The organism is Ideonella benzenivorans (assembly GCF_020387415.1).
GTDB lineage: Bacteria > Pseudomonadota > Gammaproteobacteria > Burkholderiales > Burkholderiaceae_C > Ideonella > Ideonella benzenivorans.
In genome coordinates, this window is record NZ_JAGWCB010000018.1 from 224430 (window position 1) to 448063 (window position 223634).

The 223634-nt window shown below is 69.4% G+C and carries 209 protein-coding genes (2 of these 209 cut by a window edge); 104 read left to right on the forward strand and 105 right to left on the reverse strand.

The features are described 5' to 3' along the window. From KGA65_RS17440 to KGA65_RS17460, 5 genes are all read left to right on the forward strand, one after another. Window positions 1–1359: the 3' portion of a M4 family metallopeptidase gene (locus KGA65_RS17440; protein WP_225864395.1), read on the forward strand. It extends 207 nt beyond the left edge of the window; only the last 1359 of its 1566 coding nucleotides appear in the window; the start codon falls outside the window, past its left edge; it ends in the stop codon at window positions 1357–1359. 98 nt (window positions 1360–1457) lie between these two features. Beyond that, window positions 1458–2381: a LysR substrate-binding domain-containing protein gene (locus tag KGA65_RS17445; protein WP_225864396.1), complete on the forward strand. Its 924-nt coding sequence runs from the start codon at window positions 1458–1460 to the stop codon at window positions 2379–2381. Window positions 2382–2526: 145 nt separating this feature from the next. Further along, window positions 2527–4668 carry a catalase/peroxidase HPI gene (katG, locus tag KGA65_RS17450; protein ID WP_225864397.1) on the forward strand — a complete coding sequence of 714 codons (2142 nt, stop codon included), beginning with the start codon at window positions 2527–2529 and terminating at the stop codon, window positions 4666–4668. Between the two features lie 46 nt (window positions 4669–4714). Next, window positions 4715–6913: a serine/threonine-protein kinase gene (locus KGA65_RS17455; RefSeq protein WP_225864398.1), complete on the forward strand. Its 2199-nt coding sequence runs from the start codon at window positions 4715–4717 to the stop codon at window positions 6911–6913. Window positions 6914–7006: 93 nt separating this feature from the next. Next, a complete protein-coding gene (locus KGA65_RS17460) occupies window positions 7007–7540 on the forward strand; it encodes a hypothetical protein (protein WP_225864399.1) in 534 nt (177 codons plus the stop codon). 10 nt (window positions 7541–7550) lie between these two features. Here KGA65_RS17460 and KGA65_RS17465 read toward each other — a convergent pair whose 3' ends face one another. Further along, window positions 7551–7841, reverse strand: coding sequence for a hypothetical protein (locus tag KGA65_RS17465; protein ID WP_225864400.1), 291 nt, complete (start codon window positions 7839–7841; stop codon window positions 7551–7553). 170 nt (window positions 7842–8011) lie between these two features. Between KGA65_RS17465 and KGA65_RS17470 the strand changes: the two genes are divergently transcribed. From KGA65_RS17470 to KGA65_RS17480, 3 genes are all read left to right on the forward strand, one after another. Then, complete coding sequence (locus KGA65_RS17470; protein ID WP_225864401.1) at window positions 8012–9616, forward strand: sigma 54-interacting transcriptional regulator; 1605 nt, start codon at window positions 8012–8014, stop codon at window positions 9614–9616. A gap of 70 nt (window positions 9617–9686) precedes the next feature. Next, on the forward strand, window positions 9687–10334 hold the full coding sequence (locus KGA65_RS17475; protein WP_225864402.1) for an FABP family protein: 648 nt from the start codon (window positions 9687–9689) through the stop codon (window positions 10332–10334). 44 nt (window positions 10335–10378) lie between these two features. Next, on the forward strand, window positions 10379–12007 hold the full coding sequence (locus KGA65_RS17480; protein ID WP_225864403.1) for a peptide chain release factor 3: 1629 nt from the start codon (window positions 10379–10381) through the stop codon (window positions 12005–12007). A 12-nt stretch (window positions 12008–12019) separates the two neighbouring features. Here KGA65_RS17480 and KGA65_RS17485 read toward each other — a convergent pair whose 3' ends face one another. From KGA65_RS17485 to KGA65_RS17495, 3 genes are all read right to left on the reverse strand, one after another. Beyond that, window positions 12020–13195 (reverse strand): HD-GYP domain-containing protein, encoded by a 1176-nt coding sequence (locus tag KGA65_RS17485; RefSeq protein WP_225864404.1) that lies wholly within the window; start codon window positions 13193–13195, stop codon window positions 12020–12022. A gap of 121 nt (window positions 13196–13316) precedes the next feature. Beyond that, window positions 13317–13670, reverse strand: coding sequence for a DUF192 domain-containing protein (locus KGA65_RS17490; RefSeq protein WP_225864405.1), 354 nt, complete (start codon window positions 13668–13670; stop codon window positions 13317–13319). Window positions 13671–13811: 141 nt separating this feature from the next. Then, window positions 13812–14654, reverse strand: coding sequence for a hypothetical protein (locus tag KGA65_RS17495; protein ID WP_225864406.1), 843 nt, complete (start codon window positions 14652–14654; stop codon window positions 13812–13814). 74 nt (window positions 14655–14728) lie between these two features. On the opposite strand from KGA65_RS17495, the gene ubiA reads away from it, so the two are divergent. Next, the gene (ubiA, locus tag KGA65_RS17500; RefSeq protein ID WP_225864407.1) at window positions 14729–15634 is read left to right on the forward strand and encodes a 4-hydroxybenzoate octaprenyltransferase; all 906 of its coding nucleotides are present in this window, start codon (window positions 14729–14731) and stop codon (window positions 15632–15634) included. A gap of 4 nt (window positions 15635–15638) precedes the next feature. On the opposite strand, the gene proC is transcribed toward ubiA, so the two are convergent. Then, entirely contained in the window at window positions 15639–16472 is an 834-nt protein-coding gene (gene proC / locus KGA65_RS17505; RefSeq protein WP_225864408.1) for a pyrroline-5-carboxylate reductase, read from the reverse strand. 195 nt (window positions 16473–16667) lie between these two features. Between proC and KGA65_RS17510 the strand changes: the two genes are divergently transcribed. Next, window positions 16668–17942 (forward strand): Glu/Leu/Phe/Val family dehydrogenase, encoded by a 1275-nt coding sequence (locus KGA65_RS17510; RefSeq protein ID WP_225864409.1) that lies wholly within the window; start codon window positions 16668–16670, stop codon window positions 17940–17942. A 15-nt stretch (window positions 17943–17957) separates the two neighbouring features. On the opposite strand, the gene selD is transcribed toward KGA65_RS17510, so the two are convergent. Continuing rightward, on the reverse strand, window positions 17958–19010 hold the full coding sequence (selD, locus tag KGA65_RS17515) for a selenide, water dikinase SelD (protein WP_225864410.1): 1053 nt from the start codon (window positions 19008–19010) through the stop codon (window positions 17958–17960). 75 nt (window positions 19011–19085) lie between these two features. Between selD and mnmH the strand changes: the two genes are divergently transcribed. Continuing rightward, window positions 19086–20162: a tRNA 2-selenouridine(34) synthase MnmH gene (mnmH, locus tag KGA65_RS17520; protein ID WP_225864637.1), complete on the forward strand. Its 1077-nt coding sequence runs from the start codon at window positions 19086–19088 to the stop codon at window positions 20160–20162. A 37-nt stretch (window positions 20163–20199) separates the two neighbouring features. Here mnmH and KGA65_RS17525 read toward each other — a convergent pair whose 3' ends face one another. Beyond that, on the reverse strand, window positions 20200–23232 hold the full coding sequence (locus KGA65_RS17525; RefSeq protein ID WP_225864411.1) for an L-glutamate gamma-semialdehyde dehydrogenase: 3033 nt from the start codon (window positions 23230–23232) through the stop codon (window positions 20200–20202). A gap of 95 nt (window positions 23233–23327) precedes the next feature. Here KGA65_RS17525 and KGA65_RS17530 point away from each other — a divergent pair, with 95 nt between their 5' ends. Both KGA65_RS17530 and KGA65_RS20965 read left to right on the forward strand, forming a co-directional pair. After that, window positions 23328–23819 carry an Lrp/AsnC ligand binding domain-containing protein gene (locus KGA65_RS17530; RefSeq protein ID WP_225864412.1) on the forward strand — a complete coding sequence of 164 codons (492 nt, stop codon included), beginning with the start codon at window positions 23328–23330 and terminating at the stop codon, window positions 23817–23819. Window positions 23820–24015: 196 nt separating this feature from the next. Beyond that, on the forward strand, window positions 24016–24150 hold the full coding sequence (locus tag KGA65_RS20965) for a hypothetical protein (protein ID WP_255650606.1): 135 nt from the start codon (window positions 24016–24018) through the stop codon (window positions 24148–24150). Between the two features lie 6 nt (window positions 24151–24156). Here the strand turns inward: KGA65_RS20965 and KGA65_RS17535 are convergent, their stop codons facing one another. Further along, a complete protein-coding gene (locus tag KGA65_RS17535) occupies window positions 24157–24858 on the reverse strand; it encodes a YggS family pyridoxal phosphate-dependent enzyme (RefSeq protein ID WP_225864413.1) in 702 nt (233 codons plus the stop codon). A gap of 61 nt (window positions 24859–24919) precedes the next feature. Between KGA65_RS17535 and KGA65_RS17540 the strand changes: the two genes are divergently transcribed. Genes KGA65_RS17540 through KGA65_RS17555 form a run of 4 tightly spaced genes read left to right on the forward strand, consistent with a single transcriptional unit; the run spans window position 24920 to window position 28724 of the window. Continuing rightward, complete coding sequence (locus tag KGA65_RS17540) at window positions 24920–25963, forward strand: type IV pilus twitching motility protein PilT (RefSeq protein WP_225864414.1); 1044 nt, start codon at window positions 24920–24922, stop codon at window positions 25961–25963. A gap of 31 nt (window positions 25964–25994) precedes the next feature. Beyond that, window positions 25995–26648, forward strand: a complete 654-nt coding sequence (locus KGA65_RS17545; protein ID WP_225864415.1) for a cyclic nucleotide-binding domain-containing protein — start codon at window positions 25995–25997, stop codon at window positions 26646–26648. Window positions 26649–26680: 32 nt separating this feature from the next. Continuing rightward, window positions 26681–27817, forward strand: coding sequence for a PilT/PilU family type 4a pilus ATPase (locus tag KGA65_RS17550; protein WP_225864416.1), 1137 nt, complete (start codon window positions 26681–26683; stop codon window positions 27815–27817). A gap of 13 nt (window positions 27818–27830) precedes the next feature. After that, on the forward strand, window positions 27831–28724 hold the full coding sequence (locus KGA65_RS17555; RefSeq protein ID WP_225864417.1) for an NAD(P)-dependent oxidoreductase: 894 nt from the start codon (window positions 27831–27833) through the stop codon (window positions 28722–28724). A gap of 4 nt (window positions 28725–28728) precedes the next feature. On the opposite strand, the gene KGA65_RS17560 is transcribed toward KGA65_RS17555, so the two are convergent. From KGA65_RS17560 to KGA65_RS17570, 3 genes are all read right to left on the reverse strand, one after another. Then, window positions 28729–29367: a BON domain-containing protein gene (locus tag KGA65_RS17560; protein ID WP_225864418.1), complete on the reverse strand. Its 639-nt coding sequence runs from the start codon at window positions 29365–29367 to the stop codon at window positions 28729–28731. Between the two features lie 45 nt (window positions 29368–29412). Then, complete coding sequence (locus KGA65_RS17565; RefSeq protein WP_225864419.1) at window positions 29413–30018, reverse strand: SIS domain-containing protein; 606 nt, start codon at window positions 30016–30018, stop codon at window positions 29413–29415. A 69-nt stretch (window positions 30019–30087) separates the two neighbouring features. After that, window positions 30088–30495 carry a YraN family protein gene (locus KGA65_RS17570; RefSeq protein WP_375142652.1) on the reverse strand — a complete coding sequence of 136 codons (408 nt, stop codon included), beginning with the start codon at window positions 30493–30495 and terminating at the stop codon, window positions 30088–30090. On the opposite strand from KGA65_RS17570, the gene rsmI reads away from it, so the two are divergent. Beyond that, complete coding sequence (gene rsmI, locus KGA65_RS17575) at window positions 30494–31426, forward strand: 16S rRNA (cytidine(1402)-2'-O)-methyltransferase (RefSeq protein ID WP_225864420.1); 933 nt, start codon at window positions 30494–30496, stop codon at window positions 31424–31426. The two genes, KGA65_RS17570 and rsmI, sit on opposite strands and share 2 nt — an antisense overlap. Before the next feature lie 37 nt (window positions 31427–31463). Here rsmI and KGA65_RS17580 read toward each other — a convergent pair whose 3' ends face one another. Further along, complete coding sequence (locus KGA65_RS17580) at window positions 31464–31829, reverse strand: hypothetical protein (RefSeq protein ID WP_225864421.1); 366 nt, start codon at window positions 31827–31829, stop codon at window positions 31464–31466. 135 nt (window positions 31830–31964) lie between these two features. Between KGA65_RS17580 and tldD the strand changes: the two genes are divergently transcribed. Further along, window positions 31965–33428 (forward strand): metalloprotease TldD, encoded by a 1464-nt coding sequence (gene tldD / locus KGA65_RS17585; RefSeq protein ID WP_225864422.1) that lies wholly within the window; start codon window positions 31965–31967, stop codon window positions 33426–33428. A gap of 48 nt (window positions 33429–33476) precedes the next feature. On the opposite strand, the gene KGA65_RS17590 is transcribed toward tldD, so the two are convergent. Next, window positions 33477–34892 carry a hypothetical protein gene (locus KGA65_RS17590; protein ID WP_225864423.1) on the reverse strand — a complete coding sequence of 472 codons (1416 nt, stop codon included), beginning with the start codon at window positions 34890–34892 and terminating at the stop codon, window positions 33477–33479. A gap of 171 nt (window positions 34893–35063) precedes the next feature. Here KGA65_RS17590 and KGA65_RS17595 point away from each other — a divergent pair, with 171 nt between their 5' ends. Beyond that, window positions 35064–35888: a Stf0 family sulfotransferase gene (locus KGA65_RS17595; RefSeq protein WP_225864424.1), complete on the forward strand. Its 825-nt coding sequence runs from the start codon at window positions 35064–35066 to the stop codon at window positions 35886–35888. Window positions 35889–35913: 25 nt separating this feature from the next. Here the strand turns inward: KGA65_RS17595 and KGA65_RS17600 are convergent, their stop codons facing one another. After that, complete coding sequence (locus KGA65_RS17600; RefSeq protein ID WP_225864425.1) at window positions 35914–36879, reverse strand: class I SAM-dependent methyltransferase; 966 nt, start codon at window positions 36877–36879, stop codon at window positions 35914–35916. 233 nt (window positions 36880–37112) lie between these two features. On the opposite strand from KGA65_RS17600, the gene KGA65_RS17605 reads away from it, so the two are divergent. Further along, window positions 37113–38240 (forward strand): 3-deoxy-7-phosphoheptulonate synthase, encoded by a 1128-nt coding sequence (locus tag KGA65_RS17605; protein WP_225864426.1) that lies wholly within the window; start codon window positions 37113–37115, stop codon window positions 38238–38240. 12 nt (window positions 38241–38252) lie between these two features. Here the strand turns inward: KGA65_RS17605 and KGA65_RS17610 are convergent, their stop codons facing one another. Both KGA65_RS17610 and KGA65_RS17615 read right to left on the reverse strand, forming a co-directional pair. Next, window positions 38253–38762: a hypothetical protein gene (locus KGA65_RS17610; protein WP_225864427.1), complete on the reverse strand. Its 510-nt coding sequence runs from the start codon at window positions 38760–38762 to the stop codon at window positions 38253–38255. Between the two features lie 118 nt (window positions 38763–38880). Beyond that, a complete protein-coding gene (locus KGA65_RS17615; RefSeq protein ID WP_225864428.1) occupies window positions 38881–41619 on the reverse strand; it encodes a serine/threonine-protein kinase in 2739 nt (912 codons plus the stop codon). Window positions 41620–41707: 88 nt separating this feature from the next. Between KGA65_RS17615 and KGA65_RS17620 the strand changes: the two genes are divergently transcribed. After that, entirely contained in the window at window positions 41708–42280 is a 573-nt protein-coding gene (locus tag KGA65_RS17620) for an ECF-type sigma factor (RefSeq protein WP_225864429.1), read from the forward strand. A 17-nt stretch (window positions 42281–42297) separates the two neighbouring features. Here the strand turns inward: KGA65_RS17620 and KGA65_RS17625 are convergent, their stop codons facing one another. Both KGA65_RS17625 and KGA65_RS17630 read right to left on the reverse strand, forming a co-directional pair. Further along, the gene (locus KGA65_RS17625; protein WP_225864430.1) at window positions 42298–43434 is read right to left on the reverse strand and encodes a hypothetical protein; all 1137 of its coding nucleotides are present in this window, start codon (window positions 43432–43434) and stop codon (window positions 42298–42300) included. A gap of 72 nt (window positions 43435–43506) precedes the next feature. Further along, window positions 43507–44109: a cob(I)yrinic acid a,c-diamide adenosyltransferase gene (locus KGA65_RS17630; protein WP_225864431.1), complete on the reverse strand. Its 603-nt coding sequence runs from the start codon at window positions 44107–44109 to the stop codon at window positions 43507–43509. A gap of 92 nt (window positions 44110–44201) precedes the next feature. On the opposite strand from KGA65_RS17630, the gene KGA65_RS17635 reads away from it, so the two are divergent. Continuing rightward, a complete protein-coding gene (locus tag KGA65_RS17635; RefSeq protein ID WP_225864432.1) occupies window positions 44202–45617 on the forward strand; it encodes an FAD-binding oxidoreductase in 1416 nt (471 codons plus the stop codon). Window positions 45618–45715: 98 nt separating this feature from the next. Beyond that, entirely contained in the window at window positions 45716–46432 is a 717-nt protein-coding gene (locus tag KGA65_RS17640; protein ID WP_225864433.1) for a hypothetical protein, read from the forward strand. 5 nt (window positions 46433–46437) lie between these two features. On the opposite strand, the gene KGA65_RS17645 is transcribed toward KGA65_RS17640, so the two are convergent. The 7 genes from KGA65_RS17645 to KGA65_RS17675 form a co-directional block, all read right to left on the reverse strand. Next, window positions 46438–47145 (reverse strand): DnaJ domain-containing protein, encoded by a 708-nt coding sequence (locus KGA65_RS17645; RefSeq protein ID WP_225864434.1) that lies wholly within the window; start codon window positions 47143–47145, stop codon window positions 46438–46440. A gap of 34 nt (window positions 47146–47179) precedes the next feature. Then, window positions 47180–48793, reverse strand: a complete 1614-nt coding sequence (locus KGA65_RS17650; RefSeq protein ID WP_225864435.1) for a SpoVR family protein — start codon at window positions 48791–48793, stop codon at window positions 47180–47182. Continuing rightward, window positions 48790–50073, reverse strand: coding sequence for a YeaH/YhbH family protein (locus tag KGA65_RS17655; protein WP_225864436.1), 1284 nt, complete (start codon window positions 50071–50073; stop codon window positions 48790–48792). Before KGA65_RS17655 ends, KGA65_RS17650 begins: the two co-directional genes overlap by 4 nt. A gap of 68 nt (window positions 50074–50141) precedes the next feature. Continuing rightward, a complete protein-coding gene (locus tag KGA65_RS17660; protein WP_225864437.1) occupies window positions 50142–52064 on the reverse strand; it encodes a PrkA family serine protein kinase in 1923 nt (640 codons plus the stop codon). Window positions 52065–52441: 377 nt separating this feature from the next. Continuing rightward, complete coding sequence (locus tag KGA65_RS17665; RefSeq protein ID WP_225864438.1) at window positions 52442–53350, reverse strand: ParB/RepB/Spo0J family partition protein; 909 nt, start codon at window positions 53348–53350, stop codon at window positions 52442–52444. 64 nt (window positions 53351–53414) lie between these two features. After that, window positions 53415–54176, reverse strand: a complete 762-nt coding sequence (locus tag KGA65_RS17670) for a LuxR C-terminal-related transcriptional regulator (RefSeq protein ID WP_225864439.1) — start codon at window positions 54174–54176, stop codon at window positions 53415–53417. Window positions 54177–54231: 55 nt separating this feature from the next. Continuing rightward, window positions 54232–54792: an RBBP9/YdeN family alpha/beta hydrolase gene (locus KGA65_RS17675; protein ID WP_225864440.1), complete on the reverse strand. Its 561-nt coding sequence runs from the start codon at window positions 54790–54792 to the stop codon at window positions 54232–54234. A 91-nt stretch (window positions 54793–54883) separates the two neighbouring features. Between KGA65_RS17675 and argC the strand changes: the two genes are divergently transcribed. Both argC and KGA65_RS17685 read left to right on the forward strand, forming a co-directional pair. Then, window positions 54884–55825 (forward strand): N-acetyl-gamma-glutamyl-phosphate reductase, encoded by a 942-nt coding sequence (argC, locus tag KGA65_RS17680; RefSeq protein ID WP_225864441.1) that lies wholly within the window; start codon window positions 54884–54886, stop codon window positions 55823–55825. Window positions 55826–55903: 78 nt separating this feature from the next. After that, the gene (locus KGA65_RS17685; RefSeq protein ID WP_225864442.1) at window positions 55904–56578 is read left to right on the forward strand and encodes a hypothetical protein; all 675 of its coding nucleotides are present in this window, start codon (window positions 55904–55906) and stop codon (window positions 56576–56578) included. A 25-nt stretch (window positions 56579–56603) separates the two neighbouring features. Here KGA65_RS17685 and KGA65_RS17690 read toward each other — a convergent pair whose 3' ends face one another. The 3 genes from KGA65_RS17690 to mnmG form a co-directional block, all read right to left on the reverse strand. After that, window positions 56604–57419 (reverse strand): ParA family protein, encoded by an 816-nt coding sequence (locus KGA65_RS17690; protein WP_225864443.1) that lies wholly within the window; start codon window positions 57417–57419, stop codon window positions 56604–56606. 165 nt (window positions 57420–57584) lie between these two features. After that, complete coding sequence (gene rsmG / locus KGA65_RS17695; protein ID WP_225864444.1) at window positions 57585–58247, reverse strand: 16S rRNA (guanine(527)-N(7))-methyltransferase RsmG; 663 nt, start codon at window positions 58245–58247, stop codon at window positions 57585–57587. A 19-nt stretch (window positions 58248–58266) separates the two neighbouring features. Beyond that, entirely contained in the window at window positions 58267–60279 is a 2013-nt protein-coding gene (gene mnmG, locus KGA65_RS17700; protein ID WP_225864445.1) for a tRNA uridine-5-carboxymethylaminomethyl(34) synthesis enzyme MnmG, read from the reverse strand. Window positions 60280–60597: 318 nt separating this feature from the next. On the opposite strand from mnmG, the gene KGA65_RS17710 reads away from it, so the two are divergent. The 3 genes from KGA65_RS17710 to KGA65_RS17720 are packed head-to-tail and all read left to right on the forward strand — an operon-like array spanning window position 60598 to window position 62665. Continuing rightward, a complete protein-coding gene (locus KGA65_RS17710) occupies window positions 60598–61599 on the forward strand; it encodes a hypothetical protein (RefSeq protein ID WP_225864446.1) in 1002 nt (333 codons plus the stop codon). After that, on the forward strand, window positions 61596–62321 hold the full coding sequence (locus tag KGA65_RS17715; protein ID WP_225864447.1) for a hypothetical protein: 726 nt from the start codon (window positions 61596–61598) through the stop codon (window positions 62319–62321). The genes KGA65_RS17710 and KGA65_RS17715 overlap by 4 nt, the downstream gene beginning before the upstream one ends. A 56-nt stretch (window positions 62322–62377) precedes the next feature. Then, a complete protein-coding gene (locus KGA65_RS17720) occupies window positions 62378–62665 on the forward strand; it encodes a YkgJ family cysteine cluster protein (protein WP_225864448.1) in 288 nt (95 codons plus the stop codon). A 51-nt stretch (window positions 62666–62716) separates the two neighbouring features. Here the strand turns inward: KGA65_RS17720 and KGA65_RS17725 are convergent, their stop codons facing one another. After that, window positions 62717–64546 carry a hypothetical protein gene (locus KGA65_RS17725; RefSeq protein WP_225864449.1) on the reverse strand — a complete coding sequence of 610 codons (1830 nt, stop codon included), beginning with the start codon at window positions 64544–64546 and terminating at the stop codon, window positions 62717–62719. A gap of 944 nt (window positions 64547–65490) precedes the next feature. Between KGA65_RS17725 and KGA65_RS17730 the strand changes: the two genes are divergently transcribed. Together KGA65_RS17730 and KGA65_RS17735 are read left to right on the forward strand one after the other, a co-directional pair. After that, window positions 65491–69009 carry a class I SAM-dependent DNA methyltransferase gene (locus KGA65_RS17730; protein WP_225864450.1) on the forward strand — a complete coding sequence of 1173 codons (3519 nt, stop codon included), beginning with the start codon at window positions 65491–65493 and terminating at the stop codon, window positions 69007–69009. A 380-nt stretch (window positions 69010–69389) separates the two neighbouring features. Next, on the forward strand, window positions 69390–69839 hold the full coding sequence (locus KGA65_RS17735; protein WP_225864451.1) for a hypothetical protein: 450 nt from the start codon (window positions 69390–69392) through the stop codon (window positions 69837–69839). Here KGA65_RS17735 and KGA65_RS17740 read toward each other — a convergent pair. Together KGA65_RS17740 and KGA65_RS17745 are read right to left on the reverse strand one after the other, a co-directional pair. Next, window positions 69773–70270, reverse strand: a complete 498-nt coding sequence (locus KGA65_RS17740) for a helix-turn-helix domain-containing protein (RefSeq protein WP_225864452.1) — start codon at window positions 70268–70270, stop codon at window positions 69773–69775. The two genes, KGA65_RS17735 and KGA65_RS17740, sit on opposite strands and share 67 nt — an antisense overlap. Then, window positions 70267–70458: a helix-turn-helix transcriptional regulator gene (locus KGA65_RS17745; protein WP_014427840.1), complete on the reverse strand. Its 192-nt coding sequence runs from the start codon at window positions 70456–70458 to the stop codon at window positions 70267–70269. The genes KGA65_RS17740 and KGA65_RS17745 overlap by 4 nt, the downstream gene beginning before the upstream one ends. Window positions 70459–70628: 170 nt before the next feature. On the opposite strand from KGA65_RS17745, the gene KGA65_RS17750 reads away from it, so the two are divergent. Continuing rightward, window positions 70629–71522, forward strand: coding sequence for a hypothetical protein (locus tag KGA65_RS17750; RefSeq protein WP_225864453.1), 894 nt, complete (start codon window positions 70629–70631; stop codon window positions 71520–71522). A gap of 183 nt (window positions 71523–71705) precedes the next feature. On the opposite strand, the gene KGA65_RS17755 is transcribed toward KGA65_RS17750, so the two are convergent. The 3 genes from KGA65_RS17755 to KGA65_RS17765 are packed head-to-tail and all read right to left on the reverse strand — an operon-like array spanning window position 71706 to window position 73063. Continuing rightward, the gene (locus KGA65_RS17755) at window positions 71706–72587 is read right to left on the reverse strand and encodes a reverse transcriptase family protein (RefSeq protein ID WP_225864454.1); all 882 of its coding nucleotides are present in this window, start codon (window positions 72585–72587) and stop codon (window positions 71706–71708) included. Then, window positions 72565–72873 (reverse strand): helix-turn-helix transcriptional regulator, encoded by a 309-nt coding sequence (locus tag KGA65_RS17760; protein ID WP_225864455.1) that lies wholly within the window; start codon window positions 72871–72873, stop codon window positions 72565–72567. The genes KGA65_RS17755 and KGA65_RS17760 overlap by 23 nt, the downstream gene beginning before the upstream one ends. Window positions 72874–72910: 37 nt before the next feature. Further along, window positions 72911–73063 (reverse strand): hypothetical protein, encoded by a 153-nt coding sequence (locus KGA65_RS17765; protein WP_014427844.1) that lies wholly within the window; start codon window positions 73061–73063, stop codon window positions 72911–72913. A 535-nt stretch (window positions 73064–73598) separates the two neighbouring features. On the opposite strand from KGA65_RS17765, the gene KGA65_RS17770 reads away from it, so the two are divergent. Continuing rightward, window positions 73599–74495 (forward strand): ArdC family protein, encoded by an 897-nt coding sequence (locus tag KGA65_RS17770; RefSeq protein WP_225864456.1) that lies wholly within the window; start codon window positions 73599–73601, stop codon window positions 74493–74495. 50 nt (window positions 74496–74545) lie between these two features. Here KGA65_RS17770 and KGA65_RS17775 read toward each other — a convergent pair whose 3' ends face one another. Both KGA65_RS17775 and KGA65_RS17785 read right to left on the reverse strand, forming a co-directional pair. Then, window positions 74546–76234: a recombinase family protein gene (locus KGA65_RS17775; RefSeq protein ID WP_225864457.1), complete on the reverse strand. Its 1689-nt coding sequence runs from the start codon at window positions 76232–76234 to the stop codon at window positions 74546–74548. Between the two features lie 219 nt (window positions 76235–76453). Continuing rightward, entirely contained in the window at window positions 76454–76690 is a 237-nt protein-coding gene (locus KGA65_RS17785) for a DUF2061 domain-containing protein (protein ID WP_225864458.1), read from the reverse strand. 129 nt (window positions 76691–76819) lie between these two features. On the opposite strand from KGA65_RS17785, the gene KGA65_RS17790 reads away from it, so the two are divergent. After that, on the forward strand, window positions 76820–77533 hold the full coding sequence (locus tag KGA65_RS17790) for a Crp/Fnr family transcriptional regulator (protein WP_225864459.1): 714 nt from the start codon (window positions 76820–76822) through the stop codon (window positions 77531–77533). 87 nt (window positions 77534–77620) lie between these two features. Continuing rightward, entirely contained in the window at window positions 77621–77812 is a 192-nt protein-coding gene (locus KGA65_RS17795) for a YgaP family membrane protein (protein WP_225864460.1), read from the forward strand. A gap of 11 nt (window positions 77813–77823) precedes the next feature. Here KGA65_RS17795 and KGA65_RS17800 read toward each other — a convergent pair whose 3' ends face one another. From KGA65_RS17800 to KGA65_RS17815, 4 genes are all read right to left on the reverse strand, one after another. Further along, window positions 77824–79974, reverse strand: coding sequence for a peptidase domain-containing ABC transporter (locus tag KGA65_RS17800; RefSeq protein WP_225864461.1), 2151 nt, complete (start codon window positions 79972–79974; stop codon window positions 77824–77826). A gap of 10 nt (window positions 79975–79984) precedes the next feature. Continuing rightward, window positions 79985–81280, reverse strand: coding sequence for an HlyD family secretion protein (locus KGA65_RS17805; protein WP_225864462.1), 1296 nt, complete (start codon window positions 81278–81280; stop codon window positions 79985–79987). 202 nt (window positions 81281–81482) lie between these two features. Continuing rightward, window positions 81483–81641, reverse strand: a complete 159-nt coding sequence (locus KGA65_RS17810; protein WP_225864463.1) for a hypothetical protein — start codon at window positions 81639–81641, stop codon at window positions 81483–81485. Window positions 81642–81757: 116 nt separating this feature from the next. Further along, window positions 81758–82486, reverse strand: coding sequence for an autoinducer binding domain-containing protein (locus KGA65_RS17815; RefSeq protein WP_225864464.1), 729 nt, complete (start codon window positions 82484–82486; stop codon window positions 81758–81760). Between the two features lie 220 nt (window positions 82487–82706). On the opposite strand from KGA65_RS17815, the gene KGA65_RS17820 reads away from it, so the two are divergent. Continuing rightward, window positions 82707–82997, forward strand: a complete 291-nt coding sequence (locus KGA65_RS17820; RefSeq protein WP_225864465.1) for a DUF4902 domain-containing protein — start codon at window positions 82707–82709, stop codon at window positions 82995–82997. An 18-nt stretch (window positions 82998–83015) separates the two neighbouring features. On the opposite strand, the gene KGA65_RS17825 is transcribed toward KGA65_RS17820, so the two are convergent. The 4 genes from KGA65_RS17825 to KGA65_RS17840 are packed head-to-tail and all read right to left on the reverse strand — an operon-like array spanning window position 83016 to window position 88031. Further along, window positions 83016–84179, reverse strand: coding sequence for an ABC transporter permease (locus KGA65_RS17825; RefSeq protein ID WP_225864466.1), 1164 nt, complete (start codon window positions 84177–84179; stop codon window positions 83016–83018). Continuing rightward, on the reverse strand, window positions 84176–84967 hold the full coding sequence (locus KGA65_RS17830; RefSeq protein WP_225864467.1) for an ABC transporter ATP-binding protein: 792 nt from the start codon (window positions 84965–84967) through the stop codon (window positions 84176–84178). The genes KGA65_RS17825 and KGA65_RS17830 overlap by 4 nt, the downstream gene beginning before the upstream one ends. Beyond that, window positions 84964–86478 (reverse strand): alpha/beta fold hydrolase, encoded by a 1515-nt coding sequence (locus tag KGA65_RS17835; protein ID WP_225864468.1) that lies wholly within the window; start codon window positions 86476–86478, stop codon window positions 84964–84966. Before KGA65_RS17835 ends, KGA65_RS17830 begins: the two co-directional genes overlap by 4 nt. A gap of 32 nt (window positions 86479–86510) precedes the next feature. Continuing rightward, window positions 86511–88031 (reverse strand): thioredoxin family protein, encoded by a 1521-nt coding sequence (locus tag KGA65_RS17840; protein WP_225864469.1) that lies wholly within the window; start codon window positions 88029–88031, stop codon window positions 86511–86513. A 224-nt stretch (window positions 88032–88255) separates the two neighbouring features. Between KGA65_RS17840 and KGA65_RS17845 the strand changes: the two genes are divergently transcribed. Beyond that, window positions 88256–88798: a GNAT family N-acetyltransferase gene (locus KGA65_RS17845; protein WP_225864470.1), complete on the forward strand. Its 543-nt coding sequence runs from the start codon at window positions 88256–88258 to the stop codon at window positions 88796–88798. Between the two features lie 124 nt (window positions 88799–88922). Here the strand turns inward: KGA65_RS17845 and KGA65_RS17850 are convergent, their stop codons facing one another. After that, window positions 88923–89873, reverse strand: coding sequence for a LysR family transcriptional regulator (locus KGA65_RS17850; protein ID WP_225864471.1), 951 nt, complete (start codon window positions 89871–89873; stop codon window positions 88923–88925). A 116-nt stretch (window positions 89874–89989) separates the two neighbouring features. On the opposite strand from KGA65_RS17850, the gene KGA65_RS17855 reads away from it, so the two are divergent. Together KGA65_RS17855 and KGA65_RS17860 are read left to right on the forward strand one after the other, a co-directional pair. Then, entirely contained in the window at window positions 89990–90601 is a 612-nt protein-coding gene (locus tag KGA65_RS17855) for an FMN-dependent NADH-azoreductase (protein WP_225864472.1), read from the forward strand. Window positions 90602–90652: 51 nt separating this feature from the next. Next, window positions 90653–91513: a pirin family protein gene (locus KGA65_RS17860; RefSeq protein WP_225864473.1), complete on the forward strand. Its 861-nt coding sequence runs from the start codon at window positions 90653–90655 to the stop codon at window positions 91511–91513. A gap of 78 nt (window positions 91514–91591) precedes the next feature. On the opposite strand, the gene KGA65_RS17865 is transcribed toward KGA65_RS17860, so the two are convergent. Beyond that, on the reverse strand, window positions 91592–92914 hold the full coding sequence (locus KGA65_RS17865) for a DUF4397 domain-containing protein (protein WP_225864474.1): 1323 nt from the start codon (window positions 92912–92914) through the stop codon (window positions 91592–91594). Between the two features lie 294 nt (window positions 92915–93208). Between KGA65_RS17865 and KGA65_RS17870 the strand changes: the two genes are divergently transcribed. After that, entirely contained in the window at window positions 93209–93577 is a 369-nt protein-coding gene (locus tag KGA65_RS17870) for a flagellin (protein WP_225864475.1), read from the forward strand. A 5-nt stretch (window positions 93578–93582) separates the two neighbouring features. Here the strand turns inward: KGA65_RS17870 and KGA65_RS17875 are convergent, their stop codons facing one another. The 4 genes from KGA65_RS17875 to KGA65_RS17890 form a co-directional block, all read right to left on the reverse strand. Continuing rightward, window positions 93583–95649: a M13 family metallopeptidase gene (locus KGA65_RS17875; RefSeq protein WP_445666958.1), complete on the reverse strand. Its 2067-nt coding sequence runs from the start codon at window positions 95647–95649 to the stop codon at window positions 93583–93585. Between the two features lie 127 nt (window positions 95650–95776). Beyond that, on the reverse strand, window positions 95777–97051 hold the full coding sequence (locus tag KGA65_RS17880; protein ID WP_225864477.1) for a class I SAM-dependent methyltransferase: 1275 nt from the start codon (window positions 97049–97051) through the stop codon (window positions 95777–95779). 27 nt (window positions 97052–97078) lie between these two features. Next, window positions 97079–97672, reverse strand: a complete 594-nt coding sequence (locus KGA65_RS17885) for a response regulator transcription factor (protein ID WP_225864639.1) — start codon at window positions 97670–97672, stop codon at window positions 97079–97081. Beyond that, window positions 97650–99707 (reverse strand): sensor histidine kinase, encoded by a 2058-nt coding sequence (locus KGA65_RS17890; RefSeq protein WP_225864478.1) that lies wholly within the window; start codon window positions 99705–99707, stop codon window positions 97650–97652. The genes KGA65_RS17885 and KGA65_RS17890 overlap by 23 nt, the downstream gene beginning before the upstream one ends. Before the next feature lie 199 nt (window positions 99708–99906). Here KGA65_RS17890 and KGA65_RS17895 point away from each other — a divergent pair, with 199 nt between their 5' ends. From KGA65_RS17895 to KGA65_RS17905, 3 genes are read left to right on the forward strand one after another with little or no spacing between them, the layout of a single operon-like run. After that, the gene (locus KGA65_RS17895; RefSeq protein ID WP_225864479.1) at window positions 99907–100935 is read left to right on the forward strand and encodes a TRAP transporter substrate-binding protein; all 1029 of its coding nucleotides are present in this window, start codon (window positions 99907–99909) and stop codon (window positions 100933–100935) included. A gap of 54 nt (window positions 100936–100989) precedes the next feature. Then, a complete protein-coding gene (locus KGA65_RS17900; protein WP_225864480.1) occupies window positions 100990–101595 on the forward strand; it encodes a TRAP transporter small permease in 606 nt (201 codons plus the stop codon). Window positions 101596–101605: 10 nt separating this feature from the next. Further along, window positions 101606–102898, forward strand: coding sequence for a TRAP transporter large permease (locus KGA65_RS17905; RefSeq protein ID WP_225864481.1), 1293 nt, complete (start codon window positions 101606–101608; stop codon window positions 102896–102898). Window positions 102899–102980: 82 nt separating this feature from the next. Here the strand turns inward: KGA65_RS17905 and KGA65_RS17910 are convergent, their stop codons facing one another. The 5 genes from KGA65_RS17910 to KGA65_RS17930 all read right to left on the reverse strand — a co-directional run bounded on the left by KGA65_RS17910 (window position 102981) and on the right by KGA65_RS17930 (window position 108978). Beyond that, window positions 102981–103601, reverse strand: coding sequence for a GNAT family N-acetyltransferase (locus KGA65_RS17910; protein ID WP_225864482.1), 621 nt, complete (start codon window positions 103599–103601; stop codon window positions 102981–102983). Between the two features lie 9 nt (window positions 103602–103610). Next, complete coding sequence (locus KGA65_RS17915) at window positions 103611–104195, reverse strand: GNAT family N-acetyltransferase (RefSeq protein ID WP_225864483.1); 585 nt, start codon at window positions 104193–104195, stop codon at window positions 103611–103613. A 90-nt stretch (window positions 104196–104285) separates the two neighbouring features. Next, complete coding sequence (locus KGA65_RS17920; RefSeq protein ID WP_225864484.1) at window positions 104286–105068, reverse strand: SDR family oxidoreductase; 783 nt, start codon at window positions 105066–105068, stop codon at window positions 104286–104288. After that, window positions 105035–107548, reverse strand: coding sequence for a flavin-containing monooxygenase (locus KGA65_RS17925; protein WP_225864485.1), 2514 nt, complete (start codon window positions 107546–107548; stop codon window positions 105035–105037). The genes KGA65_RS17920 and KGA65_RS17925 overlap by 34 nt, the downstream gene beginning before the upstream one ends. A gap of 8 nt (window positions 107549–107556) precedes the next feature. Then, window positions 107557–108978 carry a coniferyl aldehyde dehydrogenase gene (locus KGA65_RS17930; protein ID WP_225864486.1) on the reverse strand — a complete coding sequence of 474 codons (1422 nt, stop codon included), beginning with the start codon at window positions 108976–108978 and terminating at the stop codon, window positions 107557–107559. Window positions 108979–109168: 190 nt separating this feature from the next. Between KGA65_RS17930 and KGA65_RS17935 the strand changes: the two genes are divergently transcribed. Then, window positions 109169–110209 carry an AraC family transcriptional regulator gene (locus tag KGA65_RS17935; protein WP_225864487.1) on the forward strand — a complete coding sequence of 347 codons (1041 nt, stop codon included), beginning with the start codon at window positions 109169–109171 and terminating at the stop codon, window positions 110207–110209. Window positions 110210–110220: 11 nt separating this feature from the next. Here KGA65_RS17935 and KGA65_RS17940 read toward each other — a convergent pair whose 3' ends face one another. The 3 genes from KGA65_RS17940 to KGA65_RS17950 form a co-directional block, all read right to left on the reverse strand. Then, the gene (locus KGA65_RS17940; RefSeq protein ID WP_225864488.1) at window positions 110221–111060 is read right to left on the reverse strand and encodes a restriction endonuclease; all 840 of its coding nucleotides are present in this window, start codon (window positions 111058–111060) and stop codon (window positions 110221–110223) included. A gap of 79 nt (window positions 111061–111139) precedes the next feature. Continuing rightward, on the reverse strand, window positions 111140–111820 hold the full coding sequence (locus KGA65_RS17945; protein ID WP_225864489.1) for a response regulator transcription factor: 681 nt from the start codon (window positions 111818–111820) through the stop codon (window positions 111140–111142). Continuing rightward, window positions 111798–113312, reverse strand: coding sequence for a PAS domain S-box protein (locus KGA65_RS17950; protein WP_225864490.1), 1515 nt, complete (start codon window positions 113310–113312; stop codon window positions 111798–111800). Before KGA65_RS17950 ends, KGA65_RS17945 begins: the two co-directional genes overlap by 23 nt. A gap of 170 nt (window positions 113313–113482) precedes the next feature. On the opposite strand from KGA65_RS17950, the gene KGA65_RS17955 reads away from it, so the two are divergent. The 11 genes from KGA65_RS17955 to KGA65_RS18005 are packed head-to-tail and all read left to right on the forward strand — an operon-like array spanning window position 113483 to window position 122343. Then, window positions 113483–114802 carry an acetamidase/formamidase family protein gene (locus KGA65_RS17955; protein WP_225864491.1) on the forward strand — a complete coding sequence of 440 codons (1320 nt, stop codon included), beginning with the start codon at window positions 113483–113485 and terminating at the stop codon, window positions 114800–114802. Window positions 114803–114844: 42 nt separating this feature from the next. Continuing rightward, window positions 114845–116050, forward strand: a complete 1206-nt coding sequence (locus KGA65_RS17960; RefSeq protein ID WP_225864492.1) for an aromatic ring-hydroxylating oxygenase subunit alpha — start codon at window positions 114845–114847, stop codon at window positions 116048–116050. A gap of 11 nt (window positions 116051–116061) precedes the next feature. Next, window positions 116062–116406, forward strand: a complete 345-nt coding sequence (locus KGA65_RS17965) for a hypothetical protein (protein WP_225864493.1) — start codon at window positions 116062–116064, stop codon at window positions 116404–116406. A gap of 1 nt (window position 116407) precedes the next feature. Next, window positions 116408–116896 carry a nuclear transport factor 2 family protein gene (locus tag KGA65_RS17970; RefSeq protein WP_225864494.1) on the forward strand — a complete coding sequence of 163 codons (489 nt, stop codon included), beginning with the start codon at window positions 116408–116410 and terminating at the stop codon, window positions 116894–116896. 20 nt (window positions 116897–116916) lie between these two features. After that, a complete protein-coding gene (locus tag KGA65_RS17975) occupies window positions 116917–118182 on the forward strand; it encodes a styrene monooxygenase/indole monooxygenase family protein (protein WP_225864495.1) in 1266 nt (421 codons plus the stop codon). Continuing rightward, a complete protein-coding gene (locus KGA65_RS17980) occupies window positions 118172–118705 on the forward strand; it encodes a flavin reductase family protein (protein ID WP_225864496.1) in 534 nt (177 codons plus the stop codon). Before KGA65_RS17975 ends, KGA65_RS17980 begins: the two co-directional genes overlap by 11 nt. A gap of 17 nt (window positions 118706–118722) precedes the next feature. Further along, window positions 118723–119505: an SDR family oxidoreductase gene (locus KGA65_RS17985; protein WP_225864497.1), complete on the forward strand. Its 783-nt coding sequence runs from the start codon at window positions 118723–118725 to the stop codon at window positions 119503–119505. Beyond that, the gene (locus KGA65_RS17990; protein WP_225864498.1) at window positions 119502–120674 is read left to right on the forward strand and encodes an OmpP1/FadL family transporter; all 1173 of its coding nucleotides are present in this window, start codon (window positions 119502–119504) and stop codon (window positions 120672–120674) included. The genes KGA65_RS17985 and KGA65_RS17990 overlap by 4 nt, the downstream gene beginning before the upstream one ends. A gap of 33 nt (window positions 120675–120707) precedes the next feature. Further along, the gene (locus KGA65_RS17995; RefSeq protein WP_225864499.1) at window positions 120708–121046 is read left to right on the forward strand and encodes a non-heme iron oxygenase ferredoxin subunit; all 339 of its coding nucleotides are present in this window, start codon (window positions 120708–120710) and stop codon (window positions 121044–121046) included. After that, entirely contained in the window at window positions 121043–122059 is a 1017-nt protein-coding gene (locus KGA65_RS18000) for a 2Fe-2S iron-sulfur cluster-binding protein (RefSeq protein WP_225864500.1), read from the forward strand. Before KGA65_RS17995 ends, KGA65_RS18000 begins: the two co-directional genes overlap by 4 nt. Before the next feature lie 11 nt (window positions 122060–122070). After that, window positions 122071–122343, forward strand: a complete 273-nt coding sequence (locus KGA65_RS18005) for an SWEET family sugar transporter (protein WP_225864501.1) — start codon at window positions 122071–122073, stop codon at window positions 122341–122343. Between the two features lie 6 nt (window positions 122344–122349). Here KGA65_RS18005 and KGA65_RS18010 read toward each other — a convergent pair whose 3' ends face one another. Continuing rightward, window positions 122350–122676, reverse strand: coding sequence for a hypothetical protein (locus KGA65_RS18010; protein WP_225864502.1), 327 nt, complete (start codon window positions 122674–122676; stop codon window positions 122350–122352). A 283-nt stretch (window positions 122677–122959) separates the two neighbouring features. Between KGA65_RS18010 and KGA65_RS18015 the strand changes: the two genes are divergently transcribed. Beyond that, on the forward strand, window positions 122960–124099 hold the full coding sequence (locus tag KGA65_RS18015; protein WP_225864503.1) for an NAD(P)/FAD-dependent oxidoreductase: 1140 nt from the start codon (window positions 122960–122962) through the stop codon (window positions 124097–124099). Beyond that, entirely contained in the window at window positions 124096–124518 is a 423-nt protein-coding gene (locus tag KGA65_RS18020) for a group II truncated hemoglobin (protein WP_225864504.1), read from the forward strand. Before KGA65_RS18015 ends, KGA65_RS18020 begins: the two co-directional genes overlap by 4 nt. Window positions 124519–124530: 12 nt before the next feature. Here KGA65_RS18020 and KGA65_RS18025 read toward each other — a convergent pair whose 3' ends face one another. Further along, a complete protein-coding gene (locus KGA65_RS18025) occupies window positions 124531–125952 on the reverse strand; it encodes an aminotransferase-like domain-containing protein (RefSeq protein ID WP_225864505.1) in 1422 nt (473 codons plus the stop codon). A gap of 155 nt (window positions 125953–126107) precedes the next feature. Here KGA65_RS18025 and KGA65_RS18030 point away from each other — a divergent pair, with 155 nt between their 5' ends. Continuing rightward, window positions 126108–126455 carry a hypothetical protein gene (locus tag KGA65_RS18030; protein ID WP_225864506.1) on the forward strand — a complete coding sequence of 116 codons (348 nt, stop codon included), beginning with the start codon at window positions 126108–126110 and terminating at the stop codon, window positions 126453–126455. On the opposite strand, the gene KGA65_RS18035 is transcribed toward KGA65_RS18030, so the two are convergent. Continuing rightward, entirely contained in the window at window positions 126400–126786 is a 387-nt protein-coding gene (locus tag KGA65_RS18035) for a nucleotide pyrophosphohydrolase (protein ID WP_225864507.1), read from the reverse strand. The two genes, KGA65_RS18030 and KGA65_RS18035, sit on opposite strands and share 56 nt — an antisense overlap. Window positions 126787–126856: 70 nt before the next feature. Next, the gene (locus KGA65_RS18040) at window positions 126857–127069 is read right to left on the reverse strand and encodes a hypothetical protein (RefSeq protein WP_225864508.1); all 213 of its coding nucleotides are present in this window, start codon (window positions 127067–127069) and stop codon (window positions 126857–126859) included. Between the two features lie 113 nt (window positions 127070–127182). Between KGA65_RS18040 and KGA65_RS18045 the strand changes: the two genes are divergently transcribed. The 4 genes from KGA65_RS18045 to KGA65_RS18060 all read left to right on the forward strand — a co-directional run bounded on the left by KGA65_RS18045 (window position 127183) and on the right by KGA65_RS18060 (window position 129509). Continuing rightward, window positions 127183–128124, forward strand: a complete 942-nt coding sequence (locus KGA65_RS18045; RefSeq protein ID WP_225864509.1) for a class I SAM-dependent methyltransferase — start codon at window positions 127183–127185, stop codon at window positions 128122–128124. Window positions 128125–128133: 9 nt separating this feature from the next. Further along, on the forward strand, window positions 128134–128682 hold the full coding sequence (locus KGA65_RS18050; protein ID WP_225864510.1) for a GNAT family N-acetyltransferase: 549 nt from the start codon (window positions 128134–128136) through the stop codon (window positions 128680–128682). A gap of 105 nt (window positions 128683–128787) precedes the next feature. Further along, entirely contained in the window at window positions 128788–129213 is a 426-nt protein-coding gene (locus KGA65_RS18055) for a hypothetical protein (RefSeq protein ID WP_225864511.1), read from the forward strand. A gap of 47 nt (window positions 129214–129260) precedes the next feature. Next, a complete protein-coding gene (locus tag KGA65_RS18060) occupies window positions 129261–129509 on the forward strand; it encodes a hypothetical protein (RefSeq protein ID WP_225864512.1) in 249 nt (82 codons plus the stop codon). A gap of 9 nt (window positions 129510–129518) precedes the next feature. Here KGA65_RS18060 and KGA65_RS18065 read toward each other — a convergent pair whose 3' ends face one another. Continuing rightward, entirely contained in the window at window positions 129519–130235 is a 717-nt protein-coding gene (locus KGA65_RS18065) for a DUF554 domain-containing protein (protein ID WP_225864513.1), read from the reverse strand. A 169-nt stretch (window positions 130236–130404) separates the two neighbouring features. Between KGA65_RS18065 and KGA65_RS18070 the strand changes: the two genes are divergently transcribed. Continuing rightward, window positions 130405–131928: a hypothetical protein gene (locus KGA65_RS18070; RefSeq protein ID WP_225864514.1), complete on the forward strand. Its 1524-nt coding sequence runs from the start codon at window positions 130405–130407 to the stop codon at window positions 131926–131928. A gap of 9 nt (window positions 131929–131937) precedes the next feature. Next, window positions 131938–132300, forward strand: a complete 363-nt coding sequence (locus KGA65_RS18075) for a hypothetical protein (protein ID WP_225864515.1) — start codon at window positions 131938–131940, stop codon at window positions 132298–132300. A gap of 18 nt (window positions 132301–132318) precedes the next feature. On the opposite strand, the gene KGA65_RS18080 is transcribed toward KGA65_RS18075, so the two are convergent. Next, the gene (locus KGA65_RS18080) at window positions 132319–133908 is read right to left on the reverse strand and encodes a methyl-accepting chemotaxis protein (protein ID WP_225864516.1); all 1590 of its coding nucleotides are present in this window, start codon (window positions 133906–133908) and stop codon (window positions 132319–132321) included. A 66-nt stretch (window positions 133909–133974) separates the two neighbouring features. Here KGA65_RS18080 and KGA65_RS18085 point away from each other — a divergent pair, with 66 nt between their 5' ends. Continuing rightward, complete coding sequence (locus KGA65_RS18085) at window positions 133975–134301, forward strand: DUF805 domain-containing protein (protein WP_225864517.1); 327 nt, start codon at window positions 133975–133977, stop codon at window positions 134299–134301. 13 nt (window positions 134302–134314) lie between these two features. Here the strand turns inward: KGA65_RS18085 and KGA65_RS21110 are convergent, their stop codons facing one another. From KGA65_RS21110 to dnaA, 7 genes are all read right to left on the reverse strand, one after another. Beyond that, the gene (locus KGA65_RS21110) at window positions 134315–137575 is read right to left on the reverse strand and encodes a type I restriction endonuclease subunit R (RefSeq protein ID WP_225864518.1); all 3261 of its coding nucleotides are present in this window, start codon (window positions 137573–137575) and stop codon (window positions 134315–134317) included. Between the two features lie 41 nt (window positions 137576–137616). Further along, window positions 137617–138996, reverse strand: coding sequence for a restriction endonuclease subunit S (locus KGA65_RS18095; protein ID WP_225864519.1), 1380 nt, complete (start codon window positions 138994–138996; stop codon window positions 137617–137619). Next, window positions 138996–141110 (reverse strand): type I restriction-modification system subunit M, encoded by a 2115-nt coding sequence (locus tag KGA65_RS18100; protein WP_225864520.1) that lies wholly within the window; start codon window positions 141108–141110, stop codon window positions 138996–138998. The genes KGA65_RS18095 and KGA65_RS18100 overlap by 1 nt, the downstream gene beginning before the upstream one ends. Window positions 141111–141130: 20 nt before the next feature. Next, on the reverse strand, window positions 141131–142588 hold the full coding sequence (locus tag KGA65_RS18105; RefSeq protein WP_225864521.1) for an ATP-binding protein: 1458 nt from the start codon (window positions 142586–142588) through the stop codon (window positions 141131–141133). A 167-nt stretch (window positions 142589–142755) separates the two neighbouring features. Next, window positions 142756–145284: a DNA topoisomerase (ATP-hydrolyzing) subunit B gene (gyrB, locus tag KGA65_RS18110; protein ID WP_225864522.1), complete on the reverse strand. Its 2529-nt coding sequence runs from the start codon at window positions 145282–145284 to the stop codon at window positions 142756–142758. 121 nt (window positions 145285–145405) lie between these two features. Next, the gene (dnaN, locus tag KGA65_RS18115) at window positions 145406–146512 is read right to left on the reverse strand and encodes a DNA polymerase III subunit beta (RefSeq protein WP_225864523.1); all 1107 of its coding nucleotides are present in this window, start codon (window positions 146510–146512) and stop codon (window positions 145406–145408) included. 221 nt (window positions 146513–146733) lie between these two features. Continuing rightward, entirely contained in the window at window positions 146734–148272 is a 1539-nt protein-coding gene (dnaA, locus tag KGA65_RS18120) for a chromosomal replication initiator protein DnaA (protein WP_225864524.1), read from the reverse strand. A 255-nt stretch (window positions 148273–148527) separates the two neighbouring features. Here dnaA and rpmH point away from each other — a divergent pair, with 255 nt between their 5' ends. The 5 genes from rpmH (at window position 148528) to mnmE (ending at window position 152898) form a co-directional block, all read left to right on the forward strand. Next, complete coding sequence (gene rpmH, locus KGA65_RS18125; RefSeq protein ID WP_151126018.1) at window positions 148528–148665, forward strand: 50S ribosomal protein L34; 138 nt, start codon at window positions 148528–148530, stop codon at window positions 148663–148665. 217 nt (window positions 148666–148882) lie between these two features. Beyond that, the gene (locus KGA65_RS21195) at window positions 148883–149194 is read left to right on the forward strand and encodes a ribonuclease P protein component (protein ID WP_375142653.1); all 312 of its coding nucleotides are present in this window, start codon (window positions 148883–148885) and stop codon (window positions 149192–149194) included. Window positions 149195–149227: 33 nt separating this feature from the next. After that, window positions 149228–149602, forward strand: a complete 375-nt coding sequence (gene yidD / locus KGA65_RS18135) for a membrane protein insertion efficiency factor YidD (RefSeq protein ID WP_225864640.1) — start codon at window positions 149228–149230, stop codon at window positions 149600–149602. After that, window positions 149599–151260, forward strand: coding sequence for a membrane protein insertase YidC (gene yidC / locus KGA65_RS18140; protein WP_225864526.1), 1662 nt, complete (start codon window positions 149599–149601; stop codon window positions 151258–151260). Before yidD ends, yidC begins: the two co-directional genes overlap by 4 nt. Before the next feature lie 234 nt (window positions 151261–151494). After that, on the forward strand, window positions 151495–152898 hold the full coding sequence (gene mnmE, locus KGA65_RS18145) for a tRNA uridine-5-carboxymethylaminomethyl(34) synthesis GTPase MnmE (RefSeq protein ID WP_225864527.1): 1404 nt from the start codon (window positions 151495–151497) through the stop codon (window positions 152896–152898). Window positions 152899–152925: 27 nt separating this feature from the next. Here the strand turns inward: mnmE and KGA65_RS18150 are convergent, their stop codons facing one another. From KGA65_RS18150 to KGA65_RS18170, 5 genes are all read right to left on the reverse strand, one after another. Next, the gene (locus KGA65_RS18150) at window positions 152926–153282 is read right to left on the reverse strand and encodes a DUF1304 domain-containing protein (RefSeq protein ID WP_225864528.1); all 357 of its coding nucleotides are present in this window, start codon (window positions 153280–153282) and stop codon (window positions 152926–152928) included. Between the two features lie 13 nt (window positions 153283–153295). Continuing rightward, window positions 153296–154060 (reverse strand): SAM-dependent methyltransferase, encoded by a 765-nt coding sequence (locus tag KGA65_RS18155; protein WP_225864529.1) that lies wholly within the window; start codon window positions 154058–154060, stop codon window positions 153296–153298. Window positions 154061–154155: 95 nt separating this feature from the next. Beyond that, a complete protein-coding gene (locus tag KGA65_RS18160) occupies window positions 154156–154500 on the reverse strand; it encodes a GFA family protein (RefSeq protein ID WP_225864530.1) in 345 nt (114 codons plus the stop codon). 154 nt (window positions 154501–154654) lie between these two features. After that, entirely contained in the window at window positions 154655–155365 is a 711-nt protein-coding gene (locus KGA65_RS18165; RefSeq protein ID WP_225864531.1) for a hypothetical protein, read from the reverse strand. Between the two features lie 91 nt (window positions 155366–155456). Continuing rightward, window positions 155457–156323: a toll/interleukin-1 receptor domain-containing protein gene (locus KGA65_RS18170; protein WP_225864532.1), complete on the reverse strand. Its 867-nt coding sequence runs from the start codon at window positions 156321–156323 to the stop codon at window positions 155457–155459. A 266-nt stretch (window positions 156324–156589) separates the two neighbouring features. Between KGA65_RS18170 and KGA65_RS18175 the strand changes: the two genes are divergently transcribed. Further along, window positions 156590–157462, forward strand: a complete 873-nt coding sequence (locus KGA65_RS18175; protein ID WP_225864533.1) for a phage integrase N-terminal SAM-like domain-containing protein — start codon at window positions 156590–156592, stop codon at window positions 157460–157462. Here KGA65_RS18175 and KGA65_RS18180 read toward each other — a convergent pair. Together KGA65_RS18180 and KGA65_RS18185 are read right to left on the reverse strand one after the other, a co-directional pair. Beyond that, a complete protein-coding gene (locus tag KGA65_RS18180) occupies window positions 157387–160467 on the reverse strand; it encodes an efflux RND transporter permease subunit (RefSeq protein ID WP_225864534.1) in 3081 nt (1026 codons plus the stop codon). The genes KGA65_RS18175 and KGA65_RS18180 overlap by 76 nt on opposite strands. Further along, window positions 160464–161648 carry an efflux RND transporter periplasmic adaptor subunit gene (locus KGA65_RS18185; protein ID WP_225864535.1) on the reverse strand — a complete coding sequence of 395 codons (1185 nt, stop codon included), beginning with the start codon at window positions 161646–161648 and terminating at the stop codon, window positions 160464–160466. Before KGA65_RS18185 ends, KGA65_RS18180 begins: the two co-directional genes overlap by 4 nt. Before the next feature lie 308 nt (window positions 161649–161956). On the opposite strand from KGA65_RS18185, the gene KGA65_RS18190 reads away from it, so the two are divergent. Together KGA65_RS18190 and KGA65_RS18195 are read left to right on the forward strand one after the other, a co-directional pair. After that, a complete protein-coding gene (locus KGA65_RS18190) occupies window positions 161957–162661 on the forward strand; it encodes a hypothetical protein (RefSeq protein WP_225864536.1) in 705 nt (234 codons plus the stop codon). A 334-nt stretch (window positions 162662–162995) separates the two neighbouring features. Beyond that, window positions 162996–163925, forward strand: coding sequence for a pseudouridine synthase (locus tag KGA65_RS18195; RefSeq protein ID WP_225864537.1), 930 nt, complete (start codon window positions 162996–162998; stop codon window positions 163923–163925). Here KGA65_RS18195 and KGA65_RS18200 read toward each other — a convergent pair whose 3' ends face one another. The 4 genes from KGA65_RS18200 to KGA65_RS18215 form a co-directional block, all read right to left on the reverse strand. Beyond that, window positions 163926–165584, reverse strand: coding sequence for an AAA family ATPase (locus KGA65_RS18200; protein WP_225864538.1), 1659 nt, complete (start codon window positions 165582–165584; stop codon window positions 163926–163928). A gap of 132 nt (window positions 165585–165716) precedes the next feature. Then, window positions 165717–166124, reverse strand: coding sequence for a hypothetical protein (locus tag KGA65_RS18205; protein WP_225864539.1), 408 nt, complete (start codon window positions 166122–166124; stop codon window positions 165717–165719). 67 nt (window positions 166125–166191) lie between these two features. Then, window positions 166192–166647 carry a GNAT family N-acetyltransferase gene (locus KGA65_RS18210; RefSeq protein WP_225864540.1) on the reverse strand — a complete coding sequence of 152 codons (456 nt, stop codon included), beginning with the start codon at window positions 166645–166647 and terminating at the stop codon, window positions 166192–166194. A 171-nt stretch (window positions 166648–166818) separates the two neighbouring features. Beyond that, a complete protein-coding gene (locus tag KGA65_RS18215; protein WP_225864541.1) occupies window positions 166819–167796 on the reverse strand; it encodes an IS5 family transposase in 978 nt (325 codons plus the stop codon). A gap of 277 nt (window positions 167797–168073) precedes the next feature. On the opposite strand from KGA65_RS18215, the gene KGA65_RS18220 reads away from it, so the two are divergent. The 5 genes from KGA65_RS18220 to KGA65_RS18240 all read left to right on the forward strand — a co-directional run bounded on the left by KGA65_RS18220 (window position 168074) and on the right by KGA65_RS18240 (window position 169873). Continuing rightward, window positions 168074–168310, forward strand: a complete 237-nt coding sequence (locus tag KGA65_RS18220; protein ID WP_225864542.1) for a CsbD family protein — start codon at window positions 168074–168076, stop codon at window positions 168308–168310. Between the two features lie 118 nt (window positions 168311–168428). Beyond that, window positions 168429–169130: a VIT1/CCC1 transporter family protein gene (locus KGA65_RS18225; protein WP_225864543.1), complete on the forward strand. Its 702-nt coding sequence runs from the start codon at window positions 168429–168431 to the stop codon at window positions 169128–169130. A 117-nt stretch (window positions 169131–169247) separates the two neighbouring features. Beyond that, the gene (locus KGA65_RS18230) at window positions 169248–169469 is read left to right on the forward strand and encodes a hypothetical protein (RefSeq protein WP_225864544.1); all 222 of its coding nucleotides are present in this window, start codon (window positions 169248–169250) and stop codon (window positions 169467–169469) included. A 24-nt stretch (window positions 169470–169493) separates the two neighbouring features. Continuing rightward, window positions 169494–169643: a lmo0937 family membrane protein gene (locus tag KGA65_RS18235; RefSeq protein WP_225864545.1), complete on the forward strand. Its 150-nt coding sequence runs from the start codon at window positions 169494–169496 to the stop codon at window positions 169641–169643. 8 nt (window positions 169644–169651) lie between these two features. Further along, on the forward strand, window positions 169652–169873 hold the full coding sequence (locus tag KGA65_RS18240) for a hypothetical protein (RefSeq protein WP_225864546.1): 222 nt from the start codon (window positions 169652–169654) through the stop codon (window positions 169871–169873). Between the two features lie 339 nt (window positions 169874–170212). Here KGA65_RS18240 and KGA65_RS18245 read toward each other — a convergent pair whose 3' ends face one another. The 10 genes from KGA65_RS18245 to KGA65_RS18290 all read right to left on the reverse strand — a co-directional run bounded on the left by KGA65_RS18245 (window position 170213) and on the right by KGA65_RS18290 (window position 180085). Beyond that, window positions 170213–170533 (reverse strand): flagellar basal body protein, encoded by a 321-nt coding sequence (locus KGA65_RS18245; protein ID WP_225864547.1) that lies wholly within the window; start codon window positions 170531–170533, stop codon window positions 170213–170215. A 49-nt stretch (window positions 170534–170582) separates the two neighbouring features. After that, the gene (locus KGA65_RS18250; protein WP_225864548.1) at window positions 170583–171680 is read right to left on the reverse strand and encodes a protein-glutamate methylesterase/protein-glutamine glutaminase; all 1098 of its coding nucleotides are present in this window, start codon (window positions 171678–171680) and stop codon (window positions 170583–170585) included. Window positions 171681–171697: 17 nt separating this feature from the next. After that, a complete protein-coding gene (locus tag KGA65_RS18255) occupies window positions 171698–172495 on the reverse strand; it encodes a CheR family methyltransferase (protein WP_225864549.1) in 798 nt (265 codons plus the stop codon). A 50-nt stretch (window positions 172496–172545) separates the two neighbouring features. After that, entirely contained in the window at window positions 172546–173793 is a 1248-nt protein-coding gene (locus tag KGA65_RS18260; RefSeq protein ID WP_225864550.1) for an EAL domain-containing response regulator, read from the reverse strand. Window positions 173794–173807: 14 nt separating this feature from the next. After that, window positions 173808–174335, reverse strand: coding sequence for a chemotaxis protein CheW (locus KGA65_RS18265; protein ID WP_225864551.1), 528 nt, complete (start codon window positions 174333–174335; stop codon window positions 173808–173810). Window positions 174336–174347: 12 nt separating this feature from the next. Further along, the gene (locus KGA65_RS18270) at window positions 174348–175991 is read right to left on the reverse strand and encodes a methyl-accepting chemotaxis protein (protein ID WP_225864552.1); all 1644 of its coding nucleotides are present in this window, start codon (window positions 175989–175991) and stop codon (window positions 174348–174350) included. A 76-nt stretch (window positions 175992–176067) separates the two neighbouring features. Next, window positions 176068–178215, reverse strand: coding sequence for a chemotaxis protein CheA (locus tag KGA65_RS18275; RefSeq protein ID WP_225864641.1), 2148 nt, complete (start codon window positions 178213–178215; stop codon window positions 176068–176070). Window positions 178216–178252: 37 nt separating this feature from the next. Beyond that, window positions 178253–178525: an STAS domain-containing protein gene (locus KGA65_RS18280; protein WP_225864553.1), complete on the reverse strand. Its 273-nt coding sequence runs from the start codon at window positions 178523–178525 to the stop codon at window positions 178253–178255. A 16-nt stretch (window positions 178526–178541) separates the two neighbouring features. Then, complete coding sequence (locus tag KGA65_RS18285; RefSeq protein ID WP_225864554.1) at window positions 178542–178910, reverse strand: response regulator; 369 nt, start codon at window positions 178908–178910, stop codon at window positions 178542–178544. Window positions 178911–178927: 17 nt separating this feature from the next. Continuing rightward, on the reverse strand, window positions 178928–180085 hold the full coding sequence (locus KGA65_RS18290; RefSeq protein WP_225864555.1) for a methyl-accepting chemotaxis protein: 1158 nt from the start codon (window positions 180083–180085) through the stop codon (window positions 178928–178930). Window positions 180086–180267: 182 nt separating this feature from the next. Here KGA65_RS18290 and KGA65_RS18295 point away from each other — a divergent pair, with 182 nt between their 5' ends. From KGA65_RS18295 to KGA65_RS18315, 5 genes are all read left to right on the forward strand, one after another. Next, a complete protein-coding gene (locus KGA65_RS18295) occupies window positions 180268–181302 on the forward strand; it encodes an AraC family transcriptional regulator (RefSeq protein WP_225864556.1) in 1035 nt (344 codons plus the stop codon). Then, window positions 181295–181951: a response regulator transcription factor gene (locus KGA65_RS18300; RefSeq protein WP_225864557.1), complete on the forward strand. Its 657-nt coding sequence runs from the start codon at window positions 181295–181297 to the stop codon at window positions 181949–181951. The genes KGA65_RS18295 and KGA65_RS18300 overlap by 8 nt, the downstream gene beginning before the upstream one ends. 152 nt (window positions 181952–182103) lie before the next feature. Next, window positions 182104–184167 (forward strand): carbon starvation CstA family protein, encoded by a 2064-nt coding sequence (locus KGA65_RS18305; RefSeq protein ID WP_225864558.1) that lies wholly within the window; start codon window positions 182104–182106, stop codon window positions 184165–184167. Window positions 184168–184280: 113 nt separating this feature from the next. Further along, window positions 184281–184421, forward strand: coding sequence for a YbdD/YjiX family protein (locus KGA65_RS18310; protein ID WP_375142654.1), 141 nt, complete (start codon window positions 184281–184283; stop codon window positions 184419–184421). A 37-nt stretch (window positions 184422–184458) separates the two neighbouring features. Then, on the forward strand, window positions 184459–185847 hold the full coding sequence (locus KGA65_RS18315) for a cache domain-containing protein (protein ID WP_225864559.1): 1389 nt from the start codon (window positions 184459–184461) through the stop codon (window positions 185845–185847). Window positions 185848–185851: 4 nt separating this feature from the next. Here the strand turns inward: KGA65_RS18315 and KGA65_RS18320 are convergent, their stop codons facing one another. Then, window positions 185852–186271 (reverse strand): response regulator, encoded by a 420-nt coding sequence (locus tag KGA65_RS18320; RefSeq protein ID WP_225864560.1) that lies wholly within the window; start codon window positions 186269–186271, stop codon window positions 185852–185854. Continuing rightward, window positions 186268–190548, reverse strand: coding sequence for a PAS domain S-box protein (locus KGA65_RS21115; RefSeq protein WP_310740987.1), 4281 nt, complete (start codon window positions 190546–190548; stop codon window positions 186268–186270). Before KGA65_RS21115 ends, KGA65_RS18320 begins: the two co-directional genes overlap by 4 nt. Window positions 190549–190803: 255 nt before the next feature. Between KGA65_RS21115 and fumC the strand changes: the two genes are divergently transcribed. Next, the gene (fumC, locus tag KGA65_RS18340; RefSeq protein ID WP_310740988.1) at window positions 190804–192189 is read left to right on the forward strand and encodes a class II fumarate hydratase; all 1386 of its coding nucleotides are present in this window, start codon (window positions 190804–190806) and stop codon (window positions 192187–192189) included. Between the two features lie 19 nt (window positions 192190–192208). Here fumC and KGA65_RS18345 read toward each other — a convergent pair whose 3' ends face one another. Beyond that, window positions 192209–193693: a GGDEF domain-containing protein gene (locus KGA65_RS18345; RefSeq protein ID WP_225864562.1), complete on the reverse strand. Its 1485-nt coding sequence runs from the start codon at window positions 193691–193693 to the stop codon at window positions 192209–192211. Window positions 193694–193790: 97 nt separating this feature from the next. On the opposite strand from KGA65_RS18345, the gene KGA65_RS18350 reads away from it, so the two are divergent. Beyond that, window positions 193791–194423: a DUF938 domain-containing protein gene (locus KGA65_RS18350; protein ID WP_225864563.1), complete on the forward strand. Its 633-nt coding sequence runs from the start codon at window positions 193791–193793 to the stop codon at window positions 194421–194423. Window positions 194424–194433: 10 nt separating this feature from the next. Here KGA65_RS18350 and KGA65_RS18355 read toward each other — a convergent pair whose 3' ends face one another. Next, entirely contained in the window at window positions 194434–195036 is a 603-nt protein-coding gene (locus KGA65_RS18355) for a rhomboid family intramembrane serine protease (RefSeq protein ID WP_225864564.1), read from the reverse strand. A 105-nt stretch (window positions 195037–195141) separates the two neighbouring features. Here KGA65_RS18355 and KGA65_RS18360 point away from each other — a divergent pair, with 105 nt between their 5' ends. Beyond that, window positions 195142–196149: a hypothetical protein gene (locus tag KGA65_RS18360; RefSeq protein ID WP_225864565.1), complete on the forward strand. Its 1008-nt coding sequence runs from the start codon at window positions 195142–195144 to the stop codon at window positions 196147–196149. Window positions 196150–196162: 13 nt separating this feature from the next. Here KGA65_RS18360 and KGA65_RS18365 read toward each other — a convergent pair whose 3' ends face one another. Beyond that, on the reverse strand, window positions 196163–196663 hold the full coding sequence (locus tag KGA65_RS18365; protein WP_225864566.1) for a hypothetical protein: 501 nt from the start codon (window positions 196661–196663) through the stop codon (window positions 196163–196165). 128 nt (window positions 196664–196791) lie between these two features. On the opposite strand from KGA65_RS18365, the gene KGA65_RS18370 reads away from it, so the two are divergent. From KGA65_RS18370 to KGA65_RS18380, 3 genes are all read left to right on the forward strand, one after another. Then, window positions 196792–198324 (forward strand): amidase, encoded by a 1533-nt coding sequence (locus KGA65_RS18370; RefSeq protein WP_225864567.1) that lies wholly within the window; start codon window positions 196792–196794, stop codon window positions 198322–198324. Further along, entirely contained in the window at window positions 198321–199577 is a 1257-nt protein-coding gene (locus KGA65_RS18375) for an MFS transporter (protein WP_225864568.1), read from the forward strand. The genes KGA65_RS18370 and KGA65_RS18375 overlap by 4 nt, the downstream gene beginning before the upstream one ends. Window positions 199578–199796: 219 nt before the next feature. Continuing rightward, window positions 199797–200267 carry a Crp/Fnr family transcriptional regulator gene (locus KGA65_RS18380; RefSeq protein WP_225864569.1) on the forward strand — a complete coding sequence of 157 codons (471 nt, stop codon included), beginning with the start codon at window positions 199797–199799 and terminating at the stop codon, window positions 200265–200267. Between the two features lie 11 nt (window positions 200268–200278). Here KGA65_RS18380 and KGA65_RS18385 read toward each other — a convergent pair whose 3' ends face one another. Beyond that, window positions 200279–200848, reverse strand: coding sequence for an adenine phosphoribosyltransferase (locus tag KGA65_RS18385; protein ID WP_225864570.1), 570 nt, complete (start codon window positions 200846–200848; stop codon window positions 200279–200281). A 67-nt stretch (window positions 200849–200915) separates the two neighbouring features. Beyond that, window positions 200916–202913: a cation:proton antiporter domain-containing protein gene (locus KGA65_RS18390; RefSeq protein ID WP_225864571.1), complete on the reverse strand. Its 1998-nt coding sequence runs from the start codon at window positions 202911–202913 to the stop codon at window positions 200916–200918. 84 nt (window positions 202914–202997) lie between these two features. Here KGA65_RS18390 and KGA65_RS18395 point away from each other — a divergent pair, with 84 nt between their 5' ends. Genes KGA65_RS18395 through lptC form a run of 3 tightly spaced genes read left to right on the forward strand, consistent with a single transcriptional unit; the run spans window position 202998 to window position 205296 of the window. Next, window positions 202998–203984, forward strand: a complete 987-nt coding sequence (locus KGA65_RS18395) for a KpsF/GutQ family sugar-phosphate isomerase (RefSeq protein WP_225864572.1) — start codon at window positions 202998–203000, stop codon at window positions 203982–203984. A 1-nt stretch (window position 203985) separates the two neighbouring features. Then, a complete protein-coding gene (locus tag KGA65_RS18400) occupies window positions 203986–204576 on the forward strand; it encodes a KdsC family phosphatase (protein WP_225864573.1) in 591 nt (196 codons plus the stop codon). Between the two features lie 36 nt (window positions 204577–204612). Further along, complete coding sequence (gene lptC / locus KGA65_RS18405) at window positions 204613–205296, forward strand: LPS export ABC transporter periplasmic protein LptC (protein ID WP_225864574.1); 684 nt, start codon at window positions 204613–204615, stop codon at window positions 205294–205296. Window positions 205297–205390: 94 nt separating this feature from the next. Here lptC and rbp read toward each other — a convergent pair whose 3' ends face one another. Next, window positions 205391–205813 (reverse strand): RNA-binding regulator, encoded by a 423-nt coding sequence (gene rbp / locus KGA65_RS18410; RefSeq protein WP_225864575.1) that lies wholly within the window; start codon window positions 205811–205813, stop codon window positions 205391–205393. 287 nt (window positions 205814–206100) lie between these two features. Between rbp and KGA65_RS18415 the strand changes: the two genes are divergently transcribed. Further along, on the forward strand, window positions 206101–206739 hold the full coding sequence (locus KGA65_RS18415; protein ID WP_225864576.1) for a MarC family protein: 639 nt from the start codon (window positions 206101–206103) through the stop codon (window positions 206737–206739). 18 nt (window positions 206740–206757) lie between these two features. Here the strand turns inward: KGA65_RS18415 and KGA65_RS18420 are convergent, their stop codons facing one another. Further along, window positions 206758–207663: a LysR family transcriptional regulator gene (locus KGA65_RS18420; protein ID WP_225864577.1), complete on the reverse strand. Its 906-nt coding sequence runs from the start codon at window positions 207661–207663 to the stop codon at window positions 206758–206760. Window positions 207664–207767: 104 nt separating this feature from the next. On the opposite strand from KGA65_RS18420, the gene KGA65_RS18425 reads away from it, so the two are divergent. Both KGA65_RS18425 and KGA65_RS18430 read left to right on the forward strand, forming a co-directional pair. Further along, on the forward strand, window positions 207768–209453 hold the full coding sequence (locus tag KGA65_RS18425; protein WP_225864578.1) for a GMC family oxidoreductase: 1686 nt from the start codon (window positions 207768–207770) through the stop codon (window positions 209451–209453). 272 nt (window positions 209454–209725) lie between these two features. Continuing rightward, on the forward strand, window positions 209726–210487 hold the full coding sequence (locus tag KGA65_RS18430; protein ID WP_225864579.1) for a sulfite exporter TauE/SafE family protein: 762 nt from the start codon (window positions 209726–209728) through the stop codon (window positions 210485–210487). A 60-nt stretch (window positions 210488–210547) separates the two neighbouring features. Here the strand turns inward: KGA65_RS18430 and KGA65_RS18435 are convergent, their stop codons facing one another. Together KGA65_RS18435 and KGA65_RS18440 are read right to left on the reverse strand one after the other, a co-directional pair. Further along, entirely contained in the window at window positions 210548–212764 is a 2217-nt protein-coding gene (locus tag KGA65_RS18435) for a malate synthase G (RefSeq protein ID WP_225864580.1), read from the reverse strand. 53 nt (window positions 212765–212817) lie between these two features. Continuing rightward, window positions 212818–213504 carry a haloacid dehalogenase type II gene (locus KGA65_RS18440; protein WP_225864581.1) on the reverse strand — a complete coding sequence of 229 codons (687 nt, stop codon included), beginning with the start codon at window positions 213502–213504 and terminating at the stop codon, window positions 212818–212820. Window positions 213505–213596: 92 nt separating this feature from the next. On the opposite strand from KGA65_RS18440, the gene KGA65_RS18445 reads away from it, so the two are divergent. Together KGA65_RS18445 and KGA65_RS18450 are read left to right on the forward strand one after the other, a co-directional pair. Further along, a complete protein-coding gene (locus tag KGA65_RS18445) occupies window positions 213597–214505 on the forward strand; it encodes a LysR family transcriptional regulator (RefSeq protein WP_225864582.1) in 909 nt (302 codons plus the stop codon). A gap of 92 nt (window positions 214506–214597) precedes the next feature. Beyond that, window positions 214598–214870, forward strand: a complete 273-nt coding sequence (locus KGA65_RS18450; protein WP_225864583.1) for a hypothetical protein — start codon at window positions 214598–214600, stop codon at window positions 214868–214870. Window positions 214871–214954: 84 nt separating this feature from the next. Here the strand turns inward: KGA65_RS18450 and KGA65_RS18455 are convergent, their stop codons facing one another. Both KGA65_RS18455 and KGA65_RS18460 read right to left on the reverse strand, forming a co-directional pair. Next, window positions 214955–215296: a PsiF family protein gene (locus tag KGA65_RS18455; protein ID WP_225864584.1), complete on the reverse strand. Its 342-nt coding sequence runs from the start codon at window positions 215294–215296 to the stop codon at window positions 214955–214957. A 128-nt stretch (window positions 215297–215424) separates the two neighbouring features. Next, the gene (locus KGA65_RS18460) at window positions 215425–216810 is read right to left on the reverse strand and encodes a serine/threonine-protein kinase (protein ID WP_225864585.1); all 1386 of its coding nucleotides are present in this window, start codon (window positions 216808–216810) and stop codon (window positions 215425–215427) included. Window positions 216811–216982: 172 nt separating this feature from the next. Here KGA65_RS18460 and argS point away from each other — a divergent pair, with 172 nt between their 5' ends. The 7 genes from argS to KGA65_RS18495 all read left to right on the forward strand — a co-directional run. Next, a complete protein-coding gene (argS, locus tag KGA65_RS18465; RefSeq protein WP_225864586.1) occupies window positions 216983–218683 on the forward strand; it encodes an arginine--tRNA ligase in 1701 nt (566 codons plus the stop codon). After that, entirely contained in the window at window positions 218680–219444 is a 765-nt protein-coding gene (locus KGA65_RS18470) for an SPOR domain-containing protein (protein WP_225864587.1), read from the forward strand. The genes argS and KGA65_RS18470 overlap by 4 nt, the downstream gene beginning before the upstream one ends. Window positions 219445–219499: 55 nt before the next feature. Next, the gene (locus KGA65_RS18475; RefSeq protein ID WP_225864588.1) at window positions 219500–220147 is read left to right on the forward strand and encodes a thiol:disulfide interchange protein DsbA/DsbL; all 648 of its coding nucleotides are present in this window, start codon (window positions 219500–219502) and stop codon (window positions 220145–220147) included. A gap of 132 nt (window positions 220148–220279) precedes the next feature. Continuing rightward, window positions 220280–220879: a lipopolysaccharide transport periplasmic protein LptA gene (lptA, locus tag KGA65_RS18480; RefSeq protein WP_225864589.1), complete on the forward strand. Its 600-nt coding sequence runs from the start codon at window positions 220280–220282 to the stop codon at window positions 220877–220879. Beyond that, window positions 220876–221640 (forward strand): LPS export ABC transporter ATP-binding protein, encoded by a 765-nt coding sequence (gene lptB, locus KGA65_RS18485; RefSeq protein WP_225864590.1) that lies wholly within the window; start codon window positions 220876–220878, stop codon window positions 221638–221640. Before lptA ends, lptB begins: the two co-directional genes overlap by 4 nt. Window positions 221641–221650: 10 nt before the next feature. Beyond that, window positions 221651–223174, forward strand: a complete 1524-nt coding sequence (locus KGA65_RS18490) for an RNA polymerase factor sigma-54 (RefSeq protein ID WP_225864591.1) — start codon at window positions 221651–221653, stop codon at window positions 223172–223174. Further along, window positions 223171–223634 carry the beginning of a THUMP domain-containing class I SAM-dependent RNA methyltransferase gene (locus KGA65_RS18495; protein WP_225864592.1) on the forward strand. Its footprint extends 850 nt past the window's final position, so only the first 464 of its 1314 coding nucleotides appear in the window; the start codon lies at window positions 223171–223173; its stop codon lies off the right edge, out of view. The genes KGA65_RS18490 and KGA65_RS18495 overlap by 4 nt, the downstream gene beginning before the upstream one ends.

Sequence of the window (223634 nt, forward strand, 5' to 3'; positions counted from 1 at the left end):
CGCTTCGACCGCACCTTCCGCGGCCTGCGCGTGCTGGGCGGGGACGTGGTCGTGCACGAGAGCGGCCGCGGCCTGCTGCGCGGCCTGAGCCGCACCTTCGGCGGGGCCCTGGCACTGTCGACCACCCCGGCGCTGGCCGCTGACGGTGCGGCCACCTTCGCCAAGGGCCGCTTCGAACACCGCAACGCCCAGGTCGCCCGCAAGGAACTCGTGGTCTATGCCCGCAACGGCCAGCCCCAGCTGGCCTGGGACGTGCTGGTGACCGGCGAGCGGGCCGACCAGACCCCCAGCCGCATGCACTTCATCGTCAGCGCCGCCGGCAAGAAACTGCTGGACGGCTGGGACGAGATCGAGAACACCGACACCACCGTCACCGGCCACACCCTGTTCAGCGGCAGCGAAACCCTGCACGCCGACAAGAACAAGCGCGGCGTCTACACCCTGGTGGATGCCACCCGGGGCGGCCACAAGGTCGTGACGATGAAGAACACCAAGCTGATCGAAGCCGCGGTCAAAAGCAGCACCGCGTCCTTTGGCGACAGCACGCTGAGCGACACCAACACGGTGGCCGCCGATGCCGCCTACGGTCAGAACATGACCTGGGACTACTTCCTGAACACCTTCGGCCGCAACGGCATCGCTGACGATGGCGCAGGCGCCTATTCCCGCGTCCACTACGGCAAGAACTACGTCAACGCATTCTGGAGCGACGACTGCTTCTGCATGACCTATGGCGACGGCAACACCACCCAGGGCTACTACCCGCTGGTGGCGCTGGACGTGGCCGGCCACGAGATGACCCACGGCGTGACCTCGCGCACCGCCAACCTGACCTACTCCGGCGAGTCGGGCGGTCTGAACGAGGCCACCTCCGACATCATGGGCACGATGGTCGAATTCTTCGCCAACAACCCCAATGACACGCCCGACTACCTGATCGGCGAAGAGATCTTCGTGCAGCCAGGCAACGCCCTGCGCTCGATGGTCCAGCCCAGCAGCGATGGCTATTCGGCCGACTGCTGGTATTCGGGTCTGGGCAGCCTGGACGTGCACTACTCGTCGGGCGTGGCCAACCACTTCTATTACCTGCTGGCCGAAGGCACCACCGCGGGTGCGCCGTCCAAGACCTGCGTGGCCGGCAACACCAAGAAGGCCACCGGCACCGGCACCGTCACCGGCATCGGCCGCGACAAGGCCGCCAAGATCTGGTACCGCGCGCTGACGGTCTACATGACCTCCAGCACCAACTACGCCGCCGCCCGCACGGCCACCGTCTCGGCCGCCACCGACCTGTACGGTGCCGGCTCGGCCGAAGTGGCCGCCGTGCAGACCGCCTGGACCGCCACCAACGTCAACTGAGGCCCCGGCCCGCCTGGGCCGTCTGCCCCCTGCACCGCCGCGGCCCGTCCGCGGCTTTTTTTCGCACCGCCCACCCCACGCGCCGGCACAATCCGGCCATGACCCTGACCGAACTGCGCTACATCGTCGCGGTCGCCCGAGAGCGCCATTTCGGCCGGGCGGCCGAGGCCTGCCACGTCTCCCAGCCCACCCTGTCGGTGGCCATCAAGAAGCTGGAAGAGGAGCTCGACGTCAAGATCTTCGAGCGCGGCAGCAGCGAGGTCAGCCTGACCCCGCTGGGCGAGGCCATCGTGCGCCAGGCGCAAAGCGTGATCGAGCAGGCCCAGGGCATCCGCGAGATCGCCCAGCGCGGCAAGGACCCGCTGGCCGGCCCGCTGCGCCTGGGCATCATCTACACCATCGGGCCCTACCTGCTGCCCGAGCTGGTGCGCCATGCCATCGACCTGACGCCCCAGATGCCGCTGATGCTGCAGGAGAACTTCACCGTCAAGCTGCTGGACATGCTGCGCACCGGCGAACTGGACTGCGCCATCATGGCCGAGCCCTTTCCCGACACCGGCCTGGCCATCGCAGCGCTCTACGACGAGCCCTTCATGGTGGCCGTGCCCGCCGGCCATCCGCTGGCCCAGCGCGAGGCCATCAGCTCCGAGGAACTCAAGCGCGAAACCATGCTGCTGCTGGGCACCGGCCACTGCTTTCGCGACCATGTGCTGGAGGTCTGCCCCGAGTTCGCTCGCTTCTCCAGCGACACCGAGGGCATCAAGAAGAGCTTTGAGGGCTCCTCGCTGGAAACCATCAAGCACATGGTGGCCTCGGGCATGGGCGTGACGGTGGTGCCTCGGTTGTCGGTGCCGCGCGAGCCGCAGCCCCACCTGGCCTTCGTGCCCTTCAAGGTCCCGGTCCCGTCGCGTCGGGTGGTGCTGGCCTGGCGCCGCAGCTTCACCCGCTACGAAGCGATCGCCGCACTGCGCAACGCGATCTACGCCTGTGAACTGCCCGGCGTGACCCGTCTGACCGCGTGAGTCCCAGCCCCTGCCAGGCTGTGGGTCGGGTCGAATTGATAGTCACTATCTATGAACTAGTGGTAATCAATTAGCCCCAATCGCCGGGCTTTCCTACAGTCTCGTCATGCCAGCCACGCTGGCCCTTTCCCCCTCGGAGATGACCATGACGAGCGAATCCAAGTGTCCCTTCCATGCCCAGGCCGCTGGCACCGGCACCAGCAACCGCGACTGGTGGCCCCAGCAACTGCGCGTGGACCTGCTGAACCAGCATTCCAACCGCTCCAACCCGCTGGGCGAGTCCTTTGACTACCGGGCCGCGTTCCGGCAGTTGGACTACGCCGCCCTCAAGGCGGACCTGCAGGCCCTGCTGACCGATTCGCAGGACTGGTGGCCGGCCGACTGGGGCAGCTACGCCGGCCTGTTCATCCGCATGGCCTGGCACAGCGCCGGCACCTACCGCATGGTCGACGGACGCGGCGGCGCCGGCCGGGGCCAGCAGCGTTTCGCGCCGCTCAACAGCTGGCCCGACAACGTTAGCCTGGACAAGGCCCGCCGCCTGCTGTGGCCGGTCAAGCAGAAGTACGGCCAGGCGATCTCCTGGGCCGACCTGATGATCCTGGCCGGCAACGTGGCGCTGGAGAACAGCGGCTTTCGCACCTTCGGTTTCGGTGCCGGGCGCGAGGATGTCTGGGAGCCGGACCTGGACGTGAACTGGGGCGACGAGACCGCCTGGCTGGCCCACCGCGACCCCGAGGCGCTGGCGAAGCACCCCTTGGCCGCCACCGAGATGGGCCTGATCTACGTGAACCCGGAAGGCCCCAACGCCAGCGGCGATCCGGCCTCGGCCGCCGCCGGCATCCGCGCCACCTTCGGCAACATGGCGATGGACGACGAGGAGATCGTCGCGCTGATCGCCGGCGGCCACACCCTGGGCAAGACCCACGGAGCCGCCTCGGCCAGCCATGTGGGCGCCGCCCCGGAGGCCGCCCCCATCGAGCAGCAGGGCCTGGGCTGGGCCAACAGCCATGGCCGTGGTGTCGGCGCGGACGCGATCACCTCGGGCCTGGAGGTGATCTGGACCCAGACCCCGACCCAGTGGAGCCACCACTTCTTCGAAAACCTGTTCAAGTACGACTGGGTGCCGGTGCGCAGCCCGGCGGGCGCCATCCAGTTCGAAGCCCGGGATGCGTCGGAGAGCATCCCCGACCCCTTTGACCCGGCGAAGAAGCGCAAGCCCACCATGCTGGTCACCGACCTGACGCTGCGCTTCGACCCGGCGTTCGAGAAGATCTCGCGCCGCTTCCTGAACGACCCACAGGCCTTCAACGAGGCCTTCGCCCGGGCCTGGTTCAAGCTGACCCACCGCGACATGGGGCCCAAGGCCCGCTACCTGGGCCCGGAGGTGCCGAAAGAAGACCTGGTCTGGCAGGACCCGCTGCCCGCGCCGGTGCATGCCCCGACGGCGGCCGACATCGCCGCACTGAAGGCTCAGATCGCCGCCACCGGCCTGTCGGTGGGGGATCTGGTCTCGGTGGCCTGGGCCTCGGCCAGCACCTTCCGCGGCGGCGACAAGCGCGGCGGGGCCAATGGCGCCCGGCTGGCCCTGGCGCCCCAGAAGGACTGGGCCATCAACCAGCGCGCGGTGAAGGTGCTGCCGGTGCTGCAGGCCCTCCAGCAGGCCAGCGGCAAGGCCTCGCTGGCCGACGTGATCGTGCTGGCCGGCAACGTCGGCGTGGAGCAGGCCGCGCAGGCGGCCGGCGTGCCGGTCGAAGTGCCTTTCACCCCAGGCCGGGTCGATGCCCGGGCCGACCAGACCGATGTTGCCGCCTTCGCCGTGATGGAGCCGGTGGCGGATGGCTTCCGCAACGTCGGCCACGGCCAGGGCAAGACCTCGACCGAGGCACTGCTGATCGACAAGGCCCAGCAGCTCACGCTGACCGCGCCCGAGCTGACGGTGCTGATCGGCGGCCTGCGGGTGCTGGGGGCCAATGCCGACGGCAGCGACCACGGGGCGTTCACCGACCGGGTGGGGGTGCTCAGCAACGACTTCTTCGTGCACCTGCTGGACATGGCCACCACCTGGCAGGCCACCGACAGCAGCGCCGAGCGCTTCGAAGGCCGTGACCGCCAGACCGGCGCGCTGCGCTACACCGCCACCCGGGCCGATCTGGTATTGGGCGCCAATGCCGTGCTGCGCGCCCTGGCCGAGGTCTACGCCAGCCACGATGCGACCGAGAAGTTCGTGCACGACTTCGTGGCTGCCTGGACCAAGGTGATGAACCTGGACCGCTTCGACCTGCGCTGAGCCCCCCTAGGTTGTCACCCCGGCTGGGTACACTCCAGACGCCGTGATGACCGAGCCCGCCCCCTCGCCCGCCCACCGTTACCGCCTGCAGAATCTGCTGGGCCAGGGTGGTGCGGGCCAGGTGCAGGCGGCCTGGGACACGGCCCTGGACCGCCCGGTGGCGATCAAGACCGTGCCGCGCCAGACCGGCGTGGACGGCTGGCGCGAAGCCCGCCTGACCGCCCGCCTGCGCCATCCAGCCTTCGTCGCCATCTACGAAGCCTGGGAGGATGGCGACCAGGTGCACATCGTGATGGAGCGGGTGCCCGGCCAGACCCTCAAGCAATGGCTGCTGGAGAACGGCCCCGTGCCGGTCCCGGTGGCTTGCGGCTGGCTGCAGCAGCTGGCCCTGGCCCTGGCCGAGGCCCATGCCCAGGGCTGGGTGCATGGCGACCTGAAGCCCTCCAACCTGATGCTGGAGGTGGCACCGACCCGGCCGGGCACCGCCACCGCCACGACGACGCCCCAGACCCGGGTGCGGGTGCTGGACCTGGGCATTGCCCGCCCCGTCGATCCGCTGGCCACCCAGACCCTGGCCTCCCCCGCCGCCCAGGCCGGTACCCTGGCCTACATGGCGCCAGAGCAGCTGCGCGGTGAGCCGCCCAGCCCCGCCAGCGACCTCTACAGCCTGGGGCTGGTGCTGCTGCAATGCCTGCTGGGCCACCTGGGCGACGGTGAGCAGCCCAGCCTGGCCCAGGCCTGGCGCCGCCTGCAGGGCGACTGGCCGGACTGGGCCCTGGGCCAGCCCGAGGACCGCGAGCGCGTCGCCCAGTGGCCCGAGCGCCTGCGCCAGCTGCTGAGCCAGCTGCTGGCCACGGAGCCCGCCCGGCGCCCGGCCGGCATGGCCGACGTGGCCCAGACCCTGGGCGACATCGCGGCCGGGACGGACACCGGCCCGACCGCGCCCGCCACCCCACCCGTGGCCCCCGCCCTGCGCGCCCGCCGGTGGTGGCCCGCGGTCGCCCTGGGCGGCGTTCTGCTGCTGGCGGGCGGCGGTGGCGCGGCCTGGTGGTGGCAAGGCCCGGGGGCCGCCCCGACGGCGGCGCAGACGCTGTCCCGGTTGCAGCAGGCCGAAGCCTGGATCAACGAGTTCGACGATGCGGATTCGCTCGACCGCGCGGTGGCCCTGCTGTCACAGCTGACCCGCCAGGCCCCCCGCAGCGCACCGGCCGCGGCCCTGCACAGCCTGGCGCTGAGCCTGCGCCACTGGCAACGCTCAGGCCCGGATCCGGACCGCGATCTGGCCGAGGCGGACCGCTGGGCCCGCCAGGCCCTGGCGCTGGACAGCCAGCTGGCCCGGGCCCATCTGGCGCAGGCCATGGCCTGGTCCGGTCAGAAGCGTTCCGAAGAGGCGCTGGCCGAATTCGAGCGGGCCCGCCTGCTGGACCCGCAGGACGTGCTGGTCGTGGCCTGGTATGCCACCGAGCTGGACAGCCAGGGCCGCCTGGACCAGGCCCAGGCGCTGCTGGAACCCGCCCTGGCCGTGCACCCGCTGGCCACCCCGCTGCTGGACGAATGGGGCACGCTGCTGTTTCGCCGCGGCGACTATGCGCGGGCGGAGGCCGCCTTCCGGCAAAGCCTGGCCGCCAAGCCCACCGGCAGCGTGGCGGCCTTCAGCCTGAGCGGCATCCTGATGATGCAGCAGCGCCTGGACGAGGCACAGGGCGTGCTGCAGACCGCCCTGCGGGTGCGGCCGCACTACAAGCTCTACCAGAACCTGGGCAGCGTGATGGCCCTGCGCCAGCGCTGGGCCGAGGCAGCCGAGGCGGCCCGCCAGGCCCTGGCCCGCTGGCCCGCCCGTTACCCCGATGCCGATGCGCAGGCCAACCTGGCCGAGGCCCTGATGCACCTGCCCGGTCAGGAGGCTGCCGCCCAGGACGCCTGGCGCCGGGCCTTGGCCACGGCCCAGCAGCAGGCCAGCGCCCACCCCGGCAACCCGGGCTGGACCTGGCGGCGCGGGCTGTTCGCCGCCCGGCTGGGCCTGCGCGACGAGGCCCTGGCCGCCAGCGCCGAGGCGTTGCAGCAGGCCCCGCGCGATGCAGAGGTGCTGTACTACGCCGCCCTGTCCCACGCCCTGGTGGGCGAGCCGGCCAAGGCGAAGACGCTGCTGCTGCAGGCCCTGGCCCAGGGCTTCCCGCGCGACATGGTCCAGGCGGAACCGGCCCTGGCGCCGCTGCTGCCGGCGGCCCCGGCGCACCGCCCCTGACCGAGGTCGGCGCCCAACCCACCCTCAAGATCGACCGTTCGTGCACCGATGAATCCTGGACCGGCCCCTGCGGCCCCATCAGGATCCTTGAACATGAGCGACACCTCCGATCACAGCTACCTGCTGCGCGTCAGCTTCGACGCCGACCAACTGGGCAACGAACTGGTCTGGGCCATCACCGACGCCGACCCGGGTGAGCCCAATGCCTTTCGCCGCACCGGCTGGGCCGCGGGGGGTCTGCAGTTCCTGCAGGGCGACACGCTGGCCGTCGAGGTGGTGGGCTATGGCCGGCCCGAGACCTTTGCCGGCTTCACCATCACCGATGCGACGCTGATCACGCTGCCCGCGCCCTACCTGCGCCCGCTGTTCTCGCCTTCGCCGTTCGATGTCGATCAGGCCACCTTCGACCTGGACGACTTCCAGCCCACCAGCTGCGTCGTGGCCCAGGCCCTGAAGATCTGCACCGCCCACCATCCTGGCCCCCTGACGGTGGTCGAGTCCCAGGGCATCTGGAAGTTCTCCTTCGTCGTGACGACGGAGATCCAGCGTGTGGACGGCAGCGTCGAAACCCGGGTCTTCAGCTTCGACCCCATCATCGCGGTCGGCAAGGACTGGCCCGGCGCCTGAAGAGCCGGACTCAGGCCAGTTCCAACACGAAGCCGGGGGCCAGCCCCCCCGGCTCGGCGGCCCGTACCGTGATCACCGCCTTGCGGTCGGACACCAGCAGCTGCCGCGTGGTCACGCCGCCGATCACCGCCACCACGGCATAGGGGAGGGCGTCATCGTCCACCGGCGGCGCGCCCCAGGGCAGCCGCAGCGTGCCATGGGGCGGCAGCCGGGCCAGCACCTGCTCGCCCCGGGTCACGATGACATGGACAAGATGGGCCGTGGTGTTGCACAGGGTCAGGGCACACATGCGAAGCGACATGGCAGGTCGTCAGTGAGGGGCAGAGGCCCTTTGCTCTACAAACACCGTGCCAGGCCGTTACCATCGCCAAACGCCTGCCCGCAGGCCATTTCGGGCCTGCCGACCCCTCTTTGACACGTCACCCCCGGGTCTGACGCGTCAACTCCGCGAACTGACACGCCCCACCTTCCGTGACGCCCACCCCGGCCGACGACCTCACCCAGACCTTCACCGAGACGGTCAACGAGCGCCCCCAGGCCCCGATCTGGGTCCTGACCCTGTTGTGGCACCCGGACCTGCAGCGGGTCGGCGAGCAAACCCCGGTGCCGCAGCCCGGCACCCTGGCGCTCAACCGCTACGGCCCCGTGTTCGCGCCGCTGCAGCCCGCCTCGGCGCCAACCGAGACCGACTGGGCCCGCCCGCTGCTGCATGCCAGCGTCTCCCGCGCCAGCCTGCAACTGACGCTGGGAGCGGACGGCATCACGCTGACGCCCGAGGACGCGCGGGTGCATGCCGAGGTCCAGGGCCGCCTCCTGGCCGGCCCCCTCACCCTGCCCTGGGACGCGGCCACGCACGGCCTGGTGATCCAGCTGGGCCGACGGGTGCTGCTGTGCCTGCACACCACCCGCGCGCTGCCGGTCACGGCCGACCCTCAGCTGCTGGGCGTCAGCTCGGCGATGGAGACCCTGCGCCGGCAGGTGCGGCGTGTGGCCGCCTCGCCGCTGCCGGTGCTGATCCGGGGCGAATCCGGCACCGGAAAGGACCTGGTGGCCCAGGCCCTGCACCGACTGGGCCCGCGCGCGACCGGCCCCTGGGTCACGGTGAACATGGCCACCCTCAGCGAGGGCCTGGCCGCGGCCGAACTGTTCGGCGCGACCCGGGGCGCCTACACCGGTGCCCAGGTGGCCCGGGCCGGACTGTGGGCCCAGGCCGATGGCGGCAGCCTGTTCCTCGACGAGATCGGTGACTGTCCGCCCTCGGTCCAGCCGATGCTGCTGCGGGTGATCGAGAGCGGCGAATTCCGCCCCGTCGGCGCGGCCAAGCCCCTGGTCAGCCGGGCCCGGCTGATCGCCGCCACCGACCGGCCGCTGGAAACCAGCGGCTTCAACCTGCCCCTGCTGCGGCGGCTGCAGACCTTCACGCTGGCCACGCCCGCGCTGCGCCACCGGCGGGAGGACCTGGGCGTGCTGGCCCGGCAGGCCTGGCTGGCCACCGGCGCCGCACTGGACAGCCTGGCCGAAGCGCCGACCGAGCTGGTGCGGGCCCTGTGCCTGCACGACTGGCCCGGCAATGTGCGCCAGCTGGAACAGGCCATGCGCCGACTGGCGCTGGACCACTCGGCCGGCCTCTGGCCCTCGGTCGAGGGCCTGCTGGGCGAAGCGCTGCGGCTGCCCGGCGGCACGACACCGGCCGCCCCGGCGGCGGCGCCCGCCGCACCCACCGTGACGCCACCCGAGGCAGCAGCGCCGGCCCCGGAGCCGCCCCCCGCACGGGCCTGGCACAGCACCGCCGCGATCGACCGCGCCGCCCTGCTGCAGGCCCTGGACGCCCAGGGCTGGCAGCTCAAGGATGCCGCCCAGGCCCTGGGCATCTCCCGGCCCTCGATCTACAACCTGATGGCCCGGCTGCTGGACGCCCCCAACCCCGAAACCCTGCCGCCCGAGCGGCTGCAGGCCCTGCTGGCGCAGCCCGGCGTCACGCTGGCCGAGATGGCGCGCGACCTGCAGGTGCCGCGCGAGGCGCTGCGCCGGCGGCTGCGCACCCTGGGTCTGCCGCGGCCGCCCGACGAGGGCTGAGCCCCCCCGGCCCCACCCGTGGCCCCGCGCACGCTAGACTGCCCCAACCTCCCGTTCTGCACCGCCCCCCATGAGTGACCTCCCCGCCGACCTCTACACCGAACCGCGCGACATCGACGTCAACACCCTGGCCAACCTGGGCCCGCTGGCCCCGATGGCCGGCGTGTGGGAAGGCACCCGCGGCCTGGACGTGAAGCCCAAGGCCGAGGGGCCGAAGAAACAGGCCTATGTCGAGCGCATCGAGCTGCAGCCGATCGACCCGCAGACCAACGGCCCGCAGCTGCTCTACGGGCTGCGCTACCACGTGCATGTCACCAAACCCGACCAGGTCAAGACCTACCACGACCAGGTGGGCTACTGGCTGTGGGAGCCGGCCACCGGCGCGCTCATCCACACCCTGACGATCCCGCGCGGCGAGATCGCGATGGCTGGCGGCACCGCCACCCCCGATGCCACCTCGTTCGAGCTGGTCGCCACCCAGGGTCTGGACACCTTCGGCATCTGCTCGGCCCCGTTCCTGAACGAAGCGTTCAAGACCACCTCGTTCCGCATCCAGGTGACGATCCACCCGGATGGCCGCTGGGGCTACGAGGAGGACACGGTGCTGCAGATCCGCGGCCAGGCCGAGCCCTTCCACCACACCGACCGCAACCTGCTGCACAAGGTGGGCGAGCCCACGCCCAACCCGCTGTGGGCCGCGGCGCTGGCGAAGGCTTGACGCGCCCCGGATAATGGCGGGTTTCGCCCACCGCTTCGCCCGCCATGTCCGCCGAACTCGCTGAACAGGTCCGCCGCCGCCGGACCTTCGCCATCATCTCCCACCCTGACGCGGGCAAGACCACGCTGACGGAGAAGCTGCTGCTGTTCTCCGGCGCGATCCAGATCGCCGGCTCGGTGAAGGCGCGCAAGGCGACCCGGCACGCCACGTCCGACTGGATGGAGATCGAGAAGCAGCGCGGCATCTCGGTGGCCTCCTCCGTCATGCAGATGGAGTACCGGGACTGCACCATCAACCTGCTGGACACTCCGGGCCACCAGGACTTCTCGGAAGACACCTACCGCGTGCTGACCGCGGTGGACGCGGCACTGATGGTGATCGACGCGGCCAACGGCGTGGAGCCGCAGACCCGGCGCCTGCTGCAGGTCTGCCGCGCCCGCAACACCCCCATCCTCACCTTCATCAACAAGATGGACCGCGAGGTGCAGGAGCCGCTGGCGCTGATGGACGAGATCGAGCGCGAGCTGGGCATGACGGTGGTGCCCTTCACCTGGCCGGTGGGCATGGGCAAGTTCTTCGGCGGCGTGCTGGACCTGCGCAAGGACCAGATGCGGGTGTTCTCGCCCGGCGAGGACCGCGTGGCCGGCACCGAGGAAGTGGTGCAGGGCCTGGCCAACCCGCAGCTGGCCGAGCGCTTCGGCATGGCCTATGAGCAGGCCGCCGGCGAGATCGAGCTGGTGCGCGAGGCCGCGCCCGAGTTCGACCATGCCGAGTTCCTGGCCGGCCACCAGACGCCGATGTTCTTCGGCTCGGCGGTGAACAACTTCGGCGTGCAGGAGGTGCTGGACGCGCTGGTGGACCTGGCCCCGGCCCCCGGCCCGCGCGCGGCCCTGCAGCGCACGGTGAACCCCGACGAACCCAAGTTCAGCGGCGTGGTGTTCAAGATCCAGGCCAACATGGACCCGGCCCACCGCGACCGCATCGCCTTCCTGCGCGTGACCTCCGGCAAGTTCAGCCGCGGCATGACGATGAAGGTGGTGCGCTCGGGCAAGACGCTGCGTCCGAACACCGTGGTGACCTTCATGAGCCAGAAGCGCGAGCTGCTGGACGAGGCCTATGCCGGCGACATCATCGGCATCCCCAACCACGGCGTGCTGCAACTGGGCGACACGCTGACCGAAGGCGAGACCCTGCAGTTCACCGGCCTGCCCTTCTTCGCGCCGGAACTGTTCCGCTCGGTGGAAGTGGCCGACCCCCTCAAGACCAAGCAGCTGCGCGCCGGCCTGACCCAGCTGGGCGAGGAAGGCGCAATCCAGGTCTTCCGCCCGATGATGGGCAGCGTGCTGCTGTTGGGCGCGGTCGGCCAGCTGCAGTTCGAGGTGGTGGCCCACCGCCTGGAGCACGAGTACGGCGTGAAGGCCCGCATCCTGCCGGCCCGCTACAACGTGGCCCGCTGGGTGACCTGCGACGAGGCCGACGGTGGCGAGAAGGAACTGAAGCGCTTCATCGACGGCAACAGCCACCGCATGGCGCTGGACGCGGTGGACGCGCCCACGCTGCTGCTGGAGTACGCCGGCGAGCTGCGCGCCATCCAGGAGAACTGGCCCAAGATCAAGTTCCACGCGCTGCGCGAGCACGCGGGCCTGGTGTTCCAGCAGCGTCTGGACGGCTGAGCGCCCGGCGCGTCAGGCCAGCACCGCCTCGTCGGGCTGGTCCTGAAAGCGCGTGAGGATCTGTTCGGCCTCTGCGCGGCCGGCCCGCAGCGCGGCCACGCAGTCGGCATCGAGCTGCCCGGCCGCCACCATCTCGTCCAATGTGGCCAGGGCGGTGTCGACTGGCTGCGGCCCCTTGTAAACCCGCCGGCTGGACAGGGCATCGAAAATGTCGGCCACGGTGACGATGCGGGCCGCCAGCGGAATCGCCTCGCCGCGCAGGCCGCGCGGGTAGCCGCTGCCGTCCAGGAACTCATGGTGGCAGGCCACCAGCTGGCGCAGGATGTCGATGCCGGCCACGCTGCCCAGCTGGAAGTCCTGGATCAGGCGCTCGATCATCTCGCTGCCCAGGTCCACGTGACGCTGCATCTGCTGGCGTTCCTCGGGCGTGAAACGGCCGGGTTTGAGCAGCAGGGCATCGGGCACGCCGATCTTGCCGATGTCGTGCAGCGGGGCGAACAGGAACAGCAGCTCGATGAACTCGTCCTCCAGCCCGTGGCGGGCGGCCAAACCTCGGGCGATCAGCCGGACGTAGCGCGCCATGCGGTCCAGGTGGGCGCCGGTCTCCACGTCGCGCAGGTGGGCGAAGTCGCGCGCCACCCGCATCGAGCCCACCAGGGCCTGGATCGCCGTCACCTCGTGGCTGATCATCATGCCCACCAGCTGGGCGTAGACCTGCAGCTGGGCCACCACCGCCTCGGTGAACAGGCCGGCGGTGCGGGAATCGAAGAACAGAAAACCGTCCAGCTCGCCGCCGCGCTGCAGCAGCGGCACCGTGTAGGAGGACAGATAGCCCTGCTCGCGCACCCAGCGGCTGTGCTGGCTGTCGCCGGGCAGTTCGTCCGGGATGTGGTGGATCACCCGGGTCTGCGCCGCCTTTGCCAGCGCCAGCAGGCTGGGGCTGGCCGACAGCGGGTACTGGTAGGTCCGCAGCGGCTCATTGCCCAGCGTGCTGTTGACGAAGGTCTTGAGCATGTCGTCCTGCGGATCGTAGAGTGCGCAGGCCATGCGGTCCACCGCCGGCACGATGCGCCGGATCTGCTCATGCAGGGCGCCGATGCGCTCGCCCAGGGAGGCGGTGCGGGCCGCGGCGATGGCCCAGGGACGGGCACCGGGTGTCGGGGCGAACGTGAGGTCGGACAGGTTCATGCAGGGATCGGGCAAGGCTTGGAACGCGGGCGGGCCCCAGGATCCTCCCTGGGCATGGCCCCTCAGCGTCTGTATCGGCGCCACCGGCGGGCAGTTGAGCCGTGGTCCCCTGCGGTCCGGCTCAGGCCATCAGATCGAGCGAGCTGCCGGGCTGCAGACCGACACGACGGGCCAGCCCGGGCCGCAGACGCAGCACCGAAGCCGCCTCCTGGCAGCGCGCCACCCGCCACGGCGGCAGGCGCGGCACCACCTTCAGCACCACCCCGTCGGCCCGCAGGAACACCACGTCCACCGCCCCACGGGCGCCCCAGGTGTGCACCCAGTGGCAGGGGCGCAACCAGCTGCCACACAGCACGCCGCCTCCCTGCTGGCGTGGCGCGGCCCAGGGCCACAGCCAGCGGCGCACGGCACCTTCACGCCGCACGACCCGCTGCGTGGGGCGTCCATCGATGCAAAGCTGGATCCTGGCAGACATGGTGTGTGAGAGCTCCGCGGCGTGGGGTGGGGACGGGCGGTGGGGCGCCGCCGCGCTCAGCTTAGGGCGTGATGCATGCCATGCGTGTTTCCTGCGTGTAATCGAGCCCACAAATGGCGACAAACGCAGCCGCCGCCCCCGTCAGGGCCTGGGCTGACAGACCCACTCGGTGCCGTCTTCGTTGAAGGAGAAGCTGACAAAGGGGGCCCCCGGCCCCAAGCGCCGTTCGACATGGAAGTTGGCACCATCGCCCCACTCCACCCCGCCGTTGACCTGCTGGTCGGCCAACTGGCTGCCCAGGCTCACCACGCGCAGGGCCTGACCCGGCGCCTGCCAAGGCAGCGCCCGGCCATTGAGCACCACCGCCTGGGACGTCACGCTGAAGCGGGCCTCCCGGTCCCGCCCTCCTGATCGGCGCCCCGTGTGGCAGAGCCCCTGCACGGTGCGGCCCCCGGTGTCATACAACTCGGCGAACAAGCTCCCTGCGGCCTCTGGCTGGGCGACGATGCGGGCCTCACGGAGGTCCAGGTCGCCACAGCGGCGGCCCTGGCTCACCTGGCCGGAGCCGCGCCCGATCTCGACGCCGGCTTCGCGGAAGCTGTCATCGGTGCTGGCCAGGCGCGCCAGGCGCTCGTCCGTGCTGACCTCCAGGTAGAGCTGGCGGGCCTGCAGGTCCAGCGTGAAACTGAACGCGCCGGCCGGGTCGAACAAGGCCATATGCTCCGGGCCGACCACTATCTGCCCGTCGGGCGTGATGCGCAGATCGCCCGCCACCGGGGCCAGCCCGTCCGGGTTGGGCTGCACCTGGCAACTGGGGCTGGCATAGCGCCCAGCGAACAGGCCCGCCACGCGCTGCTGGAGCCGTACCGGGTCCTCGGCCAGCGGGGCCGCGGCAACCGCCCCCGGGACCATCCCCCCGCCCAACAGACACAGCACGCCGAGGCGTGCCGGGAAGAACGTGCGCCACCAAGAGGTCTTTGCCATCCCGGAATGGTATCGGGCCCGCCCCGGCGGACAGGGGCGTGGCCGACAGCCGGGCACGGGATAATCCCGCCGTCATGACCACCGCCGCCCCCCCCTCCCGTCTCTCGCTGTACCTGGACCTGATCCGCTGGGACCGCCCGGCCGGCTGGCTGCTGCTGCTGTGGCCCACGCTGTCGGCCCTGTGGATCGCGGCCGACGGCTTTCCCGGCTGGCATGTGCTGGCGGTGTTCACGCTGGGCACGATCCTGATGCGCAGCGCGGGCTGTTGCATCAACGACGTGGCCGACCGCGAGTTCGACCTGCACGTCAAGCGCACCGCCCAGCGCCCGGTCACCAGCGGCGAGATCCAGCCCAAGCAAGCGCTCACGCTGGGCGCCGTGCTGGCCCTGGTCTCCTTCGCGCTGGTGCTGACGACCAATGCCGCCACGGTCTGGCTGTCGGTGCCGGCGGTGGTGGTGGCCTCGCTCTACCCCTATGCCAAGCGGGTCATCGCCATGCCGCAGGCCGTGCTGGGTGTGGCCTACAGCTTCGGCATCCCGATGGCGTTCAGCGCCGTCCAGGGCGGGCAGGACTGGCGCCTTTCGGCCATCGCCGCCGCGGTGCCGCCGCACGCCTGGTGGCTGGTGCTGGGCAACATCTGCTGGGTGCTGGCCTATGACACCGAGTACGCGATGGTCGACCGCGATGACGACCTGAGGATCGGCATCAAGACCTCCGCCATCACGCTGGGCCGCCACGACGTCAACGGCGTGATGACCTTCTACGCGCTCTACCTGGGCCTGTGGGCCTGGGTGGGCTGGCGCCTGGGCCTGGCCTGGCCCTATCTGGCCGGCATCGCGGTGGCGGCGTGCCAGGTGGCCTGGCACTGGTGGCTGATCCGCAGCCGCTCGCGCGAGGGCTGCTTCAAGGCCTTCCGCCTCAACCACTGGGTCGGGGCGGCGGTGTTCGCCGGCACGGTGCTGGCCGGCTGGGTGCGCTGAGCGCTCAGGCCTTGCCGAATTCCTCGCCCAGCTCCTTGGCCCGCTCGGCCGCCGCGTGCAAGGCGCGGACAAAGGCCAGCTTGACGCCCCGGGCCTCCAGCGTGCTGATGGCCGCGTAGGTCGTGCCGCCCTTGGAGGTCACGCGCTGGCGCAGCACCTCGGGGGTCTCGCTGGACTGCGCCGCCAGAGCGGCCGAGCCGGTGAAGGTCTGCTGGGCCAGCGTGCGCGACTGTTCCGCGCTCAGGCCCAGCTCCACACCCGCCTGGATCATCGCCTCCAGCAGGTAGAAGACATAAGCGGGGCCAGACCCCGACAGCGCGGTCACCGCATCCAGCTGGGCTTCCTTGCCCACCCACAGCAGCTGGCCCGTGGCCGCCAGCACCTGCTCGACCTGCAGGCGCTCGTCCAGCGTCACGGCCGGGCTGGCGAACAAGCCGCTCATACCCTGGCCGATCAGGGCCGGGGTGTTGGGCATGGCCCGCACCACCCGGGCGCTGCCGGTGGCCTGGGCCACCGCAGTGCTGGGGATGCCCGCCATGATGGACAGGTGCAACGCCTGGCTCACATAGGGCGCACAGGGAGCCACCGCCGCCTGGAACACCTGCGGCTTGACCGCCCAGACCACCACCCCGGCCGCCGACAACGCCGGGCCGGCCGCCGATTCGGCCTGCACACCCAGTTGGGCGCGCAGGCGCAGGGCCTGCTCGGACGAGGGCTCGATCACCAGGATCGTCGACGCCGGATGGCCGGAGCGGACCAGCCCGCCAATGATGGCGCTGGCCATGTTGCCGCCCCCGATGAAGGCGATGGTGGTGTTCAAAGGAGTACTGCTGCTCATGGTGGTCCAGTGTATGAGCTTCTGTGCCGGCATGCGGCCCGGCACAGATCGCGATGGGCCTGCAGGGCTCATGCGCATCTTGCATAACGTGGCCGACACAGGCCGGGGGGAACGCCCTACAGTCCGCTCCCATGCGGCGCGGGACAGCTCATGAGGCCCACCTGCGGCACGCAGCCAACGATGGAGACACGTTTCATGATTTCCGATCTTTCCTACGTCCACCCCTCGCCCGAGAGCCCCTGGCTGACCTATCTGTCGCAGGTCGACCGCGTGCTGCCCTACCTGGGCCCGCTGTCCCGCTGGGCCGACACCCTCAAGCGCCCCAAGCGCGCGCTGATCGTCGACATCCCGATCGAGCTGGATGACGGCACCATCGCGCATTACGAGGGCTACCGGGTGCAGCACAACCTTTCGCGCGGCCCCGGCAAGGGCGGCGTGCGCTACCACCCGGATGTCACGCTGGAAGAGGTGATGGCCTTGGCGGCGTGGATGAGCATCAAGAACGCCGCGGTGAACCTGCCGTTCGGCGGCGCCAAGGGCGGCATCCGGGTCGATCCCAAGCAGCTGTCGGTCAAGGAGCTGGAGCGCATGACGCGCCGCTACACCAGCGAGATCGGCATCATCATCGGCCCGCAGCAGGACATTCCGGCACCGGACGTGAACACCAACCCGCAGATCATGGCGTGGATGATGGACACGTACTCGATGAACACCGGCACCACCGCCACCGGCGTGGTCACCGGCAAGCCGGTGCACCTGGGCGGCTCGCTGGGCCGCGTGAAGGCCACCGGCCGCGGCGTGTTCGTCACCGGCCGGGAAGCTGCCCGCCGCATGGGCCTGGACCTGAACGGCGCGCGCGTCGCGGTGCAGGGCACCGGCAACGTGGGCGGCTCGGCGATGGAGCTGTTCGCCCAGGCCGGGGCGAAGATCGTCGCCGCGCAGGACCACACTGGCGCCATCTACAACGCCCACGGCCTGGACATGGCCGCGCTGCAGCCCTGGCTGAAGGAGCACGGCGGCGTGGCCGGCTTCCCCGGCGGCGAGCGCCTGGGCCACGAGGAGTTCTGGGACACCGACTGCGAGATCCTGATCCCGGCCGCGCTGGAAGGCCAGATCACGGCCGACCGGGCCCGCCGCCTGAAGGCCAAGCTGGTGCTCGAAGGCGCCAACGGCCCAACGCTGCCAGGGGCCGACGACATCCTGGCCGAGCGCGGCATCCTGGTGGTGCCCGACGTGATCTGCAACGCCGGCGGCGTGACCGTGTCCTACTTCGAGTGGGTGCAGGACTTCAGCTCGTTCTTCTGGACCGAGGACGAAATCAACCTGCGGCTCGACAAGATCATGGTCGGCGCCCTGAAGCGCATCTGGGACGTGGCCGACCAGCACAAGATCACGCTGCGCACCGCCACCTTCGCGGTGGCCTGCGAGCGCATCCTCGAAGCCCGGCGCGAGCGCGGCCTCTACCCCTGACCGGCCTGCCGGCGCTCAGACCTGCACGACCAGGCCGGGCGTGCCGGCCTGCAGCGAGCCCACCACGCTGGCGGCCTCGAAGCCGCCGGCGTGGAACACCGACAGCACCCGGTCCAGCTCGGCCGGGGCGCAGCTGACCAGCAGGCCGCCGCTGGTCTGCGGGTCGGTCAGCAGCGTGCGCTGCCAGGGGGCCATCTCCGCGCCCCCCGCCACGCTCACCTGGGCGCCATAGCCGGTCCAGTTGCGGCCGGAAGCGCCGGTGGCGATGCCTTCCTGCGCCAGCGCGGCCACTCCGCCGATCAGCGGCACCTTCGCCCAGTCCACCGTGGCCTGCAGCTTCGAGCCCCGGCAGATCTCCAGCAGGTGGCCGGCCAAGCCGAAGCCGGTGACGTCGGTCATCGCGTGCACGCCCTCGAGCTGGGCCAGTTCGGTCCCCACCCGGTTGAGCAGCGTGGTGTAGTGCACCATCTGCCCGTAGCCGGCGGCGTCCAGCTTGCCCTTCTTCAGCGCGGCCGACAGCACGCCCACGCCCAGCGGCTTGCCCAGCACCAGCACATCACCCGCCTGGGCGTCGGCATTGCGACGCACCCGCTTCGGATGCACCAGACCCAGGGCCACCAGGCCGTAGATGGGCTCCAGCACGTCGATGGAGTGGCCGCCGGCGATCGGCACGCCCGCCTCGCGGCAGACACTGGCGCCGCCTTCCAGGATCTGGCCGATCACGGCCAGCGGCAACTTGTCCAGCGGCATGCCGACGATGGCCAGCGCCAGGATGGGCCGCCCCCCCATGGCATAGACGTCGGACAGCGCGTTGGTGGCCGCGATGCGGCCGAAGTCGCGCGGGTCGTCGACAATCGGGGTGAAGAAATCGGTGGTGGCCACGAGGGCCTGCTCATCGTTCAGACGCCAGACGGCGGCATCGTCGCTGGTCTCGATCCCGACCATCAGTTCGGGCGGGATCACGCCCGGCGCCGTGCGCGACAGGATGTCGGTGAGCACCCCGGGCGCAATCTTGCAGCCGCAGCCGCCGCCGTGTGAGAAACGGGTGAGTTGAATGGGCGTGTCCATGCCAGGGGTCCTGTGTCGCCGCCGTGCGGCGAATCTGAATGCAGCATTGTGCCGCCGGGAGATCCGGCCATGACGATGCAAGGGCGCATGCCCTTTCCCCACGATCCGGTGGGCCTGGACGACCTGGGGCAGTACGACACCCTGATCGATGCCCGCTCGCCGGCCGAGTTCGCCGAGGACGCGATCCCCGGTGCGATCAACTGCCCGGTGCTGGACAACGACGAACGCCGCATCGTCGGCACGCTCTACAAGCAGGTCGGCGCCTTCGAGGCGCGGCGGGTGGGCGCGGCCATGGTGGCTGCCAACCTGGCCCGCCACCTGCGCGGCCCGCTGGCCGACAAGCCCGCCGGCTGGCGCCCTCTGGTCTACTGCTGGCGCGGCGGCCTGCGCAGCGGCTCGATGGTGACCTGGCTGCGCATGGTGGGCTGGCCGGCCGTGCAGCTGCGCGGTGGCTACAAGACCTGGCGCACCCACGTGATCGAGCGCATCGACGCCCTGGCGCCGCAGCTGCCGCTGCGGGTGCTGTGCGGCCCCACGGGCAGCGCCAAGACCGCCATCCTGCAGGCCGCGGCCCGGGCCGGCGCCCAGGTGCTGGACCTGGAAGGCCTGGCCGCCCACAAGGGTTCGGTGCTGGGGGCGGTGCCGGGGGTTGAACAGCCCTCGCAGAAGGCCTTCGAGACCCGGCTGGCCCTGGCGCTGGCCGGCTTCGACCTGGGCCGGCCGGTGTTCGTCGAGGCCGAGAGCCGCAAGATCGGCCACATCGCCCTGCCCAACGCGTTGGTGGACCGGCTGCGCGAGAGCCCCTGCCTCACGGTGCAGGCGCCGGCGGCGGCGCGGCTGGAGTACCTGCTGCGCGACTATGCCTACCTGGGACGGGACGGCGCCCAGCTGGCCGACACCCTGGGCCGGCTGCACGGGCTGCTGGCCAACGACACCCTGGCCCGCTGGCAGGCCTGGGCCCGCGCCGGCGAGCTCGCGCCGCTGTTCGAGGCCCTGATGCGTGAGCACTACGACCCGGCCTATGCCCGCTCTCAGCGCGGCAACTTCCTGCGCATCGCCGACGCCCTGCCACTGCCCACCGAGCGGCTGACGCCCGAGGCGATCGACGCGCTGGTGCCCACGCTGCGGGCGCTGGGCGGCGACGCGGCCTGAACCGCGCCCCGACGCCCTGCCAACGCCCCTGGCGGATTCAGTGCCCGCCGGCCAGCAGCGCCGCGTTGCCGCCGGCCGCCGCCGTGTTGATGGTCACGCACTGCTCGGCGCAGAAGCGGTAGAGGTAGTGCGGCCCGCCGGCCTTGGGGCCGGTGCCCGACAGGCCCTCGCCGCCGAAGGGCTGCACGCCCACCACGGCGCCGATCATGTTGCGGTTGACGTAGACGTTGCCGATGCGGGCCTGCGCCGCCAGGCGCTCGGCCCGGCTGTCGATGCGGGTCTGCAGGCCGAAGGTCAGGCCGTAGCCCAGGGCGTTGATCTGGTCCACCAGCGCGGCCGGGTCACCCGACCAGCGCACCACGTGCAGCACCGGGCCGAACAGCTCCTGCTGCAGCTGGCCCACGCTGGCGAGTTCGAAGGCCACCGGCGCGACCAGGCGCGGCACGGTGGCCCCGACCGGCAGCGGCGTCTCGCCGATCAGCGTGGCCTCGCGGCGCAGCCGGGCGATCTGGGTCTGCAGGTTCTGGAAAGCCTCGTCGTCGATCACCGGGCCGACATCGGTGGCCCAGTCGGCCGGGTCGCCCAGGCGCAGCTCCTGCATGGCCCCGCGCAGCATGGCGAGGATGCCGTCGGCCACGCCTTCGTGCAGGCACAGCAGGCGCAGGGCCGAGCAGCGCTGGCCGGCCGAGCGGAAGGCGCTCTGCACCACCGCGTCGACCACCTGCTCGGGCAGGGCGGTGGAATCGACCACCATGGCGTTGAGGCCGCCGGTCTCGGCGATCAGCGGCACGATGGGGCCGTCCTTGGCGGCCAGCGTGCGGTTGATGATGCGCGCCACCGCGGTGGAGCCGGTGAAGCACACGCCGGCCGTGGCCGGGTGGGCCACCAACGCGGCGCCGGTCGTCTCGCCCGGGCCGTGCAGCAGCGCCAGCGCATCGGCGGGCACGCCGGCCTCGTGCAGCAGGGCCACCATGCGGGCGGCCACCGCGGGGGTCTGCTCGGCCGGCTTGGCGGCCACCGCATTGCCGGCCACCAGCGCGGCCACCACCTGGCCGGTGAAGATGGCCAGCGGGAAGTTCCAGGGGCTGATGCAGACGAAGACGCCGCGGCCGTGCAGGCGCAGGGTGTTGCGCTCACCGGTGGGGCCGGGCAATTCCTGCGGCTGCAGGCGGGCCTGGGCCTGCTGGGCGTAGTAGCGGCAGAAGTCCACCGCCTCACGCACTTCGGAAATGGCATCGCCCAGGGTCTTGTGGGCCTCCTTCACCAGCAGACCGCAGAACTCGGGCAGGCGGGCTTCCAGCGCGTCGGCGGCACGGCGCAGCACCGCCGCGCGCTCGTCCACCGGCCGGTGGGCCCAGCTGGCCCAGCCCTGGCCCAGGCGCTGCATGGCGTCGGCCACGTCGGCCTCGCCGGCCAGCGGCACGGCGTCCACCCGGGTGGCGGCGATGGCGGTGGCCAGGGGCTGGCGGCTGTCCAGGCCGGTCGGGTCCACGCCGGCCGCGTTGGGCCGCTCGGTGCCATAGAGGTCCCGCGGCAGCGGCAGGCCTTCGGCCGGGCCGGCACCGTCGTGCGCCTCCAGCAGCGGCGAGCGCAGCAGCTCGGCCGGGGCCACGCTCGGGTCGGCCAACTGGTGCACGAAGGAGGAGTTGGCGCCGTTTTCCAGCAGGCGGCGCACCAGGTAGGCCAGCAGGTCGCGGTGCTCGCCCACCGGGGCGTAGACGCGGCAGGACACGCGCGGGTCTTTCAGCACCTCGCGGAACACGCCATCGCCCATGCCGTGCAGGCGCTGCAGCTCGAAGTCCTGGCCCGGCACCGCGCCGGCCTGTACGGCCATCTGCAGCAGGGCGGCGATGGTGCCGGCGTTGTGGCCGGCGAACTGCGGGAAGATGACGTCGCGGTGCGCCAGCAGGGCGCGGGCGCAGGCCAGGTAGTTCACATCGGTGTGCGGCTTGCGGGTGAAGACCGGGTAGGCCGGCAGGCCCATCTCCTGGGCGCGCTTGACCTCGCCGTCCCAGTAGGCGCCCTTGACCAGGCGCACCATGAAGCGCAGCCCGTGGCGGCGGGCGATGGCGGCCACCTCGTCCACCACTGCCAGAGCACGGGTCTGGTAGGCCTGCACCGCCAGGCCGAAGCCGCGCCAGCGCGGCAGGGCCGTCGCGATGCGCTCGGCCAGGGCGTCCAGCAACTCCAGCGACAGCTCCAGCCGGTCCACCTCCTCGGCGTCGATCGTGAGGTTCATGTCCGCGGCGGCGGCCTGCTCGATCAGCGCCCAGACCCGCGGCAGCAGCTCGGCGAAGACCCGCTCGCGCTGCGCGTCCTCATAGCGGGAGAACAGCGCCGAGAGCTTGATCGAGATGCCGTCGCGCCCTTCCGGCCCCGTGGCCATGCCACCCTGGCGACGGGCGATCGCGGCGATGGCCGCCAGGTAGTCGGCCTGGTAGCGCGCGGCATCGGCCTCGGTGCGGGCGCCCTCGCCCAGCATGTCGTAGGAAAAGCGCAGCTGCGGCTGGGCCTTGCGCTGCTTGTCGGCTTCGCCCAGGGCTTCCTCGATGGTGCGGCCGAGCACGAACTGCCGACCCAGCAGCTGGATGGCCCGCACCGTGGCGGCCACCACGCTGCGCGCCCCCAGCCGGGCCAGCAGGCCGGAGGGCTCTCCCGCCCCCGGCAGGAACTTCTGCGACATGGCCAGCGCCGTGGCCGACAGGCCAGCCAGCATGCCGCCGCTGCCGTCGTTGGCGCTGAAGTCGGCCCGGCCGAGTTGGTCGGCCGTCAGCGCCACCGCCGTCTCCACGTCGGGCACCCGCAGCAGGGCCTCGGCCAGCCGCATCAGCGCCAGGCCTTCGGGCCGCGAGATGGGGTACTCGCGCAGCAGCGACTCCATGGCCCAGAACGGCGCCGGCTGGGCCCGCACGGCCTGCACCCAGGGCGTGGCGACGGCAATCGCAGCCGCCCAGTCCAGCCCGCTCCCCAGCCGCGCCCGGGCCGCGGCCAGGGCCTGGACCTCCGGCTGGTACGGAAATGGCAGGCGTTGCCGCTGAGGCGGCACGGAGAAATCAGCGAAAGCGTTCATGGCAGTAGAAACCTGACTGGATGATTTCTCAGCTTATGTCGACAATCAACGCACGAGATTCGGCGTTTTACTGATTTATTGGAGTTTTCAAAGGCATGAAAGCCACTTTGGAGTCAATTGATCAAGACAAAGGGCTGGACAAGACCGATTTGCGCATCCTGCGGGTCCTGCAACGGGACGGGCGCATCAGCAACCTGAAGCTCGCCGAGGAGGTGCACCTGTCACCCACCGCGGTGCTCGAACGGGTCAAGCGGCTGACCCGCGAGCAGTACATCCTGGGCTACGAGGCCCGCCTGAACCCGGCCAAGTTGGGCGCCGGGTTGATGGTGTTCGTCGAGGTGCTGCTGGACCGCACGGTGCACGACGTGATGGATGCCTTCCGGGCGGCCGTGCAAGTGCGGCCGGAGATCCTGGAGTGCCACCTGGTGGCCGGCGGCTTCGACTACCTGCTCAAGACCCGGGTGTCGGACATGGCGGCCTACCGCACCTTCGTCGGCGAGGTGATCTGGACCCTGCCCGGGGTGCGCGAGACCCGCACCTACGCGGTGATGGAGGAGGTCAAGAACACCACCGCGCTGGATTTCTGAGCCCTCTAGGGATGTCGCGCACGTCACACCCGCCGGGGTGATGACGCCCCGGGCGGTGATCGGGAGCATGGGGTCCGCGTTCTTCCCTCATCGCCTGCAGTCGAGGCCCGTCATGCGCTCCTGGTTGACCCCGAACCCCGCTTCCCGCGCGCCACAGGGTGAGCGCGCAGTCCACGAAGCAAACGAAGGTGGCTGGATGGATTCCAGCCTGGATCTGCAAAGCGGCCTGTCGGTCGAGGAAGTGCCGCTGGACCCGGACGACCCGGCCTGGACAGGCTGGTTCTGCGACGGGCCCGAGCTGCCCGCCGCCCCGCCCGGTCCGCAGCCCTGAACGGGTTCAGGCCGCCGGCCGGGGGCGCGCGCCGAAGATGGCGGTGCCGATGCGCACCAGCGTCGCGCCTTCGAGCACCGCGGCTTCCAGGTCGGCGCTCATGCCCATCGACAGCGTGTCCAGCGCCAGGCCCTCGGCCCGCAAGGCCTCGAAGGCCTCGCGCAGCCGGCGGTGCGGCGCGCGCTGGGCCGCCAGCCCGTCCACGGGCTCCGGGATCGCCATCAGGCCACGCAGCGCCAGCCGCGGCAGGGCCGCCACGGCCCGGGCCAGCGCCGGCAGTTCATCCAGCGTGACGCCGCTCTTGCTGGCCTCGCCGCTGATGTTGACCTGCAGGCAGACCTGCAGCGGCGGCAGCCCCGCCGGCCGCTGCTCGGACAGCCGCTCGGCGATCTTGAGCCGGTCCACCGAATGGACCCAGTCGAACTGCTCGGCCACCACCCGGGTCTTGTTGGACTGCAGCGGGCCGATCAGATGCCATTGCAGCTGCGGCCGCAGATCGATCAGGGCCTCAATCTTGGCCAGGGCCTCCTGCACATAGTTTTCGCCAAAGGCGGCCTGCCCCGTCGCATGGGCCTCGCGCACGGCCTCGGCCGGGCAGGTCTTGCTGACCGCCAACAGCATCACGCTGTCGGCCGGACGGTGCGCGGCGGCACAGGCGTCGGCCAGGCGGCGACGCACTTGTTGTAGGTTCTGCGCGATACTGACCATGATTGTGCGAGCATAAACGACGCCCCGCCCCGGGCGCCCAGGGAACCCACACCACCACGCCATGGACATCACCCAGCTGCTGGCCTTCTCGGTCAAGAACAAGGCCTCGGACCTCCACCTCTCCGCCGGCCTGCCGCCGATGATCCGCGTCAACGGGGATGTGCGTCGCATCAATGTCGAGCCGCTGAACCACAAGCAGGTTCACGCGATGGTCTACGACATCATGAACGACGTGCAGCGCAAGCACTACGAGGACACGCTGGAGTGCAACTTCAGCTTCGAGGTGCAGGGGCTGGCCCGTTTCCGGGTCAACGCCTTCCACCAGAACCGCGGCGCCGGCGCGGTGTTCCGGACCATTCCGTCCAAGATCCTGACGCTGCAGCAGCTCAACTGCCCGCCGGTGTTCGGCGATCTGGCGCTCAAGCCGCGCGGTCTGGTGCTGGTGACCGGCCCGACCGGCTCCGGCAAGTCGACCACGCTGGCGGCCATGGTGGACCACCTCAACGAATCCGAGTACGGCCACATCCTGACGCTGGAAGACCCGATCGAATTCGTGCACGAATCCAAAAAGTGCCTGGTCAACCAGCGCGAGGTGGGCCCGCACACGCACAGCTTCTCGAACGCGCTGCGCGCCGCGCTGCGCGAGGACCCGGACGCCATCCTGGTGGGCGAATTGCGTGACCTGGAAACCATCCGACTGGCCCTGACCGCCGCCGAAACCGGCCACCTGGTGTTCGGCACCCTGCACACCAGCAGCGCCGCCAAGACCATCGACCGGATCGTCGACGTGTTCCCGGCCGCCGAGAAGGACATGGTGCGCGCCATGCTGTCCGAGTCCCTGGTGGCGGTCATCTCGCAGACGCTGTGCAAGACCAAGGACGGCACCGGCCGGGTGGCCGCGCACGAGATCATGATCGGCACCTCGGCCATCCGCAACCTGATCCGCGAGAACAAGGTGGCCCAGATGTACTCGTCGATCCAGACCGGCCAGAGCCAAGGCATGCAGACCCTGGACCAGTGCTTGGCCGATCTGGTGCGGCGCAATGTCGTGGCCGCCTCCGAAGCCCGCTTCAAGGCCAAGTTCCCCGAGAACTTCCCGGGCTGATCGGCCCACCCGCCGTTGTCCACCCACTGCCGTGAAACACCTGCTCAGCCGCTTCCTGCGCTCGCCCGAGACCGCTGACACGCCGTCGCCCCGCCCCGACGACAGCAGCTTCTTCGCCACCCAGGTGATGGAGCGCGAGGAGGACACGCGGCTGATGGCCCCCTGGCACGAGCGCGCCTCGGCGCTGGGTGCCCGGCCCTACGACACGGCCCAGGGCCTGGCCCAGCTGCTGCAGTGGCTGCGCCAGGACCCGGTGTTCGCCGGGCTGGAAGGCCTGGACTTGGCGGTGCTGGGCGGCTACTTCGAGTTCGTACAGGTCGACAGCGGCCGGCAGATCATCGGCCAGGACGAACAGGGCGACTACCTGGTCGTGCTGCTGCAGGGCGTGGTCGGCGACGACCGGCTGCAGCCCTCCGGCGCCAAGGTGCGCATCAACGAATCCCGCGCGGGTGACGTGCTGGGCGAGATGTCGGTGCTCGACGGCGGCACCCGCTTCTGCTCCTGCACCGCGCTGACGCCGCTGATCGCGGCCGTCCTGCCCAGCCAGGCCCTGGCGGCGATGATGGACGACGACCCCCGCCTGGCGGCCGCGCTGCTGGCCTGGATCGCCAAGCGGCTGTCCCTGCGGCTGCGCCAGGTCAGTGCCCGCCTGTCGGTGCAGCTGGCCCGCGGCGGCACGGAATGAATCCCCCGACGACCCGTTCACGGAGAACTGCGATGGAACGCGACCAGGCCTCGAAATTCGTCAACGACCTGCTGAAACTGCTGGTGGCGCGCAAGGGGTCGGACCTGTTCCTGACGGCCGACTTCCCGCCCGCGATCAAGGTCGACGGCAAGGTCACCAAGGTGTCCCCGCAGCCGCTGACCGGCTCGCACACCGTGGCGCTGGCCCGGGCCGTCATGAACGACAAGCAGGCGGCCGATTTCGAACGCACCAAGGAGTGCAACTTCGCGATCTCGCCGCAGGGCATTGGCCGCTTCCGCGTCAGCGCCTTCATGCAGCAGGGCCACGTGGGCATGGTGCTGCGGACCATCCCGGCGGAGCTGCCCACCATCGACGAGATGGGCCTGCCGCAGATCCTCAAGGACATCGCGATGAGCAAGCGCGGCCTGGTGATCCTGGTGGGCGCCACGGGCTCGGGCAAGTCCACGTCGCTGGCCGCGATGGTGGACTGGCGCAACGAACACGCCTGCGACCACATCATCACGGTGGAAGACCCGGTGGAGTTCGTGCACCCGCACAAGAACTGCATCGTGACCCAGCGTGAGGTCGGCATCGACACCGAGGACTGGGACATCGCGCTGAAGAACAGCCTGCGCCAAGCCCCCGACGTGATCCTGATGGGCGAAATCCGCGACCGCAAGACCATGGAGCTGGCGATCGCCTTTGCCGAGACCGGCCACCTGTGCATGGCCACGCTGCACGCCAACAGCGCCAACCAGGCGCTGGACCGGATCATCAACTTCTTCCCCGAAGAGAAGCGCGACCAGTTGCTGATGGACGTGTCGCTCAACCTCAAGGCCATGATCTCGCAGCGCCTGCTGCCGCGCCAGGAGGGCCGTGGCCGCATCGCGGCGGTCGAGATCATGCTCAACACGCCGCTGATGGCCGACCTGATCTTCAAGGGCGAGGTCGGCGAGTTGAAGGAGCTGATGAAGCGCTCGCGCGAGCTGGGCATGCAGACCTTCGACCAGGCGCTGTTCGACCTCTACGAGGCCAACGCCATCACCTACGAGGACGCGCTGCGCAACGCCGACTCGGTCAACGACCTGCGGCTGCAGATCAAGCTCAACAGCAAGCGCGCCCACGTCGGCGACCTGTCGGCTGGCACCGAGCACCTCACCATCGTCTGACCTGTTTCACCCCATGACGACCAAGACCTACGACTCCATCCCCTCCCAACGCGTGGCCTTTCTGGGCCTGGGCGTGATGGGCTATCCCATGGCCGGCCACCTGCAGCGGGCCGGCCACGAGGTCACCGTCTACAACCGCACCGCCGCCAAGGCCCAGGCCTGGGTGGCCGAGTACGGCGGTCGGGCCGCGGCCACGCCGCGCGAGGCCGCCGAGGGCGCCAGCCTGGTGTTCGCCTGCGTCGGCAACGACGACGACCTGCGCTCGGTCGTGCTGGGCCCCGACGGGGCCTTCGCCGGCATGAAGGAAGGCGCCATCTTCGTGGACCACACGACGGCCTCGGCCGAGGTGGCCCGGGAGCTGAACCAACTGGCCCGCCAGGCCGGCCGCTATTTCGTCGATGCGCCGGTCTCCGGCGGTCAGGCCGGTGCGGTCAATGGCGTGCTGACGGTGATGTGCGGTGGCGAGCTGGCCCCGTTCGAGGCCATGAAGCCGGTGGCGATGGCCTTCAGCCGGGCGGTCACCCGCATCGGCGAATCCGGTGCCGGCCAGCTGGCCAAGATGGTCAACCAGATCTGCATCGCCGGCCTCGTGCAAGGCCTGTCTGAGGCCGTGGCCTTCGGTCAGCAGGCCCAGCTGGACATGAAGCTGGTTCTGGACGTGATCGGCAAGGGCGCAGCCCAGAGCTGGCAGCTGGACAACCGCGGCAAGACCATGGTGGACGACCAGTTTGAGTTCGGCTTTGCCGTCGACTGGATGCGCAAGGACCTGGGCCTGGTGCTGGACGAAGCCCGCCACAACGGCGCCCGGTTGCCCGTCACCGCGCTGGTCGACCAGTTCTACGCCGATGTGCAGGAGATGGGCGGCGGCCGCTGGGACACCTCCAGCCTGATCCGCCGCCTGCGCTGAACGATCAGGGTTGCGCCGCGCCGGAGGCGGCCGGCGCCGGCTGCAGCGCCTTGAGCGTGTCTTCGCTGACCACCTCGGTCACGCGCACGACCTTCTCGACGCCGTTGATCGAACGGGCCAGCTCGGTGGCGCGGTTGATCTCGCGCTCGGTGACGATGCCCATCAGGTAGACCACGCCGCGCTCGGTCACGACCTTGAAGGCGTGGCCCTGCACGTCCTTGGCGTCGAACAGGGTGGCCTTCACCTTGCTGGTCACCAGCAGGTCGCTGGACCGCGAGCCCAGCGAGCTGTTGGGCATCACCGCGGTCTCATTGACCACCGAACGCAGGTTCTCCACGCCAGAGACGGCACGGGCCACGGCCTCCCGGTCGGCGCTGGTGGGCAGCTCACCGGTCAGCAGCACCACCCGGTTGTAGCTGGTGACGTTGACATGGCCGCGGTCGCCCACCACCTCACGGATGCGGTTGTAGGACTTGGTTTCGATGGCCTCGTCTTCCACCTGGGCACCGGAGGTGCGGCGGTCGGTGTACATCAGCGCACCGCCCACCGCGGCACCGCCGATCAGCAGCGGAGCGCAGGCGGACAGGAGCTGGGTGGCGGCCAGCAGGCTGGCCAGGGTCAGGATTCGGCTTGCTTTGATCATGGATGCGTTCTCGGGAAAGAGGAGCACGGTACGGCCCCTCGGGTGTCAGGCCGGCGATGCGTCGTCGCCCAGCAACTGGATGTCGATGGCATCGCACAGCGCATGCACGGCCAGCAGATGCAGCTCGCGCACCCGGGCCGGCCGGGCCGTGGCCACCGGCACCCAGACATCGGTTTCGGCCAGCAGATCCGGCCAGGCGCCCGGGTCTCCGCCGGTGAACAGCACCACGCTCATCTCCTGCTGGTGGGCGGCCTGCACCACCGCGCGCAGGGCGGGGTCTTCGTTCTGCAGGCCGGCGAACACGACCAGCAGATCCCCGGGCTGCCCCAAGGCACGCAACTGCGCGGACAAGGCGTCTTCACCATGCCCTGGCGCCGGCGGCGGCGCCAGCGGACGGCCCAGGCCGGGGCCCAGCGCCAGCGCGGCCAGCGGCGGGCGCTCGCGCTCGAAACGGAAGGTCATCGCACCGCACAGCACCGCGGCCAGATCCGCATCCCCGCCCTGGCCACAGGCCAGCAGCTTGCCGCCGGCGGTCAGGCAACCCACCGCGGCCTGCGCGGCTTCGGCGATGGGGCGGGACAGGGATTCGGCCACCTGGTAGAGCAGGTCCGCCGTTTCGAAGAAGTGGTGCTGGATACGGGCTTCAAGCATGGGCGCCGATCATAAGCGCGGGCGGTGCACTGCCTTGGGACGGCCGGCAGGCCCACAAGTTCCCCGGATTCAAGCGGCCTCGAAGGCCGCCGGCAGCCAGGTGAGCTGCTCGCCGTCCACCGCCACCACGTCGAAACGGCAGGGCGGCAGTCGGGACAGCCGCAGCAGGTAATGCTGGGCCGCGTAGACTAGGCTGCGCTGCTTGGCCGGGGTGACGCTGGCCGCCGCGCCCCCATGGGCCCCGTCCTGCCGGGCCCGGACCTCGACGAAGACCAAGGTGCCGTCGGGCGCGCGCAGAATGAGGTCGATCTCGCCCCCGCGCCGGGATGGCCCGCGGGCCACCCGATAATTGCGCTGTACCAAGCGCAGGCCCTGGGCCTGCAGATAGGCCAGCGCCCGGTCTTCGGCCTGCGCGCCGACCAGCGCCCGCGCCGGGCGCGAAGTCGCCGGGCTGTTCCCTGGCATTGCACGACCCATGAGCGCCACCTCCGCCTCCTTGTCCCTGTTGCAGGCCGCCGCCCTCGCGGCCGGCGGCCAGCAGTATCCGGCCGCCACGCTGTATGTGGTGGCCAGCCCCATCGGCAATCTGGCGGATTTCAGCCTGCGGGCCGTGCAGGCCCTGGCCCTGGCCGATGCGGTGGCCTGCGAGGACACCCGGGTCACCGCCGGCCTGCTGCGCCACCTGGGCTTGGACAAGCCGCTGGTGGCGGTGCATGAGCACAACGAGCAGTCCGCGGCCGCCAAGGTGCTGGACCGCCTGGCCCGCGGCGAGCGGGTGGCCTATCTGAGCGATGCGGGCACACCGGCGGTGTCCGATCCGGGGGCGGTGCTGGTGCGGGAGGTGCGCGCCGCCGGCCACCGGGTGCTGCCGCTGCCCGGCCCGAGCGCGGTGGTCACCGCCCTGAGCGCCGCCGGCTGCACCGGCGACAACGGTCCCGGCTTTCATTTCGCCGGTTTTCTGCCCGCCAAGGGGCAGGAGCGCGAGGCCGCCTTGCAGGCCGCGCTGGCCCAGACGGTGCCGACGGTGCTGTTTGAAGCGCCGCACCGCATCGAGGCCTTGGCGGACCGGCTGGCGGCCTGCGCGCCGGACCGGCCGGTCACGGTCTGCCGCGAGCTGACCAAGCAGTTCGAACAAATCGAGACCCTGCCCGCCCAGGCGCTGCCAGCCTGGTTCGCGGCCGACGCGCAGCGGCGCCGCGGCGAGTTCGCGCTGGTGCTGCATGCGCCGGCACCGGCCGCCCCCAGCGAGGACGGACTGCCCGCCGAAGCCGAGCGCATGTTGCAGGTGCTGCTGCGCGAGCTGCCGCTCAAGCAGGCCGTGGCCCTGGCCGCGGAGCTGAGCGGCGCGCCGCGCAACGCGCTCTACCAGCGTGCGCTGCAGCAGCGCCAAGCCAGCGACGCCGACTGAACCCACGGGACGCAAGGGTTCAACCGAGCATCAGCGCTCACTGCGCCGCGGAGGGTGCCCGCTGGTTGTGGGCCTTGCGCGCGATGTCACGGTTGGCGCGGCGCTCGGCGGCACGCACGCGTGCCCGTTCCTGGGTCGTCACGCTGCCATCGGCGGCGGCCTTGGTTTCCAGGTTGTCGATGTGCTGCTGCTGGTTGTCCAGGCGGTTGGTCTCGCGCTGGGTCAGTTCACCAGTCGAAGCGGCCTGGTTGATGCGTGCGGCTTCGCGCTGCTGACGCAGCTTGATGTGCGGAGTGCTGGCGCCGCGCTCCGGCGGGGTGGCGGTCTGGGCACTGGCGGCAAAGCTGGCGCCGGCGATCAGCGCGGCCAACGTCCAGGTCAGGGGCGAGGTGATGCGGTTCATGGGAGGTTCTCCTTCGACGTGCGGGTGGGGCACCATGCCATGCCCCGGGTGCAGGTTCAACGCCGGAGATAGGGATCCCGTGGACTCGGGATTGGTGTGCACCTGTAAACGGGCCGACTCCCTACAATCGATCGCATGATCTCCCGCGAACCCACCCTCGAACGGCTGGCAGTGGCGCAAAGCCTGCTGCTGGACCCCTATCAACTGACGGAGTCCACGCTGTCCCGGGCCTTGGCCACCATTGGTGAGCACAAGGTGGACGACGCGGATCTGTACTTCCAGTACACCCGGCATGAAGGCTGGAGCCTGGAGGAAGGCATCGTCAAGAGCGGCAGCTTCTCGATCGACCAGGGCGTGGGCGTGCGCGCCATCGCTGGCGAGAAGACGGCCTTCGCCTATTCGGACGACCTCTCCGAAGCCGCGCTGCTGGACGCCGCCCGCACGGTGCGCACCATTGCCGCGTCGGGTCAGAGCCGTCGCGTGAAGGTGAGCAACAAGACCCAGGTGGCCAAGAGCCGGCTGCTCTACGCCCCGCTGGACCCGATCGCCACGCTGGACAGCACACAGAAGGTGGAGCTGCTCGAGCGCATCGAGCGCATGGCCCGCGCGCGCGACCCACGAGTCGTGCAGGTGATGGCCGGCCTGGCGGCCGAGTACGACGTGGTGCTGGTGGCACGGGCCGACGGCACCCGCGCGGCCGATGTGCGGCCGCTGGTGCGGCTGTCCATCACCGTGATCGCCGAGCAGAACGGTCGGCGCGAGGTGGGCTCGGGCGGCGGCGGTGGCCGCTTCGGCCTGGGCTACTTCCAGGACGCCCAGCTCGAAAGCTATGTAGACCAGGCCGTCAATGCGGCGCTGACCAACCTGGAATCCCGCCCCGCGCCGGCCGGTCTGATGACCGTGGTGCTGGGCCCGGGCTGGCCCGGCGTGATGTTGCACGAGGCGGTGGGCCACGGGCTGGAAGGCGACTTCAACCGCAAGGGCTCGTCCACCTTCTCCGGCCGCATCGGCCAACGGGTGGCCTCCAAGGGCGTCACCGTGCTGGACGACGGCACGATGGCCGACCGCCGCGGCTCACTCAACATCGACGACGAAGGCAACCCCAGCCAGCGCAACGTGCTGATCGAGGACGGCATCCTGCGCGGCTACATGCAGGACAGCCTGAACGCCCGCCTGATGGGCGTGAAGCCCACCGGCAACGGCCGGCGCGAAAGCTATGCCCATGTGCCGATGCCGCGCATGACCAACACCTACATGCTGGCCGGCGACAAGTCGCCCGAGGAGATCATCGCCTCCGTCAAGCGCGGCCTGTACGCCACCAACTTCGGCGGCGGTCAGGTCGACATCACCAGCGGCAAGTTCGTGTTCTCGGCCTCCGAGGCCTACTGGGTCGAGAACGGCAAGATCCAGTACCCGGTCAAGGGCGCCACGCTGATCGGCAACGGCCCGGACGCGATGAACCGCGTCAGCATGATCGGCAACGACCTGGCGCTGGACACCGGCGTGGGCACCTGCGGCAAGGAAGGCCAGAGCGTGCCGGTCGGGGTGGGCCAGCCCACGCTGCGCATGGACGGCCTGACGGTGGGCGGCACAGCCTGAAACGAAACAGCGCCCGTTGCCGGGCGCTGTCTTCAAGGCTCAAGTGGTTCAGTTCGCGGCGGGGCCGACGTAGAGCTGGCGCACATAACCAGCGATGTCCACCGACCGGGTCCGGTCGGCACTGGAGATCTCCTGCGCGGCCGTCACCGATTCCGCCACCCAGGCCGAGGGGTTGTTCCAGTCGGCGCTCCACATCGCCGCCAGCTGGGCCTCCGTCACCGCCGTGGGGGCAATGCCCAGGGCCTTGCCGGTCAGGATGCGCAGGGCATTGGCCAGTTGGCTCATCGTGATCCGGACGTCGAAGCTCATCGGGCTGAAGGTGCCGTGCTGGGTGGCATTGCCCTGCGAGGTGTACATCGACAGCCCGTTTTCGGAATCGGTACTGGCCGTGCCCTTCGCCTGGAGTTGCCCCTCGATGATGGGCACCCCTCCCTGGGCCGCGTCAAACCACACCCGCACCGTCTGGGCCCAGGACACCGTGCTCCAGTCGGTCACGTTGTTGCGAGCGATCGCCGTGTTGAACAGGTAGTTCATCTGGCAGGGACGACCGGCGGTAATGCCTTCGACCCGGCAGGTGTTGTTGATCAAGTGCAGGTTGACCAGTTGCTGTACCTGGGCCAGCGCACCGCTGGAAGCCCCCAACGTGGTCGCGGTAACGGCCTGGTTGACCAGCACGCGCGCGGTCTGACTGGTGCCGACAAAAGGCTGCACCGTGGGGTTGCTGCGCCAGGTCTGGCGGAAGGCAAGGTAGGTGCCCACGATGTTGGCATTGGTGCCGTTGCCATCCTGGCCAGTGCTCTGAAACTGTTGAAAGAATTCGGGCTTGCTGTCGCCGCGCGGGCCCGCCGAGGTGTACAGGGCCAGACCGCCGGCCGAGGCATCGGCATTCAAATAGACCGCCGACGGCCCGCTTCGGTCGCTCACGCCAGAACAGCCCGTGGTGCTGCCCGAAGGAACCCAGCTGAGCTCGGAGGTCGGCAGGCTCACGCCGACCTTGCCGGTGACGTAGCTGAGATCGCCGGCGGAACCGTTCACCACCGTGCCGGTCTTGGTCAGCGCATCACAACCTTGCGGATCCCCGAAGAAGGACACCTTCAAACCCGGCGCATAGAAAGCGCTGCTCCCCACCGGATTCCATTGCCCCAGTGTGCTGCCGCCGGTGGCGGCCTCCAGAGCACTGGCGCTGGTCTGGCTGCCATCCACATTGAAGAAGAAGGCATGTGCCTGGGCGCTGACTGCGTCGGTGGTCACCACGGCAGGCGTGGACGAGCCGCTCCCCGGGTTGGACGTGTTGCCCTGGCTGGATTCCGATTGACCGCCACCGCTGGCGCTGGTGGCACCGCCGCCACCGCCACAAGCACTCAGCATGCCGGCCAGGGCCAATGCCAACACCAGCGGGCGTTGGCCAAAGTGCGCGCTGGTACGGCCAGACGTGCGCGCTGCGTCGATGAGGGTTGAAAACATGGGAGCCTCGCGGAACAGGAGCGGCGCGGATTGCGCACGCTTGTCTGCTCTTTCGGACTCCGGTGGCGGTGACTTGAGCGGGAAGTGGCCAGGGTTGCGGTGGCAATTCAGGCTTCAGTGAGCCGCCAAGATGCCGATAAGCGCCCATTGGCCGCATGTATCCTAGGCATCATGAAGCCGTCATGCCTCATTTCAAACTTCGGCGAGCACTATCCGGATGTCCACGCCAAGGCCTTGCTCAGCCATTTCGGCTCCGCCAAGGTTTCCCGACAGGACAACGCCGCTCTGGCCAAGGCGCTGGAATTGGTAGAGGTCTTCTATGTGATCTGCTTCACCAATCGGTGCGGTTCACATTTCCTGGCCCAGGCACTGGCCTCCGATGGACAGATCAAATGCGCTGGTGAGGTGCTGAACGCCGACGTCGTGATCCACCATGCCAAGGAACGCGGCCTCGCCAGTCATGCTGGCTATCTGGCCTGGATGGTCAACCAGATGCGCAGCAAGGAAGGCTATGCCGGCGTGAAGGCCAGCGTCGGGCAACTGATCTCCCTCTACAACGTCGGCCTGCTGTCCGCGTTAGGCCCGCGCCTGCGCCTGATCCACCTGTTGCGGGACGATCTCCTGGGCCAAGCCATCTCCCTGCACATCGCCGCCCAGACCGCCCAGTGGACCAGTCTGCAAACCAGCAACGGCGCCAGGGTCCGCTACGACGCCGAAACCTTGCTCGGTCTGGTGGCCAGTCTTAGCAGCCAAAACAGTGCATTCCAGGCCTTGTTCCAGCTTTGGGGCGTCGAGCCCCTGACCGTGCATTACGAAGGCTTTGCCGCAGATCCCGCCCGCAAGATCAAGCGCATCGGGCGCTACCTGGGGCTGCCGGATCTTCAGTTCATACCCGAGCAGATCACCTACGCCAGACAGGCTACGGCGAAGAACGACACCCTGAAGAACCAATTGCTGACCGATCTGGCCCTGCCAATCCACCCTCGCAAACGGTGAGCCCCGCCCGAGCGCACCGCTCCCCTCAGGGCTTGCGCAACCAGAGCCGGATTTCGTGGGTGCACAGGTCCTGCAGCGAGAACCGGGGCCGCAGTTCCTCGGGCACCATGTCGGCCGGAAGTTGCCCCAACTCGCACCGCTCTATCTGCCAACCCACCTGCTGAACTGTCTGCACCAGTTCCGTCGCGGTGATGCGGTTGAGCGAGTGGTACTCCCCGATCAGGTAGCGCTTGACATTCTCGAACGCGTTGAGGCGATAGAGCACGTCCTGCTCCTCGGGCGGCACGTGGTCCACGGCCGCTGCTGCCGCCGCCAGATAGGCCTCAGGCGCCATGCGCAGGTGGGCCCAGGGCTCCGGCACCAGACGCTTCAGATGGGAACCGAAGGCCGAGTAGTACAGCGGTTCGATCTGCAGGAAGAACGGCGTCCCCGGCTTGAGTACCCGCAGGACCTCGCGCAGCAGCGGCGCCACGCCGTCAACATGCTCGAAAACAGACCAGGAATAACCGCCATCGAAGGAATCATCCGGGAAAGGTAAGCCCTGCCCGGCCTGACCGCGCACGAATTGCAGCCGTTCTGGCAGGGGGCGCCCGGCGCCGAAGACCTGCGCCACGCGGCCGGGCAGGGTCTTGAAGGCCTCGGTGAGATCGGTGCCCACCACCGCCCGGCCGCTGGCTTCGCAGACGCCCAGTGCCATGATCCCATCGCCACAGCCCATATCGAGCAGACGGGCTTGCGACGACAGCGAGGCTGCTTGCAGGGCATGAACGATCAGGCTGGGGGCCACCACATGGTGGCTGTAAAACCAGGCATCCCGCTTGGCTTGGTCACGCTCTGGTGAGGCTGGTGTGGGTGGATACGGCGTCAGCGGCGCCACCGGAACCCCCGCCAGCGAGAACGGGGCCGGCGCCAGATCGGCACACGCCGAGGGGCGCCACCGCTGCATTTTCTTCCCGAGATCTCGCCACCAACCGGCCAAGGTCTTGTTCATGGGCTGACTGTAATGCAGCCGCGCGACAGGCCCATCGACGCCATCCGCACGCGGTGCTACACTGAAAAGACGATGTGTGCCCAACGATTTTTCTTTGCCTTTTACTGGTTCTCGCCCCGTCTGGCGGCTGGAGAGGCAAACGCGCGCACCTGAACCCACGCGAATCCCCCAGAAAACCGCCGGAACCCCCGGCGGTTTTTTTTCGCCGGTCCGGCCCACCGCAAGCAACCCCGATGAACGCCAAAGCCACCACCCCCACCGAAGTCCGCCAGCCCCTGGTGCCCAGCAACCGCACCAGCGAAGCCGACGACGAGCGCATCCAGGAGGTCATTCCCTTGCCGCCGCCCGAGCATCTGATCCGCTTCTTCCCCATCGCCGGCACGCCGGTCGAGAAGCTGGTCAAGCACACCCGTCACGCCGTGCGTGACATCATGACCGGCCGTGACGACCGGCTGCTGGTCATCATCGGGCCCTGCTCGATCCACGACCCGGCCGCGGCCGTGGACTACGCCCGGCGCCTCAAGGACCTGCGCGACGAGTACCAAGACACGCTGGAAATCGTGATGCGCGTGTACTTCGAAAAGCCGCGCACCACGGTGGGCTGGAAGGGCCTGATCAACGACCCCTACCTGGACCAGAGCTTCCGCATCGACGAGGGCCTGCGCATCGCCCGCCAGCTGCTGCTGGAGATCAACCGCCTGGGCGTGCCAGCGGCCAGTGAGTTCCTGGACACCATCAGCCCGCAGTACATCGGCGACCTGATCGCCTGGGGCGCCATCGGCGCGCGCACCACCGAAAGCCAGGTGCACCGCGAGCTGGCCTCGGGCCTGTCGGCCCCGATCGGCTTCAAGAACGGCACCGACGGCAACCTGAAAATCGCGGTCGACGCGATCCAGGCCGCCAGCCGGCCGCACCACTTCCTGTCGGTGCACAAGAACGGCCAGGTTGCCATCGTGCGCACCAGCGGCAACAAGGACTGCCACGTCATCCTGCGTGGCGGCAAGGCGCCCAACTACAGCGCCGAGCATGTCAAGGCCGCCTGCGCCGAACTGGAAGCCGCCAAGCTGCACCCCAGCCTGATGGTGGACTGCAGCCACGCCAACTCCAGCAAGCAGCACCAGCGCCAGCTGGACGTCGCGCGCGACATCGCCGCCCAGCTGGCCGGCGGCAGCCAGCAGATCTTCGGCGTGATGGTGGAAAGCAACTTGGTGGCCGGCGCGCAGAAGTTCAGCCCCGGCAAGGACGACCCGCGCGCGCTCTGCTACGGCCAGAGCATCACCGACGCCTGCATCGGCTGGGACGACTCGGTGGGCATGCTCAAGGTGCTCAGCGACGCGGTGAAGGCCCGCCGCGCCCGCTGAGCCGCTGGCCGCTCACTTCGTCCCGTTGGTGAGGAGGGTCGTGCCATCCACCGGCGAGGAACCCCAGGCCTGCCCCAGGCCGACCTGGGGCGCGGTGGCAATCTCCAGGTGCCCCTGGCCGGCGAACAGGTAGAGCAACTGGCCATAGGGGCCGGCCGCCGCGTCCAGGCAGGCCGAGCTGGGAGGGTAGGCCTTGCCGTTGTAGCTCACCGCCCCGTTGGCGGCGATCACCAGGGTGCCACTGCCACTGGCGACGAAGTTGTAGGCTGCGTCGTAGTGGCCCTCGGTCACCTGGAAGGTGCCCGCGTAGACGGCCAGTTGGTCGGCCGTGGGCAGCACCACTGAGCCGGGCTGGTAGGCAGCGGTGTTGCAGCTCAGCGCCAGCGGCGCGGTGTCAGTGCCGCCCGTGCCGTCGGAGGTGTCTGGGGAACCGTCGCCACCCCCCCCACAGGCGGTCAGCGCGACGGTGGCACAGCAGGCCAGGGCAAGGACATTCAAGCGGCGGATGTTCAGAACGGACATGGGATGACTCCTGTGCAGCGGATGAGCGGAGGCTCCGGCCCCTGTGGCCAAAGGACCTCTCTCCTGCTTACGCCGGAAGTTCTGCCGCCACGGCTCACGGCCACGGCGTGTCGCGCCGTCACCCGGCCAGCAGTTGTTGGCGCAGAGCCTGGTGGTCGGCCGCCAGCGGGCGCAGAGTCTGGGCCTGCGTCAAGGCCGCCAGGCCCTGGCGCCGCCATTCGCCCGCCTGGGCCGGCCGCAGCTGGGCCAGCAGGGCCGCGCCCTCGGCACGGGCCAATAGCGCATCTCGCCCCTGCTCCGGGTGGTCCTGCAGCGGCGTGAGCGCCTGCACGGCCCGCTGGGCCAGCGCCGCCGCTGCCTCGCGCTGGCCCAGCGCAGCCAGCGAGCGGGCCTTGAGAACCTCCACCCAGGCCAGGCGGCGCTGGGCGTTGGGGTTCGCGCCCTGGGCCAGCCGTGCCGACCACAGCGCGATGGCCTGGTCGTAGACCGGCAGGGCCTCGGCGTGGCGGCCGTTGAGCGCCAGCGCCCTGCCCCATTGCGGCGCCAGGAAAGGCGGCGCGCCGGCCCATTTGCTGGCCGCTCCCTGCTCGCGCGCCAGGACCGCGGCGGTGTCCCAGGCCAGGCGTGCGGCGTCCAGCGACGGGCCGGCTTCGCCCAGGCGGATCAGGGCGATGGACAGGGTATTGGCCTCCACCATCAGGCCGTCGCGCCAGCCCAGGTTGCGCGGCTCGCGGGTCACGTTGGATTGCCGCAGTGCCAGCGCGGCCTCGGCCTCGCGGCGCATCGCGGGCAGATCCTCCAGCCGCAGGTGCACCAGGGCCCGGCCGCCCAGCACCGTGCCGAGTTGATGGCTCAGGTAGGCCTCGGTGGCCGGGTCGCCCGGCACGGCCTGGCGGTCCAGCTCGGCCAGCATCGCGTGGTCGGCCAGCATGGCGCGCAGGTCCTGCTCGGCCAGCGCGTAATCGCGCAAGGCCGCTTGCGGTTGGTTGAGACTGGCCAGCGTCACCTGGTCATGCAGCTGGGCCCGCAGCAGCAGCGCGCCGCTGCGCACCGCCAGCAGGTGGGCCCGGCCCGGCACGCTGGTCTCACCGGCCAGGGTCTGGCCCAGGCGCGCGATGGCGGTCTGCAAGGCGGCCACGCCCTGGGCGGGTTCGCCGCGCAGGCGGTCGAGCTGGGCCCGGATGGCGAGGGTGCGGCCATGCCAGACGGCAAAGCGCCAGTCTCGGCCGTGGCTCTCCCACAGCGCCTCGCCCAGCGCCAACGCGCGGGCCACGGTGGCGCGCGCCTCGTCGGCCCGCTCGGGGGCGGCCAGGGTCTGGTTGCCCTGCAGCTCGGCCAGACGGCCCAGCGTGGAGGCGATCAAGGCCTGCAGGTCGCGGTCGCCGGGCAGCTGGCGCGACAGACTCTCCAGCTGAGCCAGGGTCTCGCGCAGCATGGCCTCCTGGGCCTGCGGCCCCCCGGGCAGGGTGGTGGTGGTGTCACCGTAGCGGAAGACCAGCTCGGTGGTGATGCCCTTGAGCGCGACCAACTGGGCGCGGGCCTCGTCACGGGCCTGGCGAGCCTGCTGGCCCTGCCACAGCGCAACGCCCAGCCCGCTGCACAGCGACACCAGCGCCAGCGCCGCCAGCGCTACCGGCAGACGGTGGCGACCGACGAACTTGCCCGCCCGGTAGCGCCAGCCGGGCGCGCGGGCCGAGACGGGGTAGCCGTCCCGGTAGGCGCGCACATCCGCCACCAGCGCCTCCACACTGGGGTAGCGCCGCTCGGGCGCCTTCTCCAGCGTCTTGAGCAGGATGTTGTCCAGGTCGCCACGCAGGTGGCGGCGCGTCTGCAGCCACTGCGGGTCGCCCACCTCCTGCGGGCTGAGCGCACTGGGCCGGGTGGGCGTTTCCTCCAGCACGCCGCGGGCCGCCTGCTGCGGCGTGGTGGCACCGCGGCCCGTGGGGCGAAGCCCGGTCAACAGCACATAGAGCAGCACACCCAGGCTGTAGATGTCGGTGGCGGTGCCGATGGGCTCGCCCCGCACCTGCTCCGGGCTGGCGTAGTGCGGCGTGAAGGGGCGCGGCCCGGTCTGGGTCAGGCCGGCGTCGGCCGGGCCGGGCTCCAGCGCCTTGGCGATGCCGAAGTCCAGCAGCTTGACCTGGCCCTCGGGCGTGACCAGCACATTGCTGGGTTTGAGGTCGCGGTGCACCAGCAGCTGGCGGTGGGCGAAGGCCACCGCATCGGCCAACTGCAGGAACAGGTCCAGCCGCTGCGCCAGGCTGCGGCCGGCGCAGGCCCGGTCGATGGGCAGGCCCTCCACCCGCTCCATCACGAAGTAGGGCTGGCCTTGTGCGGTGCGGCCGGCATCGAGCAGGCGGGCGATGTGCGGGTGGCTGAGCCGACCCAGGGTCCGCTGCTCCAGCGCGAAGCGGGCCAGGATGGCGGCCGAATCCATGCCCCGGCGCAGCACCTTGATGGCCGCCTCACCCTCCCAGGCGCCATCGGCCCGGCGGGCGAGCATGACCTCGGACATGCCACCTCGGCCCAGCAGGCCCAGCACTTCCCAGGGGCCCAGGCGTTCGCCCGGCCGCAGCAGGGTGTCGTCGGACGCAGGCGGGCGGTGCTCGTCCAACGCCTGCACGTCCAGCCCGGCCCACAGCGGCGTGCCCCAGCGGTCCGCGCCGGTGCCGGTCTCGTCGTCGGCGGGCAGATGGGCCAGCAGGCTGGCCACCTCATCCAGCACCGCGACCGGCACCTCGCCGCTGGCCCGCAGCGCCGCCAGCCACGCGGCGCGCTGCGCCGCCGGCTGGGCCAGCGCCTGGGCCAGCCATCCCTTGACGGTCGCCCAGCGGGCGGCCTCTTCGCTGCGGCTCATCGGGCTCCCCTCCCCTGTCTGCCGGTGTCGCGCATCATCGCACCGGGCCACAATCCCGGCCCATCCCACTTCTACCGGTCCTGGCCCGATGTCTGCCGCCGACGACACCTCCCTGACCCAGTGGCTGCAGCAGCTGGACCAGCCCGATCCCGCCGCCAGCCAGCGCCTGTTCGTCCTGCTCTACGACGAGCTCAAGCGCATGGCGCGCGGCCACATGCGGCAGGAGCGGGCCGGCCACACGCTGAGCGCCACCGCGCTGACCCATGAGGCCTGGTTCCGCATGGCCGAGCAGAACCGCACCGCCTGGCGCAGCCGCGGCCACTTCCTGGCCGTGGCCTCCACGATGATGCGGCGCATCCTGGTCAACCACGAGGAAGCCCGCCGGGCGGACAAGCGGGCGGCCGAGCTGGAACCGCTGACGCTTTCGGGTCTGGAACAGCTCAGCGACCGGCCCGACCGTGATGTGCTGGCGGTGCATGAGAGCCTGCTGGCCTTCGAGGCCCTGGACCCGCGCGCGGCCCAGGTGGTGGAGCTGCGCTTCTTCGGCGGCCTGGAGATCGAGGAGATCGCCGAGGCGATGGGCCTGTCGCCCGCCACCGTCAAGCGCGACTGGACGCTGGCGCGGGCTTGGCTGCAGCGTGACCTGGCCGGTGGCGGCTGAAGGCCCGGCACGGACATTCAAGGCGCCAGCGCCTGAGCCAGGCTGAGCAACGTGGCCTCGACCTGCGGGGTGGCCACGGCGTCGAAGACCTCGGGGCTGCTGCGCAGCTCGTAGGACGTGCTGCTGACGTTCACCGCCCGCCCCGCCCCGGCAAAGGCCGCAGCGATGGTGAACGCGGTGGTCAGCACCGAGGCGGCCTTCTGCCCGGTGCTGGTCACGTCCACCAGCTCGCCCAGGCCAGCCTCGGAGGCCCAACCCTGCTTGAGCGAGACGCGGGCGTAGTCGCCCCCGGAGCGGCGCACCAGGATGCGGTTGGTCCAGGCCGGCATCAGCAGGGTGTTGCGGGTTTCGGTGTCGGCGCTGAAACCCCAGCGGCTGCCGCTGGCCTGGACCCGGGCCGCCGTCAGCACCAGACGCACCAGCACCAGGGGCATGCCGGCCTGCTGGCCCAGGTGTTCCAGCGCCGGCTCCATGCGCCCGATCTTGAAGCCGCCGGACATCTTGTCGCCCAGCGAGACGTAGGCGTCCTCAACCCTGCTGCTCAGCGCGCCCAGCAGGCCGGTGCCGGTGGTGCGCGACAGCCAGGCCATCTCGTCGCGGTGCAGCAGCGGTAGGCCGCTGGCGCTGTAGGCCTGGCCTTTGCCACCCTTGGCGTCGAAGGCCAGCGGCGCCGCATCGCCCACCTGCTGCAGCTCGGCAAAGGCCGGCAGGGCCGCCAGCTGCGCCTGGGGCATCACGGCAATGCCCCGGGCCGCCAGCGCTGCCTCGGTGCGGGCCCGCGCCAGATCGACCAGGGCCTGCAGCCGCGCCGGGTCCAGGCCCGTCACCTTGAGCGAGGTGTTCGCCGTGGCCATGCCGCCGTGCAAGGCCGCCCCGGCACTGGCGTTGCCTTCGGCTTCGGTCACCACATAGAGCGCCACGCCGGCAATGGCGACCTGCTTCAGTCCCTGAAGCCGACCGCCCTCCTCGATGTCCAGCCCGTCCAGTGGCAGGAGCGGCAGCGCCGCCACCTGGGGCATGGGCAGAACGACGGCTTCGGGTTGGGATGCCGCGGCAGCAGGCTCGGCAGTCAGTTGGGCTGCCACACAGGACGGCAGCAGGGACAGGCCCAGCGCCCAGGCAGACCAGGAAAGAGACAACAGGGACGGCGACATGGCACGAGACTCCGGTCACGGGCCCCGACGGGACCCTTCACCGGCTTACGCCGCCTGCGGCCGCCAAACGGCTCAGGTGCCGTCGGGAAGATCGTCGTCCGCGGTGCCCTGCTGAGCCAGGCGCTCGCTGCGCCAGTAGACGTCATCGCCCCCCAGACCGTCGAGGTTGGCCCGGTTGAGCACCCGGGCCAGCACGAACAGCAGGTCCGACAAGCGGTTGAGGAACAGACGTGGCGCGGCGTTCACCGCCTCCTGCGCGGCCAGGGCCACCACGGCGCGCTCGGCACGGCGGGCCACGGCCCGGGCCACGTGCGCCAGCGATGCGCTGCGCGTGCCCGCGGGCAGGATGAACTCGGCCAGGCGGGGCAGTTGGGCGTTGTAGTGCGCCAGCGCCGCATCCAGTCGGGCCACGGCCTTGTCCTTGAGCACGGTGTAGCCGGGGATGGACAGTTCGCCACCCAGGTTGAACAGCTCGTGCTGGATCACCACCAGCAGCTCCCGCACATCGGCCGGCAGCGGCTCGGCCAGCAGCACGCCGATGTGCGAATTGAGCTCGTCCACGTCGCCCATCGCGGCGATGCGCAGGTGGTTCTTGGGCACGCGCTGGCCGTCGCCCAGCCCGGTGGTGCCATCGTCGCCGGTGCGGGTGGCGATCTGCGAGAGTCGGTTTGCCATGCGCGGCAGTGTAGTGGGCGGGTTTCCCCGTCCAGGCCCGGAGGGCCTGCTTCCTACAATGGTTTTCCCTGCACCGCTCTGCTCCGCGCCCCATGAACGCTCCGGCCGATCTCCCCACCCCTGCCTGCCCCCGCCCCCTGCCCGCCGCGATGCTGGAATTGCTGCGCGCGCGTTTTGGCGACCAGCTCTCCACCGCACGGGCAGTGCGTGAACAGCATGGCCGCGACGAATCCCCGTTCGACGTGCCGCCGCCTGATGCCGTGCTGTTCTGTCAGTCCACCCAGGATGTGGCCGACGCGGTGCGCCTGGCCGCCCGGTACAAGGTGCCGGTGATTCCGTACGGCGCCGGTTCCTCGCTGGAGGGCCACCTGCTGGCGGTGCAGGGCGGCCTGTCGCTGGACCTGTCGCGCATGACCGAGGTGCTGGAGCTGCAACCCGAGGACCTGACGGTGACGGTGCAGGCCGGCGTGCTGCGCACCCAGCTCAACCAGGCGGTGCGCCACGCGGGGCTGTTCTTCCCGATCGACCCGGGCGCGGACGCCTCCATCGGCGGCATGACCGCCACCCGGGCCTCTGGCACGAACGCAGTGCGCTACGGCACCATGCGCGAGAACGTGCTGGGCCTGACCGTGGTGACGGCCCAGGGCGAGGTGGTCCGCACCGGCACCCGGGCCCGCAAGTCCAGCGCCGGCTATGACCTGACCCGGCTGCTGGTGGGCAGCGAGGGCACGCTGGGCGTCATCACCGAGATCACGCTGCGCCTGCATCCGCTGCCCGAGCATGTGGCGGCGGCCATCTGCTCCTTCCCGGATGTGGCCGCGGCGGTGCAGACCACCATCGCCATCATCCAGATGGGCGTGCCCATCGCCCGCTGCGAGCTGATGGACCGGCACGCGGTGCGCGCCGTCAACGCCCGCGACCACCTGGGGCTGAAGGAAAGCCCGTTGTTGTTGATGGAATTCCACGGCAGCCAGGCCGGCGTGGCCGAGCAGACCGCGGTAGTGCAGGAGCTGGCCCGCGAGCACGGCGGCGAGGACTTCCAGTGGGCTGCCACCCCGGAGGAGCGCACCCGCCTGTGGGCCGCGCGCCACCATGCCTACCTGTCGGGCCTGCAGATGCGCCCCGGTTGCCGCGCGGTGACCACCGATGCCTGCGTGCCGATCTCGTGCCTGGCCGAAAACGTGGTGCAGGCCCTGGACGAGGCCGAGGCCGCCGGCCTGCCCCATTTCGCGGTGGGCCATGTGGGCGACGGCAACTTCCATGTGGCCTACCTGATCGACCCGGCCCAGCCCGATGAACGCCACCTGGCCGAACAGCTCAACGAACAGCTGGTGATGCGTGCCATTGCCTGCGGCGGCACCTGCACCGGCGAGCATGGCATCGGCCTGCACAAGCAGGGCTTTCTGGTGGAGGAGGCTGGCGACGGCGCGGTGGCGATGATGCGCGCCCTCAAGGCGGCCCTGGATCCGGACCAGATCCTGAACCCGGGCAAGATCTTCCAGCCTTGAGGGGCCGGCCCCGTGCGGTGCCATGCAACCTGGGGGTTGACCGTTAAGTGTGCAATTTGCACATAATTGGCCTTCTTCCCGTCCACCGAGAGCCCACCATGCCCCTCCTGCCCACCGCCGCCCTGAGCCGCCTGATGCACGGCGCCCTGCTGACCACACTGGCCGGCACGGTTCTGCCGGCGGCCGCCGTCGCCGGCATCCAGGTCGGCCCCAGCGGCAGGACCTACGCCGACAGCGCGCTGTCCTGCGCCCTGCACCCGAGCACAGGGCTGGCACCGCAGGTGACGGCAGGCCTGTACCAACCGGCCAAGCGGACGCGGGGCACGGTCAGCCTCAATGGCACCCCGGTGGCCCAGCTGAGCGCCGCCCAGCCGGATGCCACGGTGTGGCTGGCCGCGGGCCAGAACACGGTGCAAGTGGCCCTGAGCGCCCGACTGGCCGACCGCTACAGCTTCGACGCCACGCCCACCTTTCCCGGCCAGGCCAATGTCTGCATCCCCGACACCCGCGGCAACACGGTCTCGGGCGACCTGGAGACCGCAGCCAGCGGCACCTCCTACGCCACTGTCACGCCGGGCTGCGCGCTGAATCCGCAGAGCGGTCTGGCCCAGCCGTATGTGACCCTGTTCGACAACGGTGGCTTCCTGCTCAACGTCAGCCTGAACACCGTGCCGCTGACCCAGCTCAGCAGCAGCCGGCCCAGGGCCCCCTTGTTCCTGGCGCCGGGCCTGAATGTGATCACCGCCGCCCAGGGCAGCCTGTCCACCGACGCCTACGTGCGCGACGGCGGCAGCGGTCTCTGCACCCTGCCCTGACCCCCTCAGGCCTTGGCGTCGACGTAGACGCCGCGCCCCGTGCGGTCCAACGCCAGGGTCATCAGCCGACCATGCAGGCTGTACTGGCCCGCCTGGGCGCGACAGGCCACCAGCGTCACCAGCGCCTCAAACTGCGGGGCACGCACGCGCAGCACGCTGCCCACCGGGATGGGCGACGGAAACAGCAGCGACAGGCCCGAGAAGGACAGGTCCTTGAGCTGGGCCGGGTGGGTGGTCCGGTCGCCTTTGACGGTCAGGTCGACCAGCGTGGCCCGGGGAAATCGCTCGCTCTGACGGCGCCCCAGCAGCTCGGGCTCGACCGTCCGGCGGGGCACCGGCGTGAGGGGGCTGCCACAGTGTGCACAGCGCACGACCGGTACCGCCGAGACCGGCAGCAGATGGTCGCAAAACGGACAGCTGAGACCCGCCCTGGCGTCGCGCGCCGGTCGGGCCGGGCCACCCGTCCCCGGGGAGGTCGCTTGCGGCGAGCGCGGAGACCGCTTCAGGGTGCGGTCGTAAGCGGCCCGCCGCTCCGGATCACTGAGCACCGCATAGGCAGCGTTCAGCAGAGCGGCCTGCTCCGGATCCCCCCCCAGGTCCGGGTGGGCCCGTAGCGTGCTCATCAAGGCCCGCCAGGCGGCCTTGATGACCTCGGGCGGCGCCTCGGGCTGGACGTGGAGCAGACGGTAGAGGTTGCGGCGTTCGCGGCGCATGGCGACAACAGGAGAACAGCCGCGAGGATAGCGCTCAAGGCGCCGGCACACTCCAGCGCCGTGTCACCTCGCCCTGGCTGTTGACGCTTTCCAGGTGCACGCCGAAACCCCACAGCCGAGCCACATGCTTGAGCACCTCCTGCGCGCTGTCGTCCAGCGGCCGGTTGTTGTGCTGGGTGTGGCGCAGGGTCAGGCTGCGGTCGCCGCGCAGGTTCACATTCCAGACCTGGATGTTGGGCTCGCGCGCGCCCAGGTCGTACTGGCGTGACAGCGCCTCGCGCACCCGGCGGTAGCCCATCTCGTCGTGGATGGCACTGACCTCCAGGGTCGCCTCCTGGTCGTCGTCGGTGATGGCGAAGAGGCGGAAGTCGCGCATCAGCTTGGGGCTGAGGAACTGGCCGATGAAGCTCTCGTCCTTGTAGTTGCGCATGGCCTGGTCCAGCGTGGGCAGCCAGGGCTTGCCCGCGATGTCGGGGAACCATTCGCGGTCTTCGTCGGTGGGTGCCTCGCAGATGCGCTGAATGTCGGTGTACATCGCGAAACCCAGCGCATAGGGGTTCAGGCCGCTGTAGCCGCGGTCGCCCACCCGCGGCTGGTAGATGACGTTGGTGTGGGACTTGAGCCACTCGATCATCACGCCGTCGGTGAGGTAGCCATCGTCGTACATGGTGTTGAGCAGCCGGTGGTGCCAGAAGGTGGCCCAGCCCTCGTTCATCACCTGGCTCTGGCGCTGCGGGTAGAAGTACTGCGCCACCTTGCGCACGATGCGCACGATCTCGCGCTGCCAGGATTCCAGCAGCGGCGCGTTCTTCTCGACGAAGTACAGCAGGTTCTCTTCCGGGTCGGCCGGAAAACGCCGGGCTTCGGGCGCCTCCTCGGCGGCCTCGGCCTTGCGCGGCAGGGTGCGCCAGAGGTCGTTGATCTGCTGCTGCGCATAGGCCTCGCGGTCCTTGCGCAGCGCCAGCTCCTCGGCCAGGGTCTTCTTGCTGGGGCGGCGGTAGCGGTCCACGCCGTGGTTCTGCAGCGCGTGGCAGGAGTCGAGGAACTCCTCCACGGTGTCCACGCCATAGCGCTCCTCGCACTCGGCCACATAGTTCTTGGCGTAGACCAGGTAGTCGATGATGGACGCGGCATCGGTCCACATCCGGAACAGGTAGTTGCCCTTGAAGAAGCTGTTGTGGCCGTAGGCCGCGTGGGCGATCACCAGCGCCTGCATCGCCATCGTGTTCTCCTCCATCAGGTAGCTGATGCAGGGGTTGGAGTTGATGACGATCTCGTAGGCCAGACCCATGTGGCCACGCTTGTAGTTCTTCTCGGTGGCGATGAACTCCTTGCCGTAGCTCCAGTGCCGGTAGTTCACCGGCATGCCCACGCTGGCGTAGGCGTCCATCATCTGCTCGGCGGTGATGATCTCCAGTTGGTTCGGGTAGGTGTCCAGGCCGAAGCGACGCGCGGTGCGATCGATCACCTCGTGGTACTGGGTGATCAGCTCGAAGGTCCAGTCGCTGGGGTCGGGCAGCGGGTGCTCCGGGCGCGGGCCGGGCGGCAGCGGCGCCTGCAGGGCCACCCGCCCCTTGCGGCGCTCCTGTCCGTCCGGGATCTTGCCGTGGTCGTCGTGCCAGCGGCGTTCCTGGGAGAAGTCGCTCATGCGGTGGCTCCTTCCTTCTTGAACAGGTCCCGAAAGACCGGGTAGATCTCCGAGGCCTCGACCGCCTTGCGCATTGCGAAGTTCGGGTGCCCCTCGCCCAGACGGGTGTACTCCTCCCAGAGGTTCTGTTCCTCCTCGGCCACCTGCACATAGGCGTAGTAGCGGCAGGCGGGCAGCAGCTTCTCGGTCAGCAACTCGCGGCAGCGGCCGCTGTCATGGTGCCAGTTGTCACCATCGCTGGCCTGGGCGCCGTAGATGTTCCACTCGGTCGGGTTGTAGCGCTCGCGGATGATCTGGTCCATCAGCTCCAGCGCGCTGGACACCACGGTGCCTCCGGTCTCGCGGGCGTGGAAGAAGTCCTCCTCGCTCACCTCCTGAGCCTGGGTGTGGTGGCGGATGAAGACCAACTCGATCTTCTCGTAGTGGCGGGTCAGGAACAGGTAGAGCAGGATGAAGAAGCGCTTGGAGAGCTCCTTGCGCTGTTCGTCCATCGAGCCCGAGACATCCATCAAGCAGAACATCACCGCCTTGCTGGTGGGCACCGGCACCCGCACCCGGCTGCGAAAGCGCAGGTCGATCGGGTCGAGGAAGGGGATCAGCCCCAGCCGGGCCTTGAGCGCGGCAATGCGCTCCTGGGCGTCCTTGAGCTGCTGCTTGACGGCCGGGTCGTCCGAGGGCTGGCGCATCATCTGAGCCACCAGATCCTCCAGCGCGTGCAGCTCGCGGCGCGACTCGCCGCCCAGGGCGATGCGCCGGCCCAACGCGCCTCGCATCGAGCGCACCACGTGCAGGTTGTTGGGCGTGCCATCGCTGGAGAAGCCGGCACGGTGGGTCTTGTACTCCGGCACCTCGGCCAGCTGGGTGCGGATCAGGTGCGGCAGGGCCAGGTCCTCGAAGAAGACCTGCATGAACTCCTCCTTGCTCAGCGCAAAGGCGAAATCGTCCTCGCCCTCGCCGGAGTCGCTGGCCTGTCCCTTGCCCTGCCCCTGCCCGCCACCGCCCTGCGGCCGCTGGATGCGGTCACCGGTGATGTATTCCTGGTTGCCCGGGTGCACCATGTCGCGGCGCCCGCCCGAGCCGTGGTGGAACACGGGCTCCGAGAGGTCCTTCTTGGGAATGCGCACCTCTTCGCCGCGCTCCAGGTCGCGGATGCCACGGCCATCCACCGCGCGGCGCACCGCGTCGCGAATCTTGTCCTTGTAGCGCCGCAGGAAGCGCTCGCGGTTGCCGATCGACTTGTTCTTGCCTGCCAACCGCCGGTCGATGATCTGCTGAAGCATGGACGACAACCTTTGTCAGAGGATCGCGGGCCAAGCGCCGGGCCGGCGCACCCGCCGGCCCCGGGGCCTCATGAACTCTTGCGCACGCGCAGGTACCACTCGCACAGCAGGCGCACCTGCTTGGGCGTGTAGCCCTTGGCCACCATGCGGTCGACGAAGTCCTCGTGCTTCTTGGCCTCGTCGGCACTGGCCTTGGCATTGAAGCTGATGACCGGCAGCAGCTCCTCGGTGTTGGAGAACATCTTCTTCTCGATCACCGAGCGCAGCTTTTCGTAGCTGGTCCAGACCGGGTTCTTGCCCTGGTTGTTGGCCCGCGCGCGCAGCACGAAGTTGACGATCTCGTTGCGGAAGTCCTTGGGGTTGGCGATGCCGGCGGGCTTCTCGATCTTCTCCAGTTCGCCGTTGAGGCTGGCGCGGTCGAACACCTCGCCGGTGTCGGTGTCGCGGTACTCCTGGTCCTGGATCCAGTAGTCGGCGTAGGTGACGTAGCGGTCGAAGATGTTCTGCCCGTACTCGCTGTAGCTTTCCAGGTAGGCGGTCTGGATCTCCTTGCCGATGAACTCGGCATAGCGCGGCGCCAGCAGTTCCTTGATGAAGGCGGTGTACTTCTGCTCGGTCTCGGCCGGGAACTGCTCGCGCTCGATCTGCTGCTCCAGCACGTACATCAGGTGCACCGGGTTGGCCGCCACCTCCTGGCTGTCGAAGTTGAAGACCTTGGAGAGGATCTTGTAGGCGAAGCGGGTGGAGATGCCGCTCATGCCTTCGTCGACACCGGCGTAGTCGCGGTACTCCTGGTAGCTCTTGGCCCGCGGATCGGTGTCCTTGAGGTTCTCGCCATCGTAGACCTGCATCTTGCTGAACAGGCTGGAGTTCTCCGGCTCCTTCAGCCGGGTCAGGATGGCGAACTGGCTCATCATCTTCAGCGTGCCGGGCGCGCAGGTGGCGTGTGCCAGCGAAGAGCCCTTGAGCAGCTTCTCGTAGATCTTCACTTCCTCGCTGACGCGCAGGCAGTACGGCACCTTGACGATGTAGATGCGGTCCAGGAAGGCCTCGTTGTTCTTGTTGTTGCGGAAGGCCTTCCACTCGCTCTCGTTGCTGTGCGCCAGCACCACGCCGTCGAAGGGGATCGCCCCAAAGCCTTCCGTGCCCTTGAAGTTGCCTTCCTGGGTCGCGGTCAGCAGGGGGTGCAGCACCTTGATCGGCGCCTTGAACATCTCGACGAATTCCAGCAGGCCCTGGTTGGCCAGGCACAGCCCGCCGCTGTAGCTGTAGGCGTCCGGGTCGTCCTGCGCATAGCTCTCGAGCTTGCGGATGTCGACCTTGCCCACCAGGCTGGAGATGTCCTGGTTGTTCTCGTCGCCCGGCTCGGTCTTGGCGATGCCGACCTGCTTGAGGATGCTGGGATGGCGCTTGACGACCTTGAACTTGCGGATGTCACCGCCAAACTCCTCCAGCCGCTTGACCGCCCAGGGCGACATGATGCGGTTGAGGTAGCGACGCGGGATGCCGTACTGCTCTTCCAGCAGCGGGCCATCCTCGATCGGGTCGAACAGCCCCAGCGGCGACTCGTTCACCGGCGAGCCCTGGATGGCGTAGAAGGGCACCTCCTGCATCAAGGCCTTCAGGCGCTCGGCAATCGAGCTCTTGCCGCCCCCCACCGGGCCCAGCAGGTAGAGGATCTGCTTCTTCTCCTCCAGGCCTTGGGCGGCATGGCGGAAGTAGGAGACGACCTGCTCGATCGCATCCTCCATGCCGTAGAACTCCGCGAAGGCCGGGTAGATCTTGATGACCTTGTTGGCGAAGATGCGCGACAGCCGCGGGTCATGCCGGGTGTCCACCATCTGCGGCTCGCCAATGGCCTGCAGCATGCGCTCGGCCGCCGTGGCATAGGCCAGTGGATTTCGCTTGCACTCCGCCAGATAGTCCTCGAGGGACATTTCTTCCTCGCGGGTGCGCTCGTAACGGGCGGCGAAACTGCTCATGACATCCATGGTGACCTCCTGTGCAGGGAAGGCGCGGCCGGCGTGACTCCGGGACGCGTCTGGAAAGTTTTGATGGAGTCCCGGCTTGACTCGGCCCGGGCGCCATCAGAGCTTTCCGATCAGAGATGCATGTCAGTTCATTGGAGGGCTGGTCTCAAGCTTGGTTCAAGGCCGCAGGGCGGCATCGAACCATCAGAACGTGTTTCCGTGTGCAGTTTGTCGCGCCAACGTGAGCCTCGCTCTCGAGGGAGGTTTCAGCATAAGCCATGCCACCCTTTCCTGTCTCGCGGCGCGGCAGCTCACGCTGTGTCCCATCCTCTCGCCGAACGCGCGACGAGGCAAGGGGGTTGACGGCGATCCCCCGTGGACCGGTTGCGCTGCGTGGCTCAGCGCTCGGTCAACCCCAGCTTGTCCAGCAGGCCGGAGAGCTCGTCCAGCGAGTCGAAGCGGATCGCGACCTCGCCCTGCTCACCACGGCGCGTCTTGCGCTGCACGCGGATCTCGACGTGGGCGGTCAGCAGATCGGCCAGCTGTTCCTCCAGCCGCACGATGTCGCGCGACTTCTCGGGGGCGGTCTTGCCGGTGGCCGCCTTTTCCGGCTGCAGCGCCTTGGTGGCCAGCTTTTCGGCATCGCGCACCGACAGCTTCTTGGCCACCACCTCGTTGGCGGTGAGGATCTGCTGGGCCGCCGGCAGCGGCAGCAGCGCCCGGGCATGACCCATGTCCAGGTCGCCGGCCATCAGCATCTTCTGCACCGGCTCGGCCAGGTTCAAGAGGCGCAGCAGGTTGGAGGCCGCGCTGCGCGAGCGTCCCACCGATTGCGCGGCCTGCTCATGCGTCAGACCGAACTCATCCACGAGGCGCTTGAGGCCCTGTGCCTCTTCCAGCGGGTTCAGGTCCTCGCGCTGGATGTTCTCGATCAGCGCCATCACGGCGGCGGCTTCGTCCGGCACCGGCTTGACCAGCACCGGCACCTCGCTCAAGCCGGCCAGCTGGGCGGCCCGGAAGCGGCGCTCGCCGGCGATGATCTCGTAGCGGTGCTGCACCGGATCGCCGACCGGACGCACCAAAATGGGTTGCATGATGCCCTGGCTCTGGATGCTCTCGGCCAGCTCGTAGAGCGAGCCTTCGTCCATGCGGGTGCGCGGCTGGTACTTGCCCGCCTGCAGCTGACCGATCTTCAGCACGCTGGGCTGGCCCTCGTTGCCGGCCGCCCGGGCGGGCGCTTCCGTGACCTTGGGCCCCAACAGGGCCTCCAGCCCCATCCCGAGGCCCTTGGGTTTCTTGCTTGCCATGGGCGGCATTGTCCGCGATCAGCGGCCCGGGGCCACGCGGATCGACGCCAGGCCCTTGCGCGGCTCAGCTGATCATGTGCCGCGCCATGGCCTCGGCCACCGCCTGCACGCGGTTGCCCGCCCCCAGTTTGCGCATGATCTTGCGCAGGTGGTTCTTCACCGTCAGCGCGCTGATGCCCAGCTGCTCGCCGATCTGCGCATTGCTGCGCGCCAGCCGCATGGCCCGCAGCACCTGCAGCTCGCGCTCGGTCAGCACCTGAGGCCAGTCGGTCGCCTCCAGCGAGACGGGTGCGCCATCCTGCAGCGCCCGGGCCGCGCTGAAATGCAGGTGCGGCAGCCAGGCCTGCAGCCCGGCCAGCGTGGCCGCCTCGTCCAGCGCGGCCGGCGCGGGCCGCCCCAGGGCCACCAGCAACGGTGGCTGGACGCCGATGCTGCCGTCCACCCCATGCACGGCCAGCTGCGCGAAGCCCCCGGCCCGCAGGCCTTCGCTCTCGGCACCACGCAGCCGCGCCAGATCCACCAGCACCGGCCGCCGCCCCGCGGCCACCCAGGCCTCCTGCAAGGCCAGCCACCAGGGCGCCTGCGGCTGGGCCAGGGCCTCGACCAGCGGCTCGGCCAACGGCACGCAATTGAACACCTCCACCCGGTGCTCGGCCCCGGTGCCGAGGCGGCCCAGGCGGCTCAGCAGCAGCTCATGCGGCACGAAGCGGTGCAGGTGCAGCCGCAGCCAGAGGAAGAACTGGTGCCGGTTGCGCACCGTGCCCGCCACTTCGGCGGCGCGCAGCAGGGCTTCGCCGTCGGGCGGGACGAACGTGGATGGGGTCATGGCGGCTCAGGCTAGGCAGCGGCGGTGAAGCGCCGATGACAGGCCGCTGCGCCGTTCAGACCGGCCGGCCGTCGATCAGGGCCTGCAGCCAGGCCCGGCCCTCGGGCCAGTCCCCCAGGTCGGACAGGTGGTTGATGTGGCCCCGCGGGCCGATGGACCGGCTGGGCACGCCCCACTGCGCGGCCAACCAGCGGGCCCGCTCAGGCGTGCACCAGGGGTCGTCCTCGCTGTAGACCGCCAGCGCCGGGAACGGCAGGCGGGGCAGGCGCATCGGCCGCCAGTTGAACAGCTGGGGCGGCACGTCCGCCCCGTCCAGATCGGGCGGCGCCACCAGCAGGGCGGCCAGCACCCGCCCCACCTGCTGGCTGTGCGCGGCCCAGGCCGACACCAGGTGGTTGCCCAGACTGTGGGCCACCAGCACCACCGGCCGCGGGTCGGCCAGCACAGCCTCTTCCAGCTGCGCCATCCAGTCGCCCCGGCGGGGCCAGAGCCAATCGTGCTGGGGCACGCGCGCATCGCCATGCAAGGCCTCCCAGCGGGTCTGCCAGTGGCCTTCACCCGAGTTCTGCCAGCCAGGCAGCACCAGAACACGGGGGAGCGATGGGGATGACGACACGATGGAGACCTGCGCTTGGCTTATGCTTCAGGCCCCGATTCTGGCCCAGCACGCCGCTGCGCGCCGACCCGGGCAGGAAGTGAAGGACCGCATGACTTACAAGATCTACGTGGACGGCCAGGAAGGCACCACCGGTTTGCGCATCCACGAAGTGCTGGCCGGCCGCCGCGACGTCGAGGTGCTGCGCATCGACGCCGACAAGCGCAAGGACAGCGCCGAGCGCGCCCGCCTGCTGAACGCCGCGGACGTGGCCTTCCTGTGCCTGCCGGACGCCGCTTCGCGCGAGGCCGTCACCCTGCTGAGCAACCCGGCCACCTGCCTGATCGACGCCAGCACCGCGCACCGCACCGCGCCCGGCTGGACCTTTGGCATGCCGGAGCTGGCGCCGGGCCAGCGCGCGGCCATCCGCGCCAGCAAGCGCATCGCCAACCCGGGCTGCCACGCCAGTGCCTTCATCCTGCTGCTGCGCCCGCTGGTGGACGCCGGCCTGGTGCCGGCCGAGGCCGCCATCTCGGCCACCTCGCTGACCGGCTATTCCGGTGGCGGCAAGAAGATGATCGAGCAGTACGAAGCCGGCGGCGACCCCGCCTTGCAGGCGCCTCGCCCCTACGCCCTGGGCCTCGCCCACAAGCACCTGCCCGAGATGAAGGCTCACACCGGCCTGGCGCAGCCGCCAGTGTTCCTGCCCGTGGTGGGCCCGTTCTACAAGGGCTTGGCCGTGAGTGTGCCTTTGCATCGCTCGCAGCTGAAGCCTGGCACCAGCGCCGCGCAACTGCAGCAGGCCCTGGCCGAGCGCTATGCCGGCGAGCGTTTCGTGCGGGTGATGCCGCTGGCCGACCCCGACACGCTGGCGACCGGTTTCTTCGACGTGCAGGCCTGCAACGACACCAACCGGGTGGACCTGTTCGTCTTCGCCAACGACGAACAGGTGCTGCTGATGTCCCGCCTGGACAACCTGGGCAAGGGCGCCAGCGGCGCCGCGGTGCAGGCGATGAACGTGCACCTGGGCCTGGACGAAGGCGCCGGTCTCTGAGCCCCTGTGCGGGGTGAACGCCACACCCCTGCCATTGGAGGGATGTTCGCAGCGTACCGGCCGTTACATACTTCCCACATGATCCCGTTCAATGCAGCACGGCCCCTGGTGGCCACCCTGGGGCTGACCGCCGCGATCGCGTGGGCCCCCGCCGCCCGCGCCCAGACCGACACCGCCGCCCCGGCGACGGACACCGAGGCGCCCATCTGGTCGGTGGGCGTGTTCGGCGGCAAGCTCTACAAGGACAACCTGCTGGACCTGATCCCCCATGCCGTCAGCGGTGACTTGCGGGGTCAGGACAGCGACATCGCCGGCGTGGTGGTGCGCCGTTCGCTGGACAACCCCGGCTGGGTTCGGGCCTGGGGCGAATGGGGCGGCATGCCGGTGTTCACCGGCCTGGAGTTCGGCGCCTTCCACCACAACGGCGAGCTGCACTTCAACGAGGTGGTGGCCGGTTGGCGCATCGGCGCCACGGGCATCCAGTGGCGGGGCCTGAAGGTGGACGTGGCCGGCAGCTTCGGCCTGTCCCATGCCTTTGACAAGCCGCCCTACGACAACCCGGACCGCACCGACGACCAGGACAACTACGCCACCTTGTTCTACATGGCCCCGGAAATCGCCTTCCGCCACGATGCCCTGCCCGGCTGGGCGCTGGCGCTGCGCATCCACCACCGCTCCGGCATCTATGGTCTGGTGGCCCCCAGCCATGTGGGCTCCAACCATGTGGGTCTGCTGCTGACACGCGACTTCTGAGCCGCTGCCGGCACGGCCTTGGTGATCAGGCGCTGGCGGCCGTGTGGTCCTGGCCCGGCGCGTTGCTCGGGACCTCCGCGCTGACCCGGATGACCATCTCGCGGGCGAACTGCACGAAGGCCTGCGCCCCCTTGGACGCCGGGTCGAACACCACGCCCGGCAGGCCGTAGCTGGGCGCCTCGGCCAGGCGCACGTTGCGCGGAATGACGGTGTCGAACACCTTGTCCCCGAAGTGGGCCTTGAGTTGGTCGCTGACCTGGGTCTGCAGCGTGATGCGCGGGTCGAACATGACTCGCAGCAGGCCGATCAGCTGCAGGTCGCGGTTCAGGTTGGCATGCACCTGCTTGATGGTGTTGACCAGGTCGGTCAGGCCCTCCAGCGCGAAGTACTCGCACTGCATCGGCACGATCACGCCGTGGGCGCTGCACAGGCCGTTGAGCGTCAGCATGCTCAGGCTGGGAGGGCAATCGATCAGGACAAAGTCATAGCCTGCATCAACCGCCTTCAGCGCGGCCCGCAGCCGCTCGTTGCGCCGCTCCAGCGCCACCAGCTCCACCTCCGCGCCCGACAACTCCCGGTTGGCCCCGAGCACGTCGTAGCCGCCCTTCTCCGACCGCACGCAGGCCTCCGGAATGTCGGCGGTTTCCAGCAGCACGTCGTAGACACTGTGCGTCAGCGTGCGCTTGTCGACGCCGGACCCCATCGTGGCGTTGCCCTGCGGGTCCAGGTCCACCAGCAGGACCCGCTGTCCCACACTGGCCAGGCCTGCGGCCAGGTTCACACAGGTCGTCGTCTTGCCGACGCCGCCTTTCTGGTTGGCTATGCAGAAGATCCGGGACATGGGGATGCGAAAGAGAGCGAAGCCGCCATTGTCGCCTGAGGCGGGCCCGAGCGCACACCGCCCGCGGGGCCGGAGACGGATCCAGCGGGGCTGTGGACAAAGCTGGGGACAAGCCCGTGGACAGGCGGTGGATGTGGCGTGGACAGCCTGTGCAGAAGGAACAGCTCAGGCCCGTGGCCGCAGCCAGACCAGGCACCGCTGGGCGTCCAGCCCTGGCACCTGCAGCACCTCCACCGGGCCGATCTGCACTTCGGGTGGCACGGCCGCGCGTTCCTCGTCGGTCAGGTGGGCCTTCATCGCCACCCATTGCCCGCCGGGGGCCAGACGCTCGCGCGTCAAGGCGATGAAGTCGGCCAGTGAGGCGAAGGCCCGGGAGGTGATCAGGTCGAACGGCGGTGGCGCCATGTCCTCCACCCGCTGGTGCACCGCCTGCAGGTTCGGCAGCCCCAGCTCGGCCGCCACCTGGCGGATGAAGCTGGCCTTCTTGGCCACCGTGTCCACACAGGTGACCGACCAGTCGGGCCGCACGATGGCCAGCACCACGCCGGGCAGCCCGGCACCGCTGCCCACGTCCAGGATGCGCCAGGCCGCCGCCCCCTCGGGGCGGGTCTGGGCCGCCCGGTCCAGCGCCGGCACGGCCGCCAGGCAATCCAGCAAATGCTGCCGCAGCATGTCGGCCGGGTCCCGCACCGCCGTCAGGTTGTAGACCTTGTTCCAGCGGGCGATAAGGTCCAGATAGGCCAGCAGGCGCTCCTGGGTGTCGTCCGCCAGCGGCAGGTGCAGCGCGGCCAGGCCGCGGGCGAGTTCAGCGTGCAAAGGATGGGTCATGCGCAATCCGGGGCTGGCCTCACGCGGCCGGCGGAACGTCGGCCGTGGCCGGCTCGCTGGCGAAGCCCGCCAGCCGCTTTTTCTTCAGGTGCACCAGCAGCAACGAAATGGCCGCTGGCGTGATGCCCGAAATGCGGGCCGCCTGACCCAGGGTTTCCGGGCGATGGCGGTTCAGCTTCTGGCGCACCTCATGGCTCAGGGCCGTGACCTGGCCGTAGTCCAGGTCGGCCGGCAGCTTCAGGCGTTCGTAGGCCTGGGCCCGTCCCACCTCTTCCTGCTGCTTGTCGATGTAGCCGGCGTACTTGGTGGCGATCTCCACCTGTTCGATCACGGTGTCGGCCAACACGGTGCCCAGCTCCGCCGCCAGTGTTTCACGTGAAACACCTGCGTCCGGCCGGGCCACCGCAGCGATCTCCGCCACGGTGTCGAAGCCGACGCCCGGCCGACGCAGCAGGTCGGCCAGGTTGTACTCGCGCTCGATGGCCTTGCCCAGCAGCCGCTCGGCGGCCTCGGTGGGCAGGATACCCGGGTGGACCCAGGTCGATTTCAGGCGCTCTGTTTCACGTGAAACAGCCTCGCGCTTTCGGCCGTAGGCCGCCCAGCGCGCGTCGTCCACCAGGCCCAGCTGGCGGCCCAGCTCGGTCAGCCGGGCGTCGGCATTGTCCTCGCGCAGCTGCAGGCGGAACTCGGCCCGGCTGGTGAACATGCGGTAGGGTTCGCTCACCCCCTTGGTGATCAGGTCGTCCACCAGCACGCCCAGGTAAGCCTGGTCCCTGCCCAGGATCAGCGGCTCGCGGCCCAGGGCCTGCAGGGCCGCATTGGCGCCGGCGTACAGCCCCTGCGCCGCCGCCTCCTCGTAGCCGGTGGTGCCGTTGATCTGGCCGGCGAAGAACAGGCCCTGGATCTGCCGGGTCTCGAAGGTGGACTTCAGCTCGCGCGGGTCGAAGTAGTCGTACTCGATGGCATAACCGGGCCGCAGGATGAAAGCCTCTTCCAGACCCGGCATGGAGCGCACCGCGGCCAGCTGGATGTCGAACGGCAGGCTGGTGGAGATGCCATTCGGGTAGAACTCATTCGTGCTCAGACCCTCGGGCTCCAGGAAGATCTGGTGCGAGTCCTTGTCCGCAAAACGGTTGATCTTGTCCTCGATGCTGGGGCAGTAGCGCGGGCCCACGCCCTCGATCTTGCCGGTGAACATCGGGCTGCGGTCGAAGCCGGAGCGGATGATGGCGTGGGTCTGCTCATTGGTGTGGGTGATCCAGCAGGGCAGCTGGCGCGGGTGCATGGCCGCCTCGCCCAGAAAGCTGAACACCGGCACCTCAGGTCCGGTCGGGGCCGATTCGCCCCAGCGCCCCACCCGCCCCACCCCGTCGCCCGGCTGCTCGGTCAACTTGGAGAAGTCGATGCTGCGGCCGTCCAGGCGCGGCGGGGTGCCGGTCTTGAGCCGGCCCTGCGGCAGTTTCAGTTCCTTCAGTCGGTCCGACAGGCTGACCGCGGGCGGATCCCCCGCCCGGCCACCCGGGTGGTTTTGCAGGCCGACGTGAATGCGGCCGTTCAGGAAGGTGCCGGCCGTCAGCACCACCGCCCGCGCCCGGAAGCGGATGCCAACCTGGGTCACCGCGCCGACCACACGATCCCCCTCGACCAGCAGATCGTCGACGGCCTGCTGGAACAGCCAGAGGTTCGGCTGGTTCTCCAGCCGCTTGCGGATGGCCGCCTTGTAGAGGATGCGGTCGGCCTGGGCCCGGGTGGCGCGCACCGCCGGCCCCTTGCTGGAATTGAGGATGCGGAACTGGATGCCGCCCTCGTCGGTGGCCAGGGCCATCGCCCCCCCCAGCGCATCCACTTCCTTCACCAGGTGCCCCTTGCCGATGCCGCCGATCGACGGGTTGCAGCTCATCTGGCCCAGGGTTTCGATGTTGTGGGACAGCAGCAAGGTGGCGCAGCCCATGCGGGCCGCGGCCAGTGCGGCCTCGGTGCCGGCATGGCCACCGCCCACCACGATGACGTCAAATTCCTTGGGATACAGCACGAGCAGGCTCCTGCGAGGTGCGGGGCAAGAATCGGCTCCTGGCCCAGGCTCTGTTCCTGGGCCACCACGCCGCCCGCCGTGCCCCACAGCGGTCAGGCGAACCCTCCATTTTAGGCGCCTGCCCCCATGCCGTCACGGGCGTGGCCAAGACCCTGCTCCCAGCCGCCCGAGGGCCTGGTTTCACGTGAAACAATCATGGCCATGGACTGCCGCCCGCATTGCGCCGCCTGCTGCATCGCCCCGTCGATCTCGACCCCCATCCCGGGCCTGCCCCAGGGCAAGCCGGTTGTCAACTAAAGGGACGCAAGGTGACGGGACGTGCCGCAACCAAATCATCGCGAGCAACAAGCTGCGCTGCGCAGCGACACCCCGGTCGCCAGCCTAAAATCCAAGGAAAACAACGACGAGCGCATCAGGGTGGCAACGAACGACGACATCAAAGCGTGCTTGGGACCAGAGGTCGCGAAGTACGCGGCGAACAAGCACCGCGGCGGGAGTAGCGGCAACAAAGGAACACGCTACGAAGATTTCTTCATGGCGTATCGAGTTGCGCACGCAGTGGCCGCCATGGTCGCCGACCCCGCGAATGAAGACCCAACGGTAAAGGGACAGTGCGGCGGTCTTGTGGACGACCTGCGTATCGCGACGCCGGATTCCACCAAGTACTTCCAGCTGAAGAATCAGGAGAAAGTAAGTTGGACCGCGGGTGACCACCCCATCGCAACTGACTTTGAGTACCAGAAGGTACTTTCTGACCATCTCAAGGAACCATCACCGAGCACCACGCTGGTGGTTGCCTGTGCGGCTCTCGCCGCAACACTGACGGCGAACATCCCTGCGAGCATCAGCGGCCATGCGGCTGTCGAACACTTCCCCTGGCATCCGACGCCGAACAGTCTCGTACTCCAGTTCCCTGAACTTCAGGCACATCTAGCGCTGCTTTCTCACACCGAAGCTCCAACGCTCGACGTGCTGTCTGCGGTCTTTGGGATGCTCCTGATTGCGTGCCTCAATCACCCTGACGGCGCATCAGCTCGGGAAATCGCCGAGACCGCTGCAAAGCAGCACCCTGGCCAGCTTCGACCGCTGCCAGTGACGGAAGACTGGGAGAGCTACCTAGCCGTTGACTTCAGGCAAGCTCTTGCCGCAGTACACGGTTTGGTGTACTCTGTCAAAAGAGGCTTTTTCCATTGGTCTGGCTTTGGAACCTCTGGCGTCTTCGGTTCAAGCGTTCTGAGCGAAGAGTTCAAGCAGTTCCAGAACGACATCGTTCAACGTCAACCAAAGACATTCGAAGAATTCGAAGAGGTTCTACCATGAACAACGGCAGAACTTTCACCGCCTTCGCGGAGCAAGACCCGACGGCGATGACGCTCGTCGAAGAGCTGCCCGGCCTCAAGGGCAACCCTGATGGCTACCGCGAAGCTATGCGGAAGCTGGGTGAGCATCTTGCTGACAGCATGTTGCCGCAGCTGGAAGCTGCCCCGGCAAAGGACGTGTGCGTCGTTTGCACTGTTGAGGACGCTGACTTCCTGGCTCGTGGATTGATTGAAGAGTTGGAGTCGCGCAACGTCGGGGCTAGAACCCGCATGATTTGCATGTGGAACGAACGTCTCAAGACTGAGGGTGTGTCCGTTTCACCAGTGCTCCGCACTTACGAAGAGGCGTTCGACAAGGACGACTCGGTGTTTATCATCGTCAAGTCGATTATTTCTGGTGCATGTGTAGTCAAGACCAACTTGACGAAGGCAATCTCTTCAGCGAACCCCAAGAGAATATTTGTTGCAGCGCCGGTGATGCTGAAGGGTGCGGAAGACCGGCTGTCGCGCGAGTTTCCTGCGGAAGTTGCTGGGAAGTTTGAATTCTTCCACTATGCAACCGACACTCAGAAGAGTGACGATGGAGAGGAAGTAATTCCCGGAATCGGTGGTTCGGTCTACGAACTGCTTGGATTCGGCGACAGCAAGGCCAAGAACAAGTATGTTCCGAATATCGTTCGAGAGCGTAGACGGAAGGAACATCCGTCAATTCAGCCTGCTTGACCACGAGTGAGAAGAGGCCCCGAGGAATCGGGGCCTTTTCCTTTCTATCGCCCAGTATGAGCGAGCATGTGACTTGGCCATGTAGGGAAAGATGCGGCGCGTGCTGCACAGCACCATCTATCACCTCGCCAATCCCAAGTATGCCCAGCGGCAAGCCTGCAGGGGTCAGGTGCATCCAACTCGACGAAGACGAGCGATGCCGCATCTTCGGCCACCCCGACCGACCCTCGGTATGTAGTTCACTGCAACCGCACCCGGCCATGTGCGGAGACAGCAGAGTGGCCGCCATGCTCTGGCTGACCACCCTGGAACAAGCGACCCTGCCCACTCAAATCTTGGGCTAGGAAGTGCCACAGGCGCTCGTGAAGTCGAAGCACCTGCGGCACTAGCCAACGTCAAACCAGGCACTCAGCCCGCGCCGCGCTGCCCTTGCTCGACGGCTGCAGCGGCGGCGTGTTGTCGTCCTCAGCGTCGGCCGGCGGGTTGCCGATGCCGGCCGGCACCAGCACAGCCTTCGCGCTGACGCCTGCGAAGCGCTGCTGTCCGCGCGCCGCGCCGGGCAGCGTCAGCAGCGCGGCCTTCCAGGTGCCTCGTGCCCACGCCGTGCCCTGGAACAACTGCCGGGCGCCGACGTGGTGCTCGGACGACGCCACCGCCAGGGTCCAGGTCTCGCGCTGGCGGTCGAACAGGGCCCGCACGCCCAGCATGGCCAGGTGCTTTTCCAGCGCCGCCAGGGTGTTGCGGTCGGCGTCGCCGGACACCAGCGTCTGCAGCGCCTCGCGAACCCGGGTGTAGAGCTTGGCGGTCTTGCCGTCCGCTTCGACCCGAACCACCATCTTGCGGTCCAGCATCGCGCCGAGGCAGGCTTCGCCGTGCGACTCGTGCTCGTCCTGCGGCACCACGTTCAGCCCCCACTGCGCAATCAGCGCAGCCAAGTCGCGCAGCGCCGGCACCGTGTCGTGCTTCAGGGCGATGTAGCCAGCCAGCAGCGGGCTCCACGTGTCGGCCCGCCGGTCAGGGTGCCCGATGTCCTGCAGCATGCGGTGCACCGCTGCGCGGGCGTCGCGCATCACCTGCCAGCGTGCCACCAGCAGCCGCCGCAGCCGCACGCCCAGCTCGCCGGGTTGCACACCGCTGGCCGGGTCCAACAGCGGGCTCTTCGTCATCCCCGCTCGCTGCTTCGGCACCATCGACAGCCGCACCGAGCGACTTTCCAGCGCCGGTTCGAGCTCGGGCAGGTGGATGCCGCAGAGCACCACACCGGCCGGCGCGTTGAAGTACTGCACCTTGCCGCCGATGACACGGGAGAACTTGCCCTTGCCCGGCGTCTTGGTGAAGCCGCTGTTAAACACCTCGGCCAGCTTCAGCATCTCGCCCTTACTGACCTTGAGCGGTTCGAACTCGTCGCAAATCATCGCCAGCGACGCGTCCTTCACCGCGTGCAGCACCTGCGCCACCGTCGGAACACCGTCACGCCGTACCGCCTGCCTGCCGAGCAACGCGGTCTGCAGGTCGACCCATGTGGTCTTGCCCGAGCCGCGTTCCGCCGTGACGATGAGCGAAGGGCTGTGCGGCAGCACCGCACCCATCGCCGCGCTGGCCAGCCAGCCCAGCGACACCGCCGCCCCGTGCTGCTGCTCGAAGCCGAACGACTCGAACGTGCTCTCGACCAAGTGCACATCGGCTGCCGATGCCGAGGGCGTCGAAGCGTCGAAGCCGATACTGTCGCCCGCCACGTACACCCGCTGCCTGGTGGGCGTCGTGTCCACCGCCGCACCGGCTTCGTCGTACACCGACTTGCCGTAGTTGATGACCAGCTTGCCGTCGTCGACATACAGCCCTGGGCCGCGAACGGTGTCGGCCTGCGCCGGACCGAACGCATCGCAGCCCAGCCGGATTTCATCGGCAAGCGCATCAGACGAAAACACGCGCTTCCGGGTCTTCGGGTCCATCGCGCTGTAGTTGTCGTAGCAGTACGCGGCGCCGAGCTTCGTCAGCAGCGATGCGTCGTCCAGCTTGCCCGGTAGCGTGACCAGCAGACCGGTCTTGCGGGACAGCACGCGGTAGTTGCCGTTCTGGTCGTATCCCGCGACATCGAAGCCGCCACCGGGGTGCATCAGGTCAGCGGGAGACGGCGCGGGCGGTACCGCCTTCAGTGCCGGGGCTGCTGCAGTCTTGTGGCTGCCGAACAGGGCGCTCAGGATGTTGCTGTTGCTTTTGCTCATGTGAAGTCTCCAATGGCAAACAGCCCTGCGAGCGGTTGCGCTGGCAGGGCTGGAAATGGGAAGGGTGGCCGCCGGAGTCAACCGACGGCGTGGGGGTGCGGCGACAAGGCCGCGAATATGGGTGTGGGGGCTGGTGTAGCCCCAGGGCCGTCCTCAGCGCTTTGGCGAGGGGCCCTCTCTGGTCAGCCGCGGTGGCGCGGCGCCAGGTCTTGTGGGCGCTGGGCGATTCAGTCGGCGCCGCCTGCCAGGAGATGCCTCTCCACTCAATTGCGCTGCAGGATGCCGACTGGCAGGGTTTTTAAAGAACACGACCCCGATACCACCAGCTTGGGTGGGGGGAGCGTGTTCTTGCGCGGGAGGTGCGCTGATGAAGTAGGAGCCGAACTGTATCGTCGCCGCGCAGCCTGGCAAGGCAATAGTTCACGGCCGGCCATGGTGGCTGGCCGTCACCAGCGACCGTCTTGCAGACCGTCGCCAAGGCCGAGACGGTAGAAGCAGACGCTTCCACCGTGGGGGAACGGGGCACCCCGGCTCACGGTCGCTAGGGCGACACGCCGTGTCTCGGGCTGGACGCCCTCGTCCCCTTGCCAATACCGCGCCCCATCCCGCTGACTCTGCACGGCAGAGCCAACGGGCGGGCAACCCGCGCGCTGCTTGCCTTTGGTGTCGCTGTTCGCGCCACCGGCAGGCGCCTCCTGGACGTCGGCCATCGCCCGGGTTGCCCGCCCGCCTTCAGCGGGTGGGGCGGGGCTTCGCCCCCACTGCGTCACCGGCCCGTGGGCGGGCATGATTTCGCTGGGGCGAAACCTGACTTGTGGCGCCCCCTGCCGCGCGTTGACCGTGTTGGCACGGTGCAGCGCGCGGTGCTGCGGCTGGACGCCTTGCCCCACGTCCTGTGGCGTGGCACCCCCGAGATGCGCCGAACCAATCCCTATCATGGGCGCATGGATACAAAAGCAACATCGGCTCAAGCGTTCATCGAGCGCTGGCAGGGAGTTACCGCGAGCGAGCTGGCCACCGCTCAGACCTTCGTCATGGACTTGTGCGAGCTTCTGGGCGTGCCCAAGCCGCACCCGACGCCCGCGCAGGACTACATGTTCGAGCGCCCCGTCACCTTCAGCCATGGCGACGGCTCCAGCAGTGCCGGCCGCATCGACTGCTACAAGCGTGGCCACTTCGTGCTGGAGGCCAAGAAGCTCAAGGCCGGCTCGCACACCAAGGGCTTCGACGACGGCCTGCTGCGTGCCCGCAGTCAGGGCGAAAGCTACGCCCGCGCGCTCCCGGCCAATGAAGGCCGCCCGCCGTTCGTCATGGTGGTGGACGTGGGCACCGTCATTGAGGTCTACGCGGAGTTCAGCCGCAGCGGCGGCACCTACACACCTTTCCCTGACCCGCGCAGCCATCGCATCCTGCTGGCTGACTTGGCAAAGCCCGAAACGCTTGAGCGACTGCACAAGATTTGGACCCAACCGGACGACCTGAACCCGGCACTCATCGCGGCCAAGGTCACCCGTGATGTGTCCAACAAGCTGGCTCTGCTCGCCCGTTCGCTCGAACAAGCGGGGCACGCGCCGCAGACCGTCGCCGCGTACCTCTCGCGCTGCCTGTTCAGCATGTTCGCGGAGGACGTTGAGCTGCTGCCCAAGGGCTCCTTCCAGGCGCTGCTGCTGCAGCACCGCGAGAACCCCGCCACCTTGCAACTGATGCTGCGCAGCCTGTGGGCCGACATGGACCGGGGCGGCTTCTCGGTGGCGCTGGTGCAGTCGGTGCTTAAGTTCAACGGCAAGCTGTTCAAGGGCGACAGCGCCGATGGCTACAGTCTGCTTCTCACGCCCGAGCAAATCGACCTGCTGGTGCAGGCCGCTCGTGCCAACTGGCGCGAGGTCGAGCCCGCCATCTTCGGCACCCTGCTGGAGCGCGCGCTGGACCCCAACGAACGCCACGCGCTGGGCGCCCACTACACACCGCGTGCTTACGTTGAACGGCTGGTGCTGCCCACCGTCATCGAGCCATTACGTGCCGAATGGGCCAACACCCAGGCCGCGGCGCTGCTGCTAGCCCACGAGGCCGCCGAGCTGGAGGCCAACCCGCCCGCGGTGAAGACCAAGAAGGACTTCGCCGCGCTCGACCGGCACAACGCTGCAGTGCGCGCCAAATGGGCCGAGGCCCGCCGGCAGGTGAAGGACTTCCTGCACCGCCTGTGCACCCTGCGCGTGCTGGACCCGGCCTGCGGCAGCGCCAACTTCCTGTACGTGACGCTGGAGCACCTGAAGCGCCTGGAGGGCGAGGTGCTGAACCAGCTTAGCGCCCTGGGCGACAAGCAGGACGCGCTGGACCTGGCCGGCGAGACCGTCACGCTGCAGCAACTGCGCGGCGTGGAGCTGAACGAGCGCGCCGCCGCCCTGGCCGAGCTGGTGCTGTGGATTGGCTTCCTGCAGTGGCACATCCGAACTCAAGGGCGTGCGAATGTGGCCGAGCCCGTGGTGCACGACTACGGCAACATCGAGCACCGGGACGCCGTGCTGGCCTACGACCGCCAGGAGCCGATAACCGACGCCACCGGCAAGGTGCTGACTCGTTGGGACGGCGAGACCGTCAAGCCGCACCCCGTGACGGGCCAACCCGTGCCTGACGAGGCCGCCCAGGTGGTGCAGTGGCGCTACGTGAACCCCCGGCAGGCCGAGTGGCCCAAGGCCGACTTCATCGTAGGGAACCCGCCCTTCATCGGCAACAAGCGCATGCGGTTGGCCCTGGGCGACGGCTACGCCGACGCCCTGCGCGCCGCCTGGCCCGAGGTGCCCGAGAGCGCCGACTTCGTCATGTACTGGTGGCACAAGGCCGCCGAGACGGTCCGCCAGGGCCAGGCCGAGCGCTTCGGCCTCATCACCACCAACAGCCTGACTATGATTTTCAACCGGCGGGTGATTGAGGCGCACCAGACCGCCACCCCGCCGCTGAGCCTGGCCTACGCCGTGCCCGACCACCCGTGGGTGGACAGCGCCGACGGCGCGGCGGTGCGCATCTCCATGTCCGTGGGCGTGTGCGGCACTGCCGAGGGCAAGCTGCAGACCGTCACCCAGGAGCGGGAGGCCGAGGGCGGCGAGGTGGCCGTAGAGCTGCTGACCCGGCAGGGCGTCATCCATGCCGACCTCAAGGTCGGCGCCAACGTCGCCGGGGCGAAGCGGCTGCAAGCCAACGACCGGCTGTCCAACCGGGGCGTGATACCCCATGGGGCCGGGTTCATCGTCACCCCGGACGAGGCGAGGAGCCTGGGCCTGGGCACCGTGCTGGGTTTGGACCAGCACATCCGCCCCTACCGCAATGGCCGCGACCTGACCAGCACGCCCAGGGGCGTGCTGGTCATCGACCTGTTCGGGCTCCAGGCCGATGAGGTTCGGCAGCACTTCCCAGCGGTCTATCAGTGGCTGCTGGAGCGGGTGAAGCCGGAGCGGGACGAAAACCCACGGCGCCGGGTGCGCGAAATGTGGTGGCTCTTCGCCGAGGCACGTGTTGTGATGCGCCGTTCGCTGCAGGGGTTGCCGCGCTACATCGTCACCGGGCAGGTGGCCAAGCACCGGGTGTTCCAGTGGCTGGATGCCTCCATCCTGCCGGACGACAAGCTCATCGCCGTGGCCAGCGCCGACGCCCTGCACCTGGGCGTGCTGTCCAGCGCCGTGCATGGCGCCTGGGCCCTGACGGCTGGTGGGCGCTTGGGCGTCGGCAACGACCCGGTCTACAGCAAGTCCACCTGCTTCGAGGCGTTCCCCTTCCCCGACCTGGACCCGGCCGGGGCGCTGGCCGAGCGCATCCGCTCGTTGGCCGAGCAAATCGACGCCCACCGCAAGGCCCAGCTCGCGGCCCATCCGGACGCCACGCTCACGGCCACGTACAACGTGCTGGAGAAGCTGCGCAGCGGCGAGGCGCTGACCGCCAAAGAGAAGGTGGTCCACGAACACGGCCTGGTGGGCGTGCTCAAGAGCCTGCACGACGAGCTGGACGCTGCCGTGCTGCAGGCCTACGGCTGGGCCGACCTGACCCTGCCGGCCGACACCGACACGCTGCTGCTGCGGCTGGTGGAGCTGAACGCCAAGCGCGCGGCCGAGGAAGCGGCCGGCACGGTGCGGTGGCTGCGCCCGGAGTTCCAGCAGGCGGGGCAAGGCGAGCAGGCGGCACTGGAGACCGGGGCTGAAGGCGCCGACGAGGGCGAGGATGAGAACGCCGAGGCGAAGCCGACCAAGGCCGCAGTGGTGCAGCGCCCGTGGCCCACGGGGCTGACCGAGCAAATCAAGGCGGTTGCCGAGGTGCTCGCCAGCGCCGGGCGCAGCCTAGACCTCGAAGGGCTGGCCGGGCACTTCAACGGCCGGGGTCGCTGGCGCGACCGCCTGCCTACGCTGCTGGACACGCTGGTTGCCTTGGGCCGAGCTCGCGCGGTCGACGGCCAATGGGTCGGCGTAGGCCTTTAGCCGCAGGCCGCGAGTCGAAACACCGTCACGCTGTAACGTTACCGGGTGACCACCACCCGGTGAGCGTTACCGCGTGACCACCACCCACGAATAACCAAAGTCCTTCAGACCAGAAGCGGTTGCAGAAAACGTGTTTTGAGAACCGAAGAAGAAGCCGCCCTGCGGGCGGCTGTCGCCCGGTGAAGAGCACCCGCAAGGTCGGAGCGCCAGGTCCGCGGGCGACGTAAGGGCGGGCCAGGCCCGCCCCGTGTCATGCAGGCTGAAGCCTGCAGAAGCGCGCGAGTGTGACGAGCGTCTGGCCCGGTGCCGGGCTCAAGTTCCTGCCCGTCGGGCCGATACCTGCGTGACGGAAGGCATCGGCCCAACAGTCAGAAACTCTCATGTCCCAGCGCTACTTCACCTGGCAGGTGCTCTCCTTCTCGGGCGGCTTGCTGTTCTTCGTCGGACTGTTCTTCTTGCCGAGTGACAAGCTGTTGGGCCTGCGCGTGGACGTGCTGGCTATCCGCTTGGGCTTCGTCCTTGTCGTGGCGGGCGTCCTTTGGGGCTTCGCGCGTGCGGTGAAGCGCCTCCGCGGGCCCGGCAGCCTGAGCGAGCGCCTCGGCTGGTCCGCCCAACCAGGCCACAGCTTCGACGACGACGATGGTCACCGCCGGCGGCACGGCAGCGATAACCGCCGGGGGCCGGCGGTCAACGTCGACGGTACGCCCATGGCCAACGCCCATGTGGACGTGAACGGGAATGCCTATGGCTTCTCCGACCACCGTCACGACGCTGGCGGCTTCTCCAGCGGCGGTTCGTTCGGCGGCGGCTTCAGCAACTCGCGTTGGTGACCGCCATCCGTCGCTGATGGCGCTTCCTTCTGAGCCAGCGCGCGGCGCTGCTGCCGCGCCAGCTTGCGTGACGTGATTTCGGCTGCACCGTCCTTGATGCGCTGGCGGTCGGGGCACAGGAACAGCACTTTGAAGCCCTGGCCAAGCGGCTCTCGGCGGATGAGGCCCAGCGTTTCCAGGTCAGCCAGATGGCCACGGACAGCCCGCTCGTCCTTGCCCGTGAGCTTGGCGATGTGCGGCCCGGCGTAGGTCGTGTTGCCCTCGTAGTGGCAGGAGGCGAGAGCGAGGTACACATACATGGCCGCGTTGTCGATGCAGTCGACCACGTTGAACAGCATCGCCCGCGGCAGGCAGAAGTACCCGCCCTTGCCGTAGCGCTCGAACCAGCGGTCGTTCTCGGTGCTGGCGATGCGGTTGCGGGGGCGCTTCATGCCTGGCCCCCTTCGGTGAGCTCGCGTTCCAGCCAGGCTTCAACCTCGGCCACGTCGAAGAACGACAGCCGGCTACCGGCCAAGTGGCGCGGGGCGGGGAACGCGCGCTGCGCAATCCAGTTTTCCAGGGTGCGGGTCGAAACGCCGAGGGCTTCGACCAGCGCGGACTTGGGGATGAACTTGTCCATCGAGATGCTCCAGGTGACGGGTGCGCCCGTCGGGCGAAGCGAGGCGAAACTGCCGGCTCGATGGAGTGAAGCCCCCCGTTTTAGCCTTCGCGCAATGACGCGCAGGCACTCGGGACGGCGTTAGCCGGCGAGACGGTGGCTAGACAGTGGACCTACCACCGAAAGCCACCATGAAAGTCTCGACCTCCGACTTGCAGGGCGTGCTGGGCGCCGCGCCCGCTGCCGCGTCAGCATCACGTGCACCTCGGCAGACCAGCAGCCGCAGCGGGCGCGAGCAGGCCCGCGCCAACGAGCTGAAGTGCATGCGTGTCGTCGCCCATCACGGGCACGTCCGCGTCGCCGAGCTGGCCCGCGCCGTCTGGCCCAAGGCGCGGTACGCCGAGCAGGTCTGTCGGCGCGTTGCCAGCCGGCTGATTGGCGAGGGCCTGCTGCTGGAACGGCGTGACGCGCTCGGCTCGCGCAGCCTGTGCCTGACCCGCGTCGGTGCCACCTGGCTGGAGGCCCGCGGCATCGAGGCGCAGCACACGCTGGACCTGTCCAGCGTGTCGGGCAGCACCTTCTTCCACCGAACGCTGGCCACGCGTTACCTCATCGAGCGCCAAGTCGAGGGCTTCCAGACCGCCGGGGAGTACCTGCTGCTGCGGCGCAAGGCGCCGTTCCCGGTGGACCGGATGGTGAAGATGCTGCGCAAAATGCCCGACGGTGCCGTCTGGCAGCGCCGGGCCGACGGGCCGGCGACGGTGGAGGTGTGCGAGGTCGAGGCCGCCCGCAAGGCGCTGCCCCAGCTCGCGGCCTGCCTGCGGTGGGCAGAACTCGTCGGCCAGCCGCTCGACCAGGCCGGCGCCTACCGGCTCGGGGGCTTGGTCTTCGTCTACGACCGCGAGCTGAACCATGCCCGCCGCATCCTGCTGGCCGCCACTTCGCTGTGGGGGCATCGCCTCCTACAGGAACGCGTAACGCTGGAACGCCGGGTCAAGCTTGTCGCGGTCGAGTTGCGCGACCCGCTGGTGTGGGTCGGTTCCAGTGTGACGACGTTACACGACCTGAGGCAGCGCGCCGTTTAAAACCTGGGAGCTACCCTAGGTAGACCCTCAGACGATGACCCGCAGGCAATCGGGACAAGCTGATTCGGCGCGTTCCCGCGCGCCCGTTCGTGGCCTCGGCCCCGTCCGGAAAATGCACTGTACGGCCCCGCAAGGGGAGAGAGGCGCCTTCGGGCGCCTCTCTTGTTTCCTACTGCTGCCCAGTCAGGTCGCCCGCGTGACGGGTCGAAGAATCTGCGCAGCCTCTTGTTGGCGTCCGCGCAGTTGACGGCCGAGCTTTGCTCGCTCATCGCCATCGGCGGCGGCGTACGCCGAACGGGTCTCGTGCAGCTTCCGATGTCGCTCGTTCGGCAGCCGCAGTTCATCACCGACGATGACCGCGCCGGTGACGCTCTTCGGCGCGCCTGCAGCGAAAGTGGCCGACTTCTTGCCCTTGGACTTCAAGCCATGGCGAGCAATGAGCATGCGTACTTCACCCAGTAGGCGCTTTGTCGCGTTTGGACCTGAGAGCGCGATGTCGTCGACGTATATGGTCAGCTTGCAGTCTGAAGCAGCTGCGAGCTTGGCGATGTCCTCGAACAGCCCCCTTGCGGCGAAGAATGCCACCCGGCCACTCAGCGGACTTCCGGTGGGCAGATGCAGTTGCCTGTAGCAGCAAATGTCGGCCAGCCGGTCCGCGACATCGGCGGCGCACTCGAAGTCGCGCACGAACATCCGGAACACCATGGCCCGGGTCACGCTCGGATAGAACTTGTTGATGTCGGTCTTGATGACCGGGTGGTTACCGAGGTGCTGCCGCGCGTTATCCGCATACGAACGGCCCTTCTGCGAGAACACGTAGTCCGGGACCTCAATGCGCGCGAGCAGGTCGGCGATGACCTTGTGCACTGCCGCCATCCAATGGATGGGCGCCTGGATTTCCCGGTCCTTAGGCCCCTTCCAGACCCGGAAGGATTCGGCAGCCAGAAGGTCCGTCACCGACTCCCACTTGACGCCGATGACGTCCTCAAACCGCCCCTTGCCGCGCAAGCGGAAGAGCGGCGACTGATTCAGCGCGTAGGCCTTACGCGGCGCGCTCGACCGCATCGCGTTCCTGAAGCCACTCAAGCAGCCTCAGTATCTTGTCCGCCGCCGCCACCCGCAGCTTCGCCCCAGGCTTTCGGTCCTCATTGATGGACTCCGAGAACAAGAGGATGGAGGACACGGGCATCTTGAAGACCTCGGAATACCGCTCCAGCAGGTCCAGCCCGGGCGTCTTGTCGCCTTTCTCCAGCTCGCTCAGGTACGAGTTGGAAATCCCAAGGCGCCTGGCCAGCTCCACTTGGGTGTACTGGTGGTAGGTCCGAAGCAGCTTCAGGGCGCGATTCAACATGGCATGCCTCTCGAATTTGAAATAAAGGGGTGACGAATCACCGAAGCAGGAAGTCAATCAGCTTGGCGACCATCGAGACGAGCCGGACCACCGCGGTGGCCAGGCGGAACGTCTCGGGACGCACCCACCAGGACTTCTTGCGTTGCTTCTTCGTCGCCCGCCGCTGAGGAGGCTTCAGAACGTCACTCATGACGATTCCTTTCGGCTGCACCAAACAACGCACACGGGATGTGTGCGCCGTGGCTGTCGCCCGCAACCGAACAGAGCAAAGCGGCGAGTTGACCCCCTTCACTTCCAGATGCCTGCCCGGGGTCGCCCGGGCAGGCTCGCACCGGCCCCAACCGTACCGCGCACCGGAGGACCGGCACCGTGCGGCGTGGGCTTGCGAGTAGTTAGAGCCTTTCGGCCCCACAGGGTGCTGTAGCACCCCAACAGTCGACAGTTATCTCTGTCAGCCTCGGGGCGGATTGTAGCCGAAGAACTTCGCTCAGCGCAAGTTATGTTTCGCTGTCAGCGAAATGCCGATATGACCCCGCTAAGGGGTCTCCCCTCGCGCCGCGCAACCGTCCGCACGCCGCAGGGTGCCCTCCGGCCTGGCATCCCCAGCTTCCTGCCGTGCAGCCGGGGTGTGCCCCTTCCAGTCCTGCGGCGGTTGCGCACTTCTACCCCCGGTCTCGCCGACGGGCACAGGTGCCTCACGCACCCCAGCCCTAAAGGAACAAGACATGGAAGGCAAGAAGCAGCAGCGCGACCTCTACGCCGAGGTCACCCGTCGAATTGTCGAGGCCCTGGACCAGGGCGTCCGCCCCTGGTCGTGCCCGTGGTCCCGTAGCGCCGCGAGCGGCGGCATGCTGCCCCGCCGGCACGGCGGCGAGCCTTATCGTGGCGTGAACGTCCTGCTGCTGTGGGGCGCAGCGATGGAGCGCGGCTTCACGTCGCGCACCTGGTTGACCTATCGCCAGGCCGAGGCGCTGGGCGGGCAGGTTCGCAAGGGCGAGCGCGGTACGATGGTGGTCTATGCCGGTCAGTTCAGCCCCAGCAAGGAGGGCACCGACGCGGCCGAAGGCGAAGCCCCTGCACGGCGCTCGGTGGCCTTCCTGCGCAGCTACACGGTTTTCAATACCGAGCAGGTGGATGGGCTGGCCGCGCCCGAAGCGCCCGAGGCTGTCCAGCCCGACGCCGACGCGCTGGCCCTCGTGGCGAGGTCAGGCGCGACGGTTCGCCACGGCGGCGACCGAGCGTTCTACGCACCGGGGCCCGACCTCGTGCAGATGCCCGAGGCTTCGCGCTTCCGCGACGCAGCCGCGTACTTCGGCACCCTGGCACATGAGCTCGTGCACTGGACCGGCCACCCGGACCGCCTTGCGCGCCAGTTCGGCCAGCGTTTCGGCGACCAGGCCTATGCGATGGAAGAGCTCGTCGCCGAGCTCGGCGCCGCGTTCGTGTGCGCCGGGAGCCAGCTCAGCCCGGAACCGCGTGAGGACCATGCTGCGTACCTGGCCGAGTGGCTGGCCGTGCTGAAGCACGACAAGCGCGCCATCTTCACCGCCGCAGCCCAGGCGCAGCGCGCGGCCGACCTACTGTGTTGCGTCGAGCCGGGGCAGGAGCAAGAGGCCACCTAAGCAAAAGGGGCGCCCTTCGGGCGCCCCTTGGCAGGCTGCTCACTTGGCTCTCAGCCCGCAACGCACCCCTCCACGACTCGCTCGCCCTCCACTTGGTTGGCGGGCGACTCCTCCTGCCAAAAGCGCAGACCCGGCCCCAAGAACGCAGGTTGCGGCGGCGCCTCGGCAAATGGAATCAACACGACATGCTCGTCGTCGCCCTGAAGTCGGACGGCGGCGTGGCTGCCCGGCCAGACCCGAAGCTCCTTGACCACGCGCAGCAGTGCCTGATGGAGCCGAGCCCGCTCGTCGACCCAAGCCAAAGTCACGTCTTGCACCGCCGCAAGGGCGCGCTCGATAGCTGGAACCAGGTCACCTTCAAAGACGTGGGTAACCGGGTCGGCCAGCAACGCGGACAGCTTTGCGACCTTCGCCGTCCGCGCATCAACCGATGCCTCAAGCGCGCGAAGCCGACCGGCAATCGCGGTGGACCCGCCCATGGTTTCCAAGGTGGCCAGCAGGTGGTTAATGGCCTTCTGCTCGCGCAGCAGGGCAGCGCGTTCCTCGCCAAGCTCTTGGCGGGCTTTCTCTCGGGTACCGCCCTCCTGGATGTCCGCGGCGATGTAGGTCATCAATGGCCGAATGAGCGAACTCTCCAGCTTGGCCGCGTTCCAGTTCGGGCAGGCCGTGACCCCGCGGTCGCGATTGGCGCACACATAGAGGGCATAGCCCTCGCTGTTCTTGGGCCCGTTCTTGGACTTGCGGGCCAGCGTCCCGCCGCAGTGGCCGCAGCGCAGCATTCCCTGGAAGATGTTGTGATACCCGATGTCCCGCCGCTTCGGCAGGTCCACACGGCGGGCCACTGCGGCGTTCGCCTGGTTGAACAGGGCTTCGCTGACCACGGCTGGGTAGTAGTTGTGCCACACCTCGCCAGTGGGCACTCGCTGCTTGCCGGCCTTGACTTGCGGCTCGAACTCGCCCAGCACGCGGCGATTGGCGACCAACTTGCCGGGCAAGGTCTTGTGCCAGTCTGCGGCACGCGCCGGCACAGGCCACCCCTCTCGGTTTGCGATGCGAGCGATGGCCGTGCCGCCGTAGCCGTTGGCGGTGTACTCGAAGACCTTGCGCACGCTCTCGACCAGCTCGGGAACCGCCTCCCAGCCGTTGCGGGCCTCATTGGGGCGCAGCCAGCCGGGACCCTGGCCGAAAGCGAAGGTCGACTTGCTGCGACGTTTCCGGTCGTGGGCCTTCTTGACCCGGTCAGCCTTGGTCTCCGACTCCTCGTTCGCGCGAACGAAGACCAGCACGGCATACATGACGTTCATCGGCTCCTTCACGGTGTCCTCATCGAGGACGCGGCCATCAATGACCGTCACGACCCGGATGCCCAGCTTCACCAGCTTGCCCAGCAGGCTCATGGCGTCCAGAACATCAGACCGCGACAGCCGGTCCAGACTCTCGACGAGCAGATACGAGCCCGGCTCAATGGCACCGGATTCGACCGTCTTGATGAACGCGGCCAGGGCGCCGCGGGTCACGTTGCTGCGGTCGAACGCCGAGACGCCCAGGTCCTCGAAAGTGGCTTCCTGCAGGTCGAGGTCATGCTCGGCGGCGTACCGGCGGCTCTTATCAAGCTGCCGCTGCAGGCTGTCGCCCTTGGCCTGACGCTTGGTCGAGAATCGAACGTAGGAGTAAGCCTTCGGTCGGACGCCGGTGGCCGAAGTCAGCTCGTTGGTCGTGACAAGGGGGAGGTTGTTCACAGCTTCGGTTCCTAAAGAGATGGGGAAGCTGTGAAGCGACACTGTTTATATGAACGCCCAGCCTTCCGTGGCATCCCTTAAGGTAGCGACCGCGAAACCGGCCGGGGTGCGCTGCCCCCAGCTGGACGAGGCAGACCGCTGCCGCTTGTTTGGCGATCCGCGCCGTCCAGCGGTCTGCAGCTCGCTGCCGCCCTCGCTCGAAATGTGCGGCCAGACCCGTCAGCAGGCCATGGTCTGGCTGACCGCGTTGGAGCAGGCCACCGCCCCCTGAGTCCGCACGGATCGACGGGCCTGGCGCCGCGCCCACCAGCCCTCGAAGAAGTGGTGCGCCACCATGTTGCACAGCGGCTCCACCACGGTCATGGCCCCCGCGGTGGCCACGCTGCCGGTGAAGCCGTAGCCCAGGCCGAAGGCGATGCCCACGTGCATCGCACCGAAGCAAAGGGTTTTGGCCATGGCATCTCCTGAAGGTCCGATGTGTTGAGAACAGTTCTCATTGTGAAGCGCTTCGCCCGGCCCCGGGATCACTTCCCTGCATCGCGGCGATAGCCTGCGCCGGGCCGGCCGCCTCGTTACACTGCCGCCATGGCCGCCTCCCTGCCGTCCGTCCCGTCCCCTGCCCTGATCGACCGCCTGAGCGCCCAGTACCCGGCCGTGGCCGCCCTGCCGGTGGTCCTGCGCGACGAGGTGCTGACCGGCGAAGCCCAGTCGATCACCGTGCCGGCCCAGGCCCCGCTGTTCCAGGAAGGCACGCCCTGCCAGGGTTTTCCGATGGTGCTCCATGGCGAAGTGCGGGTGGCCCGCGGGGCCCAGAATGGCCGCTCGCTGGAGCTCTACCGGGTCGGCCCGGGCGAGCTGTGCGTGGCCTCCACCTCGTGCCTGTTCGGGCACAGCCTGATGATGGCCCAGGGGTGCACCACCGAACCGACGGAGCTGGTGGTGCTGACGCCGCGCGGCTTCGACCGCTGGGTGGCGGACGCCGGCTTTCGCCAGTTCGTCTTCGGCGTGTTCGCCGACCGCTTGGCCGACCTGATGGGGCTGGTCGAGGCCGTGGCCTTCCAACGCCTGGACCAGCGCCTGGCCGGCGCCCTGCTGGGCCGAGGCACCGTCATCGCCACCAGCCACCAGGCCCTGGCCGACGAACTGGGCACCGTGCGCGAGATCGTCACCCGCCTGCTCAAGCGCTTCGAGCGGGCCGGCTGGCTGCGCCTGGGACGCGAGCGGATCGAGCTGCGGGATGCCGGGGCACTGCGCGCACTGTCGGCCGGCCAGCTGCCAGAACCCAGCCGGACTGTGTGACCCTGGTCACAGACGGCCACCGTGCCCACGCGCACCATGGCCACATGGGGCCCGGTACAGGGCCTGTCATCACACCAGGAGAGTCACATGCAAGCCAATGTCGGCGGTTTCGACCGCATCGCCCGTATCGTCGTCGGCCTTGTGCTGATCGCCCTCACCTTGACCGGCACCATCGGGGTCTGGGGTTGGATCGGCGTCGTGCCGTTGGCCACCGGAGCGCTGGGTTTCTGCCCGCTCTACACCATGCTGGGCTTCTCCAGCTGCCCGCTGAAGAAGTGAGGGCCTGAGCCTCAGCCGCTGACGGGACGGTCCTCGACCAGACGGCCGTCCCGCAGCACCAGCACCCGCTGGGCACTGGCGATGGTCTCGGGCCGGTGGGCCACGATGATGCGGGTCAGCTGCAACTGCTGCACCGCTTGGTTGACCTTGCGCTCACGGTCCACGTCCAGCGCGCTGGTGGCTTCGTCCAGCAGCAGGATGCGCGGGCGCTTGTACAAGGCCCGGGCCAGCAGGATGCGCTGGCGCTGGCCCCCCGACAGGCTGGTGCCCATGTCGCCCACCAACGTGTCGTAGCCCATGGGCATGGCGCGGATCTCGTCGTCCACCGCCGCCTGACGGGCACAGTCCTCCACCCAGGCCCGGTCCGGGTCGGGGGCGAAGAAGGCAATGTTGTCGGCGATCGAGCCGGCGAACAGCGGCTCGTCCTGCATCACCGTGCCAATCAGGCTGCGCCAGCGGGCCCGGCCCAGCCGGCTGAGCGGCAGGCCGTCAATGCGGATCTCGCCCGCCTGCGGGCTGTAGATGCCCAGCAGCAGCTTGAGCAGCGTGGTCTTGCCGCAGCCCGACGGGCCGGTGATGGCCACGGACTCGCCCGGCGCCACCTCGAAACCAATGTCCTGCAGCACATCGGCCTCCACGTCCGCGTAACGGAAGCCCAGGCCGTGCACCGTCAGGCGGCCGGCCAGCACGGTACTGGGCGGCAGCGGCGCCCCGCCCTCTTCTTCCGGCGGGGTGCGCACGATGTCGGCTAGGCGCTCGCCCTGCAGGCGCAGCAGCTGCAACTCGCCGGCCTTGTCGATCAGGGCGCCAAAGCGGGTCGCGAACTGCTCCTGGTAGGCCAGGAAGGCGAACAGCATGCCGGTGCTGATCTGCTGGTCCATCACCGCCAAGGCGCCCAGCCAGATCACCGCCACCCGCTCCAGGCCGAAGATCAGCCGCTGCCCCACCGACAGCACCAGCTCGTGGCGGCGCACCACCAGGCTGGCGTTCATCGCCTCCACCACCAGGTTCAGAAAGCGCGACTGGCGCCGGCCCTGGGCATTGAACAGCTTGATCGCCCCCACGCCGCGCAGCGACTCCAGAAAATGGCTGGACTTGCGGGCCTCGTGCACCAGCGCCTCCTCGGAGGCCTCCCTCATCGGCCGGAACAGCGCCCAGCGCAGCAGGCCATAGAGCGCCACCGCGCCCACCGCCACGCCGGTCAGCATCGGGCTGTAGAGCACCATCAGCCCCAGCGTCAACAGCACCAGCAGGCCGTCGATCACCGCCTCGGAGAACTGCATCGACAGCGCATCCTGAATTTGCTGCACCGCAGCAAACCGGGACCACACATCGCCGGTGTGGCGGCGCTCGAACCACTCCAGCGGCAGCCGCAGCAAATGGGCGAAGACCTGGCCCAGCCACTGCAGCTTCAGGGTGGAGGACAGGTGCAGCACCGCCCAGGAGCGCGCCGCGGCCGCCACCGCCTGCAGCAGCACCAGGCCGCCAAAGCCCACCCCCAGTGTGAGCAGCAGGTCCCGGTCGCCGGTGGGCAGCGCGCTGTCCACCACCCATTGCAGGAAGAACGGCGAGCCCAGCACCAGCAGCTCCAGCGCCAAGGCCAGCAGCAGCACCTGCCCCAGCGCCCGCTTGAGCCCCACCACCCGGCCCATCAGCTCGCGCAGCCGCACCGGCTGGCGCTCGCGCCGCGGCACGAAGGCGGCGGTGGGGCTGAACTCCAGCGCCACCCCGCTGAAGTGCGGTGACAGCTCGGCCAGCGTCAGGTGGCGCACGCCGCGCGCCGGGTCCAGCACGGTGGCCACGCCGCGCCGCAGCCCGGCCAGCACCACGAAATGGTTCAGGTCCCAGTGCAGCACCGCGGGCAGCGCCAGCTGGCCCAGCTGCTCGGGCTCGGCCCGCAGCGCCCGTGGCGCCAGCCCCAGCGCCGCGCCCATCTCGCAGACATCGGCCGCGGTGGCGCCCTTGAGCGAAATCTGGAAGCGCGTGCGCAGCGTGGGCAGGTCGGTGTCCAGCCCGTGGGCGCCGGCCACCATGGCCAGACAGGCCAGGCCGCACTCGGCCGCCTCGGTCTGCAGCACCAGCGGCACGCGCCGCCGGCCCCAGCCGGTGCGCAACAAGCCGCGGGCCACGGTCCCAGGGTCCTCAGGGGTCTCGCTCGTCATCGTGGTCCCATCACCAACGCTGGCGCCAGCCCAGCAGCGGCGCAAACACCCATTCGATCAGCCGCCGCTGCTCCAGCAGCACATCCGCCTCCAACTGCATGCCCGGCTGCAGGGGCTGGGCCTGGGCGCCGGCCGACATGGTCTGCGCCGCCAGGGTGACGACGATGCGGTAGAGCGGCTGCGGCGTGCCGGTCTGCGCCGGCAACGGCAGCGTGGCCAGCTCGGTGGCCTGGGCCGGGGCGCGGGCCACCTGGCTCACCGTGCCCTGCAGCCAGCCGTACTTCTGATAGGGAAAGGCCTGCAGGCGCAGGCGCACCGTCTGGCCGGGCCGCACAAAGCCCAGCGCGCTGGACGGCGCATACAGATGCGCCTGCAGCGGCACCCCGGCCGGCCACAGGCTGGCCATCGCGAACTCGTCGCTGACGGCCTGGCCCGCACCGGCATAGACCGCGGTGATGGTGCCGGACATTGGGGCCGTCACCGGCAGGATGCGGTCGGCCGCCGCCGGATCGGCACGGGTCGACAGCTCACGGATCTCGTCGCGCTGGCGGGCCAGCGCCTCCAGCTGCTGCGCGGTCTGCAGCGGCAGCTCGCGGGCCTCGGCCTGCAGGCTGACCAGATCGCGCGCCAGGGCAGCGCGCTGGCGCTGCAGCGAGGCGGCATCGGCGCGCAGCCCCATCACCTCTTCCTGCTTGGCCTGCACCTGCGCGGTCGAGACGAACTGCTGCCCGGCCAGCGACTCCAGCCGCGCCTGGGCCTGTTCGGCCAACGCCAAGCGCTGCTGGTGGAAGCTCACCTGCCGATCGAGCTGGGCCAGCTCCCGCTGGGCCGCCTCGATGCGGGAGGCCAGCGACTGCTGCTGGGTGTCGGCCACCCGGCGCGCCTGCTGCGCGGTGGCCTCCAGGCTCAGCAGACGGGCCTCGAAAGTCTGCTGCAGCTGGCCCTGCGGCACGGTGGCCAGCCGGGGATCGCCCACTGCCAAGGTCATCAGCAGCTGACCGGCCTGGACCGTCTGCCCCTCCTGCACGGCCAGGCGCTGCACCCGGGCCACCTGCGGTGGCACGATGCGCACCAAGCCGCCGGCCGGCACCAGCACACCGCTGACGACCACCCGCCGGCTGGCCTGCCCCCAGACCAGGAAGGCGCCCAGCGCCAGCAAGGCCGCCACCAGCCCCAGCGTGATCCAGCGCAGCGCCACGGGCCGCGTCAGCTGGATGCTGCCCAGCCACTCCCCCTGGCGATGCCGCAAGGCCTCCGGCCGAAACAGGCTCACCCGCACCTCACCCGGCACGGCAGAACGACACACGGAGGACGGCGCAACAACAGCATGGCGGCCACATCATAGGGCGAGTCCGCGCGCCCAAAAAAAGACGGCGGCCCGGTTTCCCGTGGCCGCCGTCAAAGGGTCCCAACACGTCCTGTTCTGGACTTGCTTCCCTGATGGTGATTTCAGTGGGATGGCCCTCCCCAGAACCGATCCCGGATGACAGCGTCAGTGATTCAGTGGATTACCAGCCGCCGCGCGGCGAGTCGGTGGTGTCGGTCAGACCGCCGACCACGGCACGCAGCTGAGCCTGCGACAAGGGCTGCAGCGCGGCAGCTTGGACGGGCTTGGCACGCAGCGCGCCCAGGGTGTGGCGGACGAGGGTCTTCAGGACTTGCTTCATGGTGGACTCCGGTTGGCTGGGCGCGTTCAGCGCATGGAGTCATTGAACCAAGTCCCCCCTTCTGGCGACACTGTCAACTCTTACAGGGGGGAACCTGCCCGAGCGACGTCCTCCGATCAGTGGATCAAGCCGAGCCGCAGGGCTTTCAGCACCGCCTGGTGCTTGTTGGTGGACTCGAGCTTGTGCATCGCGTTCTGCAGATGCAGTACCGCGGTCCGCTCGCTGATGCCCAGGATGGTGCCCACCTCCCAGGCGGTCTTGCCCTCCATGGTCCAGCGCAGCGCCTCCAACTCGCGGGGCGTCAGCTTGGGTCGTTCCAGGGCCATCACGTCGGGCGGCACAAAGAGGCGCAGGGCGGCGTCCTGGGCATGCACCGCGAACAGCTGCAGGTCGGCCACGATGCGGGTCAGGGCCGTCGCATCGGCCGGCAGGGCCTGATCCCGGTCCACACCCAGCATGAAGTGCCGGCCCTGCGGCAGGTGCATGGCCAGCGCCACCCCGGTGCGGTAGCCGAACGCGGCCTGTTCCTCCCAGAGCGATTCCACCCCATTGCGGACATAGGTGGCCTGGTCCCACAGGATGGGCACGGTGCCGCGCTTGCAGTGCTGCATCACGGGGTCTTGGCGCCATATTTGGCTGTTCTGGAAACCGTCCTTGTAGGCCCTGGGCGTGTTATCCACCGTGTAGAACTCGGAATGCGCCAGCGACTGGTCGACCACCGTCATCGCCGACACGTAGTCAAAGCCGAGGTCGTTCGCGAAGCGAATGACCTCCTGGCGGAAGGCCGCTTCAGTGTCGGCCTGCATGACCGACAAGAAACTGCCATGCAGCAGGCCCGCGCTCACGGCGACAACTCCCGCGCGGCGGTGTCACAACGCCGTAAGGCGGCCCTGACAGGTCTTACATCTAGCTCTTGCACGCTGTCCATTCCAGACTACCGCCATGCCCTCGCTTCAGAATGCTCCCGCACCCCTGCGTCCGCGCAGCGCCATGCCACCCCCCTGGTCCTTGTATTTGTGGCCCACGGTATTTTGGCAGGCAAACCAGCCGCATGCATCGCGGTTCATGCATGTGGGAACCCGTGTGATGCGAGGAAATCCACGCGAACCGCTGTGTGGGCAGACCTTGTGGTGCGAATCCACCCCCCATCCCGAAGCCGGACTGTTGTGGGACTGGGTCGAGATCCACGAGGGTGTGGTGGCCATGGCCGACCCGATGGGCGTGCTGACCAACCTGCGTCTGGTCAGTGACGAGGGCGCGGTGATGACCAGCAACGAGGCCGCGCTGCACCTCAATGGCCTGATCCGCCAGCTGCCCTGGCAGGACGAGGTCTGGCGCACTCTGCGCCAGGCCTGAGCTGGCGCCGCCCCCCCCTCACCGCGCCACCACCCGGGCCAGCTGGCGCGCGACATAGACCAGGCATACCAGCGTCAAGACCACGCTGACCAGCAGCGACACCCCCAGGTCGGCCCAGCCCAGCGGCTCCCCGCGCAGCACACGGTTCATCAGCGTGCTCTGCGCCAGGGCCGGCACCCACAGGTGCCAGGGCCGCTCGCCGTCCTGGTTGACCATGCTCATCATCGGCAGCAGCGAGACCCCCAGCAGCAGCACGCTGGCACTGGCCTGGGCCTCCTTGAAGGTCTTGCAGCGGATCGCAATCGCCATCAGCAGGGCCGACAGGCTGCCCGCCAGCGGCAGCAGCACCGCCAGAAAGGCCAGCGCCTCGGGCCAGCCGTACTGGAAATTGGCCGCCAGGGTCTCGCTGCGCAGCAGCCACTGGCCCGGCAGGAAGCTGAAGCTCGACAGCAAGGCGATCAGCATCGCCACCGCCGCCACCGCGCCCCATTTGCCCAGCACCAGCGCGCCGCGGCCGGTCGGCGTCATCAGCAGCGGCTCCAGCGAGCCCCGCTCACGCTCGCCGGCCGTGGTGTCCAGCGCCGCGTTGAGCGCGCCATAGAGCACCGCCATCAGCACGAAGAAGGGCAGCATGCCGGTCAGCCGCAGGGCCCGAGCCGCGGGACTGCCCAGATCGCGCGGCTGCACGTCCATCGCCTGCAGCACCGCCGGCGAGACGCCGCGCACCAGCAGCCGCAGCGCCCCCTGCTCGCGGTTGAAGCCCTGCAGCAGCGCCAGGATGCGTTGCTGACCGCTGTCGGCGCGCGGGTTGTTCGAGGCACTGACCACCTCGACCGTGGGCACCTCGCCCTGGCGCAGCGCGGTCTCGAAGTTCGGCGGCACCACCACCACCGGGTCCCCCAGCCGGCTCTGCACCAGCTGCTGCGCATAGTCGGCCGGCGCGGCACGCACGGTGTAGGTCTGGCGCGCCAGGTAGTTGCGCAGCGTGGGCGCCTGGTCGATGCCCTGCACCACCACCACGCGCGCCTCGGCCTGCTGCTCGATGCGGCCCACCAGGGTGGAAATCAGCAGCAGCACCAGCGGCCCCATGGCCACCGCGCTCAGCAGCACCGTCAGCAGCGTGCGCCGGTCGCGCAGCGCATCCACCCATTCCTTGCGGAACACGGTCCAGGCCGCCCTCATGGCCGGGCCTCCCCGTTCGCCGTATGGGCCGCGGCGCGCTCCTGCGCACTGAAGGCCAGGTCCACGAAGGCCTCCTCGAAGTCGGTCTGACCGGTGCGCAGCAGCAGCTCGGCCACCGTGCCCTGGGCCACCGTGCACCCGTGCGCGATCACCACCACCTGGTCGCACAGCCGCTCCACCTCCTGCATGATGTGGGTCGAGAACACGATGCACTTGCCCTCGTCGTCGCGCAGGCGGCGCAGGGCCTCGCGCAGGCTGCGCGTGGCCAGCACGTCCAGGCCATTGGTGGGCTCGTCCAGGATGATGTTGGGCGGGTTGTGCACCAGGGCCCGGGCCAGCGCGGTCTTCATGCGCTCGCCCTGGCTGAAGCCTTCGGTCCGGCGGTCCAGCAGCGGGCCCAGGTCCAGCACCCGCGCCAGCTGCTCGGCCCGGGCGGCGGCCTCGGCCAGGGGCAGCCCCTGCAGCCGGCCGTAGTAGACGATGTTCTCGCGCGCGGTCAGGCGCGGGTACAGGCCGCGCGCATCCGACAGCACGCCCAGCCGGGCCAGGGCGGCACGCGGCGTGCGCGCCACGTCCAGCCCGTCCACCCGCACCTGGCCGGCCTCGGGTGGCAGCAAGGCCGCCACGATGCGCAGCGTGGTGGTCTTGCCGGCGCCATTGGGACCCAGCAGGCCGGTGATGGCGCCATCGGCGGCCTGCCAGCTCACCGACTGCAGCGCCGGCACCGTGCGGCGCTGCCGGCCGGTGCCGGTCTGGAAGGACTTGCTCAGGGCCTCGACCTGGATCATCGCGCGCCCCCTTCCAGCACCGCTGCCGAGGCGGGCGACAGCGGCCACAGGGCCGGTGGCCGCGGCAGGGCGGCGGCACAGGCCGAATCGCGGCGCGCCTGGGCCAGGGCCCGGGCGTCCTCGGCTTCGTCCAGGAAGCGGAACACCACATCGCGCAGACAGCCCAGGGCCATCACGCCGTGGCCGGTGTGCGGCACCACCACCGACAGGGCCTGCGGACCCAGGGCCCGGGCCACCCGCTCGGCCTGGGCCGGCGGCGTGGCCGGGTCCACCGCGCCGGACAGCAGCAGCGCCGGCACCGTCGAAGGGGGCACCCGGTAGAACGCCGCCGGCACCGTGCCCCGCGGCCAGCCCTGGCAGACGGCGCGGTACAGCCGCGCCTGGGCATCGCCGAAATCGGTCGGCGGCGCCGCGGCCGCCGTGGCCATGCGCGGCACGTCCTCCGCGCAGACCACCGAGAAATGCATGCCGGTGGCCAGCCCCAGGCCGCGGCCGCCGCCCAGGGCACCCGCCCCCAGGCCCACCAGGGCCTCGAAGCGGCCTTGTGTGGCCTGCTGCACCGCCAGCGGCAGCGCCGACGCGGTGATCGGCGCATACAGTGGCGCCAGCACCAAGCTGGCCACCCCGTCGCGGGTCAGGGTGAAGGTCTCCGGCCGACCGGTGAACGGATGGGCCACGGTGATCCGGCGCGGCAGGCTGGCCAGCAGCGCACGCCACTGTCCGCGCAGGTCCGGGTACATGGCCCGGCAGGCCGGGTCGCGGGCGCAGTCGTCGAACAGGCTGTCCAGCGCCGCCTGAGCCCCGCGGGCGAAGCTCAGCGGCAGCACCATGTCCGGCGGCGCCACACCATCGAGCACCACGCGCCGCACCTGGCCCGGGAACTGGCGCAGGTACTCCAGCGCCGCCCGCGTGCCATACGAGGCGCCCACCAGGTTCCAGCGGCGCACGCCCAGGGCCTGGCGCACGGCGTCCAGGTCCTGCATCGCGATGACGGTCGTGAACTGGCGCAGGTCGCCATCGGGCCGTTTTTCCAGCCTGGCGCGGCAGCGTTGCAGTGCCTGCACCTGTGCGGTGGGGTCGGCCGCCTCGGCCAGGGACCGGTCGGGCGCATCGTCGTCACAGCGCAGCGGCGCGCTGCGGCCGGTGCCGCGCTGATCGACCAGGATCACATCGCGCCGGTTCAGCGTGCGGGCCATCATCTGCGCGATCGGCCCGGCCAGCTCGATGGCGCTCTGCCCCGGCCCGCCGGCCAGGAACACCACCGGGTCGGGCTGGCGTCGGCGCGCCACGGCTGGCAGCACCGCCACCTGCAGGTCGATCTGCGCGCCCTGCGGCCGGGTCGGGTCCAGCGGGCGGCGCAGCACGCCGCACCGGGCATCCACCTCCACCCCCTTGAGCCGGCAGGTCGACAGCGTCAACACGGGCGCCGCGTCGGCCGGGGTGGCGGCACGCGCCAGGCCCCCCACCGCCATCAGCCCCCCCATGCACAGCCCAGCCCACATGCGCCGCATGCGGGGGGTTCTCAGCGCTCCGCCCCGCACCCTCAGCCCTTGAGCAGGCCGTCGCAGGTGGCCTTCTGGCCATCGGCCGCGGGCTGGCGGGCACACACCGGTGACAGCTGGGCCCGCAAACGGCCCAGGGCCGCCGCGTGGCGCCCCTGGGCGTTCCACGTCACCAACTGCCCGCCCACCTTTTGCAAGGCACGGGCGCTGCGTTCGTAGAAGGCGCCGTTCTGCGCGCCGGCCTCGGCGAACACCTGACCCGCCACCTTCTCGATCGTGGCCTCGTCCTGCGGGGCCAGCTCCACCAGCGCGCCCACGTAGTTGGCGCCCCACTGCAGGCGGGTGGCCGGCCCCTGGCTGCGGGCCCAGGCCTGGCCGTACCAGCGCAAGGCGCCGGCGCTGTCGCCCAGGCGGCGGGCGTTGCTCCCCAGCTGGCTCATCAGGTAGTACGGGGCATGGCTCTTGGCCAGGTTGGCCTGGAGCAGCGCATTGCTGTCCTGCCACAAGCCGGCCTGGCCCAGCGCGTGGGCCGCGCCGGTGATCACCGCCTGGCGCTCATAGCCGTCGGTGATCTCGCGGTCCATGCGGGCGGCCAGGGCCCGGACCTCCTGCGTCAGCGCCTTGGGCAGCTGGGGGTGCACGGTGTCCTGGGGCTGGTCCAGCCGGGCCAGGTCCACCCGGGCCATCAGGGCCGAGAGCCGGTCGCTGCGCGACAGCGTGGCATCGGCCTGCAGCCGGGTCAGCGCTGCGTCGGTGGCCTGCACCAGCGCGGTCCGGGCCGGGCCGGCCTGCGGCGCCAAGGCGCGCACGATGTCGGGCGCCGCGTTCACCAGCACATCCATCTGCGCCCGGCTGGCAGCCGGGTCGGCCAGCAGCTGGCGCACCCGCGGCGCGGTGGCCGTGCCCCCGGGCACCGGCTGGCCCGGGGCCGTCTCGGCCAGGGCCTTCAGCAGCAGGCGGGTGGCCGCATCGGCCGCGGCGGGTGGACAGGCCGCCGCCAGCTGGCCCAGCAGCGCGCCCCGGCGCGGGGCCGGCACCAGCTGGGCCTCGTCGGTGTCCCAGGAATAGAAGGCGAGCATGCGCCAGTCGTTGGCGCTGAGGGCCTTGCCGGCACGTGCCTCGGCCAGCACCGCCTGGATGGGACGGCCACCGGCCAGGCCCATCTGCAGCAGGTTCATCACCTGTGCGGCCTCGGCCTCACCCGGCAGACGGGTGATCTCCTGGCCCTTTGGGCTGAACAGGATCAGCGTCGGGTAGCCGCGCACCTTGAAGTGCGCGCCCAGCTTCTGCGCCCCCGGGGCGTCACCGTCGATGTGCACCGCCACGACGCTGCGCGAGCGCTCGATGAAGTCCTGCCGGTTGAACAGCGTGGCCTTGAGCTGGTTGCACGGCGGGCACCAGCTGGCCCCCCAGTACACCAGCACCGGCTTGTGCTGCGCCTGGCCCTGGGCAAAGGCCCGGTCGATGTCGGCCTGGGCGGCGGCGTCCAGCCAGGCCACGCCACCGGTGGCCGCCGGCGACGGAGCCGCCCAGTCCGGCGTGACCAGCGCAGCGCCCAGCAAGCCGGCCGCGAGCAGGCCGCGCCACCGCGGGCGCGACGGAACAAGAAGGCGAGAGGGATTCAAAGGCCGGTTCGGCACGACGCACTCCATGTCAACGGCAACGGGCATCGCCCGGGGCTTGTGGCCCGGCTCGCCCGGCCGGCCCGGTCTGTCGGGCGGTCCAAGGGGGAAAGCGCCCGATTTTGCGCGATCATGCGGGCGGCCTGCCCACCCTCCCCCCCACCGTGACGAAGACCCTCTTCCAGACCGAGCGCCTGCGGGTGCGTGAACTGGCCCCCGGCGACGAACCCCTGCTGGCCGAATTGCATGGCGACCCGGCGGTGGCGCGCTGGCTGGGCGATGGCACCCCGCTGACCGCCGAGATGTGCCTGGCCTGGGTGCGGGTGTCGATGCACAACTATGCCCACCAGGGTTATGGCTATTGCGCGGTGTTCGAGCGCGCGCACGGCGACTTCGTCGGCGGCTGCGGCCTGATCCACCCGCCAGGCGAGCCGCGCCGGCCGGTGGAGGTCATTTACGCGCTGCGGCCGGCCTGCTGGGGCCGGGGCTACGCCCAGGAGCTGGTGCCGGCCATGCTGGATTGGGGTGCCCGCCACGCCGGGTTGCATGAGATCTGGGCCACCGTGATGCCTGACAACCTGGCCTCGGCCCGGGTGCTGGCCCACGCGGGCATGCGCTGGCAGCACACCCGGCCCGATGCCGACGGCCAGCCCACGGCCACCTGGTGCTGGCAGGCACCGACGCAGAGCCCCGCCAAGGGCGACTGAGACGCGTCCTCGGAGCGCTCGGCATCGGCCCGCGCCAGGTCCATCCACAACACCAGCAGCAGCACGAAGGGGCACCGCGGCGCCAGCCGTCAGCGGCCGCAGATCGGCGGACCGGCGCGAAATGCTACGCCAGCGCCTCGCCCAGCATGTCCACGAAGGCCCGGGTTTTGGCCGGCATCAGGCGCCGGCCCGGGAACACCGCCCAGAACGGCTCCGGCGGCAGCCGCCACTCCGGCAGCAACCGCACCAGCCGGCCGGCCGCCACCCGCGGCTGGGCCAGCCGGTCCGCCGCCGCGGTCACGCCCAGGCCGGCCGCGGCCATCTCCAGCAGCAGGGCCGGCAGATTGGCCTGGGTGCTGTGCAGTGGCAGCCCGGTCCAGACCTCCTGCCCGCCATCCGCCCCGTGGCGCGACAGCGCCCACGGGCGGGCCGGCCGGCCCGGCGCGGCCAGCGCCAGCCCATGGGGGGTGCCGCCATCGGCCGCCGGCTCCCGCAGCTGCGCGGGGTGGTGCCAATCCCGCGCATGGTCGGCGACCCAGTCGGGTGCGGCGTAGAGGCCGCCCTCGAAGGTCGCGACGCGGCGGGCGCTGAGCGTCGCGTCATCGGGCAAGGCACCGCCGCGCAGGGCCAGGTCGTAGTTCTCGGCCACCAGGTCGACCCGCCGCGGCGACAGGTCCAGCTCCAGCGTCACCCGGGGATGGGCCTGGGCGAAGGCGGCCAGCGCCGGCGCCAGCACGCCCACCGCCAGGTCGGCCGGCATCGACACCCGCAGCAGGCCGCTGGGCTGGGCCTGGCGGTGCTCGGACAGCGCCAGCGTGGCATCCGTCTGCGCGACCACCTCGCGGGCATGTTCCAGCACCGCGGCCCCGAACTCGGTCAGCGTCAGGCGCCGGGTGGTGCGGCGCATCAGGCGCTCACCCAGCCGCTCCTCCAGGGCCGAGATGCGGCGCGACAGCGTGGACTTGGGCCAGCCCAGCTGGCTGGCGGCCAGCGTGAAGCTGCCCGCCTCGGCCACCTGGGCGAAGAGCAACAGATCGGTCGGGTCCAGCCAGGACGGGGGATGCGCACTGTTCATCGGCTCATTGTTCCACTGACAGAACAAACAAACCCATGAAACCCGGTTTATCGCCCAGGAGCCCGTGAATACAGTGGAGCCATCGAGATTCAATCCCCCCTTTCGGACCCCACACCATGAAGCTCCTGCAAATCAACGGCAGCGCCCGCCGCGTCGAACAAGGCGCTATCTCCACCCTGCTGGCCAATGAGCTCAGCGCCGCGTTGCTGGCGGCCCACCCGGGCAGCCGCGCCACGGTGCGCGACTTGGCGGTGCAGCCGCACCCGATGCTGGATGAAGCCGCCCTGAGCGCCTTGTTCACGCCGGCCGAGCAGCGCAGCCCCGCCCAGGCCGCCCGCGTCACGCTGGACGATCTGGCGATCGAAGAGATCCAGGCCGCCGACACCCTGGTGCTGGGCGTGCCGATGTACAACTTCGGCATCTCCAGCCAGCTGAAGAACTGGTTCGACGCCATCGCCCGGGCCCGCGTCACCTTCCGCTACACCGCGCACGGTGCCGAAGGCCTGCTGACCGGCAAGACCGTGTATGCGGTGCTGGCCCGCGGTGGCATCCACCGCGACCAACCCAGCGACACCATCGTGCCCTACCTGCGCACCCTGCTGGACTTTCTGGGCATGACCGATGTGCACTTCATCTACGCCGAGGGCCTGGCCCTGGGCCCCGAAGCCCAGGCCAAGGCGCTGGCCGAGGCCCGCGCCGAGATCGCCCGCCTGACCACCGCCCGCTGAAAGCCGACGGCTGCCGCAGGCCGTCGCCCCATCCCCTTGCAAGGAATTGCCATGACCGCTGTCCAACACCCCCGCACCGTCGAACGCCTGGTGACCGGTGTCGCCACCCAGGATGGCGCCGGCGTCAAGCTCACCCGCGTGCTCACGCACGAACTGCAGCGCCGGCTGGACCCCTTCCTGATGCTGGACAACTTCGGCTCGGACGAGGCAGCCGACTACATCGCCGGCTTCCCCAACCATCCGCACCGCGGCTTCGAGACGGTGACCTACATGATCGCCGGCCGCATGCGCCACCGCGACTCGGCCGGCCACGAGGGCTTGCTGGAGAACGGCGGTGTGCAATGGATGACCGCCGGCCGCGGCCTGATCCACAGCGAGCTGCCCGAGCAGGAGGAAGGCCGGATGGAGGGCTTCCAGCTCTGGCTGAACCTGCCGGCCAAGGACAAGATGGTGCCGGCCTGGTACCGCGACATCCCGACCCAGGCCATCCCGGAATGGCGGGGCGAGGGCGTGACCGCACGGGTGATCGCCGGCCGCACGCACGAGGTGGTCGGCGCGATCGAGCGCGCCCACACCGAGCCGCTCTACCTGGACCTGCATCTGGCGCCAGGGGCCTCGTTCAGCCAGCCGCTGGCCCCGGTGTTCAACGCCTTCGCCTTTCCCTACCGGGGCCGGGTGACGCTGGGCGCGGAAGCCCGCGAGGTCACGGCCGGCCACATGGCCATCCTGGCCAACACCCCGGTCAGCGACGGCGTCACGCTGACCAACCCGGGGCCGGAGGAGGCCCGCGTGCTGCTGATCGCCGGCCGGCCGCTGGCTGAACCCATCGCCCAGTACGGCCCGTTCGTGATGAACACGCAGGAAGAGATCTTCCAGGCCGTGTCGGACTTTCGCGCCGGACGGCTGGGCTGAGCCCGGGCCCTGTCAGGGGCATGAAAAAAGCCACCCCGCGGGGTGGCTTTTCACGTTGGCAGCGCCGAGGCGCCCGGATCAACGGTCCTGCAGCAGCAGCGCGATCGGGCTGTTGCTCGCGTTGTCCAGGATGTACATCGTGTACACACCGGCCGACGCCAGGGAGATGCCATCGCTGGTCGTCGTGGTGTAGATGGTCGGGATCGGCGCGGCCGGGGCGGTCACACCGATCACCGCGTTCGTCACCGCCGACTTGCTGACATAGGTCGACGCGGTGCTGGACGCGTACTGGGTCGGCGCGAACTGAACGCCGCTGAACAGGGCGTTCAGGCTCACCGTCAGCGTCAGCGGATAGCTGGCATCGCTGTTGGACGCGTGGATCAGACGCATCTTGTAGTTGCCCGACGTGGTGGGCAGGCGGTTGTCGTCGGTGATCACGGTCACCTTCGCGTCGGCCACCGAGCTGCCGGTCACGACCAGCGTGGTGTCGCTGCCGGCCGCCAGCGTGAGCGAGCTGCTGCTCAGCGAGCCACCGGCCACCGTGGTGTTGACCGCATAGGTGCCCGCGGCGACCTGGATGTACGGGTTCTGCACCGCCGGCGAAGTCACGGCGGAAACGATCGGAGTCGAGCCCAAGGACAGCGTCACGCTCTGACCACTCGTCAGCGCCGAGATCACACGCACCCGGGCCTGAGTGTTGGTGTACTGGGTGGCCGCGCCTTCCTGCTTCAGCACAATCGCGCCCACCAGCACGCCACCGGTGGTCGGGGTCAGCACCAGGTTGTAGACGCCCTCGCTGTCGAAGCTGACGTTGTCCACGTCCAGCAGCACGGTGGCGTTGTCGCCCGTCGCCGTGACGCGCAGACGGTAGGTGCCGCTGGCCACGGTGCCGTATGACGAGCTGTTACCGCCGCCCACGTCCGACTGCACCGCCGTCGAGGAGGCCAGGTCGTCGGTCGAGGCGGTCAGGTACACGTCCACGGAGCCGGCGTCGGTGGCCGTGTTCAGGACGCGGAAGTACATCTTGCCGCTGTCGGCGCTGTCCTGATCCTCGGTGATCATCATCGACTTCAGGGCGCCGGCCCAGCCATAGGCCACCACGGTGTAGTGGGTGTCGCCGCTGTAGGTGCGCGAGGTGGTGGTCAGCTCGGTGCTCGAACCGGCCGAGGTCAACGCCGTCGCAAAGGAACCCGAGTCACAGTCTGCATAGCCGCTCACGCTGCCATAGGCCACGCTGCTGGACTTCTCCGAGTCATCGACGTACAGGTCCAGACTGCTGTAGCCTGGGCTGGCGTTGAGCAGGCGCACCTTGGTGCTGCCACTGTTGTTGCCGCCGCAGGCGGACAGCACGCCGGTCAGAGGAAGGCCGGCCATCAGGCCCAGCAGGGTTCTTTTCTTCATTCGAAGGTCCAGTCTGTTGCAGACAAAGTGAATCAAGGGCGCGCGGGATTGTGAGGCGGCCTGTATTGCTGGCCTGTTGCCATCTGCAAGGCGCTGGTGAACCGGCGCCCCCCACCTGGAAGCCCGCATGATATGCCGAACGTGGCGATGCCAGGCAGACCCGGGTGACGCGACAAAGTTCACGGCCCCCGCCTCGGTTCGCACGGCGCAGTGCCGCCATTTCAGGCACAGTGGAAGGCAACTCACGGGAAAAGAGAGGCAGCTGGCCGTTTTTCCCTCCATGGAGACCCCACCATGCTGATCTCACCCGTCCCTGCCGCCCCGGTCGCCCCCATCCAGTCCACCCACCCCAGCCCGCCCGCCGTCCAGGGCGTGGCCGCGGTGGAGCCGGTGCACGCCATCGGGGAAGACCAGGCCCGGCTCAGCCGCGAGCTGGACCAGGCGCTGCATGCCATGGACACCCTGCGCAGCGAGCTGGCCGCCAGCCAGGCGCGGCTGGCCGTGGCCTCGCACAGCGTCGCCCAGCAAGCCCGCCAGGTGGCCCCCACGCCCACCGACAGCGCCGACACCGATCTGGCGTCCGGCAACCAGCGCTATGCCACGCAGAGCGCGCTGAACCAGGCCCATCAGGCCCAGCACAGCGCGCTGTCCCTGACGGCCTGAAGGCCTCACCAGATGCGGATGCGGTCCGCAGGCGCCTTGTACATCCTGTCGCCCGGCTTGACGCCGAAGGCCGCCTCGAAAGCATCGTGGTTCATCACCGTGCCGTTGGCACGGAATTCCGGCGGCGAATGCGGGTCGGCCGTCAGCAGCTGCAGCTGCAGTTCATCGCGGTACTTCGAGCGCCAGGCGTGGGCGAAGCTGTAGAAGAAGCGCTGATCCCCGCTCAGGCCATTGATCACCGGCGGGGTCGCGCCGTTCAGCGACAGCTTCCAGGCCTTGTAGGCGATCTGCAGCCCGGAGAGGTCGGCGATGTTCTCGCCCAGCGTCAGCTCGCCATTGACCTTGTGGCCCGGCAGGGGCTCGTAGGCGGCGTACTGGGCCACCAGCCGGTCGCCCAGGGCCTTGAAGGCCTGGGCGTCCTCCGGGGTCCACCAGTTGTCCAGCTTGCCGTCACCGTCGTACTGCGCGCCCTGGTCATCGAAACCATGGCTGATCTCGTGGCCGATGATGGCGCCAATGGCCCCATAGTTGGCCGCATCGTCGGCGGCCATGTCGAAGAACGGCGGCTCCAGGATCGCGGCCGGGAACACGATCTCGTTCATCGCCGGGTTGTAGTAGGCGTTGACCGTCTGCGGCGACATCAGCCACTCGCTGCGGTCCACCGGCTTGCCCATCTTCGCCGCCACCCGCAGGTGCTCGAACTGGCCCGCACGCTCGGCGTTGCCCACCGGGTCACCGTCCTTGACGGTCAGGCCGCTGTAGTCGCGCCAGGTGTCGGGATAGCCGATCTTGGTCGTGTACTTGGCCAGCTTCTCGCGGGCCTTGGCCTTGGTGGCCGGGCTCATCCAGCTCAGGCCGTCGATCGAGTCGCCATAGGCCTTGAGCAGGTTGGCCACCAGCTGCTGCATCCGGGCCTTGTGGTCGGCCGGGAAGTAGCGGGCGACATACTGCTGGCCCACGGCCTCGCCCAGCGCGGCGTCCAGCGCATCGATGCCCTGCTGCCAGCGCGGCATGGGCTGTTCACGCCCCTGCAGCGCCTTGCCGCGGAAGGCAAACCGGGCATCCCGCCAGGGCTTGGACAGCAGATTGGCGTAGCTGTCCATCAGCCGGGCCTGGTAGTACAGCGACCAAGTGCGGGCCGGCACCTCACGCACCGCCTGGGCCAGCGCCTTCACATAGTCGGGCTGCGAGACGTTGAGCCGCTCCAGCGCCCCCATGTGGGCCGCCTGGAAGAAACCGGCCCAGTCCAGGCCCGGGGCCTGGGCGATCAGTTCGGCCCGGGTCCGAGGGTTCCAGGTCTTCTGCGCGTCGCGGTTGGCCACCTCGGTCCACTGGGCCTTGGCGAGCCGGGTCTCCAGCTGCATCACGTCGCGGGCGGAGCGGGCGGCATGCCGCCGGTCGCCCTGCAGGCGGAACAGGGTCTGCAGATAGGCCAGATAGGCGCCGCGGGCCTTGGCCATGCGGGCGTCCTTCGAGAAGTAGTACTCCCGGTTGGGCAGCCCCAGACCGCTCTGCCAGGTCAGCGGCAGGTTCATCTGCGGCGATTTCGGATCGGGCTGCACGTCCAGCGCCAGCGGCACCGAGGTCACGCCCTGCAGCTGCCCCATCAGGCGGGCCACATCGGCGGCGCTGCGCAGCCCCTGCGCCTGGGCCAGCAGCGGCTGCAGCGGCGTCTTGCCCGCCTTGTCCATCGCGGCCTCGTCGGTGAAGGCGCGGAAGTAGGCGGCGATCTTCTGCTCATTGCTGCCGGATCGGTACTGCCCCTTGGACAGCGCCTCGACCAGCGTGCGCACGCGGGCATCAGCCCGGTCGGCCATCTGGCTGAAGTTGCCGTAGCTGGCCTTGTCGGCCGGAATGGGGGTGTTCTTCAGCCACTCGCCGTTGGCGGCGCGAAAGAGATCGTCCTGCGGACGGACGGCCAGGTCCTCGCCGCTGCGGTCGAAGGTGGCAGCGCTGGCCGCGGCCGAAGCCGCAGTGGCCATGGAAGCGGCGGCCGTGGGGCCGGTGGCGGTGCAGGCCGGCAGCGTGCACAGCGCCAGCACGGCCAGGGAAAGGGTGGACAACTTCAGCACAGGTCGCATCCTGAACGGGTCGGTTCGTGAAAGCCCGGGGCCACGCTCATGACGCGGCCGCCGGGACGGCGAAGCCGGTCAGACTAGCACGCACCGCTTTGGTTCAATCCGCGGCGCCCCCTGCGGCCTAGGGGGTCGGCAGGTCGGCCTGCAGCAGGCTCTCCAGGCAGTGTTCGTGGATGCCGTAGAAGGCCTTGATCTCGGCGATCTGGCCCAGCACCTGGGCGCGGCGGGCCTCGTCCACCCGCGCGCCGGCCGGACGCCGCACCGCCAGGATCATCTTGTTCTTGCTGGTGTGCTCCAGCGCGACAAATTCAAACACCTGCGCGTCGTAGCCGTTGGCCTCCAGCAGCAGCGCGCGCAGGCTGTCGGTCACCATCTCGGCCTGCTGGCCCAGGTGCACGCCATGCTGCAGCATGGGCTTGAGCAGCGGCGGCAGCTGCATCTGCGGACGGATCTGTTTGTGGCAGCAGGGGGCGGTCAGGATGATGGACGCCCCCGCGCGGATGCCGGTGTGCAGCGCGAAGTCGGTGGCGGTGTCGCAGGCGTGCAGCGCCACCATCACGTCCAGGTGCTCGGGCACATGGCTGCGCACATCGCCGCAGACGAAGGACAGGCCATCCATGTGCCGCCGCAGCGCCGCCGCGCTGCACAGGTTGACCAGGTCCTCGCGCAGCTCCACCCCGGTCACCGTCGCCTGCCAGCCGCGGGCCTGGGTCAGGTGGTGGTGCATCGCGAAGGTCAGGTAGCCCTTGCCGGAGCCGAAGTCCACCACGCTGACGCGCCCTTCGCGCGGCTGCAGCTTGGCGGCCTCCAGCGCATGGTCCAGCACCTCGACGAACTTGTTGATCTGCTTCCACTTGCGCGCCATGGCCGGCACCAGGCGGTGCTGCGCATCGGTCACGCCCAGATCCTCCAGAAAGGGCAGGTCCAGGCTCAGGAAGCGATGCTTCTCGCGGTCGTGGCCGGTGGCCGCGGCTTTCGGCGCACCGGCCTGCTGCAGGGCCTTGCGCGTGACGCCGATGCGCCCGCGCTTGCTGACCATCAGCTGCCACTCCTCGGTGGTGGTGAACAGGTGGGCGTGGCTGAACTCGGTGCCCAGCATGGCCTGCACCGCAGCCAGGCCCTCGGCCTGCGGCGGGTTCTTGGTGATGTCGCGGGTGGCGTGGTGGTAGAGCAGGCTCAGGCAGGGCTGGCCGCGCAACACCAGCGGCCGGGCCGTCACCCGCACCAGGTCCGAGCCGCTGCGCCGCGGCTTGCCCAGCACCAGCTTGACGCAACGCTGCTCGGCCAGGCTGGCGGAGAGGGCGTCGAAGAAGCGGTCGCGCCGGGCCAGCTCGGCCAGCGCGTCAGGGGCATCGGACAGGGTGGAGGCGGTGTCGTCCGCAGCATCGGTACTCATAGGCGGCGATTGTCCGTCAGCGCCCCCTCAGCGGATCTGGGCCAGCAGCGTCGCCACCTCGGCCGCCGAGCGCACGCCCAGCTTGGAGAAGACCTTGGCACGGTGCACCTCCACCGTCCGCACCGAGATGTGCAGCTCGTCGGCGATGACCTTGTTGAGCCGGCCCGCGGCCACCCGCTGCATCACCTCGCGCTCGCGCTCGGACAGGCTGGCCAGCCGCGCGGCAGCCTCATCGCCCGCGGCCTGGCTGGCATGCTGGGCCGCCTCCACGGCGAGCGCCTTCTGCACCCGCTCCACCAGCGCGTCGTCGCTGAAGGGCTTCTCGACGAAGTCGAAGGCGCCCTTCTTCAGCGCCTCCACCGCCATCGGGATGTCGCCATGCCCGGTCAAGAAGATCACCGGCGCCCGGAAGCCCTGCGCCACCAGCTCGTCGTGCAGTTGCAGGCCCGACATCGGCTCCATGCGCACATCCAGCAGCACGCAGCCGCGCAGCGGGCCGGCAGCCAGCGCGCTCAGAAAACTCGGCGCGTCGGGGTAGGCGGCCGTCGCCAGGCCGTGCGACTGCAGCAGAAAGCCCAGTGCGTCGCGCACCGCCGCCTCATCGTCGACCAGGTGCACCATCGGGTGTGTCATCAGGCTCTCCAGTGTCGGCCGCCCCGGCCGTGTCCTGCCAGACCGGCAGGGAACAGGAAAATCGCGCGCCGCCCAAGGGGCTGACGCCGGCATCGAAGGCGCCGTGGTGCACCTCGATCACCGAGCGGCAGATCGCCAGCCCCATGCCCATGCCTTCGGGCTTGGTGGAATAGAACGGCGTGGTGAGCTGCTCGGCCGTGCGACCGGCCAGGCCGGGGCCGTTGTCGTCCACGTCCAGCCGCACGAAGCCGCCGGCCGTCTCCGTGCCCGAGACGATGATCTGCCGGGCCAGCCCGGGTGGCCGCTGCACCAGCTCGTCGGCGGCGTTGCGCAGCAGGTTGATCAGCACCTGCTCTATCAGCACCGGGTCGGCCTGCACCTTCGGCAGCGTGGCGGGCAGGTCCAACGACACCCGCACCTGCTGGCGCTGGAAGTCCCGCTGCAGCAGACCCACCGCCTGCTGGACGATCTCCCGCAGCACGGCCGGCTCGCGCTGCGGCGCGCGCCGGGTCAGGAACTCGCGGATGCGCCGCACGATGCGACCGGCCTCGGCCGCCTGCTCGCCCTGGCGGCGCAGGGCCTGCATCACCATCGCGTCGTCGCAACCCGCCTGCTCCAGCCGCCGCAGCACCCCGGCGTTGTAGCCGGCCACCGCGGTAAGCGGCTGGTTCAGTTGATGCGCCAGGGCCGAGGCCACCTCGCCCAACGTGGTCAGGCGCGCCTGGTGCGCCAGCGCCTCGGCCTGGTGACGTTCGCGCTCCTCCAGCCGCTTGCGGGTGGTGATGTCGATGATCGAGCCCATCCAGCCGATCTGCTGGCCGCGTGCGTCCACCAGCGGCGACTCGAACACCATCACCTCGATCCGATGGCCATCGGCGTGGCGCCACTCGGCCTCGTAGCCCTCGCGCGGGGCCAGGCCGGCCAGGCCGCGGCGGCTGCGCTGCATGGCCTCGCCGGCCGATTCGGGCGGCCAGTACGGCATGGGCGGCTTCAGGCCCAACAGCTCTTCGGCCGGCCGGCCCACCATCTCGCAGAAGGTGCGGTTCACATACAGCAGCCGGCCATCGGCGTCGCGCGCGCGCAGGCCCACCAGCGCCGAGTCCTCCATCGCGCCGCGCCAGGCCACCTCGGTGCGCCAGGCCGCCTCGGCCGCGCTGACCTGCCGCATCTGGCGCCGCAGCAGCAGCGTGGCGCCGCCGATCAGCAGCAGAAAGCCGCCCACCAGCACCAGCGGCACACCCTGCCACCAGGGCGGCGGCGCCTCGCGCTCGGTCAGCTGCAGGTACACGCCGGGCAGGCCGCCCCCCACCAGCACCCGGTAGCTGTCGCGCAAGCCCGCCGCCGCAGGCGCGCGCACCAGTCCATCGGCCGAGGCGATCACCTGGTCACTGCCGTCCACCAGCTGCACCTCGTAGCGGCGGGTCAGCCACCAGGGGGTGTCGCGCTTGAGCAGCGCGGTGGGCGAGAAGCGCACCACCACCTTCTCGCCCGCGACGTCGAAGCGGTTGGTGTCCGGCACGGCCTCGGCCAGCGCAGGGTCGACCGGTGCCACCAGGTGGGCGCTCAGGCCGTCGCGCTCATCCTCGCGGGTGGCCCGCTTCAGGTCGAACGGCGGCACCGACTGGGCCGGCAGGTGCGCCACGATGCGGTTGTCCACGTCCAGCCAGGTGACGCTCAGCCACAGGCCACGCAGCCCCGCCTCCACCTCCGGGTTGGCGGCCAGGGCCTGGCGGTTGCGGGGCATGCGCCGCAGCTGAGCGGCCAGGGCCCGCAGGTGCACCGCCTCCAGGTCCAGCCGGGCCCGCAGCTGCGCCTCTGCGCTGAGCGCGTCCGAGATCATGGTGTGGTGCGACTCCTCGCGCTCGGCCTGGCTGGTGCGGTAGGCCCACAGCACCACCCCGCTGACGAACAGCAGCGACAGCAGCAGCGGCCAGGCCCACAGCCCGCGGCGCAGAGCCGCCGGCAAGGCCGGGCGCAACAGCGCCGCGGCCGCGGGTGAGGAGGTGTCGAAAGAAGATCGCATGGGCGGTCGCAGTCTAGCCAGCGCCAGCGCCAAAACGGCCCGTCGACCGCATCCGGCCTCATGGATTACCCGCAAATCACCGCGCCCGCAGGCCGGAATGTGGAATTCCACAGTTCCACGGCCCTCCGCGCGCCCACACACTGCGCGCCGTGCGCCCCGTGCCACGCATCGCCTTGTCACAACGACTCAGGAGACAACCATGACCCGCCTCACCCGCCGCCTGGCCCTGGCCACCGCCGCCGTGTCCCTGGCCACCAGCGGCCTGCTGCTCACCCCCGCCCAGGCCCAGTCGCCCATCGTCATCAAGTTCAGCCACGTGGTGGCCAACGACACGCCCAAGGGCAAGGCCGCCGACTTCTTCGCCAAGCGCGCGGCCGAGCTGACCAAGGGCCGGGTCAAGGTCGAGGTCTATCCGAACAGCCAGCTCTACAAGGACAAGGAAGAGATGGAGGCCCTGCAGCTGGGCTCGGTGCAGATGCTGGCGCCCTCGCTGTCCAAGTTCGCCCCGCTGGGCGTGAAGGAGTTCGAGGCCTTCGACCTGCCCTTCATCTTCGACGACTACACCGACCTGCACGCCGTCACCCAGGGCCCCGTGGGTGCCAAGCTGCTCAAGAAGCTGGAAAGCCGCGGCATCACCGGCCTGGCCTACTGGGACAACGGCTTCAAGGTGATGTCGGCCAACAAGCCGCTGAAGTCCCTCGAGGACTACAAGGGCCTGAAGATGCGCATCCAGTCTTCCAAGGTGCTGGACGCGCAGATGCGCGCCATCGGCGCCCTGCCCCAGGTGCTGGCCTTCTCCGAGACCTACCAGGCCCTGCAGACCGGCGTGGTGGACGGCACCGAGAACCCACCGTCCAACCTCTACACCCAGAAGATGCACGAGGTGCAGAAGCACCTGTCCGTGACCAACCACGGCTACCTGGGCTACGCCGTCGTCGTGAACAAGAAGTTCTGGGACGGCCTGCCCGCCGACCTCCGCGCCCAGCTGACCCAGGCCATGGCCGAGGCCACCAAGGTGGCCAACGACAGCGCCTTCAAGGACAACCAGGATGCGCTGGCCAAAGTCAAAGCCTCGGGCAAGACGACCATCTACGAACCCAGCAAGGGCGATCGCTTCCTGCTGAAGAAGGCCATGTTCCCGGTGCACAAGCAGATGGCCTCGCGCATCGGCGACGAGACCCTCCAGGACATCTACAAGGCCACCCACTTCGATCCCACCAAGATGTGATCGTGGCGGGCCCCGTGCCTGCCCTTCCCCCGCTTTGTCCAAGGAGAGCCCCCCATGAAATGGCTCGATCACCTGGAAGAGTGGCTGATTGCGACCTTCATGGGCGCCGCCACCCTCATCACCTTCATCGCCGTGCTGCACCGTTACCTGGTGGGCTTTGAGTCTCCGCTGCAGGACTGGCTGCTGAGCCTGAACTTCGCCTGGACGCAGGAGGCCACCATCTACCTCTTCGTCTGGATGGCCAAGTTCGGCGCCGCCTACGGCGTGCGCACCGGCATCCACGTCGGCGTGGATGTGCTGATCAACCGCCTGCAGCCCCGGCACCGCCGCAAGGCCGTGCTGTTCGGTCTGCTGGCCGGCGCCTTCTTCACCGGCGCGGTGGCCACCATGGGCGGCCGCTTCGTCTGGGAGAACGGCGCCCACTACGCCTTCGCCAGCGCGCTGGGCATGGACGTCTCCCAAATGATCGAAGGCCCCACCACCCCCGATCTGGAATGGCCCACCTGGATCATCTACTGCGCCATCCCGCTGGGCTCCTCGCTGATGTGCTTCCGCTTCCTGCAAGTGGCCTGGGGCTACCTGCGCACCGGTGAGCTGCCGCACCACGACCACGGCTACGTGGAAGGCCTGGACGACGAGACCGAGCAAGCCAAGGCCTGAGGGACCCACCATGAGCGGCATCATCATCTTTTCCCTGCTGCTGGTCTTGATGCTGACCGGCATGCCCATCTCCATCGCGCTGGGCCTCACCGTCCTGACCTTCATCTTCGGGTTCACGCAGGTGCCCGTCGAGTCGGTGGCGCTCAAGCTGTTCACCGGCATCGAGAAGTTCGAGATCATGGCGATCCCGTTCTTCATCCTGGCCGGCAACTTCCTCACCCACGGCGGGGTCGCGCGGCGGATGATCAACTTCGCCACCAGCATGGTGGGCCACTGGCACGGGGGCCTGGGGCTGGCCGGTGTGGTGGCCTGCGCGCTGTTCGCCGCGGTGTCGGGCTCCTCACCCGCCACCGTGGTGGCCATCGGCTCCATCCTGCTGCCCGCCATGACCAAGGCCGGCTTCCCGAACAAGTTCGGCGCCGGCATCATCACCACCTCCGGCGCGCTGGGCATCCTGATCCCGCCGTCGATCGTGATGGTGATGTACTCGGTCTCCACCAACACCTCGGTGGGCGCGCTGTTCATGGCCGGCGTCATCCCCGGCCTGCTGCTGGCCTTCCTGCTGGGCCTGACGGCCTGGTGGCGAGCCCGCAAGTTCGACTACCCGCGCATGAAGAAGGCCACGCTGGGCGAGCGCTGGAAGGCCTTCCGTGAATCGGTCTGGGGCCTGCTGCTGATCGTCATCGTGATGGGCGGCATCTACACCGGTCTGTTCACACCGACCGAGGCCGCCGCGATGAGCGCCGTCTACGCCTTCATCATCGCCGTGTTCGTCTACAAGGACATGGGCCTGAAGGACGTGCCGCGCGTGCTGCTGAGCTCGGCCAACATGAGCGCGATGCTGCTCTACATCATCACCAACGCGGTGCTGTTCAGCTTCGTGCTCGCCAACGAGAACATCCCGCAGCAGCTGGCCGACTGGCTTGTGGGCATGGGCCTGGGCCCGATCGCCTTCCTGCTGGTGGTCAACGTGCTGCTGCTGGTGGCGGGCAACTTCATGGAGCCCTCGTCCATCGTGCTGATCATGGCGCCCATCCTGTTCCCGGTGGCCATGAAGCTGGGCATCGACCCGGTGCACTTCGGCATCCTGATCGTGGTGAACATGGAGGTGGGCATGTGCCACCCGCCGGTGGGCCTGAACCTGTACGTGGCCTCGGGCATCACCAAGATGGGCATCACCGAGCTGACCGTGGCCGTCTGGCCCTGGCTGCTCACCATGCTGGGCTTCCTGATGCTGGTGACCTACTGGCCCACCCTGTCGCTGGCCTTGCCACAGGCGCTGGGCATGGTGGCGGGCGGCTGATCGCCCCACGGGTCCAGCGCCACCGCGGCCTGGGCCCATTGCGCGTTGACGGTCCACGGCATGCTGGCTCCCTGGGCCCGTCTCAGGGCAGATCGGTCTCGGGCCGGTCGCGCGGCACCAGCACGAGGTAGGCCGGCACCGGCTGGCCGGCCAGCGGCTTGACCATCACCCGCAGCAGGTTGGTCCGGTCGCTGGACAGGATGTGCTCCCGCAAACGGACCGGCGCAAAGCCACGCCCGGCCCAGAAATGCTCGGCCCGGGTGTTGCCCACCACGACGCCCAGGCGCATCCACTGCGCGCCGCCCTGCACCGCCCAGTCCTCCAGGGCCTGGTAGAGGGCGCGGGCCAGACCGCTGCCGTGCAGCCCGGTGGCCAGCAGGAACAGGGCCACATGCCAGACACCGGGCGCCATCATGTCGCGCACGACGATGGTCACCCCCACCAGCGTGCCATCCGGGCCGAACAGGCCTAGGCATTCCTGGTCGCGGTAGGGCATCTCGGGCGGCGGCCGGTCGTCGAAGGCCTCCTGGGCCTCGCCGGGCCAGGCTGGGCGGCCGCTGACGACCTCGAAGTACAGCGGGTTGGCGTCGTAGAGGGCCTGCAGCAGCGGTACCTCGTCGGCGCGCAAGGGACGGGCATGGTGACCCCGGGCCTGGAAACGCCATTCCGGCGCCAGGCCGGTCAAAGCATCCGGCAGAGTCATCCCGCCATGCTACGCCCCAGCCTCGGGCAGACGGGCGTAGAGGCACAGGTTGCGCAGCGAGCCATCCGGGCCCCGTTGCGCGTGGCGTTGGATGCCTTCCAGCAGAAACCCGCTGCGCTCGGCCACCCGTCGCGAACGGACATTGGCCTCGTCGGCAACCAACTCCACCCGCTGCATGAACAGCTGGCGGAAAGCCAGCTCGGTGACGGCCCGGACCGCCTCGGTGATCAGGCCCCGGCCGGTGTCGCCGGTGCGGCACCAGTAGCCCACCTCGATCTTGGGCACCAGCCATTCGGGCCGGTGCAAACCAGCAAGGCCCACCAGGCGCCTGCTGGCCCGCTCGATCAGCAGGAAAGGGAAATCCTTGCGCAGCAGGACCTGGGCCTGGCTTTGGCGGCAGAACAGTTCGGAAGCCTGGACCGTGGGCTCGGCCGCCACCCACGGCAGCAGGCCCATGAAGCGGCGCAGTTCAACGATGGACTCGGCCAGCGCCTCGTGGACCGCCCCCCCATCCCCGGCCTGCGGTGTGCGCAGCAACAGCCGCTCGGTCTCGATCGTGCTGGGCAGATCCAGCCGCAGGGGATGGAATGGCATGGTCATCGCACTTCAGCAAGGCCATCGCGCGCACAGCGCGTGGGGGTGACCATTGTGCGTGAGACGACAACGCCCACCCCCTGCCCCAGCTCAGGCCGCAATGCGTTTGGCGATCGCCCGCTCCAGCCACTGCGGCCCGCCGCCCGACAGCCGGAACAGCCAGCGGGCCATGCCGCCCACCGGCCAGTGCACCCGGCCCCGGCCACGGGCCTGGGCGGTGCGCCAGACCTGCTCGGCCACGTCCTCGGCGGTCAGCCGCACGCCCAGGCGGCGAATGCTCTGCGCGTCCATGTCCTGCACCATCGCGGTCTGCACGAACAGCGGCATCAGGTCCTGCACGCGGATGCCGTCCTTCTCCCACTCGATGCTCAGTGCCTCGGTCAGCCCGCGCACCGCGAACTTGCTGGCCGAGTAGGTGGCCAGCGAGGCTTGGCCGTAGATCGCCGCGGTGGAGCACAGGTTGATGACCTGCGCGCCCGGCGTGGCCGCCAGCAGCGGGTGGGCCAGCCAGCAGCCGTTGAGCACCCCGGTGACATTCACGTCGACCACCGCGTGGTGCTTTTCCAGCGGCGACTGGGCGAAGGGGCCGGAGATCAGGATGCCGGCGTTGTTGACCAGCAGGTCCAGGCGGCCGAAGCGTTCGCGCACGGTGGCCAGGGCCGCCGTCCACTGGGCCGGCTCGGTCACGTCCAGGGGCAGGCCCAGGCAGCGCGTCTCGCCCAGGCCGCGCACCAGATCGGCCAGGCCGGTGGCGTCGATGTCCCCGGCGATGACGAACCAGCCCTCGCGGGCAAAACGGCGGGCGGTGGCGCGGCCGATGCCGGTGGCGGCACCGGTGATCAGGACGCAGCGGCTTGGGGTGTCGTCGGCCATGGGGCGGGGGCTCCTTCAGAAGCGGTCGGGGTCGCAAGAGTGGCTGAGGCCGCGGCCCGGGCCATGAAGCGCTGGCTGGCCTGGCCCAGGGCCTGCACCGCGGCGGCAGCCGAGGCCAGGTAGCCCGCCTGCAGCTGGAACACATGCCAGCGCCGGGCGTGCACCTCCAGCTGCGCCGGCAGGCCGCAGGCCTGGGCGTGGCGGGCCAGGGCCAGCGCGTGGCCGCGCAGGATCTCCTCCTCACCCACCTGGATGAACAGCGGCGGCAGGCCGGCCAGGTCCTGGCTCAGCGGCTGGTGCTCCGGCGCGTCGGCCGGCGCGGCGTACCAGCGCAGGGCCTGGGTGAGCCAGCCCGGGCGCAGCATGGGGTCGCGCTGGGCGGGGTCGGTGGAGCCGCCCTCGGTGCGCAGGTCCGTCACCGGCGAGAGCAGCAGCAGCCCGGCCGCCGGGGCCTCGCCCAAGGCCTTGAGCCGCAGGGCCAGCGCCAGGGCCAGCGCACCACCGGCCGAATCGCCCGCGATGACGATGCGCCCGGCCGGCAGGCCGCGGGCCCGCAGCGCCCGCCACACCGCCAGCGCGTCGTCCAGCCCCGCGGGGTAAGGGTGCTCGGGCGCCAGCCGGTAGTCCACCACCCAGACGGGGCATTGCGCGGCCGGGGCCAGGCGGCTGCTCAGGCTGCGGTGGGTGGCCGGGCCGCCCAGGCAGAAGGCGCCGCCGTGCAGGTAGAGGATGGCGCCGTCGGCGGCCTCGCTGCGGCCGGGCGGGCTGAGGACTTCCACCGGGACGGCGCCGACGCGTTCCTGGCGCCGCTGCACGCCGCCGCCGGCGAACATGGTGAGCGTCAGCACCCGCGCCACCGCGCGCTGCAGCGGCGCGTTCAGCGGCGGGCCCACCAGCAGGCGGAAGCTGTGGCGCAGCAGGCTGCGCAGGCCGGCGGCCACCACGGCCTCGCTGCGGCTGGCGGGCTCGCGCAGCTCCACCGCACCGGGCAGGCCGGGGGCCTCGGCCAGCGGCCGGCTCAGGCGGTAGGCCGACAGCGAGGACCAGCGTGTCCAGGCCCGGAAGCTCAGCGTGAAGCCGGGCCAGTTGGTGGGGTTGTGGCCGCGGGCGTCGATGTACCAGCTGCGGCAGCCGTTCCACACCGTGGCCGTCAGCCGGCGCTGCACCCAGCGGTTGAAGCGGCCGAAGCGGCCGGGGTCCACCTCCAGCGCGGTGGCGCCGGCCTGCTGCATCGCCCGCCGGCAGCGCATCACATGGGCGATCTGGCTCTCCAGCATGTAGACGATGGAGTTGTGGCCCAGGTTGGTGTTGGGCCCGTAGAGCGTGAACAGGTTGGGAAAGCCCGGCACCGTCAGGCCCAGGTAGGCGGCCGCGCCCTCGCGCCAGGCTTCGTCCAGCGTGCGGCCGTCACGGCCGGTGATGCGCATGGGCGCCAGGAACTCGGTGGCCGCGAAGCCGGTGCCGTAGACCAGCACGTCGGCCGGGTGCAGCCGCCCGTCCACCGTCTCCACCCCCGCGGGCGTGATGCGGCGGATGCCCTCGGTCACCAGGGCCACGTTGGGCCGGGCCATGGTGGCCAGGTAGGTGGAAGACAGCAGGATGCGCTTGCAGCCGATGGGGTAGTCGGGCGTCAGGCGCTGGCGCAGCGCGGCGTCGGGCACCTGGCGCTTCAGCAAGCGCTGGAAGGGCCCACCCACCGCCCAGCGCATCAGGCCCTTGAAGCGGGTGAAGGCCAGGGCCTGGGATTCGTAGTGCAGGTAGATGCCCAGGCGGCGCAGCCGCATGCGCCAGGGCTGGCGCCGCATGGCGCTCTGCTCGGCCGCGCTGTAGGGGCGGTCCGGCCGCGGCAGCACATAGGCGGCCGAGCGCTGGAACACGCTGAGCTGGCTCACCCGCGGCGCGATGGCCGGCACGAACTGGATGGCCGAGGCACCGGTGCCGATCACCGCCACCCGCTGGCCTTCCAGCGCCACGCCATGGTCCCATTGCGCGGAGTGGAAGCGCGGGCCGGCGAAGTCCGCCAGGCCGGGGATGTTCGGCAGGGCCGGGCGGCTGAGCTGGCCCACGGCGGTGATCAGCTGGCGGGCCTGCAGGCGCTCGCCATCGGCCAGCGTCACCGTCCAGCCCTGGGCGGCATCGTCCCAGGCGGCCTCGCGCACCTCGGTGTGCAGGCGCAGGTGGCGGCGCAGGTCGTACTTGTCGGCGCAGTGGCGCAGGTAGTCCAGGATCTCGGGCTGGGTGGCGAAGCTGCGCGACCAGTCGGGCTTGGGCTCGAAGGAGAAGGAGTAGAGGTGCGAGGGCACGTCGCAGGCGGCGCCGGGGTAGGCGTTGTCGCGCCAGACGCCGCCCACGTCGCCGCCCTTCTCCAGGATCAGGAAGCGGGTCTCGCCGGCCTGGCGCAGCGCCACGGCCATGCCCAGCCCGGCAAAGCCGCTGCCGATGATCAGGGCGTCCAGCATCTCGGTGTTCGTGTCGGCCATCGTCTGCCTCAACCCAGGCGCTGCAGCAGGCCCAGCAGGCGCTCGAAGGTGGCGCCGTAGGGCGGGCGGAACAGCGCGGTGCCGGCCCAGCGCGACTGGTGGAACACGGGCTTCAACTTGCTGAAGGTGTTGAAGCCCCACTCGCCGTGGTAGGCCCCCATGCCGCTGGCGCCCACGCCGCCGAAGGGCTGGTGCTCCTGGCCCAGGTGCCACAGGCAGTCGTTGACGGTGACGCCGCCGGAGATCGTCTCGCGCAGCACCCGGTCGCGGTGGGCCGTGTCGCGGCCGAACCAGTACAGGGCCAGCGGCCGGTCGCCTTGCTGGACGTGGCCGATGGCCGCGTCCAGCGAGGGCACTTCCAGGATGGGCAGCACCGGGCCGAAGATCTCCTCGCGCATCAGACGCGCGCCCGCCGGCGGGTTGAGCACCAAGGTCGGCGCGATCTTGCGCGTGCCCTGCTCCAGCGACTCGTGGGCCGGGTTGACCTGCATGATGGTGGCACCCAGGCCGGCGGCCTCGGCCACCATGTCGCGCAGCCGGGCGTGGTGCCGCGGGCTGACGATGGCGGTGTAGTCGGGGTTGTCGCGCAGCGTCGGGTACATGCGCTCGGCCGCGCGGGCGATGCGCCGCGCCAGGGCCTCGCCCTGGCCGGTGGGCACCAGCACGTAGTCGGGCGCCACGCAGGTCTGGCCGGCGTTGAGCAGCTTGCCGTAGGCGATGCGCTGGGCCGCCTCGTCCAGGTCGGCGGAGCTGTCGATGATGGCCGGCGACTTGCCCCCCAGCTCCAGCGTCACCGGCGTCAGGTTGGCGGCGGCGGCCTGGGCCACCAGCCGGCCCACCGGGGTCGAGCCGGTGAAGAACAGGTGGTCGAAGGGCAGGTGGCTGAAGGCCTGGCCCACGCTGGCGTCGCCGGTCACCACGCTCATCTCATCGGGCGCGAAGGCCTCGGCCACCGCGTGCGCCAGCAGGGCCGAGAAGGCCGGGGTCAGCTCCGAAGGCTTGATCAGCACCCGGTTGCCCGCGGCCAGCGCCGCCAGCGCCGGGCCCAGCGAGAGCTGCAGCGGGTAGTTCCAGGGCGCCACCACGCCCACCACGCCCAGCGGCTGGGGCAGCAGGCGGTTGCGCCCGGGCAGGAAGTGCAGCTGGGTGGGCACGCGCCGCTCGCGCATCCAGCCCTTCAGATGGCGCAGCGCATGGCGCAGGCCGGCGCGCACCACGAAGGCCTCGGCCAGCCGGGTCTCGTGCGGGCTGCGGCCGCTGAAGTCGGCGCTGATGGCCTGCACCAGGGCCGCTTCGTGGCGGTCCAGCAGCGCCCCCAGGCGCTGCAGCCGGTCGCGCCGCTCGGCCAGCGTCGGAAAGGGCTGGCGGCCAAAGGCCTGGCGCTGGGCCTCGAAACGGTCCACCAGGGGGGAGGGCGGGGTCTGCTGCACGGCGTTGTCTCCACGTTGAACCGGCGCCGGGCGGCCGGACCCGGCTCCCGCACGAACGTTCGATGCACGGCCGCGATGATGCCGAGCCCACGGCGCGGCCCCCAGGGCGTCAGAGGCCGTTCACTTTATGATTTGGGCCAATTGATGGCCTCTCAGGGAAAGTCGGGAGGCCCGGGACGGACACCGCGCGATGAACAACGTCTGGGATTTCCACCGCAGCCCGGCCAGTGTGGCGCTGATGCTGGCCTATGGCCGCGAACAGGGCCTTGCGCCCGCGACGCTGCTGGCCGGCAGCCGGCTGACCGAGGCCCAGCTGGTCGATCCGAACACCCTGCTCTCGGCCGCCCAGGAACTGGCGGTGGTGAGCCAGCTGCTGCGGGCCCTGGGCCACCCGCCCGGGCTGGGCCTGGCGGTCGGCGCGCGTTACCACTTCTCGCACTACGGCCTGTGGGGTTACGGCCTGATCACCTGCGCCACCGCGGGCGACGCGCTGGCGCTGGCGCTGCGCTTCCTGCCGCTCAGCCACGCCTTCACCACCATCGCCTACCGCGAGGAGGGCCCGCTGGGCGTGCTGAGTTTCGGCGCGCCCGACGTGGCCCCGGGCCTGCAGCGCTTTCTGGTCGAGCGCGACCTGGCCGGCGCGGCGGTGCTGCTGCAGGAGGTGGCCGGCGCCGACGTACCGCTGGCCTGGCTGCGCCTGCAGGCTCCACGCCCGGCCACCCGCGGTCGCCCCGCCCCGGCGCTGGACCGCCCGGTGGCCGGCGCGGTGCCGCAATGGGGCGCACCCGACACCAGCCTGGCCTTCGACCGCCGGCTGCTGACGCGGCCCCTGCCGCAGGCCAACGCGCTGACGCTGGCGCAGTGCGAGCAGCTCTGCGCCCAGCTGCTGGAGCAGCGCCGCGCCCGGCTGGGCACCGCGCAGCAGGTGCGCCAGCAGCTGGCCCACCGTGGCGCCGCCCCGGCCCACCGCACCCTGGGCGCGCTGGCCCGCCAGCTGCACCTGAGCGAGCGCACCTTGAAGCGCCGCCTGCAGGCCGAGGGCACGTCCCTGCGGGCGCTGCAGGCCCAGGCCCGTCAGGCCCAGGCCCTGGCCCTGCTGGCCGACGCCCGGCTCAGCCTGGGCGAGGTGGCCGACCGCCTGGGCTTTGCCGACCTCTCCAGCTTTTCCCAGGCCTTCAAGCGCTGGCAGGGGGTGTCGCCGCGGGCGTACCGCCTTCAGCGCGACGGCTGAGGCCCTGCGCCTCAGTCCAAGGGCAGGGTGCCCCGGCAAGCGGGGTAGCCGGTGCAGCCCCAGAACGCCTTGCCGGCGTTGGCGCCGCGCTGGGCCACACGGCGCACCATGACCTGGCCGCAGCGCGGGCACGCCGGCGGCGTCGGCTGAATCGGCGTGGTGGCTGTCACAGGCGGGGTCGGGGAGGCCGCGGACTGCACCTGCTGGATCAGGCCGAGCAGGCGGGGACCGTCGATCAGCCGGACATGCCGCCCTTCGGCGAACGCGCGGGCCTCGTCGGTGAAGCGACCGGAGGTGACGACGAAGCCACTGGCGGCGCCACGGGCGGCCATCACGCCATAGTGGGCGCGCACCACGTCCACGCCCACCCGGAAGGCCCGCCATTGCTTGCACTGCACCAGATGGGTCTCGCCATCGCGCCGCAGCACCAGGTCCACGCCGCCGTCGGGGCCGCCACCGCCGGTCTCCAGCACCTGAAAGCCCTGTTGGCGGAAGATTTCACCCACCAGCTGTTCGAACGCCTGCCACGACATGCCCTGCAGGGCATCGGCCGTCGGGTTGGCACTGACGTTGGCGACCAACGCCTGGCGCTGGCGGCGGCCGAACCACGACACCCCCGCGCTGACCAGGCACAGCCCCGGCAGCAGGTACTGGCCGGCCCCGGCCAGGCTGCGCCAGAGCATCTGGCTGATGAACGTTGGGTCCCCGCGGAGGACCGGGGCAGGCTGCTGCGCCACATGGTGCAGCCCCAGGTAGAGCAGCAGCGCAAGGCCAACGCCGGCCCACCACGGCAGCAGCGCCACCAGCTCCATGAAGTCCTCGAGGGGACTGCTTTTCTTTCGACGTGCCATGGATCGTTCTCTCCCTAGAGAGACAGGATCCTAGGGCCGGGGGATGACGGTTCGGAGGTGAATACTGCCGAAACCCGGCTCAGAGCCGATGGCCCGACCCGCCGTGGTTCGTCGAGGTGGCGGCCTGCGGATCGACGTGGATCATCATCCGCACCAGCTCGGCCACGGTGTCGATGCCCAGCTTCTCGCGGATGCGGCAGCGGTGGACCTCGACGGTCTTCTTGCTGATGCCCAGCTCCTCGCCGATCTCGCGGCTGGACAGGCCATCGATCAACAGGTCCAGCACCTCGCGCTCGCGCGGTGACAGCGTGGCCAGCTGGTTCTTCATCAGGCGCGCATGCCGCTGCTGACGGTGCAGCTCGGCCGCCAGGTTGACAGCGTCCTGCACGCGGTCGAGCAGGGCCTGGTCGGAAAAAGGCTTCTCGATGAAGTCGAAGGCGCCGGCCCGCATCGCCCGCACCGACATCGGGATGGTGCCGTGCCCGCTCAGGAACAGGATGGGCAGCTCCGGGCTGGTGGCGCGCAGCACCTCCTGCAGCTCGAAGCCACCCATCTGCGGCATGCGGATGTCCAGCAGCAGGCAGCCCGGTTGCTCGGGGTCGTGGCTGTCCAGAAATTCGCGCCCGTTGCGGAACACCTCCACCGGGTGACCCACCGATTCGAGCAGCCAGCGCAGCGAGGTGCGCACCGCGTCGTCGTCGTCGACGACGAACACGACCGGGGTGTGGGACGGTGGCTTAGTGGAAGAGCTGGGGTGCATGGTCGACGGCCTCGACCTCGGAGGCCAATGGCAAGGTGAAGTGGAACTTGGCGCCGCCCGAGGCGCTTTGCGTGACCCACAGGCTGCCGCCGTGGGAATCGATGATGGAGCGGCACAGCGACAGGCCGATGCCCAGGCCTTCCTTCTTGGTCGTGAAGAAGGCGTCGAAGATCTTGTCTGGGTTGCAGCGCGGCAGGCCGTGGCCACAGTCCTCGATGGACAGGCTCACGGTGCCGGCGGCGGTCAGGTGGGTGGCCAGGGTCAGCTGGCGCTGGCCCTCGGGCGTGTGCTCCATCGCCTCGATACCGTTGCGGGCGATGTTGGAGATCACCTGCTCGATCAGCACCCAGTCGCAGTGCACCAGCGCCGGCTCGCGCAGCAGCCGGTAGCGGGTGGCCACGCCACGGGCCCGGGCTTCGATCTCGATGAAGGGCGCGATCTCCTCGACGATGGTGCGGATGTCCACCGTCTCGCGGTGGTAGGCGCTCTTGCGGGTGAAGTTGCGCACCGTGCGGATGATGCGGCCGGCCCGTTCGGCCTGCACGCGGGTGTGCTCCAGCACCTCCATCAGCTCGGGCAGGCCCAGGCTGCCGGCCTGGGCCCGCCGGATGGCGCCACCGACGAAGTTCATGATGGCGAAGAAGGGCTGGTTCAGCTCATGCGCCAGGGCCGAGGCCATCTCGCCGGTGGTGGACAGGCGCGCCATGTGGCTGAGCTCCAGGTCGCGCTGGCGCACCCGCTCCTCGGCCTCCAGCCGGGCACTGACGTCGCGGAAGGTCACCAGCAGGCCGTCCACGTGCCGGTCCTCCAGCAGGTTCACGCAGCTGCCCTCCAGCCAGCACCAGCGGCCGTCGCGGTGCTGGATGCGGCAGGCGAAGGTCTGCTCGCCGGCCGGCTGCAGCGTCAGCTGGCGCAGCAGCTCGCTCAGCCGCTGGGCCTCGGCCGGCTCCATGCGCGCGAACACGGCCCGGCCACGCACCTCCCGTTCACGGAACCCCAGCACCTTGCGGATCGACGGCCCCACCCAGGCCACCCGGCCGCGTCGGTCGAGGATCGCGATGCCGTCGCTGATGTTGCCGATCAGCTGGCGGTAATAGGCCTCGCGCGCGATCAGCCGCTCCTCGGTGGCCTTGCGGTCGGTGATCTCGCGCACCAGCGCGATCACCTTGGGCTGGCCGCCGGTGATGATGCGCTTGAGATTCACTTCGGTGGGCACCTGGCTGCCGTCGGGGCGGCGCACCCACCATTCGAACAGCTGCGGGCCCTCGTCCACCGCACGGTGAATGTGCGTCAGTGCACCAAGGCCGTCACACCCATGTGGGCGCGAGCTGATGTCCCCCACCCCCATGCGCGTCAACAGGGGCACGGGCACGCCGGTCATGCGCGCGGCCATGCGGTTGGCATCCAGGATGGCGCCGGTGCGCTCGTCGTGGATGAAGATCGCATCGTTCGCGTGATCGAACACGTCCTTGTAGTTGGTCGCCAACTGCATTGCGTCTTCCTCAGGAGTGCGGTGTCGCAAGCCGGTAAGAACAAGCACCTACTGGCTTAGATGCGTTGCCGGATTTGCGCGGGGCCATCCGGTTTCTAACCTTGCAAGCATGTTTCGGGCCGATGTGTTGGGCCCGGAGCGGTCAACAGTTCTAGCTGCAAGGACGCCCCATGAGCACCCGTGATTCCACTCCCCAGCCTGTCGTCGAGGTCAAGAGCTACACCCGCGGCATCGTCGGCCCCAGCAATGAAATGCTCGGCCCGGTCGCCGATGGCGGCACCCTGCGCGTGGGCACGCCGCCGGGCTGCTGGGGCCCGATGATCACGCCCAAGTTCCAGGGCGGCCACGAGGTCTCGCAACCGGTGGCCGTGGCCGGTGCCGAGGTGGGCGACGCGGTGGCGCTCAAGCTGCGCCACATGGTCGTCACCTCGCTGGCCACCTCGTCGGGCGTGATGTCCTTTGTCGACGGCCGCTACCTGGGCGACCCCTTCGTCGCCAAGCTCTGCCCCAGCTGCGGCACCGTCAGCCCGCCCAGCCACATCGAGGGTATCGGCGACAACGCGGTGCACTGCGACGTCTGCGGCGCCGAGGTCAACGCCTTCCGCTTCGCCAACGGCTATGTGATCGTGCTGGACCAGGACAGCGGCGTCTCGCTGACCGTGGGCCAGGCGGTGGCCGACCGGCTGGCCACCCAGGCGATGGAATTCGCCCGCCTGCCCGAAGCGGCCGAGCAGCACTCCATCCTGTCGCTGGCCCGCGCGGACATCGAGGGCCTGGCCGCGCACATGCAGCCCTTCCTCGGCAACATCGGCACCACGCCCTCGCGCGACCTGCCCGACTCGCACAACGCTGGCGACTTCGGCGCCTTCCTGGTCGATGCACCACACCAGTACGCGATGAGCCAGGCGGAGCTGGACCTGCACAAGACCGATGGCCACATGGACACCAACTCGGTGCGGGCCGGTGCCATCCTGATCTGCCCCGTCAAGGTGCCCGGGGCCGGTGTCTACCTGGGGGACATGCACGCCCAGCAGGGCAACGGCGAGGTGGCGGGCCATGCCACCGACGTGGCCGGCTTCACCGAACTGGACGTGCAGGTCATCAAGGGCCTGACGCTGGACGGCCCCATCCTGCTGCAGCGCCCGGACGATCTGCCGCCGATGGCGCGGCCCATGAGCCCGGAGCAGCGCGCCGCGGTGGAGCGCCTGGCCCAGCGCTACGGCCAGAAGAAGATCGAGCGCAACGGCCCGATCACCTTCATCGGCTCGGGCCGCACGCTCAACGACGCCACCCACAACGGCGTGGACCGCGCCGCCAAGGTGACCGGTCTGTCGCCCGACGAGATCCTCAACCGCGCCACGATCACCGGCTCGATCGAGATCAGCCGCCTGCCCGGCGTGGTGCGCGTCACCTTCCTGTGCCCGATGGACATCCTGGACCGCCTGGGCATTGGCGCGCTGGTGCGCGAACAGTACGGGCTCACTGACTGAGCCTTTCCATTCCCCGATTCATCCCCTTTCACGGAGCACGCCATGAACGCACCCGCTGAACTGCGCTGGGCCGCCAAGTACCCCGAGCTGGGCACCGGCCCCATCCCCATCGACCCCTGTGTCTCGCCCGAGTTCTTCGAGCAGGAACGCCAGAAGGTCTTCCTCAAGTCCTGGCTGAAGGTCGGCCGCGTCGAGGAGATTCCCAACGCCGGCGACTACAAGGTCAAGAAGCTGGACTTCGCCAAGACCTCGGTGATCCTGATCCGCGGCAAGGACGGCCAGGTGCGCGGCTTCCACAACACCTGCTCGCACCGCGGCAACAAGGTCATCGTCGAGACCGGCGAGGAGACCTTCGGCAAGAACAAGGCCGCGGTGGTGACCTGCCGCTTCCACGGCTGGGTCTATGACGCCAAGGGCGCCATCGTGCAGGTGCCCGAGGAGCAGAAGTTCCACGCCTGCTTCGAGAAGGACAAGAACGCGCTGACGTCGGTGCACACCGACGTCTGGGAAGGCTTCATCTTCGTCAACCTGGACCCGGCCCCGCAGGTGCAGCCGCTGGCCGAGTTCCTGGGCGGCCTGGGCCAGCACCTGAGCGGCTTCCCGTACCACGAGCTGTCGCACTGCTTCAGCTACCACACCTACCTGGACTGCAACTGGAAGGTGGCGCACGACGCCTTTGCCGAGGCCTACCACGTGGCCACCATCCACGCCGGCTCCTTCCCCAATGTGTTCACCTCCGGCCTGCAGAACGTGGAGCTGTTCGGCCCGCACCGCACCGCGGCCATCTGCCTGTCGCTGCAGAACGACCCCACCCCGGTGGCCAAGATCGCCAACGCGCTGGCCACCGGCTCGCTGGTGGCGCGCCGCGGCGCGTCGATGCTGCCGCCGGGTGTCAACCCGGACCACCGCGAGGACTTCGCCTTCGAGCTCTCGGTGATGTTCCCCAACCTGCTGCTGCACGTCTCCGAAGGCATCTGGTTCACCCACCAGTTCTGGCCGGTGTCGCACAACAAGACCCTGTGGGAAGGCAAGTACTACGTGCGCCCGCCCAAGACCAACGGCCAGCGCTGGGCCCTGGAGCACGCCCAGTGCCTGCAGCGCAACGCCTGGCTGGAGGACACCGCGACGATGGAGGACACCCAGATCGCGCTCGAGTCCGGTGCCAAGCCGGTGATGCACCTGCAGGACGACGAGGTCCTGATCCGCCACGGCTACCACGCGCTGGAAGCCGCCATGCACGCCGAATGAGGAGCCCCACCATGAGCATCACCACCCTGCCCAAGTCCTTTGAAGTGCTGGAGCCCCTGGTGCCCAGCTGGGCCCTGGCCACCCAGAACGAGCGCCAGCAGCGGCGCATCCACGCCTCGCGCGGCGAGCTGCGCGCCTTCTACGAGGCGATGCTGCCGCGCATCGAGGACATCGTCAGCTACGTCGACCGCTACCCGCTGGGCGAGCTGCCGCCCGAGGCCGAACGCCTGTTCGCGCTGGCCCTGTCGCTGGCCGAGGTGGCGCCGCACATCGAGCTCTACGGCGGCGACCCCAAGGTGCCGCACAGCTTCGACGAGTCGCGTTTCGTCGCCGACCACGGCGAACAGGTGCTCTGAGATGGACCTCGCCGGCCTGACCGAACGCCTCACGCGGCTTGAGGACCAAGAGGCCATCCGCACCCTGGTGGCGACCTATGCGCTGGGGGCGGACCGCCACAACGACCCGGCCATCCTCGGGCCGCTGTTCACCGAGGACGCGGTCTGGGCCTGCGAGGGCTTCGGCCAGCACCGGGGCGCCGACGAGATCGCCCGCGCCCTGGCCGAGATCGGCCGCACCCGCATTCGCTGGTCGCTGCACTACATGGTGTCGCCGCTGGTGGAGCGGGCCGACGACGGCGCCACCGCCCGCTGCCGCTGGTACCTCTGGGAGCTGGCCCAGGTGGCCGAGCCCGGCGAGCCCGCAGCGCAGGCGCACTGGATCGGCGGCTGCTACGACGCCCAGGTGGTGAAGGGCCCGCAGGGCTGGCACTTCGCCCGCGTCGACCTGCAGCTCAAGCTCCTCAGCCCCCACCGCGAAGGCTGGCAGACCCTGCCGCCTACCCCCTGATCCGCATCCAAGGAAGTTTCATGCGCAAGATTTCTCTGATCGGCGGAGGCCAGGCCGGCCTTCTCCTGGGCTTCGCTCTGCTCGACAAGGGCTATGCCGTCACCCTCTACACCGACCGCAGCCCCGAGCAGGTGCTCAACAGCCGCATCCCCAGCACCGCCTTCCTGTTCAACAGCTCGCTGCAGTTCGAACGCGAGCTGGGCCTGAACTTCTGGGAGGACGTGGTGCCCTACGGCGAGGGCATGCACGTGGACTTCCGCGGGCCCGATGGCCGCATCGGCCTGACCGTGCAGGGCCGCCTGGGCGAACTGAAGGGCCAGGCCCTGGACCAGCGCACCAAGTTCTCCCGCTGGATGCGCGAGTTCAGCCAGCGCGGCGGCAAGCTGGTGATCCAGTCGGTCTCGGTGACCGACCTGGAGCGCATCGCGGCCGAGAGCGACCTGACCATGGTCGCCGCCGGCAAGGGCCCGATCAACGCCTTCTTCGAGCGCGACGAGGTGCGCAGCGCCCACAGCACGCCGCCGCGCCACCTGGCCGCGCTGCTGCTCACCGGCCCGCAGCTGATGGGCGACCGGCCCTGGGCCCGCGTGCCCTTCCGGCCGCTGCGCTTCAACTTCGTGGCCGGCGTGGGCGAGTTCTTCTCGCTGCCCTTCTACACCCACACCCGGGGCGAGTGCCGCAGCTTCCTGTTCGAGGCCATTCCCGGCGGCCCGATGGACCGCTTCCAGGCGGCCCGCGACGGCCATGAGCTGCTGGAGATCGCCCGCTCGGTGGTCGCCGACTTCGCCCCCGACGACCTGCACCACCTGGAGGGTGCCGAGCTGACCGACGAGGACGCCTGGCTCAAGGGCAGCTTCCTGCCCACGGTGCGCAAGCCGGTCGGCCGCCTGCCCGGTGGCGGGCTGGTGATGGCCATCGGCGACACCGCGGTGCTCAACGACCCGATCGCCGGCCAGGGCGCCAACAACGCGGTGCGCATGGTGCGCTACCTGGCCGAGCGCATCCAGGCCCAGGGCCAGCAGCCCTTCGACGCCGACTGGATGCAGGACGTGTTCGAGACCTTCTGGAACGCATCGGCCGTCTTCACCACCGGCTTCACCAACGCGCTGCTGCTGCCGCCGGGCGAGCCGGTGATGGAGGTGCTGGGCGCCGCCTCGGTGCACCCGCCGGTGGCCGATGCCTTCATGCGCGGTTTCGACAACCCGGCCAACTACTTCCCCTGGATCACCGACGTGGCCCTGGCGCGTGCCTTCGTCGCCGAAAGGACGGTGCGCGATGCGGCCTGAGCCCAGCCCCGTCTGGCGCGACGATGGCGAGGCCGGCGACCCCGCCGCGCTGCGCCGCGCGCTGGGCCTGTTCGCCACCGGCGTCACCGTGGTGACCACGCTGGCCGACGACGGCCGCCCGGTGGGCATCACCGCCAGCTCCTTCAACACCGTCTCGCTGGACCCGGCGCTGGTGCTGTGGAGCCTGTCGCGCCGATCGCCGCATGCCGGCCGCTTCCGGCCTGGCCGGCCCTTCGGTGTGAACGTGCTGGCCGGTGACCAGACCGCGCTGTGCCAGCGCTTCGGCCAGCCCGGCGCCGACAAGTTCGCCGGCCTGAGCACCACGCCCGGCGTGGGCGGCGTGCCCATGCTGCCCGGCGCGGCAGCGCAGTTCGAGTGCGTCGGCTTTGCCGAGCATCCCGGCGGGGACCACGTGATCGTCGTCGGCCAGGTGCTGCGCCTGCGCTGGCGCGACACCGCCCCGATGGTGTTCTGCCGCGGCCGGCTGGGCGTGCTGCCCGAAGCCGAGCCGCTGGCGGCCTGAATCAAGGAGAACGACCCATGCGAGGACTGGACAACAAGGTGGCCATCGTCAGCGGCGGCGCCACGCTGATCGGCGCGGCGGTGGCGCGGGCCTTCGTGGCCGCCGGCACGCAGGTGCTGGTGGCCGACATCGACGACGCGGGCGGGCAGGCCCTGGCCGCCGAGCTGGGCCCGGCGCTGCGCTTTCAGCACACCGACCTGGCCGTGGAGGCCGAGGTCGAGGCCTGTGTGGCCGCGGCCCAGGCCCACTTCGGCCGCCTCGACTTCGTCGTCAACGTGGCGGCCGTCTATGCCGACCAGGGGCCGGGCACCACGCGCGACGAATGGACCCGCTCCTTCGCCGTCAACGTGATCGGCCCGGCGCGGCTGGTGCAGCTGGCCTGCCCGCACATGGCGCCGGGCAGCGCGGTGGTGAACTTCGGCTCCACCAGCGCGGGCGTGGCCCAGGCCGGCCGCTGGGCCTACCCGGCCACCAAGGCCGCCGTGCTGCAGCTCACCCGCAGCGAGGCGCTAGACCTGGCCGGCGCCGGCATCCGCGCCAATGCCGTGTCACCCGGCTGGACCTGGTCGGGCGTGCTCGACCAGATCTCCGGCGGTGACCGGGCCCGGGTCGAGGCCGTGGCCCGCCCCTTCCACATGCTCGGCCGCATCGGCGACCCCACCGAGGTGGCCGAGGCCGTGCTCTTCCTGTGCTCCGACCACGCCCGCTTCATCACCGGCGCCAACCTGGCCGTCGATGGCGGCTATGCCGCCCTCGGCCCCGAACAGGGCCTCACCCCCATCCTGGAGTTGCTGTCATGACCTCGCTGTTCCGCTTCCGCCTGCTGCCGCTGTGCGGCCTGATCCTGGCCGGCCTGGCCACCCTGCCGGCCCGCGCCACCAACGGCACCATGCCGCACGGCTATGGCATCGCCTCGCAAGGCATGGGCGGCGCCTCCATCGCCTTGCCGCAGGACGCGGTGGCCGCGGCCAACAACCCCTCGGGCATGGCCCTGCTGGGCGAACAGCTGGAGCTGGGCCTGGCGGTGGTGCTGCCCAAGCCCTCGGCCACCTTCGGCGGCACCACCTTCGACGGCGGCGGCCTGAAGGCCATCCCGGTGCCCGAGTTCGGCTATGTGCGGCCGCTGGACACCCAGCAGACGGTCGGGGTCTCGGTCTATGGCAATGGGGTGGCGACCAAGTACCGCCAGTCGATTTCGGGCGGCACCGACAGCGCCAGCGACGGCGCCAACCTGACCCAGGTGATCGTCTCGCCCACCTACGCGCTCAAGCTCAGCGCCGGCCAGGCGGTGGGGGTTTCGCTGGACCTGGCCTACCAGCGCTTCCGTGTCAACGGCGTGCCCGATGCCAATGGCGTCGAAGGCCAGGGCTACGAATCCTCCACCGGCGTCGGCCTGAAGCTGGGCTGGACCGGCGAGGTGCTGCCGGGTGTCTCGCTGGGCGCGATGTACGCCTCGCGCATCCACATGGGCAAGCTCAAGGCCTACAGCGCGCTGCTGGCCGATGGCGGCCAGTTCGACGTGCCCGAGCGTTACGGCCTGGGCCTGGCGGTGCAGGCCCCGGCCGGCCTCACCTTCGCCGCCGACGTGATGCGGGTGAACTGGGGCGACCTGGCCTCGCTGGGCAACGCCCTGACCGACCCGCAGCCCGGCTTTGGCTGGCGCAACCAGACGGTCGTGCGCGCCGGCGTGGCCTGGGAGGTTCGGCCCCAGTGGACGCTGCGCGCGGGCTACAGCCACGGCACGCAGATCGTCAGCAGCGACAACACCACGCTGAACTATCTGGCGCCGGTCACGCCGCAGCAGCACCTGACCCTGGGCGCGACCTGGAAGTTCGACCCCCACCAGTCCCTCAGCCTGGCCTATGCGCGGGCGATCGGCACCACCGTGCACGGCACCGGCGCCAGCACCGGGGTGGATGTGCGCATGTCGCAAAACTGGCTGGCCGCCGCCTGGTCCTACGCCTGGTGAGGCACCTCCCACCCTGCCCCTGAAAGCCCGACCATGACGACTCCCTTTCCCCTGACCCCCCTGTGCGCCGTGGCCGACGTGCCCGCCGGCGGCTGCCGCCGCATCGAACTGCCCGGCCGGCCTCCGCTGGCGGTGTTCCGCATCGACAGCGGCATCCACGTCACCGACGACACCTGCACCCATGGCGATGCCTCGCTGTGCGATGGCGAGATCGAGGACGGCCTGGTCGAGTGCCCCTACCACCAGGGCGCCTTCGACATCGCCACCGGCAAGCCGGCCGGTGCGCCCTGCACCATCGCGCTGCGGGTCTATCCGGTGCAGCTGCAGGATGGCCAGGTGTTGGCTGCGCTGCCGGTGCAGGAGCCGGCATGACGGTGAGCGTGAACGGCGGCGAAGCCCGCTTCGAGGTGGCCGAGGGCGACACCCTGCTGCGGGCCGCGCTGCGGGCGGGCGTGGCCCTGCCCTACGAATGCGGCGTGGGCGCCTGCGGCTGCTGCCGCTGCGAGGTGACGCAGGGCCAGGTCGAGGTGTTGTGGGCCGAGGCCCCGGGCCTGAGCGAGCGCGACCGCCGCAAGGGCCGACAACTGGCCTGCCAGTGCCGGCCGCTGGGCGATGTGGACCTGACACTGCGCCTGGACCCGCGCGGCACCGCCCCCACGCCGCCGCGGCGCCAGGCCGCCACGCTGCGGGCGGTGCGGCCGCTCACCCACGACCTGCGCGAGTTCGTGTTCCAGACCGAGGCCCCCGCGACCTTCGAGCCCGGCCAGTACGCCTTCCTGGGCCTGCCCGGCCTGGTGCGCGAGCGGGCCTACTCGATGGCCAACCTGGCCAACGCGGCGGGCGAGTGGCACTTCGGCGTGCGCCGCGTGCCCGGCGGCGAGGCCAGCAACGCGCTGTTCGACACCCTGCGGCCGGGCGACAGCGTGGCGCTGGACGGCCCCTACGGCATGGCCTGGCTGCGGCCGGACGTGCCGCGCGACATCGTCTGCATCGCCGGCGGCTCCGGTCTGGCGCCGATGCTGTCGGTGGCCCGGGGCGCGGCCGCCACGCTGCTGCGCGATGGCCCGCGGCGGCTGGACTTCTTCTACGGCGGCCGCACGCCGGCCGACCTGTGCGGCCAGGCCGAGCTGGCGGCGCTGGGCGTGGACGGCGACCGACTGCGCTACCACGCGGCCGTCTCCGACGCGGCCGCGGCGACGGCTGCCGGCTGGACCGGCGCGGTCGGGCCCATCCACGCCCTGGTCGAACAGACGCTGGGCGCCGCCCTGGCCGAGCGCGAGGTCTACCTGGCCGGCCCGCCCGGCATGGTGGAGGCCGTGCTGACCCTGCTGCAGGTCACCCACCGGATCCCGCCGGAGCGGATCCACTTCGACCGCTTTTTCTGAGGGGCCAACCGATGGACGCTGCCGATTGGATCGGCCCGCTGGCCGGCGTGCTGAGCACCGCCTCCTTCGTGCCCCAGGCCTGGCACATCCTGCGCCGGCGCCGGGCCGACGATGTGTCCTGGGGCACCTACTTGCTGCTGACCGCGGGCGTGGGGCTGTGGATGGCCTACGGCTGGCTGCGCGGCGACCGGCCGCTGCTGTGGACCAATGGCCTGATCGGCGTGAACGCCGTGGCCATCCTGCTCATGAAGTGGCATTACCAGCGGCGGGCCACCCGCCGCTGAGGCGCCTCAACGCCAACCGCTGGGCGGCACCGGCAACCGCAGCGCCAGGGCCAGGCCGGTGAAGACCACGAACAGCAGCAGCTCGCCGGCATTGGCCAGCGCGCCCAGCAGGCTCAGCCAGAACGGCAGCCCCAGGCCGACGGCGCCCACCATCGCCAGCGTCAGCAGGCCGGCCAGCACCCCGTGCACCTTGACGTAGTGCGGCATCCAGCGGCGCAGGGCGTCCAGGTTGTCCACCCGCATCGCACGGTGCAGGAACAGGTCGCCGCGCGGCGCCTGCATCAGGCCCACGGGAAACAGGTAACGGGTCCACAACGAACGGCTCGACGACATGCTCGGCTCCCGGAACAGCAGCACTTCAGGCGGGATGTCCGCCATTGTCCCGGATCCGGGTTAACCCTTGATTCCAATGGGACACGGGCCCGGCGCTTCTGCGCAGTCCGTCACGCCGCCGCCGGCTGACAGCACTGACACCCTTGGCAGCCCTGGCATGGCAGGACTGTCCGAGCACCCCGCCGAAGGCACAGAGCGGGGCCGCCGCCCAGAGCCAAGTGCTTGAAAACACGCCTGTTTTTCTGACGCCCCCCGCTGGCACGGGGCTTGATAGAGGCGGGGCATGCCCTCTTCCACGCCCCGCATCACCGTGCTGGGGGCCGGCTTTGCCGGCCTGTCCACCGTCCGCGCCCTGCGCCGGCAGGCGCCGCACGCCGAGATCACTCTCGTCGCGCCCCGGGCCGAGCTGCACTACCTGCCCGGCATCATCTGGATCCCGGCCGGCCTGCGCCGGCGCGAGGACCTGGTGGTGCCGCTGGACAACTTCTTCCGGCGCCAGCGCGTGCAGCATGTGGCGGCGGAGGTCACCGGCCTGGCCGACGGCGGGCGCACGGTGCTGACCAGCGCCGGCCCGCGGGCCAACGACGGCCTGGTCATCGCCACCGGCGGACGCTTCCTGAAAAAGCTGCCCGGCATCGAGCACGCCATCACCCCCTGCGAGGGCATTGCCGCGGCCGAGCGCATCCGCGACCGGCTGCGGGCGATGTCCGGCGGCACCGTCGCGGTGGGCTTCGCCGGCAACTCGAAGGAGCCCAGCGCGGTGCGCGGCGGGCCGATGTTCGAGTTCCTGTTCGGCATCGACGAGCAGCTGCGCCGCGAGGGCCGGCGGGAGCGCTTCGAGCTGGTCTTCTTCAACCCCTCGACCGAGCCCGGTGCCCGCCTGGGCCCGCAGGCCGTGCAGCATCTGCTGGGCGAGATGGCCCGGCGCGGCATCCGCACCGTGCTGGGCCACAAGATGGTCCGATTCGAAGCCGATCAGGTGGTGACCGAGGGCGAGGCCTTCCGGGCCGACCTGATCCTCTTCATGCCCGGCATGACGGGCAACGCCTGGTTCGATGCCACTGAACTGCCCCGCTCGCCCGGGGGCCTGCTGCAGGCCGACGCGCACTGCCGCGTGCCCGGCTTCGAGCGGGTGGTCGTGGTGGGCGACTCCGGCAGCTTCCCTGGGCCCGACTGGATGCCCAAGCAGGCCCACATGGCCGACCTGCAGGCTCAGGCCGCGGCCACCAACCTGCTGGCCGATCTGGCCGGCCGGCCGTCCCAGGCCACCTTCCCGGTGGAGCTGGTCTGCATCGTCGACGCGATCGACCACGGCACCCTGATCTGGCGCACCGAGCGCCGCCACCTGATGTGGCCCTCCAGCCGCCTGCTGCACTGGGCCAAGCGCGGCTTCGAACGTCACTACCTGAGGCAATACCGATGAACACCTCTCCTGTCCTGAGCCCCTACGACCGCCTGGGCGGCGAAGCCGGCGTGCGCCGTCTGGTCGAGCGCTTCTACGCGCTGATGGATGAGCTGCCCGAGGCCTACACCGTGCGGCAGATCCACCCCGAGAGCCTGGCCGGCAGCGCCGACAGCCTGTTCAAGTACCTCAGCGGCTGGTTCGGTGGACCGCCGCTGTACACCGCCGAGAAGGGCCACCCCCGGCTGCGCATGCGCCACCTGCCTTACAGCGTGGGCCCGGTGGAGCGCGACGAGTGGATGCTGTGCATGCGCCAGGCCCTGGCCGAGACAGTGGACGACATGGCCCTGCGCGCCCTGCTGGAGAAGGCCTTTGGCGACATGGCCGCGCACATGGTCAACAGCGACGGGCGGCGCTGCCCGGGCGAAGCCGCGGCCTGAGCCCGCGGCCCTTCAGCCGGCCGCGGCCACCTGGCGGCCCAGCGTGCGCAGGGCCGCGTCCACCGTGTCGTCCATCGCCCGGCCGCAGCTCAGGCGCACGCAGCCGTCGTAGCGCCGGCCGGTGGAGAACATCGAGCCCGGCGCGATCTTGATGCCCCGGGCCAGCGCGGCGTCGAACAGGGCGTCGCCACTGGCGCCCTCGGGCAGCTGCAGCCACAGCAGCATGCCGCCCTCGGGCAGGGTCACCCGGGTGCCGGGCGGGAAGTGGGTGGCGATGCGGTCGGCATAGGCATCGCGGTGCTGGCGCAGGGCCTCGTTCAGGCGCCGCAGGTGGCGGTCGTAGGCAGGGCTGTCCAGGAACTCGGCCACCGTGGCCTGGGGCAGCTCCTCGGGGAAGCGGCTCTGGGTGTACTTGAGCATCTCCACCCGGGCCTGCCAGCGCCCGGCCAGCAGCCAGCCCAGGCGCAGGCCGGGCGCCAGGATCTTGCTCAGCGAGTTGCAGTGGACGACGCCGCCGGCCCGGTCCCAGGCCTTGAGCGGGCGCGCCGGCTGGGGGCTCATCTCGCCGTAGATGTCGTCCTCGATCAGGGCCACGCCGCGTTCGGCGCACAGGGCCACCAGGGCGGCCTTGCGCTCGTCGGGCATGGTGCAGCCCAGCGGGTTGTGCAGGGTGGGCATGACGGCGACCGCCTGGATGGACGGGTCACTGTCCAGCGCGAAGGCCAGGGCCTCCACCGACAGGCCGTCGCGCGGGCTGGTGGGCAGCTCGATGGCGCGCAGGCCCAGGGCTTCGATGATCTGCAGCAGGCCGTAGAAGCTGGGCGACTCCACCGCCACCGTGCCACCGGGCTGGGTCACCGCCCGCAGGGCCAGGTTCATCGCCTCAGTGGCGCCCTGGGTGATGACGACCTCCTCCGGCGCGGCTGTCACGCCGCGCGCCAGGGCCCGCCGGGCCAGCGCGGCGCGCAGCAGCGGGTGGCCGTACCGACGGGTCATGCTGACCAGGGCGGTGGGCGCCAGCCGCAGCTTGCGCTGCATGATGCGGGAGAGTGCCTCGCCCGGATACAGCGCGCTGGGCGCTACTGCCAGCGCCAGGTTCACCGCCACCGGCTGGCGCTGGCCGCGGGCCAGGATCTCCGAGACATGGGCCGAGATGCCGACGTAGGCCGCCGGGTCGATGGGCTGCACGCCCGCCTCGGTGGCCGGTGGCAGGCCGCGCCGACGCGGGTGCTGTACGAAGTAGCCGGAACGGGCCCGGGCCTCCAGCCAGCCCTCGTCCTCCAGTTGACGGCAGGCCTGCAGCGCGGTGGACAGGCTGACGGCGTGGGTGCGCATCAGCGCGCGCACGGAGGGGAAACGGTCGCCGGGGCGCAGCGAACCGGCCTGGATGGCCGACAGGTACTGGTCGGCGATGCGGCGGTACAGCGGGTTCATGGCGCGGGCCAGTGTGGGTGCAGGGCCGGAATCACAACAGACACAGAGTGTCGCGGATCGGACCAGAACAGATCGTGTTGGGGGCTGCTGTTGCGGGGCGCCGCGTACGGGGCTGTGCCTGCCCGAGCGACGCCCGGCGCCGCACAGTGGAGGCCATGCACACCGCCCCCTTGATCTCCACCATCCCCCTGGCCGCTGGCCAGGGCCTGAGCCTGCGTCTGCGCCGGGGTGACCGGCTCTGGCTGTCCCAGGGCTGTCTGCAAGTCCGCCCGCCGGCCCAGTGGCTGGGCGAGCGCTGCTGGCAGCCCAGCGCGACCTGGGTCGAAGGCCATCAGCAGCAGATCGACGACGCCGGCGAATGGCAGTGGCAGGCCCTGACGGCCGTCACGCTGCGGCTGGAGCGACGCCCCACGCCGTGGACTCAGCTGGCCGCTGCGCTGGCCGGCCTCAGAGTTCGCTGGCCCGGTCGGCCCGCCCGCGTGCCTTCTCCACCGGGTACTTGACCGCGTTGACCACCATCTTGCGGGCGGCGGCGTCCAGCAGGTCCACCTCCAGCGCGCTGGCCAGCTGCACCAGGTAGAGCAGCACGTCGGCCATCTCGGCAGCCACCGCGTCCTTGGCCGGCCCGGCCTGGGCCAGGGCCCGGCTCTGGTCCTCGGTCAGCCACTGGAAGTGCTCCAGCAGCTCACCGGCCTCAACGATCAGCGCCGAGGCCAGGTTCTTGGGCGCGTGAAAGGGCTGCCAGTCCCGCTCGGCGGCGAAGTCGCGCAGGCGCTGGCTCAGCTGCGCCAGGCTGTCGGGCGCCAGGAAGGGCGGAGACGGGGGAGTCGACATCGATGGCGGGCCTCAGAAATGCAAAGAGCCCCTTGCGGGGCTCTTCAGTGTGCCGCCAAAGCGGCTGCCATCAGTTGCTGGCGGCGGGGGCAGCGGCTTCAGCCGTCGCAGCCTTCTTCACGGCCTTCTTGGCGTGGTGCTTCTTGACGTGCTTCTTGGCCGGGGCCGAGGTCGCGGCGGCCGGAGCGGCAGCGGTGTCAGCAGCGGGGGTGGCGGGAGCGTCAGCAGCAAAGGCGCCGGCGGCGAACACGGTGGCGATCAGGGCAGCGAACAGCTTGGTCATGATGACAAGGACCTTCGGGTCCGTGGGTTGAAGATGACTGTTCAACGAGGGGCCCGAACCGGCGGTTGACGGCCTGGCCGACAATCGCGCGAAATTTTTCCTGCCCGCCCCGCGTGACTGCTTCCGCCCTGCTCGACGCCATTGCCCAGCTGCCCCCGCCGACCGGGGCGCAACGCCACTTCCACGGCCGCGGCGGCCGCTTCCCTGGTTGCGAACACTGGACGCTGGACGCCTACCCGCCCGTCTGGCTGCTCACCAGTTACCAGCCGGTGGAAGACGATGAGCTGGCCGCCCTGCAGGCGGCCTTCGCGCGCCGCTGGGCCGAGGTCGCCCCCGGCCAGCCGTTGAACCTGGTCTTCCAGCAGCGCGACGAGGTGCGGGCCCAGACCCGGCTGCTGTGCGGCAGCGTGCCCGAGCCGCACACCGTGGAAGAGCACGGCGCCCGCTACAAGGTGCACCTGCTGCGCGGCTTCAACCACGGCCTGTTCCTGGACATGGCCGAGGGCCGGCGCTGGGTGCGGGCCCAGGCCGAGGCCCAGCCGGGCCTGGCGGTGCTGAACCTGTTCGCCTACACCTGCGCCTTCTCGGTCGCCGCGCTGCGGGGCGGGGCCGGCCGGGTGGTCAATGTGGACATGGCCGCCGGGGCGCTGGGCATCGGCAAGGCCAACCACGCCCTCAACGGCCTGGGCGCTGGCGCCAGCTTCCTGCCGCACGACCTGTTCAGCAGCTGGGGCAAGGTGGGCCGCAGCGGGCCCTACGACCTGGTCATCGCCGACCCGCCCAGCTACCAGAAGGGCAGCTTCGTGGCCGAGAAGGACTACCCCCGGCTGCTGCGCCGCCTGCCGGACCTGCTGGTGCCCGGCGGGCGGGCGCTGCTGTGCCTGAACTCGCCCAAGCGCACCGAGGCCGAGCTGCGCGCCTGGGTGGCCGAGCATGCCCCCGCACTGCGCGTGACCGAACGCCTGCCCAACCCACCCGCCTTTGCCGACGCCGACGAGACGCGCTCGCTCAAGGTGCTGGTGGCGCAGCGCGTGGACGGCGCCCCGGCCGGATAGCATGGGCCGATGAGCTTTCCCACGCTGGAGACCCCGCGCCTGCGGCTGCGCGAACTCACCCTGGACGACGCCCCGGCGCTGCTGGCCATCCACGGCGACGGCCCGGCCATGCGCTATTTCGGCACCGAGCCGCTGACCACCTTGGCGCAGGCCGAAGCGCTGGTGCACAAGTTCGCCGCCTGGCGCCAGCAGCCCCACCCCGGCGTGCGCTGGGGCCTGGAACGGTGCGCCGATGGGGCCCTGGTGGGCAGCTGTGGCCTGTTCGGCTGGAACCGCGACTGGGCCAAATGCAGCACCGGCTACGAGCTGGCCGCGAGCGCCCGGGGGCAGGGCTTGATGCGCGAGGCCCTGCGGGCGGCCTTCGACTGGGGCTTCACCACCATGGAGCTGCACCGCATTGAGGCCCAGATCCACCCGGACAATGCGCCCTCGCTGGCGCTGGCCGAGGGCCTGGGCTTTGTGCGCGAGGGCCGGCTGCGCGAGGCGGGCTTCTGGAGCGGGCAGCGCCACGACCTCTGGCAACTGGGTCTGCTGCGGACCGACTGGGCCCCCTGCTGAACGCGGGCGCCCCCGGGCACATCAGGCAGGTCCCCGGCCCGGTTTTCCGGGCTTTGCCCCGGGGCGGGGCGCCCAACACTGGCGGCACCGCGCGAGGAGACCGCCATGAAGCTGCCGTTGTCACTCTGTGCCGGGCTGGCCCTGGCCCTGCCCGCCCACGCTGACCTGACCCCACTGGACACCCCGGCGCTGCGGGCCGTTGCAGGTCAGGCCGCCGCCCCCAAGCCCGCGCTGCCTAGCTTGGCGGCACTGGTGGCTTGGCTGCCCGACGGCAGCTTCAGCGACAGCACGCTCGGCCCCGAGCAGTTCCTGGCCCAGCTGCGCCAGCACGGGCTCAACGACCTGCCCACCGCGCTGTACGACGGCCGGGACGTGACCCAGTGGGTCTTTGCCGACCACCCATTCGACCTCCGCCTGGACCTGGCCCAGTGGCTCGCGCCGCAGCCCACGCCCAGCCTGCGCCCCCTGGGCACGCTGAGCTTCAGCGGCCTGAACCTGGGCGGCACGGTGGTCTGGGTCTGGGGACACTGAGCCGGGCAGGGACAATCCATGTCCCCGATCTCTTTGCGGAGCCCCGCGTGAAGCCCTACACCATCGAAGTCCAGCGTCTGAAGTCCATCCGGCACGACCACCACGGCCTCATCGAAGTGGCCCTGGACGCCCTGGTGACGACCCGACAGCCCACGCGCGACAGCGAGGACGGCGTGCCGTCGAGCTGCCTGAGCCTGCCGGTGGAGCATGCCCGCACCCTGGTGCTGCTGCTCAAGCAGCAACTGGCCGAGCTGGACAAGCTGAACCCGCGCAGCCGGCGCTCCGGCCGGGCCTGACGCCCGGCGTCAGCCCAGCAGGCGGCTCCAGAGCGCCGACAGCGGCATGGCCAGCGCCAGGGCCGGCAGCATGTTGGCCACCGGAAAGGCCTGCAGCCCGCAGATGCGAAAGCCGGTGGCCAGCAGCAGCGCCCCGCCCGTGGCGGAGAAATCCGCCTGCATCGCCGGCGTCACCAGCGGCAGGATCAGCACCGCCGCCGCGGCCAGGCACAGCTGGATCGCCAGCTGCGGCAGTGCGATGACCGCCACCGCGTAGCCCAGGCCGGTCGCGAAGATGGCGGCCGTGAAGAAGTCCAGGAAGGACTTGGTGATCAGCAGCGTGGCGTCGCCGGTCATGCCTTCCTGCATCGAGCCAAACACGCCGATGCCGCTGGCACAGAACAGCACCGTGATGGCGACAAACTTCTCCAGGAACTGCGCCTGCGACATGCCCGAGGGGGCCGGGGTCACCCGCTCCACCAGGCGCTTGGCCAGACCGGCCACCGTGCCAATGCCGCGCTCCAGGTAGACCAGCTCGCCGACGATGGTGCCCAGGATGACTGACAGCACCATCACCGGCAGGTGCGCCACCTTCTGGATCAGCACGACGGACATCGCCATCGCGCACAGGCCGAAGATCTGTGGCAGTGTGGCGCACAGCCGCTGTGGCAGACGCCGGGCCAGGGCCGCCCCGCCGATCGCACCCAGGAAAATCGCGCTGCTGTTGAGAAAGGGACCGACGATCATGACGCGGCTCGGCCCGCGTCGTCGTGAGGGAAATGCATGGCCGGATTTTGCCCCTGTGAGAATATTTCTGCTGGCGGCCCGCCGAGCCAGCCGGCCGCCCCTGCCGGCGCACGGTGCTAGCCTTGCCCGCCTGAACCAACACCGCGATCACGCTCAGGGAGGGAGCAACATGGTGAAACGACGGCCGGCCGTGGTGGGCTTGGGCCTTCTGGGGCTGCTCGGGTCTGCCGCGACCCTGGCCCAGGAGGCCCCCACGCCCACCCCCAGCAGCCCCCTGCAGAGCAGCAGCGCGCTGATCGCGCTGGACTACCAGGTGATCCGGGTGCCCGGCGATGAAGCCATCGACCTGACTGGCTTCCACGTGTACCAGCGGGCCACCGACTGGCTGTACCTGGGCGCCGGCGTGTACGCCCCACTGGCGCGCGGCGCCTATGGCGGCTTCACCGCCTTCGATGTGGGCGCCCATGTGCGGCAGCGGTTGGGGGGCCCGTGGCTGGCCACCGCGGGCGTGTCCGGCGGCGGTGGTGGTGGTGGCCGCAGCATCGAGCAGAGCAAGCTGCTGTCCGGCTCGGGGGGCTTCTACAAGGCCTATGTCGGGCTGGGCTACGACTTCGGCCGCTTCTCGGTCGGCGCCAACATCGCCAAGATGAAGTTCAGCCATTCGGCCATCGACGGCACCCAGGCCAACGTCTTCCTGGAGATCCCGTACAGCTACCTCACCGGGCCCTTCGCCAGCCAGGGCCAGGCCCTCGCCCCCGACGACGCGCAGCGCGCCACCGCCGAGACAGGCGAGAACATGCTGACGCTGGTGGCCGACAACTTCATACAGATTCGCCCCCAGGGGTCCTTCAAGGGCCGGCTGGGCGTGGCCGACCTGCAGTACGCACACTTCATCGCCCCCGACACCTACTGGTACGCCGGCCTGGGCGTGGGCTACCACGGCCTGCCGCTCTACAACCAGGTGCTGGGCGGCCTGGGTCAACGGCTGCGCCTGTCGCCCCGCACCCGTCTCTATGCCCAGCTGGGGGTCGGCTCGGGCGGCTATGCCCCCGAGAAGATCGACACCGATGCCGGGCTGCTGGTCTATCCCAAGCTGTCGGCCGAATACCTGCTCACGCCGGACTGGGGCCTGTCCCTGTCCGGCGGCTACTTGATGGCGCCCAAGGGCTCGTCGAAGAACGTCACCTACGGCCTGGCCCTGACCCATCACCTGGGCGGCCCACGCGGCGGCTGGGGCGACAGCTTCAGCACGCCGACCTACCAGGCCTTCCGCATCGGCCTTTTCCAGCAGACCGAATTCCAGGTGCGCTACCGCGACACCGACCGGGGCACGCTGCGGATGGCGGGCGTGCAGGCCGACGCCATGCTCAACGCGCACTGGTACCTGCCGCTGCAGGCCGCGGTGGCGTACAGCGCCTACCTGGGCTATCCCGGTTATGGCGAACTGCTGGCCGGCATCGGTGTCCAGACGCCGGCCGCTCCGCTGCAGGCCTTTGGCCAGCTGATGGGCGGCACCAACGTGCATGGCCCGGCCGTCAAGGCCAGCGCCGGTCTGCGCTACACCCTGAACGACCGGCTGGCGCTGAACCTGAATGCCGGCCGCACCGAGGCCCGCAGCTCGTCCGGCCAGCATTTCAGTGCCAACAGCGTGGGGCTGGGGGTGGATTACCTGCTGGCGGTGCCGGTGCGCTGAGCCCACGCGATGCAGCAGCTCTACGTCGCCTCCCTGCTGGCCAACTTCTTCGAGGCCGGCGGGTCCATCCAGGTGCTGCTGGGCGACATGGACCGCGCGCAGTACGAGGCCTCGCGCCTGGCCCGGCCCGAGATCGAGCGCCACCTCAAAACCATGGCCGACAGCGCCCAGGCCCTGCCCGAGGAGGTGCGCGCCCAGATGCCCAAGGTGGACTGGCCCGCCTGGGCGGCGCTGGCCACGCTGGTCCCGCCGCGCGACGAAGCTGCGCGGGCCCGGGTGTGGACGGTGCTGTCCACCTGGCTGCCGCCGGCCGGGCTGGAACTGCGGCGCTACCGGGCGCGCTTGCCCGGCCTGTGGGCGTTCAGCCCCTGAGTCGCACCGGCCGACAGGTCAGCGCCCAGCCGGGGCGGAAGGGTGGCCCAGTGTGAAGACGCTGACGGCCTCGGTCAGCCGCGTGGCCTGACCGCGCAGGCTTTCTGCGGCGGCCGCGCTCTCTTCCACCAACGCGGCGTTCTGCTGGGTCATCTGGTCGAGCTGCTGCACCGCGCTGTTGACCTGCACGATGCCTTGCGACTGCTGTTCGGCGGCCCCGGAGAGCTCGTTGATCAGCTGGCTGACCTGGTGGATCTGCGAGACGATCGCCCCCATCGAGGTCCCGGCGGCATCCACCTGCCGCGCGCCGATCTCGACCTTCTCCACGCTCACACCGATCAGTCGCTTGATCTCCCGCGCGGCTTCGGCCGAGCGGCCGGCCAGGCTGCGCACCTCGCTGGCCACCACCGCAAAGCCACGGCCTTGCTCACCGGCCCGGGCCGCTTCAACCGCCGCGTTCAGCGCCAGGATGTTGGTCTGAAAGGCAATGCCGTCGATCACGCCGATGATGTCGGCAATGCGCTGGGACGAGGTGGTGATGTCCTGCATGGTGTGGACCACCTCGGACATCTGTTCGCCGCCCTGGGCCGCCGCCGCCGAGGCCTGGGTGGCCAGCTGGTCGGCATGGCGGGCCGTGTCCGCGCTGCTGCGGATGGTGCCGGCAATCTCCTCCATCGACGAGGCCGTCTCCTGCAGGTTGCTGGCCTGCTGCTCGGTGCGCTGGCTGAGGTCGGCGTTGCCGGTGGAAATCTGGCTCGACGCGGTGGCGATGCTGTCGCTGCCGCTGCGGATCTGCTCGACGATGGTGGCCAGGCTGTGCTGCATGCTGCCCAGCGAGGCCAGCACGCTGCCATGCGGCGCCTGCGCAGCGGCCGGCAGCGGGCTCAGATCACCATCGGCAATGCGCTGCGCCATCGCCCCCAGCGCGGCAGGCTCGGCGCCCAGCGCCTGGCCCAGGCGGCGCGAGAGCTGCAGTGACAAGACCACCCCCGCCACCAGCGACAGCAGGATGGCGCCGAGCGTGACCCGCTGGGCCAGCGCGTAGTCCGCGGTGCTGCGGGCCTGCAACTCGGCATTGCGGTTGGTCTGGTAGGTCACGATCTGGCTGATGGCATCCTGCAGCGCCTGCATGGACGGGCCGCTGTGCTCGGTGAGCCAGCGGCCCGCCTCATCCCGCTGCCCCTGTTTCACCAGCTCCGCGAAGCGCTGGAACTCCGGCACGGCCCGCTTGTCGTTGATCTCATAGACGGCATCCACCAGACGGGACGCCTCCGCATCGTCGCGGTAGCGCTGGCGCAGCTCCTCACGGCCCTTTAGAAAACGCTGCAGGGCGGTGTTGATGCGCTTCATCGTGGCCTGGATGGCCGCAGGGTCGGTGATCACCATGGTGGTCATGATCGACTCCACCCCGATGTGCACCTGGACCGACACATCCTGGGCCAGGGCGAGCTTGACCCCGGCATCGCTGACCAGATCATCCAGGTTCTGGTGGGTTCGCTGCAGGTGCCACAGCGCAATGCCCCCGCTCAGGGCACACAACAACGTGAGCAGGCCAAAAGCGGCCATCAACTTGATGCGCAGGGGCAGCTGGTCAAACTTTGAGGTCATCGCTGAACAGGAAGAGGTCAAGGCAAAACGTCCACACAGGCCTGCGCCTGTGCCGGACGACATTGCTTGAAACATCGACCTTTCCCTCGCAGACTTAAAACATCAGCGGCATGTTTTTCCATTGACCTGCTCCCCCCAGGCCGTGCCAAGTTCTGGTGGTGGGCGCTCTTCTGCCTGCTGGGCGGCTTGATCCTGGGCGTGATCAGCCACAAGCTGTCCGCGATCTTTTCCCTGGCCACCCTGGTGCCGTACCTGGCCGTGGCCGCGCGCCGCCTGCATGACACCGACCGCAGCGGCTGGCTCCAGCTCGTCGGCCTGATTCCGTTTGTCGGCTGGCTTGTTTTGATCTATTGGCTTGCCCAGGAAAGCAAAAGCGGCAGCCGGTGGGCGTGAGAGGTACCGGCGCCTAAGCTGCCCACTTCCGACCCCGGATGGCGTACTCCACCATCAGGTCGTACACGTTGTCGCACTTCTGCTTGAATGCGGTGCGGTCGTAGGTCTCGGGCAGGTCCTGGTCGAGCACCCGCTCGATCTCGGCCCGCACCTGCTTTTGCGTCTGGGCGTTCATGTGCCAGCCCTGCACCAGCACCTTGGGTTGCTCGGCCACCAGGCGCTGTAGCAAGTGCTTGGCCGCCAGCTTCACACGCTGGGTTTCGTCCTGGGTGAGGGCGTCCTTCTTGAGCAGGTCAAAGATCTCGAGTTCGTCTTCGGTCAGCCCTTCCCGGATGGCCCGCTCGGCTTCCTCTTTGAGTGACTGTGCGAAGGCGGTCAGCTCTTCGTAATAGTTCTCTGTGGCGGTGGCGCCTGAGTTGTAGGTGTCGATCACCTTCTGCAGCCGCTGCACGAAATCGCCCCGCGTGCTGTTCTGGGCCAGCATCTCGGCCAGCTTGCGCTGCAGAAAGGCCTGCAGGTCCGCGATCTCGATGTTCTTGTAGGGGGCCCGCTGGAATTCTTCCCGCAGCTTCTCGACATTGACCTTGCTGAGGTCCCAGGCCTTGCCGCGCTGGACGATCTTGAACTGGGCTTCGAACTCCTTGGCCGCCAAGACCTCGGCCTTGTCCACCACCACGCTGGCGTCCATCAGGGCCTCGAGGCGCTGCACGGCGTTGTCGATGTCGGCCTGCTCGACGATGGCATCCATCACCCCGCGCAGGAACTGGAAGGCCGACACCACCTGGCTCTTGCCCTGCCCCAACACCTCCGGCTTGCACGCTTCGTACAGCGAGGAAATGGTGTTCTCGTAGACATTGAAGGACTTGCGCTGCTCCTCGCTGGCCAGCAGCGTGTCCGCAAAGCCGTTGAACCGCCCCAGCTTGGTGAACACGTCGCCGCTGTCCAGGGCTTCATGCAAGGCCACCCCCTGGGTGTGGCAGAAGGCGAAGCCCTGTTCGATGGCCTCGTCCAGCAGGGCAAAGAGCTGGCTCTTGTCCTGCACAGGCAGCTCTTCGTCGTCCGGCCCGGCCGCGTAGTCGCGCAGGGCCTTCTTCATCCGTCGGAAGACGTTGTAGTAGTCCACGATCTCGCCATGGCGCTTGGCCACACCGTGGATCTCGTGACCGGTCACCCGGTTGGCCCGCGCGATGGTCTGCATCAGCGTGTGGCCCTGCATGGGCTTGTCCAGGTACAGCGTGCTCACCGTGGGGGCGTCAAAGCCCGTCAGCCACATGGCGCAGACAAACACCAGCTGCAGCGGGTGTTCCGGGTCCTTGAAATTGAACTCGATGTCGTGGCCATGGGCGTCCAGCGCGTTCATGCGCTGGCGGTGAGGCTTGATGTCGAGGTTCTTCTTGGCGAACTTCTCTTCCTCGCCCGCTTCCTCGCTGACGATCACCGCCATCTGCGCCGTGCTCATCCAGGCCTTGAGCTGCTTCAGGCGCTGCCGCTCCACATCATTCTGCGTGGCCGTGATGCGCCCGTTCAGCGCCTTGATCTCCGCCTTCCACAGGGCCTGCACCTTGTCGTACATGGTCACAGCGGTGAACTTGTCCACCGAGATGACGATGCCCTTGCCCAGGTAGCCTCGGCGAGGAAAGTGGAAGACGATGTCGCGGGCAATGGTCTCGAGCCGGTCGTCCACCTTGATGACCGCCATCTCCTGGGCGAAGCGCTTTTCCAGCTTGGCCTGGGCCGGCTCGTCCAGGTTCTCGTCCTCCAGAATCTCGGCGAACTCCTCGCTCAGGTCGTCGTTCTGGATCAGCACCTCCGGCACGCGCTTCTCGTAGAACAGCGGCACGGTGGCGCCGTCTTCCACGCTCTGCTGGAAGTTGTACTCCGACACGTAATCGCCGAACCAGGCGTTGGTCTTGCGTTCCTGGCCCAGCAGCGGCGTGCCGGTGAAGGCCAGGAAGTTCGCGTTCGGCAGGCCGGCGCGCATGTTCTCGGCGAGGCCCGCGTACTGGGTGCGGTGCGCCTCGTCCACGATGACGACGATGTCGTCGCGGTCGGACAGCAGCGGGTAGTCCTTGCCCTTCTCGAAGCGGAACTTCTGGATCAGCGTGAACACGACGCGCTTGTTCTTGCCCAGCATCTCGCGCAGTTGGGCGCTGCCCTTGGGCCGCACATCGTCCGTGGGCGCCACCACGCCGGTGTGCAGGAAGTTGCGGTAGATCTGCCCGTCCAGGTCATCCCGGTCGGTCACCACGACGAAGGTGAAGTTGCCGGTGAGCTTGCGGAAGATCTTGCGCGTGTAGAACACCATCGAAAAGCTCTTGCCCGAGCCCTGGGTGTGCCAGAACACGCCGAGCCTGCCGCCCAGCTCGCGCCGGCGCTGGAACTGCGCGAAGGCGTTGTTCACCCCGATGAACTGGTGGTTCTGCGCGATGACCTTCTGCGTCTCGCGGTAGAACACGCAGAAGTTCTCCACGTAGTCCAGCAGCCGCTCGGGCGTCAGCAGACCCAGCACCGCCCGTTCCACGCTCAGGCCCTGGGCGGCAATGGCCGGGCGGTCCAGCTTTTCCTTCTCGTCGTCCACCCGCAGCCAGGTGAAGAAGTGCTCCCATTGCGCGGTGATGCTGCCCAGCCGGGTCTCGATGCCATTGCTCAGCAGGCACAGCGCGTTGGCGGTGAAGAGCTGCGGGATCTCGGCCTTGTAGGTGGTCAGGTTGTCGTCGAAGGCCGCGCGCAGCTTCACGTTGCTGTTCTTCAGCTCGATGAACACCAGGGGCAGGCCGTTCACGTACAGCAGCACGTCGGGCCGGCGGTAGCCAAGCTCGCCGCGCACCCACAACTGGCTCACCGCCAGGTAGTGGTTGCGGCCGCTGCGCGGGTCATGCGCCTCGAAATCGATGACCTTCAGCCGCTCGGTCACCGTCTGCCCCACCTGCGGCCCGGCCTCGGGCTTGTAGCTCACCGGCACGCCGTCGCGGATCAGGGCATCCATCTCGCGGTTGGCCGCCACCAGGCTCATGGCCGTGCGTGGCTGCACCAGCTGGGCCAGGGCCTGGTCCACCGCGTGGGCCGGGGCCTGCGGGTTCAGCCGCTCCAGCGCGGCGCGCACGCGGTTGGCCAGGATCACCTCGCGCTTGTCCGCACGGCCAGAGCCGTCGTTCAGGTCATCGGGCTGGGCCGTGAAGCAGTTCAGCGCATCGAAGCCGCACAGGTGCTGCAGCCGCTGCAGCAGGGCCTGCTCGATGTCGTCTTCGCTGATGAAATTCTTCGCGGCGGCCACGTCACCTCCCTGGTGTTGCTGCTTGTGGAGAAGAAGACCTGCTAAGGGGCTATCGCCTCACGCGGCGCGGCCTCTGCGGGCGGCGGCTGCATGCTGGGCGGGAACTGGATGTCTAGCGCGTCGACGCGGAGTTTGCCGGAGATCAGGCGGGGGAGCAGTGCATCGCGCATATCGCTCAACCTCCGGCTGCTCTGGGCAAGTTGCTCCGCCTGTTGAAGCATGGGCTCTGCAATCAGCGACACCCGATCTTGCAAAGCACGGGGCGGCATCGCCACACTTTGCGCGAGGATGAGGTCAGGCTTCAAATGGAGAACATTCGCCCCGTTGGCGAACTCCTTGATGTGGCTTGCGAACCCCGAGAAGCGCAGGAACAAGTAGAGATACGTCGGGTCGATTTTCTTTGGTTCTAGCTTGATGACATCCAGCGAAATGACAGCGCCCCTCTCGCCGAGGTCCGGCACCCGCGCGGCTCGCCCGACGACCACCCGGTCCTGCGTCATGTCGGTGACCGCCATGACGATGTCTCCCTGTTTGACCAACTGCTCGCTCTTGAACTCACCCTTGTAGTGTTTCAATCCACCCGCACGGTAGCCGCCACCTCGGTTGAAAGACTTCAGTGTCACGAAGGGCATGGCCGTCGGGTCATCGACCAGATCGTCCGAGGCGTAGGACTTGCCTTTCACGATGCCGCAGTGTTGCCCAAGCTTCACCACTTCCCAGCCTTCTGGAATACCTTTCGAGAAGGTGGCGGCCTCACAGCCCGGAAATCGCATCCGCACAAACCACTCGCGGTAGATCTCTTCGGCCATGGACTCCAGCAAGGCGATGCGGCGCTGGTTGTTGGCGATCAGGTCGTCAATCGTGCCCAGAATCGCAGCGATCTTTTCCTGCTTGTCGGGCGGTGGGAGGATGACCGGCAGTCGATGCTGCTCAGTGATGCCGAGGTAGGCACGAGTTGAGCCAGACCCGGCCAGCATTTGCAGCGTCTGCTGGAACAAGGAGCTGTCAAAGTAGGCCTTCAGGTACCTGTTGCTGAGCGCCGCTTTGTTCTTGACGCGGTAGTAGGTCACCTGGGGCGTCAGCATGATGTACGGATGCCGGTCGTAAGCCACGATGGCGGTTTCACCAATCGTGGCCTTGTGCGTCAATAACACGTCGCCGTTCTTTGCGAATCCCTTGCGTAGACTTTCGGCCTGACGCTCGGTGATGAAGGCGCATTGGTCATAGTCAACGCGACCGTTCTTGAGATCGCTCGCCATCACGAACGGCACGCCCTCGGAAACGAAGTCCGCTGACTTGGGGTGAATTTCTCCGTGGTTACCGTCGATAGGTCGCTCCAAGACGCCTCGTTTGACCAGATCACCTACGGTCGTGAGCTCAAAACTTGCGTCCCGTACGCCGATGGCTTCTCTCTTGTCCATCAGTGGCCCCCAAGGATGGCCGCAAGGTTCTTGGTCAACGCCCCCTCAAGCGCGTGCGCTTCAGCTGTGAATGATTCCAGTTCGGCGTGCTGTTCTGCGATCGCAGCTAGGAACTCTTCCTCCGTCTTCCCATCCTCCTCAATCACCACGCCCACATACCGCCCCGGGTTCAGAGACCAATCCTGCTCAGCAATTTCCTCGCGGCTGGCCAGCTTGCACAGGCCGGTGACGTCTTCGTAGGCGGCCTGGGGGAAGCGCTCCTGCAGCCAGCTCACATGCTGGTAGTTCAGCTCGGCGACCTTCAGCTCGTCGTGCAAGGCCTGCACCGCCGCCTTCACGCCCTTGGTCTGGCGGTTGGCGGTGGCACGCTTGCCGTCTGCCTTGGCGGCCTCAGCCTGACGCTTGTCCATCTCGCGGATGGCCTTGTCCAGCGCCTTCACCGCCGCGTGCAGGCCGGTGAAGAAGGGCGTGAACTGGGCGCGCAGCAGGTGCTGGGCGGTGTTACGGTCTTCCACGCTGTGCTTCTGGCCGCGGGTGCGTTCGTGCTGGGCCTGGGCTTGTTCCAGCGTGGCGAGCTGGCCCCACTGGGTCTGCAGCGCGGCGATGGCGTCGCGGGCGACCTGGCTGGTTTCGGCGTCGGCGGCTTCTTCGGCCAGCACGGTCAGCAGGCGCTCGCTCAGCGTGGGCAGTTGTTCGGCAGCCTCCTTCAGCTGGGCCATGCCCTGGTGCAGGTAGGCGTCCACCTGGTCCACAAACTCCTGGCGCCGGCCCTTGTGCAGGCGGGGGATGAGGGCGATGTTCTGGATCTGCGCGTCGCTCAGCTCACGGTGGGCGCGGTCCACCTGGGTGAAGATGTTGCGGGCGTCGATGAACAGCACCTTGTCATCGGTCTTGCCCTTGTCGAAGAACCACAGCGTGGCCGGCAACGTGACGGTGTAGAACAGGTTGGACGGCAGCGTGAGCATGCCGTAGATGAGGTTCTGCTCGATCAGCGTGCGGCGGATGTCGGCCTCGGAGTGGCGGGCATCGCTGGCCGAGTTGGCCATGACCAGCGCCGCGCGGCCGCCAGGCTTGAGCGACGTGGCGAAGAGGTTGATCCAGAGGTAGTTGGCGTTGGGCACTGTCTCGACGGCCTTTTCCTTGCCGTCCTTGCCCTCTGATTTCTTGGCCTTGGTCTTGTTGCGCGGCACGCCGTAGGTGTTGAAGCGGCGGTCCTTCTCCACGGCGTCCAGCGTCACGTCGTCCACGTTGAAGGGCGGGTTGGCCATCACGTAGTCGAAGGCGCCGAAGGCGTTGAAGGGGTCTTCGTAGTAGGTGTTGGCCTGCTTGATGTCGCCGCGCAGGTTGTTCACGGCCAGGTTCATCTTGGCAAGCTTGACGGTCTCCAGCGTCTTCTCGGTGCCGCAGACGAAGACGTCCAGGTCGGCGGCCTTGTCGGCCTGGTGCTGCAGGATGAACTCGGCCGACTGCACGAACATGCCGCCGGAGCCGCAGGCCGGGTCGAACACCTTGCCGCCGTGGGGCTCGATGATCTCGGTCATCAGCTTGACGACGGAGCGCGGCGTGAAGAACTCACCGCCGCCCTGGCCTTCGCTGAGCGCGAAGTTGGCTAGAAAGTACTCGTAGATCTGGCCGAACACGTCGCCCGAGGCATCCACCGGGATGTCGGAGAAGAGCTTGAGCAGGTCCTTGGGGATGTGCTGGTTCTTGGGGCTGCGGGTGAAGCGGTCGTACTCTTCCTGCGGCAGCACGCCCAGCAGCTCGGGCTTGGTGTTCTCGATGCTGGCCATCGCGCGGCGGATGGCCTTGGCGATGTCTTCCTTCTCGGGCAGATTCAGCAGGTGGTCGTAGCGGGCAAAGTCCTTCAGGTAGAAGCCGCACTTCTCGATGGCGATTTCTTCCAGGGTGCGTTCGCGCCGGGTGCCCTTGAGCTTCTGGTATTCCTGCAGGATGGCCGGCTCGTGCTGGCGGTATTTGTTGTCAGCGAACTTCAGGAAGATCAGGCCCAGCACCGGGGTGCTGTACTCGCTGGCCTTGAGGTCGGAGTTGGCGCGCAGCTTGTCGGCGGCGGCCCAGAGGTCTTTTTCGAGTTGCTTGAGCTGGTTGCGGTTCATGGCCCGGCAATGGCAGGCCCTCAGGCCCAGTAGGGGATGTATTCGGCGAACTTGTTGCCGCTGCTGGCGTCCTTGCGCTTGATGCGCCCGGCGGCCACGGCGTCGGCAATCAGGTTGGTGATGCTGTTGCGCTGCTTGTCGTGCAGCTGAAAGCGTTGGCGCAGCGAGGTGTTGGTCAGCGTCTGGCTGGAGAGGTACTGCAGCACGGCGTGCTGGTAGCAGGCTTCGATTCGATCGGGCGTGCCCATGTCGGCAAAGGCACGGGGCGCGCAGAGGGTGACGCTGAAGGCGTTTTCGTGTGCGGTGATCTGCAGCGGAGGCAGACCGAACAGCTCGATGTCCTGGATGACTTTCTGGAAGCCGGTGCCGCGCTCCTCACAGATGCGGTAGCGCCGGAAGGCCGAGGCCAGCTTCTCGTTGCGGGATTCGGGTGTGGCGCCGATCAGGCGATCGGGCTTCTTGCCGGGCAGCAGGGTACCCGGGTTGGTGATGGTGATGCGGTCGCTGTAGAGATCGATCATGGGCCCGGCGCCCCCCACCTGGAAGTCCTGGTGGATGAGAGCGTTGGCGATCAACTCGCGCAGGGCCAGTTCCGGGTAGACGCACACGTCCTGGCGCAGCGACTGGCGGATGACCTCGGAATGCGGCAGCACGGAGCGCAGATGGCGGATCAGGCCTTCAAAGCCGATGGCGTAGCCGCGCTGGCCGTCCAGTTCGTCAATGGCTTCCACCTTGTTGGTGCCGCGGTACCGCACCAGGCGGATGGCCTTGCGGCTCAGATTGGGAAACTGGTCCAGCTGGCGCGCCGCGGCAATGGCCCCGAAGTGGGTGATGTAGTGACCGCGCCCATCGGCCACGGTCAGCCCTTCTTCCTGCAGCCAGCGGCCGAGGGCGTCTTCGTCCGCCGGCAACGGGCGCTCCAGCAGGCGGGCGATTGCCGCCAGGTCCAGCAGGGCTTCCACCTCGGACAGCTGGAGCAAGGGTGAGGCGCGCAGATCCTCCCAGCGTTGGGGGGCGCTGTTCATCATCAGGGCGCCCACCTCTTGGCGGGAGGCCTTGCGGGTGGAGCCGCCGGAGCGGATCCAGGTTTCCTCGATGGACTTTCCGCGCCGGTGGACAGGCTTGATGCCTTGCTCCGGCACATGGACGAAGAGCAGCATCCCTTCTGCGTGGCCGTGGAGCGCGTGATCCAGGGCGATGGGGGGCTCCACGGCCTCCCGTGCCAGGTTGCTGAGGGTGCCGATGATGCGCTCCACCTCGTCCTGGGCAATGCCCTGCACCTGCCCGCTGTTGCTCACCCCGAAGACCAGGGTGCCACCGCCCGCCAGGTTGGCCAGAGCCATCAGGTGCTCGGCCAGGCGGTCCTTGTGGGTGGAGAGGCTGCTCTTCCAGTCCAGCTCGTTGAGCTCATGGGGAACCGGTTGCAGGCTCTCCTGCAGCACTGCTGCGGCTTGGGCGACCCAGTGCTTGCTGCTCATGTGATGACAAGTGCTTGATCTGAAAAGAGATTTTCAGAATTTCCGGATTCGGGTGTGATACCGGGACACTGGGCGGCTCAGCCGCGGGAAAAACCCCGCGGTGTGATAGCAAGTTGTTGATTTAACGGGATGAATCGACGGCTTCCGGATTCGGATGTGATAACCGATCACGCGTCGATATTCGCCGCCCTCAACGCATTCGTCTCGATGAAATCGCGCCGCGGTTCCACCTCGTCGCCCATCAGCATGGTGAAGACCTTGTCGGCCTCGATGGCGTCTTCGATCTGCACGCGCAGCAGACGGCGCACGGCGGGGTCCATGGTGGTTTCCCACAGCTGCTCGGGGTTCATTTCGCCCAGGCCCTTGTAGCGCTGGCGGCCCACGCTGCTTTCGGCCTGCAGCATCAGCCAAGCCATGGCGGCGCGGAAGTCGGCCACACGGGTTTCCTTGGCCTTCTCGCCTTCGCCGCGCTTGACCACGGCGTCGGCGCCCAGCAGGCCCTTGAACTCGCGGCCGACCAGGGTCAGGGCCTCGTAGTCGTCGCCGTGCAGGAAGTCCGGGCCGATGATGCTGCTCTTGATGTTGCCGAAGTGGCGGCGGCTGATGCGCAGCAGGTGCTTGTCGGTGCGCTCGTCGAACACGGCTTCCACGTCGGCGTCGTGCAACGCGGCCTTCAGGGCCAGCGCGCTGACCTCCGCCGTACCGGTGTCGCTCAGGTCCAGCGTCAGGCCGTTGCCGATGGCGTGCAAGGCTTCCACGTCCATCCAGTTGGCCAGGCGGTCGATGACGTTGTTGGCGCGCACGTAGTGGCGGGCCAGCTCGGCCAGGCGTTCGCCCTGGATCACGTCCTGGCCGTTGCGCGGGTCGATGCTCGCGCCGTCCAGGGCCACCCGCAGCAGGTAGGCGTCCAGCTCCAGGCCGTCCTTCAGGTACTGCTCCTGCTTGCCGTGCTTGACCTTGTAGAGCGGCGGCTGGGCGATGTAGATGTGGCCGCGTTCCACCAGGTCGGGCATCTGGCGGTAAAAGAAGGTCAGCAGCAGGGTGCGGATGTGGGCGCCGTCCACGTCCGCGTCGGTCATGATGATGATGCGGTGGTAGCGCAGCTTGTCGGGGTTGAAGTCGTCCCCGCCCATGCCCTTGCCAATGCCGGTGCCCAGCGCGGTGATGAGCGTGAGGATTTCCTGGCTGGACAGCAGCTTCTCGTAGCGCGCCTTCTCCACGTTCAGGATCTTGCCGCGCAGCGGCAGGATGGCCTGGAACTTCCGGTCGCGGCCCTGCTTGGCGGAGCCGCCGGCGGAGTCACCCTCCACGATGTAGATCTCGCAGAGGCTGGGGTCCTTCTCCTGGCAGTCGGCCAGCTTGCCGGGCAGGCCCATGCCGTCAAGCACGCCCTTGCGGCGGGTCATTTCGCGGGCCTTGCGGGCGGCCTCGCGGGCACGGGCCGCGTCCACGATCTTGCCGCAGATGATCTTGGCGTCGCTGGGGTTCTCCAGCAGCCAGTCGGTCAGCAGGCGGCTGACGATGTCTTCCACCGGCGCGCGCACTTCGCTGGAAACCAGCTTGTCCTTGGTCTGGCTGCTGAACTTGGGCTCGGGCACCTTGACGCTGACCACGCAGGCCAGGCCTTCACGCATGTCGTCGCCGGTCACATCGACCTTGGCCTTCTTGGCCAGCTCGTTGTCCTCGATGTACTTGTTGATGACGCGGGTCATCGCCGCGCGCAGGCCGGTCAGGTGGGTGCCGCCATCGCGCTGCGGGATGTTGTTGGTGAAGCAGAGCACGTTCTCGCTGAACGAGTCGTTCCACTGCATCGCCACTTCCACACCGACGTTGGTGTTCTGGTCGCTCATCTTGTCGCCCATGGCGTGGAAGATGTTCGGGTGCAGGACCTTCTTGCCCTTGTTGACGAACTCGACGAAGCCCTTGACCCCGCCGGCATAGGCGAAGTTGTCTTCCTTGCCGCCGTTGCGCTGGTCGACCAGGCGGATCTTGACGCCGTTGTTCAGGAACGAGAGCTCGCGCAGGCGCTTGGCCAGCACGTCGTAGTGGAACTCGTGGTTCTGCTGGAAGATCTCGGTGTCGGGCAGGAAGTGGACCTCGGTGCCGCGCTTGTCGGTCGGCCCCGTGATCTTCATCGGGCTGGTTTCCACGCCGTCGACGATCTCGATCTGGCGGTCCACCGGCACGCCCCGGCGGAACTCGATGGCGTGCACCTGGCCGTCGCGGCGCACGATCAGGCGCAGCCACTTGGACAGCGCGTTCACGCAGGACACGCCCACACCGTGCAGGCCGCCGGAGACCTTGTACGAGTTCTGGTTGAACTTGCCGCCAGCATGCAGCTCGGTCAGGGCGATTTCAGCGGCCGAGCGCTTGGGCTCGTGCTTGTCGTCCATCTTGACGCCGGTCGGGATGCCGCGGCCGTTGTCCACCACGCTGATGGAGTTGTCGGCATGGATGGTGACGACGATGTCGTCGCAGTAGCCGGCCAGGGCCTCGTCGATGGAGTTGTCCACCACTTCGAACACCAGGTGGTGCAGGCCGGTGCCGTCAGAGGTGTCGCCGATGTACATGCCCGGGCGCTTGCGCACCGCCTCCAGGCCTTCCAGGATCTGGATGGACTCGGCGCCATAGCCGCCGGACCCTTGCAAGGCGGGAGTGGGCTGCTGGCTGTCGGGGGTGGGGGTGGTGTCGCTCATGAGGCTCTCGGAAAACTCTCGAAAGAGGCCCGGCGCCGCAAAAACGCCGGGGCTTTGAAACGCTTCAAGCGGGTGCCCCGGTCAGAGGCGGTCCCGCTTGTGCTGTGGAGGCAGGGGGCGGTCAGATCCGCATCGGCATCACGACGTACTTGAAGCCGTCCTGCCCGGGCACGGTGATCAGCGCGGCGGAGCTGCCGTCGTGCAGCGCGATCTGCACCATTTCGCTGTCCATGTTGGCCAGCGCGTCCATCAGGTAGGTCACGTTGAAGCCGATCTCGATGGCGGGGCCGCCGTAGTCGATCTCGAGTTCTTCCTTGGCCTCTTCCTGCTCGGCGTTGCTGGAGGCGATGCGCAGCGCGCCCGGCTCCACGTTCATGCGCACGCCCTTGAACTTCTCGCTGGTCAGGATGGCGGCGCGCTGCAGGCTGGCCAGCAGCGGGGCCCGGCCCAGCACGATCAGGTTCTGGTGGTTCTTCGGGATGACGCGGTTGTAGTCGGGGTACTTGCCCTCGACCAGCTTGGTCACGAATTCCATGCCCGAGAAGCTGAACCGCGCCTGGTTGCCGGCGAACTGCAGCTCGATCGGGTCCTCGCCGGTGCCCAAGAGGCGCATCAGCTCCAGCACCGTCTTGCGCGGCAGGATGACCTCCTGCTTGGGCATGTCGGTCTCCAGCTCGGCCTGGGCCAGGGCCAGGCGGCTGCCGTCGGTGGCCACCAGGGTCAGGGTCTTGCCCTCGGCCACGAACAGGATGCCGTTGAGGTAGTAGCGGATGTCATGCACCGCCATCGCGAAGTGCACCTGGTCGATCAGGCCCTTGAGCACCTTCTGCGGCACGCTGAAGGCCGGGCCGAAGTCGACCGCCTCATTGACCAGCGGGAAGTCCTCGGCCGGCAAGGTCTGCAGCGTGAAGCGGCTCTTGCCGCCCTGCAGGGTCAGCTTGTTGCCGTTGGCGCTCAGGCTGACGATCTGATCGGCCGGCATGGAGCGCAGGATGTCGATCAACTTGCGCGCGCCCACCGTGGTGCTGAAGCTGCCCTCGTCACCGCCCAGCTCGGCGGTGGTGCGCACCTGAATCTCCAGGTCGCTGGTGGTCAGTTCGGTGCTGGCGCCGTTCTTGCGCAGCAGCACGTTGGCGAGGATGGGCAGGGTATGACGCCGCTCGACGATGCCGGAAACCGCCTGGAGGGCACCCAGCACTTGTTGTTGCGCGGCTTTCAAAACAATCATGTCTTCCTCTTTCAGATGGGTCGTTGTAGTAGGAACGGACCACCGTTGTGGAAAACGCCATTTTCACCTGTTTTGACAGGCAGTTAGCAGGCGGCTTTCTATGGGGATGAACGGGGGGCTTGCGATGGGGTCAAGGTACAACAACTTCGGCCCGATCGCCGGGGCGGTGGACAAGCTCGGTGTTGTCCCAAACTTGTCCCCAGCCCGGTTCCGGGCGGCGTTCAGCCCTTGAGGGTCTGCTCCAGCACGTGCAGCTGCTGGTTCAGCTCGGTGTCCTTCTGCCGCTCGCCACCGATCTTGCGCACCGCGTGCAGCACGGTCGTGTGGTCGCGGCCGCCGAACAGCTCGCCGATCTCGGGCAGGCTCTTCTGGGTCAGCTCCTTGGCCAGGTACATCGCAATCTGGCGCGGCCGGGCGATGCTGGCCGGGCGCTTTTTGCTGTACATGTCGGCGATCTTGATCTTGTAGAAGTCGGCCACCGTCTTCTGGATGTTCTCCACCGAGATCTGCCGGTTCTGGATCGACAGCAGGTCCTTGAGCGCCTCGCGCGCCAGGTGGATGGTGATGTCCTTGTGGCTGAACTTGGCGTAGGCCAGCACCTTGCGCAGCGCGCCTTCCAGCTCGCGCACGTTGGCGCGCACGTTCTTGGCCACGAAGAAGGCCACGTCCTCGGGCATGGGGGCGCCCTCGGCCTTGGCCTTGGCCAGCAGAATGGCCACCCGCATCTCCAGCTCGGGCGGCTCGATGGCCACCGTCAGCCCGGCGTCGAAGCGGCTGGTCAGCCGCTCGTCAATGTCCACCAGCCCCTTGGGGTAGGTGTCGCTGGTCATGATGATGTGGGCCTTCTTGGCCAGCAGCGCCTCGAAGGCGTTGAAGAACTCTTCCTGCGTGCGCTCCTTGCCGGCGAAGAACTGCACATCGTCGATCAGCAGCAGGTCCAGCTGGTGGTACTTGGCCTTGAGCTCGTCGAAGGTCTTGCGCTGGTAGTTCTTCACCACGTCGGAGATGAACTGCTCGGCGTGCAGGTACAGCACGCGGGCGTTCGGGTTGTCCTTGAGCAGGGCATTGCCCACCGCGTGGATCAAGTGGGTCTTGCCCAGGCCCACGCCGCCGTAGATGAACAGCGGGTTGTACATGACACCCGGCGCGCCGGCCACGTGCAGCGCAGCGGTGCGGGCCATCTGGTTGGCCCGGCCGGGCACCAGGGTGTCGAAGGTCAGCGCCGGGTTCAGGCGGCTGCGGCTGGCGGGGCTGGGCGCGGCCGGGGCCCGGGCCTCGGCCGGCACGCTGGGGGCTCGGCGCTCAACCGGCGCGCCATCGGCCATCGGACGGGCCTGGGCGCCGGGCGCGTTGTCCAACGCCGGGCCGTCGGCCGGCAGCAGGGCGGCCTGCTGGCGCGCGGCCGCATGGCCTTGCGCCGCGTTCACCATGGCCCGGTGCAACACCGCCGCGGCGCTGTTGGGCCGCGAAGGCAGGGGACGGGCACCCAGCGCAGGGCCTTCCCGCGGGGCGAGCGACAACTCCAGGCGCACCGGCTTGCCGGCGAGCTCGGTCAGCACCGTTTCGATGCGGGCGGAATACTGGGACCGGATCCAGTCCAGCTTGAAGCGGTTGGGCACGCGCAGGCTGACGACGGTCCCCGCCTCGCCATCCTCCGTGACGTCGGCCGGGGGCAGGGGTCGGATCCAGGTGGTGTACTGTTGTTCGGGCAGTTCGGTTGCGAGTCGCTCGCAGCCCCTCTGCCACAGGTCAATGCTCATGTGGACAATTCTTCTTGAGCGGCCGCATTCTACGCACTCCTCGGGCGGCCTGGTGCGAGGTTATCCACAGTTTCTTCCGCGGGGTCAAGCCCCTCGCGGGAGCGCATGCTGCCGTGCAAGTGTTTGACCGGACTGGCGTTTTTTGGTCTAATCGTGGGTTTCCCGAACGCCTGGGTGGGTCTCGTCTTGCCTGGGCTCCGCTAGCCCCAAGCCTTTGGCCGCCTTCAAGGCCAGGGCCCACAGTAGGTACTCACCATGAAGCGCACCTATCAGCCTTCCAAGGTCCGTCGCGCCCGTACGCACGGTTTTCTCGTCCGTATGAAGACCCGCGGTGGTCGCGCCGTCATCAACGCGCGTCGCGCCAAGGGCCGCAAGCAGCTCTCGCGGGTCTGATCCCGTCGCCATGATCGGCCGCATCGTGCGTCCGGCCGATTTTGAGCGCGTGCTCGCCGCACCGCAGCGTTCCCGCAGTGCTCACTTCGCCATCCACCATGTGACGGGCGGGCCGTTGGCATGCCGCGTTGCGGTGTTGTCCACGGGTCTTGCACCGGTTGTCCCGGGCTTGTCACCAGAGTTGTCCACAAGCGCTCTCCCCGCTGCGGGTGAGGCTGTGGATGAGTCCGTTGGCACCGGCCATTGGCTGGGCCTGGTGGTGCCCAAGCGGCATGCCAAGCGAGCGGTCACCCGCAACCTGATCAAGCGTCAGGCGCGTGCCGCCATGGCGCGACATCTCGCCACCCTGCCCTCGGGCTTGTGGGTGGTGCGTCTGCGTGCGCCGTTCGACCGCCAGCAGTTCGCCAGCCCGGCCTCCGAGGCACTGCGCGAGGCGGCCCATGCGGAGATGGAACAGCTGTTCGACCGTGCCATCCACCAGCCACTGCCCCCCGGCGGTGGCCGGCCGCGTTCGCGCGCCCGAGCCTGAGCGGTCCGTTTGGCCGAGCCGCCCATGACGTCCATGCCTCCCCTGCGCCTGCTGCCGCGTCGGCTGCTGCAGGTTGCTGTGCGTGGCTACCGCCTCTTGCTGAGCCCCTGGCTGGGCAACCAGTGCCGTTTCGAGCCCACCTGCTCGCGCTATGCGCTGCAGGCGCTGGAACGTCACGGTGCCGCGGCCGGCAGCTATCTGGCGGCGGTGCGCATCCTGCGCTGCGCCCCCTGGTGCACCGGGGGCTGCGACCCGGTGCCACCGGAACGGCCCCGGCTGTTCCGGCACCTGCTGCCCGGCGCCACCCTGCCGACCGAATCCCCCGAGACCGGGACGCCGGCTGACACACCCTCGTCAGCCGACCCGGCCACCCTCGTTTCTCTGACTTCTTCCAGGCCTTCCTCATGACCGATATGCGCCGCACCCTGCTGTGGGTGGTGTTCACCATGTCGCTCGTCCTGCTGTGGGACGCGTGGAGCCGCCACAACGGCCAGCCCACCCTGTTCGGTGGCCCGGTGCCCGCGGCCTCGGCGGCAGCGTCCGGCAATGGCGGCGTGCCCTCGCCCGCCTCGGTGGCCGCCAACGGTGCCGTGCCCGCCACCCCGGGCGCCTCGGCCCCGGCCGCCGTCAAGAGCGAGACCTTCACCGTCCGCACGGACGTGATGACGGTCACCTTCGACACGCTGGGCGGCACCATGGCCCGCGTGGCCCTGCCCAAGTACCACAGCGACACCGATCCGAAACAGCCCATGCTGGTGCTGGATGAGACCGGCCACCGCTACGAAGCGCAAACCGGCTACATCAGCGCTGGCGCCACGCCGCTGCCCACCCACCTGACGGTGATGAGCGCGGTGCCGGGCGAACGTGAGCTGAAGGATGGGCAGGACACGCTGACCGTGCGCTTCGAATCGCCCGACGTGGGCGGTGCCAAGCTGGTCAAGACCTACACCTTCCACCGCGGCCAGTACACGGTGGATGTGAAGCAGGCGCTGACCAACGTCGGCAGCACCCCGCTGCAACCCCAGCTCTACCTGCAACTGCAGCGCAACAGTCAGGCGGCTGGCGCCACTTCGTCGTTCTACAGCACCTTCACCGGCCCGGCCGTCTACTCCGACGAGAAGCGCTACCAGAAGGTCAGTTTCGACGACATCGCCAAGCACCAGCCGGGTGATTCGCCGCTGCACGTGCAGAAGGCCAATGACGGTTGGATCGCCATGGTGCAGCACTACTTCGCCACCGCCTGGCTGGTGAAGGACGGCTCGCCGCGCGAATTCCGCACCACCAAGATCGGCCCGGACCTGTACACCGTGGCCCTGCTGCAGCCGCTGGGCACGCTGGCCCCGGGCGCCACCCAGACCAACGACGCCACGCTGTTCGTCGGCCCGCAGGAAGAGAAGAAGCTGGCCACCCTGGCCCCGGGCCTGGAACTGGTGAAGGACTACGGCTGGTTCAAGGTGCTCTCCGAGCCGCTGTTCTGGGTGCTGGACCAACTCTACAAGTTCATCGGCAACTGGGGCTGGTCCATCATCCTGCTGGTGGTGCTGCTGAAGATCGCCTTCTACTGGCTCAACGCCAAGGCCTACCAGTCGATGGCCAAGATGAAGGCCGTCAACCCGCGCATCATGGAACTGCGCGAACGGCTGAAGGACAAGCCGCAGGAGATGCAGCAGGAGATGATGCGCATCTACCGCGAGGAGAAGGTCAACCCGCTGGGCGGCTGCCTGCCGATCTTCATCCAGATGCCGTTCTTCATGGCGCTGTACTGGGTGCTGATGTCCAGCGTGGAAATGCGCGGCGCGCCCTGGATCGGCTGGATCACCGACCTGGCCGCCAAGGATCCGTACTTCATCCTGCCGGCGCTGATGACCCTGTCCAGCCTGCTGCAGGTCTGGCTGTCGCCCAAGCAAGCCGACCCGATGCAGCAGAAGATGATGTGGATCATGCCGCTGGCCTTCAGCTTCATGTTCTTCTTCTTCCCGTCCGGCCTGGTGCTGTACTGGCTGACGAACAACCTGCTGTCCATCGCCCAGCAGTACGTCATCAACAAGCGCATGGGCGTGCTCTGACCCCGGTCTGAGCCTCCCCTGAGCAGCGACGCCCCGGCGGACCGCACGGTCCCCGGGGCGTCGTGGTTTTTACGAATAGAAACATCTGCAGCGCCGCCGATACCACGAAGGCGGGGGTGAACCGCACGCCCTTCTCGCGTGCGGTTCGGAAGCTGGGTGACGCAGCGGCCGGTGACGGCCAACACGGCCCGCCCCCCGCGCCAACACGTCCTTAGGCTGCCCGACAATGCGCGCATGCTGCTCGGCCGCCACCAGGACCCCATCGTCGCCATCGCCACCGCCCCCGGACGCGGAGCGGTCGGCATCGTCCGCGCCTCTGGGCCGGACCTGAAGCCATTGGCCCAGGCCCTGCTGGGCCAGGTGCCCGCGCCACGCCAGGCGCTCTACGGCCCCTTCCGTGAGGCCGATGGCAGCCTGATCGACCACGGCCTGGCGCTCTACTTCCCGGCCCCGCACAGCTACACCGGCGAGGACGTACTGGAACTGCAGGCCCACGGCGGCCCAGTGGTGCTGCAACTGCTGCTGGCCCGCTGCCTGAACGCCGGCGCCGCCCTGGGTTGGCAGCTGCGCCTGGCCGAGCCGGGCGAGTTCACCCAGCGCGCGTTCCTGAACGACAAGCTGGACCTGGCCCAGGCCGAGGCCGTGGCCGACCTGATCGACGCCAGCACCGAGGCGGCCGCGCGCAGCGCCACCCGCTCACTGGCCGGCGCCTTCTCGCAAGAGATCGAGGCCCTGGCCGAGCGCATCGTCACCCTGCGCATGCTGGTGGAGGCCACGCTGGACTTCCCTGAGGAGGAGATCGACTTTCTGGAAAAAGCCGATGCGCGCGGCAAGCTGCGCGCCATCCAGGCCGCGGTAGACGCGGTGCTGGGCCGGGCCCGCCAGGGCGCACTGCTGCGCGAGGGCCTGCGGGTGGTGCTGGCCGGCCAGCCCAATGTGGGCAAGAGCTCGCTGCTCAACGCCCTGGCCGGCGCCGAACTGGCCATCGTCACGCCCATCGCCGGCACCACGCGCGACCGGGTCAGTGAAACGATTCAGATCGAGGGCGTGCCCATCCACATCACCGATACCGCCGGTCTGCGCGAGGACGGGCAGGCCAGCGACGAGGTCGAACGCATCGGCATGGCCCGCAGCTGGGAATCCATCGCCAGCGCGGATGCGGTGCTGTTCCTGCACGACCTGACCCGGCTGCCCGACGCCGACTACCAGGCGGCCGACGCCCTCATCGCCCACAAGCTGCAGGCCGTGGACCCAGCCCGCCTGATCCAGGTCTTCAACAAGGCCGACAGTGGCACTGAGGCGCTGACCGGCCATCCCGAGGGCGAAACGGCCATCGTCATCTCCGCCCGCACCGGCCAGGGCCTGGACGCGCTGCGCCACCTGCTGTTGGAACGCGCCGGCTGGCAGGCCGCGCCCGAGGGCGTCTACATCGCCCGCACCCGCCATGTGCAGGCCCTGCGCGAAGCGGCCGAGCACCTGGCGCTGGCCGCGGCCCACGCCGATCAGGCCGACGCCGCGCTGGACCTGCTGGCCGAAGAGCTACGGCTGGCCCACGAGGCCCTGCAGCAGATCACCGGCCGCTTCAGCGCCGACGACCTGCTCGGAGAGATCTTCAGCCGGTTCTGCATCGGCAAATAAGGGGCACCGACGTGGTGGTCCAGCCGCTCAGGCCAGCGCCACCAAGACCAACCCAACCAAGGCTGGCACGGCCTGGATGAACAGAATGCGTCGGCTGGCCGTGGCGGCGCCGAACAGCCCGGCCAGCAGCACGCACAGCAGGAAGAACACCTGCACCGGCCGCCCCGGTGTGCCCAGCCACAGCCCCCAGAACAGCCCCGCGGCCAGAAAGCCGTTGTAGAGCCCCTGGTTGGCCGCCAGCACCTTGGTGGCCGCGGCAAATTCGGGGCGCAGCCCAAACGCCTTCATGCCCTTGGGCTTGTCCCACAGGAACATCTCCAACACCAGGATGTAGAGGTGCAGCAGACCGATCAAGCCGACGACGAGATTTGCAGCGGTGGCCATCAAAGGTGTCCTGTCAGATGGGCCGGAGGTCCAGGCGCGGCATCAGCGCGAACACGCCCCAGCCCAGATACTCGCGCGTGTAGGTGGCGTAGCGCACCGGTTCCGTGCTCAGTTGGGCCCGAACCTCCCCGGCCAATTCGTCATCGGGATGGGCTTCCAGCCATCGGCGCATCGTGAGCCACTTGGCAGCCTCGTACCGGTCCCAACCGTCCTGGTTCGCCAGCACCATCTCGACCACGTCATAGCCAAGCTGGCCAAACGAGGCGAGCAACTGCGGCAGGGTGAGAAAGTCGGCAATGGCGTGGGCAAGACAGCCCTTGGCCACCGCCTCGGTTGGCGGCAGTTGCCGCCAGTAAGGCTCGCCAACGAGGATGATCCCGCCCGGGCGCAGGCTCCGCGCCAGCAACGCGATCGTGCCCGCCACGCCCCCGGCAATCCACGTGGCACCCACACAGGCAGCCACGTCGACCTTCTCATCCGACACATGGCCCGCCGCATCGCCGTGGACGAACGTGACCCGATCGTCCACGCCAAGCGCCACCGCGCGGCGCTGGGCCTGCTCAGTGAACAAGGCACTCATGTCGATCCCGGTGCCAACCACCCCGTGATCGCGGGCCCAGGTGCACAGCATCTCCCCCGAACCGCTGCCCAGGTCGAGCACCCGGGCGCCCGGTTCCAGCCGCAAGGCCGCGCCCAACGTGGCGAACTTGTCGGCGGTGAAGGGGTTGTGGATGCGGTGAGCGCTCTCGGTGATGTTGAAAATCCGTGGAATGTCCATGCGGGTATTACGTTTGTGAAATGCCGGCAAAACCACCGTACTGGGCGGCTTTACGCGCAGGTCCGGTCGATTGCAGGGGTGGGCATCATGTTGGACTACAGCGAGCGACCGTCGAAGTGCTTAACGGGAAGTGCCGATAACTCAACCCCTTCAAGACAGCGAGCATTAACCATCACCATGGACCTACCCGACAGAATGCCTTCGGCAAACGTATGAATTCCGCATTTTCCGCAGAAGCGATGTTTAATGGTTTTTCCGCCGAATGTGTAGGTGGCTATGTCCTCCTCAGGAGTCAGCAGATGAAAACTTCCTGGTGAAACACCCCACTGAAGCGCGCCCTTCTTTGAACAGATTGAGCAGTTGCACTCTATAACCTGCGTAAGTTCGCCCTCGACCTCGAAGGCTACTTGACCGCAGTGACAGCCACCCTTGTATTTCACTTGTGGACTCCTTTGTATGCTGAGAACAGCGTCAGCAAGATGAACTGCGTGAATGATGATGCCCGACGTGGAGGTCACCGGGGCTGCGCGACGTTATCGCGCAGCGTCCGGTGGACCATAAAGTTAGACAGCAGCCTCCACGCCGTCCGACTGCTCATTTCTTTCCGCTCTTTCCTTTCTGTCGCCACGCATCCTCGGCGCGATCTTCTTCCCAAGATACGGACGGGCGCTGCGAAATAACGTCGAGGGAGAGCCCGTGCTTGAATCCGTCGACGTGTTTGACTTTTGTGACAATGTCGCGATTCAAATCCCCTTTGGTGCATCGTGGCAGCCATTTGCCAAGATATGTCCCAAGCGTGATGAGACGGTGCTTCTGGGAAAGCGGGAGACGTGAGGCGTTTCTGGCACTGTAGTCGCTCGCATCGACGACGTAGATATTTTTCCATGTGTAGAACACTGCAACTGACTCGCCAGTGTGTTTCAGCATATCCGTGACTTGTTTTTTTAGTCGTTCTGCGTCGGCCGTGGACATTGATAGGGTTCGCACATCGTCATAGCCGCCAAGCAATTTGGCCTGGAAAAGTGCGACTTTTTCGATACTTGCGTCTGGGGTTTTGACCCTTACGAGAAATCCGCCGTCTGCACCAGAGTGAGGCTCTTCAGTGATTTTATTTTGTTGCCGATAGCGAAAATCCACCTGCAAACCATTTGAGTTGATCGAGCGCTGCATCAAGGCATTTCCAAGCGCCGATGTAAGGCCCTCCTCGTTCCCGTGGCTCGCCAGTTGCCCAATAACTTGAGTCGCAGCGGTTTCGATAAGCGCCGCAATACGCCGTTGAATCTCTGTGTCTATAAGGAATGTCATTCGGAGAAAGGGATTATTTGCTGGTGTCTAACGTAAAGGTAACCGGCGCGGAGCCGGCTTTATCGGCGGAGCGTCCGTGTTGACCGCCATGTTAGGCACCTGCTTTGACAGCATTAGCCAAGAGCCGAGCAACTTCGGGTACTCCTAAGGTCGCAGCAAGCCCAACTTTGTCCGCCAAGCGAGGGCTGTAGTTGTAAACGTCTTTCACGTCGACGTTGAGCCAAACCGGAAGTATCACGTTCTGTTTTTCGAGAATTTCCCGCGTAAAGATTGAATCGAACTCGGCCTGACCCCAGCCATCATTCGACAGGAAGTTGGGTGACAGCACCACGATGCATTTCTTGGTTTCGCGAAGACCGCGCTCTATGCTTGATCGAAGGCTATCGCCAACCTTCAGTGAGAATTCGTCGTACCACACCGTGCAGAAATTCTTTGCAAGCTCATGTGCAAGCTCGCGAACGAATGCATCTTTATCTCGCGAATCATGTGAAATGAAAGCGAGCGGCTTCTCACTCGCGGACCGACTACGCGCGTACTCCCGATCACGGATAGACAAGAAGTAACCTCGCGCAAGAAGTTCCGCGACTAGCGATGCTCTATTCTCTGGCGTTAGGTCGAAATCGAGATAGAGGTGAACTCGCCTTGTGAACTGGAGGGTCGCGGTTGATTGCCGTTCAGAATATTCCGCATGGCCCATTTCTACGTAGACACCATCTCCATCGGGTCCGAGGCGGCAGTTCTCAAATTCCGTTGAGTTGAAGAGCGCGCCTAAGCACTGAGACAAGTCGTCCATGACTGGCACGTAGAAGTACCAATACTTTGCGTTCGCCTCGAAGTCGTAGGCAATCTTGGCGATGACTTCAGCGAGTGCGACGCCATCTTGGGTGCCGAACGTCCAAGCGCCATGCATCGTCAGGACTTTTGCGTCGGTATCAAAGTACTCGCGAATCGTAGCCATGGCGTTCTTTCAGGTGCCTAACTAGTTATCGACCCCAATTTGCGCCACCAAAAACCTTGATGCTCCCGAACATTCCAAGGGCGAGGTCTCGCAAGTGACTGAGCCGACTGAGATTTTTGACAATTCAGGCCAGCTTATCACTTCGTAACAGAGCGACAAAGGGCTCGTTGTAACAGGCGGGGATCAGATTCCCCCGAATGGGGGATGTCAGCGGGGATACATCGGAATACTGTATAGGTATACAGTTATCGACGCTCGCATTCCCCATGGAACCCACGCCATCGCCGCCCAGCCCACCGCGCCTGCTGCGGCGCCTGCGCGTGCTGCACTACAGCCTGCGGACGGAGGAAACCTATGTGTATTGGGTCAAGGCCTTTGTGCATTTCCAGGGTCTGCGGCACCCTGCGGACATGGGGCGGGAAGAGGTCGAAGAATTTCTGACCCATCTGGCTGCCCAGCGTGACTTATCGGCGTCCACCCAGCGGCAGGCTCTGTCGGCCTTATTGTTTCTGTACCGGCAGGTCCTGGGCACCGATCTGCCCTGGATGAACGATGTGATCCGCCCGGTGCCACGGCGGCGCCTGCCGGTGGTGCTCAGCCCAGACGAAGTGGCCCGTGTGCTGGCCTGCCTGGTACCCCAGCATCAGCTGTTCGGCCATTTGCTCTATGGCACCAGCCTGCGCCTGATGGAAGGCCTGCGGGTCAAGGACATTGATTTCGCCCACCGGACCTTGGTGGTCCGCTCGGGCAAGGGCGACAAGGACCGTGCGGTGATGCTGCCGGAGAGCCTGCGCCCTGGGCTGGAGGCGCAACTGGCCCGGGCCCAGGTGCTGTGGCGAGCCGATCAACTGCGAGGCACTGGCGGCGTGGAACTGCCCCATGCGCTGGCCCGCAAGTACCCGCGGGCCCCGCAAAGCTGGGCCTGGTGGGGGAGGCTGCAGGCGGGCTACGACATCCGCACGGTCCAGGCCCTGCTGGGCCACGCGGATGTGAAGACCACCATGGTCTACACCCACGTGCTCAAGGTGGGCGGGGCTGCAGTGCGCAGCCCGCTGGATGCGCTTCAGGCCCGGTTGCCCGCCTCCGGCACCTCGGTGGTGATGGGGCCGCTGCCGGCCCAGCGGTCCAGCGCCAGGTAGATGACCGGGGTGATGTAGAGCGTCACCACCTGGCTCAGGATCAAGCCGCCCACCACGGCCAGGCCCAGGGGTTGGCGCAGTTCGGCGCCGGCGCCCAGGCCCAGGGCGATGGGCAGGGCGCCCATCAACGCGGCCACGGTGGTCATCATGATGGGCCGCAGCCGCAGCAGGGCCGCGGCGCGGATGGCCTCGGGTGGGCTCATGCCCTGGTTGCGTTGGGCGTCCAGGGCGAAGTCGATCATCATGATCGCGTTCTTCTTGACGATGCCGATCAGCATCAGGATGCCGATGCTGGCGATCAGCGTCAGCTCCATGTTGAAGAGCTTGAGCGCCAGCAGCGCGCCAATGGCGGCCGAGGGCAGCCCGGCCAGGATGGTCAGCGGGTGGATGTAGCTCTCGTACAGAACGCCCAGCAGCACGTAGATGACGGCCAGCGCCGCTCCGATGAGCACCAGCTGGCTGCCCTGGCTTTGCTGGTACACCGCCGCGTCGCCGCCATAGGTGCCGATCAGCGACTCAGGCATGGCCAGCGCGGCCTTGGCCTGGTCGATGCGCTGGGTGGCCGCGCTCAGCGGCACGCCCGGGGCCAGGTTGAACGAGATCGTCACCGACTGCAGCTGGCCCTGGTGGTTCACCGCCACCGGCCCCAGCGTGCGCTTCACGCTGGCCACCGCCGACAGCGGCACCAGCTGGCCCGCCTTGCTGCGCAGCCAGACCTTGTCGAAGGCGCCCTCGAACTCGCGGTTGGCCTGCGCCGCTTCCATGATGACGGAGAAGCTGTTGGCCGGGCCGTACATGGTGCTGACCTGGCGCTCGCCAAAGGCGCTGTAGAGCGCGGAGCGCACGTCGGCCAGCTGCACGCCCAGCAGGTTGGCCTTGTCGCGGTCGATCGTCAGCTGGGCTTGCAAGCCCTTGTTCTGCGCGTCGCTGGTCACGTCACGGAACTGCGGGTCGGCCGCCAGCTTGTCCTGCAGCTTCTGGGCCCAGGCATTGAGGTCGTCAGCGCTCACGCTCTGCAGCGTGTACTGGTAGCGGCTCTTGCTGACCCGCCCGCCCAGCTGCAGGTTCTGCACCGGCGCCATGTAGACCTGGATGCCCGCCACGCCGCGCAGCTTCTTGCGCAGGCCTTCCACCACCTGGGGCATGGCCGGACGCTGGCCGCGGGGCTTGAGGTTGATGAACAAGCGGCCCGAGTTGCCGCCGCTCATGAACGAAGACACGGTGGCCACGTTCGGGTCGGCCCGGAACACCGCCGCCACCTGGGCCTGCAGACCCATCATCGCGTCAAAGGAGATGTCCTGCGCCGCCTCGGTGCTGACGCGGATCTGGCCGATGTCCTCCTCGGGGAAAAAGCCCTTGGGCATGGTCACGCCCATCCACAGCGTCAGCGCCAGGCTGCCCACGGCCACCCCGCCCATCAGCCAGCGGTGGCCCAGCGCCCAGTCCAGCGTGCGGCCGTAGCCGTTCTGGAAGGCGGTGAAGCCAGCCTCGAAGGTGCGGCCCAGCCAACCCTCTTCATGTTGGGTCTCGTGCTTCAGGTAACGGCTGCACAGCATCGGCACCAGCGTCAGCGACACCGCCGCCGACACCAGGATGGACAGCCCCACCACCACCGCGAATTCATGGAACAGCATGCCCATCACCCCGGGCATGAAGAAGATGGGGATGAGCACCGCCACCAGCGAGATGGAGATGGACAGGATGGTGAAGCTCATCTCCCGCGCGCCGCGCACCGCGGCCTCGAAGGGCGCCATGCCGCCCTCCACATGGCGCACGATGTTCTCCAGCATCACGATGGCGTCGTCCACCACCAGGCCCACCGCCAGCGTGATGCCCAGCAGCGAGATGTTGTCCAGGCTGTAGCCGCCGGCCCACAGCAGGGCCAGCGCGCCGATCAGCGAAATGGGCAGCGAGAAGGACGGGATCAGCGTGGCCGAGAGCCGGCGCAGGAACAGGAAGATCACCAGCACCACCAGCACCACGGTGAGCGCCAGCGTGAAGTAGACGTCGTGCACCGCCTCGCGGATGGAGGCCGAGCGGTCGTTCACCGGCGTCATCTTGATCGAGGCCGGCAGCTGGGCCGCAAAGTGCGGCAGCATGGCCTTGACCCGGTCCACCACCTGCACGGTGTTGGCATCCGGTTGGCGCTGCACCGCCAGCGTGATGCTGGGCTCGCCGTTCAGCTCGGCGTGGGTCTTGGTCGATTCGACGCTGTCCTGCACCTGGGCCACGTCGGCCAGCCGCACCGGCGCGCCGTTGCGCGTGGCCACGATGACCTGGCGCCAGTCCTGGGCATTCATCAGCTGGCGGTTGGCCTGCACCGTCAGGGTCTGGCGCGGGCCGTCCAGCGTGCCCACCGGCGTGTTGGCATTGGCGCTGGTCAGGGTCGCGCGCAGTTCGTCCAAGCTCAGGTCGCGCTCGGCCAGCCGGTCCAGGTCCACCTCCACCCGCACCGCGTAGCGGCGCTGGCCGTAGATGGCCACCTGGGCCACCCCTTCCAGCGTGGACAGGCTGGGCGAGATCAGGTTCTCGGCGTAGTCGTTCAGCTGGGTCAGGCTGATGGACGGCGAAGTCAGCGCCACCAGCAGCACCGGCGCGTCGGCCGGGTTGACCTTGCGGTAGCTGGGCGGCGTGGTCATGTCGTCCGGCAGGCTGTGCTGGGCCCGGTACAGGGCGGCCTGCACATCCAGCGCGGCGGCGTCGATGTCGCGCGAGGCGTCGAACTCCAGCGTCAGCGAGGTGCTGCCCAGCGTGCTGCTGGAACTGATGAGCGACAGCCCGGCGATGGTCGAGAACTGCTTTTCCAGCGGCAGCGCCACCGAACTGGCCATGGTCTCGGGCGAAGCACCCGGCAGGCTGGCACTGACGTTGATGGTGGGCGTGTCAAACCGCGGCAGCGCCGCCACCGGGATCTTGTCCAGGGCCAGCAGGCCGGCCACCACGATGGCGATGTTGAGCAACACCGTCATCACCGGACGGCGGATGAACAGCTCGGTGAGGCTCATGCGCCGGCTCCGGCGCTGGCGGCCTGCGCCGCGCTGGCCCGCGCGGCGGATTCACGCACCATCGCCCCAGGCCGCAGGTTTTCCTTGCCCTCCATCACCACCTTCTCGCCCGGCTGCACCCCCGTCACCACAGCCCACAGGCCAGCGCTGTGCAGCAGGCCAACCGAGCGCAGCGCCACGGTGTGGTCGGCCCCCACCACATAGACCTGGCGCACTTCGCCCTTGATGATCAGCGCGGCCTGCGGCAGCACGGCCACGTTCTGAAGGGTGCGCAGCGTGAGCTGCACGGTCACGTACTGGCCGGGCCACAGGGCCTGGTTGGGGTTGGCCAGCGCGGCTTTCAGCTTGATGGTGCCGCTGGTGCTGTCCACCGTGTTGTCCAGAAAGCTCAGGCGGCCGGTCAGCGGCGCGGCCGTGCCACCATCGGCGTTCTTGCGCAGCACCTGCACCGGCAGGCTGTCGCGCCGCTGCGGGCCATCGCCCAGCAGGGCCGGCAGTTGGGCCTCCGGCAGCGTGAAGCTGACCGCAATCGGGTCGATCTGGCTGATGGTGACCAGCGCAGCGCCGGTCGGCGTCACCAGGCTGCCGGGGTGCACCGCAATCGCCCCAGCCCGGCCGTTCAGCGGTGAACGCACCACGTTGTAGCCCACATTGACCTCGGCGGCCCGCACAGCGGCCCTGTCGGAGGCCACCAGGGCCAACTGGGCGTCGCGCTGGGCCCGGATGCTGTCCACCGCCCCCTGGGAGACGAAGTTCTGCCCCAGCAGCTCCTGGTTGCGCCGCCATTGGCGTTCCAGGTCGGCCAGCGTGGCCTGGTCGTGCAGCAGCGTGGCCTTGGCTTTTTCCAGGTTGGCCTGGTCGGTCCGGTCGTCCAGCGTGAACAGCAGGTCCCCCTGGTGGACGAACTGGCCTTCCTGGATGGCGACGCTGCGCACCGTGGTCGACACCTGCGGCCGCACCTCCACCGTGTTGAGCGGCACCACCGTGCCAGCCGCTTCCACGGTCACCGGCATGTCTTGCTGCGCCACCGCGACAACCGTCACCGCCTGCTCCTGGGGCGCCGAGGCCGCCTTGCCGGCGCCGGCCGGCCCACCGGCCCCCGTGTGGCTGGACCACCACCAGACACCACCGGCCACGACGGCAGCCACCGCCGTCCAGCCCCCCAGGGCACGTGCGTTCATGAACTTCTTCTTTGCCAACCGGCGGGATCGCCGCCAAAAACGGACGCCGGTCCTCAAGACCGGCGCCAAGCACAGAGAGCCTGAACGGTGCCCATCGGTTCCCTCAATGGATGCGTGTCCGCCCTCGCGCCGTGCAATCTAACAGAGCGCGCGTGACATGTAAGAGGCCGTGTCCCGCCGGTCCCAGGGTCAACGGGGGCCTGCCGGTTGCCGTTTTTTGAGGCAGAGCCGGTCGATTGCTGCATCGGTCATCGCGACGTGGCAGGCTGTCCGGCATGTTCCAAGCCATTTCTTGTGAAAGGTTGCCCGTGCGCACATTCCGTCTGTCTTCTCCGCTGGTGTCCCTGGTCCTGGCCGGCACGGCCTGGCTGGGCACCCTGCCCGCGCACGCCGGTGAGTTGCCCCACAGCGCCGATCTGAGCTACCAGGTCACCTGGGGCGTCATCAGCCTGAACGCCGAACAGCATTGGAAGCTGGAAGGCGACCGCTACACCCTCAGCACCGAGCTGAAACTGCCGCTGGCCTTCAAGAACCGTCGCTACGTCAGCCAGGGCCGGGTCGGCCCGCATGGGCTGGAGCCGGCCACTTATGAAGATTTCGAGGTGGGTGACCCGAAGCCGCGTTCTGTCGCCAAGGTGGACCGCACGGCCGGGGTGGTGACCTATGGCCGCACCGCAGTGCCTCTGCATGAAAAACCGCTCTCGGCCGGTCTGCAGGACATCAATGCCCTGGCTTACCAGTTGATGTGGCTGGGTGAGGGCGTGGTGGGCAAGACGGTGCCGGTGACGAACGGCCGCAACGTGGTGATGCACCAGTTCTCCAAGCTGCCCGATGGCTCGGCCAGCTACGCCGGCAAGAGCTATCCCACCCAGCGCCTGGCCAGCACCAGCCCGGAGGGCGGCTTTGAAGTGGGTCTGGCGCCTGGCCTGGGCGGCTTGCCGCTGCGCATCGTGCGCGTGCAGGACGGCAAGACCCTCACCTTCACCGCCACCCAGGTTCGCTACACCCCCTGACCGGGGGTCTCTTCGGGGTTGAAAACGGCCCGAAAGGGCCTGTCGCTGGAAAAAGTGAGAAGGCTGTTATTCCTCCTGTCTTCTTAGTTCTTTAATTGGTGGTTGTAGTAGAGGGCGCCTGCTTCTGTGGACAACCTTGTTTTTTTGTTTTGAGTCAATGACTTGTGAAGCCTGAAACACTGTGGTCCGAGGTCTGTGGATGAAGGGGACGAAAAGACAACAACCTGGCGATCGGCGTTCGGCCTGTGGATAACAGGGTTCTTGTTCAAAACTTGTCCACAGAGCTGTGCCTTGACAGCGACTTGTCCACGGGCGCAGGCGACAATCGCGCCCCATGTCCCGTCCCCGCCCGGCCTGGCGGCCGGCGCCCCGTCACGGTGTGCCGGCCAGCTGCGTGGCCCTGCCCCATGACCAGCGCTGGCCCCGGCTGAGCGCCTTTCTGGCCTGGCGCCTGCCGGTGCTGGACGAAGCCCAATGGCAGGCCCGCCTGGCGGCAGGTGAGGTGCTGGACGCGCAGGGCGCCGCGCTGGCCGAGGACGCGCCCTACCGGGCCGGCGAGCGGGTCTGGTACTGGCGCGAGGTGCCCGGCGAGGTCGACATCCCGTTTGAAGAAGCGCTGCTGCACCTGGACGAGCGGCTGGTGGTGGTGGACAAGCCCCACTTCCTGCCGATGGCGCCGGTGGGCCGCTACGCCCGCCACACCCTGCTGGCGCGCCTGCAGCGCCGCCTGGGCCTGACCGAGCTGACGCCGCTGCACCGCCTGGACCGGGAAACCGCCGGCGTGGTGGTGTTCAGCCGCCGGCCCGAGGACCGCAACGCCTACCAGGCCCTGTTCCGCGAACGGCAGGTGCAGAAGGTCTATGAAGCCCTGGCGCCCTACCGGCCGGCGCTGGCCCAGCCGCTGCAGCGCCGCAGCCGGCTGGAACCTTCCCCCCAGCGCATGCAGATGCACGAGGTGCCCGGTGAGCCGAACACCGAGACCTGGATCGAGATGCTCGACCACGACGAAGTGCATGCCCACTACCGCCTGACCCCGCACACCGGCAAGACCCACCAGCTGCGGGTGCACATGCTGGCGCTGGGCGCGCCGCTGCTGGGCGACACCATCTACCCGGTGCTGCAGCCCGAGCCCGCGCCCGGTCAGGCGCCGGATTTCCGCCGGCCGCTGCAGTTGCTGGCCCGCCGGCTGAGCTTCACCGACCCGATCACCGGCGAAGCACTGTGCTTTGAGAGCCAGCGCACGCTGGCCTGGCCGGTGGGCTGATCAGCGCGGGTTGCCGTCCAGGCGGGGTTCTTCCACGCCGGTGGCGTGGTTCAGGCGCATCAGCGTCAGCGGCCCGGGCAGGCCATCGGCCTTCAGGCCCTGGGCGATCTGGAAGGCCCGGATCCGGTCGGCCAGGCTGGCCGCGTCGTCCTGGGGTCGACCGCCGTCCAGCCGGGCCAGCCGCTCGGCCAGCCAGATCCCGGTGGGGCCGTCGGCCACCAGCAGGCCGTCGCCCGGGGTGTCGGGCGGGCTGCGCCAGAGGGTGTTGAACTCGCCGCGCCACGCGCTGGCGATCTTCAGCAGCGGCACCGTCAGCGCCCGGCCATCGCCGGTGTCCAGCTCGGCCTCATCGCCCTTCAGCCGGCGCAACAGCACCCGCGTGCTGCGGCCCTCCGGGGTGGTCAGGGTCAGCCAGCCCGGCCGGTCCAGCAGACGCACCGCGCCCATGCCGCCCAGGCTGGTGTGGCAGCGCAGCCCGGCCGCCGGGGCGCTGGCGCAGGGCGCGTCGCTGGCAGGCAGTTGCACCTGCCACAGGGCCGCCAGCCGCTGCCAGGCTTGTGCCTCGTTCAAGGGGTGAACGAACAACGGGGCCAGCGGATCGGCCGGGTTGGCGTGGGGGGCCATGGCCAGCACCGAGGGGCGCGCCGGCGTGGCCGGTGGGGCGGAGGACGCCTCCACCGGGACGCTGGCTGCGCTGGCCGCCGTGGCCAAGGCGCTGGTGGCGGCTGGCCGGGCGGGGCCGAACGGACCCCATTGCGTCAGGCCGAACAGCACGGCGGCGCCTACCGCCCCGCCGGCCAGCCAGCGCACCGCCTGCAACGGCCGGTTGCGCAGCGCCGGCAGGTCGAACACCTCGGCCGCAGCCTGGTCCACCAAGGCCTTGTCCACCCGGTGCTGGCCGCGTTCGCAGGCCAGGGTCAGGGCCCGGTCACACAGCACGTTGATGCGCCGTGGCGTGCCCTGGCAGAGCCGGTGGACGCGGCGGATCGCCTCGTCGTCAAACGGCAGCGGGCCCATCAGCCCGGCCACGGTCAGGCGGTGGACCACATAAGCCTCGGTCTCGTCGCGCGACAAGGCCTTCAGGTGAAAGCGCGCCACGATGCGCTGCGCCACAGGGGCCAGCTCGGGGTGCTCCAGCAGCTGGCGCAGCTCGGGCTGGCCGATCAGCAGCACCTGCACCAGTTTGTCCTCGTTGGTCACCAGGTTGGTCAGCAGCCGCAGCTGTTCCAGCACCGGCAGCGCCAGGGCCTGGGCCTCGTCCACCACCACCAGCGTGCGCCGCCCCTGGGCGTGGGACAGCAGCAGGTGGCCGTGCAGCGCGTCGATCAGGTCGGCCTCGGCGCCGGGGCGGTCGGCGTCGGGCGGCAGCTCCACCTGCAGGCTCTCGCACAGGCGCTTGAGCAGCGCCTGCACGCTCATCTTCGGGTTGACCACGTAGGCCACGTCCAGCCCGGCCGGCAGCTGCTCCAGAAAAGACCGCCACACGGTCGTCTTGCCCGCGCCGATCTCGCCCGTCAGCAGCACAAAGCCGCCGGCCCGGCGCAGACCGTAATTCAGGTAGCCCAGCGCATCACGATGCTGCTGGCTGAGGTAGAGAAAGCGCGGATCGGGGGCGACCGAGAAGGGCTCGCGGCTCAGGCCGAAGAACGATTCGTACATGGGCCGCAGCATAGCGGCGGGGGGGCGGGCTTGGGGCGAGTTGCGTCAGCAATCGACCGGGAGCGGAAATTCGGATGGGTGCAGGGAGGTGCTGGTAAAGCTCACCGGCGCACTGCGGCGCCATGTCAGGCCTCAGCTGCGTTGCTCGTTGAGGCCAGCTGAGACTGGCAAAGCATCCGCACAGCACAGCTGCGGAAGCAACACAGCGACCAGGATTGTGTTGAGCGGTCTCAGCGCCCGCATGTAGAGCGAAGCCGCAAGGAAGCGTGCGATGAGTCTCGCGGTTGCTGCGACAGCGGGACATGCTGCCCTCCGCGCCATGTGCAGACCGACAGCAAGATCGTTGGAAAAACTTCGGAGCGCAACTACTGCGAGAAGTGCAGTCGCCTCCACCCCGAAATACTGAACAAGCAGCAGCAGGGCACGTAGCTCAGGCGTTGTGACCAAGATAAGGGCGACAGCAAGCGCGATCGCCGCTGCTTGCCAACGTCCTTTGCGAATCGCACTGACCATTGCGTTTCGGAATTCATCGAGCGCCATGATATGTGTTCAATGAGGTCCAACGTTTGAGCTGAGGCGCGAGTCGGCTCCAGCGAAGGGCTAGCCGTCACTGCGCGACCAGACGGCTCTTTGCCAGTAACTCCGGGAGGCTGGCCGTTAACTCCACCCCCTTTGCATTCTCTCGAGTGACCTGGAACCCGAGGCGAGCATGGAAGGCCATGGAAAGGCGGTTGGTCTTGTAGACATTGCTGCGCAGGGAAGTAATGCCACGGCGCGATGCAATGTCCAGGAGTTGAGCGAAGAGAGCGCGGAACACTGGCGCGCTGCGATGCTCGGGGTGGGTGTTGAAGCCTGTGACGAACCACTGACCGGCCTCTTGGGGCTGAAGCATGGCGTAGGCGACAAGAACGCCCTGGCGGCGCACGACTGCGAGCTCGGAGATGGGGAGCGAGGCTTCGATCGACTTGCGCAAGCGTTCTGGATCGAGCTGATCGCCTGCGCGTTCCGTGTGTTCGCGGAGCGTCAGTAGGTCGAGCTCGAGGATCTCGTGAACTGTGGGCACTTGGTGACGGCTAAGGAAGGTCTGCAAAACCCCGTTCCCGAACCCCGTGGTCAGGTGAATCAGGGGTGAGATTTCGCGATGCGCAAGGCTTGCCCGATCTCTCGCTCGGAAGGCCCTTTCGGCAGGCCGATTCGGCCTGTGCGGCGGCCCTTTTGCGCATTTCGGGCGCACTCATGCCTGCTCCGCCAACAACTGCCGGCGCGCCATCCACACATTGCCCTGCGCAAACATCACCTGCAGCCTCGCCGTGTTCTTGGCCAGCCCGCGGTAGCGCACCTTGGCGTGGCAGAACTGCTGCTTGATCACCCGAAACGGGTGCTCCACCTTGGCCCGGATGCTGGCCTTGATCTGCTCGACCCGGTCGATGGCTTGGGCCAGTGCACGGGTCTTGTCCAGCGCCGCGCGTTTGCCCGGGCGCATGGCGATGTGCCAATTCACCGTCAGGTCCTGGGCCTCGGGCCGCTTGTCCACGCCTTGGTAGCCCGCGTCCGCAAAGATGTCCTGCTCCTGCCCGTGCAGCAGTTGTGTGGCCTGGGTGACGTCGTTAACGTTGGCCGCTGTGCCGATGACCGTGTGCACCAGCCCCGACTCGGCATCCACCCCGATGTGCGCCTTCATCCCGAAGTGCCACTGGTTGCCCTTCTTGGTCTGGTGCATCTCGGGGTCGCGCTCACCCTGGGCGTTCTTGGTGGAGCTGGGCGCGGCAATCAGCGTGGCATCCACCAGCGTGCCGGTCTTGAGCATGAGCCCTTGTGCGGCCAGGTGGGCGTTGATCGTCTCCAGGATCTCGGGGGCCAGATGCTGTTTCTCCAGCAGGTGGCGAAACCGCAGGATCGTTGTCTCGTCGGGCAACCGGGCCCGGCCGGAGAGCCCCGCGAATTCCCGGTACAGCGGGCGTTCGTGCAGTTCTTCTTCCATGGCCGGGTCGCTCAGGTTCCACCACAGTTGCAGGCAGTGGATGCGCAGCATCGTCTCCACAGCAAACGGCGGGCGTCCGCCCAGCGCTTGGTGCGCTCCACGCGCATGTGGCTGAATCAGTGCCACCAGCGCCGCCCACGGCACCACCCGGTTCATCTCCTCCAGGAAGATCTCCTTGCGCGTCTTCTTGGGCAGGGGATCAAACCCCAGCATCTGCTGCTCTTGCGTCATGTGCGCCATCTTGCCTGCGGCTCAGGCTGGATGCCAGTCAGAAGCGGGGTTTTGCAGACCTTCCTTAGGCGATTCGCATATCCCCTATGCGCGGCCTGTCGCAGTCTCCGGGGCCCTGCGAACGCCCCGATCCGACGTGCTGGAGGCTTGCTTGGAGCGCGTCGCATCGTACGCCAGCGCACCGACCGGTCGGTTCGGGCTACCTATCCTTGGCAGACTGCATCCCCCAAAACGCGGGCGCCGTGTGCGTTCGCATTCATCCATCAAGGAGATCCTCATGAACTGGGAACGAATTCAAGGGCAATGGAAGCAAGTAGCCGGCAAGGTCAAGGAACAGTGGGGCAAACTCACTGACGACGATCTCGACGTCGTCGGCGGCCGGCGCGAACAGTTCGTCGGCAAGATTCAGGAACGCTACGGCATTGCCAAGGATGAGGCCGAACATCAGCTTGCCGAGTGGGAGCGCAAGGCCAACGATGCTTGGTTCGCCCCGTCGTCATCCAAGCACCCCTGAGCGGTCGCCACACCTTCGGTCGCGAGAGGCCCGGGATGGACCGTCAGCGCCGACGGCGTGCGGCAGATGCGGCACGGCCATCACCTGGCAGAGCCCGGACCGCGCAAGACGAGCGGTCATGATCTCCCCGCGCCGCCACGCTGAACGCCACCGCACCGACCGCATCGGCTGGTTGCGCGCTGCTGTGCTGGGCGCCAACGATGGCATCGTCTCGACCGCCAGTCTGGTGGTCGGCGTTGGCGCGGCCGGCACCGGCCAGGCGGGCCTGCTGGTGACCGGCGCTGCCGGGCTGGTGGCTGGCGCGATGTCGATGGCGGCCGGGGAGTACGTCTCGGTGCATTCACAGTCCGATACGGAGAAGGCCGATATCGCGAGGGAGCGTTCCGAACTGGCCACCGACTTTTCCGCCGAGCAGCGAGAGCTGGCGGCGCTGTACTTGGCACGCGGCTTGGAGCCCGGGCTGGCGCAGCGCGTCGCAGCGCAATTGATGGCGCACGACGCCCTCGGTGCCCATTCGCGCGACGAACTTGGCATCTCCGACGCGGTGAGCGCGCGGCCGGTGCAGGCCGCGCTGGCTTCGGCGGCGAGCTTCGCAGCCGGCGCGGGGCTGCCGTTGTCGGTGACCGCCCTGGCGCCGGCGTCCGCGCTGATGGCCTGGGTGGGTGTGACCTCGCTCGTCTTCCTGGCGGTCCTCGGGGCGCTGGCGGCACGCGCCGGCGGTGCCGCCCCGCTGATCGGTGCCTGGCGCGTCACCTTCTGGGGCGCGCTGGCGATGGGGATCACGGCCGGCGTGGGGGCGATGTTTGGCGCCATCGCCTGAGGTGGGGCGCGCCGTTGAACACGACGCACTGCCACCGACTGTTCGCCAGCGCACAGAAGTCGGCCGGTGCCACCCTTAAGCTGGACTTCCAGATCGTGTCACTCATAGGAGGTTCGCATGAGACGCACCATTCCCCACCTGCTTGCCGTCGCCTCCGTGGTATCCCCGTTCACGGCCGCTGGCTGCGCGGTCACCCGTAGGCAGGAGTTGGTCGGATCCTCCATTGACGACGCCACGATCATTACCCAGATCAAGAACCGTTTCGTCGAGAGCAAGCAGGTTGCGCGCAATGTCAATGGCGTGAAGGCGGTCCGTCACGAGATCGCCGTCCGGCCTTAAATCTCAATGACGCAAGAGGGCACCATGCTCGAAACCCTGGCCATCATCCTGCTTGTGCTGTGGCTGTTAGGACTGGTGAGTTCGTACACGTTGGGCGGCTTCATTCACCTGTTGCTCCTGCTCGCGGTCGTGCTCGTTCTGGTTCGGCTGATCCGTGGGCGCAGCACTTTCTAGGAATCGTCATGAATGCCATTCGGATCGCGGCCATTGCACTCGTCGTCGCGGGCGTGATCGCCCTGCTCTACGGCGGCTTCAGCTACACGAGGCAGACTCATCAGGCAAAGCTCGGGACATTGGAACTTTCGGTCACGGAGAAGAAGACCGTGAACATCCCGTTGTGGGTCGGGGTTGGTGCGATTGTGATCGGCGGCGTGCTGTTGGTCGCGGGTCGTGCCAAGGGCTGAGGCACACGTCGTCCGCAACGATCGCCGCGAGGACACATGGGTGCTCGAACTGCCATGTCGACGCCATCGAAGAACAGTGGAACTGTGCAACTCACGGTAACCACCACTCGAAGAGCGCTTGGGATCAGACAGTCAGGCCACGCTGGGGGCAGGTCACGAAGCCAAAACCGAGCAAACCGAGTGAGCACCGTCCAATTGTTGGTAACGGAGCGCCAGTGTGCTGGTTGGCAGTAACCCGCCGGGGAGATGGCTTTCACCTCTGGCCGTTCGCCACAAGCGAAAACTCTGAAGGCCGACCAGCTGAGCCGATTCCCTCAGCCCGCCCGAATCAGCGCCCTATCAAGCGGTGCAATCCAGCAACGACCCCACCATGCTGCCCTCGGCCTTGAGGGTCAGCACATTGGCCTGGAAGTTGTAGAGCGCCACCTTCTGGTTGACCAGATCCTCTTCCAGCCGGGAGGTGCTGGCGCCGTCCGCGCTTTGAGCGTCGAGCTGGCGCAGCTGGGTGTCCACGCCACCCTCAGCCCGGGCGGTTTGCGTCACCTCTAGGGGCCGAAAGTTCGGCGTGACAACGTTGGCGATGTTGTGGGCCGAGGCGTCCAGCCGCGCCTGCGCCGCGGCCAGGCCGCTGGAGGCGATGGTGGGCAGGGTGACGGACATGCCCGGATGATCGTCCGATCAGCGGGGGAGTTAAGCCGCTGCTCCGGCTTTACATCGCGGCGACGATTTCGTTCGGGATGCTGGTGAGCGACACCGTGCGGCGCACGCCGCCGCGTTTGAGCGCTTCCTTGGGCATGCCGAAGACCACGCAGCTGGCTTCGTCCTGCGCCAGGGTGTGGGCGCCGGCCTGGTGCATTTCCAGCATGCCGGCGGCGCCGTCGTCGCCCATGCCGGTCATGATGATGCCCAGCGCATTGGCGCCCGCGGCCTTGGCCACGGAGCGGAACAGCACGTCCACCGAGGGTTTGTGGCGGCTCACCAGCGGGCCGTCGCGCACCTCCACCCGGTACTGCGCGCCGCTGCGTTGCAGCAGCAGGTGGCGCCCGCCGGGGGCGATCAGGGCCTGGCCGGGCACCACGCGGTCGTTGTTCTCAGCCTCTTTGACGCGGATCTGGCAGAGCCGGTCCAGCCGGTCGGCAAAGGCGGCGGTGAACTTCTCGGGCATGTGCTGGACGATGACCAGGCCCGGGCAGACGCGCGGCAGCCGGGTCAGCACCTCTTCCAGCGCCTGGGTGCCACCGGTGGAGGTGCCGATGGCGACGATGCGTTCGGTGGTCTGCGACATGGCGCGCGGCCCGCCGGCCGGCAGCACGGCGTCGGCGCTGAGCTTGGGGGGCGGGTGCGGCACGCCGGCGGCGGCGACGGGCGCGGCGGCCGGGGCCCGGCCGGCCAGGCGCTGCACATTGGCCCGGGCGGCGGCGCGCACGGTGCGCAGCAGTTCGTCGGCCGATTCGGTCAGGAACTGCTTGAGGCCCAGCTTGGGCTTGGTGACCACGGCCACCGCGCCGGCGGCCAGCGCGTCCATCGTCGTCTTGGCGCCTTTTTCGGTCAGCGTGGAGCAGATGACGACCGGGGTCGGCCGCTCGGCCATGATCTTGCGCAGGAAGGTGATGCCGTCCATGCGCGGCATTTCCACGTCCAGCACGATCACGTCGGGCCAGCTCTGCTTCAGGCGTTCGATGGCCAGCAGCGGGTCGGCCACGGCGGCCATCAGCGCGATGTCGGGGGCGTCGCGCAGCAGGGCTTGCATCACCTGCCGCACCACGGCGGAGTCGTCCACCACCAGGACCTTGATCGGAGGGGGCATGCTTCGGATTCCGGGGTTCAGACCTTGCGGTAGATGGAGGGGGCGACCTGCTCGACCGGGGCGCCCACGTCGTTGAGGTTTTCCGAGTGGCCGATGCAGAACCAGCCGCCGCGCGGCAGGGTCTCCAGCACCCGGTGCACCACCTGGCGCTTGGTCTCGGGGTTGAAATAGATCAGCACGTTGCGCAGGAAGACCATGTCGAAGCTGCCCAGGGTGGGCAGGCGCTCGTTGAGGTTCAGGTGCAGGAAGTTCACCTTCTGGCGCAGCGGGCGCTGGATCAGCAGCGTGCCGGTCTGCGGGCCGGTGCCCTTCATGCAGAAGCGCCGCAGGTAGTCGCCCGGCATCTGGCGGATGCGCTCCATCGGGTAGTGGCCCTGGCGGGCGCGGGCCAGCACGCGGGTGCTGATGTCGGTGCCCACCACCTCATACGGGTGCTCGCCACGCACATCGGCCAGCACCATCGCCATGCTGTAAGCCTCTTCGCCGGTCGAGCTGGCGGCGCTCCAGATGCGAAAGGGCTGGTGGCTGGGGCTGGCCTGGGCCACCCGGCGCAGCAGCTCGAAGTGCTTGGGCTCGCGGAAGAAGTAGGTCTCGTTGGTGGTCAGCAGGTCCACCGCGATCTGCGCTTCGGCGTGTTCCTCGCGCTGCTCCAGCAGCGCCAGGTAGTCGTGAAAGCTGTCCAGCTGCCGGGCGGCCAGCCGCTTGGCCAGCCGGCCGACGACCAGTGACTTCTTGGCCGACGACAGCGAGATGCCAGCCGCGCCGTGGATGAAGCGCTGGAAGCGCTGGAACTCGTGATCGCTCAGGGTGTGCATGGGCGGTCTCGTGGAAGGGAAGAGGGACGGCGGTGGGGGGGCCGTCGGGTTCAGTGGGCACGCAGCTCGGGCAGCCGCTCGCGGTGCTGGCGCACCCAGGCATACAGCGCCTCGCCGGGCATGGGGCGGCCGATCAGCCAGCCCTGGCCGATGTCGCAGCCCAGGGTCTGCAGCAGCCGCCAGTCCTCCAGCGTCTCAATGCCCTCGGCCACGCTGACCAGGCCGAGCTGGCGGCACATCTCCAGCGCCGAGCGCAGGATGACCTGCAGATGCGGCCGCTGCTGGGCGCCACAGACAAAGGAGCGGTCGATCTTCAGCTCGGTGAAGGGGATGCGGGCGAGCTGCTGCATCGACGAGAAGCCGGTGCCGTAGTCGTCGATCGACAGGCCGAAGCCGCGCAGCCGCAGCCGCGTCAGGCGGGTCAGGGCCACGCCCAGCCGGGTGCTCAGCGAGCTCTCAGTGATCTCCATCACGATCTGGTGGTGCTCCAGCCCGTGGGTGGCCACCCGGTCGGTGACCTGCTCGACCAGGTCCTGGCATTCCAGCAGCTTGGGCGACAGGTTGATGGCCAGCGACACGCTGAGCCCGTGCGAGCGCCAGGCCGCAGCCTGGGCCAGCGCCTGCTCGGTGACGGCGATGGTCAGCGGGCCGATCAGGCCCTCGCGCTCGGCCAGCGGGATGAACTGGTCCGGCGCGATCGGCCCCAGCTCCGGGTGGGTCCAGCGCGCCAGGGCCTCCACCCCCCGCAGCAGGCCGCTGCGGATGTCCACCTTGGGCTGGTAGTGCACCTGCAGCAGGCCTTGGCGCAGGGCGCTGTCCAGGTCGCTGGCCGACACCCGCGGCAGCACCGGCCGGGCCTGTGTGGAGCGCACCGGCAGGGCACTGTGCAGGGTCTCGCGCAGCCGTTCCAGCGTCAGCGGCTTGCGCAGCGTGGCCACCATGGGCAGGCCCAGCTCGACCCCCAGCGTGCACACCGAATCCAGCAGGATCTGCTCGCGCGAGGAGACGATCAGCACCGGAAAGCCCACCCGGCGGCGGTGCAGCTGCTCAATGAACTCGATGCCGTCCATGCCGGGCATCTCCAGGTCCACCACCAGCAGGCTGGGCGGCAGCACCAGCAGGGCCAGCAGGTCCAGCGCCTCCAGGCCGTTGCAGGCTTCGTAGATCAACTCGATGCCCAGGTCCCGGCAGAGCTGGGCCGCATGGGCCCGCTGCACCGCGCTGTCATCGACCACCAGCACCGACCGGTATCCGCCGGGCGTCGGGACGGAGCTGTCTTCTGCAGGGATGGCGGTCACGGCGGGGTCCTCCGTCAGGCGGGGATGGCCTCGGCGATCGGCGCGATGAGCTCGGGGGCCCCGAGCTCCGTCAGCTCGTCCATCGCCAGCGCCTGCTCGGCGTTGAGGAGGATGACGAAGCGGTCGCGCACCTTGCCCATGCCGGCGATGAAGTCGCGCCGGATGCGGGTGCCGAAGGCCGGCGGCGGCTCGATCTCGGTGGCCGGGATGTCCAGCACCTCGCTGACCGCATCGACCACCACGCCAACGACCTGGCGTTCATCGGCCTGGGCGATTTCCAGGATCACGATGCAGGTGCGGCGCGAGACCGGGCTGGCCGGGCGGCCGAAGCGGGCCTGCAGGTCCACCACCGGCACCACGGCGCCGCGCAGGTTGATCACCCCGCGCACGCTGGCCGGCATCATCGGGACATCCGTGGGCGTGCGGTACTCGATGATCTCCTTGATGGCCAGGATGCCCAGGGCAAACATCTCGCTGCCCAGCAGGAAGGTCAGGTACTGTGTTGGCTCGGCCGCGGCGGCGGCCTCGACAGGGCGGTTCATGGGTCACCTCCCTCAGAAGTTGGTGAACTGCGATTCGTCGATCTCGCCAACGCCGGCCGTGGCCAGGCTCTTGCTGCTCAGCACCGGGCTCTTGCGGGCGCTGCCCTTGGCGGTCTGGATGGCGCGTCGCGCCGGGGCGGCGGCCTGACCCTGGGCCAGACCCGGACGGACCTTGAAGAAGCCCATCGCGCGCTGCAGCTCCTCGGCCTGGCTGCTCATCTCCTCGCTGGTGGCAGCCAGTTCCTCGGAGCTGGCGGCGTTCTGCTGGGTGGTCTGGTTGAGCTGGCCGACGGCGGTGTTGATCTGGCTGACACCGGTGGCCTGCTCTTCCGAGGCGGCGGTGATCTCCTGCACCAGGTCGGAGGTCTTCTTGATGTTGGGCACCATCTCGTCGAGCAGCTTGCCGGCGCGCTCGGCCAGTTCCACGCTGGAGCCGGCGACATCGCTGATCTCCTGCGCGGCGACCTGGCTGCGCTCGGCCAGCTTGCGCACCTCGGCGGCCACCACCGCGAAGCCCTTGCCGTGCTCGCCGGCCCGGGCAGCCTCGATGGCGGCGTTCAGGGCCAGCAGGTTGGTCTGGTAGGCGATGTCGTCGATGATGCCGATCTTCTGGGCGATCTGTTTCATCGCGCTGACGGTGGCCTTCACCGCTTCGCCGCCTTCGCTGGCCTGGGCCGCGGCCTGGGTGGCCATGCTGTCGGTGACACGGGCGTTCTCGGTGTTCTGGGCGATCGAGGCGGCGGCCTGCTCGACGGTGGCGCTGGTCTCTTCGACTCCGGCGGCCTGCTCAGCGGCGGCCTGGCTCAGCGACTGCGCCGTGGCGCTCACCTCTTCGGAGGCCCCGGCCAGCGCCTCGGCGCTGCTGTTGACCTCGCCCACCACCAGCGACAGCTTGTTGGTCATGGCCTTCAAGGCGGCCAGCATGCTGGCGTCATCGCCCTTCTTGGTCTCGACGTCGACGGTCAGGTCGCCTTCGGAGACGCGCTTGAGCACCTGGGCCGCATAGGCCGGCTCGCCGCCCAGCAGCTTGAGCAGGCTGCGGGTGATCAGGATGCCCACCACCGTGGCCAGCACCAGGGCGGAGACGGTCAGCGTCAGCACCAGCGAGCGGGTCGACAGGTAGGTGGCCGCGGCTTCCTCGGCTGCGGTGTCCATGATTTCCGTGACATAGGTGGCCAGGGCGCTGACCGACACCTCAAAGGCGGTGTTGGCCGGGGCGAATTCGTCATGCAGGTACTGGGTGGCGCGGGCCTTGTCGGTGCGGGCCAGCTCCTGCAGCGGCGGGTACTTGCTGCGCAGGATCTCGCGCTTGTCGCTGATGTCCTTCAGCAGGGCCTTGCCCTTCTCGGAGGAGATGGACTTCTCCAGCGTGTCCATCATCTTGCTGGCCGAGGCGCTGTTGGCGGCCATCTTGCTCTGGAGGTCGCTGTACTCGGCATCGCTGTTGGCCAGCACCAGGGCGCGGGCCTTGCGGCCGTTGTCGATGGACAGGGCCACCAGGTCCTTGGCCATCACGGTTTTGGGCACGCGGTCCTGCACGATCAGGCTGGTGCCGTCGTTGAGCGCGGCCATGCGGGTGATGCTCAGGCCGGCCAGCGCAAGCAGCAGCGCGATGAGCACTCCAAACCCCAGCGCAAGCCGGGTGGCGACTTTCATGGATCCGAACATGATGACGTTTCCTTCCCAGTGAAGACAGATGAATGACGGAGGGGACCTGAGCGCTGGGGGCGGTTCAGGGGATGGGGGTGGATGGCTCGGTGTGGTGCAGGACGCGGGCCATCAGCGAGGGCACATCGAGGATCAACGCGACCTCGCCGTTGCCCAGGATGCTGGAGCCCGCCAGGCCCTGCACCCGGGCAAAGACCTTGCTGAGCGGCTTGATCACGGTCTGGGCCTCGCCCAGCAGGCGGTCGACGATCAGGCCCATGCGCTGGTTGCCGTGGCGCAGCACGACGATGTTCTCGCGCGGGCCGGGCTGGCCGGGCAGCTCGAACAGCTCGCGCAGCCGCAGGAAGGGCAGCACCTGGCCGCGCAGGTTGGTGTAGTCGCGGTCGGGCTCGGCGCTGAAGGCCACGCATTCCTCGACCATCTCCAGCGGCAGCACGAACACCGCGTTGCCGACGGCGACCTGGAAGCCGTTGATGATGGCCAGGGTCAGTGGCAGGCGCACCGTCACGGTGGCGCCGTGGCCGGGCTGGCTGCCGATGTCGACCGAGCCGCGCAGCGCCATGATGTTGCGCTTGACCACATCCATGCCGACGCCGCGGCCGGACAGGTCGGTGATCTTCTCGGCGGTGGAGAAGCCGGGCTCGAAGATCAGGTTGTAGATCTGGCTGTCGCTGAGTGACTGGCCGGGCTCGACCAGGCCGCGCTCCAGGCCCTTGGCCAGGATGCGTTCCCGGTTCAGGCCGCCGCCGTCGTCGCTGACCTCGATCACGATGCTGCCGGAGTCATGGAAGGCGTTCAGCGTGAGCGTGCCCTGGGCCGGCTTGCCGCGCTCGGCGCGCACCTCGGCCGTCTCGATGCCGTGGTCCATCGCGTTGCGCACCAGGTGGGTCAGCGGATCGGCGATCCTCTCGACCACCGTCTTGTCCAGCTCGGTGTCCTCGCCATGGATGACCAGCGCGATGTCCTTGCCCAGCTCCTGCGCCACGTCGTGCACCACGCGGCGGAAGCGGCTGAAGGTGGCGCCGATCTTCACCATGCGCAGCTGCAGCGCGCTGTCGCGCATGTCCTCGACCAGGCCCGCCAGCAGCGAGGTGGCCTCGATGCTGGCGCCGTCGCCGCTGCGGCGCGCGGCCAGGCTGGCGCCGGCGGCCGCGGTGATCATCTCGCCCACCAGGTTGATCAGGTGGTCGAGCTTTTGCGCGTCGACCCGGATGGTGCCGCCGGTGGCACTGCCGGCATGGCTGGCATGGGCCTCCTTGACCTGCTGCTGGCGCGAGAGCGCCGCATCGACCAGGGCGGGCAGCACCGCGCCCTGCTCGACCAGGATCTCACCCAGCGGCGCGGCGGGCGTGACCTGTTGCTGGGCCAGGGCCTGGGCCAGTTCATGCTCGGTCAGCGAGCCGCAGCGCACCAGGATCTCGCCCAGGCGGGGCGGCTCTTCGCCGGCGTGCTGGATGAGATCGAAGTACTCGGAGACCTTGCTGCGCGGCGGCACGATGCGCACCTCCGCGTCGTCCAGCACGAACTCGAAGGTGCTCTCGATGGTGGCCTTGTCGGCGCAGCTGTCCAGCCCGATCTCGAAGCCCAGGTAGCAGGCCTCCGGGTCCAGCGCGGACAGGCCGGGCAGGCGGTCCTCGACCGTGACCACGCCGGTCAGCGTGCCCAGCTTGCCCAGGTAGCGGATGAAGGACAGCGGGTCCATGCCGTTGCGCAGCACCTCGGGGCCGAAGCGCAGCGACAGGTGCCAGTGGTCCGGGCCGCCCGTGGTGCCGGTGGCCGGGGCCGCCGCCGGGGCCAGCGGACCCGCGCTGGCCGGCGTGTTGCCCAGGTGCTGCTGCAGCCGGGCCAGCAGCGGGGCGTTGCGTTCGCCCCAGGCGGCTTCGCCGGCATCCTCGCCGCGGCCGATCGCATCGACCTGCAGGCTCATGTGGTCGCGCGCTTCCAGCAGCAGGCTGACCAGCGCCGGGTCCAGCGCCAGGTCACCGTCGCGCACCCGGTCCAGCACGCTCTCCAGCACATGGGTGAAGCGCACCACGCCGTCCAGCCCGAACAGGCCGGCCGAGCCCTTGATCGTGTGGGCGGCGCGGAAGATGGCGTTCACCAGCTCCTGGCGTTCCTCGCTGTCCAGCACGCTCAGCAGCGCGCCTTCCATTTCTTCCAACAGTTCGCGGCTCTCGGCCAGAAAGGTCGGCAGGGCCTGATCCATGTCCAAGGTGCTCATCGCAGGTCTCCAGGCGTCGCGGGGGCGGCTAGTGCAGCAGGGCGTCCAGGCCCATCAGGTCCAGGACCTGTCGGACGGGCTCGCTGGCCGCGGGAATGGCGAACTGCTTGCCGGCGGCCAGGGCGTCCAGCCGGGTGGCCAGCAGCAGCTGCACGGCGCTGCTGTCGAGCTCGCTGACCTCGCTCAGGTCCAGCTGCAGGTCGCCTGGCTGGGCGAGGGCCTCCAGCAGGGTCTGGCGCAGTTCCTGGGCGCGGTAGATGGTCAGCTCGCCGTCCAGGCGCAGGGCGTGTGGGGTGCTCATCGCGTGGCTCCCCGGGTCAAGGCAGGACCAGCTTTTCGACCGCGGCCAGCAGCTGTGGCGGCTGGAAGGGCTTGACCACCCAGGCCTTGGCGCCGGCCATCTGGCCCTCGCGCTTCTTGGCTTCCTGGTTCTCGGTGGTCAGCATGATGACCGGCGTGAACTTGTAGGCCGGCAGGGCCTTGACCGCCTTCAGGAAGCTGATGCCGTCCATGCGCGGCATGTTCACGTCGCTGATGATCAGGTGCACCTTCTGGCCGGTGAGCTTGCCCAGCGCATCCTGGCCATCGCTGCCCTCGATCACGGTGTAGCCGGCGCCTTTCAGCGCAATGCCCACCACCTGTCGCACGGAGGCGGAGTCGTCGACGATGAGAATGGTCTTGCTCATGGCAGTCCTCGGGGGTCTCAGAAGAAAGTGATGTCGGTGTCGGCCGCGGCCGCAGCCGCCGTCGGCTGGGCCGGCGCGCCGGTGTGCACCGCGCGCTCGTCGGCCATCGCATAGGTCTGGGCCAGCTCGGCCAGCAGCGGGCCAGCGTCCAGCGGGTGTGGCCGGCCGTCCTGCTCGATGCGCTGCTGGTGGGCCAGCACCACCTCGGGCAGGCGCTGCACGTTGTCGCGCACATGGCTGAGGATCTGCCCCACCCGGTCCTGGAACTGCAGCTGCACCAGCGACTCGTAGACCTCGCCCTTGATGCGGGTGCTGCTCTCGCGCAGTTGCTCGGCGGCCTGGCTGAGGCCCTCGGTCAGCGTGCCGAATTCGTGCAGCACGCCCTGGATCGCGGCTTCGGAGGAGCGCATGGCCTCGGCCTCGTGCTGGGCCGAGGCTTCGGCGGCGGCCCGGGCTTCGGCAATGCCCTGGTTGATCACCCGCACCTTCTCGGCGATGTGGGCGCCGGTCTCGCCGGAGCGCTGGGACAGCGCGCGGACCTCGGCCGCCACGGTGGCGAAGCCGCGGCCCATCGGGCCGGCATGGGCGGCCTCGATCGCGGCGTTGATGGCCAGCAGATTGGTCTGCTGCGCGATCTTGGCCACCGCTTCGGCCATGTCCTTGAGCTCGGCGACGAAGCCATTGAGCCCCTGCACCCGGTCCAGCGTGCGCTGGTTGCTGGCCTGCGCGCCATGCAGGGCCTGCAGCACCTCGTTCAGCCGTGCTTCGCTGCGGGCCCGCACGGCCGGCGCATCCGCGTGGTCCTGGCCCGCGCCCTGGGCCAGCGTGACATCCAGCTGCGAGGCGATGGCGCCAAAGCGCTCGCTCAGGCTGGCGATGGCCTGTTCCATCTGCTGGCGCGAGCTTTCGATCTGGCCGGACCAGACCGGGCTGACCTGTTCGCAGAACACCTGCTCGCTGGCCAGGTAGGCCTTCCACTCCTCGGGCAGACCGCTGCGGCCCGTGTGCGCTTGCAGGCGCCAGACCAGCAGGCCGCTCAGGCCCACCAGCAGCGCGCCCAGCGCCCAGCCGGCGGCGGAGGCTCCCGACACCAGCACGGCCCCTGCCGCGCCCACAGCGCCCAGTGCCAGCACCCCGTGCCATTCGGGGCGGATGTGCGAAATCGCGGTGCTCATGAAAGTGATCTCCTTGAGCTTTGGGTTTCGGTAACGCTGTGACACAGAGGAGGACTTTGGCGGCCAATCACGGGGCCTGCATGGCCAATCCCCGTGCGATTCAGGGCAACCCGATAATTGGCCGTCAGCAAAGGTCGTGCGTCGTGTCAGCGAAAACTCAAAACAAGGAGATACCGGGGGTGGTGCCCCCGCCGACAGCGCCCCTGTGGGTGGCGGGTCACGTGCCGGTGGTGGTGTGGCAGTTGCTGGCCTGCGGGCAGGAGCGCGGGGTGTCACTGACCGCTCCGTTGGAGCGCCTGGGGCTGAAGCCCGAGGACCTGGAGCGGCCGGGCTACCTGATCGACTCGGCCCTGGGGCTGGAGCTGGTGCGGCAGATGCTGGCCGTGCTGGGGCCGCCGCCACAACTGGGGCTGGAGTGCGGCCAGCGCATCAACTTCAGCAAGCTGGGGGTTCTGGCCATGGGCCTGCAGGCCAGCCCCACGCTGGGCGATGCGCTGGCCCTGACCCTGCGCTACCCCTGGTCGGCGGGCTTTCTCATCTCGCTGCACTGCGGTCCTGGCCCGGGCCAGGACCTGCGGGCCGAGCCCCTGCCCGGCGCGGCGGACCTGATGTCCTTCCTGGCCGACAACCTGTTCGCCGCGATGGTGGCGCTGCGCCGACGCATCGTCGGCGAGGACTATGCGCCGCAGCGGGTGGAGCTGGTGCATCCGCCGGAGGGCGAGGTCCGGCGCTACGAGACCTTCTTCCGCTGCCCGGTTCAGTTCGACGCGCCGCGCAACCGCATGCTCACCAGCCAGGCCTGGCTGGACCGGCCGCTGCCCACCGCCCATCCCAGCACCTGGCATCTGGCGCAGGACATGCTGGAGCGCATGGCCCGTGAACAGGTTCGCCTGCCGCCGCTGGTCCAGGCGGTGGACCGGGCCCTGCGCCAGGGCATGCCCCGGCCGCCCTCGCCCGCGGCCCTGGCGGCGGACCTCAACATGAGCGAGCGCAGCCTGCGCCGCAAGCTGGCCGAGCTGGGGCTGTGCTACGACATCCTGCTCGACCGGGTGCGGCATGCCCGGGCCGAGGAGTTGATCCGCAACCCGGCGCTGAGCCTGACCCAGGTGGCCGACCAGCTGGGTTTTGCCGATGTGCGGGCCTTCCGCCGCGCCTTCCGCCGCTGGACCGGACGGTCCCCCTCCGAGGCCCGTGGCACCATCCCCCCCCATGCCTGAGGCCGCCGCCATCCGCCTGCTGCTTGTCGACGACCACCCGCTGGTGCGCGATGGCCTGCGTGCGCGGCTTTCGCCGCTGGAGGGCATCGAGGTGGTGGGCGAGGCCGGCGATGCCGACACGGCCCAGGCCGAGGCCCTGCGCTGCCGGCCCACGCTGGTGCTGATGGACGTGGGCATGCGCGAGCTCAACGGCATCGCGCTGGCCGGCCGGCTGCTGGCCGATCACCCGGGCCTGCGGGTGCTGATGCTGAGCATGTACGACAACCCCGAGTACGTGCAGCGGGCCCTGCAGGCCGGGGCCAGCGGCTATGTGCTCAAGGACGCCCCGGCCAGCGAGATCGTCAGCGCCATCCGCACCGTGGCCGAGGGCGGCGTGTTCCTGAGCCCGGCGGTGTCGCGCCGGCTGTTCCGCAACCAGACGCCCCGGCCGGTGCTCTCCCCGCGCGAAAGCCAGATCCTGGCCGCCCTGGCGCGCGGCCTGTCGAGCAAGCAGATGGCGCTGGCGCTGGACCTCAGCGCCCGGACCGTCGACGCCCACCGGCAGAGCATCAAGCGCAAGCTGATGCTCGACACCCAGGCCGACCTGATCCGCTATGCCATCGAACATGTGCGGCTGCAGGGCGGCGGTGGTGACGAATCCGTCGCCTAGGGAAAACCACTAAGGGTCGTCCATTAGGTGGGCACGCGCGGTGCGCCGCGTGATCCGACGGTAGCGGGGCCCCGCCCCCACGCGCAGACTGAAGCCCCCCTGGGTTCCGGCCCCCACCGGTGCCCTTCGCTTCTCTCTCGGAGTTCTTCAACATGTCCAGCCTGCGCCGCCACCTGCCGTGGCTGCTGGTCGCCCTCCTCGGCGCCTTCGGGCTCGCCACGGTCGCTCTGGCCCGTGGTGAGGCCGTCAGCGCCCTGTGGATCGTGGTGGCCGCCGTCTGCACCTACCTGATCGCCTACCGCTACTACAGCCTGTTCCTGGCCGACAAGGTCTTCGGCCTGGACCCGCGCCGGCAGACGCCGGCCTGGGCCCACAACGACGGGCTGGACTACGTGCCGACCAACAAGTTCGTGCTCTACGGCCACCACTTCGCCGCCATCGCCGGCGCCGGCCCGCTGGTGGGCCCGGTGCTGGCCGCGCAGATGGGCTACCTGCCCGGCCTGCTGTGGATCCTGGCCGGCGTGGTCTTCGCCGGTGCGGTGCAGGACTTCATCGTGCTGTTCATCTCCACCCGCCGCGACGGCCGCTCGCTGGGCGACCTGGTCAAGCAGGAGATGGGCAACGTGCCGGGCGTGATCGCGCTGTTCGGCGCCTTCCTGATCATGATCATCATCCTGGCTGTGCTGGCCCTGATCGTCGTGAAGGCCCTGGCCGGTTCGCCCTGGGGCACCTTCACGGTGGCGGCCACCATCCCGGTGGCGCTGTTCATGGGCCTGTATGTGCGCTACCTCCGCCCAGGCCGCATCGGCGAGGTCTCCGTCATCGGCTTCGTGCTGCTGATGCTGGCCATCCTGGGCGGCCAGGCCGTGCACGACAGCCCGACCTGGGGCCCGCTGTTCACCTTCGATGGCAAGGCCCTGACCTGGATGCTGATCGGCTACGGCTTCATCGCCTCGGTGCTGCCGGTGTGGCTGCTGCTGGCCCCGCGCGACTACCTGTCCACCTTTCTGAAGATCGGCACCATCGTCGCGCTGGCCATCGGCATCGTGTTCGTCGCGCCGGCATTGAAGATGCCGGCCCTGACCCAGTTCGCGGGGGGCAACGGCCCGGTCTGGTCGGGTGACCTGTTCCCCTTCCTGTTCATCACCATCGCCTGCGGCGCGGTGTCGGGCTTCCATGCGCTGATCTCCTCGGGCACCACGCCCAAGATGCTGGAGAACGAGAGCCACGCCCGCTTCATCGGCTACGGCGGCATGCTGGCCGAATCCTTCGTCGCGGTGATGGCCCTGGCCGCTGCCTCGGTGATCGACCCGGGCGTCTACTTCGCGATGAACGCGCCGGCCGCGCTGGTCGGCACCACGCCCGAGGCCGTGGCCCAGACCATCTCCTCCTGGGGCTTCGTGGTCACCCCCGACGTGCTGGTGCAGACCGCCCAGGACGTGGGTGAACACACCATCCTGGCGCGTGCCGGTGGCGCGCCCACGCTGGCCGTGGGCATGGCGCAGATCCTGCACCAGGTGATCGGCGGCAAGGCCATGATGGCCTTCTGGTACCACTTCGCGATCCTGTTCGAGGCGCTGTTCATCCTGACCGCCGTCGACGCGGGCACCCGCGCCGGCCGCTTCATGCTGCAGGACCTGCTGGGCACCTTCGTGCCGGCCTTGAAGCGCACCGACAGCTGGACCGCCAACCTGCTGGCCACCGGCCTGTGCGTGGCCACCTGGGGCTACTTCCTCTACCAGGGCGTGGTCGATCCGCTGGGCGGCATCAACACCCTGTGGCCGCTGTTCGGCATCGCCAACCAGATGCTGGCCGCCGTGGCCCTGCTGCTGGGCACCGTGGTGCTGTTCAAGATGAAGAAGGGCCGCTACGCCTGGACCACGGTGGTGCCCGCCATCTGGCTGCTGGCCTGCACGATGGTGGCCGGCTGGCAGAAGATCTTCTCGGCCAACCCGAAGGTCGGCTTTCTGGCCCATGCGCAGAAGTACGCCGACGCGCTGGCCAGCGGCCAGCTGCTGGCCCCGGCCAAGTCGCCCGAGGCCATGGCCCGCGTGCTCTTCAACGACCGGCTGGATGCCGCGCTGTGCGCGCTGTTCATGTTCGTCGTGCTGAGCGTGCTGGTCTACACCGTCAAGGCCATCCAGGAAGCCCGCGCCAGCCAGCGCCCCACCGTGCAGGAGACGCCCTTCGTCGCCCTGCCGGAGGCCGCGCGGTGAGCACCGGCCTGCTCGGCGGTCTGCTGGGCCCCGGGCCGGCCGGGGAACGGGCCCGGGCGCTGGGTCAGGACCTCGGCCAGGCGGGCCGCTACCTGGCCCAGTCCTTCCGGCTGATGGTGGGCGTGCCGGACTATGGCACCTACCTCAAGCACATGGCGGCCACCCACCCGGACCAGGCCCCGATGCGCTACGAGGATTTCTTCCGCGAGCGCCAGCAGGCCCGCTACGGCGCCCGCACCGGCCGCTGCTGCTGATCGGACCCGGTCGCGCGGCCGCGGGGACAATCGCGGCATGCGCCTTCGCCTCAAGCTCGTCCTGCTGGCCGCCGTGCCGCTGCTGCTGTCGGTGGCCCTGATCGCGGCTGCCGTGCACCACCAGGAGCGGGCGCTGGCCCAGCGCGAGCAGGCCCTGGTGCAGCAGGCCTACATGGCCGCCCGCCAGTCGGAGCTCAAGCACTACGTGGACCTGGCGGTCAGCACCATCCGCCCGCTCTACGAGCGCCGTCACCAGGACCCCCAGGCCCAGGCCGAGGCGCTGCGCCTGCTGGCCAGCCTGGACTACGGCAGCGACGGCTACTTCTTCGTCTACAACCTGCAGGGCCGGGTGCTGATGCACTCGCGCCAGCCCGAGCTGCTGGGCCGCAACCTCTGGGGCCTGCGGGATCCGCACGGCCAGCCGACGATCCAGCAGCTCATCGCCCAGGCCCGCGCCGGCGGCGGTTTCGTCACCTATCCCTGGCACAAGCCCTCCAGCGGCCAGATGGTGCCCAAGCTGGGCTATGTGGTGGCCCTGCCGGATTGGAACTGGATGATCGGCACGGGGCTGTACCTGGACGACATCCAGACCACGCTGACGGCCTTGGACGGCCAGGTCAGCCGGCACATCACCACCACGCTGCTGTGGATCACCGGCATCGCCATGGCCGGGTTGGGGCTGCTGAGCGCCAGCGGGCTGTGGCTGAACCTCAGCGAGCACCGGGTGGCCGATGCCAAGCTGGGCCTGCTGGCCCGGCAGGTGGTGCGTTCGCAGGAGAGCGAGCGGGCCCACCTGGCGCGCGAGCTGCACGACGGCACCAGCCAGACCCTGGTCTCGGCCAAGCTGATGGTGGAGTCGGCGGTGGACGCGCTGGAGCGGGCCGGCACCCCGCCGCCACCGGCCCTGGGCAAGGCGCTGGAGCGGCTCAACGACGCGCTGGGCGAGGTGCGCGACCTGTCGCACCGCTTGCGCCCGGCCATGCTGGACACGCTGGGCCTGCCGGCGGCGCTGGCCTGGCTGGGCCATGAGTTCGGCGAGCATGGCCCGGCCCAGGTGCGGCTGCAGCTCGACGAGCCCGAACCCGCTCTGCCCGACGAGGCCGGCACCGTGCTGTTTCGCGTCGCGCAGGAGGCGCTGGCCAACATCGGCAAGCATGCCCAGGCGCGGCGGGTGAGCCTGACCCTGGACGCCCAGGCCGGCGGCGTCTGCCTGGAGATCCGCGACGATGGCCGGGGCTTCGACCTGGACGCGGTGCAGCAGGACCCGCGGCGCGGCATCGGCCTGCGCAACATGCGCGAGCGGCTGGAATCGATCGACGGCACGCTGACCTTGCGCTCTGCGCCCGGCCAGGGCACGACGCTGTGGGCGCGGGTGCCGGCGGCGGCGCTGGCCCGGCTGGCCGCCAGCACCCCGGCCGGCGCCTGAGCGGTCACCCGCCGTCGACGACGGGCGGGGCCAGGTGCTGCGCCAGGCAGGCCGCCAGGGCTTCCAGTGTGAAGGGCTTGGCCAGGAAACCGGTCATGCCGGCGGCCCGGCACAGCACACCGTCCAGGGCCTCGTCGCCGGCGGTCATGGCCACCACCGGCACGGGGGCCTGGCCGGCCGCGGCCCAGCCACGCTGCAGGGCCTGTGTCGCGGCCAGGCCGTCCAGCACCGGCAGGTGCTGGTCCATCAGGATCAGGTCGAAGCCGCCCGGCAGGGCCAGGGTCACCGCTTCCTGGCCGTCTTCGGCCAGGGCGCAGTCCACGCCCAGGTGGGCCAGCATCGACTGGGCCACCACCCGGTTGACGGGATGATCTTCCACCACCAGCACACGCCAGGGGCGGTCGGGACGCAGGGGCAAGGTCATGGCTGCACAGGAGAGGGGGGGCCATGGCGCAGGCCCAGCCAGTGGCTCAGGCAGCGCCGCAGGGCGTCGGGGGCGACGGGCTTGGACAGGTAGTCGTTCATGCCTGCCGCCAGGCAGGCCGTGCGGTCCTCCTCGAAGGCATTGGCGGTCATCGCGATCACCGGCAGCTGGCCATCGGGGTGACGGCGCCGGATCTCCGCGGTGGCGCGCAGCCCGTCCATGATAGGCATCTGCACGTCCATCAGCACCAGGTCGAAGGGCCGGGCATCCACCGCCTGAACGGCCTCCTGGCCGTTGGCGGCCAGCGTGACCTCCAGCCCCAGGCTGTGCAGCAGCATGCTGGCCACTTCCTGGTTGGTCGGGTTGTCCTCCACCAGCAGCACCCGTGCGCCCGTGAGCGAGACGGGCTGTGGCGCCGGGCCGGGGGCCACGGTGGGCACCGGCGCCTGCGCGACCGCGGTGAAGGGCAGCTCGACCCAGAACAGGCTGCCGGCGCCGAACCGGCTGTGGGCGCCGATGTCACCGCCCATCAGCAGCGCCAGCCGCTTGCTGATGGCCAGCCCCAGCCCGGTGCCGCCGAAACGGCGGGTGGTCGAGGCATCGGCCTGTTCGAAGGCCTCGAACAGGTGGTCCATCTGCTCGGCCTGCATGCCGATGCCGGTGTCCTCCACCTCGAAGCGCAGCCGCACCCGGCGGGCGTCGCCGGGCTGGCGCCGCACCCGCAGGTCGATGCGGCCGCGCGGTGTGAACTTGATGGCGTTGCTCAGCAGGTTGAGCAGGATCTGCTCCAGCCGCAGCCGGTCGCCGCGCACCAGCGCCGGGCAGTCCGGGGCGATGTCCAGCATCACCGCCAGGTCCTTGGCCTGGGCCCGGTCGTTCAGCATGGCGTGCACCCGCTCGATGCTGGCCCGCAGCGAGAACGTGGATTCGTCCAGCGCGAGCTTGGCCGCCTCGATCTTGGAGAAGTCCAGCACGTCGTTGATGACCTGCAGCAGGTGCTCGCCGGCCTCGGCGATCTTGGTCAGCTGGTCCTGCTGGCGCGGGGTCAGCGGGTCCTGCTGCAGCAGCTGCGAGAAGCCGATGATGGCGTTCATCGGCGTGCGGATCTCATGGCTCATGTTGGCCAGGAAGGCGCTCTTGGCCTGGTTGGCCGCCTCGGCCTGCTGCTTGGCCAGGGCCAGGGCCGTCTCCATGCGCCGGCGCCGCAGGATGCGCCACAGGTCGCCGCCGAACAGCGCCATCTCGCGCAGGTCGGTCTCGTCGTAGGGCTGCGGCTTGTCGGCCACGCCCAGCAGCAAACAGGGCTGCCCGGCATCGTCCACCGGCACCAGGGCCAGGCGCTGCACGGCGCTGCCGCCGGCGGCCGCCTGCACCGCCGGGTCGGTCAGTTCCAGCACCAGGGGCTGGTCGGCCGCCAGCACCCGGGCCTGGGCGTCGTCGGCCCAGCCGGCCAGGGCCTCGCGCAGCGCGGGCGGCGTGCCGGGGCTCCAGAGGCGCTCGGCCGCTGCTTGCTCGGGGCCGGCCAGCAGCTGCACGAAGGCGCCGGCACTGTCGCTCAGCCGCGCCACGTCGCGGCTGCCCTCGTGCAGCAGCAGGGTTTCGTCCAGCTGGCTGGCCTGCTCGCTCAGACTAAGCATGGCGCGCAGGCGCCGGTCCTCGCGGTGCAGCCGGGCATTCACGCCGGCCAGCTCGGTGGTGCGGCTGGCCACCAGCTCTTCCAGGTGCTGGCGGTAGCGCTGCAGCTCCTGTTCGGACTGCACGCGCTCGCGGATGTCGGTGCCGGTACCGACGATCAGCGGCCCGTGTTCACTCTGGATCAGGCGGGCGACGAACAGGTAGGGGGTGCGCTCGCCGTTCTTGCTGACCAGATGGGCCTCGGCGCTGGCCTCGCCCTCGCGCAGCACCACGGCCAGCCGGCGGGCGATCAGCTCCCGGTCCTCGCCCTCGAAGAAGTCGAGGGCCTGGCGCTGCCGGACCTCCTCGGCGCTGTAGCCGGTGACCTCCTCCAGGCGCAGGTTCCACAGCACGGGCTGCATCTGGCGGTCCAGCGCGAAGAAGGGGTTGGAGATCGAGTCGAGCAGCTGGCCGCGCAGGCGCAGCTCCTTGCGGCGCGCGGCCTCGGCCGCGGCGAATTCCAGCGCGAAGCCGATGTCCTGGGCCAGCCGGGTCAGCAGGGCCACCTGGTCGTCGTCGAAGTGGTCGGCCTGACCGGCATAGACGTTCAGCACCGCGCCCGGCCGGCCGCCCACCGGGATGGGCAGGGAGGCCGAGGCCCGGAAGCCGCGCGTCAGGGCCCGCTCCCGCCAAGGAGCCACTTCCGGTGCGGTGGCGATGTCGTGGACCACCTGGGGCTGCCCGGAGACGAAGGCCCGGGCGGTGGGCCCCAGCGGCTCCGTCAGGGGCAACCGCATCTCGTCGAGGTAGCCTTCGGTCATGCCCGCGTGGACACGGGGGAGGATGGCCTCTCCGCGCGCATCGGGCAGGCCCACCCAGGCCATGCGGAAGCCGCCGGTCTCGACGGCGATGCGGCAGACCTCGGCGAACAGCGATTCCTGATCGCGGATGCGGGCGATGGCCTCGTTGGCCCCGCTCAGCACCGCATAGGCCTGGTTCAGGCGCTGGATGCGGGCCTCGCGCTGGCGGCTTTCGGTGACGTCGCGCCAGACGGCCGACACCAGCGCACGGCCGGCATAGGTCAGCTGGCGCAGCTTCAGGTCGATCTGCTGGTGGCGCCCCGCCTGGTCGCGGTGCTCGGTGTCCAGGCTCAGGGTTTCGCCGGCCAGCACGCGGGCCAGCACGCGGCGGATCTCGGCCTCGTCCATCAGCGGCTGGATGTCGGTCACCCGCAGCTCGGCGAAGCGCGCGCGGCTGTAGCCCAGGCCCTGCCAGGCGGCCGGGTTGAAGGTGACGAAGCCCAGCGTGACCGGATCGATCAGCGCGATCGCGTCGGTGGTCTGGCCGAACATGGTGTCGATCAGCCGTTCCTGCTCGGCCACTGCGCGGGCGCCCTGCTTGATCAGCGTGATGTCGCGCGCCACGCCCAGCACACCGACCACCCGGCCCTGGGCGTCGAACAGTGGGGACTTGATGGTGGCGAACAGCTGGCGGCCGGGCTGGCCGGCCGGGTGCAGCCATTGCTCGGTGGTGATGGCCTTGCCGTGCAGCAGCACCTGGGCATGGCCGCTGACCAGGGCCCGGGCGGTGTCGGCGTCAACGGCGCAGAGCCGGTCCTGCCGCAGCAGGTCGGCCCGCAGCTGACCGACGAAGCGCTCGAACGAGGCATTGCAGGCCAGGTAGCGGCCCTCGGTGTCGGTCAGCCAGACCAGGTCCGGGATGGCTTCCAGAATGGCGCTGAGCCGGCGCTCGCTCTGCTGCATCTGGCCCACGGTGCGCTGGTGCGTGATCGCGGTGGAGGCCAGCTGCACCGAGAACTGCATGTGCTCGAGTTCCTCCGGCGTGGGCAGCGCGGGCCGGCGGTGGTAGATCGCGAACGAGCCGAGGATGCGGCCGCCCGGGCCGGGGATGGGCTCGGACCAGCAGGCCGCCAGGCTGGCCTGGGCGGCCAGGTCCCGGTAGGCGGTCCAATTGGGATGGGTGGCGATGTCCTCCACCACCACGCGCCGGCCCAGCGCCATCGCGGCGCCGCAGGAGCCGATCGTCGGGCCGATGGCCAGGCCGTCCAGCGCCTGGGTGTAGAACGCCGGCAGCTGGGGGCCCGCCGCCGGGTGGATGTGCAGGCCGTCCTCGTCGAGCAGCAGCACCGAGCACAGGCTGCCCGGGAACATCTGCTCGTAATCGCGGCACAGCCGTTCCAGCAGCTCGGCCTGGGGCGCCCCGGCCACCAGGTGTTCGAGCAGGTTCAGCCGGTCGCGCTCGCGCTGTTGCATGCGGTCGTGGGCGGCCAGGTCGGTGAACACCGCCAGGCGGCAGGCCAGGCCCTGGTAGGTGATGGCCCGCGACTGCACCCGCACCCGCACGGTCCGTCCCTCCCGGTGGAGAAAGGTCCACTCGCCGGTGCCCATGAGGCCGTCCAGCCCGGTCAGGCGCAGCTGCAGCCGTTCCCGCTCGGCGGGCGGCACCAGGTCCAGCACGGTCAGCCGCAGGATCTGTTCGGCGCCGTAGCCCAGCAGGGTCTCCAGGGCCTGGTTCACCCGCAGCAGGCGGGTGTCGCCCTGTCGCTGGATCAGCATCGGGGCCGGGTTGGCGTCGAACAGTTCGCGCCATTCCTCTCCGGCCACCGCCGATGAACCCGGGGTCGGCCCGGGCCGGGCCGCCATGTCAGGCCCGCGGGGCCGGCTGGTTCGGCCCCGTGGTGAAGGTCCCGGCGGTCCGGGTGGCGGAGGGGAGGAAAAGTGGCGTCACGGTCATGGATGGGAGAGGAGGCCGCCCGCGGCCGGGCCGGTTGGCAGACTCCCGTCGTCATCGTAAGCTCAGCCGCCTGTCCCGGGTCCTGGAACAGGCCCCTTCCCCGGGCCTATCTCACGAAATCCATGGACGTGGCGGGGCTTTGTCCTTCACCGCGGGAGAACGCCATGAGCGAGCAGCGCCTGGAACACGACACGTTTGGCGACATCGGTGTGCCCGCCGAGCGTCTCTGGGGCGCGCAGACCCAGCGCTCGCTGCTGCACTTCGCGATCTCGCAGGAGCGCATGCCGCTGCCGCTGGTGCGGGCGCTGGTGCAGGTCAAGCGGGCCGCGGCCGAGGTCAATGCCCAGCTGGGCCTGCTGGACCCGGCCAAGGCCGCGGCCATCGTGGCGGCGGCCGACGAGGTGCTGGCCGGCCGCTGGGACGACGAGTTCCCGCTGGTGGTCTGGCAGACGGGCTCGGGCACCCAGACCAACATGAACGTCAACGAAGTGCTGGCCAACCGCGCCTCGCAGCTGCTGGGCGGGCCGCTGGGCATGGGCCGCCGGGTGCATCCCAACGACGAGGTGAACCTGGGCCAGTCCTCCAACGATGTCTTTCCCACCGCAATGAACCTGGCCGCCTGCCAGGCCCTGCAGACGGCGCTGTTGCCCGCGCTGGCCCGGCTGCGCGACACGCTGCGGTCCAAGTCCCGTCTGTTCGCCGACATCGTCAAGATCGGCCGCACCCACCTGCAGGACGCCACCCCGCTGACGCTGGGCCAGGAGATGTCCGGCTGGGTGGCCCAGCTCGACCACGCCGAGGCCCACCTGCGCGCCGCCCTGCCCCATCTGCGCGAGCTGGCGTTGGGTGGCACCGCGGTGGGCACCGGGCTGAACGCGCACCCCGAGTTCGCCCTCCGCGTGGTGGCCCTGCTGGAGAAGACCCTGGGGCTGGGCCTGGTGAATGCGCCCAACCGCTTCGAGGCCATGGCCGCCCACGATGCCATCGTCCATGCCCACGGCGCGCTCAAGACGCTGGCCGCGGGCCTGTTCAAGATCGCCAACGACGTGCGCTGGCTGGCCTCCGGCCCGCGCGCCGGCCTGGGCGAGATCCGCATCCCGGAGAACGAGCCGGGCAGCTCCATCATGCCCGGCAAGGTCAACCCGACCCAGTGCGAGGCCCTGACCATGGTCTGCTGCCAGGTGTTTGGCAACGACGTGGCGGTGAACCTGGCGGGCGCCTCGGGCAACTTCGAGCTCAACGTCTACAAGCCGGTGCTGATCCACAACCTGCTGCAGAGCGTGCGCCTGCTGGCCGATGGCATGACCAGCTTCGAGGCCCATTGCGCCAGCGGCATCGAGCCCGACCGGGCCCGCATGCGCGAGCTGCTCGGGCGCTCGCTGATGCTGGTGACGGCGCTCAACCCCCACATCGGCTACGAGCGCGCGGCGGCCATCGCCAAGAAGGCCTACCGCGAGGGCACGACGCTGCGCGAGGCGGCGCTGGCCAGCGGCCATGTCACGGCCGAGCAGTTCGACGCCTGGGTGGACCCGGCGCGCATGGTGGGCTGAGCCCGCCCGCGGCCCACGGTCAGGCCGCGCCCGCCACCCGGTTGCGGCCGTCCCGCTTGGCCCGGTAGAGGGCCTGGTCGGCCTGGGTGATCAAGGCGTCGAAGTCGACCGGGGGGCCGGCCGTGTGGCTGGCCCAGCCCACGCTCACCGTCACGCGGCCGCCGGGCGCGGCGGGATGCGCCAGGGCCAGGGCCTCCACCGCCGCGCGCAGGCGCTCGGCCATCCGCGGCGCGCCCGGTGGGGCCGTGTTCGGCATCAGGGCCAGGAACTCCTCGCCGCCGTAACGCACCAGCAGGTCCCCGGGCCGCGCCAGGGCGTTGTGCAGGGCCTGGGCCACCTGCCGCAGGCAGGCATCGCCCTGGCGGTGGCCCTGCTGGTCGTTGAGTTGCTTGAAGTGGTCGATGTCGATCATCAGCACCGTCCAGTGGTGCGGCTGGGGCTGGCGTCGGTCGGGCTGCTCCAGCCGCTCCAGCACATGGCGCAGGTGGTGGCGGTTCGGGATGCCCGTCAGCGCATCGGTCCAGGCGATGCGGGCCAGCTGCTGGCGCTGGCGCCTGAGCGAATCGCTGGCCAGCCGCTGCTGCAGCTGGGCCAGGGTGCCGCGTGCGGCGCTCGACAGCGCGGCCAGCAGCACGCCGGCCACGCCCCAGGCGTAGTCCACGCGGATCAGCAGCAAGGCCAGCAGCATCAGCGTGCCCGACAGCATCAGCGGGCTGATGCTGCGCACCAGATGGGCCCGGCGGCGGGGGGGCTTGGGGGCCTGCGCGTCCGCCGCAGCCTGGCCCGGCCAGGCCAGGCAGGCCAGCAGCAGGAAGGGCAGCGTGATCAGGCTGCTCCAGCCGGGGGTGACCCAGTCCGGTCGCCAGCTGGTGAGGTGGTTGTTCAGGGCAACGGCCAGGGCATAGGCGGCCAGGTGCAGGCTCAACACCCGGTACAGGTTGCGCTCGGCCGAGGGACTGGCCGCCCGCCAGCGCACCAGGGAGCCCAGCAGCAGGTAGAGGTTCTGCGCGTCCATCAGCCACAGCTGGGTGGCCACGGCCGGTGCATCGTGGGCGTTGGCGGGGTCCAGCGTGCCCCAGGTCCACCAGTAATAGCTCAGCGCCAGCAGCAGCGCCTGGGCCCCATCCAGCAGCAACGCCTGGCGAGGCTCCCGCTCCAGGCCGGGCCGTGCCAGCAGAAACAGCAGCGGTACCGCCGCCAGGTGGAAGACCAGCAAGATGGCGCGGTTGAGCACCCCCAGCTGGCCCTGCCCCCATTCCCACCACAGGTTGCCGGCCTGGCCCCCGCACCACAGCAGCAGGCTGGCGGCCACGCAGCCCCACCCCCAGCGCACGGCCCGCACCGATTCGGCCTGGGCACGCCAGAGCGTGACGCCCAGCGCCAGCAGCGCGGCGGCCAGCACCACGCCATACACCAGCAGCGTGTGGCCGGTGGGGCCGCTCAAGGCGATCAGCAGGGCCTGCAGGATCAGGAAGCCGACGGTGACACGGGTGGGGGCGGACAAGGCAGGTTCCCGCGCAAGCAGCGCGGCGAGGACGCCAAAACCCGGCATTAGACACGGGTTCCCCCGGGGCCGGGGGCCTGCGGATCACAATGGCCGCGTGAACACCCCTCTGCCCCACAGCCCCGCGGCCGACCGCAACAAGGGCCCGATCCTGGACGGTTTGCAGCGCCTGCTGCCGGTGGGCGCCCAGGTGCTGGAGATCGCCAGCGGCACCGGTCAGCATGCCGAACACTGCCTGGCAGCGTCCCGCCGCGGCGGCTGGGGCTGGGTCTGGCAACCCAGCGAGGCCACGGCGGCCGGCCTGCCGCCACTGCAGGCCCGGCTGGCGGACCTGCCCGGGGCGCGGACACCAGTGCTGCTGGACGTGCGCCAGCCGGACTGGCCCCGGCCCGGCGCCGGGCACGCGGCGGGCTGGAATGCCGTCTTCGCCGCCAACCTGCTGCACATCTCGCCCTGGGCCTGTACCGGTGCGCTGATGCGTGGCGCGGCGCAGGCCTTGCGGCCGGGCGGCTGTCTGGTGGTCTATGGCCCGTTCCTGGTCGAGGGCCAGGCGACCGCGCCCAGCAACCAGGCCTTCGACATCGACCTGCGCGCCCGCGATGCGGCCTGGGGCCTGCGTCACCTGAGCGATGTGCAGGCCGAGGCCCAGACCGCGGGCTTGCTGTTTGAGGCGATGCACGACATGCCGGCCCACAACCGGCTGCTGGTGTTCCGCCGTCCGGCGGGCTGAGCCGGGGCGCTCAGCCCAGCCAGGCCCGGGCCACCCAGCCGGGCGCCAGCAGCAGGGTGAACAACAGCCCGGACACGGCACCCCACAGGTGGGCCTCATGGTTGATGTGGCCGCGGTTCTGCTGACCGGCCCAGAGGCTGTAGGCCAGGTAGCCCAGGCCGAAGATCGGCGCGGGGATGGGCACCGGGATGGGCAGGATGAACAGCTTGGCCTGGGGGAACAGGGCGATCGCCGCGAACACCACCGCCATCACCGCGCCCGAGGCACCCAGGCATTGGTAGGCGGGGTTGCGGCGCTGCTTGAGCCAGGTGCCCAGCGTGCTGGCCAGCAGCCCGACCGCATAGAGCGCCAGGAAGCGCGGTGTGCCCAGCGCCCGTTCCAGCCCCGGAGCAAAGGCCCAGAAGCTGAAGCCGTTGAAGATCAGGTGCATCAGGTCCGCATGCAAAAAGGCATGGCTGAGCACGGTGCCCCATTGCCGGCGCCGGACCAGCCAGTAGGGGCGCAGCACGCCCCGGTCCAGCCACTGGGGGGCCTTCGTCAAGGCCCACAGGCTGATGGCGGCAAAGCTGGCCAGCAGCAGGCTGGAGGCGGGGGCGGTGAGCAGGTCGAACATGCGGGCATCGTAGCGATTCGGTGGGACGCTCGTTGCTTTCTGTTGCAGCGCCGCCGCCCGGCGACGGGTCCAATCCCCGCCCGAGTCCACCCCCCTGTCTTCCCCATGTCGTCTGCCGTTCCCACCCCCGATCACCCTTCTTCGCCGCGCCGGGCCCCCCGCTGGCGGCGCTGGCTGCTGAACACGCTGGCCGGGCTGGGCGTGCTGGCCCTGGCGCTGGTGGGCTGGGCCGTCTGGCAGACGCGCCATCCGGCGGGCATGCTCGGCAGCGAGGTCTCGGCCGAGACGGAGGTGGCGGCGCTGATGGGGCGCCACTTCGGGGCCCACGACCCGGTGCGCCAGGGCTGGGCCTACCAGGATGCCGACCGCGGCGTGCGCTACATCGTGCGGGTGATCCACCAGGCCAAGATGGAATCCCAGGACGAGGCCGGCCGCGTGCTGTTCGACGGCCTGTATGTGCTGGCCAGCGCCCAGCCCCTGCCGGGCCAGGCCGATGCCACCGCCTTCGTGGCGGGCTACCTGCTGCGCCCCCTGGACGGTGCGGACCCTCGCCTGGAGGAGCTGGGCGATCGCACGGAGCTGGAGGACAGCCTGGCGCCGGCGCCCGAGGATGTGCACTTCGAGGCGCTGTCGTCTCAGGCCATGGGCTGGGTGGTGAAAGTCGCACGCCGGCATCCGGCCGATGCGCAGGCGCGCACGGTCAGCAACCTGGTGATCGCGCCGGTGGGCGATGCGATGCGGGTGGTGGCACGGTTTCCGGCCTCGGCCCACTACACGCCGCCCGGCGGCTGCGCGGCCGCGGTCCGACGCCTGGCGGAGCGGCGCATCGACGAGCGGGCTGCGGCGGTGGCCGCCGCCGCGTCCGAGGGTGAGGACGCCAGCCCGCCGCAGGACGGGCCAGAGGGCGGAGATGAGCCGCTCGGGCTGGACCTGTGTTCCGACGCCCGCTGGCGCTACAGCGTCGGGCCGCTGCCTTCGGACGGTTGGGCCCCGCTGTCGGTGACAGGGGGCGGGGAATTCAATGGCGAGAAGATCGAGCGCAGCACCGTCAAGCTGGTGTTCGACCCGGGCAGCGCCAGCTACGTCGTGCCCTCGTCGCTGGGTCTGTTCTGACCCGAAGCGGCCGTCAGTCCTGGGTCACCGGCGACAGGCGCTGGTGGGGGGCTTCCAGCAGGTCGCGGCTCTGCCAGCCCCGGCCGGTGCACAGCGGGAAATCCGCCATGTGCCAGCCATCGGCCTCGATCAGCTCGGCGTGGACCACCGGCACGTCATGGGCCGTGCGCTGCTCGCAGACATAGGCATACAGCGCGGCGGGCCCCGGGTCGGCCAGCAGCCGTTCGTACAGGGCCTGGCGGTGTTGCGGATCGGCCCAGGCGGCCGCGGGCCGGTGGCCGAGCTGGGCCGTGGACAGGCGCGCGTTACGGTTCATCTGACCCGGCACCTGATCGTCGGCCTCCAGCGCATAGAACTGACCCTCCACCCGCAGGCCGCGCTGCACCTGTCGGCGCAGGCCCCGGAACAGCAGGTCGAAGGCGGCGTTGATGTCGGCCGATTCCATGAAGCGATGGAGCCGGTGACCACGGTGGTCCTGCGGGGCGCTGAGGTCGAACATGGGTACTGCAGTCATGTGTCGGATGGATGAGGGAGGAGACTGAACGGGATGCTAGGCGCGCAGTGGCGGGCCGATGCGTCGAATAAGGCCCGGAAAGCGCCCGCCCGTTATCCTGCGGGCCTTGTCGTTTCCCGGGGGGGCTGATGAACGTCGACGAGTACCTGCAGCACGACGCCACCGCGCTGGCCGAGTGTGTCGCCCGCGGCGAGGTCCAGCCCGCCGAACTGCTGGACCTGGCCCTGGCCCGCCACCACGCGGTGCACGGGCAGATCAACGCCCTGAGCCGGCTGATGGCGGGTGAGGCCCGCGGCCTGATCGCCGCTGGCCTGCCCGAAGGCCCCTTCCGCGGCGTGCCCTTCCTGCTCAAGGACGGCGTGCACGACTGGGCCGGCCTGCCCACCAGCTACGGCTGCCGCGGCATGCTGCGCCTGGTGCCGGCCGAGCATGCCTACGTGGTGCGGCGCTACCTGCGCATGGGCCTGGTGGTCTTCGGCAAGACCAACCTGCCCGAGCTGGCGCTCAAGGCGGTCAGCGACTCGGTGCTGCACGGCCGGGCCTGCAACCCCTGGGACCTGGGCCGCACGCCCGGCGGCTCCAGCGGCGGTGCGGCCGCGGCGGTGGCCGCCGGCGTCGTGCCCATGGCGGCCGGCAACGACGGTGGCGGCTCCATCCGCATCCCGGCGGCCTGCTGCGGCCTGGTGGGCCTGCGGCCCTCGCGTGGCCGGGTCTCGGTGGGCCCGGCCATCGGCGAGGTCTGGTACGGCGCCTCCACCGAAGGCGTGCTCAGCCGCAGCGTGCGCGACACCGCCTGCGCGCTGGACGCGCTGCAGGGCCCCGAGCAGGGCGACCCCTTCGTCATCGCCCCGCCGGCCGAGCCCTACGCCCAGGCCTGGCAGCGTCCGCCCGGCCGGCTGCGCATCGGCTGGACCAGCCGCTCGCCCATCGGCACGCCGGTCCACCCCGAGGCGGTGGCGGCGGTGCAGGATGCGGTGGCCCTGCTCGCTTCGCTGGGCCACGAGTTGGTCGAGGCCGAACCGGCCATCGACGGCGACGCGCTGGCCCGCAGCTACCTGCACCTGTACTTCGGCCAGGTGCCGGCCCTGGTGGCGCGGGCCCGCGCGGCCGGTGCCCGCGACGGCGAGTTCGAGCCGCTGACCCGGGTGCTGGAGACCCTGGGCCGGGCCGTCTCGGCCGGCCAGCTCACCGAAGAGCTCTGGCAGTGGAACGGCTTCGGACGCACCCTGGCCGACTTCCATGCCCGCCACGACCTGCTGCTCACGCCCACGCTGGCCGAGCCGCCGATCCGCCACGGTCAGGGCGACCCGCCGGCCTGGCAGCAGACCCTGCTGGACGGCCTGAACCGCAGCGGCCTGCTGGGGGCGCTGGCCCGCCGCGGCTGGCTCGACGGCATGGTCCACCAGATCGCCCGCGACAACCTGCAGGCCGTGCCCTTCACCCAGCTGGCCAACCTGACGGGCGTGCCGGCGATCAGCCTGCCGCTGTACTGGACGCCGCAGGGCCTGCCCTTGGGCGTGCAGTTCGTCGCCCCCTTCGGCCGCGAGGACCGGCTGCTGCAGCTGGCCGGCCAGTTGGAACAGGCGCGGCCCTGGGCCCACCGCCGCCCGCCGCTGGCGGGCCCCACCCCGTCCTCTGCCTCCACTGTTCCTCTGTCGTGACCCCGTCTTCCCGGCCCTCGGCCAGTACCTTCCGTGACTCCCTGCGCCTGCTGCTGACCCGCCGCTTCGGCACCTTCTGGCTGGCCAGCCTGCTGTCCAACATCGGCACCTGGGCCCAGCAGGTGGCCCAGCCCTGGCTGCTGCTGAGCCTGGGGGCCTCACCCTGGCTGCTGGGGCTGGACTCGTTCGCGATGGGCGGGCCGGGCCTGCTGCTGATGCTGGTGGGCGGCGTGCTGGCCGACCGGGCGGATCGGCGCAAGCTGATCGCGGTGCTGCAGTCCATCCAGGCCCTGTGCCCGGTGTTGATCGTGGTGCTGTTGCTCAACGGGGCGATCCAGCCCTGGATCATCATCGCGCTGTCGCTGGTCGTGGGGGTGACGGACGCGCTCTCCATGCCCTCGTTCCAGACCATCGTCGCCTCCATCGTTGACCGCCGGCAGCTGCCCACTGGCATCGCGCTCAACACCACGCAGTTCAACCTCTCCCGCATCCTGGGGCCCTCACTGGCCGGGGTGCTGATGGCCAGCATCGGCGCGGTCGGCGCCTTCGCGGTCAGCGCGGCCTCCTATGTGCCCTTCATCGCGGTCGCGCTGTGGATCCTGCCGCGCGTCACCGTGCAGGCCCTCGGCCCGACCGAGGGTGGCGGCGACGGGCAACTGCTGGCCGGCGCGCGCGAGGTGCTGCGCCAACCCGCGTTGCGTGGCGCGGTGCTCACCGTGCTGGCGGGCAGCGCCTTGTGCAGCCCGCTGCTGACCTTCTGCCCGTTGCTGGTGAAGTCGGTGTTCCAGGCCGATGTGGGGCAGTACAGCCTGACGGTGAGCGCCTTCGGCGCCGGCGGCCTGCTGGGCGGGCTGCTGCTGATGGCGATCGACCCGCGCCACGACCGCCGGCCGCTGGCGTCCTGGGCGGCCACCGGCTTTGCCGGTGTCGTGGTGGCCTCGGCGCTCAACCGCTGGGCGGCCGGGCTGCCGCTGCTGTTCGTGCTCGGCGGCCTGTCGATGACCATGGCCAACGCCTCGGCCAATGCCTGGCTGCAGGCGCAGGCCCCGGCGGCCATCCGCGGTCAGACGGTCAGCCTGTTCATGCTGGCGATGCGCGGCGGCACCGCCCTGGGCGGCCTGCTGACCGGGCTCACGGTCAGCGCCTGGGGCGTGCGCGAAGCCCTGCTGCTCAACGGCCTGCTGGCGCTGGCCGTGGTGATGGGGGTGCGGCGCGTCTGGCTGCGGGCCCCGCTGCCCGGCGGTTCCGCCTGAGCGGTGGCGCTGGGCGTGGGTGGGTTTTCCCGGGGGGCGCCGGGCAGACGCGGGTCGCGGGCGTGCCGAGCCGGACAGGCGGTCGCTGGCGGGCGATGGACGCGCGTGCTCCCTCGTCGAAGGGATTGGCCCCGGTCCGGCGGGCCGGGATAATCGCGCCATCACAGGCACTGCGATGCCGTAGCGCAGTGCCGGACCTCCACCACCTTGGGGCCAGGCATGTCCATCGAGCAATTGGTTGAAGCCACCGCGTCACTGAATGCCGCCGATGCCTTCCGGCCTCGGTTTGACGCCAAGCGTTGGGCCCAGTTCGGCAGCTTCCTGCAGCAGCACAAGCTGCGCACAGGGGACATGCTGGTGCGTTTCCACGACCAGGACCGCAACATGTACCTGCTGGAGAGCGGTTCGCTGCAGGTCTATGTGCCCGATGACGGCACGTCCAAGCGCCGGCCGGTGGCCATCCTGCGGCCGGGCTCGGTGGTGGGCGAGCCCAGCATGTTCGGCGACACGCCGCGCATGGCCCAGGTGGAGGCCATGTCGCCCGCCGTGGTGTGGGTGCTCACCCGCCCCCGTTTCGAGGAGTTGCTGGCGCGCGTGCCCGACCTGGGCATCGAGCTGCTGCGCGCCATCGGCGCGGTGATGGCCGAGCGCATGCGCGCCAACCTGGAGCGCGGCCAGCCCATCGTCTGAGCCAGGCCGGCTCAGTGGCCGGAAAAGTCCACCAGCGTGAACAGCGGCAGGCCGGCCTCGCGCAGGCGCGCCGAGCCGCCCAGCTCCGGCAGGTCGACGATGGCCGCGCCCTCCAGCACGGTGGCGCCCAGCTTTTCCAGCAGGCGCTTGCCGGCCATCATCGTGCCGCCGGTGGCGATCAGGTCGTCCACCAGCAGCACCCGGTCGCCGGGCTTGACGGCGTCGGTGTGCAGCTCCACCGTGGCGCTGCCATATTCCAGCTCGTAGGTCTCCTCCACCGTGGTGAAGGGCAGTTTGCCCTTCTTGCGGATGGGCACGAAGCCGACGTTGAGCTCATAGGCCAGCACCGAGCCGATGATGAAGCCGCGCGCATCGAGCCCGGCGATCACGTCAGGCTTGACGTCGAAGTAGCGGTGCACGAACTGGTCGATCAGCACCCGGAACACCCGCGGGTTCTGCAGCAGCGGCGTGATGTCGCGGAACTGCACGCCAGGTTCGGGCCAGTCGGGCACGGTGCGGATGGTCTGGCGGATCAGCTCGGTGGGCTGGTCCCGCAGGAGATCGGGCTGGGGCAAGGACATGGTTTCAGGGGGAGGAACGGCGGCCGGCATTGTGCCGCCAAGCCGGCGGCCCGATCGCAAAAACTGACTAACCGGTCAGCAAACGGGCTTCGGCGCGGGCCAGGGCCTCGGGCAGGCCCGAGAGCACCAGCGTGTCGCCGCCGGCCAGCCTGAGGTCGTCGCCGGCCGGCAGCACATGGCCATCGGTGCGCCGCACCGACACCACGTGCACCCCCAGGCCGTCGAGCGCCAGCAAGCCCAGCGTGCGGCCCACGCTGACGGCGCCCGGGGGCAGGCTGACCGTGCGCAGGCGGGGCTGCTGGGCCTCGCTGGCGGTGTCGTCATCGGCGCCGTGAAAGTAGTCGCGCAGCAGGCCGTAGCGGGCGTAGCGGGCGTCCTGCACCAGCCGGATCACCCGCCGCAGTGGCACCCCCACCAGGGCCAGCGCCTGCGAGGCCAGCATCAGCGAGCCCTCCAGCGCCTCGGGCACCACCTCGGTGGCGCCGGCCGCGCGCAGCTTCTCCAGATCGGTGTCGTCCAGCGTGCGCACCACCACCGGCACCTGCGGCGCATGCTGCTGCACCAGGTGCAGCACCTTCAGGGCCGAGGGCGTGTCGTGGTAGCTGATGACCACCGCGCTGGCGCGCGACAACCCGGCCGCGATCAGGCTGGGCAGGCGGGCGGCGTCGCCGAACACCACGCTCTGGCCGGCCGCGGCGGCCTGGCGCACCCGGTCGGGGTCCAGGTCCAGCGCCATGTAGGGGATGTGTTCCTGTTCCAGCAGCCGGGCCAGGTTCTGGCCGCTGCGGCCGTAGCCGCAGATGATCACGTGGGATGCGTTGCGGATGGATTTCTTGGCGATCGCGGTCAGCTGCACCGACTGCATCAGCCAGTCGCTGCTGGCCAGGCGCAGCACGATGCGGTCGCTGTAGAGGATGACGAAGGGGGTGGCCAGCATCGACAGCACCATCGAGGCCAGCACCGGGCTCTGCCAGCGGGCGCTGATCAGCCCGTGGTCACCGCCCAGCGTCAGCAGCACGAAGCCGAACTCGCCCGCCTGGGCCAGGTACAGGCCGGTGCGCAGGGCCACGCCCGGGGGCGCCCGGAACACCCGGGCCAGCGCCGCCACCAGCGCGGCCTTGGTCAACACCGGCAGGGTGGTCAGGGCCAGCACCAGCCCCCAGTGGTCCCACACCGGGTGCCAGTCCAGCTTCATGCCGATGGTGATGAAGAACAGGCCCAGCAGCACGTCGTGGAAGGGCCGGATGTCGGCCTCCACCTGGTGCTTGTATTCGGTCTCGGCCACCAGCATGCCGGCGACGAAGGCGCCCAGCGCCAGCGACAGGCCGAAGTGCTCGGTCAGCCAGGCCAAGCCCAGCGTCACCAGCAACAGGTTGAGCATGAACAGCTCTTCGCTCTTGCGCCGGGCCACCAGGGTCAGCCACCAGCGCATCACCCGCTGGCCGCCCGCCAGCAGCACCGTCAGCAGCAGCACCGCCTTGAACAGGGCGCTGCCCAGCGTGGTCACCAGGCCCTGCCCGCCGCTGCCCAGGGCCGGGATCAGCACCAGCAGCGGCACCACGGCCAGATCCTGGAACAGCAGCACCCCCATCACCCGGCGGCCGTGTTCGCTCTCCAGTTCCAGCCGCTCGGCCATCAGCTTGACCACGATGGCGGTGGAGGACATGGCCACGGCGGCGCCCAGCACGAAGGCGCCCTGCCAGCCCAGGTCCCAGGGGACGCCGAACCAGCCGGTGAGCACCGTCAGCAGCTGGTTGCCCAGCACGGCGCCCAGCACCGTCAGCACCACCTGGGTCAGGCCCAGCCCGAACACCAGCGTGCGCATGCTCTTGAGCTTGGGCAGGTTGAACTCCAGCCCGATCGCGAACATCAGGAACACCACGCCGAACTCGGCCAGGTAGCCCATGGCGCTCGCATCGCGGGCGATGGCCAGCGCATTGGGGCCGATCACCACCCCCACCGCCAGGTAGCCCAGCATGGGGGGCAGCTTCAGCAGGCGGCAGCCCACCACGCCCAGCACGGCGGCAATCAGGTACAGCAGAACGACTTCGAGCGTGGTGGCCATGGATGGGGTGGGGCGGGGCCTGCCGGCGCGGACGGCAAGGGGTGGGATGCCTAAAATGGTCGCATTCTGAATCAGGCAGGCCCTTTGAACGCTGCAACCCCCTTCCAACCTGAGCGAGCCCTGAACCTGGCGCGCAATGCCATCGCCGCCGAGGCCCAGGCCCTGCTCGCGATGCGTGACCGTCTGGGTGAGGCCTTTGTGCAGGCCGTGCAGGCGATGCTGGACTCCAACCACCGCGTGGTGGTGATGGGCATGGGCAAGAGCGGCCATGTGGCGCGCAAGATCGCCGCGACGCTGGCCTCCACCGGCACACCGGCCTTCTTCGTCCACCCGGGCGAGGCCTCGCACGGCGACCTGGGCATGGTGATGCCCGGCGACACCGTGATCGCGCTGTCCAACTCGGGCGAGAGTGGCGAGATCAACGCCCTGCTGCCGTCGCTGCGCCGGCTGGGTGTGCGCTTGGTGGCGATGACCGGCAAGCCCGAATCGACCCTGGCCCGCCATGCCGACATCGTGCTGGATTCCTCGGTGGCCCAGGAGGCCTGCCCCCTGAACCTGGCCCCCACTGCCAGCACCACCGCGCAGATGGCGCTGGGCGATGCGCTGGCCGTGGCCCTGCTGGATGCGCGCGGCTTCCGCGAAGAGGACTTCGCCGCCTCCCACCCGGGGGGGGCGCTGGGCCGCAAGCTGCTGATGCATGTGCGCGACCTGATGCGCGCGGGCGACGACGTGCCGCGCGTCGGCCCCGACGCCAGCTTCAGCGACACCATGCGCGAGATGTCGCGCACCGGTTTCGGCGCCACGGCGGTGGTCAACGGGGACCGCGTGCTGGGCATCTTCACCGATGGCGACCTGCGCCGCCGCATCGAGGCCGGGCAGGACCTGCGCACGATGCGGGCGCGTGAGTTGATGCACCCGACCCCCAAGCTGGTGCGGGCCGATGCCCTGGCTGTGGACGCGGCGGACCTGATGGAGCGCCACCGCATCACCAGCGTGCTGGTGGTGGACGACGAAGGTCGGCTGGTGGGCGCGCTCAACAGCAACGACCTGATGCGGGCCAAGGTGATCTGAGATGGGGCAACCGACGACGGTGTCGCCCGCCCTGCGCTTCCCGCCCGAGCTGTTGCTGCGGGCGCAGGGGGCCGGCCTGGGCATCAAGGCTGCCCTGTTCGATGTGGACGGCGTGCTCACCGATGGCAGCGTCTTCATCGGCGAGGCGGGCGAGGTCTTCAAGGCCTTTTCCACGCTGGACGGCCATGGGCTGAAGCTGCTGGCCCAGGCGGGCATCGAGCCGGTGGTCATCACCGGGCGCGATTCGGCGGCGGTGCGCCGCCGGGTGGCGGACCTCGGCCTGCGCCACGCGCTCTATGGCGTGAAGGACAAGCTGGCGGCCGCCGGGCCGCTGCTGGCCACGCTGGGGGTGGACTGGCCGGACGTGGCCGCCATCGGCGACGACTGGCCGGACCTGCCGCTGCTGGCGCGGGCGGGCTTTGCCTGCGCGCCGGCCAATGCCCATGTGGAGGTGAAGGCGGTGGCCCACCACGTCACGTCGGTGCCAGGGGGCCAGGGCGCTGCGCGCGAGTTCTGCGACCTGCTGCTGATGGCCGCGGGTCGTTATGCCGGCCTGTTGCAGGGCCACCTGCAGACCCTGGATGGTCGCTGAGATGGTGGCCGGTGCCGTGCCGCACAGGGGGAGACGATGAGCGGCGAACTCCACCTGCCCGACCTGCCGGAAGTGCCGGTCAGCCTGGGCAAGACGACATCGGAGCCGCGCCAGGCCTGGCGGGCCCGGCTGGGCCGCTGGGCGGGCACGGCGCTGCCCCTGTTCATCATGGCGGTGCTGGCCGCGGCCACCTGGTGGCTGGTGAAGAACGCGCCGCAGCCGGAAGGGCCGCGTGCCACCGCGCCGGTGCGCCATGTGCCGGACTACCGGGTCGAGCGTTTCACGCTGGAGCGCTATGACGCCCAGGGCCAGCCAACCTCGCGCATCGAGGGCGAGCATGCGCGCCACTATCCTGACACCGACCAGTTCGAGGTCGACACGGTGCATGCGCTGTTCTATCACCCGGATGGCCGCGTGACCCGGGCGACGGCCCGCGAAGGTCTGGCCGCCGGCGACGGCAGCAAGGTGCAGCTGTTTGGCGCAGCCCAGGTGATCAGTACCAGCGCGCAGGGCGACACGGTGAACATGCTCGGCGAGGAGCTGACCGCGGAGCCGAAGATCCGGCGGATCTCGTCCGACAAGCCGGTGTCGGTGCGTCAGGGCAGCACCGAGGTGACGGCCGATGCCTTCAGCTACGACCAGGCCTCCGGCCAGATCACGCTGCACGGCCACACCCGGGCGGTGCTGATGCCCCGGGCGGCCAGCGCGGCGCGGCGCTGAGGCGCCAGGCCCGGAAAACGAGCCTGGGCCCGGAAAGCAAAACGCCCTGGCGGGCCAGGGCGTTCAGTGCAGTGAGACGACTGCGGCGCGGGGATCAGTAACCGCCGCGGCCACCGCCGCTGCGACCACCACCGCCGTAGGGGCTGCGGCCACCGCCGCCAAAGCCGCCACCGTTGCCGCCGCCGCCGTAGGGGCTGCGGCCACCGCCGCCGGCACCACCACCGAAGCCACCGCGGCTACCGCCACCACCGAAGCCGCCCGGACGCTCTTCGCGGGGACGGGCTTCGTTGACGACGATGTTGCGGCCTTCCAGAGGCTGACCGTTCATGCCGTTGATCGCGGCTTGGGCCTCGGCGTCCGAGCCCATTTCCACGAAGCCGAAGCCCTTGGAACGGCCGGTTTCGCGGTCCATCATCACCTTGGCGGAGGTGACGGTGCCGAACTCGGAAAACGCTTGTTGCAGAGAGTCGTCGCGCACGCTGTAAGCGAGGTTACCGACGTAAAGCTTGTTTCCCATGGGGGAAGCTCCTTTCAATCACCAAAAGACCATGTGGAGCTTCAACCCAGCGTGAACCATCAAGCGAAGGTGCCGCGTCCAGACACAGCATTCAACCCCCACCCCTTTCGGAATGGGTTGCGAGGCATTATGAACACAATTGATCGTGCGGAGTAAAGGGGTCGGCTTCAATCTGTTGTTTTGATGCCCCTAAAGACAGGGGGGTGGATGGAATTCGGTCTTTGGCGCCCAAGACCGACAACTCTGCGGCCCTGAAACCGGCCGCTTGCCGCCAGAATCGGAGCGCCATGGATCTGATCAAGCCCCTGATTGCGCTGCTGGCGATCGTCAACCCGATCGGGGCGGTGCCTTTTTTCATCCATTTCACCCAGGGGCTGCCCGCGGCGGAGCGCCAGCGCACCATCCGCGTGAGCTCGCTGACGGCCTTCGCGGTGATCGCGGTCAGCGGCATCGCCGGCCTGAAGATCATTGCCTTCTTCGGCATTTCGGTGGCCTCGTTCCAGGTGGGCGGCGGCATGCTGCTGCTGGTGTCCTCGCTGAACATGCTCAACGCCAAGCCGGGTGAGAGCCGTCCGGGGGATGTGGACCAGGGCCGGGCCAAGGCCGAGTCCGGGGCCTCGATCGCGGTGGTGCCGCTGGGCATTCCGCTGCTGACCGGGCCGGCCACCATCTCGACGATGGTGATCTACGCCGAGAAGACCCGCACCTTCTGGGAGCATGCGGTGCTGGTGGGCTATGGCGTCGTGATCGGGGCGGCCACCTACCTGGCGTTTTCGGCCGCCGGCCGCATCGCCCGGGTGCTGGGCCAGACCGGCATCAACGTGATGGTGCGGCTGATGGGCCTGATCCTGGCCGCGATGGCGGTGGAACTGCTGGCCGACGGGCTGGGCGTGCTGTTCCCGGTGTTGACCACGCGGGGGCACTGAGCCGGCATCTGGCCGGCCTCAGGGGCTGTTGCGCCAGATCGCGGCGGCGGCCTCGAACAAGGTGTCCAGCGCCGCCGCCCGGTCCGCCTCGGGCTGGTGGGCCCGCGCTGCCAGCGAGAGCGTGGTGTCCAGCCGGTGCTCGCGCGAGACCGCCAGGCCGCCCACGTGGGCTTCGCGCAGCGCCACCGCCTCCCGCGCCAGGCTCAGGCCGAAGCCGGCCCGCACCAAGTCCAGCATCGAGGCCTCCTGGTCCACCCGGGCCACGGTGCGGCGCTCCGTGCCGGCGAACACCGGCCGCAACAGGGCGTGGTGCACCGATTCGCGCGGGGTGTCGATCCAGGGCAGTGCGGCCAGCTCCTCCCAGCGCCGGCCGTCCAGCCGGCCTTGCCAACCGCGCGGCGCCACCACCACATAGCGCACCGGGGCCAGCGTCTGCACCCGCCAGCCGCTGCCGTGGGTCTCGCCCAGGCAGAAACCCAGGTCGACGCGCCCCTGCTGCACCTCGTCGAGCACGCTGCCCGAGATGCCGTGGCGCAGTTCCGGGTGCAGGTGCGGGCCGCGCTCGCGCACCGCGCGCAGGAATTCGCCCAGACGGATGGCCGGCGGGTCCAGGATGGTGCCCACCACCACCGGCACCGCCGGAGCCGCCTGCCCATCCACCGGGGCGGCGCGGGCCAGCAGCGTGAAGCGCTCGGCGGCGTTCACCGTGTCGCGCGCCGCGGGCAGCAGCCGCTCGCCCTCGGCGCTCAGTCGCAGGCCGCGGCCGGTGCGCTCGGTCAGCACCTGGCCGATGCGGGCCTCCAGCGCCGAGAGCTGCATCGACAGGGCCGAGGGGCTGCAGTGCAGGGCGTCGGCGGCACGGCCCAGCGTGCCGTGGTCGGCAATGGCCACCAGGGCCTGGAGTTGGCGCAGATCGGCGCGCATGTGATTTCAAGATTCCTGAAATGAGACCCTGGGCACAAGTGTGCTCAGCCTGCAGCGTTTTGCCTAGAGTGGCCGCCAGGAGACCAACGAAATTGAAATCAACCATGGCCAACACCGGCACCGCACAGGGACCTGTCCAGGATTTCGACATCGTCGTGGTGGGGGCTGGCACGGCCGGCTGCCTGCTGGCCAACCGGCTCTCGGCCGATCCGGCCTGCCGGGTGCTGCTGATCGAGGCGGGCGGCAAGGACGACTACCTCTGGATCCACATCCCCGTCGGCTACCTCTACTGCATCGGCAATCCGCGCACCGACTGGCTGTTCCAGACCGATGCCGACCCGGGCCTGAACGGCCGCCGGCTGCGCTACCCGCGCGGCAAGGTGCTGGGCGGCTGCTCCAGCATCAACGGCATGATCTACATGCGTGGCCAGTCGCGCGATTACGACGGCTGGGCCGAGCGGGTGGATGACCCGGCCTGGCGCTGGGAGCACTGCCTGCCCGCGTTCCTGGCCCACGAGGACCACTGGCGCGGCGCCAGCGCGGTGCACGCCGCCCCTGGGTTCGACCCCCAGGGCGCGCGGGCCGGGGGCGAGTGGCGGGTGGAACGCCAGCGCCTGTCCTGGAAGGTGCTGGACGCCTTTGCCCGGGCCGCCGAGGAGCACGGCATTCCCGCCACCGAGGACTTCAACCGCGGCAACAACGAGGGGGTGGGCTACTTCGAGGTGAACCAGCGCAGTGGCTGGCGCTGGAACGCGGCCAAGGCCTTTCTGCGGCCGGCCCTGGACCGGGACAACCTGCAGGTGTGGACCGGGGCGACGGTGAGCCGGCTGCTGACCACACCGGATGCCGATGGCGTGCCGCGGGTCACCGGCGTCGAGGTGCTGCCGCATGGCGGCGGTGTCCCGCTGGTGGCGCGGGCCCGGCAGGAGGTGGTGATGGCCGCCGGGGCGGTCGGCACGCCCACCATCCTGCAGCGTTCGGGCATCGGCGCCGGTGCCTTCCTGCACGGGCTGGGCATCGCCCCGGTGCACGAGCTGCCGGGCGTGGGCGCCAAGCTGCAGGACCACCTGCAGATCCGCGCGGTGTTCCAGGTGGACGGCGTGCCCACCCTCAACACGCTGGCGCAGACCTGGTGGGGCAAGCTGCGCATCGGGCTGGACTATGCGCTGCGCCGCCGCGGCCCGATGAGCATGGCGCCCTCGCAGCTGGGGGCCTTCACCCGCTCGTCGGAGCGCTATGCCTGGCCCAACGTGCAGTACCACGTGCAGCCGCTGTCGCTGGAGGCCTTTGGCGAGCCGCTGCACCGCTTCAACGCCTTCACGGCCAGCGTCTGCAACCTCAACCCGAGCTCGCGCGGGCGCATCCAGATCACCTCGGCCGACCCGGCGGCCGCACCGTCCATCCTGGCCAACTACCTGAGCACCGAGGAGGACCGCCAGGTCGCGGCCGATTCGCTGCGGCTGACACGGCGCATCGCGGCCATGCCGGCGCTGGCGTCCTACCGGCCGCGCGAGGTCAAGCCCGGCATCCAGTACCAGAGCGACGAGGACCTGGCCCGGCTGGCCGGCGACATCGGCACGACCATCTTCCACCCGGTGGGCACCTGCGCGATGGGGCGCGACGACGACCCGCAGGCGGTGGTCGACAGCCGCCTGCGGGTGCGTGGCCTGCGGGGCCTGCGGGTGGCCGATGCCAGCGTCATGCCCACCATCACCAGCGGCAACACCAACTCGCCGACACTGATGATCGCCGAGCGGGCGGCCGGCTGGATTCGCGCAGACAGGGGTTAGCCCCGATGTGCCTCAAGGCCCCGCGCCATTAAAGTGCATGCACTCTCAGCGAAAAGCCCCTCTGTGGTGCGCTGCTGTAGGGGGCCGAGGAGACAAAAACCGTTGGGCTGAGACCGAGAACTCAAGTCAGCCCGTTCGGCACCAGGCCGGTACACCGGTTCCGGGCCGAACACGTCACAGTGTGACAATCAAGGGCGCCAGCCATCCGCTGGCGCCCTTGTTCATTTCCGGCGTGCACCGCGCCTCTGCTTCGCGCTTGCGCACCTTTGACGATGTGGGATCTGCTGTGGGTGGCGGCCGCCTCTGGGCTGGCCGGTTGTGTCGATGCCATCGTGGGCGGTGGTGGGTTGATCCTGGTGCCGGCCCTGTTCGCCACCTACCCGGCGGCCGCGCCGGCCAGCCTGATGGGCACCAACAAGGGGGGCGCGATCTGGGGCACGGCCTGGGCGGCGGGGCAGTTCGCGCGCCGGGTGCAGCTGCGCTGGGCCGCGCTGGGGCCGGCGGTGGGCGCGGCCCTGTTGGGCAGCTTCGTCGGGGCCTGGACCCTGACCCAGGTGCATGCCGACAGCCTGCGCCGCGCCCTGCCCTTCGTGCTGGCGGTGATCCTGCTCTACACCCTGGCCCGCAAGGACCTGGGGCGGGTCCACGCGCCGCGGCTGGCCGGCCGCGCGGAGGCCGTGGCCGCCGGCCTGATCGGTCTGTGCATCGGCTTCTACGACGGCTTCTTCGGCCCGGGCACCGGCAGCTTCTTCGTCTTCCTGTTCGTGCGCGTGCTGGGCTACGACTTCCTGAATGCCTCGGCCGCGGCCAAGCTGCTCAACACGGCCACCAACGCGGCGGCGCTGGCACTGTTCATCGCCAAGGGCCACATCTGGTGGCAGGTGGCGGCGGTGCTGGCGGTGGCCAATGTGGCCGGCAGCCTGCTGGGCACCCGGCTGGCGCTGCGCCATGGCGCCGGCTTCGTGCGCGGCGTGTTCATCGTCGTCGTCGGGGCGCTGATCCTCAAGACCGGCTGGGACGCTTTCGGGCGCTGAGATCCACCCATGAAAAAGGCCACCCCGCGGGGTGGCCCTGCGTCCGGCAACGGCGCGGGTTCAGGCCCGGCGGGCGGCCTTCACCTTCAGGCGCCAGGCGTGCAGCAGCGGCTCGGTGTAGCCGCTGGGCTGCGCCTGGCCCTTGAACACCAGGTCCAGCGCCGCGCGGTAGGCGAAGCTGGTCTCGGCGTGGCCGGCCATCGGCAGGTACAGCGGGTCGCCAGCGTTCTGCTGGTCCACCACCGCGGCCATGCGCTCGAAGGTCTCGCGCACCTGGGCCTCGGTCACCACGCCGTGCAGCAGCCAGTTGGCCACGTGCTGGCTGGAGATGCGCAGCGTGGCGCGGTCTTCCATCAGGCCGATGTTGTGGATGTCGGGCACCTTGGAGCAGCCCACGCCCTGGTCGATCCAGCGCACCACATAACCCAGAATGCCCTGGATGTTGTTGTCGATCTCCTGCTGGCGCTCGGCGACGCCCCAGGTCGCTTCGGCCACCACCGGGATGGTCAGCAGGTCGTTCAGCAGCTTTTCGTGCAGGCCGCTGGTGACCATGGTGGCGGCCTCGGCTTCCAGCGTCTGCTGCACCTCGGCCACATTGACCTGGTGGTAGTGCAGTGCGTGCAGCGTGGCGGCGGTGGGGCTGGGCACCCAGGCGGTGTTGGCGCCGGCCTTGGGGTGGCCGATCTTCTGCTTGAGCATCTCGGCCATCAGGTCGGGCATGGCCCACATGCCCTTGCCGATCTGGGCGCGGCCGCGCAGGCCGCACTGCAGGCCGATCAGCACGTTGCGGCGCTCGTAGGCGGCGATCCAGGCGCTGCCCTTGATGTCGCCCTTGCGCATCATCGGGCCGGCCAGCATGGCGGTGTGCATCTCGTCGCCGGTGCGGTCCAGGAAGCCGGTGTTGATGAAGGCCACGCGGCTGGCGGCCGCGGCGATGCAGGCCTTCAGGTTGACCGAGGTGCGGCGCTCCTCGTCCATGATGCCCAGCTTGACGGTGCTGTCGGGCAGGCCCAGCAGCTGCTCGACGCGGGAGAACAGCTCGGCGGCGAAGGCCACCTCGACCGGGCCGTGCATCTTGGGCTTGACGATGTAGACCGAGCCGCTGCGCGAGTTGGTGATGCCGTTCTGGCCGCGGCGTTGCAGGTCGTGCATCGCGATCGCGGTGGTGATCACCGCGTCCAGGATGCCTTCGGGAATTTCCTTGCCCTCGGCGCCCCACAGGATGGCCGGGTTGGTCATCAGGTGGCCCACGTTGCGCACGAACATCAGGCTGCGGCCGTGCAGGCTGACGCTGCCCTGGCCGTTCGGCGCGGTGTAGACGCGGTCGGGGTTCAGACGGCGGGTGAAGGTGGTGCCGCCCTTGCTCACTTCCTCGGTCAGCGTGCCCAGCTGGATGCCCAGCCAGTTGCGGTAGGCCAGCACCTTGTCCTCGGCATCCACCGCGGCGACGGAGTCTTCCAGGTCCAGGATGGTGGACAGGGCCGCTTCGACGATCACGTCGCTCACGCCGGCGGCATCGCTCTGGCCGATCGGGGTGCTGCGGTCGATCTGGATGTCCAGGTGCAGGCCGTGGTGGACCAGCAGCACGCTCTTGGGCGCGGCGGCCTCACCCTGGTAGCCCACCAGCTGGGCCGGGTGGGCCAGGCCGGTGTGGGTGCCGTTCTTCAGCGTGACCACCAGTTGGCCGGCCTCGATGGCGTAGCCGGTGGCGTCCCCATGGCTGGCGCTGACCAGCGGCGCGGCCTGGTCCAGCACCTGGCGGGCGAAGGCGATGACCTTGGCGCCGCGCACCGGGTTGTAGCCCTTGCCCTTCTCGGCGCCGTCGGTCTCGGGGATGGCATCGGTGCCGTACAGCGCGTCGTACAGGCTGCCCCAGCGCGAGTTGGCGGCGTTCAGCGCATAGCGGGCGTTCAGGATGGGCACCACCAGCTGCGGGCCGGCCTGCACGGCCAACTCGGCGTCCACGTTCGTGGTGGTGGCGCTCACGTTGGCCGGCTCGGGCACGATGTAGCCCAACTGCGTCAGGAAGGCACGGTAGGCCGGCATGTCGGTGATGGGGCCCGGGTGGGCGCGGTGCCAGGCGTCCATCTCGGTCTGGATGCGGTCGCGCTCGGCCAGCAGGGCGGCGTTCTTGGGCGCCAGGTCGGCGACGATCTGGTCGAAGCCGGCCCAGAAGGCGGCTTTGTCCACGCCGATGCCCGGCAGCACCTCGTCCTCGACGAAGCGGAAGAGTTCGGTGGCCACCTGCAGGCCGTGGATGGGGGTGCGTGCGTTCATATCGTCACCTCGGGTCGGTCAGAGAAGAAAGGAAAGAAAAACGGGGTGCGGCCTCAGGCCGCGGGAAAGAAGTCCAGCACGTCGCGCAGGCTGTGGCCGATGCGCGTGGGTTCGGTGCCCAGCCGTTCCAGCGGGCCGCCGGCGCGGTTCACCCACAGGGTGGTGAAGCCGAACCAGGTGGCGCCGATGGCGTCCCAGCCGTTGCTGGAGACGAAGAGGATCTCGCGCGCCGGCAGCTGCAGCGCGTCCAGGCCCACCTGGTAGGCGGCCGGATCGGTCTTGAAGCGGCGGGTCTCATGCACGCTCAGCACCGGGTCCAGCAGGCCGCCGAAGCCGGCGCTGCGCACCGCGATGGCCAGCATCTCCGGGTCGCCGTTGGAGAGGATGCCGGCGCGCACGCCACGCGCCTTCAGGGCCTGCAGCACCTCGCGGTTCTCCGGGAAGGCCGACAGGTGCCGGTACTCGTTCATCAGCCGGTCCTCGGCCTCGGGCGCCAGGGCCAGGCCCAGCTTCTCGGCGCTGAACTGCAGCGCGTTGCGGGTCAGGGTCCAGAAGGGCTGGTAGGTGCCGCTCATCGAGACCAGCCGGGTGTATTCGATCTGCTTGTCGCGCCAGAGCTGGGCCAGCCGGTCCCCGGCACCGGGAAACAGCTGCTCGGCCAGCAGCCCGACGCTGTACACGTCGAACAGGGTGCCGTAGGCGTCGAAGAGCACGGCACGGGGCGGAGGGCGCTTTTCCATGTTGCCAATCTATTCGATACTTGGCAGAACATTAATACCGATGAAGTCGATTGATTCGTGACTAAAAGGATCGAATCAGCGGCGCCGATCGCATGGACCGCCTCAAGCAGATGGAAACCTTCGTGGCCGTGGCCAGCCGCGGCTCGCTCAGTGCCGCGGCCCAGGCCGAGGGCGTGGCCCCGGCCGTGATCGGCCGGCGCATGGATGCGCTGGAAGCCCGGCTGGGCGTGAAGCTGCTGACCCGCACCACCCGTCGCATCACCCTGACCCACGAGGGCAGCGCCTTTCTGGAGGACTGCCAGCGCCTGATCGCCGACTTCAACAACGCCGAGGCCAGCGTCTCGGCGGGGGGTGTGAAAGCGAGTGGTCACTTGCGGGTGACGGCGCCAGCCGGCTTTGGCCGCCGGCATGTGGCGCCGCTGGTGCCGGCCTTCCTGGCCGAGCACACCGAGGTGACCCTGTCGCTGAATCTGTCCGACCGGGTGGTGGACATCGTCAACGAGAACGTGGACTGTGCGGTGCGGGTGGGCGACCTGCCCGACTCGCGGCTGGTCAGTGTGCGCCTGGCCGACAACCGCCGCCTGTGCGTGGCCACGCCCGCCTACCTGGCCCGGGCCGGCGTGCCGCAACAACCCTCGGACCTGCTGCGCCACGACTGCCTGACGCTCAGCTCCGACGCCAGCCAGACCCGCGGCTGGGCCTTCCGGATCGAGGGCGAGGTGAGCCACCTGCGCCCGCGCGGCCGGCTCGACTGCAGCGACGGCCAGGTGCTGCACGAGTGGTGCCTGCAGAGCCTGGGCATCGCCTGGCGCAGCACCTGGGAGGTGCAGGCCGACCTGGCAGCCGGCCGGCTGGTCAGCGTGCTGGACGACTTCGCGGCGCCGCCCAACGGCATCTACGCGGTCTTTCCCAGCGCCCGCCACCTGGCGCTGCGGGTGCGGCTGTGGATCGATTTCCTCAAGCACACCTATGGCGACCCGGCCTACTGGCGCAGCCGCTGAGCACCGCCCTCGTCGTTCCCCCCTCTTGCCCCCGGGCCGGTGGGCCTGCTAGCCTGGGGCCGGCATGTGCCGCGGCTGCAAGGAGACGCCCGATGATGGACAAGGTTCAGATGGAAATGGCCAAGACGCTGTGGGAGCAATCCAAGGCGTCCGTGCGGCAGGCCCAGGATGCCTGGACGATGGTGCTGAAGTCCCAGCAGACGCTGCTCAATTCGATGCGGCCGGCCGGGGCGCCCTTCGGGCTGGCGGCGGACCAGTTCGAGAAGCTGGTGAAGTTCCAGGCCGAGCAGCAGCAGGCGGCAGTGGCCTTTGTGGAGAAGATGTCGGCCGAGTACACCAAGCTGTTGGAGCAGCAGAAGCGCTGACTCACCGACCGGGGCCCGCGCAGCAGCGGGGCCACGAAAAAGCCCGGCAGGTGCCGGGCTTTCTTTTGGGCATGCGCCGAGGGCTTACTTCGCGCTCAGGCATTCCTTCATGAAGGCCTTGCGTTCGGCGCCCTTGAGCGCCTTGGTCTTGGCGTCGGCGTTGCAGGTCGTCATCTTTTCCTGTTGCGCGGTCTTGGCCGAGCCCGAGGCGGCGGCCATCGGCGCCTTGGCGCCCAGGCATTCCTTCATGAAGGCCTTGCGTTCGGCGCCCTTCTTGTCACCGGCCTGCTCGTTGCAGGCGCCCATCTTGCTCTGTTGAGCGGTCTTGGCCTTGGGGCCGGAGGCGGCGGCAGAAGCCGGCGCGGGCTGGGCCAGGGCCAGACCCGCCAGGGATGCCAGTGCGGCGGCCAGGATCAGTTTCTTCATGAGGTCCTCTGCGTGTGGTTGCTGTGAGATGTGGAGACGGTGCCGCAAGCGTATGACACTGTCCTGACCATTTCAACGCAAACCATTGCGCGCCGTTGACCCCCGTCAGGGGGAGACGCCCCCGCCACTCAGAGGATGCGCTGCGGGTGCTGCAGCGCCGCATGGGCCTCGTTGAGCCGGCGCACCAGCACCCGGATGAAACCGCTGTCGAAGCGGTGGCGGGTCCGCTCGCTCAAATGTTCCATCGCGTCGGGCGTGAACGAGATCGTGGTGCAGGGCTGGCTGACCACCACATCGGCCGAGTGCTTGCGCAGGTCCGGGCTGGGCGCCAGGTAGGCCAGCTCGCCCACCGAGGTGCCGGCGCCGAAGCTGGCCACCTTCTGGCCATCGCGGAACACCTCCACCTCGCCCTGGGCGAGGATGTGGAAGCGCCGCCCTTCCTGCCCGGCCTTGTAGATGGGGTGGCCCAGCGGGAAGCGCTGCCAGCGGGCGCGGTGCACCACCTCCCACAGCTCCACGTCGCCGAAGTCGGTGAAGAAGTCCAGGTGGCGCAGCAGCGTGAAGCGTTCCGAATCCAGCACCCGCTGCAGCGGGCCGCGCGGCACCTCGTTGCGGGTGATCAGGGCCGAGAGCTGGTTGGCGAAGTCGTCCCAGCTGGCGGGGCGGTCCTCGGCCTTCTTGGCCATGGCGCCGCGGATCACCTGGTCCAGCGCCTCGGTGACGCCTTCGCGGCAGCCCACCAGCGGGTCGGGCTCCCGGTGCCAGATCATGTTCAGCAGCGCGCCCTGGTTGTCGGCCTCGAACGGCGGGCGGCCGGCGATCAGGTGGTAGAGCACGGCGGCCAGCGAATAGATGTCGGCCCGGCAGTCCACCTCGGCACCGTCGAGCTGCTCGGGCGAGATGTAGGCCAGCGAGCCGACCCGGTGCACCTGGGTCTGGTCGGAGGCCAGGTCCAGCACACTGCCGAAATCGCTGATCTTCAGCGTGGTGATGTCGTCGCCGTCCACCGTGACCAGGATGTTGGCCGGCTTGACGTCACGGTGCACCAGGCCCTGGCGGAACATGTAGCCCAGCGCCATCGCGCACTTGAAGCCCACTTCCACCACCTGTTCCAGCGACAGCAGGCGCTCGGGGGTGCAGAAATGCCGCAGCGTGACGCCGGGCACGTACTCCATCACCAGGTAGCGCGAATCCGGGGCCTCGACCGCGTCCAGCAGCTGCACCACGTTCGGGTGGTTGAGCTTGCCCACCAGGGCGGCTTCGGCGGCGAAGAAGCGGTCGGAGAACCGCATCTCGGCCGCGGTGGCGTGGGGCCGGGCCTGCACCCGCTTGATCGCCACCACCCGGTTGCTGAAGCGGTCGTGCGCCAGAAAGACCTCGCTGGTGGCGCCGGTGCCCAGGCGGGATTCCACCCGGTACTTGCCGATGGTCGTCGGCAGATCCGGCTGCAGCGCCAGCGTCACGGTGGATTCGTGGCGGTCGGCGCGGCCAAGGGTCGAAGTGGACGAGGACATGGGCGCTGGGGGTCGGCCGGACGGTCGGGCAGGGAATTCCATGGTGCCAGTCCCCTCCCGGGGGTATTGCCGGAAAGAACGTGCCGTCCACCCGCCTTTTCGCCGCGAAGCCGGGGTGGCCCCGCCCGGGGGCGGCGGGCGGCGCGCAGGGCGCAACCTTAGAATCCCGGCCATGATCCAAGCCAAGGCAGAGCTCCAAGGTGCGCTGGCCGCTGCGGTCGCGCAGCTGGCCCCCGACGCCGCCCTCACCCCCCAATTCGAGTCGCCCAAGCAGGCCGCCCACGGCGACCTGGCCATCACGGTGGCGATGCAGCTGGCCAAGCCGCTGCGTTCCAACCCGCGCGCCGTGGCCGAGCAGCTGATCGTGGCCCTGAAGGCCCAGCCCGCCTTTGCGCGCTGGGTGTCTTCGCTGGAGATCGCCGGCCCGGGCTTCATCAACCTGCGCCTGGCGCCGGCCGCCAAGCAGGCGGTGGTGGGCGAGGTGCTGGCCGCCCCCGCGTCCTTCGGCCGCCAGCCGGCCAATGGCCAGAAGCTGATGGTGGAGTTCGTCTCGGCCAACCCGACCGGCCCGCTGCACGTGGGCCATGCCCGCCAGGGCGCGCTGGGCGACAGCCTGTGCAACCTGTTCGAGACCCAGGGCTGGGACGTCACCCGCGAGTTCTATTACAACGACGCGGGGGTGCAGATCGCCACGCTGGCCAACTCGACCCAGTGCCGCCTCCGGGGCTTGAAGCCCGGCGATGCCGATTGGCCTGAAAGTGCCTACAACGGCGACTACATTGCCGACATCGCCGCCGATTTCCTGGCCAAGAAGACGGTCAAGTCGGACGACCGCGAGTACACCGCCTCGGGCGACCCCGAGGACCTGGACAGCATCCGCCAGTTCGCCGTGGCCTATCTGCGCCATGAACAGGATCTGGACCTGCAGGCCTTCAGCGTCCGCTTCGACAACTACTACCTGGAGTCCAGCCTCTACACCAGCGGCCGGGTCGAGAAGACCGTCAACGCGCTGATCGCCGCGGGCAAGACCTACGAGAAGGATGGCGCGCTGTGGCTGCGCTCCACCGACGACGGGGACGACAAGGACCGGGTCATGCGCAAGACCGACGGCAGCTACACCTACTTCGTGCCGGATGTGGCCTACCACATCGCCAAGTGGGAGCGTGGCTTCACCAAGGTCATCAACTGCCAGGGCACCGACCACCACGGCACCATCGCCCGGGTGCGCGCCGGCCTGCAGGGCGTGGGCGTGGGCATCCCCAAGGGCTACCCCGACTACGTGCTCAACACGATGGTGCGGGTGATGCGCAACGGCGCCGAGGTCAAGATCAGCAAGCGCGCCGGCAGCTACGTGACGCTGCGCGACCTGATCGACTGGACCAGCCGCGACGCGGTGCGCTTCTTCCTGATCAGCCGCAAGGCCGACACCGAGTTCACCTTCGACATCGACCTGGCCCTGAAGCAGAACGACGAGAACCCGGTGTTCTACGTGCAGTACGCCCATGCCCGCATCTGCTCGGTGCTGGCCCAGGGCGCCACGCAAGGCCTGTCGCCCGAGGGGGCCGACCTGTCGCTGCTGAGCGCGCCGGCCGAGCTGGCGCTGATGCTCAAGCTGGCCGAGTACCCCGAGATGCTCAGCTCGGCGGCGGCCTCGCTGGCGCCGCACGACGTGGCCTTCTACGTGCGTGATCTGGCGGCGGCCTTCCACAGCTACTACGCGGCCGAGCGCTTCCTGGTGGAGGACAAGGCCCTGGCGCAAGCCCGCCTGGCCCTGCTGTCGGCCACGCGCCACGTGCTGCGCAATGCGCTGGCGGTGCTGGGCGTCAGCGCCCCAGAATCCATGTCTCGCGCGGAACAACAGGAGAACGCATGAAGCTCGGCAGCGGTGCCCGCCGGGGGGCGCAACGGGGTGGTTTCGTCCTCGGGATCATCGTCGGCCTGCTGGTGGGCCTGGCCATTGCCCTGGGCGTGGCGCTCTACATCGCCAAGGTGCCGGTGCCCTTCATGGACAAGGTCGGCCACCGCACGCCCGAGCAGGAGGCCCAGGAGGCCGAGAAGCTCAAGACCTGGGATCCCAACGCCGGCCTGGCCGGCAAGCAGGCCCCGCGTCCGGTGATGCCGGCCTCCGAGCCGGCCACCGAGGCCGCGCCAGCCCCGCGCACCGCGGGCGCCGCGTCCTCGCCGGTGCCGGTGGCCGTGGTGGGCAAGCCCGTGGCGGCCAAGCCGGCTGCCTCGGCCGCATCGGCCACGGCCAGCCCCAAGCCCAAGCACGAGACCCGCGACAGCCGTGACCCGGCAGCGATCCTGGCTGGCGAGCCCGTCAGTTCCAAGGCCGACAAGCCCGCCAAGACCGACAAGCCGGCGGAACCCGCGGCTGCCGGCGGTGATGCCTTCATCTACTTCGTCCAGGCCGGGGCCTACTCCAATTCGAACGACGCCGAGCAGCAGCGCGCGCGTCTGGCCATGCAGGGCCTGGTGGCCAAGGTGTCCGAGCGCGAGCAGGCCGGTCGCACCGTCTACCGGGTGCGCCTGGGGCCGTTCGACAGCCGGGATGAGGCCGAGCGCCAGCAGGACCGGCTCAAGGGGGCGGGCCTCGATTCCGCCCTGGTGCGGGTGGAGCGCAATCACCCCTGAGGCACGGCGGGCCCCGCCCGTCCGCGCTCACTTCTCTTGCAAGGAATCCATCCCCATGAATCGGCGTGAATTTCCCTGGCAGCTGGCCGGTCTGACCGGTCTTCTCTCCCTGACGGGCCGCGCGGCCCAGGCCCAGGGGGCGCCGGTCGAAGGCCGGGACTTCCTGCGCGTGTCGCCGCCGGTGCCGATCGCGCCGACCGGCAAGGTCGAGGTGGTGGAGTTTTTCTGGTACGGCTGCCCGCACTGCTTTGCGCTGGAGCCTTCGCTGGAGGCCTGGGTCAAGAAGCTGCCGGCCACGGTCCACTTCGAGCGCGTGGCCGCCACCTTCACCCCGATGCACAGCTACCACGCCCGCATCTACTACGCGCTGGAGATCCTGGGCAAGGTGGAGGCGCTGCATGCCAAGGTCTTTGCCGCCATGCATGTGCAGCACCAGCGGCTGGACAAGGACGCCGATGTGGTGGCCTTCTTCAACGGCCAGGGGCTGGACGGGCAGAAGGTGCTGCAGACGATGAAGTCCTTCACCGTCGAGGGCAAGCTGCGTCAGGCCAAGGCCCTGGCCGAGGGCTACAAGATCGACGGCGTGCCCACGCTGGGCTTCCAGGGGCGCTACACCACCTCGGCGGCCCTGACCGGCAGCGAGGCCCGGCTCTACGCCACCGCCGATGCGCTGATCGCGCGGCTGCGCAAAAGCCAGGGCTGAGCGCCTGCCCCCGCACCGGGCCTGAGCCGCCGTCCGGCCCGGTGCGCAAGTCCCTGCAAATTGCTCGGAACGCCCGACACGCAGGCGGGGATGTGCGTCGTAGAATGGTCTGCAATTTTCATGCCGAAACCCATGCCCTCGCGTCTTCGCCTTTCCCTGCTGGCCCTGTCCATCCTCATGGCGGTGGGTGTGGGCGCGCGCGCCGAGAAGACCGACCGCCAGAAGCCGCTGGTGGTCGAGAGCGACGGCAAGCAATCGGCCCAGGTGGATCTGGCGCGCAAGCTCACCGTGGTGTCGGGCAACGTCAGCATCAGCCAGGGCACGATGCTGATCCGGGCCGACCGGGTCGAGGTGCGCGAGCCGCAGGACGGCCTCTACAACGCGGTGGCCTTCAGCTGGCCCGCCCGCCAGGCCACCTTCCAGCAGAAGCGGGATGTGGCCGATGAGTTCATCGAGGCCCAGGCCGACCGCATTGAGTACGACGGCGCCAGCGAACGCATCAAGCTGCTGGGCAATGCCTGGCTGCGCATGCGCCGCGCCGGCACCGTGACCGACGAGGCCAGCGGCTCGGTCATCACCTACGACCAGCGCCAGGACACGGTGCAGTTCGACGGCCAGGGGCCGGCCAAGCCCGGCGTCGTGCCGGGCAAGGTGCGGCTGGTGTTCACGCCGCGCAGTGCGTCGGCGCCGGCCGCCGCCTCCGCGGCCAGCAGTGCGGGGGGCGCCCAGTGAGCGAGCGGCCCCTGCCCGCCCCCAGCCGTCTGGAAGCCTCCGACCTGCGCAAGACCTACGGGGCGCGCACCGTGGTCAAGAGCGTGCACCTGGCGGTGGCCGCCGGCGAGGTCGTCGGCCTGCTGGGCCCCAACGGTGCCGGCAAGACCACCACCTTCTACATGGTGGTGGGCCTGGTGCGCTGCGACGAAGGCCGCATCACCATCGATGGCACCTCGGTCGAGCGCATGCCCATCCACCTGCGTTCGCGCCTGGGCCTGTCCTATCTGCCGCAGGAAGCCTCCATCTTCCGCAAGCTCACCGTCGAGGAGAACATCCGCGCGGTGCTGGAACTGCAGATGGACGAACGCGGCAAGCCGCTGCAGGCGTCCGTGATTCAGCAGCAGCTCGACCGCTTGCTCAGCGACCTGAGCCTGACCGGCCTGCGCGACACGCCGGCCCCGGCACTGTCGGGCGGCGAGCGGCGCCGGGTCGAGATCGCCCGGGCGCTGGCCACCCAGCCGCGCTTCATCCTGCTGGACGAACCCTTTGCCGGTGTGGATCCGATCGCCGTGATCGAGATCCAGCGCATCATCGGCTTCCTCAAGGCGCGTGGCATCGGGGTGTTGATCACCGACCACAACGTGCGCGAAACCCTGGGCATCTGCGACCGGGCCTACATCATCAGCCAGGGTGATGTGTTGGCCGAGGGCACCCCGCAGCAAATCATCGAGAACCCGGACGTGCGCCGGGTCTACCTCGGTGAGCACTTCCGGATGTGAACCCGCGACGATGAAGCCCACCCTGCAGGTTCGCCTGTCCCAGCATCTGGCGCTCACGCCCCAGTTGCAGCAGTCCATCCGGCTGTTGCAGCTCTCGACGCTGGAACTGCACCAGGAAGTCGAGCAGATGCTCGAGCAGAACCCCTTTCTGGAGCCGGAGGACGACGGCGGCGGCTTTGACGAGATCGCGCCCCTGGACCGGGGCAGCCTCTCCCCCTCGACGGCCAGTGCCGGGACCGAGGAGGGCGGCGAGACCGGCGGGGGCAGCGAAGGCTCCGATGAGCCGGCGGGCATGGAAGCCTCCGACTTCGGCACCACCGAGCGTGCGGACTGGGAGAACGGCACCGAGGGGGATGACTTCGATGGCATCCGCGAGACGCCCAGCCACACGGCCTCTGGCGACGATGATTTCGAGCCCCAGGACCGGGCCGGCAGCGGCCCCACGCTGCAGGACCATCTGCGCACCCAGCTCAGCGGCATGCGCCTGGCCGACCGCGATGCCGCGGCGGTGCTGGCGCTGATCGAGTCGCTGGACGAGGACGGCTACCTGGATGGCTCGCTGGAGGAGATTGCCGAGCGCATCGCCGACTCGCTCGACATCACCGACCCCGAGGCGCGCGAGGCCCTGCAGGACGAACTGCGCTGCGGCCTGAAGTGGCTGCAGAGCCTGGAGCCGGCCGGCGTCGGCGCGGCCAACCTGTCCGAGTGCCTGGCGCTGCAGCTGCGCCAGCGGGCCGACACCCCGGCGCGCGCCTGCGCGCTGCAGATCGTGGCCGGCCACCTGGACCTGCTGGCCCGGCGCGACATGAAGAAGCTCGCCACCGCCACCGGCTGTGACGAGGCCACCGTGAAGGCCGCCCAGGCGATGATCATCGCCTGCGAACCCAAGCCCGGCCGGCCCTTCGCCCGGGCCGAGCAGCTGATCGTCGTGCCCGACGTCATCGTCGTGAAGTCCGGCCGCAACTGGAAGGCCACGCTCAACCCGGACGTGATGCCCAAGCTGCGCGTGTCCGACCTCTACGCCCAGGCCATCCGCGGCCAGCGCGGCGGCGGCAATCTGTCGGCCCGGCTGCAGGAGGCGCGCTGGTTCATCCGCAACATCCAGCAGCGCTTCGACACCATCCTGCGCGTGAGCTCGGCCATCGTCGAGCGGCAGAAGAACTTCTTCACCCATGGCGAGATCGCGATGAAGCCGCTGGTGCTGCGCGAGATCGCCGACGAGCTGGGCCTGCACGAATCCACCATCTCCCGCGTCACGACGGCCAAGTACATGGCCACGCCGCAGGGCACTTTCGAGCTGAAGTACTTCTTCGGCTCCTCGCTCAACACCGATGCCGGCGGCAACGCCTCCAGCACCGCGGTGCGCGCACTGATCAAGCAGTTCGTCGCGGCCGAGGACACCAAGAAGCCCTTGTCGGACAGCCAGATCGCCGACATGCTGGAAGAACAGGGCATCCAGGTGGCCCGCCGCACCGTGGCCAAGTACCGCGAGGCGCTCAAGATCGCGCCCGCCAACCTCCGCAAGGCTCTATGACCGTTTCCCCCACCCCGGCGCCCGGCGCAGCCGGTCCGCGCCGTGTGGTGCGGGCCGCCGGTTCCCGTCCTGCCAGCAGCGTCCGCCAGGGCACGCTGTTCCTGCCCTGCGCCGCCGGCACCGAGCCCTGGCTGGTCGAGGAATGCCAGGCCTTGCTGGGCCCGCAAGCCCGGGTCGAAGCCGGACGCGGCGGCGTCTATGTCGACGGCGGCCTGGCCGAGGCCATGCGCCTGAACCTGGGCAGCCGGCTGGCGCAGCGCGTGCTGTGGCAGGTGGCTGAGGGCGGCTACGCCAACGAGCACGACCTCTACGACCTGGCGCGCCGGGTGCGCTGGAGCGACTGGATCACGCCGCAGCAGACGCTGCGGGTGGATGCGAACGCCTGGCGCTCGCCGCTGCAAAGCCTGAACTTCGCCGCCCTGCGCATCAAGGACGCCGTGTGCGACCAGATGCGCGAGGC

Coding starts and splice junctions, on each gene's coding strand:
- KGA65_RS17445 (WP_225864396.1), top strand. CDS start 1,458: ATGACCCTGACCGAACTGCGCTACATCGTCGCGGTCGCCCGAGAGCGC.
- katG (WP_225864397.1), top strand. CDS start 2,527: ATGACGAGCGAATCCAAGTGTCCCTTCCATGCCCAGGCCGCTGGCACC.
- KGA65_RS17455 (WP_225864398.1), top strand. CDS start 4,715: ATGACCGAGCCCGCCCCCTCGCCCGCCCACCGTTACCGCCTGCAGAAT.
- KGA65_RS17460 (WP_225864399.1), top strand. CDS start 7,007: ATGAGCGACACCTCCGATCACAGCTACCTGCTGCGCGTCAGCTTCGAC.
- KGA65_RS17465 (WP_225864400.1), bottom strand. CDS start 7,841: ATGTCGCTTCGCATGTGTGCCCTGACCCTGTGCAACACCACGGCCCAT.
- KGA65_RS17475 (WP_225864402.1), top strand. CDS start 9,687: ATGAGTGACCTCCCCGCCGACCTCTACACCGAACCGCGCGACATCGAC.
- KGA65_RS17480 (WP_225864403.1), top strand. CDS start 10,379: ATGTCCGCCGAACTCGCTGAACAGGTCCGCCGCCGCCGGACCTTCGCC.
- KGA65_RS17485 (WP_225864404.1), bottom strand. CDS start 13,195: ATGAACCTGTCCGACCTCACGTTCGCCCCGACACCCGGTGCCCGTCCC.
- KGA65_RS17490 (WP_225864405.1), bottom strand. CDS start 13,670: ATGTCTGCCAGGATCCAGCTTTGCATCGATGGACGCCCCACGCAGCGG.
- KGA65_RS17495 (WP_225864406.1), bottom strand. CDS start 14,654: ATGGCAAAGACCTCTTGGTGGCGCACGTTCTTCCCGGCACGCCTCGGC.
- ubiA (WP_225864407.1), top strand. CDS start 14,729: ATGACCACCGCCGCCCCCCCCTCCCGTCTCTCGCTGTACCTGGACCTG.
- proC (WP_225864408.1), bottom strand. CDS start 16,472: ATGAGCAGCAGTACTCCTTTGAACACCACCATCGCCTTCATCGGGGGC.
- KGA65_RS17510 (WP_225864409.1), top strand. CDS start 16,668: ATGATTTCCGATCTTTCCTACGTCCACCCCTCGCCCGAGAGCCCCTGG.
- selD (WP_225864410.1), bottom strand. CDS start 19,010: ATGGACACGCCCATTCAACTCACCCGTTTCTCACACGGCGGCGGCTGC.
- mnmH (WP_225864637.1), top strand. CDS start 19,086: ATGCAAGGGCGCATGCCCTTTCCCCACGATCCGGTGGGCCTGGACGAC.
- KGA65_RS17525 (WP_225864411.1), bottom strand. CDS start 23,232: ATGAACGCTTTCGCTGATTTCTCCGTGCCGCCTCAGCGGCAACGCCTG.
- KGA65_RS17530 (WP_225864412.1), top strand. CDS start 23,328: ATGAAAGCCACTTTGGAGTCAATTGATCAAGACAAAGGGCTGGACAAG.
- KGA65_RS20965 (WP_255650606.1), top strand. CDS start 24,016: ATGGATTCCAGCCTGGATCTGCAAAGCGGCCTGTCGGTCGAGGAAGTG.
- KGA65_RS17535 (WP_225864413.1), bottom strand. CDS start 24,858: ATGGTCAGTATCGCGCAGAACCTACAACAAGTGCGTCGCCGCCTGGCC.
- KGA65_RS17540 (WP_225864414.1), top strand. CDS start 24,920: ATGGACATCACCCAGCTGCTGGCCTTCTCGGTCAAGAACAAGGCCTCG.
- KGA65_RS17550 (WP_225864416.1), top strand. CDS start 26,681: ATGGAACGCGACCAGGCCTCGAAATTCGTCAACGACCTGCTGAAACTG.
- KGA65_RS17555 (WP_225864417.1), top strand. CDS start 27,831: ATGACGACCAAGACCTACGACTCCATCCCCTCCCAACGCGTGGCCTTT.
- KGA65_RS17560 (WP_225864418.1), bottom strand. CDS start 29,367: ATGATCAAAGCAAGCCGAATCCTGACCCTGGCCAGCCTGCTGGCCGCC.
- KGA65_RS17565 (WP_225864419.1), bottom strand. CDS start 30,018: ATGCTTGAAGCCCGTATCCAGCACCACTTCTTCGAAACGGCGGACCTG.
- rsmI (WP_225864420.1), top strand. CDS start 30,494: ATGAGCGCCACCTCCGCCTCCTTGTCCCTGTTGCAGGCCGCCGCCCTC.
- KGA65_RS17570 (WP_375142652.1), bottom strand. CDS start 30,495: ATGGGTCGTGCAATGCCAGGGAACAGCCCGGCGACTTCGCGCCCGGCG.
- KGA65_RS17580 (WP_225864421.1), bottom strand. CDS start 31,829: ATGAACCGCATCACCTCGCCCCTGACCTGGACGTTGGCCGCGCTGATC.
- tldD (WP_225864422.1), top strand. CDS start 31,965: ATGATCTCCCGCGAACCCACCCTCGAACGGCTGGCAGTGGCGCAAAGC.
- KGA65_RS17590 (WP_225864423.1), bottom strand. CDS start 34,892: ATGTTTTCAACCCTCATCGACGCAGCGCGCACGTCTGGCCGTACCAGC.
- KGA65_RS17595 (WP_225864424.1), top strand. CDS start 35,064: ATGAAGCCGTCATGCCTCATTTCAAACTTCGGCGAGCACTATCCGGAT.
- KGA65_RS17600 (WP_225864425.1), bottom strand. CDS start 36,879: ATGAACAAGACCTTGGCCGGTTGGTGGCGAGATCTCGGGAAGAAAATG.
- KGA65_RS17605 (WP_225864426.1), top strand. CDS start 37,113: ATGAACGCCAAAGCCACCACCCCCACCGAAGTCCGCCAGCCCCTGGTG.
- KGA65_RS17610 (WP_225864427.1), bottom strand. CDS start 38,762: ATGTCCGTTCTGAACATCCGCCGCTTGAATGTCCTTGCCCTGGCCTGC.
- KGA65_RS17615 (WP_225864428.1), bottom strand. CDS start 41,619: ATGAGCCGCAGCGAAGAGGCCGCCCGCTGGGCGACCGTCAAGGGATGG.
- KGA65_RS17620 (WP_225864429.1), top strand. CDS start 41,708: ATGTCTGCCGCCGACGACACCTCCCTGACCCAGTGGCTGCAGCAGCTG.
- KGA65_RS17625 (WP_225864430.1), bottom strand. CDS start 43,434: ATGTCGCCGTCCCTGTTGTCTCTTTCCTGGTCTGCCTGGGCGCTGGGC.
- KGA65_RS17630 (WP_225864431.1), bottom strand. CDS start 44,109: ATGGCAAACCGACTCTCGCAGATCGCCACCCGCACCGGCGACGATGGC.
- KGA65_RS17635 (WP_225864432.1), top strand. CDS start 44,202: ATGAACGCTCCGGCCGATCTCCCCACCCCTGCCTGCCCCCGCCCCCTG.
- KGA65_RS17640 (WP_225864433.1), top strand. CDS start 45,716: ATGCCCCTCCTGCCCACCGCCGCCCTGAGCCGCCTGATGCACGGCGCC.
- KGA65_RS17645 (WP_225864434.1), bottom strand. CDS start 47,145: ATGCGCCGCGAACGCCGCAACCTCTACCGTCTGCTCCACGTCCAGCCC.
- KGA65_RS17650 (WP_225864435.1), bottom strand. CDS start 48,793: ATGAGCGACTTCTCCCAGGAACGCCGCTGGCACGACGACCACGGCAAG.
- KGA65_RS17655 (WP_225864436.1), bottom strand. CDS start 50,073: ATGCTTCAGCAGATCATCGACCGGCGGTTGGCAGGCAAGAACAAGTCG.
- KGA65_RS17660 (WP_225864437.1), bottom strand. CDS start 52,064: ATGGATGTCATGAGCAGTTTCGCCGCCCGTTACGAGCGCACCCGCGAG.
- KGA65_RS17665 (WP_225864438.1), bottom strand. CDS start 53,350: ATGGCAAGCAAGAAACCCAAGGGCCTCGGGATGGGGCTGGAGGCCCTG.
- KGA65_RS17670 (WP_225864439.1), bottom strand. CDS start 54,176: ATGACCCCATCCACGTTCGTCCCGCCCGACGGCGAAGCCCTGCTGCGC.
- argC (WP_225864441.1), top strand. CDS start 54,884: ATGACTTACAAGATCTACGTGGACGGCCAGGAAGGCACCACCGGTTTG.
- KGA65_RS17685 (WP_225864442.1), top strand. CDS start 55,904: ATGATCCCGTTCAATGCAGCACGGCCCCTGGTGGCCACCCTGGGGCTG.
- KGA65_RS17690 (WP_225864443.1), bottom strand. CDS start 57,419: ATGTCCCGGATCTTCTGCATAGCCAACCAGAAAGGCGGCGTCGGCAAG.
- rsmG (WP_225864444.1), bottom strand. CDS start 58,247: ATGACCCATCCTTTGCACGCTGAACTCGCCCGCGGCCTGGCCGCGCTG.
- KGA65_RS17715 (WP_225864447.1), top strand. CDS start 61,596: ATGAACAACGGCAGAACTTTCACCGCCTTCGCGGAGCAAGACCCGACG.
- KGA65_RS17720 (WP_225864448.1), top strand. CDS start 62,378: ATGAGCGAGCATGTGACTTGGCCATGTAGGGAAAGATGCGGCGCGTGC.
- KGA65_RS17725 (WP_225864449.1), bottom strand. CDS start 64,546: ATGAGCAAAAGCAACAGCAACATCCTGAGCGCCCTGTTCGGCAGCCAC.
- KGA65_RS17730 (WP_225864450.1), top strand. CDS start 65,491: ATGGATACAAAAGCAACATCGGCTCAAGCGTTCATCGAGCGCTGGCAG.
- KGA65_RS17735 (WP_225864451.1), top strand. CDS start 69,390: ATGTCCCAGCGCTACTTCACCTGGCAGGTGCTCTCCTTCTCGGGCGGC.
- KGA65_RS17740 (WP_225864452.1), bottom strand. CDS start 70,270: ATGAAGCGCCCCCGCAACCGCATCGCCAGCACCGAGAACGACCGCTGG.
- KGA65_RS17745 (WP_014427840.1), bottom strand. CDS start 70,458: ATGGACAAGTTCATCCCCAAGTCCGCGCTGGTCGAAGCCCTCGGCGTT.
- KGA65_RS17750 (WP_225864453.1), top strand. CDS start 70,629: ATGAAAGTCTCGACCTCCGACTTGCAGGGCGTGCTGGGCGCCGCGCCC.
- KGA65_RS17755 (WP_225864454.1), bottom strand. CDS start 72,587: ATGCGGTCGAGCGCGCCGCGTAAGGCCTACGCGCTGAATCAGTCGCCG.
- KGA65_RS17760 (WP_225864455.1), bottom strand. CDS start 72,873: ATGTTGAATCGCGCCCTGAAGCTGCTTCGGACCTACCACCAGTACACC.
- KGA65_RS17765 (WP_014427844.1), bottom strand. CDS start 73,063: ATGAGTGACGTTCTGAAGCCTCCTCAGCGGCGGGCGACGAAGAAGCAA.
- KGA65_RS17770 (WP_225864456.1), top strand. CDS start 73,599: ATGGAAGGCAAGAAGCAGCAGCGCGACCTCTACGCCGAGGTCACCCGT.
- KGA65_RS17785 (WP_225864458.1), bottom strand. CDS start 76,690: ATGGCCAAAACCCTTTGCTTCGGTGCGATGCACGTGGGCATCGCCTTC.
- KGA65_RS17790 (WP_225864459.1), top strand. CDS start 76,820: ATGGCCGCCTCCCTGCCGTCCGTCCCGTCCCCTGCCCTGATCGACCGC.
- KGA65_RS17795 (WP_225864460.1), top strand. CDS start 77,621: ATGCAAGCCAATGTCGGCGGTTTCGACCGCATCGCCCGTATCGTCGTC.
- KGA65_RS17800 (WP_225864461.1), bottom strand. CDS start 79,974: ATGACGAGCGAGACCCCTGAGGACCCTGGGACCGTGGCCCGCGGCTTG.
- KGA65_RS17810 (WP_225864463.1), bottom strand. CDS start 81,641: ATGAAGCAAGTCCTGAAGACCCTCGTCCGCCACACCCTGGGCGCGCTG.
- KGA65_RS17820 (WP_225864465.1), top strand. CDS start 82,707: ATGCATGTGGGAACCCGTGTGATGCGAGGAAATCCACGCGAACCGCTG.
- KGA65_RS17825 (WP_225864466.1), bottom strand. CDS start 84,179: ATGAGGGCGGCCTGGACCGTGTTCCGCAAGGAATGGGTGGATGCGCTG.
- KGA65_RS17830 (WP_225864467.1), bottom strand. CDS start 84,967: ATGATCCAGGTCGAGGCCCTGAGCAAGTCCTTCCAGACCGGCACCGGC.
- KGA65_RS17835 (WP_225864468.1), bottom strand. CDS start 86,478: ATGCGGCGCATGTGGGCTGGGCTGTGCATGGGGGGGCTGATGGCGGTG.
- KGA65_RS17850 (WP_225864471.1), bottom strand. CDS start 89,873: ATGAACAGTGCGCATCCCCCGTCCTGGCTGGACCCGACCGATCTGTTG.
- KGA65_RS17855 (WP_225864472.1), top strand. CDS start 89,990: ATGAAGCTCCTGCAAATCAACGGCAGCGCCCGCCGCGTCGAACAAGGC.
- KGA65_RS17860 (WP_225864473.1), top strand. CDS start 90,653: ATGACCGCTGTCCAACACCCCCGCACCGTCGAACGCCTGGTGACCGGT.
- KGA65_RS17865 (WP_225864474.1), bottom strand. CDS start 92,914: ATGAAGAAAAGAACCCTGCTGGGCCTGATGGCCGGCCTTCCTCTGACC.
- KGA65_RS17870 (WP_225864475.1), top strand. CDS start 93,209: ATGCTGATCTCACCCGTCCCTGCCGCCCCGGTCGCCCCCATCCAGTCC.
- KGA65_RS17880 (WP_225864477.1), bottom strand. CDS start 97,051: ATGAGTACCGATGCTGCGGACGACACCGCCTCCACCCTGTCCGATGCC.
- KGA65_RS17885 (WP_225864639.1), bottom strand. CDS start 97,672: ATGGTGCACCTGGTCGACGATGAGGCGGCGGTGCGCGACGCACTGGGC.
- KGA65_RS17890 (WP_225864478.1), bottom strand. CDS start 99,707: ATGCGATCTTCTTTCGACACCTCCTCACCCGCGGCCGCGGCGCTGTTG.
- KGA65_RS17895 (WP_225864479.1), top strand. CDS start 99,907: ATGACCCGCCTCACCCGCCGCCTGGCCCTGGCCACCGCCGCCGTGTCC.
- KGA65_RS17900 (WP_225864480.1), top strand. CDS start 100,990: ATGAAATGGCTCGATCACCTGGAAGAGTGGCTGATTGCGACCTTCATG.
- KGA65_RS17905 (WP_225864481.1), top strand. CDS start 101,606: ATGAGCGGCATCATCATCTTTTCCCTGCTGCTGGTCTTGATGCTGACC.
- KGA65_RS17910 (WP_225864482.1), bottom strand. CDS start 103,601: ATGACTCTGCCGGATGCTTTGACCGGCCTGGCGCCGGAATGGCGTTTC.
- KGA65_RS17915 (WP_225864483.1), bottom strand. CDS start 104,195: ATGCCATTCCATCCCCTGCGGCTGGATCTGCCCAGCACGATCGAGACC.
- KGA65_RS17920 (WP_225864484.1), bottom strand. CDS start 105,068: ATGGCCGACGACACCCCAAGCCGCTGCGTCCTGATCACCGGTGCCGCC.
- KGA65_RS17925 (WP_225864485.1), bottom strand. CDS start 107,548: ATGGCCGACACGAACACCGAGATGCTGGACGCCCTGATCATCGGCAGC.
- KGA65_RS17935 (WP_225864487.1), top strand. CDS start 109,169: ATGAACAACGTCTGGGATTTCCACCGCAGCCCGGCCAGTGTGGCGCTG.
- KGA65_RS17940 (WP_225864488.1), bottom strand. CDS start 111,060: ATGGCACGTCGAAAGAAAAGCAGTCCCCTCGAGGACTTCATGGAGCTG.
- KGA65_RS17945 (WP_225864489.1), bottom strand. CDS start 111,820: ATGCACCCCAGCTCTTCCACTAAGCCACCGTCCCACACCCCGGTCGTG.
- KGA65_RS17950 (WP_225864490.1), bottom strand. CDS start 113,312: ATGCAGTTGGCGACCAACTACAAGGACGTGTTCGATCACGCGAACGAT.
- KGA65_RS17955 (WP_225864491.1), top strand. CDS start 113,483: ATGAGCACCCGTGATTCCACTCCCCAGCCTGTCGTCGAGGTCAAGAGC.
- KGA65_RS17960 (WP_225864492.1), top strand. CDS start 114,845: ATGAACGCACCCGCTGAACTGCGCTGGGCCGCCAAGTACCCCGAGCTG.
- KGA65_RS17965 (WP_225864493.1), top strand. CDS start 116,062: ATGAGCATCACCACCCTGCCCAAGTCCTTTGAAGTGCTGGAGCCCCTG.
- KGA65_RS17970 (WP_225864494.1), top strand. CDS start 116,408: ATGGACCTCGCCGGCCTGACCGAACGCCTCACGCGGCTTGAGGACCAA.
- KGA65_RS17975 (WP_225864495.1), top strand. CDS start 116,917: ATGCGCAAGATTTCTCTGATCGGCGGAGGCCAGGCCGGCCTTCTCCTG.
- KGA65_RS17980 (WP_225864496.1), top strand. CDS start 118,172: ATGCGGCCTGAGCCCAGCCCCGTCTGGCGCGACGATGGCGAGGCCGGC.
- KGA65_RS17985 (WP_225864497.1), top strand. CDS start 118,723: ATGCGAGGACTGGACAACAAGGTGGCCATCGTCAGCGGCGGCGCCACG.
- KGA65_RS17990 (WP_225864498.1), top strand. CDS start 119,502: ATGACCTCGCTGTTCCGCTTCCGCCTGCTGCCGCTGTGCGGCCTGATC.
- KGA65_RS17995 (WP_225864499.1), top strand. CDS start 120,708: ATGACGACTCCCTTTCCCCTGACCCCCCTGTGCGCCGTGGCCGACGTG.
- KGA65_RS18000 (WP_225864500.1), top strand. CDS start 121,043: ATGACGGTGAGCGTGAACGGCGGCGAAGCCCGCTTCGAGGTGGCCGAG.
- KGA65_RS18005 (WP_225864501.1), top strand. CDS start 122,071: ATGGACGCTGCCGATTGGATCGGCCCGCTGGCCGGCGTGCTGAGCACC.
- KGA65_RS18010 (WP_225864502.1), bottom strand. CDS start 122,676: ATGTCGTCGAGCCGTTCGTTGTGGACCCGTTACCTGTTTCCCGTGGGC.
- KGA65_RS18015 (WP_225864503.1), top strand. CDS start 122,960: ATGCCCTCTTCCACGCCCCGCATCACCGTGCTGGGGGCCGGCTTTGCC.
- KGA65_RS18020 (WP_225864504.1), top strand. CDS start 124,096: ATGAACACCTCTCCTGTCCTGAGCCCCTACGACCGCCTGGGCGGCGAA.
- KGA65_RS18025 (WP_225864505.1), bottom strand. CDS start 125,952: ATGAACCCGCTGTACCGCCGCATCGCCGACCAGTACCTGTCGGCCATC.
- KGA65_RS18030 (WP_225864506.1), top strand. CDS start 126,108: ATGCACACCGCCCCCTTGATCTCCACCATCCCCCTGGCCGCTGGCCAG.
- KGA65_RS18035 (WP_225864507.1), bottom strand. CDS start 126,786: ATGTCGACTCCCCCGTCTCCGCCCTTCCTGGCGCCCGACAGCCTGGCG.
- KGA65_RS18040 (WP_225864508.1), bottom strand. CDS start 127,069: ATGACCAAGCTGTTCGCTGCCCTGATCGCCACCGTGTTCGCCGCCGGC.
- KGA65_RS18050 (WP_225864510.1), top strand. CDS start 128,134: ATGAGCTTTCCCACGCTGGAGACCCCGCGCCTGCGGCTGCGCGAACTC.
- KGA65_RS18055 (WP_225864511.1), top strand. CDS start 128,788: ATGAAGCTGCCGTTGTCACTCTGTGCCGGGCTGGCCCTGGCCCTGCCC.
- KGA65_RS18065 (WP_225864513.1), bottom strand. CDS start 130,235: ATGATCGTCGGTCCCTTTCTCAACAGCAGCGCGATTTTCCTGGGTGCG.
- KGA65_RS18070 (WP_225864514.1), top strand. CDS start 130,405: ATGGTGAAACGACGGCCGGCCGTGGTGGGCTTGGGCCTTCTGGGGCTG.
- KGA65_RS18075 (WP_225864515.1), top strand. CDS start 131,938: ATGCAGCAGCTCTACGTCGCCTCCCTGCTGGCCAACTTCTTCGAGGCC.
- KGA65_RS18080 (WP_225864516.1), bottom strand. CDS start 133,908: ATGACCTCAAAGTTTGACCAGCTGCCCCTGCGCATCAAGTTGATGGCC.
- KGA65_RS18095 (WP_225864519.1), bottom strand. CDS start 138,996: ATGGACAAGAGAGAAGCCATCGGCGTACGGGACGCAAGTTTTGAGCTC.
- KGA65_RS18100 (WP_225864520.1), bottom strand. CDS start 141,110: ATGAACCGCAACCAGCTCAAGCAACTCGAAAAAGACCTCTGGGCCGCC.
- KGA65_RS18105 (WP_225864521.1), bottom strand. CDS start 142,588: ATGAGCAGCAAGCACTGGGTCGCCCAAGCCGCAGCAGTGCTGCAGGAG.
- gyrB (WP_225864522.1), bottom strand. CDS start 145,284: ATGAGCGACACCACCCCCACCCCCGACAGCCAGCAGCCCACTCCCGCC.
- dnaN (WP_225864523.1), bottom strand. CDS start 146,512: ATGATTGTTTTGAAAGCCGCGCAACAACAAGTGCTGGGTGCCCTCCAG.
- dnaA (WP_225864524.1), bottom strand. CDS start 148,272: ATGAGCATTGACCTGTGGCAGAGGGGCTGCGAGCGACTCGCAACCGAA.
- rpmH (WP_151126018.1), top strand. CDS start 148,528: ATGAAGCGCACCTATCAGCCTTCCAAGGTCCGTCGCGCCCGTACGCAC.
- yidD (WP_225864640.1), top strand. CDS start 149,228: ATGCCTCCCCTGCGCCTGCTGCCGCGTCGGCTGCTGCAGGTTGCTGTG.
- yidC (WP_225864526.1), top strand. CDS start 149,599: ATGACCGATATGCGCCGCACCCTGCTGTGGGTGGTGTTCACCATGTCG.
- mnmE (WP_225864527.1), top strand. CDS start 151,495: ATGCTGCTCGGCCGCCACCAGGACCCCATCGTCGCCATCGCCACCGCC.
- KGA65_RS18150 (WP_225864528.1), bottom strand. CDS start 153,282: ATGGCCACCGCTGCAAATCTCGTCGTCGGCTTGATCGGTCTGCTGCAC.
- KGA65_RS18155 (WP_225864529.1), bottom strand. CDS start 154,060: ATGGACATTCCACGGATTTTCAACATCACCGAGAGCGCTCACCGCATC.
- KGA65_RS18165 (WP_225864531.1), bottom strand. CDS start 155,365: ATGACATTCCTTATAGACACAGAGATTCAACGGCGTATTGCGGCGCTT.
- KGA65_RS18170 (WP_225864532.1), bottom strand. CDS start 156,323: ATGGCTACGATTCGCGAGTACTTTGATACCGACGCAAAAGTCCTGACG.
- KGA65_RS18175 (WP_225864533.1), top strand. CDS start 156,590: ATGGAACCCACGCCATCGCCGCCCAGCCCACCGCGCCTGCTGCGGCGC.
- KGA65_RS18180 (WP_225864534.1), bottom strand. CDS start 160,467: ATGAGCCTCACCGAGCTGTTCATCCGCCGTCCGGTGATGACGGTGTTG.
- KGA65_RS18185 (WP_225864535.1), bottom strand. CDS start 161,648: ATGAACGCACGTGCCCTGGGGGGCTGGACGGCGGTGGCTGCCGTCGTG.
- KGA65_RS18195 (WP_225864537.1), top strand. CDS start 162,996: ATGTCCCGTCCCCGCCCGGCCTGGCGGCCGGCGCCCCGTCACGGTGTG.
- KGA65_RS18200 (WP_225864538.1), bottom strand. CDS start 165,584: ATGTACGAATCGTTCTTCGGCCTGAGCCGCGAGCCCTTCTCGGTCGCC.
- KGA65_RS18205 (WP_225864539.1), bottom strand. CDS start 166,124: ATGGCGCTCGATGAATTCCGAAACGCAATGGTCAGTGCGATTCGCAAA.
- KGA65_RS18215 (WP_225864541.1), bottom strand. CDS start 167,796: ATGACGCAAGAGCAGCAGATGCTGGGGTTTGATCCCCTGCCCAAGAAG.
- KGA65_RS18220 (WP_225864542.1), top strand. CDS start 168,074: ATGAACTGGGAACGAATTCAAGGGCAATGGAAGCAAGTAGCCGGCAAG.
- KGA65_RS18225 (WP_225864543.1), top strand. CDS start 168,429: ATGATCTCCCCGCGCCGCCACGCTGAACGCCACCGCACCGACCGCATC.
- KGA65_RS18230 (WP_225864544.1), top strand. CDS start 169,248: ATGAGACGCACCATTCCCCACCTGCTTGCCGTCGCCTCCGTGGTATCC.
- KGA65_RS18235 (WP_225864545.1), top strand. CDS start 169,494: ATGCTCGAAACCCTGGCCATCATCCTGCTTGTGCTGTGGCTGTTAGGA.
- KGA65_RS18240 (WP_225864546.1), top strand. CDS start 169,652: ATGAATGCCATTCGGATCGCGGCCATTGCACTCGTCGTCGCGGGCGTG.
- KGA65_RS18245 (WP_225864547.1), bottom strand. CDS start 170,533: ATGTCCGTCACCCTGCCCACCATCGCCTCCAGCGGCCTGGCCGCGGCG.
- KGA65_RS18250 (WP_225864548.1), bottom strand. CDS start 171,680: ATGCCCCCTCCGATCAAGGTCCTGGTGGTGGACGACTCCGCCGTGGTG.
- KGA65_RS18255 (WP_225864549.1), bottom strand. CDS start 172,495: ATGCACACCCTGAGCGATCACGAGTTCCAGCGCTTCCAGCGCTTCATC.
- KGA65_RS18265 (WP_225864551.1), bottom strand. CDS start 174,335: ATGAACCGCCCTGTCGAGGCCGCCGCCGCGGCCGAGCCAACACAGTAC.
- KGA65_RS18270 (WP_225864552.1), bottom strand. CDS start 175,991: ATGAAAGTCGCCACCCGGCTTGCGCTGGGGTTTGGAGTGCTCATCGCG.
- KGA65_RS18280 (WP_225864553.1), bottom strand. CDS start 178,525: ATGAGCACCCCACACGCCCTGCGCCTGGACGGCGAGCTGACCATCTAC.
- KGA65_RS18285 (WP_225864554.1), bottom strand. CDS start 178,910: ATGAGCAAGACCATTCTCATCGTCGACGACTCCGCCTCCGTGCGACAG.
- KGA65_RS18290 (WP_225864555.1), bottom strand. CDS start 180,085: ATGAGCACCGCGATTTCGCACATCCGCCCCGAATGGCACGGGGTGCTG.
- KGA65_RS18300 (WP_225864557.1), top strand. CDS start 181,295: ATGCCTGAGGCCGCCGCCATCCGCCTGCTGCTTGTCGACGACCACCCG.
- KGA65_RS18305 (WP_225864558.1), top strand. CDS start 182,104: ATGTCCAGCCTGCGCCGCCACCTGCCGTGGCTGCTGGTCGCCCTCCTC.
- KGA65_RS18310 (WP_375142654.1), top strand. CDS start 184,281: ATGGTGGGCGTGCCGGACTATGGCACCTACCTCAAGCACATGGCGGCC.
- KGA65_RS18315 (WP_225864559.1), top strand. CDS start 184,459: ATGCGCCTTCGCCTCAAGCTCGTCCTGCTGGCCGCCGTGCCGCTGCTG.
- KGA65_RS18320 (WP_225864560.1), bottom strand. CDS start 186,271: ATGACCTTGCCCCTGCGTCCCGACCGCCCCTGGCGTGTGCTGGTGGTG.
- KGA65_RS21115 (WP_310740987.1), bottom strand. CDS start 190,548: ATGGCGGCCCGGCCCGGGCCGACCCCGGGTTCATCGGCGGTGGCCGGA.
- fumC (WP_310740988.1), top strand. CDS start 190,804: ATGAGCGAGCAGCGCCTGGAACACGACACGTTTGGCGACATCGGTGTG.
- KGA65_RS18355 (WP_225864564.1), bottom strand. CDS start 195,036: ATGTTCGACCTGCTCACCGCCCCCGCCTCCAGCCTGCTGCTGGCCAGC.
- KGA65_RS18360 (WP_225864565.1), top strand. CDS start 195,142: ATGTCGTCTGCCGTTCCCACCCCCGATCACCCTTCTTCGCCGCGCCGG.
- KGA65_RS18365 (WP_225864566.1), bottom strand. CDS start 196,663: ATGACTGCAGTACCCATGTTCGACCTCAGCGCCCCGCAGGACCACCGT.
- KGA65_RS18370 (WP_225864567.1), top strand. CDS start 196,792: ATGAACGTCGACGAGTACCTGCAGCACGACGCCACCGCGCTGGCCGAG.
- KGA65_RS18380 (WP_225864569.1), top strand. CDS start 199,797: ATGTCCATCGAGCAATTGGTTGAAGCCACCGCGTCACTGAATGCCGCC.
- KGA65_RS18385 (WP_225864570.1), bottom strand. CDS start 200,848: ATGTCCTTGCCCCAGCCCGATCTCCTGCGGGACCAGCCCACCGAGCTG.
- KGA65_RS18390 (WP_225864571.1), bottom strand. CDS start 202,913: ATGGCCACCACGCTCGAAGTCGTTCTGCTGTACCTGATTGCCGCCGTG.
- KGA65_RS18400 (WP_225864573.1), top strand. CDS start 203,986: ATGGGGCAACCGACGACGGTGTCGCCCGCCCTGCGCTTCCCGCCCGAG.
- lptC (WP_225864574.1), top strand. CDS start 204,613: ATGAGCGGCGAACTCCACCTGCCCGACCTGCCGGAAGTGCCGGTCAGC.
- rbp (WP_225864575.1), bottom strand. CDS start 205,813: ATGGGAAACAAGCTTTACGTCGGTAACCTCGCTTACAGCGTGCGCGAC.
- KGA65_RS18415 (WP_225864576.1), top strand. CDS start 206,101: ATGGATCTGATCAAGCCCCTGATTGCGCTGCTGGCGATCGTCAACCCG.
- KGA65_RS18420 (WP_225864577.1), bottom strand. CDS start 207,663: ATGCGCGCCGATCTGCGCCAACTCCAGGCCCTGGTGGCCATTGCCGAC.
- KGA65_RS18425 (WP_225864578.1), top strand. CDS start 207,768: ATGGCCAACACCGGCACCGCACAGGGACCTGTCCAGGATTTCGACATC.
- KGA65_RS18430 (WP_225864579.1), top strand. CDS start 209,726: ATGTGGGATCTGCTGTGGGTGGCGGCCGCCTCTGGGCTGGCCGGTTGT.
- KGA65_RS18435 (WP_225864580.1), bottom strand. CDS start 212,764: ATGAACGCACGCACCCCCATCCACGGCCTGCAGGTGGCCACCGAACTC.
- KGA65_RS18440 (WP_225864581.1), bottom strand. CDS start 213,504: ATGGAAAAGCGCCCTCCGCCCCGTGCCGTGCTCTTCGACGCCTACGGC.
- KGA65_RS18445 (WP_225864582.1), top strand. CDS start 213,597: ATGGACCGCCTCAAGCAGATGGAAACCTTCGTGGCCGTGGCCAGCCGC.
- KGA65_RS18450 (WP_225864583.1), top strand. CDS start 214,598: ATGATGGACAAGGTTCAGATGGAAATGGCCAAGACGCTGTGGGAGCAA.
- KGA65_RS18455 (WP_225864584.1), bottom strand. CDS start 215,296: ATGAAGAAACTGATCCTGGCCGCCGCACTGGCATCCCTGGCGGGTCTG.
- KGA65_RS18460 (WP_225864585.1), bottom strand. CDS start 216,810: ATGTCCTCGTCCACTTCGACCCTTGGCCGCGCCGACCGCCACGAATCC.
- argS (WP_225864586.1), top strand. CDS start 216,983: ATGATCCAAGCCAAGGCAGAGCTCCAAGGTGCGCTGGCCGCTGCGGTC.
- KGA65_RS18470 (WP_225864587.1), top strand. CDS start 218,680: ATGAAGCTCGGCAGCGGTGCCCGCCGGGGGGCGCAACGGGGTGGTTTC.
- KGA65_RS18475 (WP_225864588.1), top strand. CDS start 219,500: ATGAATCGGCGTGAATTTCCCTGGCAGCTGGCCGGTCTGACCGGTCTT.
- lptA (WP_225864589.1), top strand. CDS start 220,280: ATGCCCTCGCGTCTTCGCCTTTCCCTGCTGGCCCTGTCCATCCTCATG.
- KGA65_RS18490 (WP_225864591.1), top strand. CDS start 221,651: ATGAAGCCCACCCTGCAGGTTCGCCTGTCCCAGCATCTGGCGCTCACG.